This is a genomic window from Frankia sp. ACN1ag (genome assembly GCF_001414035.1).
In the GTDB taxonomy this organism is placed as follows: Bacteria; Actinomycetota; Actinomycetes; order Frankiales; family Frankiaceae; genus Frankia; species Frankia torreyi.
Genome location: NZ_LJPA01000009.1, coordinates 41,031 through 244,216, shown reverse-complemented (window position 1 = coordinate 244,216; position 203,186 = coordinate 41,031). Strand labels below are relative to the sequence as shown.

Annotated in this window: 145 protein-coding genes, 4 tRNA genes, 55 pseudogenes and 3 riboswitches; of the genes and pseudogenes, 75 read left to right on the top strand and 129 right to left on the bottom strand. The window is 73.1% G+C overall.

What is annotated here, in order from left to right:
* From UK82_RS10690 to UK82_RS41840, 3 genes and pseudogenes are all read right to left on the bottom strand, one after another.
* Nucleotides 1-246, bottom strand: a 246-nt coding sequence (locus UK82_RS10690) for a TCP-1/cpn60 chaperonin family protein (protein WP_055407009.1), incomplete at its 3' end; no start/stop codon positions are given.
* A 490-nt stretch (nucleotides 247-736) separates the two neighbouring features.
* Nucleotides 737-1,804: pseudogene (gene thrC / locus UK82_RS10685) on the bottom strand (threonine synthase); the annotation flags it as partial.
* Between the two features lies 1 nt (nucleotide 1,805).
* Nucleotides 1,806-2,014 (bottom strand): annotated as a pseudogene (locus tag UK82_RS41840) (threonine synthase); the annotation flags it as partial.
* Nucleotides 2,015-2,022: 8 nt separating this feature from the next.
* Nucleotides 2,023-2,138: riboswitch (SAM riboswitch) on the bottom strand.
* A gap of 233 nt (nucleotides 2,139-2,371) precedes the next feature.
* Here UK82_RS41840 and UK82_RS10680 point away from each other — a divergent pair.
* The 3 genes and pseudogenes from UK82_RS10680 to UK82_RS10675 all read left to right on the top strand — a co-directional run.
* A pseudogene (locus UK82_RS10680) lies at nucleotides 2,372-2,997 on the top strand (HAD family hydrolase); the annotation flags it as partial.
* Nucleotide 2,998: 1 nt separating this feature from the next.
* A pseudogene (locus UK82_RS37195) lies at nucleotides 2,999-3,169 on the top strand (HAD family phosphatase); the annotation flags it as partial.
* A 215-nt stretch (nucleotides 3,170-3,384) separates the two neighbouring features.
* Nucleotides 3,385-4,941, top strand: a complete 1,557-nt coding sequence (locus tag UK82_RS10675; protein WP_044884033.1) for a trehalose-6-phosphate synthase — start codon at nucleotides 3,385-3,387, stop codon at nucleotides 4,939-4,941.
* Here the strand turns inward: UK82_RS10675 and otsB are convergent.
* The 3 genes and pseudogenes from otsB to UK82_RS10660 all read right to left on the bottom strand — a co-directional run.
* Nucleotides 4,919-5,737, bottom strand: a pseudogene (gene otsB / locus UK82_RS10670) (trehalose-phosphatase); the annotation flags it as partial. The gene UK82_RS10675 and the pseudogene otsB sit on opposite strands and share 23 nt — an antisense overlap.
* Nucleotides 5,738-5,844: 107 nt before the next feature.
* The gene (locus tag UK82_RS10665) at nucleotides 5,845-6,492 is read right to left on the bottom strand and encodes a LytR C-terminal domain-containing protein (protein ID WP_044883993.1); all 648 of its coding nucleotides are present in this window, start codon (nucleotides 6,490-6,492) and stop codon (nucleotides 5,845-5,847) included.
* An 8-nt stretch (nucleotides 6,493-6,500) separates the two neighbouring features.
* A complete protein-coding gene (locus UK82_RS10660) occupies nucleotides 6,501-6,809 on the bottom strand; it encodes a DUF3263 domain-containing protein (protein ID WP_044883992.1) in 309 nt (102 codons plus the stop codon).
* A 205-nt stretch (nucleotides 6,810-7,014) separates the two neighbouring features.
* Between UK82_RS10660 and UK82_RS10655 the strand changes: the two genes are divergently transcribed.
* Nucleotides 7,015-7,449: an RNHCP domain-containing protein gene (locus UK82_RS10655; protein ID WP_044883991.1), complete on the top strand. Its 435-nt coding sequence runs from the start codon at nucleotides 7,015-7,017 to the stop codon at nucleotides 7,447-7,449.
* A gap of 337 nt (nucleotides 7,450-7,786) precedes the next feature.
* Here the strand turns inward: UK82_RS10655 and UK82_RS37190 are convergent.
* Nucleotides 7,787-7,884, bottom strand: a pseudogene (locus UK82_RS37190) (hypothetical protein); the annotation flags it as partial.
* Nucleotide 7,885: 1 nt separating this feature from the next.
* A partial coding sequence (locus UK82_RS10650; protein ID WP_236705764.1) for a Glu/Leu/Phe/Val dehydrogenase occupies nucleotides 7,886-9,043 on the bottom strand: 1,158 nt, incomplete at its 3' end.
* A gap of 196 nt (nucleotides 9,044-9,239) precedes the next feature.
* On the opposite strand from UK82_RS10650, the gene UK82_RS31245 reads away from it, so the two are divergent.
* A complete protein-coding gene (locus UK82_RS31245; protein WP_236705763.1) occupies nucleotides 9,240-10,622 on the top strand; it encodes a glycosyltransferase 87 family protein in 1,383 nt (460 codons plus the stop codon).
* Here the strand turns inward: UK82_RS31245 and mptB are convergent.
* A complete protein-coding gene (gene mptB / locus UK82_RS10635) occupies nucleotides 10,537-12,135 on the bottom strand; it encodes a polyprenol phosphomannose-dependent alpha 1,6 mannosyltransferase MptB (protein ID WP_313949803.1) in 1,599 nt (532 codons plus the stop codon). The genes UK82_RS31245 and mptB overlap by 86 nt on opposite strands.
* Before the next feature lie 164 nt (nucleotides 12,136-12,299).
* Here mptB and UK82_RS10625 point away from each other — a divergent pair.
* A pseudogene (locus UK82_RS10625) lies at nucleotides 12,300-13,852 on the top strand (hypothetical protein); the annotation flags it as partial.
* A 1-nt stretch (nucleotide 13,853) separates the two neighbouring features.
* Nucleotides 13,854-14,042, top strand: a pseudogene (locus UK82_RS37185) (hypothetical protein); the annotation flags it as partial.
* A gap of 100 nt (nucleotides 14,043-14,142) precedes the next feature.
* On the opposite strand, the gene UK82_RS37180 reads toward UK82_RS37185, so the two are convergent.
* From UK82_RS37180 to UK82_RS10600, 6 genes are all read right to left on the bottom strand, one after another.
* The gene (locus tag UK82_RS37180; RefSeq protein ID WP_236705772.1) at nucleotides 14,143-14,424 is read right to left on the bottom strand and encodes a RyR domain-containing protein; all 282 of its coding nucleotides are present in this window, start codon (nucleotides 14,422-14,424) and stop codon (nucleotides 14,143-14,145) included.
* Nucleotides 14,425-14,896: 472 nt separating this feature from the next.
* Nucleotides 14,897-15,822: NAD-binding protein (locus tag UK82_RS37175; RefSeq protein WP_236705771.1), on the bottom strand; the 926-nt coding region annotated here is incomplete at its 3' end.
* Between the two features lie 291 nt (nucleotides 15,823-16,113).
* The gene (locus UK82_RS10615; RefSeq protein ID WP_044883986.1) at nucleotides 16,114-17,454 is read right to left on the bottom strand and encodes a PP2C family serine/threonine-protein phosphatase; all 1,341 of its coding nucleotides are present in this window, start codon (nucleotides 17,452-17,454) and stop codon (nucleotides 16,114-16,116) included.
* Between the two features lie 243 nt (nucleotides 17,455-17,697).
* On the bottom strand, nucleotides 17,698-21,756 hold the full coding sequence (locus UK82_RS10610; RefSeq protein ID WP_055407005.1) for a hypothetical protein: 4,059 nt from the start codon (nucleotides 21,754-21,756) through the stop codon (nucleotides 17,698-17,700).
* Complete coding sequence (locus UK82_RS10605) at nucleotides 21,753-22,829, bottom strand: hypothetical protein (RefSeq protein WP_055407004.1); 1,077 nt, start codon at nucleotides 22,827-22,829, stop codon at nucleotides 21,753-21,755. The genes UK82_RS10610 and UK82_RS10605 overlap by 4 nt, the downstream gene beginning before the upstream one ends.
* A 932-nt stretch (nucleotides 22,830-23,761) precedes the next feature.
* Nucleotides 23,762-25,180, bottom strand: coding sequence for a metallophosphoesterase family protein (locus UK82_RS10600; protein WP_044883983.1), 1,419 nt, complete (start codon nucleotides 25,178-25,180; stop codon nucleotides 23,762-23,764).
* 280 nt (nucleotides 25,181-25,460) lie between these two features.
* Between UK82_RS10600 and UK82_RS10595 the strand changes: the two genes are divergently transcribed.
* Nucleotides 25,461-26,213, top strand: coding sequence for a sulfite exporter TauE/SafE family protein (locus UK82_RS10595; protein ID WP_370657240.1), 753 nt, complete (start codon nucleotides 25,461-25,463; stop codon nucleotides 26,211-26,213).
* A 110-nt stretch (nucleotides 26,214-26,323) separates the two neighbouring features.
* Here UK82_RS10595 and UK82_RS37170 read toward each other — a convergent pair.
* The 6 genes and pseudogenes from UK82_RS37170 to UK82_RS10585 all read right to left on the bottom strand — a co-directional run.
* Nucleotides 26,324-26,978, bottom strand: a pseudogene (locus tag UK82_RS37170) (AAA family ATPase); the annotation flags it as partial.
* Nucleotide 26,979: 1 nt separating this feature from the next.
* Nucleotides 26,980-27,375, bottom strand: a pseudogene (locus tag UK82_RS37165) (AAA family ATPase); the annotation flags it as partial.
* Nucleotide 27,376: 1 nt separating this feature from the next.
* Nucleotides 27,377-27,778, bottom strand: a pseudogene (locus tag UK82_RS37160) (UvrB/UvrC motif-containing protein); the annotation flags it as partial.
* A 1-nt stretch (nucleotide 27,779) separates the two neighbouring features.
* A pseudogene (locus tag UK82_RS37155) lies at nucleotides 27,780-28,419 on the bottom strand (AAA family ATPase); the annotation flags it as partial.
* Between the two features lies 1 nt (nucleotide 28,420).
* Nucleotides 28,421-28,828, bottom strand: a 408-nt coding sequence (locus UK82_RS37150; protein WP_304438047.1) for a Clp protease N-terminal domain-containing protein, incomplete at its 3' end; no start/stop codon positions are given.
* A 501-nt stretch (nucleotides 28,829-29,329) separates the two neighbouring features.
* On the bottom strand, nucleotides 29,330-30,271 hold the full coding sequence (locus UK82_RS10585; protein WP_236705761.1) for a (2Fe-2S)-binding protein: 942 nt from the start codon (nucleotides 30,269-30,271) through the stop codon (nucleotides 29,330-29,332).
* A 621-nt stretch (nucleotides 30,272-30,892) separates the two neighbouring features.
* On the opposite strand from UK82_RS10585, the gene UK82_RS10580 reads away from it, so the two are divergent.
* Nucleotides 30,893-31,132, top strand: a complete 240-nt coding sequence (locus tag UK82_RS10580) for a type II toxin-antitoxin system HicA family toxin (RefSeq protein WP_044883980.1) — start codon at nucleotides 30,893-30,895, stop codon at nucleotides 31,130-31,132.
* 28 nt (nucleotides 31,133-31,160) lie between these two features.
* Here the strand turns inward: UK82_RS10580 and UK82_RS10575 are convergent, their stop codons facing one another.
* From UK82_RS10575 to UK82_RS10535, 11 genes and pseudogenes are all read right to left on the bottom strand, one after another.
* Nucleotides 31,161-31,427 carry a type II toxin-antitoxin system HicB family antitoxin gene (locus UK82_RS10575; protein ID WP_035923406.1) on the bottom strand — a complete coding sequence of 89 codons (267 nt, stop codon included), beginning with the start codon at nucleotides 31,425-31,427 and terminating at the stop codon, nucleotides 31,161-31,163.
* Between the two features lie 158 nt (nucleotides 31,428-31,585).
* Nucleotides 31,586-31,874: pseudogene (locus tag UK82_RS37145) on the bottom strand (SGNH/GDSL hydrolase family protein); the annotation flags it as partial.
* A 1-nt stretch (nucleotide 31,875) separates the two neighbouring features.
* Nucleotides 31,876-32,500: SGNH/GDSL hydrolase family protein (locus tag UK82_RS37140; RefSeq protein ID WP_236705760.1), on the bottom strand; the 625-nt coding region annotated here is incomplete at its 3' end.
* Between the two features lie 125 nt (nucleotides 32,501-32,625).
* A complete protein-coding gene (locus UK82_RS10565; RefSeq protein ID WP_009741643.1) occupies nucleotides 32,626-33,378 on the bottom strand; it encodes a type III pantothenate kinase in 753 nt (250 codons plus the stop codon).
* Nucleotides 33,378-33,525, bottom strand: a pseudogene (locus UK82_RS37135) (nicotinate-nucleotide diphosphorylase (carboxylating)); the annotation flags it as partial. The gene UK82_RS10565 and the pseudogene UK82_RS37135, both read right to left, overlap by 1 nt.
* 1 nt (nucleotide 33,526) lies before the next feature.
* Nucleotides 33,527-34,388 (bottom strand): carboxylating nicotinate-nucleotide diphosphorylase (gene nadC / locus UK82_RS10560; RefSeq protein ID WP_396230516.1); only part of this gene is annotated, 862 nt, incomplete at its 3' end.
* Nucleotides 34,389-34,453: 65 nt separating this feature from the next.
* The gene (locus tag UK82_RS10555) at nucleotides 34,454-36,154 is read right to left on the bottom strand and encodes an L-aspartate oxidase (protein ID WP_044883978.1); all 1,701 of its coding nucleotides are present in this window, start codon (nucleotides 36,152-36,154) and stop codon (nucleotides 34,454-34,456) included.
* Nucleotides 36,151-36,663, bottom strand: a complete 513-nt coding sequence (panD, locus tag UK82_RS10550) for an aspartate 1-decarboxylase (protein WP_044883977.1) — start codon at nucleotides 36,661-36,663, stop codon at nucleotides 36,151-36,153. Before panD ends, UK82_RS10555 begins: the two co-directional genes overlap by 4 nt.
* 2 nt (nucleotides 36,664-36,665) lie before the next feature.
* On the bottom strand, nucleotides 36,666-37,577 hold the full coding sequence (gene panC / locus UK82_RS10545) for a pantoate--beta-alanine ligase (RefSeq protein ID WP_044884028.1): 912 nt from the start codon (nucleotides 37,575-37,577) through the stop codon (nucleotides 36,666-36,668).
* A gap of 382 nt (nucleotides 37,578-37,959) precedes the next feature.
* The gene (locus UK82_RS31240) at nucleotides 37,960-40,569 is read right to left on the bottom strand and encodes an MMPL family transporter (protein ID WP_055407001.1); all 2,610 of its coding nucleotides are present in this window, start codon (nucleotides 40,567-40,569) and stop codon (nucleotides 37,960-37,962) included.
* Nucleotides 40,570-40,704: 135 nt separating this feature from the next.
* Nucleotides 40,705-41,616, bottom strand: a complete 912-nt coding sequence (locus tag UK82_RS10535; protein ID WP_055407000.1) for a phosphoribosylaminoimidazolesuccinocarboxamide synthase — start codon at nucleotides 41,614-41,616, stop codon at nucleotides 40,705-40,707.
* Nucleotides 41,617-41,854: 238 nt separating this feature from the next.
* Between UK82_RS10535 and UK82_RS10530 the strand changes: the two genes are divergently transcribed.
* Complete coding sequence (locus UK82_RS10530; RefSeq protein ID WP_052680974.1) at nucleotides 41,855-42,460, top strand: hypothetical protein; 606 nt, start codon at nucleotides 41,855-41,857, stop codon at nucleotides 42,458-42,460.
* 778 nt (nucleotides 42,461-43,238) lie between these two features.
* Here the strand turns inward: UK82_RS10530 and UK82_RS37130 are convergent.
* The 11 genes and pseudogenes from UK82_RS37130 to fbaA all read right to left on the bottom strand — a co-directional run.
* A pseudogene (locus tag UK82_RS37130) lies at nucleotides 43,239-43,656 on the bottom strand (adenylosuccinate lyase); the annotation flags it as partial.
* A gap of 1 nt (nucleotide 43,657) precedes the next feature.
* The coding region (locus UK82_RS37125; protein WP_255354278.1) for a lyase family protein at nucleotides 43,658-44,546 on the bottom strand (889 nt) is incomplete at its 3' end.
* Nucleotides 44,543-45,073, bottom strand: a complete 531-nt coding sequence (gene purE / locus UK82_RS10515) for a 5-(carboxyamino)imidazole ribonucleotide mutase (protein ID WP_044883972.1) — start codon at nucleotides 45,071-45,073, stop codon at nucleotides 44,543-44,545. The genes purE and UK82_RS37125, both read right to left, overlap by 4 nt.
* Before the next feature lie 63 nt (nucleotides 45,074-45,136).
* Nucleotides 45,137-46,387: phosphoribosylamine--glycine ligase (purD, locus tag UK82_RS10510; RefSeq protein WP_236705758.1), on the bottom strand; the 1,251-nt coding region annotated here is incomplete at its 3' end.
* A gap of 544 nt (nucleotides 46,388-46,931) precedes the next feature.
* On the bottom strand, nucleotides 46,932-47,825 hold the full coding sequence (locus tag UK82_RS10505) for a hypothetical protein (RefSeq protein WP_044884026.1): 894 nt from the start codon (nucleotides 47,823-47,825) through the stop codon (nucleotides 46,932-46,934).
* Between the two features lie 107 nt (nucleotides 47,826-47,932).
* A complete protein-coding gene (locus UK82_RS10500; RefSeq protein ID WP_044883970.1) occupies nucleotides 47,933-49,216 on the bottom strand; it encodes an adenylosuccinate synthase in 1,284 nt (427 codons plus the stop codon).
* A 73-nt stretch (nucleotides 49,217-49,289) separates the two neighbouring features.
* Nucleotides 49,290-49,727 carry a DUF3151 domain-containing protein gene (locus UK82_RS10495; protein WP_044884025.1) on the bottom strand — a complete coding sequence of 146 codons (438 nt, stop codon included), beginning with the start codon at nucleotides 49,725-49,727 and terminating at the stop codon, nucleotides 49,290-49,292.
* An 85-nt stretch (nucleotides 49,728-49,812) separates the two neighbouring features.
* Nucleotides 49,813-50,532 (bottom strand): transglycosylase family protein, encoded by a 720-nt coding sequence (locus UK82_RS10490; RefSeq protein ID WP_055406996.1) that lies wholly within the window; start codon nucleotides 50,530-50,532, stop codon nucleotides 49,813-49,815.
* Nucleotides 50,533-50,534: 2 nt separating this feature from the next.
* Nucleotides 50,535-50,737, bottom strand: a riboswitch (cyclic di-AMP (ydaO/yuaA leader).
* Nucleotides 50,738-51,199: 462 nt separating this feature from the next.
* Nucleotides 51,200-51,540: pseudogene (locus tag UK82_RS37120) on the bottom strand (peptidoglycan-binding protein); the annotation flags it as partial.
* A gap of 1 nt (nucleotide 51,541) precedes the next feature.
* Nucleotides 51,542-51,877 (bottom strand): transglycosylase family protein (locus UK82_RS37115; RefSeq protein WP_236705757.1); only part of this gene is annotated, 336 nt, incomplete at its 3' end.
* 7 nt (nucleotides 51,878-51,884) lie between these two features.
* Nucleotides 51,885-52,118, bottom strand: a riboswitch (cyclic di-AMP (ydaO/yuaA leader).
* Nucleotides 52,119-53,091: 973 nt separating this feature from the next.
* On the bottom strand, nucleotides 53,092-54,129 hold the full coding sequence (fbaA, locus tag UK82_RS10480) for a class II fructose-bisphosphate aldolase (protein ID WP_055406994.1): 1,038 nt from the start codon (nucleotides 54,127-54,129) through the stop codon (nucleotides 53,092-53,094).
* Nucleotides 54,130-54,478: 349 nt separating this feature from the next.
* Here fbaA and UK82_RS10475 point away from each other — a divergent pair, with 349 nt between their 5' ends.
* The 6 genes and pseudogenes from UK82_RS10475 to UK82_RS37105 all read left to right on the top strand — a co-directional run.
* A complete protein-coding gene (locus UK82_RS10475; protein WP_044883966.1) occupies nucleotides 54,479-55,216 on the top strand; it encodes a DedA family protein in 738 nt (245 codons plus the stop codon).
* Between the two features lie 264 nt (nucleotides 55,217-55,480).
* A complete protein-coding gene (locus UK82_RS10470) occupies nucleotides 55,481-56,275 on the top strand; it encodes a CAP domain-containing protein (protein ID WP_044883965.1) in 795 nt (264 codons plus the stop codon).
* Nucleotides 56,276-56,537: 262 nt separating this feature from the next.
* Nucleotides 56,538-57,827, top strand: coding sequence for an NAD(P)-dependent oxidoreductase (locus UK82_RS10465; protein WP_044883964.1), 1,290 nt, complete (start codon nucleotides 56,538-56,540; stop codon nucleotides 57,825-57,827).
* A complete protein-coding gene (locus UK82_RS10460; protein WP_044883963.1) occupies nucleotides 57,820-58,389 on the top strand; it encodes a hypothetical protein in 570 nt (189 codons plus the stop codon). Before UK82_RS10465 ends, UK82_RS10460 begins: the two co-directional genes overlap by 8 nt.
* A gap of 437 nt (nucleotides 58,390-58,826) precedes the next feature.
* Nucleotides 58,827-59,401, top strand: a pseudogene (locus tag UK82_RS37110) (nucleotidyltransferase); the annotation flags it as partial.
* Between the two features lies 1 nt (nucleotide 59,402).
* Nucleotides 59,403-59,900: pseudogene (locus UK82_RS37105) on the top strand (nucleotidyltransferase); the annotation flags it as partial.
* A 69-nt stretch (nucleotides 59,901-59,969) separates the two neighbouring features.
* Here UK82_RS37105 and UK82_RS10450 read toward each other — a convergent pair.
* The 17 genes and pseudogenes from UK82_RS10450 to UK82_RS10400 all read right to left on the bottom strand — a co-directional run bounded on the left by UK82_RS10450 (nucleotide 59,970) and on the right by UK82_RS10400 (nucleotide 74,993).
* Nucleotides 59,970-61,382, bottom strand: coding sequence for a PH domain-containing protein (locus UK82_RS10450; RefSeq protein WP_055406993.1), 1,413 nt, complete (start codon nucleotides 61,380-61,382; stop codon nucleotides 59,970-59,972).
* Nucleotides 61,379-61,864 (bottom strand): PH domain-containing protein, encoded by a 486-nt coding sequence (locus tag UK82_RS10445; RefSeq protein WP_044883961.1) that lies wholly within the window; start codon nucleotides 61,862-61,864, stop codon nucleotides 61,379-61,381. The genes UK82_RS10450 and UK82_RS10445 overlap by 4 nt, the downstream gene beginning before the upstream one ends.
* 119 nt (nucleotides 61,865-61,983) lie before the next feature.
* Complete coding sequence (locus UK82_RS10440) at nucleotides 61,984-64,209, bottom strand: MMPL family transporter (RefSeq protein ID WP_044883960.1); 2,226 nt, start codon at nucleotides 64,207-64,209, stop codon at nucleotides 61,984-61,986.
* A gap of 150 nt (nucleotides 64,210-64,359) precedes the next feature.
* On the bottom strand, nucleotides 64,360-65,370 hold the full coding sequence (locus UK82_RS10435; protein ID WP_044883959.1) for a pseudouridine-5'-phosphate glycosidase: 1,011 nt from the start codon (nucleotides 65,368-65,370) through the stop codon (nucleotides 64,360-64,362).
* A gap of 59 nt (nucleotides 65,371-65,429) precedes the next feature.
* Nucleotides 65,430-65,649: pseudogene (locus tag UK82_RS37100) on the bottom strand (TIGR03667 family PPOX class F420-dependent oxidoreductase); the annotation flags it as partial.
* A gap of 1 nt (nucleotide 65,650) precedes the next feature.
* A pseudogene (locus tag UK82_RS37095) lies at nucleotides 65,651-65,753 on the bottom strand (TIGR03667 family PPOX class F420-dependent oxidoreductase); the annotation flags it as partial.
* A 1-nt stretch (nucleotide 65,754) separates the two neighbouring features.
* Nucleotides 65,755-65,861, bottom strand: a pseudogene (locus tag UK82_RS37090) (TIGR03667 family PPOX class F420-dependent oxidoreductase); the annotation flags it as partial.
* Between the two features lie 159 nt (nucleotides 65,862-66,020).
* A pseudogene (locus tag UK82_RS37085) lies at nucleotides 66,021-66,503 on the bottom strand (AAA family ATPase); the annotation flags it as partial.
* Between the two features lies 1 nt (nucleotide 66,504).
* Nucleotides 66,505-66,766: pseudogene (locus UK82_RS37080) on the bottom strand (AAA family ATPase); the annotation flags it as partial.
* A 1-nt stretch (nucleotide 66,767) separates the two neighbouring features.
* Nucleotides 66,768-67,889, bottom strand: a pseudogene (locus UK82_RS37075) (ATP-dependent chaperone ClpB); the annotation flags it as partial.
* A gap of 1 nt (nucleotide 67,890) precedes the next feature.
* A partial coding sequence (locus tag UK82_RS37070) for a Clp protease N-terminal domain-containing protein (protein WP_304438046.1) occupies nucleotides 67,891-68,639 on the bottom strand: 749 nt, incomplete at its 3' end.
* A gap of 198 nt (nucleotides 68,640-68,837) precedes the next feature.
* On the bottom strand, nucleotides 68,838-69,305 hold the full coding sequence (locus UK82_RS10420; RefSeq protein WP_370657203.1) for a heat shock protein transcriptional repressor HspR: 468 nt from the start codon (nucleotides 69,303-69,305) through the stop codon (nucleotides 68,838-68,840).
* 95 nt (nucleotides 69,306-69,400) lie between these two features.
* Nucleotides 69,401-70,597: a molecular chaperone DnaJ gene (dnaJ, locus tag UK82_RS10415; RefSeq protein WP_044883955.1), complete on the bottom strand. Its 1,197-nt coding sequence runs from the start codon at nucleotides 70,595-70,597 to the stop codon at nucleotides 69,401-69,403.
* 39 nt (nucleotides 70,598-70,636) lie between these two features.
* A complete protein-coding gene (gene grpE, locus UK82_RS10410; RefSeq protein ID WP_370657242.1) occupies nucleotides 70,637-71,353 on the bottom strand; it encodes a nucleotide exchange factor GrpE in 717 nt (238 codons plus the stop codon).
* Nucleotides 71,354-71,430: 77 nt separating this feature from the next.
* Nucleotides 71,431-73,194: pseudogene (gene dnaK, locus UK82_RS10405) on the bottom strand (molecular chaperone DnaK); the annotation flags it as partial.
* Nucleotide 73,195: 1 nt separating this feature from the next.
* A partial coding sequence (locus tag UK82_RS41450) for a hypothetical protein (RefSeq protein ID WP_255354280.1) occupies nucleotides 73,196-73,260 on the bottom strand: 65 nt, incomplete at its 3' end.
* A 485-nt stretch (nucleotides 73,261-73,745) separates the two neighbouring features.
* Nucleotides 73,746-74,993, bottom strand: coding sequence for a nuclease-related domain-containing protein (locus UK82_RS10400; RefSeq protein WP_044884023.1), 1,248 nt, complete (start codon nucleotides 74,991-74,993; stop codon nucleotides 73,746-73,748).
* A 662-nt stretch (nucleotides 74,994-75,655) separates the two neighbouring features.
* Here UK82_RS10400 and UK82_RS37065 point away from each other — a divergent pair.
* From UK82_RS37065 to UK82_RS37055, 3 genes and pseudogenes are all read left to right on the top strand, one after another.
* Nucleotides 75,656-76,916, top strand: a pseudogene (locus UK82_RS37065) (4Fe-4S dicluster domain-containing protein); the annotation flags it as partial.
* A 42-nt stretch (nucleotides 76,917-76,958) separates the two neighbouring features.
* Nucleotides 76,959-77,321: pseudogene (locus UK82_RS37060) on the top strand (heterodisulfide reductase-related iron-sulfur binding cluster); the annotation flags it as partial.
* 1 nt (nucleotide 77,322) lies between these two features.
* A partial coding sequence (locus UK82_RS37055) for a (Fe-S)-binding protein (RefSeq protein ID WP_236705756.1) occupies nucleotides 77,323-77,863 on the top strand: 541 nt, incomplete at its 5' end.
* Between the two features lie 76 nt (nucleotides 77,864-77,939).
* On the opposite strand, the gene dcd is transcribed toward UK82_RS37055, so the two are convergent.
* Nucleotides 77,940-78,539, bottom strand: coding sequence for a dCTP deaminase (dcd, locus tag UK82_RS10390; protein ID WP_044883951.1), 600 nt, complete (start codon nucleotides 78,537-78,539; stop codon nucleotides 77,940-77,942).
* A gap of 193 nt (nucleotides 78,540-78,732) precedes the next feature.
* Between dcd and UK82_RS10385 the strand changes: the two genes are divergently transcribed.
* From UK82_RS10385 to UK82_RS10365, 5 genes are all read left to right on the top strand, one after another.
* Nucleotides 78,733-79,521, top strand: a complete 789-nt coding sequence (locus UK82_RS10385; RefSeq protein WP_055406989.1) for a beta-phosphoglucomutase family hydrolase — start codon at nucleotides 78,733-78,735, stop codon at nucleotides 79,519-79,521.
* Nucleotides 79,518-82,055: a glycoside hydrolase family 65 protein gene (locus tag UK82_RS10380; protein ID WP_044883949.1), complete on the top strand. Its 2,538-nt coding sequence runs from the start codon at nucleotides 79,518-79,520 to the stop codon at nucleotides 82,053-82,055. The genes UK82_RS10385 and UK82_RS10380 overlap by 4 nt, the downstream gene beginning before the upstream one ends.
* Nucleotides 82,056-82,220: 165 nt before the next feature.
* Nucleotides 82,221-82,294 (top strand) — tRNA-Gly (locus UK82_RS10375).
* A gap of 631 nt (nucleotides 82,295-82,925) precedes the next feature.
* The gene (locus tag UK82_RS10370; RefSeq protein ID WP_044883948.1) at nucleotides 82,926-84,251 is read left to right on the top strand and encodes a pentapeptide repeat-containing protein; all 1,326 of its coding nucleotides are present in this window, start codon (nucleotides 82,926-82,928) and stop codon (nucleotides 84,249-84,251) included.
* Between the two features lie 767 nt (nucleotides 84,252-85,018).
* Nucleotides 85,019-85,984 (top strand): PfkB family carbohydrate kinase, encoded by a 966-nt coding sequence (locus UK82_RS10365; RefSeq protein ID WP_055406988.1) that lies wholly within the window; start codon nucleotides 85,019-85,021, stop codon nucleotides 85,982-85,984.
* Here the strand turns inward: UK82_RS10365 and UK82_RS10360 are convergent.
* Entirely contained in the window at nucleotides 85,964-87,277 is a 1,314-nt protein-coding gene (locus UK82_RS10360; protein ID WP_055406987.1) for a glycosyltransferase family 4 protein, read from the bottom strand. The genes UK82_RS10365 and UK82_RS10360 overlap by 21 nt on opposite strands.
* Before the next feature lie 1,070 nt (nucleotides 87,278-88,347).
* Here UK82_RS10360 and UK82_RS10350 point away from each other — a divergent pair.
* The 8 genes and pseudogenes from UK82_RS10350 to UK82_RS42545 all read left to right on the top strand — a co-directional run.
* On the top strand, nucleotides 88,348-89,238 hold the full coding sequence (locus UK82_RS10350; RefSeq protein WP_044883945.1) for a class II glutamine amidotransferase: 891 nt from the start codon (nucleotides 88,348-88,350) through the stop codon (nucleotides 89,236-89,238).
* Between the two features lie 124 nt (nucleotides 89,239-89,362).
* Nucleotides 89,363-90,241, top strand: a complete 879-nt coding sequence (locus tag UK82_RS10345; protein WP_055406985.1) for an LLM class F420-dependent oxidoreductase — start codon at nucleotides 89,363-89,365, stop codon at nucleotides 90,239-90,241.
* Nucleotides 90,242-90,325: 84 nt separating this feature from the next.
* Nucleotides 90,326-90,763, top strand: coding sequence for a hypothetical protein (locus UK82_RS10340; protein ID WP_044883943.1), 438 nt, complete (start codon nucleotides 90,326-90,328; stop codon nucleotides 90,761-90,763).
* A gap of 231 nt (nucleotides 90,764-90,994) precedes the next feature.
* The gene (locus UK82_RS10335) at nucleotides 90,995-91,390 is read left to right on the top strand and encodes an STAS domain-containing protein (RefSeq protein WP_044883942.1); all 396 of its coding nucleotides are present in this window, start codon (nucleotides 90,995-90,997) and stop codon (nucleotides 91,388-91,390) included.
* Between the two features lie 77 nt (nucleotides 91,391-91,467).
* Nucleotides 91,468-92,172, top strand: a complete 705-nt coding sequence (locus UK82_RS10330; RefSeq protein WP_044883941.1) for a GAF and ANTAR domain-containing protein — start codon at nucleotides 91,468-91,470, stop codon at nucleotides 92,170-92,172.
* 339 nt (nucleotides 92,173-92,511) lie between these two features.
* On the top strand, nucleotides 92,512-93,552 hold the full coding sequence (locus UK82_RS10325; protein ID WP_055406983.1) for an ABC transporter ATP-binding protein: 1,041 nt from the start codon (nucleotides 92,512-92,514) through the stop codon (nucleotides 93,550-93,552).
* Nucleotides 93,549-94,310 (top strand): ABC transporter permease, encoded by a 762-nt coding sequence (locus UK82_RS10320; protein ID WP_044883939.1) that lies wholly within the window; start codon nucleotides 93,549-93,551, stop codon nucleotides 94,308-94,310. Before UK82_RS10325 ends, UK82_RS10320 begins: the two co-directional genes overlap by 4 nt.
* 975 nt (nucleotides 94,311-95,285) lie before the next feature.
* Nucleotides 95,286-96,377 (top strand): annotated as a pseudogene (locus tag UK82_RS42545) (FUSC family protein); the annotation flags it as partial.
* A gap of 713 nt (nucleotides 96,378-97,090) precedes the next feature.
* Here the strand turns inward: UK82_RS42545 and UK82_RS42540 are convergent.
* The 3 pseudogenes from UK82_RS42540 to UK82_RS37040 all read right to left on the bottom strand — a co-directional run.
* A pseudogene (locus UK82_RS42540) lies at nucleotides 97,091-97,330 on the bottom strand (hypothetical protein); the annotation flags it as partial.
* A gap of 396 nt (nucleotides 97,331-97,726) precedes the next feature.
* A pseudogene (locus UK82_RS37045) lies at nucleotides 97,727-98,616 on the bottom strand (MFS transporter); the annotation flags it as partial.
* Between the two features lies 1 nt (nucleotide 98,617).
* Nucleotides 98,618-99,108: pseudogene (locus UK82_RS37040) on the bottom strand (MFS transporter); the annotation flags it as partial.
* A 356-nt stretch (nucleotides 99,109-99,464) separates the two neighbouring features.
* On the opposite strand from UK82_RS37040, the pseudogene UK82_RS42535 reads away from it, so the two are divergent.
* The 4 genes and pseudogenes from UK82_RS42535 to UK82_RS10295 form a co-directional block, all read left to right on the top strand.
* Nucleotides 99,465-99,541: pseudogene (locus UK82_RS42535) on the top strand (MarR family transcriptional regulator); the annotation flags it as partial.
* Between the two features lies 1 nt (nucleotide 99,542).
* Nucleotides 99,543-99,762, top strand: a pseudogene (locus tag UK82_RS37030) (MarR family transcriptional regulator); the annotation flags it as partial.
* A gap of 288 nt (nucleotides 99,763-100,050) precedes the next feature.
* Nucleotides 100,051-100,139 (top strand) — tRNA-Ser (locus UK82_RS10300).
* Nucleotides 100,140-100,512: 373 nt separating this feature from the next.
* Nucleotides 100,513-100,896, top strand: coding sequence for a nuclear transport factor 2 family protein (locus tag UK82_RS10295; RefSeq protein WP_044883938.1), 384 nt, complete (start codon nucleotides 100,513-100,515; stop codon nucleotides 100,894-100,896).
* A gap of 111 nt (nucleotides 100,897-101,007) precedes the next feature.
* Here the strand turns inward: UK82_RS10295 and UK82_RS10290 are convergent.
* The 6 genes and pseudogenes from UK82_RS10290 to UK82_RS10265 all read right to left on the bottom strand — a co-directional run.
* Nucleotides 101,008-101,548, bottom strand: a pseudogene (locus UK82_RS10290) (transcriptional regulator); the annotation flags it as partial.
* A gap of 1 nt (nucleotide 101,549) precedes the next feature.
* A partial coding sequence (locus UK82_RS37020) for a helix-turn-helix domain-containing protein (RefSeq protein WP_396230512.1) occupies nucleotides 101,550-101,892 on the bottom strand: 343 nt, incomplete at its 3' end.
* A 1,633-nt stretch (nucleotides 101,893-103,525) separates the two neighbouring features.
* Entirely contained in the window at nucleotides 103,526-103,945 is a 420-nt protein-coding gene (locus UK82_RS10280) for a DUF3817 domain-containing protein (protein ID WP_044883934.1), read from the bottom strand.
* Complete coding sequence (locus tag UK82_RS10275) at nucleotides 103,945-104,487, bottom strand: hypothetical protein (protein WP_236705755.1); 543 nt, start codon at nucleotides 104,485-104,487, stop codon at nucleotides 103,945-103,947. The genes UK82_RS10280 and UK82_RS10275 overlap by 1 nt, the downstream gene beginning before the upstream one ends.
* A gap of 514 nt (nucleotides 104,488-105,001) precedes the next feature.
* Complete coding sequence (locus UK82_RS10270) at nucleotides 105,002-106,633, bottom strand: hypothetical protein (RefSeq protein WP_055406978.1); 1,632 nt, start codon at nucleotides 106,631-106,633, stop codon at nucleotides 105,002-105,004.
* Nucleotides 106,634-107,914, bottom strand: coding sequence for a SigE family RNA polymerase sigma factor (locus UK82_RS10265; RefSeq protein WP_063897462.1), 1,281 nt, complete (start codon nucleotides 107,912-107,914; stop codon nucleotides 106,634-106,636).
* 519 nt (nucleotides 107,915-108,433) lie between these two features.
* Between UK82_RS10265 and UK82_RS37015 the strand changes: the two genes are divergently transcribed.
* From UK82_RS37015 to UK82_RS10245, 5 genes and pseudogenes are all read left to right on the top strand, one after another.
* Entirely contained in the window at nucleotides 108,434-108,766 is a 333-nt protein-coding gene (locus tag UK82_RS37015; RefSeq protein WP_236705754.1) for a hypothetical protein, read from the top strand.
* 40 nt (nucleotides 108,767-108,806) lie between these two features.
* Nucleotides 108,807-109,454, top strand: coding sequence for a nitroreductase family protein (locus UK82_RS10255; protein ID WP_055406976.1), 648 nt, complete (start codon nucleotides 108,807-108,809; stop codon nucleotides 109,452-109,454).
* 91 nt (nucleotides 109,455-109,545) lie between these two features.
* Nucleotides 109,546-110,068: pseudogene (locus UK82_RS37010) on the top strand (alcohol dehydrogenase catalytic domain-containing protein); the annotation flags it as partial.
* A 1-nt stretch (nucleotide 110,069) separates the two neighbouring features.
* On the top strand, nucleotides 110,070-110,538 hold a 469-nt coding region (locus tag UK82_RS37005), incomplete at its 5' end, for a zinc-binding dehydrogenase (protein ID WP_236705753.1).
* A 119-nt stretch (nucleotides 110,539-110,657) separates the two neighbouring features.
* A complete protein-coding gene (locus UK82_RS10245; protein ID WP_044883929.1) occupies nucleotides 110,658-111,224 on the top strand; it encodes a bacterial proteasome activator family protein in 567 nt (188 codons plus the stop codon).
* Between the two features lie 30 nt (nucleotides 111,225-111,254).
* On the opposite strand, the gene UK82_RS10240 is transcribed toward UK82_RS10245, so the two are convergent.
* The 4 genes and pseudogenes from UK82_RS10240 to UK82_RS10230 form a co-directional block, all read right to left on the bottom strand.
* Entirely contained in the window at nucleotides 111,255-112,787 is a 1,533-nt protein-coding gene (locus tag UK82_RS10240; RefSeq protein ID WP_082121700.1) for a metallopeptidase TldD-related protein, read from the bottom strand.
* Nucleotides 112,784-113,763: pseudogene (locus UK82_RS37000) on the bottom strand (TldD/PmbA family protein); the annotation flags it as partial. The pseudogene UK82_RS37000 and the gene UK82_RS10240, both read right to left, overlap by 4 nt.
* Nucleotide 113,764: 1 nt before the next feature.
* Nucleotides 113,765-114,355: PmbA/TldA family metallopeptidase (locus tag UK82_RS36995; protein ID WP_304438045.1), on the bottom strand; the 591-nt coding region annotated here is incomplete at its 3' end.
* A 117-nt stretch (nucleotides 114,356-114,472) separates the two neighbouring features.
* Nucleotides 114,473-115,054 (bottom strand): hypothetical protein, encoded by a 582-nt coding sequence (locus UK82_RS10230; protein ID WP_236705752.1) that lies wholly within the window; start codon nucleotides 115,052-115,054, stop codon nucleotides 114,473-114,475.
* A 1,157-nt stretch (nucleotides 115,055-116,211) separates the two neighbouring features.
* Between UK82_RS10230 and UK82_RS10220 the strand changes: the two are divergent.
* Together UK82_RS10220 and UK82_RS41445 are read left to right on the top strand one after the other, a co-directional pair.
* Nucleotides 116,212-117,003: pseudogene (locus UK82_RS10220) on the top strand (Scr1 family TA system antitoxin-like transcriptional regulator); the annotation flags it as partial.
* A gap of 1 nt (nucleotide 117,004) precedes the next feature.
* Nucleotides 117,005-117,255: pseudogene (locus UK82_RS41445) on the top strand (XRE family transcriptional regulator); the annotation flags it as partial.
* Here UK82_RS41445 and UK82_RS10215 read toward each other — a convergent pair.
* Nucleotides 117,221-118,018 (bottom strand): HAD family hydrolase, encoded by a 798-nt coding sequence (locus UK82_RS10215; RefSeq protein ID WP_095212083.1) that lies wholly within the window; start codon nucleotides 118,016-118,018, stop codon nucleotides 117,221-117,223. The pseudogene UK82_RS41445 and the gene UK82_RS10215 overlap by 35 nt on opposite strands.
* A gap of 178 nt (nucleotides 118,019-118,196) precedes the next feature.
* On the opposite strand from UK82_RS10215, the gene UK82_RS10210 reads away from it, so the two are divergent.
* From UK82_RS10210 to hisG (UK82_RS36990), 3 genes and pseudogenes are all read left to right on the top strand, one after another.
* Complete coding sequence (locus tag UK82_RS10210) at nucleotides 118,197-118,613, top strand: phosphoribosyl-ATP diphosphatase (RefSeq protein ID WP_173667265.1); 417 nt, start codon at nucleotides 118,197-118,199, stop codon at nucleotides 118,611-118,613.
* A gap of 40 nt (nucleotides 118,614-118,653) precedes the next feature.
* Nucleotides 118,654-119,373 (top strand): annotated as a pseudogene (hisG, locus tag UK82_RS10205) (ATP phosphoribosyltransferase); the annotation flags it as partial.
* 1 nt (nucleotide 119,374) lies between these two features.
* Nucleotides 119,375-119,502 (top strand): ATP phosphoribosyltransferase (hisG, locus tag UK82_RS36990; RefSeq protein ID WP_396230515.1); only part of this gene is annotated, 128 nt, incomplete at its 5' end.
* Between the two features lie 61 nt (nucleotides 119,503-119,563).
* On the opposite strand, the gene folE is transcribed toward hisG (UK82_RS36990), so the two are convergent.
* The 6 genes and pseudogenes from folE to dacB form a co-directional block, all read right to left on the bottom strand.
* Nucleotides 119,564-120,166 (bottom strand): GTP cyclohydrolase I FolE, encoded by a 603-nt coding sequence (folE, locus tag UK82_RS10200; RefSeq protein WP_044884010.1) that lies wholly within the window; start codon nucleotides 120,164-120,166, stop codon nucleotides 119,564-119,566.
* Nucleotides 120,167-120,321: 155 nt separating this feature from the next.
* Entirely contained in the window at nucleotides 120,322-122,538 is a 2,217-nt protein-coding gene (gene ftsH / locus UK82_RS10195; protein WP_044883926.1) for an ATP-dependent zinc metalloprotease FtsH, read from the bottom strand.
* Nucleotides 122,539-122,755: 217 nt separating this feature from the next.
* Nucleotides 122,756-124,594, bottom strand: coding sequence for a hypoxanthine phosphoribosyltransferase (hpt, locus tag UK82_RS10190; RefSeq protein ID WP_055406971.1), 1,839 nt, complete (start codon nucleotides 124,592-124,594; stop codon nucleotides 122,756-122,758).
* Between the two features lie 52 nt (nucleotides 124,595-124,646).
* Nucleotides 124,647-125,109: pseudogene (locus UK82_RS36985) on the bottom strand (zinc-dependent metalloprotease); the annotation flags it as partial.
* A 1-nt stretch (nucleotide 125,110) separates the two neighbouring features.
* On the bottom strand, nucleotides 125,111-125,759 hold a 649-nt coding region (locus tag UK82_RS36980), incomplete at its 3' end, for a zinc-dependent metalloprotease (RefSeq protein ID WP_236705751.1).
* A 146-nt stretch (nucleotides 125,760-125,905) separates the two neighbouring features.
* Entirely contained in the window at nucleotides 125,906-127,354 is a 1,449-nt protein-coding gene (gene dacB / locus UK82_RS10180; RefSeq protein WP_055406969.1) for a D-alanyl-D-alanine carboxypeptidase/D-alanyl-D-alanine-endopeptidase, read from the bottom strand.
* Between the two features lie 709 nt (nucleotides 127,355-128,063).
* On the opposite strand from dacB, the gene UK82_RS10175 reads away from it, so the two are divergent.
* Nucleotides 128,064-128,603, top strand: coding sequence for an inorganic diphosphatase (locus UK82_RS10175; protein WP_044883923.1), 540 nt, complete (start codon nucleotides 128,064-128,066; stop codon nucleotides 128,601-128,603).
* A 111-nt stretch (nucleotides 128,604-128,714) separates the two neighbouring features.
* Here the strand turns inward: UK82_RS10175 and UK82_RS10170 are convergent, their stop codons facing one another.
* The 3 genes from UK82_RS10170 to UK82_RS10160 all read right to left on the bottom strand — a co-directional run bounded on the left by UK82_RS10170 (nucleotide 128,715) and on the right by UK82_RS10160 (nucleotide 129,477).
* A complete protein-coding gene (locus UK82_RS10170) occupies nucleotides 128,715-128,966 on the bottom strand; it encodes a hypothetical protein (protein WP_044883922.1) in 252 nt (83 codons plus the stop codon).
* Nucleotides 128,966-129,295, bottom strand: a complete 330-nt coding sequence (locus tag UK82_RS10165) for a DUF6247 family protein (protein WP_044883921.1) — start codon at nucleotides 129,293-129,295, stop codon at nucleotides 128,966-128,968. The genes UK82_RS10170 and UK82_RS10165 overlap by 1 nt, the downstream gene beginning before the upstream one ends.
* Nucleotides 129,296-129,405: 110 nt before the next feature.
* Nucleotides 129,406-129,477: transfer RNA gene (locus tag UK82_RS10160), tRNA-Thr, on the bottom strand.
* 372 nt (nucleotides 129,478-129,849) lie between these two features.
* Between UK82_RS10160 and UK82_RS10155 the strand changes: the two genes are divergently transcribed.
* Complete coding sequence (locus tag UK82_RS10155) at nucleotides 129,850-130,584, top strand: response regulator transcription factor (RefSeq protein WP_044883920.1); 735 nt, start codon at nucleotides 129,850-129,852, stop codon at nucleotides 130,582-130,584.
* A 71-nt stretch (nucleotides 130,585-130,655) separates the two neighbouring features.
* On the opposite strand, the gene UK82_RS10150 is transcribed toward UK82_RS10155, so the two are convergent.
* The 10 genes and pseudogenes from UK82_RS10150 to UK82_RS10120 form a co-directional block, all read right to left on the bottom strand.
* A complete protein-coding gene (locus tag UK82_RS10150; RefSeq protein ID WP_044883919.1) occupies nucleotides 130,656-131,684 on the bottom strand; it encodes a regulatory iron-sulfur-containing complex subunit RicT in 1,029 nt (342 codons plus the stop codon).
* 263 nt (nucleotides 131,685-131,947) lie between these two features.
* Nucleotides 131,948-132,918: pseudogene (locus UK82_RS10145) on the bottom strand (DNA polymerase III subunit delta'); the annotation flags it as partial.
* 1 nt (nucleotide 132,919) lies between these two features.
* A pseudogene (locus tag UK82_RS36975) lies at nucleotides 132,920-133,201 on the bottom strand (DNA polymerase III subunit delta'); the annotation flags it as partial.
* 31 nt (nucleotides 133,202-133,232) lie between these two features.
* Nucleotides 133,233-134,919, bottom strand: a pseudogene (tmk, locus tag UK82_RS10140) (dTMP kinase); the annotation flags it as partial.
* Between the two features lies 1 nt (nucleotide 134,920).
* Nucleotides 134,921-135,770, bottom strand: an 850-nt coding sequence (locus tag UK82_RS36970; RefSeq protein WP_236705750.1) for an MFS transporter, incomplete at its 3' end; no start/stop codon positions are given.
* 370 nt (nucleotides 135,771-136,140) lie between these two features.
* On the bottom strand, nucleotides 136,141-139,039 hold a 2,899-nt coding region (gene topA / locus UK82_RS10135; RefSeq protein ID WP_236705749.1), incomplete at its 3' end, for a type I DNA topoisomerase.
* 515 nt (nucleotides 139,040-139,554) lie between these two features.
* Nucleotides 139,555-141,627: pseudogene (locus UK82_RS10130) on the bottom strand (sodium-translocating pyrophosphatase); the annotation flags it as partial.
* Between the two features lies 1 nt (nucleotide 141,628).
* Nucleotides 141,629-141,894 (bottom strand): sodium/proton-translocating pyrophosphatase (locus UK82_RS36960; protein ID WP_236705748.1); only part of this gene is annotated, 266 nt, incomplete at its 3' end.
* A gap of 561 nt (nucleotides 141,895-142,455) precedes the next feature.
* The gene (locus tag UK82_RS10125) at nucleotides 142,456-142,992 is read right to left on the bottom strand and encodes an ATP-binding protein (RefSeq protein WP_044883915.1); all 537 of its coding nucleotides are present in this window, start codon (nucleotides 142,990-142,992) and stop codon (nucleotides 142,456-142,458) included.
* 61 nt (nucleotides 142,993-143,053) lie between these two features.
* Nucleotides 143,054-143,376 (bottom strand): STAS domain-containing protein (locus tag UK82_RS10120; RefSeq protein ID WP_236705747.1); only part of this gene is annotated, 323 nt, incomplete at its 3' end.
* A 294-nt stretch (nucleotides 143,377-143,670) separates the two neighbouring features.
* On the opposite strand from UK82_RS10120, the gene UK82_RS10115 reads away from it, so the two are divergent.
* Nucleotides 143,671-146,022 carry a DEAD/DEAH box helicase gene (locus UK82_RS10115; protein WP_083507128.1) on the top strand — a complete coding sequence of 784 codons (2,352 nt, stop codon included), beginning with the start codon at nucleotides 143,671-143,673 and terminating at the stop codon, nucleotides 146,020-146,022.
* A 112-nt stretch (nucleotides 146,023-146,134) separates the two neighbouring features.
* On the top strand, nucleotides 146,135-146,959 hold the full coding sequence (locus UK82_RS10110) for a hypothetical protein (RefSeq protein WP_152989852.1): 825 nt from the start codon (nucleotides 146,135-146,137) through the stop codon (nucleotides 146,957-146,959).
* A gap of 96 nt (nucleotides 146,960-147,055) precedes the next feature.
* Here UK82_RS10110 and UK82_RS36955 read toward each other — a convergent pair.
* The 10 genes and pseudogenes from UK82_RS36955 to UK82_RS32645 all read right to left on the bottom strand — a co-directional run.
* Nucleotides 147,056-148,512 (bottom strand): annotated as a pseudogene (locus UK82_RS36955) (PASTA domain-containing protein); the annotation flags it as partial.
* A gap of 1 nt (nucleotide 148,513) precedes the next feature.
* On the bottom strand, nucleotides 148,514-149,164 hold a 651-nt coding region (locus UK82_RS36950), incomplete at its 3' end, for a serine/threonine-protein kinase (protein WP_396230510.1).
* Between the two features lie 311 nt (nucleotides 149,165-149,475).
* On the bottom strand, nucleotides 149,476-149,949 hold the full coding sequence (locus UK82_RS10100; RefSeq protein ID WP_044883913.1) for an Rv3654c family TadE-like protein: 474 nt from the start codon (nucleotides 149,947-149,949) through the stop codon (nucleotides 149,476-149,478).
* Complete coding sequence (locus UK82_RS10095) at nucleotides 149,946-150,404, bottom strand: TadE family type IV pilus minor pilin (protein ID WP_236705746.1); 459 nt, start codon at nucleotides 150,402-150,404, stop codon at nucleotides 149,946-149,948. Before UK82_RS10095 ends, UK82_RS10100 begins: the two co-directional genes overlap by 4 nt.
* Nucleotides 150,405-150,431: 27 nt before the next feature.
* On the bottom strand, nucleotides 150,432-150,698 hold the full coding sequence (locus UK82_RS10090) for a DUF4244 domain-containing protein (protein ID WP_236705745.1): 267 nt from the start codon (nucleotides 150,696-150,698) through the stop codon (nucleotides 150,432-150,434).
* Nucleotides 150,699-150,752: 54 nt separating this feature from the next.
* A complete protein-coding gene (locus UK82_RS10085; protein WP_236705744.1) occupies nucleotides 150,753-152,168 on the bottom strand; it encodes a type II secretion system F family protein in 1,416 nt (471 codons plus the stop codon).
* Nucleotides 152,165-153,412, bottom strand: coding sequence for a TadA family conjugal transfer-associated ATPase (locus tag UK82_RS10080; RefSeq protein WP_055406962.1), 1,248 nt, complete (start codon nucleotides 153,410-153,412; stop codon nucleotides 152,165-152,167). The genes UK82_RS10085 and UK82_RS10080 overlap by 4 nt, the downstream gene beginning before the upstream one ends.
* Nucleotides 153,403-154,411: pseudogene (gene ssd, locus UK82_RS42530) on the bottom strand (septum site-determining protein Ssd); the annotation flags it as partial. The pseudogene ssd and the gene UK82_RS10080, both read right to left, overlap by 10 nt.
* Before the next feature lies 1 nt (nucleotide 154,412).
* Nucleotides 154,413-154,590 (bottom strand): annotated as a pseudogene (locus UK82_RS42525) (hypothetical protein); the annotation flags it as partial.
* 451 nt (nucleotides 154,591-155,041) lie between these two features.
* Nucleotides 155,042-156,142, bottom strand: a complete 1,101-nt coding sequence (locus UK82_RS32645; protein ID WP_055406960.1) for a hypothetical protein — start codon at nucleotides 156,140-156,142, stop codon at nucleotides 155,042-155,044.
* A 288-nt stretch (nucleotides 156,143-156,430) separates the two neighbouring features.
* On the opposite strand from UK82_RS32645, the gene UK82_RS10065 reads away from it, so the two are divergent.
* Both UK82_RS10065 and UK82_RS10060 read left to right on the top strand, forming a co-directional pair.
* Nucleotides 156,431-156,982 carry a phage holin family protein gene (locus UK82_RS10065; RefSeq protein WP_236705743.1) on the top strand — a complete coding sequence of 184 codons (552 nt, stop codon included), beginning with the start codon at nucleotides 156,431-156,433 and terminating at the stop codon, nucleotides 156,980-156,982.
* A 196-nt stretch (nucleotides 156,983-157,178) separates the two neighbouring features.
* Entirely contained in the window at nucleotides 157,179-158,093 is a 915-nt protein-coding gene (locus UK82_RS10060) for an alpha/beta fold hydrolase (protein WP_055406959.1), read from the top strand.
* A gap of 6 nt (nucleotides 158,094-158,099) precedes the next feature.
* Here the strand turns inward: UK82_RS10060 and UK82_RS10055 are convergent, their stop codons facing one another.
* Genes UK82_RS10055 through nth form a run of 4 tightly spaced genes read right to left on the bottom strand, consistent with a single transcriptional unit; the run spans nucleotide 158,100 to nucleotide 161,507 of the window.
* Complete coding sequence (locus tag UK82_RS10055) at nucleotides 158,100-159,284, bottom strand: MarP family serine protease (protein WP_044883906.1); 1,185 nt, start codon at nucleotides 159,282-159,284, stop codon at nucleotides 158,100-158,102.
* A gap of 18 nt (nucleotides 159,285-159,302) precedes the next feature.
* Nucleotides 159,303-159,767 carry a plastocyanin/azurin family copper-binding protein gene (locus tag UK82_RS10050; RefSeq protein ID WP_082121697.1) on the bottom strand — a complete coding sequence of 155 codons (465 nt, stop codon included), beginning with the start codon at nucleotides 159,765-159,767 and terminating at the stop codon, nucleotides 159,303-159,305.
* 37 nt (nucleotides 159,768-159,804) lie between these two features.
* Complete coding sequence (locus tag UK82_RS36945; RefSeq protein ID WP_236705742.1) at nucleotides 159,805-160,767, bottom strand: CoA pyrophosphatase; 963 nt, start codon at nucleotides 160,765-160,767, stop codon at nucleotides 159,805-159,807.
* Nucleotides 160,768-160,772: 5 nt separating this feature from the next.
* Nucleotides 160,773-161,507, bottom strand: coding sequence for an endonuclease III (gene nth / locus UK82_RS10040; protein ID WP_044883905.1), 735 nt, complete (start codon nucleotides 161,505-161,507; stop codon nucleotides 160,773-160,775).
* A 146-nt stretch (nucleotides 161,508-161,653) separates the two neighbouring features.
* On the opposite strand from nth, the gene UK82_RS10035 reads away from it, so the two are divergent.
* The 3 genes and pseudogenes from UK82_RS10035 to UK82_RS36935 form a co-directional block, all read left to right on the top strand.
* Nucleotides 161,654-161,890: a hypothetical protein gene (locus tag UK82_RS10035; protein WP_009741745.1), complete on the top strand. Its 237-nt coding sequence runs from the start codon at nucleotides 161,654-161,656 to the stop codon at nucleotides 161,888-161,890.
* Between the two features lie 545 nt (nucleotides 161,891-162,435).
* Nucleotides 162,436-162,871: pseudogene (locus tag UK82_RS36940) on the top strand (cyclic nucleotide-binding domain-containing protein); the annotation flags it as partial.
* Between the two features lies 1 nt (nucleotide 162,872).
* Nucleotides 162,873-163,125: Crp/Fnr family transcriptional regulator (locus UK82_RS36935; protein ID WP_236705741.1), on the top strand; the 253-nt coding region annotated here is incomplete at its 5' end.
* Between the two features lie 250 nt (nucleotides 163,126-163,375).
* On the opposite strand, the pseudogene UK82_RS36930 reads toward UK82_RS36935, so the two are convergent.
* From UK82_RS36930 to UK82_RS32640, 6 genes and pseudogenes are all read right to left on the bottom strand, one after another.
* Nucleotides 163,376-165,748 (bottom strand): annotated as a pseudogene (locus UK82_RS36930) (tetratricopeptide repeat protein); the annotation flags it as partial.
* Nucleotide 165,749: 1 nt separating this feature from the next.
* Nucleotides 165,750-167,164, bottom strand: a 1,415-nt coding sequence (locus UK82_RS36925) for an AAA family ATPase (RefSeq protein WP_236705740.1), incomplete at its 3' end; no start/stop codon positions are given.
* A gap of 495 nt (nucleotides 167,165-167,659) precedes the next feature.
* The gene (locus tag UK82_RS10020) at nucleotides 167,660-168,502 is read right to left on the bottom strand and encodes an MBL fold metallo-hydrolase (RefSeq protein WP_044883903.1); all 843 of its coding nucleotides are present in this window, start codon (nucleotides 168,500-168,502) and stop codon (nucleotides 167,660-167,662) included.
* A 10-nt stretch (nucleotides 168,503-168,512) separates the two neighbouring features.
* Nucleotides 168,513-169,478 carry an NUDIX hydrolase gene (locus UK82_RS10015; RefSeq protein WP_044884001.1) on the bottom strand — a complete coding sequence of 322 codons (966 nt, stop codon included), beginning with the start codon at nucleotides 169,476-169,478 and terminating at the stop codon, nucleotides 168,513-168,515.
* Nucleotides 169,479-169,557: 79 nt separating this feature from the next.
* Complete coding sequence (locus UK82_RS10010) at nucleotides 169,558-170,034, bottom strand: RidA family protein (protein ID WP_044883902.1); 477 nt, start codon at nucleotides 170,032-170,034, stop codon at nucleotides 169,558-169,560.
* A 1-nt stretch (nucleotide 170,035) separates the two neighbouring features.
* A complete protein-coding gene (locus tag UK82_RS32640; protein ID WP_095212072.1) occupies nucleotides 170,036-170,203 on the bottom strand; it encodes a DUF4177 domain-containing protein in 168 nt (55 codons plus the stop codon).
* 107 nt (nucleotides 170,204-170,310) lie between these two features.
* Here UK82_RS32640 and UK82_RS10005 point away from each other — a divergent pair, with 107 nt between their 5' ends.
* Together UK82_RS10005 and UK82_RS10000 are read left to right on the top strand one after the other, a co-directional pair.
* Nucleotides 170,311-171,378 carry an ArsA-related P-loop ATPase gene (locus UK82_RS10005; protein ID WP_044883901.1) on the top strand — a complete coding sequence of 356 codons (1,068 nt, stop codon included), beginning with the start codon at nucleotides 170,311-170,313 and terminating at the stop codon, nucleotides 171,376-171,378.
* Nucleotides 171,375-172,784, top strand: a complete 1,410-nt coding sequence (locus tag UK82_RS10000) for an ArsA-related P-loop ATPase (protein ID WP_083507121.1) — start codon at nucleotides 171,375-171,377, stop codon at nucleotides 172,782-172,784. The genes UK82_RS10005 and UK82_RS10000 overlap by 4 nt, the downstream gene beginning before the upstream one ends.
* A gap of 216 nt (nucleotides 172,785-173,000) precedes the next feature.
* Here UK82_RS10000 and UK82_RS09995 read toward each other — a convergent pair whose 3' ends face one another.
* Nucleotides 173,001-173,357: a WhiB family transcriptional regulator gene (locus UK82_RS09995; RefSeq protein WP_011607588.1), complete on the bottom strand. Its 357-nt coding sequence runs from the start codon at nucleotides 173,355-173,357 to the stop codon at nucleotides 173,001-173,003.
* A gap of 552 nt (nucleotides 173,358-173,909) precedes the next feature.
* Between UK82_RS09995 and UK82_RS09990 the strand changes: the two genes are divergently transcribed.
* Nucleotides 173,910-176,603 carry a transglycosylase domain-containing protein gene (locus tag UK82_RS09990; RefSeq protein WP_055406957.1) on the top strand — a complete coding sequence of 898 codons (2,694 nt, stop codon included), beginning with the start codon at nucleotides 173,910-173,912 and terminating at the stop codon, nucleotides 176,601-176,603.
* Nucleotides 176,604-176,612: 9 nt separating this feature from the next.
* Here the strand turns inward: UK82_RS09990 and UK82_RS09985 are convergent, their stop codons facing one another.
* Nucleotides 176,613-177,089, bottom strand: a complete 477-nt coding sequence (locus tag UK82_RS09985) for a GatB/YqeY domain-containing protein (RefSeq protein ID WP_044883899.1) — start codon at nucleotides 177,087-177,089, stop codon at nucleotides 176,613-176,615.
* 269 nt (nucleotides 177,090-177,358) lie between these two features.
* Here UK82_RS09985 and UK82_RS09980 point away from each other — a divergent pair, with 269 nt between their 5' ends.
* From UK82_RS09980 to pyrH (UK82_RS41440), 5 genes and pseudogenes are all read left to right on the top strand, one after another.
* Nucleotides 177,359-178,291: a metallophosphoesterase gene (locus UK82_RS09980; RefSeq protein WP_055406956.1), complete on the top strand. Its 933-nt coding sequence runs from the start codon at nucleotides 177,359-177,361 to the stop codon at nucleotides 178,289-178,291.
* Between the two features lie 90 nt (nucleotides 178,292-178,381).
* Nucleotides 178,382-178,458 (top strand) — tRNA-Pro (locus UK82_RS09975).
* Nucleotides 178,459-178,592: 134 nt separating this feature from the next.
* Nucleotides 178,593-178,946, top strand: coding sequence for a hypothetical protein (locus UK82_RS09970; protein WP_055406955.1), 354 nt, complete (start codon nucleotides 178,593-178,595; stop codon nucleotides 178,944-178,946).
* Nucleotides 178,947-179,352: 406 nt separating this feature from the next.
* Nucleotides 179,353-180,022, top strand: a pseudogene (gene pyrH, locus UK82_RS09965) (UMP kinase); the annotation flags it as partial.
* Between the two features lies 1 nt (nucleotide 180,023).
* A pseudogene (gene pyrH, locus UK82_RS41440) lies at nucleotides 180,024-180,147 on the top strand (UMP kinase); the annotation flags it as partial.
* Between the two features lie 247 nt (nucleotides 180,148-180,394).
* Here the strand turns inward: pyrH (UK82_RS41440) and UK82_RS09960 are convergent.
* The 6 genes from UK82_RS09960 to UK82_RS09935 all read right to left on the bottom strand — a co-directional run bounded on the left by UK82_RS09960 (nucleotide 180,395) and on the right by UK82_RS09935 (nucleotide 186,043).
* Entirely contained in the window at nucleotides 180,395-180,820 is a 426-nt protein-coding gene (locus UK82_RS09960) for a hypothetical protein (RefSeq protein ID WP_044883894.1), read from the bottom strand.
* 54 nt (nucleotides 180,821-180,874) lie between these two features.
* The gene (locus tag UK82_RS09955) at nucleotides 180,875-181,333 is read right to left on the bottom strand and encodes a hypothetical protein (RefSeq protein WP_044883893.1); all 459 of its coding nucleotides are present in this window, start codon (nucleotides 181,331-181,333) and stop codon (nucleotides 180,875-180,877) included.
* Complete coding sequence (locus UK82_RS09950) at nucleotides 181,330-183,051, bottom strand: long-chain-fatty-acid--CoA ligase (protein ID WP_055406953.1); 1,722 nt, start codon at nucleotides 183,049-183,051, stop codon at nucleotides 181,330-181,332. Before UK82_RS09950 ends, UK82_RS09955 begins: the two co-directional genes overlap by 4 nt.
* Before the next feature lie 30 nt (nucleotides 183,052-183,081).
* Entirely contained in the window at nucleotides 183,082-184,011 is a 930-nt protein-coding gene (locus UK82_RS09945; RefSeq protein ID WP_313949800.1) for an acetyltransferase, read from the bottom strand.
* Nucleotides 184,012-184,196: 185 nt separating this feature from the next.
* On the bottom strand, nucleotides 184,197-185,603 hold the full coding sequence (proS, locus tag UK82_RS09940) for a proline--tRNA ligase (RefSeq protein WP_044883890.1): 1,407 nt from the start codon (nucleotides 185,601-185,603) through the stop codon (nucleotides 184,197-184,199).
* A 131-nt stretch (nucleotides 185,604-185,734) separates the two neighbouring features.
* On the bottom strand, nucleotides 185,735-186,043 hold the full coding sequence (locus UK82_RS09935; protein ID WP_044883889.1) for a hypothetical protein: 309 nt from the start codon (nucleotides 186,041-186,043) through the stop codon (nucleotides 185,735-185,737).
* Between the two features lie 935 nt (nucleotides 186,044-186,978).
* On the opposite strand from UK82_RS09935, the pseudogene pstS reads away from it, so the two are divergent.
* The 7 genes and pseudogenes from pstS to UK82_RS09910 all read left to right on the top strand — a co-directional run.
* Nucleotides 186,979-187,719, top strand: a pseudogene (gene pstS / locus UK82_RS09930) (phosphate ABC transporter substrate-binding protein PstS); the annotation flags it as partial.
* A 1-nt stretch (nucleotide 187,720) separates the two neighbouring features.
* Nucleotides 187,721-188,049, top strand: a pseudogene (locus tag UK82_RS36920) (substrate-binding domain-containing protein); the annotation flags it as partial.
* 244 nt (nucleotides 188,050-188,293) lie between these two features.
* Entirely contained in the window at nucleotides 188,294-189,337 is a 1,044-nt protein-coding gene (gene pstC / locus UK82_RS09925) for a phosphate ABC transporter permease subunit PstC (RefSeq protein ID WP_044883888.1), read from the top strand.
* Nucleotides 189,334-189,939 (top strand): annotated as a pseudogene (locus UK82_RS36915) (phosphate ABC transporter, permease protein PstA); the annotation flags it as partial. The gene pstC and the pseudogene UK82_RS36915, both read left to right, overlap by 4 nt.
* Nucleotide 189,940: 1 nt before the next feature.
* Nucleotides 189,941-190,401 (top strand): PstA family ABC transporter permease (locus tag UK82_RS36910; protein ID WP_236705738.1); only part of this gene is annotated, 461 nt, incomplete at its 5' end.
* Between the two features lie 149 nt (nucleotides 190,402-190,550).
* Nucleotides 190,551-191,327: a phosphate ABC transporter ATP-binding protein PstB gene (gene pstB / locus UK82_RS09915; RefSeq protein WP_011607572.1), complete on the top strand. Its 777-nt coding sequence runs from the start codon at nucleotides 190,551-190,553 to the stop codon at nucleotides 191,325-191,327.
* Between the two features lie 32 nt (nucleotides 191,328-191,359).
* Nucleotides 191,360-192,166, top strand: a complete 807-nt coding sequence (locus tag UK82_RS09910) for a response regulator transcription factor (protein WP_052680969.1) — start codon at nucleotides 191,360-191,362, stop codon at nucleotides 192,164-192,166.
* 98 nt (nucleotides 192,167-192,264) lie between these two features.
* Here the strand turns inward: UK82_RS09910 and UK82_RS09905 are convergent, their stop codons facing one another.
* The 5 genes and pseudogenes from UK82_RS09905 to UK82_RS09890 form a co-directional block, all read right to left on the bottom strand.
* A complete protein-coding gene (locus UK82_RS09905; protein ID WP_044883885.1) occupies nucleotides 192,265-193,245 on the bottom strand; it encodes an A/G-specific adenine glycosylase in 981 nt (326 codons plus the stop codon).
* Nucleotides 193,246-193,283: 38 nt separating this feature from the next.
* Nucleotides 193,284-193,805, bottom strand: a pseudogene (disA, locus tag UK82_RS36905) (DNA integrity scanning diadenylate cyclase DisA); the annotation flags it as partial.
* A 1-nt stretch (nucleotide 193,806) separates the two neighbouring features.
* Nucleotides 193,807-194,363 (bottom strand): DNA integrity scanning diadenylate cyclase DisA (gene disA / locus UK82_RS36900; RefSeq protein ID WP_236705737.1); only part of this gene is annotated, 557 nt, incomplete at its 3' end.
* Between the two features lie 138 nt (nucleotides 194,364-194,501).
* Nucleotides 194,502-195,959 (bottom strand): DNA repair protein RadA, encoded by a 1,458-nt coding sequence (gene radA / locus UK82_RS09895; protein ID WP_044883884.1) that lies wholly within the window; start codon nucleotides 195,957-195,959, stop codon nucleotides 194,502-194,504.
* A 537-nt stretch (nucleotides 195,960-196,496) separates the two neighbouring features.
* Nucleotides 196,497-197,246: a hypothetical protein gene (locus UK82_RS09890; RefSeq protein WP_044883883.1), complete on the bottom strand. Its 750-nt coding sequence runs from the start codon at nucleotides 197,244-197,246 to the stop codon at nucleotides 196,497-196,499.
* A gap of 760 nt (nucleotides 197,247-198,006) precedes the next feature.
* On the opposite strand from UK82_RS09890, the gene UK82_RS09885 reads away from it, so the two are divergent.
* From UK82_RS09885 to cysS, 5 genes are all read left to right on the top strand, one after another.
* Complete coding sequence (locus UK82_RS09885; protein WP_009741775.1) at nucleotides 198,007-198,489, top strand: CarD family transcriptional regulator; 483 nt, start codon at nucleotides 198,007-198,009, stop codon at nucleotides 198,487-198,489.
* A gap of 274 nt (nucleotides 198,490-198,763) precedes the next feature.
* Nucleotides 198,764-199,576 (top strand): 2-C-methyl-D-erythritol 4-phosphate cytidylyltransferase, encoded by an 813-nt coding sequence (gene ispD, locus UK82_RS09880; RefSeq protein ID WP_044883882.1) that lies wholly within the window; start codon nucleotides 198,764-198,766, stop codon nucleotides 199,574-199,576.
* A 71-nt stretch (nucleotides 199,577-199,647) separates the two neighbouring features.
* The gene (gene ispF / locus UK82_RS09875; protein WP_011607564.1) at nucleotides 199,648-200,130 is read left to right on the top strand and encodes a 2-C-methyl-D-erythritol 2,4-cyclodiphosphate synthase; all 483 of its coding nucleotides are present in this window, start codon (nucleotides 199,648-199,650) and stop codon (nucleotides 200,128-200,130) included.
* A gap of 113 nt (nucleotides 200,131-200,243) precedes the next feature.
* Complete coding sequence (locus UK82_RS09870; RefSeq protein ID WP_041939911.1) at nucleotides 200,244-200,636, top strand: PPOX class F420-dependent oxidoreductase; 393 nt, start codon at nucleotides 200,244-200,246, stop codon at nucleotides 200,634-200,636.
* Nucleotides 200,637-200,683: 47 nt separating this feature from the next.
* On the top strand, nucleotides 200,684-202,213 hold the full coding sequence (cysS, locus tag UK82_RS09865; protein WP_044883881.1) for a cysteine--tRNA ligase: 1,530 nt from the start codon (nucleotides 200,684-200,686) through the stop codon (nucleotides 202,211-202,213).
* 159 nt (nucleotides 202,214-202,372) lie between these two features.
* On the opposite strand, the gene UK82_RS36895 is transcribed toward cysS, so the two are convergent.
* A partial coding sequence (locus UK82_RS36895) for an FHA domain-containing protein (RefSeq protein WP_236705736.1) occupies nucleotides 202,373-203,186 on the bottom strand: 814 nt, incomplete at its 5' end.

Sequence of the window (203,186 nt, the reverse complement as noted above, 5' to 3'; positions counted from 1 at the left end):
GTCGTTGGTCTTCTTCGCGACTTCCTTGACGAGCTCCGCACCGATCTTCTCGTACGGATCCTCGAGCTCGATCTCCTTGGCGATGCTCACACCGTCGTTGGTGATCGTGGGAACGCCCCACTTCTTCTCCAGAACGACGTTGCGACCCTTCGGACCGAGCGTGACCTTGACCGCATCGGCCAGCTGGTTCATGCCGCGCTCCAGGCCGCGCCGAGCCTCCTCATCGAAGGCAATGATCTTCGGCATGGTTTCTGGGTCCTCCCAGTGGGATGGCAGGTTCGATGGCCTGGCCACAACGACGCCCGCGACGGACGGCTCCCGCCGGCTCCGACCTCGGTGCAACCACCGTGGACGCCGGGTGAACGGGCAGCCTCGCCGTTTCAGCCTTGGCACTCCCTAGGTGAGAGTGCCAAGTCCTGTTTAGCACTCGGCATGGGAGAGTGCAAGCTCGCCGTCGCTTCGCCGCGTTGCGCACCGCAGCTTCCACGGCCCGTTCCGCGACCGGGTGCGGCGTGGCGACATCCCCGGTCAGCCTCGTGTGCGGGCGGCGAGCCTGCCGGCTGCCGGCTCGGTGTCCGCTAGCCGACAGGTCGCGGCGCTGGTGGCCGCCAGGCCCGCCAGGGCCGGCGACTTCCTTGCCCTTCTGGAGGGTTTCGTGCCTGATTCGTCCCTCTGGAAGGGCAAGGAACCGTGCCGCAGGGACCCAGACCGCGGGTCCGGGAGGAGGCGGGGGTGATCAGTCGTCGCCGAGGCCGGCGGCCTCGAAGGCGCGCAGCGACGGCTTGATAGTGGCCGTCGGTCCGCCGGTCTCGACCAACGGGTCGAGGGTCTTCAGTCCATCGCCGGTGTTGTAGATGACGGTCTCGGCGGCTGGGTCGAGCAGGCCCTCGCGCAGCAGGCGGCGCAGGTTCGCGACCGTGACGCCGCCGGCGGTCTCGCCGAAGATGCCCTCGGTGCGGGCCAGCAGCCGCATACCCTCGAGGATCTCGTCGTCACTGACGTCCGTGATCGCACCGCCGGTGCGGCGGGCGACGTCGAGGGCGTACGGGCCGTCGGCCGGGTTGCCGATGGACAGCGACTTGGCGATCGTCGACGGTCGCACCGGGGCGACCGTGTCGACCCCGCGGGCGAACGCGGCGGCCACCGGGTTGCAGCCGGCTGCCTGCGCGCCGAAGACCCGGTACGGCGTCGGCTCCACCAGGCCCAGCTTGCCGAGCTCGCCGAAGGCCTTGTCGACCTTGGTCAGCAGCGAGCCGGACGCGATCGGCACGACGACCTGCTCGGGCAGCCGCCAGCCGAGCTGCTCGGCGACCTCGTAACCCAGCGTCTTGGAGCCCTCGGCGTAGAAGGGGCGGACGTTGACGTTGACGAACGCCCACTCGTACTCGCCGGCCAGCTCGCTGCACAGCCGGTTGACGTCGTCGTAGTTGCCCTGGATCGCGACGAGGGTCCCGCCGTACACGCCGGTGGAGACGGTCTTGCCGGCCTCCAGGTCGTGCGGCACCAGCACCACCGAGCGCAGGCCGGCCCCGGCGGCGTGCGCGGCCACGGACTGGGCGAGGTTGCCGGTCGAGGCGCAGGCCACCGTGGTGAATCCGAGCTCGCGGGCGGCGCTGAGGGCCACCGAGACGACGCGGTCCTTGAACGAATGCGTCGGGTTGGCGCTGTCGTCCTTGACGTAGAGCGTCTTCATCCCCAGCTCGGCGGCCAGGCGCGGGGCCGGGCGCAGCGGCGTCCAGCCGGCGCCGAGCGACACCCGGCGCGCCGGGTCATGCCCCGCGGGCAGCAGGCCGACGTAGCGCCANAGGTTGGCCGGCCCGCGCTCGATGGACTCCCGGGTGACCCGGCCGAGCAGGTCGGGGTCGTAGGAGATCTCCAGCGGGGCGAAGCACTCCACGCACACGTGGGTCGGGGAGAGCGGGTAGGTGGCGCCGCAGTGGCGACAGGACAGTCCGACCGCGGGGTTCGCGACGTCGAGGGCGGTGGTGTCGGCACGCTCGGGCGCGAGAGTCATGAAGAAGCTCCTCATCTTTCCCGGGGCAACCTGCCACGGGTCGGAATTAGCACCTGCCACGCATCGGATGCGGGTGGTTGCCGGGGCTTCACTGGGCCGTTCCCTCTGCCCCTCTGGATGAGCCAGATGAAGTTGTCTGTCCGTACTGTAGACCGTGTGCCGGAGATCGTGCACCAGTGTTTCGTGGTTCACGGCCATGAGATCGTGTTTCGCCGGGTGCAGCCCGCCCCGGCCCCCAGAATGTTCACCGGCGCCGGGCACGCCGGGCCCGCGTCCGGTGACCGCCGCTCGCGCCCGGTGCCTGGGCAGCCGGTGCCGGCGGGCCGACCCATCTCGCAGACCAGGGAGTCCGTGACAGTGAGTATTCGCGTCGTCTACACCGATCTCGACGGCACGATGGTCGGCCCGAAGGGCTGCTTCTTCCGCGCCGAGGGCGGGACGATCACCCTGGACCCGGCGCAGGCGCTCGCCGAGCTGCACTCGGCCGGCGTCGCGCTGGTGCTGGTCAGCGGCCGCACCCGGCCGCAGCTCGTCGAGGCGGCACAGATCTTCGGCGCGGACGGCTTCATCGGGGAGCTCGGCGCCATCGTCGGCTGGAACGACGGGCGGGACAGCGAGATCCTGCGCGGTGCCATGCCGCCGGACTTCGACCAGGTCCCCGAGTCGCTGCTCGACCGGCTGATCGAGCGCTACCCGGGCCGCCTGGAGCTGCACACCCCCTGGCACGCCGGCCGCGAGGTCGACGTGATGCTCCGCGGCCGCATCGACGTGCCCGAGGTCGACGGCTGGCTCGCCGAGACCGGTTTCGCCTGGCTGAGCATGCGTGACAACGGTCTGATCTCGCCGGCCCACATGCCTGGGCTGGGCGTGGCGCCGCACGTCTACCACCTCGTCCCCGACGGGGTGGGTAAGGGCGACGCGGTGGCCTACGACCTCAAGCGGCGCGGCGTGTCCCCGGCCGAGGCGATCGCGATCGGCGATTCNGCCAGCGACCTGGCGATGGCCCCGCATGTCGGGCGCATGCACCTGGTCGCCAACGCGCTGCGCCACCCCGACATCACCGCCCTGCTCGAGCGGTACGACAACGTCACCGTCGAGGCGGGCACGGTCGGCGCGGGATGGGCGAGCGCGGTGCGGACGGCCGTCGCCGTCTGACCTGCCCGCCGTCTGACCTGCCCGCCGTCTGACCCGCCCGCCGGCAGCCGGTTCGCGGCTGGTTCGCCTGGTGTTGGCGGACCGGACGGCGGCCGGACACCGGACGGACGATGTCCGGCCATATCCGGCGGAACCCGCGCCGGATGGCCGCGGTGTGGCCGGCGGTCGGGCCTGGACGACCGTCCGAATGGCCTACCCTCCGCAGTGTGCAGCGGATGCGGGAAGCCGAGCAGGGCACGTCGGGGGGTCCTTCGCCGCTGGGGACGGCCCGGGTGCTGGTCGCCTCCAACCGGGGGCCGGTGGCCTTCGTCACCGGTGACAGCGGGGAGCTGGTGCTGCGCCGGGGGGCGGGCGGGCTGGTCAGCGGTCTGGGCCAGGCGGCGGTCGACGCCCCGCCCGAGGCCCTGCCGATGGTCTGGGTGTGCGCCGCGCTCGGCGATGCCGACCGGCGCGCGGTCCGCGCCGCACCGGCCGGCCGGCTCGACCTCGCCGGCCACGACACCGGCGGTACGGCCGTGCGGATGCTCGACGTCGACCGGGTCGTGTTCGACCGGGCCTACAACGCGGTCGCGAACCGCATCCTGTGGTTCATCCAGCACCTGCTCTACGCCCCGGCCTCGCAGCCGGTGTTCGGCCCGTCGTTCCGCCGCGACTGGGCGGCCTACGAGGCGTACAACGCGATGTTCGCCGAGGCGCTGGCGCACGAGGCCGCCCCGGGCGCCTCGGTGCTCATCCAGGACTACCACCTGACCCTCGTCCCCGGGCAGCTCCGCCGGCTGCGCCCGGACCTGCGCATCGGTCACTTCAGCCACACCCCGTGGGCGCCGCCGGAGTACTTCCGGATGCTGCCCGATGACGTCGGCGAGCAGATCCTGCGCGGCATGCTCGGCGCCGACCGGCTGGGGTTTCTCACCGACGCGTGGGCCGACGCCTTCACCGAGTGCGTCCGCGGTCTGCCCGGCGTGCGGGTCGAGCGGCGCTCGATCACGGTGGCGCCGCCCGCCGGGGCGACGGAGGCCGGACACACAGTGCGCATCGGGGTACACCCGCTCGGCGTCGACGCCGACGAGCTGCGCGACCGGGCCGACGCGTCCGACGTCGCCGCCCGGGCGGCGGAGCTCGTCGAGCTGGCCGAGGGCCGGCGCCTGATCGTCCGGGTGGACCGCACCGAGCTGTCCAAGAACATCGTGCGCGGCCTCGCCGCCTACCGCGAGCTGCTGCGGACCCGCCCGGAGTGGCGCGGCAAGGTGATGCACCTCGTCTGCGCCTACCCCTCGCGGCACGACCTGCCGGAGTACCGCGAGTACACGGCCGCGGTGCAGCGGCTCGCCGCGGAGATCGAGGACGAGTTCGCCACGGACACCTGGCTGCCGCTGCGGTTGGAGATCACCGACGACTATCCGCGGTCGATCGCCGCGCTCTCGCTCGCCGAGGTGCTCGTCGTCAACCCGATCCGGGACGGGATGAACCTCGTCGCGAAGGAGGGGCCGGTCGTGTCGCGGCGCGACGCCGTGCTGGTGTTGTCCCGGGAGGCGGGGGCCTGCGCGGAGATGGGGCGGGCGGCGCTGGTGATCAATCCGTTCGACATCCAGGCGACGGCGCAGGCCCTGCATGCGGCGCTGACGATGCCCGCGGCCGACCGCCGGCGCCGCGCCGGCGAGCTCGCCGCCGTGGCGGGCCGGCTGCCACCGCGGGTCTGGTTCACCGACCAGCTCGACGCCCTCGCCGCGGATCGCCCCGACGCGCCGGTCAGCCGCCGAGACGCTCGATGAGCACCTCCAGCAGCGCGACCATCCCGGCGGGACCGCCGACGACCAGGTCGGCGCGCTCCCGCAACACGGCGGGGACCTCGGGGCTGTCGCTGCAGACCGTGATGCCGGGCAGGCCGCCCGCCCGCATCTCGTCGACGGCGGAGAAGGCGGGCAGGTCGCCGTAGTCGTCCCCGGCGACGAGCACCGAGCGCGCCCCGCGGGCGGCGACGAGCTCGCGCAGCGCGCCCCCCTTGTCGTGACCGGGCGGGCGCAGCTCCAGCACCTTCTTGCCGGGGGCGGCCTCCAGCCCGTGCTCCTCGGCGAGGGTCGTCAGCGCCGGGGCGAGGGCGGCCAGCGCCGCGTCCGGGTCGGCGGTGCGGCGCACGTGCACGACGAGCGCCTGGTGCTTGTCCTCGACCACCGTGCCGGCGGGGGCGTCGCGCAGCAGCTCGGGCAGTGCGGCGCGGACGGCGCCCACGCCCGGCAGCGGCTCCGGGCTGGTGATCGCGCGCGACCGCGAGTCCCACCGCTGCAGTCCGTACTGGCCCAGGATGACCAGCTCGCCGAGGTCGGGGAGCTTCTCCACCCCGGTCAGCTCCAGCAGCGCGTCGACCGGCCGCCCGGTGATGATCGACAGCGTGCCCACCGCACGGGAGATCCGGCGCAGCGCCTCGATCGCCCCGGGGGCGGGGACGGCGTCGGCCGGGCGGGCGACGATCGGGGCGAGCGTGCCGTCGTAGTCGAGGGCGATCAGCGCGCGGTCGGGAGCGGTGAGCAGGGCGGCGAGCCCCGCACCCCCGGCGGGGGTGCGGGGCGCNGGCGCGCGGTGCTGGGCGGAATCGCTCACGGAGCCTTCCCGGGGTCGATGGTCGAGGACCGGCGGACATGCCCACCGGGGGATGTCCCAGACGGGACGATCACTGATCATTTTTCCGGGTCGGCGGGGAAGTCGCGAGTGATGACGAGGATCAGGGTGTTGGTGGAGACGATCCTCGTCTGCGAGCGGGGGACGATCTTCTCGATGCCCGGAACGGCGTCCTTGAGCGCCTGGGCGGCCGCGGCGTCGTCGTCGTCATAGAACACCGTCGAGACCGGCACGTTGTAGACCGACTGGAAGTTACCGGTCCGCTCGACGGGGAACCCGGCGGCCTCGACCCGCCCGGCCGCGACCTCCGCCAGGCCGGAGATCCGGGAGTTGTTCAGCACGACCACCGGCGCCGTCACGGTGGGCCGCTGGCTGTGCGGTGCCGGCGGCGGCGCGGGTGTCGAGGATGGTGGCCGCTCGGCGGGCGGCGTCGTCGCGGCCGGGCTCGGGCGACGGGTCGGCGAGGCCGCGGGCGTCGTGCGGTGCACCGCGGGGGACGGGCTCGGGCTGCCGCCGTCCGGGGTGTGGATGGGCGCCGCGACCGGCTTCGGCCGCTCGGGGTCGGACGTGCCGTTGAACAGGTTGACCAGCAGGATGCCCGCGAGCACGGCGAGGACAGCGACGGCCCCCGCCGCCACGGCGTGCAGCCGGTCCGCGCGCCGGCCCGGGGGGCGGCGTCGCGGCGGCGCGCTCGTGCCATGCGTCATGAGCGGCTTTACTCCTCGCTCCGGTCCCGGCGGCCGGACCTGGCGGCCCGGCGCTGCTCGCGCAGCCGGCGTAGCCGCCGGACGAGCATCGGATCGGTGATCAGTGCCGCGTCCGAGTCGATCAGTCGATTGAGGATCTGGTAGTAGCGCGTCGAGGACAGGCCGAACTCGGCACGGATCGCCTCCTCCTTTGCCCCCGGATGACGCCACCAGCCCTGCTCGAAGCGAAGGATGCGCCGGTCACGGTCGGACAGCTCCGCGGCCGGTGTGCTCGCCCGCCCGGGTTCCTCGGGCGGCAGGGGTTGAGCTGCCTGCACAGCGGGACCTCCTCGGGACGCAGCCGGGACGACGAGCGCGGTCGGACGCGGCCACGCCACGCCCGGTATGGTTCGCCCACTATTTCATCCTGTGGGTCCNACATCTCCGGTCGTCTCCGGGAACACACATGCCGGGCAGCCGTCGCGACGGCGGGCCACGGCACAACAAAGCCTGCGTCGGTGCGGCGGGCTCTACGCTGGACCGGTGAGCCGGCGATTCACCCGCACCACGGAGGACTTCGACTGCCTCGTCTGCGGGACCGCCGTGCGCGGCGACGGGTACACCAACCACTGCCCGGCCTGCCTGTGCTCGCGCCACGTCGACGTGCATCCCGGCGACCGTGCGGCCGCCTGCGGTGGGGTGATGCGCCCGGTGGCCGTCGAGGCCCGGACGCACGACGTGATCCTCACCCACGCCTGCGAGCGCTGCGGTCACCGCCGCCGCAACCGCACCGCGCCGGCCGACGACCGCGACGCCCTGCTCGCCGTCGCCGCCGCGGCGGCGACGGCGGCGGTGTTCCCCGCCGAAGGGGCCTTCCCGGCGGCGGGCCCTCCGGCGGGGGGGTCCCCGATCGGACCGGGCTCGGCCGGTCCCCGGCCCCGGCCCCGGCGTCGCGCCCGAGCCGGGCGGGGCCGCTGAGCGCCGGCGGCCAGGTTCGACGCGGCCAGGTTCGACGCGGCCGGGTTCGACGCGGCCGGGTTCGACGCGGCCGGGTTCGACGCGGCCAGGTCGGGCAGCCGCACGAGTTGCCGAGAGCTCGCACGATCGGTGGCCTTGACCGTGGTCACCCCCGGCAACTCGGCGACCGGCACCGGCCGGTGGCAGTCCCAGGCATCCCGGGATGCCGCCCGGCGCGGCCCGTTCCGGGGCCGGCGCGTCACCTCGCGCCGGCGGATGTCCCGTCGGTCGGGACTGCGTCCCCGTGGGGGAGAGGACGGCTGGTCCAGGCGGGAACCGCGGATCGGCCGCGGGTCGCTCAGGGGTAGAGGCCGCGCGTCTGGTGGGCCTCGGCGACCCGGCTCACCCCGATGATGTGCGCCGCCTGGCGCATGCTGACGCCCTGCGTGGTGGCGANCATCGCCACCTCGCTGTAGGCCCGCTCCATCAGCGTCCGCAGCCGGTCGTTGACCTCGTCCTCGGACCAGAAGTAGGCCTGCATGTCCTGCACCCACTCGAAGTACGAGACCGCGACGCCGCCGCCGTTGGCGAGGATGTCCGGCACGACCATCACGCCCCGGTCCTCCAGGATCCGGTCGGCGTCCGCCGTCACCGGGCCGTTGGCCCCCTCGACGATGATCCTCGCCTTGATCCGGTCGGCGTTCTCGATGGTGATGACGCCTTCGAGGGCCGCGGGGACCAGTACGTCCACGTCGAGTTCGAGCAGGTCGTCGTTGGTGAGCGTGTCCGTGCCGGGGAAACCGACGACGGTCTCCGCCCCCTCGGCGAGGTGGCGGATCAGCGCCGTCGGGTTGAGGCCCTGCGGGTTGTACACGCCGCCCTTGACGTCCGAGACGGCGACGACCTTGCAGCCGGCGTCGTGCAGGTACTGGGCGGCGAGCGCCCCGACCTTGCCGAAGCCCTGGATGGCGACGGTCGTGGAGTGCGGGTCCCGCCCGGTCTGGCGCAGCGCGGCGAACAGCGCGAGCTGGACGCCGCGGCTGGTCGCCCCGGCCCGTCCGGCGGAGCCGCCGATCGACAGCGGCTTGCCGGTCACGACGCCGGTCGCGGTGTGGCCGGTGTGGGCGGAGTAGGTGTCCATGATCCAGGCCATGGTCTGCTCGTCGGTGCCGACGTCGGGGGCCGGAATGTCCTTCTCCGGCCCGATCAGGGGGACGAGTTCGGCGGCGTAGCGCCGGGTCATGCGCTCGCGCTCCTGGCGCGACAGCAGCCCCGGCTCCACGGCGATGCCGCCCTTCGCCCCGCCGTAGGGGATCCCCATCAGCGCGCACTTCCAGGTCATCCACATCGCCAGCGCCTTGACCTCGTCGAGGTCGCAGCTGGGGTGGAAGCGGATGCCGCCCTTGCCGGGGCCGCGGGCGAGGTTGTGCTGGACGCGGTAGCCGGTCAGCACCATCAGCGATCCGTCGTCACGCAGCAGTGGCACGCTGACGGTGATCGCCCGGCGGGGCGTGCGGAGCAGTTCGTGCAGTCCGTCGTCGAGGCCCAGATGACGGGCCGCGTTCCCCAGTTGAACGCAGGCCGTGTCCCATGCTGAGCCGGATCCGAGGATCACAGGCACCTCCGCGGCGCGTTTCGAGCCACCCTCCGCCGCCGAACGCGCCGCCGGGTTCGTCGGCCACGGCGCGCTCCGTTGCGCACCGTGGCAGTGACTCGATATGGCGCAAACAATAGGTGACAGCAGAGCCCTCCCGCCCGGCGCATCGAGGGCGCGCCTCGGGCCGCCCGAACGGGCGGGTACGGTCGCGGACGTGCGCGCGGATCAGTCGGCCCTGTCCGGCGGGCCGGCCGGCCTGCCGGCCCCGGAGCCGACCGCCGCCGCCGGTGCGGCGGCCACATCCCGGACCGGTCCGGGTGCCCCCCTACCGGCCGCTCGCCGGTTGTGGGGTGGCTGGCTGCTCACTCGCGCGCTGCTCGTCGCCGGCGTCCTGACCGGCCAGACGTTCGGTGCTCAGCAGACCGTCCTCGGTGATCTTCGGATCTACGCCGGCTGGGCGCACGATCTCGGCCACGGCGGCGGGCTGCCCGTCGGCGATGACCGCTGGCAGTACCCGCCGGGGGCGGCGGTCGCGCTGGTCCTACCGGAGCTCGCTCACACCCTTTCGGCGGTGCCCTATCGGGTGGCGTTCGTCGTGCTGACGCTCCTCGCCGACCTCGCCGTGACCGTCGCGCTGGCGCGGCGCGACCGTGGCGCGGCGCTGTTCTGGGTGGTCGGGATCACCGCGCTCGGCCCCGTGGCGCTGGCCCGGTTCGACCTGCTGCCGGCCGCGGCGGCCCTCGCCGCGGTGCTCGCCGTGTCGCGGGCCCGGTTCGGCCGCGCCGGCTTCCACCTCGGCGTGGGGACGCTGCTCAAGGTGTGGCCGCTGCTGCTGCTGGTCGCGATGCCGGCGCCGGCAGGCTCCCCCGGCCGGTGGCCGGCCTGGCTGCGGGCGGGGGCGGCTCGCCTGGTCGGCGGGGTGGCGGGCGCGGTGGGGCTGCTGGCCGTCGTCGCAGCGCTGACCGGCTGGTGGCGCGACGTCCTCGGCTTCCTCGGCGCGCAGCAGGCCCGCGGGCTGCAGGTCGAGGCGGTGGCCGCGACGCCGTTCGTCGTCGCCCACATGCTCGGCGGCCCGGCGCCCGAATACTCCTACGGCTCCCTGCAGTTCGACGGTCCGGTGGCACGCGCCGTCGCCACCGCGTGCAGCCTGGTCGAGGCCGTCGCCATCATCGCGGCGGCGGTGTGGTGGTGGACGCGGGGTCGGTCGCCGGCGGAGACCGGGACCGCCCGGACGGTGGCCGCGACGCTCGCCGGGCGGGCCCTCGCGCTCGTCGTCGTGGTCGTCGTGACCGCCCGGGTGCTCAGCCCGCAGTACCTCGTGTGGATCCTCGCGCTGGTTGCCGCGGGACTCGCCGTCGGCTCCCCGGCGGTGAGCGTCCGTGGGCGACTGCCGGTGGCGCTGCTGGCCTGCGTCGCGTTGACCCAGCTCATCTACCCGTGGCGGTACAACGACGTCATCCAGGGCCGGATCGTGCTGAGCCTGCTGCTGGTCGGGCGCAACCTCGGTCTGCTCATGGTGTGCTGGTGGGCGGTGCGGGCCGCCGCCGGGCCGCCACCAGTGCGGCTGCGGCCACGACGGCGAGCGCGGCGACCGTGACCAGGGCGGCGACCCCGGCGGGACCGAGTAGCCGCCAGGTGGCCGCGAGCGGCGAGAGGGTCGCGAGGCACAGCCAGGTGGAGGTCACGACCAGCGCGGCGACCGTGCGTCCCGCGGCCGTGCCCGGCACCCGCCCCGCCCGTCGCCCGCCCGGGGCGCCGCCGGCCGCCAGGATGGCCAGCGGCGTCAGGCACAGCGCCAGGTACCAGGGGTAGACCACCGGATTGCCGAGCGCCACGGCCAGGCCGCCGAAGCCGACGACGACCAGGTCCGGCCGGCTGCCGGCGAACGCCCGGAACGCCCGGTCGCCGCCCGCCGGCGGTGCCTCGGGGGAGCGGCGCCAGGCGCGCAGGGCGAGTGCGAGGACGACGCCCGCCGCGGCCGCCAGGCACAGCGCCCGGGTCACCCGCTGCGTCGCGCCGTCCGCGGTATGCACGCCGACCAGCGCGAGCGCACCGTCCGCCGCCGCCGCGAGGACCGCGGCGGGAGCGATTCCGGTGGTCAGGGTGCCCGAGGTCGACAGCGCGTGGATCCAGGTCGGGCCGAAGCCGGCGGCGGCGATGCTCAGGCCCGAGGCGACGGCGACGGCGACGGCGTCGGCGGCGAGACGCATGGCCCCCGCCCGCACCGGTCGCGGCGCCCGCCGCGCGGCCAGCAGGTGGGCCAGCACCAGCCAGCCGACGCAGAGCAGGGCGGTCGCCTTGACATTGCCCGCGAGGCACGCCAGTCCCGTCGCGGCGGCGCCCGGCAGGATCCCGCGCACCGCCTGGCGGGGGGCGCGGTCCAGCACGAGGGCGGCGACGACGAGCGCGGCGGCGATCGCGTCGAGGTGCGCGCCGCCCACGAGGTGGATGACGACCACGGGATTCGCCGCGACCAGGACCGCGACCGCGCGGCGCCGGGACGGCTCTGACCCGGCGAGGCGCAGCGACAGGCCGATCAGGGCGATCGTGGCGAGCACGGCGATCACCCGGAGGACCGCGATGGTCCCCGCCGGGCCGCCGCCGATCGCCGCCGCGGCCTTCTCGACCGCGACCGCGGCACCGCCGTAGGGGGAGTGGGTGTGCCACCACCGTGGGTCGACGGCCTGGACGAACGCCCGGCCCGAACCGTCCGGCGCGCCGGACGTCAGCAGGGTGGCCACCCCGTGGGTCGCCGGGTCCAGGCCGAGCCTGGCCAGCTCGCCCTGGGCGGCATAGGCGTACACGTCCCGACTGAACAGCGGCGGCCCGACGGCGAACGGCAGGCTCCAGGCGGCGGCCGCCGCGAGCCCGGCGCGGGTGGACACCCGCCCGGCGGCCATCGCGCATACCAGGAGGACCCAGCACAGGCATAGCGTGATGACGCTGAGCGCGGACAGTCCGGCCAGAACGCCCCTTGCCGTCTCCGTCGGCGGGGTCGATGGGAGAATTCCCCACCAGGATGAGGGGTCGGCGACGTTCGGATCGCGTGGGCCGAGCCGCCCCTCGGCCAGCATGGCCACGACTGCGGCGCCGGCTCCGCCGAGGATCAACCAGATGACGCTGGTCGGGCGCCTGACGGCGGATGGTCCGCGGCCGCCGCGCGCCGCCGCGGCGGTGGTAGCCGCGGCCGGCCGTTCGCCGACCGGCGGGCCGTCGGGAGATGATCGGTGGGATGCGGCGGACGGACCGTCGTCGGTGCCTTGGGAGGTCGCGGGTGACAGCGCTCGCGGCGCCCGGTTCCCCGATCGACGCCACGCGCGGTAGCCGGCCGACGACCGTGGCCGTGGCGGTGCCGGCGGGCGAGACCGAGTCTCGCGTGGCTCCACTGCCCCAGACCCCCTTCATCGCCCTCGAGCCGCCGCGGCACCACGGGCCGGTCGTGCGGGGCCTGCTCGTCCTCGTCGCGGCCGTGCGCCGGTGGCCCTGGACGCTGACCGCGGCCCTGTGCCTGCTGTGCGTCGGGCTCGGCGTGACCGGCCCCGACACCCCCGCCCAGGAATACCGGGTGTGGCTGTTCCGCCACGGCGGGGCGGTCCTCTGGGACGATCAATGGTACGGCGGCCACACCATACCCGGGTACAGTGTGCTGTTCCCGCCGCTGGGGGCGTTGCTCGGGGTGCAGCTCCTGGGCGCGATCTCCTGCGTCGCCTCCACCGTGATCGTGACCCGGCTGCTGCGTGGGCCGGGCCGGCGGTCGGGGCAGGACCTCGTCCTCGTGTGGTTCGCCGTGGCGACGGTGTCGAACCTTGTCGTCGGGCGGATGCCGTTCGCCCTCGGCATGGCGTTCGGCGCGCTGGCGCTGCTCGGGGCCCGCGAGCGCCGGACGAAGCTGACCTGGGCCGGCGCCGTGCTGTCGTCGCTGGCCTCGCCCCTGGCTGCCGGGTTCGTGCTGCTCGTCGGCGCCGCGTTGCTGCTGACCATCGGCTGGCGGCGCGTGCTGCCGTTCGCCGGCGCCGGGGCCGGCATCGTCGTCGCGCTCGCCTTCCCCGAGGACGGCTACCAACCGTTCCCGGCGCTGACCTTCCTGTCGCTGCTGGCGCTCATCGCGGTGGGACTGCTGGTAGTCCCGAAGGGTGCCCGGGCAATCCGCCACGGCCTGCTGCTGTGGGCGGCCGCGGCGGCGGTGTTCTTCTTCATCCCGTCCCAGGTCGGGGGGAACATCACCCGGCCGGCGACGCTGCTGGCCGGCCCCGCGGCGGCGCTGCTGCTCGCCGACCGCCGCCGGGTGCTCGCGATCGTGGCGATCCCCCTGATCGGCTGGCAGATCGGTCCGATCCACGGCGCGCTGCTCACCCAGGGCGATCCGTCCTCGTCCGCCGGGTACTACACCGAGCTGCTCGACTACCTCGACCGCGGCGCGCCGGTGCCGGCCGGCCGGGTCGAGGTTCCCTTCACCCGGGCCCACTGGGAGGCGCGTTTCGTGGCGCCCAGCGTGCCGATGGCCCGGGGCTGGCTGCGCCAGCTCGACAGCAAGTACAACGCGTTGTTCTACGACGGCAGCCTCAACGCCGAGACCTACCACGAGTGGCTGATCGCCCGGGGCATCCGCTACGTCGCCCTGCCCGACGTGGAGCTCGACCCGTCCGCCGTTGCGGAGGCGAAACTGCTGCGGGCGGGCCTGCCCTACCTCGAGCTCGCCTGGCACAACCCACACTGGAAGGTCTGGCTCGTCACCGACTCCGCCGGACTGGTGCAGGGGCCGGCGAGCCTCACCGAGCTCGGGGTGAGCTCGGTGGGGGTGGACTTCCGCACGCCCGGGGTCGCTACNGTGCTCGTCCACTACACGCCCTACTGGCGGCTGTCGGAGGGCCGGGCGTGCGTGTTCCGCGCCGCCGGCGGCTGGACGGGCATCCTCACCGAGGCGTCCGGGCCGGTGCGCCTGTCCGCCCGGCTCTCGGTCGACGGCCTGACCCGGGCCAGCGCCCTGGACTGCCCGGTGGATCAGCGCATCTCCTGACGACGGACCCGCCTGGGGCAGCCCGGAACATCCCGGGGCAGCCTTGGACCAGCCTCGGGATCAGTCGAGATCAGTCGAGATCAGCCGGGATCAGTCGAGATCAGTCGGGATCGTCGAGGCGGACGATGCGCAGCCCCACATGGGCGAGGATCGCTGGCAGGCTGCGGATGACTTCGCGGTCGCGTTCCCGGTCGGTGTCGGACAACGCCAACCAGTCGACCAACGCGGGGTGGCGGCGGTCGGGACCGTCCTGTTGGGTCGGTCCCAGGGTGTAGCCCTTGGCCTCCCGCTCCCGGCGCCACCGTTCGTGTTCCTGCTGGGCGAACTCCTCGATCTCGTCCGGAGTGAACGCGAAGTCGGTGTCGGCCACCCCGGCCGGCATCAGCATCAGCGTCTGCGCCGACTGCAGGATCTCTCCGAACTGGGCGGCCTGCGCCCGGTTGGAGTCCTGCAGGTTGGCCGGGAGCTCCTCCCACGTCACCATCGCCGGCCTGGATCTCATCGGGGTGCCCCGGTGGCGTTCCGACGCCAGGTAGCGCTCGTGGCTCGCCCGAGCGAAGCGCTCGATCAGGTCGGTGTCGCCGAGGTCGAGCGGGAGCGCCTCGTCGTTGACGGCGAAGAAGCGCACCCGGCCGAGCAGGTCCTCCAGCAACGGGCCCGGCCGCGGCGTCGACGGGCGAGGGTACTGCGGTCGGCCGAAGACGTCCTGCAGGCTGCGCTGCCGGCCGGTGCACACGATGACCGTGGTCCGCGCGAACCCGAACCGGCCGTTGAGCACCTGCGCCGTGTCCAGTCCGTACAGCAGCGCCCGTTCCTCGTCGCTCTGACAGACNTAGACGAACTCGGGAGGAGGNGCGTCCGTCACGGCCGGCGGCAGCTCGCCGTGCGGGGTGTCGTGACCGGTGAGCTCGACCTGGGCGAGCGCGGGTTCCCGGATGCGTAACGCGGCGAGTATCTCATCAGCCGCCGGATCGGCCACGGCGATGGGCAGCAGTGGACCGGCCGCCCCGACCAGGACCGACCAGCGGCGGGCCAGCTCCAGCACCAGGGCGCGGCCGAGGCCGGAAAGCCCGAGAACGACCAGGGGCGCCGGTTCGACGGGCGGTTCCTCAGCGTGATCCGGGGCGGCCCAGCTCGGCGGGTAGCGGTTGAGCAGGGCGCGCGCGCCGAGCACCTCGACGGCGAAGAAGTCCAGCCGGAAGCCGCTGTGGTCGTTGAACCCGATCCGGCGGGCCCGTAGGTGCGGGATGAGGGAGAGGTCGCCCACCTGGGCCACGCAGCGCAGCGGCTGGTCCGCCCGGTCGGCGGCCAGCAGCCGGGTGGCCAGGGCAATGGCCAGGTTCGACGAGGTGTCCGGCAGGCAGCCGTAGACCACGTCCGCGCGGGCGACTCCGGCCTTCGCCAGCACCAGCGGCTCCATCGGGTCGCCGACGACCCGCAGCAGGCCGGGCGGGAGTTCGGCGTCCGGATACTCCCGCTCCGCGTCCTCGGCGACCAGCACCACCCGTTTGGACCGGGAGAGCTTGTCGACGAGCGCCGACGCCGTGGGGCCGGTGCCGCACACGATGACGTGGTGGCGGGCATGGCGGGCCCGGAACCGTTCGAAGCGTTGGGCGAAGATCGTGCTCACCCCGTCGGCGACTCCGACGGCCGTGGCCAGCGGGGCGAGGAACCGCGCGATCTCCAGCGCCACCGGGTACCGCCCGCCGTCCTGGAAGACCGTCCCGTCGGCCAGGAAGAGCGTCGCGGTGAAGAACACGATGTTGGGCCAGTTGAACATCGCCGGCTCGTGGCGGAACTGCCGGTACATCCCGAGCAGACCGAGGCTGAAGGCGATCACCCCGAGGACGGCGAACGTCCCCAGCAGATGGCGGCGCAACCAGCGGGCCAACCGCCCGGCGACGAGCAGCGGCCGGTTCGCCCAGCGTTCCAGCCGATGGCCGGGGCCGGGGCGCCCGCCCCGGCCGCCGGGTGTGCCGCGACTGATCACCGGGGCCGTCTCGGTCGGATTGCCGAGGGCGGGTTCGGGATCGTCGGCGCCGGGTGCGCCGTGCCGGACGCCCGATCAGTCTCACCGCGAGGAGGGCTCGGATACCAGGTCGGCGACGACGATGGTGGTGTCATCGCGGGCGCCGGCCAGCAGGGCCGCCTCGACGAGGGCGTCCGCGGCCCGTTCGGGCGGCTCAGAGCCCAGCTCGCCGAGCAGCCCGTCGAGCTGCTCGGGCGTCATCACCTTGGTGATGCCGTCGCTGGCGAGGACGACCCGGTCGCCGGCCCGGACCGGCTCGCTGAAGATGTCGGCCTCGATCTCGTCGGCGAGGCCGACGGCGTTCAGCAAGGGGCCGTTGCGGATCGCGTGCGGGGTGGTCAGCGCCCGCGGACGTCCCCGGCCCGGCTGCAGCCACACCGAGCTGTCGCCGACGTGGGCGACGGTGAGGTACTCGCCGGTGTTGTGCTGCCGGCCGAGGATGACGACGTCCAGCGTGCAGGCCATGCCCAGCCAGGTCGGTTCCTCCCGGGCCCGGGTGCGGACCACCCGGTTCGCCCGCTCCACGGCCCTGCGCAGGCCCTCCAGCGGATCCTCCGCGTACTGCGGCCGGAAGCCGGCCACGGTGGTGACGGTCAGCGTGGAGGCGATCTGGCCGGCGGCCTCCCCGCCGACGCCGTCCGAGACCGCCAGCAGGCCGTCCACGACGACGAAGGCGTCTTCGTTGGGACCGCCGCGCTTGCCCCGGCGGGTCCGGCCGGCGGCGGCCAGCCGCAGCGGGGCGGCCGTGGTCTGCTCGGGCTCGGTCGCCATCAGGTCGGCAGCCTGCTCCCGCGGCGCGGCGGCGGCGTTGGGATAGGTGGTCGCGGTCGGTGTGCTCTCCCACCGCGGGTCGCCCGCGGTGGCCCGCCCCCCGGCCGGCTCCGCTCCCACCGCGGCCGACTGCGCGGCGAAGGTCGTCGTGGGCGGCGCGATCGGGTAGTCGCCGGTCTGCGGGTCGTAGTAGCGGGTGGCGTCCTCCCGCTCGTCCTCGAAGGACTCGGCCTGGTGCGGCGGGGCAGCGGGCGGAGGAGTCCAACCGGTCGCGTCGGGATCGCGACTGTTCTCTTCTCCGACTGGAACCTGCGTGGTCACATCCCCTCCCCACGACGCGCCCGCCTCCGGGCCGTCGCTCGCGTCGTCGGCCGTCTGTTCGGCGGGGGGGCTCGGCGCCGGCTCGGTGAAGCCCGGCACGATCCCGTCCGGCGCGGCGGCGTCGGAGCCGTCTCGCAGCGGCACCGTACCGGATCGATGCCGTTGATGGTCCAAGCCGCGGCTGCGGCGCTGGCTTCCCTGCCGAACCGGCCGGTTGTTCAGGGCGAAGTAGATCACCAGGGCTACCAGCAGCACCACGATGAGCATGATCGGCACCAGCGAGCTACCCATGGCCTCCGTCCTCGCCGAACCATTCACGATCACGCTGTCGGGACGTGTCGCCAGCCGTCTTCCTTCTTACCCAAGGGCACCGACGCACCGCGAACCCCGGGTGTGTCGCGACACCGACACAAGTGCTGGTCATTGTTCCAGACTCCACCGACCCCGAGTAGGGCGAACGGGACAGCCGCGGTGATCGTCCTCCCGGCCGGGTGGCCTCGCGGTCGTCGCCCGGCGGCCCGGCGACCGGTGCTGTCACCGGACGACGACGAGCAGGGCGAGCACGGCGGCGGCCAAGGTGAGAGCGAACACGGGGAGCCCGAAGGAGCGCCGCCGACGCCGGGCCGCGCCGCCTGCGGCGATCTCGGCGATGACCCGGGACTCGACGAAGCCGGGTAGTTCGTGGGCGGCCCGCAGGCGTGGATCGTCCGGAAGGTAGAGCGCCACCAGCCGGCGTACGACGCGTTCCAGGTCGGCGGCATGCGGCCCGCCGCCGGCCTCTCCGCTGTAGGCCGCTGCTCCGCTGTAGGCCGCTGCGCCGTAGTCGTCGGCGGCGTAGTCGTCGGCGCTGCCGGGGCCGAAGTCATAGTCGCCGTCGTAGTCGTAGTCGTAGTCGTAGTCGCCGTCGTAGTCGTCGCCGGCGTGCAGGGCGTGGCGGAAGTACCGCTCCGCCGCCACGCCCAGCTCCGCTTCCGAGGGTGGCTCGGGCGACGCCCTGCTGCCGTGCTGGGGCGTGCCCCGGTTCCAGATCGCCTCGTAGAGGTCCCAGGCATCGTCCCAGCTCGGCACGTACCGGACGAGCAGGCCGAAGATCCGGGCCGCGTCGGGCCGGCCCGACGCGCACGCGTCGAGGAACGCGACCGCCGGATCCCGCGGGGCCGCCGCGGTCGGCGGGATGCGCGCGGTGAGCTCGGCACCCAGGGCGTGCACCTCCGCTGCGGACGAGGCAGGCCGCCGCGACCGTTGCACCGCGCTCGCCGCCCGGTCCGCGCCGGCCTCGCGCCGGGCCTCGCCGCCTCCGCCGGGTGTCTCGCCGTCCTCGCCGGGTGTCTCGCCGGCCCCGCCGCGGGCGTACAGCTCCAGAAGGCGAGCAACGGTGTCGATCACCTGGCCCCCGCCCGGCCGGGCCGTCGCCAGCCGCTCGAAGAAGGGGCGGGCGCCGGCGGCGAGGAGCCCGGATCCGTCGTCGTCGGCTCCTGGCAGCCCGAACCCGCTCGGCCCGGCCGTTACGGCGGCGGCGATGGCATACCGGATGTCCTCGGCTCCGTACCAGCCCGGGGCGTACAGGACGAGTAGCCGGAAGGCGTCGGCTCCCCACGCTCGGGTCTCCCGCAGCAGCCGCACCACCGCCGCGGCCGACGACTCGGCCGCCGCGGCCGACGACTCGGCCGTCGCAGGGAACGCCGTCGCAGGAAGGGCAGCCGCGGGGAGTGCCGCGCCGGCGGTCAGCCAGGCCAGCTCGTCGGCCAGAGCGTCGGCGAACGCGAACCCCTCCGGAAGCCCGAACCGGTCGAACACGGTCCGCAGGGCGGAGGTGAGCAGGTCCCGGACGCGCGCGGCGCGGTGGCCCTCGTCCGGCCGGTCCGGGCCGGCCTCGGTTGCGACCGGCAGGGCGGCCAGATCCGCGACCAGCCCGGCCAGTAGCTGCACGATCTGCCGATGCATCTCCGCGACGGCGGTGTGGATCGCCGTGACGTAGGCCGCCCGGTCCACCTCGGTCAGGTGGGCGTCCGGTGCCAGCCGGGTGATTGCCTGGGTGACGTCGCTGGCGGCGCGGGCCAGGACGTCGGCGGGCCGACCAGGCGGGCGGTCAGGTTGCGGCCGGGACCGGGAGCCCGGCGGGCACAGCGGGCCGAACAGGTCGCGCAGCGCGGCGAGTTCACGCAGCTCGGTGGGCGATTCCAGCGGATCGGCCAGCGGATCGGGACCCGCGTGCGCCAGCGAGACCCCCAGCGGGACGCCGAGCGCGGCCAGCAGCCGGTCGACGGGGTGCAGCCGGCCGTCCCAGTACGACCACTCCGTCCGGTAGGCGGCCGCGACGTGCCGGGTGACCGCGACCCGGGCGGCCCGCTCCAGCTCCTGCCGGGGCGCGGTGGCGGCAGCCGCGGAGGAGGCAGCCGCCGGCGGCAGGACCGTCACCGTCACCTCGAAGTCGGTCTCCGCTCCGACCGGGCGGTCGGCTCCGGCGCCGCCGCCCTCCCGGCTCGTGACGGAGACGTCGGGTCGCCCGCTGGGGTCGGGCCGGTCGGCGAGGCTGGGCTGGGCGGTGGGGTCGGGCTGGGCGGCGGTGGGCGGGGGGGCTGCCGGGCGGACGGCGCGCAGTGCGTCGAGGGTCTCGGTGGCGAGCCGCAGCGCGCTGCCGCTGGCCGTCGCGAGGCGGTAGGACGAGAAGACCGATTCCAGGCCGGCCGTGAGGGGCGGGATCGCCCGGCGCATCGACTGTTCGGCGCCGCGGGTGGGCGACGGACCGCGCAGCGCGGCGAGATCGTCGGCCAGCGCGGTCAGTGCCCCCTCGACCTGCCGTTGCTCCTCGACGACCGCGGCCTCGACGTCCACGGCGACCCGGGCACGATCGGCCGGATCCATCTCCCCCAGCCGGTCGAGGACGCCAGCCACGATCATGGCGCGGCCCTGCTCACGTGATGCCGGCCCGGTGCGTGCCTCCTGCCCCGTCGGCGATCTCGGCGGCCGGCCGGAGGCACCCGGAACGGTCAGCCGACCCGCGACGCGGTGTAGCTGCCCGCGCAGCCGTTCGGCGCTTGGCAGGTCGGCGGGCAGGCCGACCGGGTGGGCCAGGATCGCGATCAGGCGACCTGCCGGGTCGGCATCGTCCCCGCCGGCGCCTCCCGGCGCCAGCAACAGCTCGTAGGCGTCGTGCAGGTGCTCGGCGACCGCGCGCGCCTGCCCGGCGGCCCCTCGCCCCGCGAACGCCGCCGCGGGTGATCGCGCATCCGCCGGTGGGGGTGCGGGCTGCCCCGGGGACGGCCGAGCCGGTGAGGCCTCCCAGCTCGAGGACGGTTCGCCAATCGAGCGGGGACTGATCGGGTGGGGGTCGATCGGGCGGGGACTGATCGGGTGGGGGTCGATCGGGTGGCAGTCGGCCGCGAGGGAGCCGGTCGGGTCGGGGCCCGGCCGCACACCTGACCCGGCCACCGCCGCGTCCCGCCCGCTGGTTGCCACCAGCCGGCGGCACCAGCGCTCGGGATCGTGCGGCCGGAACGCCTCGTCGCCGACCTGGGCGAGCAGGTCGGCGACGCCGCGGATCCCGCTCCGCCCGTAGACGCCGACGAGCAGGTGGGCCGCGTCGGCGACGGCCGGGGGGACCGGCGGCGTCACGCGGGGATCCACGTAGATCGCCGCCGGGTCGGTGCCGGGCCCGAGCTCTGGCGGGATCGGGACGAATCGGAACCGCGGATCGGATCGGCCCTGGCCGACGGCCGTCCCGGCCGACGCCGCCGGTCCGTGGTCCGCGGCCGACGTCGAGCCGCTCGACGCCCACGCCGGCTCATCCGCCGGCTCATGCCTCGCATCGGCGGCGCGGGCGGTGGGCGACGTGGGACGGGGCGCGGGCGGGGCGGCGTGGATGGAGAAGGTGAGCCGGTAGGGGAGCACCCCTTCGAGCATCTCGACGAGTGCCCACATCAGCGTGACGGCCTCGTCCGAGCCGGTGTGCGACACCACGACCGGTCGGTCCGTCCACGACCAGGTGAGGGCCGCCGAGACCAGGACGGTCAGCCGGTTACGCCGGGCGGCGGCTCGGGCGGCCTGGCGCAGCGTCCGCTCGCCGACCCGTCGCTGCGCGGTGAGATCATCGAGGTGCAGGGGGTTCAGCCGCGGTGTGGTCCGGGCGCCACCGGCCGTGGCCCCACCGGCCGTGGCCCCGCCGGCCGCGTACAGCGCCAGCGCGACCCGTTCGGTCAGGTAGTCGGCCCGGCCGATCAGGACGTGCGCCCGTAGCCGGCCGCTACCGGCGCCGCTTCGGCCGGCGACGTGGACGTGGTGGACGAGCGCGGCGTCCGGCACGTCGTCCGGATCGTCCCGGATGGGCCGGTCGGGTGCGCCGACGACGTAGGCGAGCGCGGGCGGCGGCTGGTCGACGGGGCTGTCGCCCGCCTCGACCTGGGCGGCGAGCAGGCCGTTCCACGAACGGGTCACCGCGGAGCTCAGCGAGCTCGCGATGGGAAAGTAGCCCTCGGCGCCGGCCCGCGTCCGCCTGGACCAGGCGTAGACGATCTGGTCCAGACGGGTCACCGCGGAGGTGGCGTCCCGCGCCGCGGGGGCGCGGTCCGAGGCCGCGGGGGCGGCGCGATTCACGGTCGCAGCCCCGGGAACAGGACCCCCAGCACGTCGGCGTCCCGCGCGGGGGTCAGCCGCAGCACGCCGGCGAGCATCGTCGCCGCGGTCCAGACGATCTCGATGGTCGGCCCGACCGGGTCCGCCGGGCCGGCGCCGTCCGTCTCCGGCGGTGGCGGCTCCGGGCGGGCAACCCGTGGCGCGAAGGCGATGATCGTCGCAGCGTCGGAGCTGGGATCCAACAGCGCCAACCGCCCCTCGCCGGCAAGCTCGGGGACCACCGCCGCATCGGTGGGGGCATCCGACCAGGATGTAGCCCCGATCTGCAACCCGCGCAGCAACTCGCCGGGGAGCCGGCCGACGACGGCGCGGATGCCGGGGAAGGCGAGGCAGCCGGGCATGGCGGACACCGCGCGGGTGACCTCGTCGAACACCTCGGGGCTGCGCAGCGCGTCGAGCAGCACCCGTAGCGCCGGCCCGGCCGAGTCCACCGCGGCGGCCGACGGTCTGCCCTCGACCGCCCCGACCCAGAGGATCGCCGGGATGGTGGGCGCACTGCCGGGCGCCGCAGACGCGGCCGCCGCGGTCGGCCGCGCGGATCCCTCGGGTGCGTCGTCGCCGAGGGATCCGTCGTCGACGAAGGCGGTGTCGTCGACGAAGGCATAGAAGGCCGGGTTGTAGGGGGCGTCGAGGTCGGGGAGCGTCTCGTCACCCGGCACGGCGCCGAACAATTCGTCCTGGGCACCTTCGTCCTGGGCACCGGTGCCGCGCCACGGGTCGGCGCTGGTGTCCGCCGGCGCCGGCGCTCCGTGTGTCCCGGGCGCGGTGATCTCGCCCGGCACCGGCCCCACCAGGACGAGCAGCACCGACTCGGCGGGGCGCCCGGTGGTCAGCGCAGCCAGTCCGGCCTGGTGAGCCGCTGCCGTGCGGGCCTCGTCGACGATCAGCAGACGCTCCGCAGCGCCCACGTCGAACCGCGGGCGTCGGGTGAGCAGGGTCCGCAGGGTGCCGGGGGCCCAGGGGCGTCGCGCCACCCGCCGCCGGCAGCCCGAGCGCAGGTCCAGGGTGGCAACCGGGCCGGTCGCGGTGCTCACCGAAGGCTCCGGGTGAAGGCCGTCCCGCGCAGCATCGAAGCATTCCACCGGCCCCGCGGACGTTCATTCCTCCGCGTCGGGTANGCCGGTGCGAGGCCGACCTTCGACGGGTATCGGGACTGCCGTTGATTTGCTGGCAGGCAATGCTCCCGCACAATGGAGGCCCGGGTTTCGGCGCATGGACGGGACGAGCTGCCCCCACTCGGCGTCCGCTGCTTCCCTGACAATGGACGTCCTCCCGGTTCGCCGTAGTCGACAATGATCGTGTAGTCGGTCGATTACCGCCTACTCGCGAAAGTTATTCCTTGGACCCCCGGTCGGTCCAGCGAAAGTCCGAAAAAATCATCCCGGCCCGAGTGGCTGGATCTCCGGACGCCGCCGCCGGGAGCGACCGTGCCGGCGGCGGGAATTACCTTCGGCTCCGCCGCGTGACGGAGCCGAAGGCAGGTGCCCCGTGCAGCGGCATGTGCAGCACGTTGTTCCTGTTTGCGGTGCGCCAAGGGTCGGTGGTCGATGATCGGCCCGGCTGTCGTTACGTACGCCTGCTCCGAACGCCGCGCCGGGGTTTCCGGCAAAGATGGGCGGACGTTGCAGTGCTGATGTCGGTTCGATGTTCCGCGGGATGTCCGGCGGTCACCGCCGGGGTGGCCGGACTGTCCGGTGAAAGGAGCTCGGGACCGCGCGCGATCATCTCGTCGCGCCGGGGGCGGGGGCGGCCTTCTTCACCGGGCGTAACGTTAATTCGGCTCGGCGGCGCGACCGGAACATATTTCGTCACCGAAGGCGAGCGGTGAACGATCGGAAGATCGCCGATCGAGGCGCACCCCGGTGACTTCCGCATTCTCTCCTCGGGGCGTCTTCGGACCTCGCGGCGGACGTCAACTGTCGGCGGACGTCAACTGTCGGCGGAGGTCCAGGGCCTGCTCCCGGCGTCAGCCGGTCGGCGCCGCGTCGGTTCTGGGCCGGACCAGAGTCACCCGGTCGAACGGCACCGGGTCGGGGGAACCCGAGTCGTACGCGGTGATCCGGATGCTGGTCAGCCCGCCGGGCTCGCCGGGATCCACCTCGAACCCGGCGAAGGCGTAGGGATGATCGGGGGCTCGGAAAGCCAACCAGGCCGCGTCCTCGAGCTCGCGGACGGCGGTCCGGTGCCGGCGCCCCGGTTCGGGGTCACGGACGCCGACCACGATCCGTCCGGCCGGCGGATCGAGCAGCGTGTCCGTGGACGGCGACGACGAGCCTCCGGTGCCCGCCATCAGGTGGACCGTGCCCGCCGACGTGTCCACGACGGCGCCGCCGGACCCGACCGCCCCCACCACCGGTCGGGGGGCGAGGGTCCGGCTGCCCGGGACGGTGCCCCGCACCGGGTGGCTGCGTTCGTAGTGGTGCTCGTGCCCGTAGAGCACGAGGTCCACTCCGTGCCGGTCGAACAGCGGCAGCCAGGCCTCCCGGATGCCCAGATCGGCGCCGTTGTGATCGGCCGACGTGGACAGGGCCGCATGGTGCATGACGACCACGATCCAGTCGATGTCCGGGTCGGCCCGGGCCTGCTCCAGCGTCCGAGCGAGCCAGGCGGTCTGCCGGCCGGCGCTGAACCCGCGCAGGTAGATCGGGCCACTGTTCTGGTAGCAGACGTCGTCGGCGCTGACCACCACGAAACGGACCGCCCCGACCGTGAAGGCGTACCAGAGGCCCGCGAGGTAGCCCTCGCCCCCGTTCGGCGGCAGTTCGAAGTAGGTCTGGTAGGCCGCGAGCCCCAGCGCCCCGTTCCCCCGCTCGATCTCGTGGTTGCCGACGCAGGGCATCCACGGCCGTGACCCCGCGGACGGGCTGATCATCGTGAACCAGTCGGACCAGGTGCGTACCGGGTCCTCACGCTGGTTGGCGTAGGACAGATCCCCGCCGGTGAGCGCGAACAGCGGTGCGCACCGCTCGACGCCGGCCACGGCGTACCCGGAGGCGGGCGAGCCGAACGGGTCGTACGGGCGGTCGGTGCCCTGATCGCCGAAGAAGGTGAAGCCGAAGGCGGCCCGCGAGCCCGGAGCCGTGCGGAACGAGCCGTCCGCAGCCTGCGGGCGGCCGTCGTGCTCGAGGGTGAACGCGTAGTCCGTGGCGGGTTCGAGCCCGGTCAGGGTCGCGTGATGGACGAAGACCTGCTCGCTGGTGCGGGCGTCCCGGTAGGAGCGGGTGGTCGCCGGGACCGGCTCGCCGACGGTGCCGGGTTGGGACCCGCAGCGCACCGCGGGCCGGGTTACGGGGCCGCGGGTCAGCCAGGAGACGACCATGACCGTCGCCGGCTCGGCGCCGAAGGTGAGATGGACGCCGTGGGCGTCGTCGGCACCGCCCGTCACTCCACCCGATCCCGCCTGCTGTCCGACCTGGTCCCGTCTGACCTGGTCCCGTCTGATCCGGTCCCGTCCGATCTGGTCCCGCCTGAGCTGGTCTCACCTGAGCTGGTCTCGTTGCCGACCAACGAGCATGGTGCCATGGCCCGCGGCCGCCCATCGACCGAACGTCGTGTGGGGTAGCCGACGTTGCGCCGCCACCGGGGCCGAACCCGTGATCCCCTACTGTCCGGGTGACGCCGCAGGCGCCCGCCGTCCCAGGGACGGGTGACACCGGGGGGTGACCCTGACCGCCGCCGACATCGCCCTGCTGGTGGGCGCCGGCGTGCTGGCCGGCATCACCAGCACCGTCGCGGGGCTGGCGTCGCTCGTCTCCTACCCCGCGCTGCTCGCGACCGGGCTGCCGCCGCTGGCGGCGAACGTCACCAACACGACGGCGCTGCTGTTCGTCGCGGTCGGCGCGGCCGCCGGGTCGCGACCCGAGCTCGCGGGTCAGACCGACCGGGTCGCCCGGTTCGCGGCGATGGCCCTCGCCGGCGGGGCGGTGGGCGCCGTCCTGCTTCTCACGCTGCCGGAGCGGACGTTCGAACGAGCGGTGCCGGTGCTGATCGCCGGGGCGGCCGTGCTGCTGTGGGCGCAGCCCCGGATCCTCGCCCGACGGGCCGAAGCGCCGGCCGAGGGCGGCCCGGCGGTGCTCGCCGCGGTCTTCGGAACCGGGATCTACCTGGGCTATTTCGGCGCCGGTGGCGGAGTGGCGCTGCTCGCCGTGCTCGCGGTGGCGATCCCCGAGCCGCTCGCCCGGGTCAATGCGATCAAGAACGTGTCGTCGGGCTTCGCGAATCTGGTCGCGGCGGCGGGGTTCGCCGTCTTCGGCCCGGTGCGCTGGGCCGCGGTGGCGCCCCTGGCCGTCGGTCTGCTGATCGGCGGCGCGGTCGGGCCGCTGATCGTGCGCCGGCTGCCGGGCGACATCCTGCGGGTGCTCATCGGGCTGGCCGCGCTCGGCCTCGCCGCGAGCCTCGCCTGGGATGCCTACACCTGAGCCTGCGCCGGAGCCGATTGCGCGGGCCGCGGAAACGACTGAGCCCCGGAACCTGGTGGGGTACCGGGGCTCAGCCGCAGTCCGGCGGCGCTGGTGACGCGCCGCTGGCGCTACTCGCTGGACTTGGCGAGGTCGATCGGCGGCGCGTCCGGCACCTGGTTCGGCTTGGTCTCGCCGCGGAAGACGAACTTCGCGTCCTCGTCCTCGCCCTCGACGTCACCGACGACGATCTCGCCCGGCTTGAGCGTGCCGTACAGGATCTTCTCGGACAGGACGTCCTCGATCTCCCGCTGGATCGTCCGGCGCAGCGGCCTGGCGCCGAGCACGGGGTCGTAGCCCTTCTTCGCCAGCAGCGCCTTGGCAGCCGACGTCAGCTCGAGGGCCATGTCCTTGTTCTTGAGCTGGATGTCCACCCGGGCCAGCATGAGATCGACGATCTGGATGATCTCGTTCTCGGAGAGCTGGTGGAAGACGATGATGTCGTCGATCCGGTTGAGGAACTCCGGCCGGAAGTGCTGCTTGAGCTCGTCCTGGACCTTCGCCTTCATCCGCTCGTAGTCAACGGCGCCCTGACCGGTGGCGAAGCCGATGCCGGGGCCCTTGGAGATGTCCCGGGTGCCCAGGTTCGACGTCATGATCAGGACGGTGTTCTTGAAGTCGACCAGTCGGCCCTGGGAGTCGGTCAGGCGACCGTCCTCCAGGATCTGCAGGAGCGTGTTGAAGACGTCGGGGTGCGCCTTCTCGACCTCGTCGAACAGGACGACCNAGAACGGCTTGCGCCGCACCCGCTCGGTGAGCTGGCCGCCCTCCTCGTAGCCGACGTAGCCGGGCGGGGAGCCCACCAGCCGCGAGACGGTGTGCTTCTCCATGTACTCGGACATGTCGAGCTGGATGAGCGCGTCCTCGTCACCGAAGAGGAACTCGGCGAGCGTCTTGGACAGCTCGGTCTTACCGACACCGGACGGGCCGGCGAAGATGAACGACCCGCCGGGACGCTTGGGGTCCTTCAGCCCGGCACGGGTGCGCCGGATCGCCTGCGAGACGGCCTTGATGGCCTGCTGCTGGCCGATGACCCGCTTGTGCAGCTCGTCCTCCATGCGGAGCAGACGGGCCGTCTCCTCCTCGGTGAGCTTGAAGACCGGGATGCCCGTCCAGATGGCGANCACCTCGGCGATCTCCTCGTCGCCCACCTCGGCGACGACGTCCATGTCGCCGGCCTTCCACTCCTTCTCCCGCTTCGCCTTCTCGGACAGGAGGGTCTTCTCCTTGTCCCGCAGCGAGGCGGCCTTCTCGAAGTCCTGCGCGTCGATCGCGGACTCCTTGTCCCGGCGGACACCCGCGATGCGCTCGTCGAACTCGCGCAGGTCCGGCGGCGCGGTCATCCGGCGGATGCGCATCCGCGAGCCGGCCTCGTCGATCAGGTCGATCGCCTTGTCCGGCAGGAAGCGGTCCGAGATGTACCGGTCGGCCAGGGAGGCGGCGGCGACCAGGGCGGCGTCGGTGATCGAGACGCGGTGGTGCGCCTCGTACCGGTCGCGCAGGCCCTTGAGGATCTCGATGGTGTGNGCCACCGACGGCTCCGCGACCTGGATCGGCTGGAAGCGGCGCTCGAGCGCGGCGTCCTTCTCCAGGTGCTTGCGGTACTCGTCGAGGGTGGTGGCACCGATGGTCTGCAGCTCACCGCGGGCGAGCATCGGCTTGAGGATCGACGCGGCGTCGATCGCGCCCTCCGCGGCGCCCGCGCCGACCAGCGTGTGCAGCTCGTCGATGAACAGGATGATGTCGCCGCGGGTGCGGATCTCCTTGAGGACCTTCTTCAGCCGCTCCTCGAAGTCACCGCGGTAGCGGGAACCGGCGACCAGGGCGCCGAGGTCGAGGGTGTAGAGCTGCTTGTCCTTCAGGGTCTCGGGCACCTCGCCCTTGACGATCGCCTGCGCCAGGCCCTCGACGACGGCGGTCTTGCCGACTCCGGGCTCGCCGATCAGGACCGGGTTGTTCTTGGTCCGGCGCGACAGCACCTGCATGACGCGCTCGATCTCCTTCTCGCGCCCGATGACCGGGTCGAGCTTGGACTCGCGCGCCGCCGCGGTGAGGTTGCGGCCGAACTGGTCGAGCACCAGCGAGGTGGACGGGGTGCCCTCGGCCGGAGCGCCGGAGGTGGCCGTCTCGCCCTTGCCCTGGTAGCCGGACAGGAGCTGGATGACCTNCTGGCGCACGCGGTTGAGGTCCGCGCCCAGCTTGACGAGCACCTGGGCGGCGACGCCCTCGCCCTCGCGGATCAGGCCGAGCAGGATGTGTTCGGTCCCGATGTAGTTGTGGCCGAGCTGGAGGGCCTCCCGAAGCGACAGCTCCAGGACCTTCTTCGCACGCGGGGTGAACGGAATGTGCCCGCTCGGTGCCTGCTGGCCCTGGCCGATGATCTCCTCGACCTGAGACCGCACACCCTCAAGGGAGATGCCGAGGGACTCGAGGGCCTTGGCGGCGACGCCCTCGCCCTCGTGGATCAGGCCGAGCAGGATGTGCTCGGTCCCGATGTAGTTGTGGTTGAGCATCCTGGCCTCTTCTTGGGCCAGGACGACGACCCGACGTGCCCGGTCGGTGAATCTCTCGAACATGTGCGCTCCTTCGAGCTGCGACCGACCACACGACAGCCGGTATCCGCATGCTAGCTCCGCCGAGGCATGTCCTCACGCATCGAACAGAAACCTACCCGCCGGCTCCGTCCACTTCGTCGGGGACGGAGGACCAGCTCAACTGCCGGTCCGACCAGCGGAGACGCCTAGGGCAACCGTGGCCGACCAGCCATGATTCCGTCACGTCGTTCCGCCAAGAGCAGAACGACTCGAGCCGCGCGGCACCATCGCCGCCCGCCCGCTCGGGGCGGTGGGATCCGCCCGCCAGGCGGTCTCCCGCCCGAGCCGACTCTCCCTCGTCGCTACCGACGGTAGTCGATGGTGGGGTGCCTTCTGTTGTGATTGGCGCCACATGCACATCGCTTTGTCATTTTGATGTTACTGTTCGGCGTCAAGACTTTAAAGATCTTGCAATTGTCGGACTCAACGCCTTCCTATAGCTACTTTACGTGCGCCAACCGCGGACCGCGTGCCGAACGCAGGTCAGACCGCAAGACCTCCATTACCCTGCGTATCTATCCAGGCACGCATGCGCCGCTCCCGTTCGGTGTCGTCGGTGAAGGGGCAGGTCGTGCAGTACTCGTCCCCGAGGCGGTGCGCGAGGCAGCACGATCCACAGCGCATCCCGGTGTAGGGCCGGCCGCGATGGACGAATTCGTGCCAACGCGGGCGGGCACGCATCGTCGGGGCCGCCCGTTCGAAGAAGGCGTCCGCCTCCTGCCGTCCCGCATCGGGGTCCCCGGTGGCCCGCTCGGTCAGCAGGAAGGCCCGGGCGCACTGAGCGGCCACGGCGCCCCAGAGGGCCGGGTAGCCGAGTCGGACCCGCGCCCGCAGCTCGCGGACGAACGGACTCAGATGGGTGAGCACCTCGTCCACGAGGACCTCCCGCAGCGCGGCGAGATCGCCGACCACCCGGTCCGACCCGACGTGGGGCCGCGTCGCCCGGTCGACGGGGCCCTCGGCCGGCGCGGAGTCGGCCAGCGCCGTCCCGACGGGCAGGTGCAGCGCCGTCCGGTCGAACCAGCCGCTGTCGAGCTCCCGCAGCGACATTCCCGCCGGTCCCAGGTCCGGGACTCGCCGCAGCAGCACGTAGGAGGCGATGGCGGGCGCGACGACGGCGGCGGAGTACCAGTTGGCCAGGTAGCTCGCGGCGACCTCGGGGCTGGCGCCGGGATGGGACCGGGCGATCCGGGCCAGCGACCGCGTCACTCCCGCCGGGCCGGAGAGGAAGGCGCAGTCCGCCCAGCCGGGGCCGGTCGGCACGCCGTGACACAGGCTGCGAGGTTCCAGCGCGCTGGCGAGGCTAGGCGGGACCATTCCCTGGGCGGCGGTCGCGCTCGACTCCCGTGGGGATCGGGGAGGCGAGGATCCGCCTTCGGCGGCCGGCTCCCGCGGCGTTGCGGGAGCCGGCAGTGGCACGAGCATTTACTTAGGTAAGGCTAACTTCAGGCTTGCTGTCAAATGCGTGTGACCCCACCGGCATGCATGCCGGGCATGAGGTGTTCCGCGGCCCCTATCCGTTGTGGGCTCTGCGGCACCTCACTGCCACCCTGCGTGCAAGTGGTAGAACCGACATCCGCCGTCCCCCGGCGCTCGCGCCGGAGTTGGCCGCGAGCTCGCACCCGACTGCATAACGTGGCCGATTGTCCTCGGGTCGTCGGCGTCGCGCATCCGCAGGTCACCTTGGAGTGCCGCACCGCAGGTGGCGGGGTGCGAGCCGTTGGCGCGAACGGGTGGGCGAGATCGGTCGGCGGCGCGGCGGCGTGGTCGGCCCGGCGGCGCGGCACGACTGGGGCGCTGTGATCTGCCGTGGCCACCCATACCGGAAAGTCGCCGATCACCTACCACGACAGTGTCAGCTTGACACGTTGTGTCCGTTATGGAACGTTTTGTAGCTCTCGGCGATCCGTGTGCGTACCTGGGCGGGGATCGTGCATCCCTTGCCGGTACGGTGCGTGTGCACGGGTCGGAGATCTTCTGTTCACGGCCCGGCTGTTACGGCGCTACGCAAGTCTGTTCCATTCGACGACGAATAGGCCAGGTTTGATGGGGCTGAAAGATCTTCCCGTCGCGGTCGGAGACCGGCATGTGGCCGCGTTCCAACGGGCGGGTTGGGAGGTGGCTCGCCGCAGCGGTAGCCACGTCGTGCTCCGCCGGGCCGGGGTGCAGGCGAATCTCTCGGTGCCCTGCAATGGACAGGAGGTCAAGCGGCCGCTGCTGGCCAAGCTCATCGAACGAGCCGGACTCACCCCGGAGGAGTACTGCGACTACTTCCGGCGGCGCTGACGATCCGCTGTCGTAGGGGCCGCGGAGCTCAGGCCGCCACCCGGACCGGGACGGACAGCTCCGTCGGTAGTCTGTCGGCGTCGGGCTGCTCGTGCCGGCCCACGCTGAGGTGCTGGCCGCTCTGGACCTCCAGGACGAGGATCATCGCGTCGAGGATGTTGTCCACCGTCTCGTCGAGACTGTCGCCCTGGGACACGCACCCTGGGAGCTCGAGGACCTCCGCGATGTAGCCGCCGTCGATTTCCGCCGGTTCGATACGTATCGTATAGACCTGGTCTGCACTACGTATCGTCATGATTGTCTGCTTCCAAGCCGCCGACATCTGCGTTAGGTGAGAGCCTAGCGTTCAGGGGAGCCAGCCGCCTCGGGTACCGGCTGAAGACCACCCCTCCTTCAGGACCTGATCGTGCCATCGCCGGCCGCGATCGCCCCCGGGCACCGCCGGACGGAGGGTCAGCGGCGGTCATCGGCGAGGTAGCGGTCGACCGCCGTGGCGATGGCCTGCTGGCCCCGGGCCGTCGGGTGCGCGCTGAGGTCGCGGGCCGGCGGCAGCAGGCCGATCGGGGCCACCCAGGAGTCCTTGGTACAGATCTCGTGGCCGCGCAGCGCCCGGTCGGTCGCGACGTACTCCACGTCCGCGTCGGCCGCCGCCCGTCGGATCACCCGGTTCAACTGGCTGTTCAGGTTGGTGAGCTGGCGCCGTTCGGTGTTGCTCAGCCATTTACAGGTGTTCTTGCGCTGGNTGCTCGGGAAGATGTCGGGATATCCGACGACGAGGATCCTGGAGTGTGGCGCCGCCGCCTTCACCGCAGCATAGTTCGCGCTCAGGACGTCCGGGAGTTCCTTGGTGATGAGATTTCGCTCGCGCTTGTCCTCGCCATCCCAGAAACATTTCCAGGCGAAGCAGCTCAGGATTACGTTGCTGAAACCGGCGTCGTTGCCGCCGATGGTGATGGTGACGACATCCGGGGCGGTGCGCAGCCGCCGCAACTGGGTGAGCTGTGGCACTTCGCCCTTGAACGATTCGTTGAGGGCGTCCGTGGTCGCCCCGGCGCACGCGGCGAACAGCGCGACGGTGGCCGGCGGCTCCATGGTGGCGAGTTTTCGCGGCCACGCCTGGTTGCTACGCCGACAGCGGGGCGTGAGCACGTCGAAGGGCGGACTGCCCTCGCCGGAGGAGTAGGAGTCGCCCAGCACCGCCAGGGTGCGGGGGCGCGCCGCCGCGAACGCCGGTGCATTCCATCCGGACGACGCCGTCACGGCGGTATACAGAAATACCGTCGACAGCGCGAGAAGGAAGGGCCGGACGAGACGCCCGGCCCGGCCGGGCCCGTCACCCGTCCAAGCCTCCGAGGATCGGTCCCGCATAGCTTGGAATCGTAACCGGTGGAACCGGTCGCGCACCCCGGATCCGGCGGGCTGTCGGTTGTCCGACCACCATCCGGGGGAGAATTCGTCCGCCGCTCGCCGGACGAATCACGCCGGGGCCGGAATCAGATGTTCTTCTCGAAGACCAGGCGGAGACCGATGAGTGTGAGATGCGGCTCGTGCCGGTCGAGCGTTTCGCTCTCCTTGACGACGAGCGAGGCGAGCCCGCCGGTGGCGATCGCGGTCGCGTGCGCGCCGAGTTCGGCGCGGATCCGTCGGACCAGCCCGTCCACCTGCCCGGCGACCCCGTAGATCATCCCGGACTGCAGCGCCTCGACGGTGCTCTTGCCGATCACCGACCGCGGCGGGGTGAGCTCGACCTTGCGCAACTGCGCCGCCCGGGACGCCAGCGCGTCCAGCGCGATCTCGATGCCGGGCGCGAGCACCCCGCCGATGAACTCGCCCCGCGCCGAGACCACGTCCAGGTTCGTCGAGGTCCCGAAGTCGACGACGATCGCCGGCCCGCCGTACAGGTGATGCGCGGCGAGCGTGTTCATGATGCGGTCCGCCCCGGCCTCCTTGGGGTTGTCGATCAGGATCGGCACCCCCGTCCGGGTACCCGGTTCGACGATGACGACCGGAATGTCGCGGAAGGCGCGGACCACCATCCGGCGCAGCTCCCGCAGCGCCGCGGGGACCGTCGAGCAGATCGACACGCCCGTGATCCGATGCTCGCCGAGCAGCCCGCGGTAGAGCAGCACGAGCTCGTCGGCGGTGGCGTGCGGATCGGTGCGGACCCGCCAGGAGTCGGCGAGGTCGTCGCCGTCGAAGACGCCGACGACGGTGTTGGTGTTGCCGACGTCGATGGCGAGCAGCATCAGGACTCCTCCACGGTCGGGCCCGCGCAGTCCGGTCCCGACTGCCGGCCGGGATCGAGATCGAGGCCGAGATCGAGAGCGGGCGCCGAGTGGGTCAGGGCGCCGACCGCAAGATAGTCCACCCCGGTGGCCGCGATGTCCGCAGCCNCCCGCAGGCTCAGCCCGCCGCTGGCCTCCAGGCGTACCCCCGCGGGCCTCGCGACGGCCACCGAGGCCCGCAGGTCCCGCGGGGTCATGTTGTCGCAGAGGATGAGGTCAGCCCCCGCGGCGACCGCCTCGGCGACCTGGTCGACGGTGTCGCACTCGACCTCGACGGGCAGCCCCGGGAACCGGGCCCGCACCGCGGCGAAGGCCGCCGCCACCCCGCCGGCGGCGACCACGTGGTTGTCCTTGATCAGGGCGGCGTCGGTCAGCGACATCCGGTGATTGCTGCCCCCGCCGCAGCGCACGGCGTACTTCTCCAGGGCGCGCAGGCCGGGCAGTGTCTTGCGGGTGTCGCGGATCGCCGCGCCCGTCCCGGCGACGGCGTCGACCCAGGCCCGGGTCAGCGTGGCGATCCCGGACAGGTGGCACAGCAGGTTCAGCGCGGTGCGCTCGGCGGTGAGCAGGCCCCGGACCGGGCCGTTGACCCGGGCCACCGTCGTGCCGGGGGAGACGGCGTCGCCGTCGCGGGCGGTCAGGGTGACGGTCACGGACCGGCCGAGCAGGCTCTCGAACACGGCCGCGGCCACCGGCAGCCCGGCGACCGTCCCCGCCGCGCGGCTGACCAGGGCGCCGTGCCCGACCAGGGCAGCGTCGACGGTCGCCTCGGAGGTGGCGTCGACCGCGCCGGCGCCGCCGCCCGGGCCGTCCGGCTCGCAGCTCGGCAGGTCCTCGGCGACGGCCCGGCCGATCACCGCGACGACGCCTTCGGGGTCAAGGCCGGCCGCGGCCAGCGCGCTGCGGGTGGCGGGGGACAGCCGACCGCTGTGCACCTCGGTCCAGCCGTGCACCTCGGTCCAGCCGTGCACCTCGGTCCAGCCGTGCACCTCGGTCTGGCCGTGCCCGTCGGTCTGGCCGTGCCCGTCGGTCCCGCTCACGGCGCCGGCCGCATGGGTTCGACGTTGATGATCAGTTCCCCCTCCGGGTCGAGCCGGGTCAGGATCCGGCCGAGCCAGTGCGCGTCGTCGCGGTCACCGAAGTCCTCCCGCCAGTGCGAGCCCCGCGTCTCCGTGCGGGTCGCGGCGGCGGCGACCAGCGCGGTTGCGACGGTACGCAGATTGGTCATCTCCCAGGCCGGCGGGCCGGCGGTCACGGTTGCGCCGCTGACCCGAAGGTCCCCGAGGCCGGCGAGGACCTTCGCCGTCGCCCGCAGGCTGTCGGCGCTGCGCAGCACCCCGGCGCCGTCGGTCATCGCCCGGGTCAGCTCGGCGCGTTCGGCCGGATCGGTCAGTCCGCTGCCCCGGCCGACGACCGGGGCGGCCGGCACCGCGTCCCGGCACCGGCCCGCGTGCTCGGCGCCCGCGATGTCCTGGGCGATGCGGGCGGCGAAGACCAGGCCCTCCAGCAGGCTGTTCGACGCCAGCCGGTTGGCGCCGTGCACCCCGGTGCAGGCCACCTCCCCGCAGGCGTACAGGCCGGGGACGGTGGTGCGGCCCCACAGGTCGGTGCGCACCCCGCCGGAGGCGTAGTGGGCGGCCGGCGCGACCGGGATCGGCATGGTCACCGGGTCGACGCCGACGGAGCGGCAGCGAGCGGTGATCGAGGGGAAGCGTCGCTCGATCGTCTGCGCCCCGAGCCCCCGGGCGTCGAGGTAGAGGTGCTCGACCCCCTGCGCGGCCATCACCCGCGACATCTGCTTGGCGACGACGTCGCGGGGGGCGAGGTCGGCGAGCGGGTGGGCACCGGCCATCACCCGCGCTCCGGCGGCGTCGACGAGGACGGCGCCCTCGCCGCGCATCGCCTCGCTGACCAGCGGCTGCTGGCCGCCGGGTTGGGCGCCCACCTGGGCCGATTCCGCCGGCGGCAGCCACAGCGCGGTCGGGTGGAACTGGACGAACTCCAGGTCGGCGACGACGGCGCCGGCCCGCAGCGCCAGTGCCACGCCATCGCCGGTGGAGACGCCCGGATTGGTGGTCGAGGCGAAGATCTGCCCCATCCCGCCGGTCGCGAGCACGACCGCGGGCGCGGTGACCGCCCCGACGCCGTCCTGACTGCCCTCGCCGAGCACGTGCAGGGTCGCGCCGGCCGCCCGGCCGTCGGCATCCCGCAGCAGGTCCAGGACGAGCGCGTTCTCGATCACTTCGACCGCCGGATCGGCCCGCACCGCGGCGATCAGGGCCCGCTCGACCTCCAGCCCGGTGGCGTCGCCGCCGGCGTGGACGATCCGGTTGCGCAGGTGTCCGCCCTCGCGGGTGAGGGCGAACGAGCCGTCGTCGGCCCGGTCGAAGCGCGCGCCGAGCTCGGCGAGTTCCCGCACCCGGGCCGGTCCCTCGTCGACCAGCACCCGCGCGGCGTCCGGGTCGCACAGGCCGACGCCGGCGACGAGGGTGTCGGCGAGATGGTCGGCGGGGGAGTCCTCGGCGGCGAGCGCCGCGGCGATCCCGCCCTGCGCCCAGCGGGTGGAGCCGGCGTCGAGATGCGCCTTCGTGACCAGCAGGACCCGGGCCGCGGGCAGCTCCCGGCGCAGGTGCAGGACCGCGGTGAGGCCGGCGATCCCCGATCCGATGACGACGATGTCCGCGGCGCGGCTCCATCCTGGACGCGGCGCGCCGAGCCGGCACGGTAGCACGATCACCGGGGCGCCACGACCGTCCGGCTCGCCGCGACCGCGACGGGGGCCTGGTGGACCGGGGTGCCCCGGCGGGCGGCGGCCGTCACCGGGTTGGCCGGCACGGCGACGTCGCCGCGCAGGCTCGAGGGATCGTCGGGAAGCGCCTCGGCCGGGTCGTGCCCACGGCCGATGATCCGGTTCTCGGCGTCGACGAACAGCACCCTCGGGACGTGCCGGCGCGCCTCGGCGTCATCCATCATCCCGTAGGCGATGATGATGACGAGGTCCCCGGGCTGGACCAGCCGGGCCGCCGCGCCGTTGATGCCGATCACGCCGCTGCCGGCCGGGCCCGCGATCGCGTACGTCTCCAGGCGGGCCCCGTTGTTGATGTCGACGATCGTCACCTGCTCGCCGGGGAGCAGGTCGGCGGCCTCGAGCAGGTCGGCGTCGATCGTCACCGAGCCTACGTAGTGCAGGTCGGCCTGGGTGACCGTGGCCCGGTGGATCTTGGCGGTGAGCATGGTGCGCAGCACGGTCAGGCTCCCTGGGTGTCGGTGGGGAGGATGAGCGAGATGTTGTCGATGAGGCGGGTCGTGCCCACGCGGGCGGCGACGAGCAGCAGCGCGGGGCCGCCGCGCACCGGCCCCAGGTCCTCGGGGCTGGCCAGTTCGAGGTAGTCGACGTCCACGCCGTCCGCCGCGTCGAGCACGGCGCGCGCGGCCGCGAGCACCGCCGGCGCCCCGTCGCCGGCGGCCGCCGCGCCGGCGGCGAGCGCCCGGGACAGCGCGAGCGCGTCGGTCCGCTGCTCGGCGGTGAGGTAGACGTTGCGGCTCGACCTCGCCAGGCCGTCGGGCTCGCGGGCCGTCTCCACCCCGATCACGGTCACGTCGAAGGCGAGGTCGGCGACCATCCGCCGGATGCAGACGAGCTGCTGGGCGTCCTTGCGCCCGAAGAACGCCAGGTCGGGCTGGACCAGGTGCAGCATGGTCCCGACGAGGGTGAGCATCCCGTCGAAGTGGCCGGGGCGGGACGCCCCCTCCAGCACCGCGCCGAGCGGGCCGGCGCTGAACCGGACCAGCGGCGGCGGATCGTGGATCACCGCGGGGGCGAACACCACGTCGACTCCCTCCCGGGCGCACACCGCGAGGTCCGCGGCGAGCGTGCGCGGATAGCGGTCGAGGTCCTCGCCCGCGCCGAACTGCAGCGGGTTGACGAAGATCGTGGCCACCACCTGGTCCGCCCGGGCGCGGGCCGCGCGCAGCAGGCTGGCGTGCCCCTCGTGCAGCGCCCCCATGGTCATGACGACGGCGCGGACCGGCCGGTCGTGCCGCGAGGCCGCGCGGGCGGGCCCCGCCTCGCCCGCGGCGGCGGCTCGCGGGTGCGCGCCGGCCGCCCGGTCCAGTGCGACGAGGGCGGCCCGTAGCTCGGCCCGGTCGCGAGCCAGCACGGGCCGACCGGGTCCGCCCGGCGCTGGCGCCGGGCTGGGGATGGCGGTGGGCCGCGCCGCCGTTGCGGGAAGCTCGGCGGCCGCCGCCGTGGGCCGGGCCGCCGCCGCGGGATCGGCGGTCGCTGCAGGCTCGGCGGCGACGGACTCGGAACCGGTGGGCCGGCCGGGGCGCGGGGCGCGGTCGGGCGCGGTGGAGGAGACGATGCTCATGGTTTCCGTTCCAGTCCTCGGGTGGGGTACCGGACGTCGAGCGCCACTGTAACTCGCCCGCAATGCTCGCCGCGACTCCCTGTGATCCGGGCATCGTCCCGATGATCCACGTGCCGTTTCCCCAGCCCCGCGCCCGTGCCCCGCGCCCCTGCGAGGGGTCGACAGCGGAGCGTCACCCCGGGGGCATCGCCCGGCGGTCCGAACGGGCAGGTACCCGGGTGCCGACCGCGCCGGCCGCGCCGACCGCGCCGACCGCGCCGGCCGCGCCGGCCGCGCCGACCGTGGCGGCGGTGCCGGCCGTGGCGGCGGTGCCGATCGGCTGGGTGGGCAGGTCGGGCCGGCGCGGGCCGTCGGACCCGGGCTGGCCGCCGCGCCACACGCGCTCCCCGAGCAGGGTGAGCACGGCCGGCATGAGGATCACCCGGATCAGGGTGGCGTCGATGAGGATCGCCGCGCCCAGGCCCACCCCGAGCTGCTTCATGCTGACCTGGGACAGCGTCGCGAAGATCGAGAACACCGCGACCATGATGACCGCCGCGCTGGTCACCACCCCCGCGCTGCGCCGCACCCCCACCGTCACCGCGTCGCGCATGGACAGCCCGGCCTCCCGGGCCTCCCGCACCCGGCTGAGCACGAAGACCTGGTAGTCCATCGACAGCCCGAACAGCACCACGAACAGCATCAGCGGCAGCCAGTTGGTGACGGCCCCGGTGGAGGTGTAGCCGAGCAGCCCGTCTGCCCAGTGGTGCTGGAAGACGGCGACGAGCAGGCCGTACGCGGCCCCCACCGACAGCAGGTTCAGCCCGACGGCCACGGCCGCGACCAGGGTGCTGCGGAACGCGGCCAGCAGCAGCCCGAAGGCGAGCACCATGACGAAGCCGATGACCAGCGGGATCCGACTGTTGAGGCGGGCGTTGAAGTCCGCGGAGCCGGCGGTGGTGCCGGTGACGTCGGCGTGCAGGCCCGGCGTGGCGCCGATGGTCGCCGGGATCACCACGGACCGCAGCGTGTGCAGCGCCTTGACCGACTCCCTGTCCGTACCGCTGCCCGCGATCGGGATCTTCACCCGGGCGACCCGATGGTCGGCGGTGATCGTGACGACCACCGGCTCGAACATCCGGCCGCTGGCGAGCGCCCGGGTGCGCAGCGCGTCGATGGCGGCCCGCGCCTGCGGGGTGGTGACGTCGTTGCCGTCGGCGCCGGAGACGACCACCGCCGCGGCCACCTCGCCGCCGGGGAACGCCGCGGAGAGCCGCTCGTAGGTCTTCATGATCGGCAGGTTCTTCGGGATGTCATCGATGCCGGGTTCGGCGGTGTGCATCCCGAGTGCCGGCAGGGCCAGCAGCACCAGCAGTCCGCCGGCCACCGCGGCGACCATCCCGGGCCGGCGCAGCAGTCGGCCCATGATCCCCGGCCTGGCGAGCTGTTCCTGGTAGGCGCGCCGCCGCGCGAGCAGCTCCTCCCGATGGTCGCCCGACCGGTGCCCGTCGTGCCTGGGGTCGTCGTTCCTGGGGTCGTGGGCGGCGGGGTCCAACGGCTCGACCGGCTCGGTGCCGGCCCGATCACGCCGCCTCACGAGGCGGCCGCGCCGGGCGGGCCGTCCCGCGCGGCGGTGCCACGGCAGGCGCAGCAGCTCCACCCGGTCGCCGAGCAGCGACAGCAGCGCGGGCAGCACGGTCAGCGAGCCGAGCACGGCCACCAGGACGACGATGATCGTGCCGACGGCGACCCCGGTGAACACCGACAGGCCGGTGATGAACAGGCCCGCCATGGACGCCGCGACGGTGAGGCCCGAGACGAGAACCGCGTGCCCGGAGGTCTCGGCGGCGATCTCCAGAGCGCGCTCGGGCCCGTGGCCGGCGGCCCGCTCCTCGCGTTCCCGGCGGATGTAGAACAGCGCGTAGTCGACGCCGACCGCAAGCCCGATGAGCAGCATGACCGAGGTCGCCGTGTCGTCGGTCGGGAACAGCCGGCTGGCGAAGGCGACCAGGCCCAGCGCCCCGACGAAGGCGGTCAGCGCCAGCGCCATCGGGATCACCGCGGCGACCACCGCGCCGAACACGGCCAGCAGGATGCCGAGAGTCAGCGGGATGGCGAGCAGCTCGGCGCGGTGGAAGTCCTTGCCGACGGTGGCATTGAGGGCCTTGTCGGCGCTGGCGTCCCCGAACTGTTCGATCGACAGGCCGGGATGCGCCGCCCGGACGGCGGCGACGGCGTCCAGCGTCGGCTCGACCGGCGCCGGATCGTCGTCGGTGCCCTTCAGATTGAAGGCCAGCAGCACCGAGCGCAGATCGTGGGAGACCAGGCCGGGGTCGGCGCTCACGCCGGGCAGGGGCAGCGGGCCGCGCACCGCCGTCGCCACCCCGCTCGCCCGGACCCGGGCGGCGGCGTCGGTCAGCGCCGACCGGATCTGCGGGTCGGCCAGCAGCGCCTGCGGGTTCGCCGCGGGGGTGGCGCGCTGGATCAGGACGTTCTCGTCGGCCGGGTTGACGTAGCCGTGCTCGTCGAGAATGTGCTGGGCCCGGGCATCCTCCCCGGTTCCGTAATCGGCGTCGGCCAGGGTGTGGGTGCCGATCGTGCTGCCGAGGACGATCGCCAGGGCGACGCCGAGCAGCCAGCCGCCGACGGCCAGCCACCGGTGCCGGACGCTCCACCGCGCCGCCCGGGCGGCGAGATGCGTCGGCCGGTCGGCCTGCTCCGGCCGCAGGACGTGCCGGCCGGATGCGGGCGCGACGGCTGTCTGACCTGGGGGACTGGCTGGCGAAGGAGGTGGCGTGCGCATGGAACGACGATCTCGTTCCCGGCGTTCATGGTCACTGCGGTGAGCTACCGGGTTCTCGCTGTGGCCACCCGCCGTTGCGGGGTGGGGCTGCCCCCACCCCGGCCTCCCCGGCCTGCCGCCCGCGGTGCGGTGGGCTCAGGAAGTGGAGAGGTAGTCCTTGAACGAGATGCCGGTCAGCCGCTCGTACGCCTCGACGTAGCGGGCCCGCGTCGCCTCGACGACGTCGTCTGGCAGCTCCGGTCCCGGCTCGGTCTTGTCCCAGCCGGTGCTCGTCAGGTAGTCCCGGATGTACTGCTTGTCGAACGACGGCTGGGAGACGCCCGGCGACCAGGTGTCCTCCGGCCAGAACCGGGACGAGTCGGGGGTGAGCACCTCGTCGGCGAGCCGCAGCGTGCCCTCGGCGTCGTGGCCGAACTCGAACTTCGTGTCCGCGAGCAGGATGCCCCGCTCGGCCGCGAGGTCGCTGGCCCGCCCGAAGATCTGCAGGGTGAGCCGCTCCAGTTCGGCGGCGAGCTCGTCACCGACCCGCCCGGCCGCGTCCGCGCGGCTGATGTTCTCGTCGTGCTGGCCGATCGGCGCCTTCGTCGACGGGGTGTAGATCGTCGTCGGCAGCTTGCTGCCGTCGACCAGCCCGGCCGGCAGCGGGTGCCCGCTGACCGCGCCGGTGCGCTGGTAGTCCTTCAGCCCGCTGCCGGTCAGGTAGCCGCGGGCCACGCACTCGATGAGCACCATGTCCAGCCGGCGGCACAGCATCGACCGGCCGCGCAACTGCTCGGTGTACGGCGCGAGCTCGGCCGGGTACTCGTCCACGTTCGAGCTGATGACGTGCGACGGGACGAGGTCGGAGAGCTGGTCGAACCACCACAGCGACAGCCCGGTCAGCACGGCGCCCTTGTCGGGAATCTCGGTCGGCAGGACCACGTCGAACGCCGAGATGCGGTCGCTGGCGACCAGGAGCACGGCGTCGTCCCCGACCGCGAACAGCTCCCGAACCTTGCCCGAACCCAGGTGGGTGAGTCCGGCGAACTCCTCATGTGTCAGCGGCATGCCCCGACCGTACCGACCCCGGACACCACCCGTGGCCTGGTGCGTCCCGCGCCATGCCCGCGCAGCGATTTGTCTGTTGGCGGCGTACCGCGCAGGTCGGACGCCGCCGCCACCGACCTGCGGTGCCGGCGGCGAGCGCCGAGCATGGACGGAGCCGACCGGTTCCGCCTGCAGGCGAGGGGGCGGCGGGCGACGCGAGGGCGGCGAGCGACGGGGCGGCGGGCGAGGCGGAGGGCGGATGGCGAGGGGAGCGGGCGGGGGACGTCCGGAGAGCGGGATCTACGGCACGGTGCTCACCGCGGGCCTGCTTGCCGCCCAGGACCCGCGGCACGACCCGATGGCCGGCATCGTGCTCGACGTCCTGGTCACCGTGACCGTGTTCTGGCTGGCCCACGGCTACGCCCATGCCGTCGGCCACCCGCTGGCCCGGGGCGAGCCGAGCGGGGCCCTTGATCGCCCCGGCGACGCGGACCCCGGCCCCGACCCGCCCGGGTCGGCCGCCGGTGTGAGCCGCCGTCCCGCCCCGGACCGCGCTCCGGCCGATCCATCCTCAGGCCCCCGGGTCCGTGGCCCGCGGCTGGCGTGGACGGCGCTGGTGGCGAACTGGCCGCTGGCACGGGCCTCGATCCTCCCGCTGGGCGTGCTGGTGCTGGCGCGGCTCGCCGGCGCCTCCGTCGACGACGCGCAGGAGGCGGCGCTGTGGACGTGCGTCGCCCTGCTGGCCCTCTGGGGGCTGCGTGCCGGGCGGGCCGCGGGCCTCGGCGGCTGGCGGCTGGTTCGCTACGCGACCGGCAGCTCCCTGCTCGGCCTGGTCCTCGTCGCCCTGGAAGTCCTCATCCACTGAGGCGGTCGTCCTGGCCGGCGACGCGGCTGATCGTTCGGTCGGTCACTGTGCGAACCGGAGCAGTGGGCCGCCGGGCCCGCCGCCGTGCACTTCTCGCGCGCACTGCCTCGGCACTGAAACTAGGACTCCTAGCTGCAGCGATGTCGTGATCATGTCATTGCGGTGACTTTTGCTCCTCGTCTGTCGAGCTCCCGGATGTTTCGATGCGCGGGTCCGGCGCCGTCCCTCTTCCGCTCCACCCGGCGACCAGCGCCACCTGGCGTCGGCGCAGTCGATTCCTCCCTGACCCGAGGAGCCACCTTGAAGATCCTTACCGCGACGGCGACCGCCCAGGGCCGCCGACACAACGACTTCAACTACTGCATCGAGGGGGAGCTCGTGTGGATCGGGCTCGTCTGCGCGACCGATCGCCGGAATCCCGACGGCGGATGTGGCTGTGGGCGCGCGTTCGCAGGGATGTCCTCCCACCGGGCGACGACGACCGCGATGATTCGTGACGTCGCAACGGACCGCCGCCGGTACGTCAGTGCGCTGCGCGCGAGTCTCGAGGCGCAGCGATGGCCTGCCGCCGGNGCCGACGACCTGGCCGACGGTTTGATGCAGCTCGTCGGTGACTGGCCGGTGGGTACCGTCGTCGAACGCCGGCTTGACGAGGTACGTGTCCGTGACTGGCCGCGGCATGCCTGATCGGTGGATTGGCGTGATCATGCGACGACGGAAGGCGAAGGTATCCGGGGCCGGCCGGCTGGTGGCGCCAGCCGGCCCCGGCAGCCGCGGGTCAGGTGAGGGCGGCGAGGGCGGCGAAGACGGGGCCGAGGCGCTCGGTGTAGCGCTCGGGGCGGCTGACCTCGTCGAGGCGGGCCTCGTCGAGGGGCAGGCCGCGGTCGCCAGCGTGCTTGCGCAGGGTCTCGCGGAACGGCACGCCGGTCTGCCAGGTCTCCATCGCCGCCGCCTGGGTGACGGCGTAGGCGTCCTCGCGGGACAGGCCCGTCTCGACCAGTTCCAGCAGCACCGCCGAGGTGTAGACCAGCCCGCCGGTGGCGTCGAGGTTCGCCCGCATCCGCGCGGTGTCGACGACCAGGCCGGTGACCAGCCGCGTCGTCAGGTGCAGCAGGTAGTCGACGCCGGCCGCGGCGTCCGGCAGGGCGATCCGCTCGGTCGACGAGTGCGAGATGTCGCGCTCGTGCCAGAGCGGCNCCCCCTCCAGGACGGGGACGTACTGGGCGCGCACGATCCGGGCGAGGCCGGCGATCCGCTCCGACATGATCGGGTTCTTCTTGTGCGGCATCGCCGAGGAGCCCTTCTGCCCGGAGCCGAACGGCTCGGACAGCTCGCGGACCTCCGTGCGCTGGCCGTGGCGCACCTCCAGCGCCACCGCCTCGCACAGCGTCGCGAGCCCGGCGAGCGCCGCCACCCAGTTCGCGACGCCGTCACGCAGCACGACCTGGGTGGCCACCGGCGTCGGGCGCAGGCCGAGCTTCTCGGCGACGTACGCCTCGACGTCGGGGGTGATGTTCGAGTACGTCCCGACCGCCCCGGAGATCTTCGCGACGGCCACGTCGGCGCGGGCCGCCCGCAGCCGGTCGCGGCAGCGGGCGAGACCGAAGGCGAGGTCGGCGACCCGGTGGCCGAACACGGTCGGCTCGCCGTGGATGCCGTGGGTGCGCCCGACCCGCAGGGTGTCCCGGTGGGCCAGGCCCAGGTCGCGCAGCGCCGCGACGAGGGTGTCCGCGCGGGCCAGCAGCAGGTCGGTCGACTCGACGAGTTGCAGGGCCAGCGCCGTGTCCAGCAGGTCGGACGACGTCATGCCGAAGTGGACGTAGGCGGCGGCCGAGCGCGGCTCGGTGCGGTCCGCCCAGGCCGACAGGAAGGCGATCACGTCGTGCTGGGTGACGGCCTCGATCTCCGCGACCGCCTCGGGCGTGGGGGCGGGGGCCGCCCGGACCGGTGCGACGGAGTCGGCGGGGATCCGGCCGGCGGCGGCGTGCGCCTCCATGACCAGCACCTCGACCTGGCACCACAGCTCGTACTTGTGCGCCTCGGACCACACCCGGCCCATGTCGGGCAGGGTGTACCGGCCGATCACGGCCGGGCGCCGGCGCCGGCGTCGGCTGCCGCGCTCAGGGCGTCCGCCGCGGCCTGCTCGAAGTCGTCCTTGAACGCGGCGAGCTTGAGGCTCAGATCCGGGTCGGACAGCGCCAGGATCTGGATGGCGAGGATCGCCGCGTTCGTCGAGTTGTTCAGCCCGACGGTGGCGACCGGCACACCGGGGGGCATCTGGGCGATGGCGAGCATCGAGTCCATCCCGTCGAGCGCCCCGCCGGAGATCGGCACCCCGATCACCGGCAGCGTCGTCAGCGCGGCGACGGCGCCGGGCAGCGCCGCAGCCAGGCCCGCCCCGGCGATGACCACCGAGATGTCCCGGGCGCGCAACTGGCCGACGTACTCGGCGAGGGTGCGCGGGGCCCGGTGCGCCGACAGCGACACCTGCTCGTACGGCACGCCGAAGCGTTCCAGGGTGGCGCCGGCCTTGCTCATCGTCTGGGTGTCCGACGGCGACCCGAAGACGACGGCCACCCGGGGACGGTCCGGCCCGGTGCTGCTCTGCGACACGGTCTACTCCTTCTTCTTCGGCCGCGTCGGGTCCTCGCCCGGCGCGGTGTCCGCGCGGTGTANGTCAGCCGCATGACGCATCCGGGACGGGTCCCCGATATCGGTGCGGTAGTGGGCGCCGGCCAGCGAGATCCGGCTGACGGCCTCGTAGGCAGATCCTCGCGCGGACTCCAGGTTGGAGCCGATCGCCGTGACGGACAGCACGCGCCCGCCGGACGAGACGACCTGCCCGTCGGCGTCCCGGCGGGTCCCGGCGTGCAGGACGTCGACCCCCGTCAGCGCCCCGGCGGCGGCGAGCCCCCGGATCGGATCACCCAGGCGCGGCGCCGCCGGGTAGCCGGGCGCGGCCACGACGACGCTGATGGCGGCGCCGGAGCGCCACACCGGCGCGCGGCGTCCGGACAGCACGTCGGTCAGCGGCGTGGTGAGCAGGGCGAGGATGGCCTGGACCTCGGGATCGCCGAAGCGGACGTTGAACTCCACCACCCGGGGGCCGCGGGTGGTCAGCGCGAGCCCCGCGTAGAGCAGGCCGGTGAACGGGGTGCCGCGCCGCGCCATCTCGTCCACGGTCGGGCGGATCACCGTCGCGACGATCTCCGCGCTCAGCCCGTGCGATGCCCAGGGCAGCGGGGTGTACGCGCCCATTCCGCCGGTGTTCGGCCCGGTGTCGCCGTCGCCGACCCGTTTGTGATCCTGGGCGGGCAACAGCGGCAGGACCGCGCCGGACTCGGTCACGATCGCGAAGAGCGACACCTCCGGCCCGTCGAGGTACTCCTCCAGGACGACCCGGTCATCCGGGCCGCGCAGGCTCGCGCGCACGGCGGCGACGGCGGCCTCGCGGTCCTCGGTCACGGTGACGCCCTTGCCGGCGGCCAGCCCGTCGTACTTCACCACGTACGGCGGGCCGAACTCGTCGAGGTCGGCGAGGGCCGGCTCGACCTCGGTGTGGTCGCGGGCGGCGGCCGTGGGCACGCCGGCGGCGCGCATGACCCCCTTGGCGAAGGCCTTGCTGCCCTCCAGCCGGGCGGCGGCGGCGCTCGGGCCGAACACCGGCAGGCCGCGGGCGCGCACCTCGTCGGCGGCCCCGGCGACCAGCGGCACCTCGGGGCCGATCACGGTGAGATCCGCGCCGACCTTGTCGGCGAGGTCGGCGACCGCGTCCGGGTCGGCGACGTCGAGCGGGCGGGGCTCGGCGAGTTCGGCCGTGCCGGCGTTGCCTGGCGCACACACCAGCGCGTCGACCCGCGGGTCGCGAGCGAGCGCCCGGCACAGCGCGTGCTCGCGCCCGCCGGAGCCGACGACCAGGACCTTCATCTGTTCACCTCGGGGCGGGGACGGCGGCCGGCCGCGCGTCGGCGGGCACCGGGGGCCTGGCGGACGGCCGGGGCGGGGACGGTGCGGTCGGACGGCACGGTGCGATCGGATGGCGCGGTGCGGCCACAGCCGGCGGGGCCGCAGCCGCGCCGCAGCGGAACGCAGCGCAGACGGCGGCCGGGGGCGGCCGTCAAAGCTGGTCCCCGACGCGCGGCGCCGGGGAGAGGAGCCGGCGCGGTTGCACCAGGTGGCGCGGAACCCCCGCGACCGCCGGAACGGGCCGGGGGCCGTGGCGGTCGGATCGGGTCACTGCCCCAGCCTAGCGTGCAACTGATCATCAGGCGTTCCGCGCCCACCCGTCGACGGTCGCCTATCAGGACAAACCGGGCGCGCGACGCTCGGTCGTGTCGTGGCCTGATCGCGGATTCCGGGCCCTCGGCCGGCGGCGGCCGGGGCCGCACGGCGGTGCGATCGGCGGTGCGATCGGCACGTTTCCAGGGCTCAGACCGTGCAGAACGCACCGCAACCGGCTCCGCCCGGGCGGTTAGAGGCCGACGCCCGCGCGCCAGAGCAGGTGGGCCATCCCGTGCACCAGATGCAGGGCGCAGCGGCGGGCGTCCACCTCGGCCATGCCGGCGACGATGACGGCCGCGTCGACCGGCCAGACCCGGACCTCTCGGCCGAGCACGGTCAGCGGCGACGGATCGTCGCGTCCCTCGAAGGCACGCCCGCCTGGCTCGACGAACAGGTGCAGCGACCGCCCGGCCGCCGGGAAGGACTCGCACCGCCAGTACAGCAGCGGCCAGGCCTTCAGCCGCTCACGGCGGTGCACCCGGTGTGCCGGCTGCCCGCCGGCGGCCGGATCGTCGCCGGCATCCGGCGCGACCCGCGCTGGGATGCTCCCCTGCGGGTCGACGACCGCGCGCGGCCGGGACCCGTGCCGGCCCGCGGACCGGCGCGCCACGGTGCCGCGGGCCCGCACGGTGACCGGCGGCACCAGGTTCTCCGCGGCGCAGAAGTCCAGGAAGTCGCGGATCTGGGCGTCGACGTGGTTCGCGACCGCGGCGGCGCGTTCGAGCCGCTGGGCCTCGGCCCGCTTCGAGCTGCGGATGGCGTGGCTGCCCCGAAGCAGCACGTCGGTGAGCGTCTCCGGCAGCGCCTCGCCGGTGGGGGAGAACCCGACCGGCCAGGCGTCGGAGTCGGTCGGGCGCAGGTACCGGTGCCGTGCCGCCGGCGCCCACAGCGCCGGCCGGGTGTCGGGGACCGGCCGGGCGTCGGCGGCGAAGGGCTCCGTGATCGGCCGGGCGTCGGCGGCGCGGGCGTCGGCGGCGTGGGCCTCCGTGGCGCGGGCGTCGGCCGGGACGGGGGTGGGCGGCGCCGGCATCTGGCCGGGCACGGAGTGATCGTCACTGGACGGGCGGGCCCCTGCACCGGACACCGTCCTCACCCCCACCCGCCATCGCTTACTGTGACCGTCCAAGCCTCGACGGTAACTCTGCGTTGTGCAAGTGGGGGGACGGCCGTCCGGGGCCGCGCCGGGCGCGGTCAGACCAGGTCGTTGATCACCAGGGTCTGGTCCCGGCCCGGGCCGACGCCGATCGCGGAGACGGGAGCACCGGAGAGCTCCTCCAGCGTCCGGATGTAGTCCTTCGCGGCCGCGGGCAGGTCGGCGTACTTCCGCACCTCGGAGAGGTCCTCATGCCAGCCCGGCAGCTCGGTGTAGATGGGACGGGCGTGGTGGAACTCGGTCTGCGTCATCGGCATCTCGTCGACCCGCTCGCCACCGATGTCGTAACCCACGCAGATCGGCACGCGGTCGAAGCCGGACAGCACGTCCAGCTTGGTGAGGAACAGGTCGGTCAGGCCGTTGACCCGCACCGCGTAGCGAGCGATCACCGCGTCGAACCAGCCGGTGCGCCGCGCGCGGCCGGTCGTCACACCGAACTCGCCGCCGATGCGCCGTAGCTCCTCGCCGACCTTGTCGTCCAGCTCGGTGGGGAAGGGGCCGGCGCCGACCCGGGTGGTGTACGCCTTGATGATCCCGACGACCCGATTGATCCGGGTCGGCCCGATGCCGGCGCCGGTCGCCGCGTACCCGGCGGTCGGGTTCGACGAGGTCACGAACGGATAGGTGCCGTGGTCGACGTCGAGCAGCGTGCCCTGGGAGCCCTCCAGCAGCACGACCTTGCCCTCGCGCAGCGCACGGTCCAGCACGAGGCTGGTGTCGGCGATGTGCGGGCCGAGGCGTTCGGCGTAGCCGGCGTACTCCTCGACGACCTCGTCCACTTCGATCCGGCGCCGGTTGTAGACCTTCGCCAGGACCTGGTTCTTCTCGCGCAGCGCGAGTTCGAGCTTCTTGCGGAAGATGCCCGGGTCGAGCAGGTCCTGGACCCGGATGCCGGTGCGGGCGACCTTGTCGCCGTAGGTCGGGCCGATGCCGCGGCCGGTGGTGCCGATCCGCGCCTTGCCCAGGTAGCGCTCGGTCACCCGATCCAGGGCCCGGTGATGAGGCATGATCAGATGAGCGTTCGCGCTGATCAGCAGGCGCGAGACGTCGATGCCCCGGGCGGCGAGCCCGTCCATCTCGGTGAGCAGGACGCCAGGGTCGATCACAACCCCGTTGCCGATCACCGGCACGCAGTCGGCCCGCAGGATGCCACTGGGGATCAGGTGGAGGGCGTAGTGCTCCTCCCCGATGACCACCGTGTGGCCGGCGTTGTTGCCGCCCTGATAACGGACGACGTAGTCGACGGCGCCGCCCAGAAGGTCGGTCGCCTTTCCTTTTCCCTCGTCGCCCCATTGGGCGCCGATGAGGACGAGAGCGGGCACCGGGCGAGGTTACTAGGGATGGCACTCGCGCGTGGCCGGTCGGGCGATGCATCTACCGTCCGGCTTCGGCATCTCACGGTCCGTCGAAGCCGAGTTCGCGGGCGGCGACGGGATCGCTGTCGGCGAGGAAGGTCTGGCAGCGGGTGGCCTCCTCGGCCTCCCCGATGGCCGCCGCGGCCCGCCCGAGCGCGGCCAGGGACCGCAGGAAGCCGCGGTTCGGCTCGTGCGACCAGGGAATCGGCCCGTTGCCCCGCCAGCCGGCGCGGCGCAGCGCGTCGAGTCCGCGGTGGTATCCGGTGCGGGCGTAGGCGTACGCCTCGACGGGCCGGTCGCCGGCCAGCGCGAGCTCGGCGAGGGCGGCCCACGGGGCGCTCAGCGCGGGCGAGGCGGCGGCCACGGCCGTCGGCGCCTCCCCCGCGGCCAGCGCGTCGGTGGCGATGGCGTCGGAGGGCAGCAGCGTCGGCGGCGGGCCTGAGAGCAGGTTGCGGCCCGGGTCGGACGGCGTCGTCATGGCTGCATCCTGCCGCACGGGCGTGGCGACCTGCCGCACGGGCGTGGCGACCTGCCGCACGGGTGTGGTGGGCGGTCGCGGCGGGTCACGATCGGACGGTGACGTTCCACAGGTTCTGGCCGACGGCGCCGGGCTGGCCGTCGCTGACCCGGGTCAGGTAACCATAGAGGGCGGCGATGCCCTGCGACTGCGGACCGAACTTTCCGTCGACGGTGAGCAGGAAGCTCTTGTTGCGCATCGCGGCCTGCCAGACGAACGCGTCCGGCCGGACGTCGTCGCCGTAATCGGCGTTGAGGACGGTGCCCTTGTAGGCGTTGTCGCCCATCTCCTGGCGGGCGCGGTCGAGCGTCATCGGCGGCTCGGCGGGGGTGAGGGCCTGCTCGATGACGTCGCTGGAGCCGGAGCCGACCGAGGCCGGGCCGTTGTTCGTCAGGCCCATCTTGCGCGAGCAGGACGGCCACGGCTGCCAGCCCCGCGAGTTGTAGAGCTTGGCCGCGGCCTCGTCCTGGGTGGCGGGGGAGGCCTGGTAGGGCCGGCCGGAGTAACCGAGGCTGTGCCAGGTCTGGTCGTCGAACTGGTACCCGCCGGAGAAGCCGTTGCCGGTGTTGATGGAGTAGTTCCCGCCGGACTCGCACTGCCGGAGCTTGGCGAAGTCGTCGGCGGTGGCGGCGCCGGCGGGGGCCGCGGTGACCGCGAGCCCGCTGCCGACGATGGCCGTCACCGCGCCGGTGGTGCGAAGGATGCGACCCGCGGTCGAGTGGGTCTGCGGGGCCCGATGTTTACCACCACGCCGTCCTGACGGCATGTCAGTCCAATCCCGATCGCCTGCGGGGTGAGCTGTCGGGTGCGGGCTGGGATGGCCCGGCCGGTCCGCCCCGGGCCGTCGGTGGTGCGTGGGAATCGTTCTCCCCACACCGGATGGCTGGGACGAGCCTGCTTAACCCCAAGGGCGTCCAGGACGCCCGAATTGGTGGGTCCCCCACTCCTGCCCGTTGCGGTGCGTACTAGTTCCAGCCGCTCGCACGTCGGGCAGGACTCGGCGTCCGTCCGAGCGACCTCGCCGGGTGGCGAGTGATCGGCACTCTAGCGATAACGGTNCAGGGGGCGCAAACCGGGGTGGTTCGCAGTAACCAGGTTGGGACGCGCGAACGGCGGAGCCCGACGGTGCCGCCCGATCGGGTGGCGGGGTGTGCCGCCGGCGCCGCGGGGTATCACCACGGCGGCGTCGGCATCCGGTGCGGAGTGGGTGGCCGACCGGCCCGTTTCGGAACGCGCACGGAGATCGTCCGGGCGTCCGGGCGGGCCGGTCGGGGCGAGTTGGTGAGCTCCCCTGGCCGGTGTCACCGGGGTGGGAAGGTCGTCCGGGAGCCGTGACGCGCGTCCCCGCGTCCCGGGTCGGATGGACTACATGCGCATGGTGCCGTTCGGCGGCGCGGCGATCGGCCGGATGGCTACCGCGCGTGATGTGGCGCTCAGCCGAAGGTGGCGTGCCAGGTCGCCGGGCCGACGATGCCGTCGACGGCCAGACCGTGGGAGCCCTGGAAGGAGCGGGCGGCGGCGGCCGAGCGCGGCCCGAAGTGTCCGTCCACCGCGATCGGGTAACCGAGCTGGCTCATCCGGGTCTGCCAGGCGCGCACGTCGGCCCGGTCCTGCCCGACCAGCGCGGCCGTGAGGTTGCGGGTGAAGTTCGGGGTGGTGGAGGCCGCGGGGCTGACGGTCAGCGGGGCCCGCGCCGCTGAGCGCGACGCCTGCGCCGCGCCGCTGGCCGACGAGCCGCCCGCGAGCTGGTCGGCGCCCATGCCGCGACCGCAGANCGGCCACTGGCCGAAGCCGGAGCGCTGGGCGAGCCGGAGGGCGGCCTCGTCCTGGACCGCCGGGGGCGCCTGATGTGGCAGCCCGCTGTAGCCGAGGCTGTGCCAGGTGCTGGCCGAGAACTGATAGCTGCCGAAGTAGCCGTTGCCGGTGTTCGTCGTGTAGTCACCGCCGGACTCGCACTGCCGCAGACCCGCCCAGGTTTGCGCCTCGGCCGGCTGGCTGACCGCAAGGGTACCCCCGACCGCCGCCGCGAGAACCGGAGCAACCATGAGGGCCCGCGCCCGGATACGGGTGCCGGCGCTCCATTGTCGGCCACTGGTACGTGCGTCGGACATATGTTTGTGGTCCTTCCCCACGCCTGCGAGGTGAGCTGTCGGATTCGGGCTGGGAACTGCCCGGCCATGCCAGGGATTCCTGGGGACGTGTGCTCGCACCGAAAGACCCTGGTGCGTCCGTCACTCACGGCTTCACCCCGAGAGCATCGAATCCCTTCGACGCTCGGAGATGGTTCCCCCGTTCCTGCCGTCTGGTCTGGAGAAATCGTCGACCGGGGGCAGGATTCGGCGTGCCGCCCGACGAATGCCAGACGTTGTCGTCGGCACGGCGAAGACCATAACCACGCCGGCCGGCGAGTCGCCAAGCATTGAATAGGGCACGTGAAAAAGAGCACAGTCGGCGCGCCTGCTTGAGTGCCCGCTGGGTGACTGGTATCGCGCGTGCGCGCCCGCTCATCAACCTGGCGTTATCGCGGACGGGGGTATTTGTGGCCGGCTGATCACCCTGTTTGCCGATGGGTTATGGCGAGCAGAGCGTGGTGAATCACGCCGAATGGGTGACCTGCGGAGAAGCAATATCGACTGTGCCGCGGCGCGCTGGATGGGCGCAATGGTCCGCTTACCCCGGTTCGTCCTGGGCAGCCTACCTGTGTGAGAAAAACTACGGAAACCTGGTGGTGACTTACGACCTTGTCATTCGGGTGCCCGCCGCGCTCGGTCGGGCACGCAGCGGCGTAGCGACGCTCGGAGGCCCAGGTCTCGGGGGAGGATGTCCTGGTGGGGCACTCGGGGCGTCCGATGCGGCCGCACGTCCGCCTCGTGTGGGTCGATCTGGCCGAAACCTGCTGCTGATAAGCGTGGCCGGGCAACGGACCCGAGGGGGACCACTCGACGAAAGACAGTGGTCCCCCAGTCGCGTGACGCAACTGGGGGACCGTGGGTGCCCGCATGATACGGGACATCATGGAGACGATCGATGGGGTGGATCTGCCGGATGTCCGTTCTGTGCCGGTCGCTCCGTCCCGACCGTCGGGGGCCGGTGGGGATCCGCGCGGCCGCCGGAATGGTTGCCGCTGCGCGCCGGGGCCGGGCCGAGCGGTCCGCCGGCCAAGCCGGCAGAGTCGAGAAAAGCCACCCGAATGGNCGGCCCGACCCCAGGTGTGCCCGGGTCGGTCCGGGCGGTGCTCGGTGGCACACCCGGCGCGACGATCGCCGGGTGTGATCCTCCGGGCCGGGAGGGTTGCGGTCGGGCCGGGCTCGGGAGCGGGTGGTGGCTAGGCCTTGCTGAGGGACCGACCGGCCGAGCGGAGATCCTCGCACGCCTGGGCCACCCGGGCCGCCATGCCGCTTTCGGCGAGCTTTCCGTAGGTGCGCGGGTCGTAGGCCTTCTTCGCCCCGACCTCGCCGTCCACCTTGAGTACCCCGTCATAGTTCTTGAAGACGTGGTCCACGATGGGACGGGTGAATGAGTACTGGGTGTCGGTGTCCACATTCATCTTCACGACCCCGTAGTCCAGGGTCTCCCGGATCTCGCTGAGGTCCGAGCCGCTGCCGCCGTGGAAGACGAGATCGAACGGCTTCGATCCGGCTGGCAGACCCAGCTTCTGGGCGACGTGATCCTGGCCCTCGCGAAGAATCGTCGGACGAAGCTTGACGTTTCCCGGCTTGTACACCCCGTGCACGTTGCCGAAGGTCGCGGCCAGCAGGTAACGGCCCTTCTCGCCCGAACCGAGGACTTCGGCGGTCCGCCACATGTCGCCCGGCGTGGTGTAGAGCTTCTCGTCGATCGCGCCGACGACGCCGTCCTCCTCGCCGCCGACGACGCCGATCTCGACCTCAAGAACGATCTTCGCGGCGGTGGCGTCGGCGAGCAGTTCCTCGGCGATCTTGAGGTTCTCCTCGAGCTCGACGGCCGAGCCGTCCCACATGTGGGACTGGAACAGCGGCTCGCGGCCGGCGGCGACCCGCTCCTTCGAGATCGCGATGAGCGGCCGGATGTAGGTGTCGAGCTTGTCCGCCGGGCAGTGGTCGGTGTGCAACGCGATGGTGACCGGGTAGGCCTTCGCGACGTGGTGGGCATACTCGGCCAGGGCCTCCGCGCCCAGGACCATGTTCTTCACCGTCGAACCGGACAGGTACTCCGCCCCGCCGGTGGAGACCTGCACGATTCCGTCGCTGCCCGCCTCGGCGAATCCCCGCAGGGCGGCGTTGAGGGTCTGCGACGAGGTGACGTTGATCGCGGGGTAGGCGAAGGCCTCGGACTTCGCCCGGTCGAGCATCTGGGCGTAGGCCTCTGGGGTGGCGATGGGCATCGGTGGGGCTCCTTGTCGAACCTGTCGGGGCGCCGATCAGCCATGGACGGCGGCGCTGAGCAGCCCGACAGGGCCGGCAGACCGCCGTTGGACTGTTGGTGGGCGAAGGGTATGACGGCTCGCCCCGTCGGGGTGGTCGGATGCGGCCGACGTCGCCGGGACAAAGTCGGTCACCGACGCGGCGCCGGTGCGCATTGCCTGTTCGGCGGGACGCCGAGGCTCGCCGGGCGTCGCGACCAGGGGCAGGGGAGGGGATGGCCCGGACGGGTGTGGTCCGTCGGCAGGCCCGGGACGCCGACCGCGGCGACGCGCCCGCCACCCGGCCGGGCCCGCCCGGCACACTGGTCACGTGGACGTCGGCAGCCTGTCCGGGACGACGCTGTACATCGTCCTGTTCGCGATGATTTTCACCGAGAGCGGGATCCTGATCGGGTTCTGGCTTCCCGGGGACACGATCCTGTTCGCGGCCGGCCTGGTCGCCGCGGACGCCGGCGCGGACGTCTCCATCTATGTCCTGTGCGTGGGAGTCGCCCTCGCGGCCAGCGCCGGCGCCGCCGCGGGCTACTACACCGGGCACCGGCTGGGCCGGCCCTTCCTGGAGCGCCGCTACGCCCCGGCCCTGGCCCGGACGGAGGAGTTCTACCGGCGGTTCGGGGCAGTCACCCTCGTGGCCGCCCGGTTCGTCCCGTGGGCGCGGACGTTCGCCCCGGTCCTGGCCGGGGCCGTGGCCATGCCGTGGCACCGGTTCCTCGTCGCCGTAGTGTCCGGCGCGGTGGTGTGGGGGACCGGGCTGATCCTGCTGGGCTACGCGGCTTCCGCCATTCCTGGCCTGCGCGACGCCACGGGCTGGCTCGCGCTGGTGGTGGTGGTCGCCTCCGTCCTGGCGGGGGTCGGGGGCGAGTTGCTGCGCCGCCGCACCGCCCGGGGCCGGACCACCCACGGGCAGTCGGTCCCCGAGGCCACCGCCGACCGGGGGCCGGTGCGTGACGACCCCCACCCGGATGACGGTTCGGTACCGGCACCGGCACCGGTGCCGACGGCGGAACCGGATCCCTCGGCCGCCTCGGCGACCGATCGGGACCGGTGACCGGCGGGTCTCCGCCACAGGTCTTCGCCACAGGTCTTCGACCGTTCGCCGCGATTCGCCGCCGGAGGACGTCGGCGTTGTCCCTTCGTGCCCCCGGTGGCCGGGCCGCTGCCCTGATCGATCCGGCGGGTAATCTCCACCACATCGCTACCAGATCACATCGGGTAGGCAATGGGCGTTGATGATGGTAGTTCCTGACTACGCCTAGCTAGCCTTGATCGATCCAGGCACGAGGTCGGGGGGGCCGACCGAGCGAAGGGTCCGATGCAGCGCACGCGTAATCGCCACCGGGCGCCCCGGCGCCCGGTGCTGCCCGCGTACGGCGCGGCGGCGGGCGTTCTCCTGGCCACGCTCGCGCTCGCGCTGTGGGTCACCGGCCGTGCCGGCGCGGCTACCGGGGGACTCGCCCTCCGTGTGGCCGGCGCGACGTCGGCGGCCGAGCGGTCGTCCACGGGGAACCCCGCTGGCGCGGCCGCGGGCGCAGCCACAGGCCAGGCCGGGCCGGGCACCGTCACCGCGGCGCGCACGCCGGCCCGAGCGCTGGCGGCGCCCATCGGTGGCGCCGCGGGGTCGCCGTCGGCGCAGCGGCCCGGCCCGGGTGCGTCGGGACCGGCCGCCGCGGGCGCCGCCGGTCTGGCCGCGCCCGGCCAGCCGCCCGCCCGGGCCCGCCTGATCGCCGACGTGATCGCGGCCACGAACCGGGCACGGCGGGCGGCGGGCTGCGCGGACCTGGTGGCCGATCCGGTGCTGACGGCGGCGGCCCGGGCGCACAGCGTCGACATGGCAGTGTCCGGCTACTTTCGCCACGACAGCCCCGACGGCCGCAGCCCCTTCGACCGGATGGCGGCGGCAGGCTTCGACTACTCCGTCGCCGCGGAGAACATCGCCGCCGGACAGCGCAGCGCCGCCGAGGTCGTCCGGGACTGGATGGACAGCCCCGAGCACCGGTCGAACATCCTCACCTGCTCGCTGACGCGGATCGGCGTCGGCCTCGCGACGGGCGGGACCTACGGCTACTACTGGACGCAGGACTTCGCGACCCCCGAAACGGGCCCCTGACGCGATCGGCCGGTCCGGCCCGAGAGGCGGCGCCCGCCCCCGGCACCGGCGGATTCCGGTTTCGGGCGTGGAGGGGGCCGGCCGGCCGGGTCGACTCGCGCCGATGGTCCGCCGCTGCGGGCCGATCGATCCCGTAGGGTCGGGACGTCGTCGCCGACGGCAGCGAGGGCGGCACGGCCGGCGGAGCGGACCGCGGCGATCGCGACAGGACCGTCGACGCGGGTGACCCGGGCGTGGGTGACCCGGGTAGGAGGAGTGGGCCGTGGTTCGGGCGGTGGTCACCGGCGCGGCCGGGTTTCTGGGCGGAGCGCTTGCGCATGCCCTGCGCGGGCAGGGCGCCGACGTCGTCGCGCTGGATGTCCGGCGCGCGCCCGGCGTGGTGCAGGCCGACATCAGCCGGCCGGGTGAGTGGGAGCGGGCGCTCGACGGCGCCGACCTGGTCATCCACGCCGCCGCAGTGGGGACCGGCGGCGTCGCGGAACTCACCCCGGTGCGCCCGGGGCGCGCCGGGGCACCGCTGCGGGTTCCCGGCGCCGAGGTCCGGCGGGTGACGCTCGGCGGTACCGCCGCCCTGCTCGACGCGGCCGGGCGCGCCGGGGTCGCGCGTTTCCTGCACCTGTCCTGCGTGGACGTGTTGTCGCGGGTGGCGCCGCGCGACGGCGAACGGGCCGAGGCCGGCCTGGTGGGCGGGCCGCTGGTGGACGAGACCGCCCCGGTCGGCCTCACCGGCGACGTGCGGGCCGACGCGCTCGCCGCCGCCGAGCAGGCGGTGGGTTCGGCCGCGGCGCACGGGCTCGGTGCCACCGTGGTGCGCATCGGCGACGCCTACGGTCCCCGCGCGGGGCGCTGGACGCTGTGGCCGGTGCTGCTCATGCGGGCCGGCCGGTTCGTGCTGGTGGACGGCGGCCGCGGGGTCCTCAGCCCGGTCCACGTCGACGACGTGGTCGCGGCGGTGATGGCGGTCGCCGCCGCGGACCGCGCCGCGGTCGCCGGCGAGGTGCTGCACGTCACCGGGGGCGAGCAGGTCAGCGCCGCCGAGTTCTTCGGGTACTACAGCCGGATGCTGGACCTGCCCTCGCCGCGGTCCGTGCCGGGCCGGCTGCTCGGGGCCGTGGACGCGTGGGACCGGGTGCGGGCACTCGGCGCGGGGCTGGCGGCCCCGAGGTCGCCGGCGTCGGCGGGCGGTGTGCCAGCCAGCGGTGTGCCAGCCGGCGGTGTGCCGGCCGCGGCGGAGTCGGCGCCCGCCAGGACCGCGACGCCGGACCCGCCCGGCGTCGCCACCCCGCCGCCCGTGTCGGGCCGCCCCGCCGGAGCCCTGGTCCGCGGCCTCGGCGCGCGGCTCGTGGCCGGCGTCGACCCGCGCGCCCGGGTGGACCTCGGCGCGCTCGGCGTGCGCGAACTGACCCGGGACGCCGGCTTCTCCATTACCCGGATCGGCAGCCTGGCCGGCTGGTCGCCCGCCGTGCCACTCGCCGACGGCATGGGCCGCACCGAGTCGTGGCTGCGGGAACGGGGCCTGCTCGGCGTTCGGGAACCGTCCCGCCGTGGGTGAAGGCCCCACCCTCACCACCCCCCGGCTGCTCGCCCTGCCGCTGACGGTCTGGAACGCCGGCTACGTCGCCGAGGAGCTCGCGCCGGCGTTGGCGTTCACGGCGGTGGTCGCCCGGTCCGGCGGGCGCGGCGGGGACGGGGTCGGCCCCTACGGCGGGATCGTCGGCACGGATCCGCACGCCGCCGCCCCGGATCCCCTCGACCCGGCCGGGTCGCTGCGCCGCGAGCTGCGCCGCCGGGCCGGCGCCGGGCGGTCGGTGCTGACCTGGGTGCTGCGGCGAAGGTCGGGGCCGGCGGCCGTCGGCCTGGTCGCCGCGGACACCCACGGCCGGCGCGCCGTGGTCGGGGTGTCGATAGTGCTCGGCTGCCGGCGCGAGGGCTATGCGACCGAGGCCGTCCGCGCGGTCGCCGGCTGGTTCGAGTACCGCGGCGCCCTGGTGGAGACGAGGATCCGCCGCGGTGACGGGATCGGAAAGCGCCTGGGGCAGGCGACCTCGTTCGTGCCCACCCCCGTTCTGATAGCCGACTGGTGGCGGATCTGGCTGCGTCCGCCGACGGGCTGATCACCCTCGACGTCACGCACCGTCACGTGGCCCGGTTGGGTGCCCGCCGGCACGGTGTCACCGCGGCCGTCCCGGCGTTCCCCGCGCCCGGACCGGCCCGTTTCCTGGTCGCCGGACCGAAAGTGCCTGCCCAGCGTTGATGGATGGGCCTGTGCAATGTTGTGTCGGCGTTGCCGTGACAGTGGCCTCCTGTCAGCCGGGCGACAACCGTCTTCTCGTAATTTCGGCGGCAGAGGGCGAGCGGTGGACACGCCGCGGTGNCAGCCCCCTGTTCAGACCGTGATGCCCTGGGGCACCATGTAAAGCGATGTCGCGACCGTTGGCCGACGGGCTGAGTGAGGGCGGGGCGTCCGGGGCGGTCCGTGGGAGGTCCGTCTCGCGTCCGGGGAGGGGAGCCCGAACGGTTCGGCGCTACCTGCGCCTGGGAGGTCAGCAGCATGAGCGTGGATACCCCTCGGGGGACACCGGCCGGAGTCCGGCCGGGGGAGGTCACCTACGACCACCTGATCATTCCGTCGCACTGGCGGCGGTCCAACGAGTCCACGCCGGGCGCGCCCAACGCGTTGTTTCCACCCGATGGCGGCGCGTCGGGCCAGCAGGTTCCGCCGCCGATCAATCCGACGACCGGGGCGATGACCGGTCCCCTGCTCGTCGGGACCACCGCGCGGGCCTTCGCCAAGCTGGATGACCTGATCCGGCTCAGCGCCGAGGACAAGGCCGTGATCGCCGCCCGGCGGGACGAGGCGGAGCGGGCGCTGCGGGCGATCTTCCCGCCCCGGTGCGCACTGCCGCTGGTCGGCGTCGCGACGATCGGCTCGGCCGGGCGGGACACCATGATCCAGCCGCTGGACGAGGTCGACATCTTCGCCGTCTTCTCCGCCGCGAACAGCGCGTGGAAGCGGTTCCGCTGGGACTCGCGCGATCTGGTGCTCTGCGTGCGCAACGCGATCGGCGGCGAGCGGATCCAGACGATCGGCAGCCGCGGCCAGGCGCTGCGCATCGTCTACGACTCNCCGCCGGACGTGCACCTCGTCCCGGCGTTCGATCACCCCCGGGCCGGCTACGTCATGCCCGACCGGGTCGGCGGCTGGCTGCCGACCCGCCCGGAGCGGCACACGAGCTGGACCGCGGACCTCGGCCCCCGGGTGATCTCGGCGGTGCGCCTGCTCAAGGCATGGAACCGGGTGTGCGGCAGCCACCTGCGCTCGTTCCACATCGAGGCGCTTGCCGGGCAGGTCCTCGTCGGTCGCGGGCTCAACACCCGGCAGGGACTGGCCGAGGTCTTCCGCCACATGGACGAGGTCGGCCTGGTCGCGGCGGATCCGGCGGACGTCGGCGGTGACCTGTCCGCCTACCTGCGCCCCGAGGACGTCGACGCGCTCGCGGAGACCATCCGGCTCGCCCGGATCTACTCGGCGAAGGCGGTCGACGCGGAGCAGGCCGGGGACCACGAGGAGGCCGTGGCCCTCTGGGGCTCGGTGTTCGGCCCGGAGTTCCCGACCTTCGGCTGACCCGCCCCGGCCGTCGTTCCCAGGTCCGTCACCGGTTGTCCGCGGGGCCGGGTTCTGGCTGGCGAGGCGTCAGGTCATCCACCGGTCCGGCACGGCCGCGCGGCGCCCCAGCCGGGACCGCTCGGCCTGGGCGGCGACGATCCGCAGCGCCTCGGCCCGGTCGCGCAGGCCGGCCCGCACCCGCACCGGTCCGCCGGTGGTGTCCAGGTGCACGTCGGCGAGGCGCAGCACCCGGGCCAGCGGGTTCGCCACCAGACGGATGCTCTGCACCTTGCCGTGCGGGATCAGATCGGTGTACCGGCGCAGCAGCCCGTGACGCGCGACGAAGACCACGTCGTCGGCGCCGCAGGACAGCACCCGCCAGTGAATCGGGGCGAGCAGCGCGGCCCGTCGCGGCGGGCGGGCCAGCTCCACCGCGGCCACATCCACCCCGGGTAGCAGCTTGCCGATCAGCTCCAGCGCCTCGTCCCGGCGGGCGACCGGAAGCAGGACCGACGGACCGCCGCCGGCCACGTTCATCCGGATGGTCACCCAGCCGCTCGGGCGCCACAGCAACGGCTCCCCGATACTGATCGCCTGGACCCGCCCCGGCGGGACGGTGGCGTGAGCGCGCTCGAGCAACCCGCTGTCGATGCGCAGCCCGTCCGGCGACTCGGACACGGCGTACGGGTAGCCGGCGGCGAAGATCCGGAAGGTGGTGTGCCAGAGCCAGCCGAGCAGCGGGAGCGCGCCCAGGACGCCGGCGCGGGTGCCGGTGAGCAGCGACGGCGTGGCGATCGCCGCCGCCCCGAACAGCGCCGCCCACGGTGCGGGCGACAGGGCGATCGCCGCGATCAGCCGCCTCGGCAGCACCTCGGCGAGCGGATGGAACGGCGCCTCGCCGACGTCGGGGGCGAGCCCGGCCGCGGTGGCGAGCAGTTCGGCGCGCAGCCGGTGGGCATGCCCGATCGACAGGTACCGCAGGTCGGACCCGGAGTCGCCGCCGTCCGAGTCGGACCGTTCCCGGTGCTCCCGGCCCGCCAGATCGAGGCGCAGGATGGCCAACCCGATCATCCGGGCGAGCAGCGGTTGGACGATGTCCACCGACTGCAGCCGGTCCAGCCGGACGTAGCGGGTGCGCCGGACCAGCAGACCGGTGTCCAGCCGCAGGCCGTCGCGTTCGACCCGGTACCGGGTGAACCGCCAGGCGCAGTAGCCGTAGGTGCCGGCCGCCGGGATCAGGAAGATCAGGGTGAGGCCGATGGCCCGGGCGGTGACATCCTCGGCGAGGTTGCGCCCGACGCTCGCGGCGAACGCGGCGACGATCACCCAGCCCCGCAGGAATGGCGTGAGGGGATGCAGCCGGTGGAACCCGTCCGGCGCGGCCATCGGCGCGCCCGCCGGGGAGGCGTCCGAAAAGAGGCCGTCGATCTTGGCAACCCCCCGCTCGGCAACCCCCCGCTCGGCAGCCCCTCGTTCGGTGATCTCCCGCTCGGGGGTCACAGCCCGGCCGACCGGGCTTCGCCACGTTCCGTGAGGGCGTCGCGCAGCCGGGCGGCCTCCCGCGGGGGCAGCCCCGGGATGACGGCGTCGCTGGCCGCCGCCGCGGTGTGCAGTTGCACCTTGGCGATGCCGAAGCGCCGGGCGAGCGGCCCGGCGCTGACGTCGACGAGCTGCATCCGTCCGTACGGCACGACGACCAGGCGCCGCACCAGCACACCCCGGCTGATCAGCAGATCGTCCTCCCGCTCGGCGTAGCGCCAGGCCCGCCAGCCCACGCCGATGGATCGCCAGGCCGCGGCGGCCGCCAGCAGCGGGGCGGCGGTGAGCAGGACCCAGGGCCAGCCGCCGACCGAGAGCGAGATCAGCAGCGTGAGCGCCAACGCCGGAACGGCCCCGAGGACCAGCAGCGTCCGTCGCAGCCGTCGCAGCTCCGGCGGCAGGACCCGCCACTGTTCGGGATCCGGCAGGAGAGCGTCGGGCATGCCGCAACGATAAGTCGCGCCCCGGATACGTCCGACCGGAATGGGACGAGTGGATCGCGGCCGTCCGGGTGTCCGGCGCGGATCTCGCCCCGTTCGGGCGGCCGTGGGCGTCCGCGAGCCTAGACGGGATGGCGCGGTGTCCGCGGGCGCGGCGGGGGTGCCGGCGCGCTGGGGGAGGCCGCCGGGGGCGTGTCGCCGGCGGTGTCGTCCGGGCGAGCCAACCGGCTGGGCCACCAGATGCGCCGGCCGATGTCCAGCGTCAACGCGGGCACGAGGATCGACCGCACGACCAGGGTGTCGAGCAGGACGCCGAACGCGACCACGAAGCCGACCTCGACGAGCTGGACGAGCGGAAAGATGATCAGAGCGGAGAAGGTGGCGGCGAGTACGACGCCCGCGGACGTGATGACGCCGCCGGTGACGGCCAGCGCGTGCAGCACGCCGGGCCGGGGGCCGATCCGCCCGGCCTCCTCGCGGACCCGGGTCATCAGGAAGATGTTGTAATCCACGCCGAGCGCGACCAGGAAGATGAACGCCAGCAGCGGCAGCGAGGGGTCGGCGCCGGGAAAGTCGAAGATCCAGTGGTAGGCGACCGCGCTCCCGCCGAGCGCGGCGAGGTAGGACAGCACGACCGTCGCCATGAGCACCAGCGGGGCGACGATCGCGCGGAGCAGGAACATCAGCACCACGAGCACGACCGTGAGGACCAGTGGGATGATCACCTGGCGGTCCCGCGCCGCCGCGTGCCGCACGTCGAGGTTCACCGCCGTGTTCCCCCCGACCAGCGCGCCCGCGCCCGGCACCCGGTGCACCCGGGATCGCAGCTCGCGCACGGCGTCGAACGACTCCGGGCTGTCCGGCTGGTCGCTCAGGACGACGAGGAACTGCACCCGGTCGCCCGCGCGGCCGACCTCGGCCACCCCCGCCACCCCCCGCGTCGCCCGGATCACGGCACTGACCTGGGGCGCCGCCCGTTCGGCGGCGATGACGTACGTCGGCGCCGCGACGCCCGGCGGGAAGTCCGCGGAGATCAGCTCGATGCCGCGCACCGACTCCACCCGGTGCCGGAAGCCCTCGTCCTGCCGCAGCGACGTGTCCATCGTCAGCAGGCCGACGATGAGCATGCCCAGCGCCAGCGAGGTTCCCACCCACACCGCCCGCGGGTGCCGGTCGATCGCCTCGCCGATCCTGACCCAGCGTCCCGGCTCCTCGGCGAGGTCGAACTCGCTGAGATCCTCGTGGCCGGGGGCGGTGGGCGCGGCCAGCGCGTTGTCGTGGGCGGCCCGCGCCGCCGGCCCCCGTCGGGCCGTGTCGGTGACGGGGGGATGCTCCCCGAATCGGGGGATCAACGGCCAGAACAGCCGGCGTCCGCAGAGCACCATCGCCGCCGGCAGCAGAGTGGTCATCGTCACCAGGGCGGTCGCGATGCCGATCGCGCCGACCGGCCCGAGCCCGCGGTCGGAGGCCAGCACCCCGAACAGCAGGCAGAGCATCCCGATGACGACGGTGCCGGCGGAGGCCAGGATCGCGGGGCCGGCGTGCCGCATCGCCTCGCGCATGGCGCGGCGCGGATCCCGGTGGCGGGTGAGTTCCTCCCGATAGCGGGCGATGAGCAGCAGGGCGTAGTCCGTGCCGGCCCCGAAGACGAGCACCCGCAGGATGCCCGAACTCTGCCCGTTGACGGTCAGCCCGCCGTGCCGGGCGAGCAGGCTGACGATCCCGGCCGCGGTCTGGTCGGCGATGCCCACCGACACCAGGGGGACCAGCCACAGCAGCGGGCTGCGGTAGACCATCAGCAGAATCACGGCGACGATCCCCGCGGTGACGATGAGAAGCCGGCTCTCGATCGTCCTGAACATCTGGAAGGCGTCGGCTACCAGGCCCGCCGGCCCGGTGATCGCGGTCTCGGTCCCGGCGGGGGCGATCCGGGCGGCGATCCGGCGCATCTCGCGGACGTTGTCCGTGAACCGGGCGGCGTCGTCGAGCTGGGCAAGGGGGACGGTGAGGATCAGCGAGCGGCCGTCGGGGGAGACGATGGGCCCGAGGATCGGCCCGGCGGCGAAGGGACGCAGCGCCCCACCGATGGCGGTGGCGGCGGACCGGTCTGCCGGGGTCAGGCCCGCCGGCCTGGTCATGACGACGACGGCCGGTACGGCGTCCTGGCCGGGGAAGTGGCGCTGCGCCGCGAGCAGGCGGGTCGACTCGGCGTCCGCCGGGAGGAACGCGGCCGCGTTGTTCTTCTGGGCGTCGGCGAGGCGGAACGCGATCGGGCTGGCCGCCCCCCCGACCGCGAGCCAGAGGACGATGACCAGCCAGGCCGAGCGGCGTCCGATCACCCACGACACGACCCGCCAGCCCCCTCCTCGGCAGTGCTGCGCCCCGTCCACCGGCAGGCGGCGCCGGATGATGACGACCGTGGTGCTGTCGCGATCCCCTGGCTCGCCCGGCGTCGCGGCCCTGACGGAATCGTCGCAGCTCCGCGGCCCGGCTGCCGGCTACGGCCGATGCGCTCGCGCTACGGGGGCCGGGTCTGTGGGGGCCGGGTCTGCGGTGACCGGGTCTGCGGTGGACCGGTCCGTGGCGGACCGGTCCGTGGCGGACCAGGCGAGGGCGATGTCCGCCGCGACGGCGACGTTGTTCCGCACGGCGTTGATGTTGACCTCGAGGCTCGCTCCGCCGGTCTCCCGGTGGAAGGTCTCCAGGAGGAACGGGGTGACGGCCTTACCGCGGATGCCGCGGTCCTCGGCCCAGGCCAGGGCGTCGGCCAGCACCCGGTCGTGCAGGGCCGGGTCGAGGGCCTGGTCGGTGGGCAGCGGGTTGGCCACGACGATCGCCGAGGTGAGGCCCAGCATGTCCGCCGCGGTCATCGTCGCGGCGACCTGACCGGCGTCGCCGACCCGCCAGTCCAGGTCGTAGGTGGTGTGCGGCAGGTAGAAGCCGGGGAAGGTCGACGTCCGATAGCCGACGACGGTGATGCCCAACGTCTCGAGCCGTTCGAGGGTCGCGCCGATGTCGAGGATCGACTTGACTCCGGCGCTCACGACGGTGATCGGTGTGGCCGCGAGGGTCACCAGGTCGGCGGATTCGTCGAAGCTGTCTCCGGCACCGCGGTGCACCCCGCCAAGGCCGCCGGTGGCGAACAGCCGAATCCCCACGCGGGCCGCGAGTAGAGCGGTGGACGCCACCGTCGTCGCCCCGGTCCACCCCGTCGCGCAGGCGACCGGTAGGTCACGCACGGACAACTTGACGACGTCGGCGTCGTCGGCGATGCGGTGCAGATCCGGCTCGTCCAGGCCGACCCGGGGCACGCCGTCGATCACCGCGACCGTCGCGGGGGTCGCTCCCCGTTCGCGCGCCAGCTCCTCCAGCTCCACGGCGACCTCGCGGTTGCGGGGCCGGGGCAGCCCGTGCGCGATCAACGTCGACTCCAGCGCGACCACCGGCGCCCCGGCGGCCAGGGCGTTCCGCACGGTTGCCGAGACGACGATGTTCGATCTGCCCGTCATGCGCCGACCCTACGTCCCGACGCCCCACCCGATCGGCGTCTCATTGCACTACCCGCGGCTCACTGCCCGCGGGTCCGCTCGACCCGAAACCGCAGCGGCACGCTGTACAGCGTCGCGAACCGCTCGACCGAACCGAACACGTTCTTCGCCCAGTCGCTGTACTTGGCGAGGTACCCCGGGTTCCGATCCGCGGGCGGGGCATCCGGGTCGGTGGTGAGCACGCCGGTGAGCACGACGAAGTCACCGCCGCGGCCGTCGTCGTCGAGGTGCAGGGAGCTGNGCGGATTCGTCTGGATCCGGCTCAGTCGCCGGGCGGTGGGTTCGCTGTAGAGCTGGGCGCTGTCGGTGGCGAAGTCCCACAGAAACCAGATCGGCGCCGGCTGNGGGGTGCCGGACCGGTCGGTCGACGTCAGCCAGGCGATCCGGTCCTCGCCCAGCCGCCGAGCGACCTTCGCCCCGAACGCGGTGTCGGGATCGGGAAGTACGGACATCGTCGGCTCCCACCCTCGGCGCGGATCCGCCAGTACTCGGCGATCGACCACTGCTTACCGTAACCTCCCGACGGGCTCATGTGACCGGGCCGCCGCCGGTCCGGGCGCACCGCAGAGTGCGTCGCGCCCGGATCCGGCCGCGGGCCACGCCGGCCGCCCTTACAGTGCCTTGGCGGGCGGCTTGACCGTGCCGGAGACGATCAGTCCGGAGCCGCCGGGCACGGCGTCGACGAGCACGTCGTCGCCGTCGCGGACCTGCCCTGCGAGCAGTTCCCGGGCGAGCTGGTCGCCGATCGCCGTCTGGACGAGGCGCCGCAGCGGCCGCGCCCCGAACACCGGGTCGTAACCGACGTCGGACAGCCATCCCTTGGCGGTGTCGGTGACCTCGAGGCCGATCCGCCGCTCCTGCAGCCGCGCCCGCAGCCGGTCGAGCTGGAGATCGACGATGCGGGCCAGGTCCTCCCGGCCGAGCTGGTCGAAGACGAGGACGTCGTCGAGCCGGTTGAGGAACTCCGGCTTGAAGGCATCCCGCACCGCGACCATCACCGATTCGCGCCGCACCTGCGGGCTCAGGGTCGGATCGGCGATGAACTGCGAGCCGAGGTTCGAGGTCAGGATGAGGATCGCGTTGCGGAAGTCGACNGTGCGCCCCTGACCGTCGGTCAGCCGCCCGTCGTCGAGGACCTGCAGCAGCACGTCGAAGACGTCGGGGTGGGCCTTCTCGACCTCGTCGAGCAGGATGACGCTGTAGGGCCGCCGGCGGATCGCCTCGGTGAGCTGTCCACCGGACTCGAACCCGATGTAACCGGGCGGGGCCCCGATCAGCCGGGCGACCGAGTGCTTCTCGGCGTACTCGCTCATGTCGATGCGCACGACCGCCCGTTCGTCGTCGAACAGGAAGTCGGNCAGCGCCTTCGCGAGCTCGGTCTTGCCGACGCCGGTCGGGCCGAGGAAGAGGAACGAACCGGTGGGCCGATCGGGGTCGGCGATGCCGGCCCGGGCCCGGCGCACCGCGTCGGACACCGCCCGCACCGCCTCGTCCTGGCCGATCACCCGGGCGTGCAGCTCGGACTCCATCCGCAGCAGCTTCGCCGTCTCGCCCTCGAGCAGCCGGCCGGCGGGGATGCCCGTCCAGGCGCCGACGACCTCGGCGACGTCGTCCGGACCGACCTCCTCGTTGAGCATCGCCCCGCCGGGGGAGTCCGCAGCGGCCAGCGCGTCGGTGGCGTCGGTCAGCCGCCGTTCCAACGTCGGGATCGTGCCGTAGCGCAGCTCACCGGCCTTCGCCAGGTCGAGGTCGCGCTCGGCGAGCTCCGCCGCCCGCCGCGCGTTCTCCAGCTCCTCCTTGATCTTCTGGACCTCGGAGATCGAGTCCTTCTCCCGGTGCCAGCGCGCCGTGAGGCTCGACAGCTCCTCCCGCCGGTCCGCCAACTCGCGCTGCAACCGCCCGCGTCGCTCCCGGGAGGCGTCGTCGTTTTCCTTCGACAGCGCCATGTCCTCGATCTCCAGCCGGCGCACGGCCCGCTCGAGCTCGTCGATCGCCACCGGACGGCTGTCGATCTCCATCCGCAACCGGGACGCGGCCTCGTCCATGAGGTCGATCGCCTTGTCCGGCAGGAAGCGGGCGGTGACGTAGCGGTCGGACAGGGTCGCCGCGGCGACCAGCGCCGCATCCGTGATGCGCACCCCGTGGTGCACCTCGTAGCGCTCCTTGAGGCCGCGCAGGATGCCGATGGTGTCCTCGACGGTCGGCTCGCCCACGAGGACCGGCTGGAAGCGGCGCTCCAGCGCCGGGTCCTTCTCGATCCGGGTGCGGTATTCCTCCAGCGTGGTTGCGCCGATCATGCGGAGCTCACCGCGGGCGAGCATGGGCTTGAGCATGTTGCCCGCGTCCATCGCGCCCTCGGCGCCGCCGGCGCCGACCACCGTGTGCAGCTCGTCGATGAACGTGATGATCTGGCCCTCGGCCTCGCGGATCTCGTTGAGGACCGAGGTCAACCGCTCCTCGAACTCGCCGCGCAGCTTGGANCCCGCGACCATCGAGCCCAGGTCGAGCGAGACGATCCGCCGGCCACGCAGCGACTCCGGCACGTCGCCCGCCACGACCCGCAGGGCGAGGCCCTCGACGATCGCGGTCTTGCCGACGCCGGGCTCGCCGATGAGGACCGGGTTGTTCTTGGTCCGCCGGGACAGCACCTGGATCACCCTGCGGATCTCCGCGTCCCGGCCGATCACCGGGTCGAGCTTGCCCTGCTGGGCCCGGTCGGTGAGGTCGATCGAGTACTTCTCCAGCGCGCGGTAGGAACCCTCGGGGTCGCGGCTGGTCACCCGCCGGGCACCGCCGCGGACCTTGTCGAAGGCGCCGCGCAGCGCGTCCGGACTCGCGCCGGCGGAGGTCAGGATGCGGCCGGCCTCGCCCCCCTCCTCGGCGAGGGCGACGACGAGGTGCTCGACCGAGGTGTACTCGTCGCCCAGGCGACCCGCCTGCCGCTCGGCGTTGTCAAGCACGGCGAGGAGCTGGCGGGACAGTTGGGGCGCCGAGACGCTCATCCCGGTGGCTCTGGGCAGCCGGGACACGGCGGCCTCGGCCTTGCCCCGGACCGTGTCGACGGAGGTGCCGGCCGAGGACAGCAGCGCCGCACCGACCCCGTCGGGAGCCTCGAGCAGGGCGGTGAGCAGGTGGAGGGGGTCGACGAGCGGTGACCCGTCGCCGGTGGCTCGACTGATCGCCGCGGAGAGAGCCTCCTGCGAGCGGGCGGTGAGGCGTTCAGCGTTCATGGCGGATCCCAGTGTGGTCAGGTGCGTGCAGTGTCATCCGTTACAACGCTCAGCATACCTGAGTCGTTCCCGCTCAACCTTGATTCGTGTTCGCGCGTTCCCGGAAAGGCGAGAGGGGCTCCTCGTGGCCCGTTCTGGACCGGGAGAAGCCCCTGGGGTCGGTTGCCGCGCCGGCCGGCGCCCTTGCCGGCCAGGCGGTCAACGGCGGGGAAGCGGCCGCCATACCACGATCGCCCCGCGGTCGACCGGGACGAGGTCGCGCCGATGGCTGGCATGCGCCTCGGCCACCTGCCGCTCCGCGTCGACGCGAGCCCGGGTGAGTTCCTCGGTGAGCTGGCGGACCTGCGCCTGCAGCGCCATCACCTGAGCGCTCAGGTGGAGGATCTGCCGGATGCCTTCAAGGTTGACGCCCTCCTCCTGGGACAGGCGCTGGACCTCCCGCAGCAGGGCGACGTCCCGGGCGGAGTAACGCCGCCCCCGCCCCGCGGTGCGGCCCGGGGTGACCAGCCCGAGCCGGTCATAGGACCGCAGGGTCTGCGGGTGCATGCCGGCGAGCTGCGCCGCGATCGAGATGACGTAGACCGGTGCGTCCTCGTCGTGGGCGGGGCCGGGCAGCGGTCCGGTCGGGTAGTACCCCTCCGGCCGGACCTCGGTGGCCGATGCCATCGGGTCCAGCGGCGGTCGATCCTCCGACCGCCGGGCCGGAGACGTCCGCGCGTGCGGCGCGGCCGGCGGGTCGGACGTGCGATTCGGACGCGCGGTCATCCCTCTGCCTCCATCCGTTCCATCAGCGGCGCCCGTGGGTCCTCGGGATGGGCCTGGGCGAACTCGAGCAACGCCGTGCGTGCCCGCGGCGAGAGATCCGCCGGCTTGGGCACGGTCACCTCCAACGTCACGATGAGGTCACCGTGTCCGCCGCCCGGCGCAGGGACGCCTCGACCACGGGCCCGTAGCCGCCGCCCGCTGGAGGTGCCGGCCGGCACCTTCACCGTGAGCGGCGCGCCGTCGAGGGTCGGCACCCGGACCGACGCGCCCAGGGCCGCCTCGGTGATCGTGACGGGGAGCGTGATGGTCAGGTTGTTGCCCTCCCGGTCGAAGACCGGGTGACGCAGCACGTGGACCGTCACCTCCAGGTCACCCGCCGGGCCGCCGCGTTCCCCGGGCGTGCCGCGGCCGCGTACCCGCAACCGCTGGCCGTCGCTGACGCCCGGGGGGATGCGGATGCGCTGTTCGCGTTCGCGTCGACCGGAGCCCCGGCAGTCCGGGCAGGGATGATCGATCAGCGTGCCCTTGCCCAGGCAGTCGCGACAGGGCTCGGACAGCGCGAATCCCCCCTGGGAACGGGAGACCACGCCCAGCCCGCGGCAGGTCGGACAGGTCCGTGGGGTGGTCCCCGGCCGGGCCCCGCTGCCCTCGCAGGTGGTACAGGTCGCGGCGCCGGGCAGGCGGACCGAAGCCTCCAGCCCGGTCAGCGACTTTTCGAAGGGGATGGTGACCTCGGCCTCGATGTCGCCGCCCCGGCGCGGCCCGCGGCCCGGCGACGACCGCTGGAACATGTCGAAGAAGCCACCGAGACCACCGCCCGATCCGCCGAGGAGATCCTCGAAGTTGACGTTCGGTCCGCCCCCGTAACCCCCGCCGGGCGCACCGAAACCGCCGGGCGCACCGAAGCCGTAGCCGCCGGCCCGTCCACCCCCGGGGCCGCCCGCCCGGCCGCCGGCCGCGAACAGCGCCCGGGCCTCGTCGTACTCCCGCCGACGACTCTCGTCGGAGAGGACGTCGTAGGCCTCGGACACCTCCTTGAAGCGCGCCTCGGCCTTCGCATCGCCGGGGTTCTTGTCCGGATGCAGCTCCCGGGCAAGCTTGCGGTACGCCTTCTTGATGTCGGCCGCCGAGGCGTCCTTGGGAACGCCGAGAGCGGCGTAATAGTCCTTCTCGACCATGTCGCGAACACTCACGGCGCCCCTCCTTTCCTCGTCGTGTCAGTCGGCGTCGTGTCAGTCGGCGCTGACAGTGGGCCCGCCGTTGTCCGGGCCGGGGATGCTGCCGGTGTCGTCCGGGATGGGGCTCGACCGCTCCGCCGCCTGCTCGTCCGGTAGCCCGGACCCGCCGCGCGCCGCCTCGTCGGCTGCTGGCTCGGCCTCGGCCGGCGCCGCCACCTCGCCCGTGGGCTCCGCGACCGACACCTGCGCGGGGCGCAGGACCCGACCCGCGTGCAGGTAGCCGGCTCGGAAGACGTCCACACAGGTCGGGCCGGTCACGTCAGCCCGGTAGGAGTGCATGAGCGCCTCGTGGACGGACGGGTCGAACTCGTCGCCCGGCGACCCATAGCGCTCCAGGCCGGCGGCCTCCAACGTCGCCTCGAGGGCCTCGGCGATGGCCTTGAAGGGACCTTCGAGATCCCCGTGGTCGCGGGCGCGGCCGATGTCGTCGAGGGTCGACAGCAGGCTGGCGAGCAGCTTGGCGCTCGCCTGCTCGCCGATCTGCTGGCGGTCCCGCTCGACCCGCCGGCGGTAGTTGTCGAACTCCGCCTTCAGCCGCTGCAGATCCGCCGTGCGCTCGGAGATCTGCTGCTGCAGGGATGCGACGAGCTCGCCGTCGGCCTCCTGGCCGAAGGCTCCGGGGGCAGCGGCGCCCGCCACCCCGCCGGGCCCGGCGGCGGCATCTGCCCGCACCTCACCGCTCTCCGGATCGATCCGCCGCCGGTCGCGCACGACCACGCGAGGCTCCTCCTCGTCGTCTCGACTGCCGGACCCGCTCGCACCCCACCAGTCACCTGATTGACCGGAGGTCACTTCTTGTCCTCCTCGTCCACGATCTCGGCGTCGACCACGTCGTCGTCGGCCGGTCCGCCGGCACCGGGGGCACCCGCCCCCTCCTGGGCGGCCTGCGCGTACATGGCCTGGCCCATCGCCTGGCTCGCGGCGGCCAGAGCGTCGGCGGCCTCGCGGATCGCCGCCGTGTCGGTGCCCGCGACGGCACCACGCAGGGTGCCGAGCTTCTCCTCCACGTCGGACTTCACCGCGGCGTCGATCTTCTCGCCGTTCTCGGCCAGGAACCGCTCGGTGGAGTAGACGAGGGTCTCCGCCTTGTTGCGGGTCTCGGCCTCGTCGCGGCGGTTACGGTCCTCCTCGGCGTACTGCTCCGCGTCGCGGACCATCCGGTCGATGTCATCGCGCGGCAGGGCGGACCCACCCGTGATCGTCATCGACTGCTCCTTGCCCGTGCCGAGATCCTTGGCGGACACGTGCACGATGCCGTTCGCGTCGATGTCGAAGGTCACCTCGATCTGGGGCAGGCCGCGCGGGGCCGGCGGGAGCCCGGTCAGCTCGAACATGCCGAGCTTCTTGTTGTACGCGGCCATCTCGCGCTCACCCTGGAACACCTGGATCTGCACGGAGGGCTGGCTGTCCTCGGCGGTGGTGAAGATCTCCGAGCGCTTGGTGGGAATCGTGGTGTTGCGCTCGATGAGCTTCGTCATGATTCCCCCCTTCGTCTCGATCCCGAGCGACAGCGGGGTGACGTCGAGCAGCAGGACGTCCTTGACCTCGCCCTTGAGCACGCCGGCCTGCAGCGAGGCGCCGACGGCGACGACCTCGTCCGGGTTGACACCCTTGTTCGGCTCCTTGCCGCCGGTGAGCTCGCGGACCAGGTCGACGACGGCGGGCATCCGGGTGGAACCACCGACGAGAACGACGTGGTCGATGTCGCTGACCTTGATGCCCGCGTCCTTCACCGCCTGCTGGAAGGGGTGCTTGCAGCGGTCGATCAGGTCGGACGTCATCCGCTGGAACTCGGCACGCGTCAGCGACACGTCGAGGTGCAGCGGGCCCTCCGCCGAGGCGGTGATGTAGGGCAGGTTGATCGACGTCTGGCTGGACTGGGAGAGCTCGATCTTCGCCTTCTCGGCGGCCTCCCGCAGCCGCTGCAGGGCCATCTTGTCCTTGCCGAGATCAACCCCGTGCTGACCGTTGAAGGTCTTGATCAGGTGATCGGTGATCCGCTGGTCCCAGTCGTCACCGCCGAGGTGGGTGTCGCCAGAGGTGGACTTCACCTCGACGACGCCGTCGCCGATCTCCAGCAGCGAGACGTCGAAGGTGCCGCCACCAAGGTCGAAGACCAGGATGGTCTGCTCCTTCTCGCCCTTGTCCAGCCCGTAGGCGAGGGCCGCCGCGGTCGGCTCGTTGACGATCCGCAGAACGTTGAGGCCCGCGATCGTGCCGGCCTCCGTGGTGGCCTGCCGCTGGGCGTCGTCGAAGTAGGCGGGGACGGTGATGACCGCATCCGCGACGGTCTCGCCGAGGTAGGACTCGGCGTCCCGCTTGAGCTTCTGCAGGATGAAAGCGCTGATCTCCTGCGGAGTCAGGTCCTTCGCGTCGACCTTCATCTTCCAGTCGGTGCCCATGTGGCGCTTGACCGACCGGATGGTGCGCTCGACGTTGGTGACCGCCTGCCGCTTCGCGACCTCGCCGACCAGGACCTCGCCGTTCTTCGCGAAGGCCACGACCGACGGGGTCGTGCGAGAGCCCTCGGCGTTCGCGATCACCGTGGGTTCNCCGCCCTCGAGCACGCTCACGACGGAGTTCGTGGTGCCGAGGTCGATGCCGACCGCTCGTGCCATGTCTGTGTGCCTCTCGATCCGTGTCGGCGCGCAGACGGTGCGTGCGAGCCGACCTCGTGGGGTGGAACCTCTCGGTGGACCGATTCTCCGAGGGCCACCNGGAGAGTGCGGTCCTGCTAACGCTAGGGCGTATCAGGAGGTTGAGCCTTCCTGACTCATGATGACGGCTCCTAGCATAACCCGGCAGAGGTGAGTCTGCCAGACTCAACTTTACCGACCCGGGTGTGATTCCCGCGGAGGCGGTCCGGCGGGAGACACCGATCGGTGGTGCGGCCGGTCGTGTCCGGCCCTCCGGCGGATGGCGGGCGCGGTCGGGTGTCGCCGCGCGGGATCGCCGCGCGGGGGCGCCCGGTCGGGCGATGCGAGAACCTCCGGCTCGCCCGCCAGCGCCGGGGGCTGCGGGCATGCCACAGACCCGACGCCGCCCGCCGGGTCAGGGACCGGCGGGCGGCGTCGGGTGCGGAATCGGGGCGGACGGTGCCCGGTCAGGAGTCGGCGGGCGGCTGCGGCTTCGGCTTCGCATCTCCGGACGGGGAGCTGTCCGGCGGGTCGCCCACGCTGCCCGCGGCGCCGTTGCGGGGTGGCGCGGCGGCTGCCCGCGGCGGCCGCACGGCGGCCAGGATGCGGCCCCGGCGGGCGCCTGCCCGGGGTCGGGCGCCCCCGCCACCCGGAGCGGCCAGGCCGATCGAGGTCACCGGGCCGGCGGCATCGGGCGGGTCGTCGTCGGCGAGATCCGCGGCCTGGGCCGGCGCCTCGCGACCCGGGACGGCCAGCGGCATCCCGGTCCGCTCGCTGAGGTCGGCCTGCCGGCCCAGGTCGGCCTCGATCTGGGCGAGCCGGTCGAGCATGTCGCTGGCGTCGCCGTCGCGCTCGCGGATGGTGCGCAGCGCGTCCATCAGGGTCAGCCACTGGTCGCGGTCGACGGTGACCTGGTCGGCCAGCCGGTTGGCCGAGAAGGCCGGGAACAGCCGCTCCGCCGCGGCGATGATCTGCCGTACCTCACCCGGGTTGAGGCGGCCGGGCTTCTTCCGGATGAAGTTGGCGACGTCCTTGATGCTGATGATCGTCACACCGTCGAGGGCGCCGTCGCTCCACAGCACGTTGGCCTCGACCATCACCAGGATCGGGTTGACCGGAATCTTGAGCATCGGCAGCGCTGCCCGAACCTGGCTGCGGACCTCGCCACCCAGCCAGGAGGTCCGGTCGATCACCGGCTTGAGTGACTCGCCGTCGCAGATCGCCCCGCCCTTGGTGTAGCGCACGGTCCCCTTGCTGTTGTCGCTGCCGATCACCATCACCCCACCGGGGCCGATCACGAGGTGGCCGATGGTCGCCTCGGAGTACGGCACGGACCGGTCGTGGAGGATGATGTAGCCCTGCCTACGCAGCCGGGCGATGGCCCGGGCGGTCCTGCGCTCGGCCTCGGCGCCCTCCCGCAGCGACTCGATGTCCGGTGCGGTGCCGTACGCGGCGATGATGATGCCGGCCGGCCAGGCCAGGAAGACCAGGAAGAACACCGCGATCGCGATGCCGGGCTGCCCGACCCCGAAGCCGATGACCAGGGCGAGGACGAAGCCGACCACCGCCGCCCGCGCCGCGATGCGGGGGACCTGCCGCGTCAGCCGGTCCCGCCGGACCAGTGCCTGGTTCTCCCGGGCCCGCTGGTATTCCGTCTCCAGGGACTGCCCGGGACGGCCGACTCGGGTCATCGTCGGCCGGGTGCTCGTTGCCATCGTGCCCACCATGGTTCGCAGGGGTCGTCAACGTTGGTAGCGGCCCGTCCGCCGGGAACGCCGGGCATCGTCGCGACAGCGCTGGCACCGAGCCCACGCATGCCTAGGGGAAGCATGCACCGCGGGACACACGATCGCCCGGTCCACTGTGGGCGAAAGGCCGTCCCCATGGTGCGTCGAAGATCCTTGCAGCACAAGGGTTGACATCATCGACTCGGGTGCCATCGCGGCGCGGACGTGGGCGGGACGTGGTCGGACGTGGCGGGACGGTGCTGGCGCCGCGCCCGCCGCCGGCCACCCGCCGACGCCGGCGCGGGTGCGCGGATGCGTGACGGCGCGGTAGTCGCGGCGGTGCGGGGCGTTGCGCGTCGGTTGGGCATCTGCCACTGAAAGTAGCAGTCCAGCGCACCCGGCGCGGGTGATCGGGCCTTCGGACCCCCTATATCGGGCCGCTCGGACCACGTCGTGGCAGGGTCGGGTGGTAGGCGGGCTCGCCGCCGGCTGAAGAGGTCAACGCCGTCCGTATCCGGATCGCGAAGACGACCTTGGCCGGTGGATGGGACGGGGCTCGTCGAACGGGTGGTGCGGATCACTCGTCCCATTTGTTACTAGCCGGTACGAGTAGGCTCACCCGCGATGGTGGGTGCCAGATGGAGGATGCTGTGAGAATTGCGATCGGTGGAGCGATCACGCTGATCGCTCTCGCGGTAGCCGGACGCCGGGTGTTCTGGCTGTTCCGGCTGATCAGGTCGGGACAGCCGGTGCAGGGCCGGCTGGACGACCTGCCGAAGCGCATCTGGACCGAGATCAGCGAGGTCGGCGGTCAGCGGAAGCTGTTGAAGTGGTCGGTGCCGGGCATCGCGCACTTCTTCACCTTCTGGGGCTTCACAATCCTGCTGCTGACCGTCATCGAGGCCTATGGCGGTCTGTTCGACGACGACTTCCACATTCCGGGATTCGGCCACTGGGCGGCCATCGGCTTCCTGGAGGACTTCTTCTCCGTTGCGGTGCTCGCCGGACTGATCGCGTTCACGATCATCCGGATCAAGAACGCGCCCGCCCGACTGGAGCGCAAGTCGCGCTTCTACGGCTCGCACACCGGACCGGCGTGGGTCATCCTCGGCCTGATCACGGCCGTCGTCGTGACCCTGCTGATCTACCGCGGCGCCCAGTACAACACCGGGAACCTGCCGCAGGGCCAGACCAAGTGGGCCTTCGCCTCCTACGTCGTCAGCCGGATCTTCTCGGGCCTCTCGCACGATGTGAACGAGGACATCGAGACGGCCTTCCTGCTGCTCAACATCGCGGTCATCATGGGCTTCTCCGTGCTGGTGGTGTACTCCAAGCACCTGCACATCGGCCTGGCCCCGATCAACGTCGTGCTCAAGCGCGAGCCGGCGGCCCTCGGCCCGCTCGGCAGCACTCCCGACATCGAGAAGCTGATGGAGGAGGACGAGCCGCTCGTCGGCGTCGGCAAGGTCGAGGACTTCACCTGGAAGGCGATGCTCGACTTCGCCACCTGCACCGAGTGCGGGCGCTGCCAGAGCCAGTGCCCCGCCTGGAACACCGGCAAGCCGCTGTCGCCGAAGCTGCTGATCATGGACCTGCGCGACCACCTGTTCGCCAAGGCTCCGTACCTGCTGTCGACGAAGGGCGAGGCCGAGGGCGAGGAGGCACCGAAGGCGGTCACCGGGGTCGAGGAGGACGCGCACGCCCACGCTCACCACGGCGTGCCCGAGTCCGGCTTCGGCCGGGTGCCCGAGCCCGGCCAGCCGCAGGTGGACCGGCCGCTCGTCGGGACCGCCGAGGAGGGCGGGGTCATCGACCCCGACGTGCTGTGGTCGTGCACCAACTGCGGTGCCTGCGTCGAGCAGTGCCCGGTGGACATCGAGCACGTCGACCACATCGTCGACATGCGCCGTTNCCAGGTGATGATCGAGTCGGCGTTCCCGTCCGAGGCCGGCNTCATGCTGCGCAACCTGGAGAACAACGGCAACCCCTGGGGCGTGTCGCCGCGGACCCGCACCGAGTGGACCGAGGGCCTGCCCTTCGAGGTGCGGATCATCGGGGACGGCGAGCAGATTCCCGAGGACGTCGAGTACCTCTACTGGGTCGGCTGCGCCGGCGCCATCGAGGACCGGGCGAAGAAGGTCGCGCGGGCCTTCGCCGAGCTGCTGCACACCGCGGGCGTCGAGTTCGCGATCCTCGGCACCAACGAGTCCTGCACCGGTGACCCGGCCCGCCGGCTCGGCAACGAGTACCTGTACCAGGAGATGGCCAAGGCGAACATCGAGCTGTTGAACGAGACGGGCGTCAAGAAGATCGTCGNGACCTGCCCGCACTGCTTCAACAGCCTCGCCCGGGAGTACTCCTCGCTCGGCGGCGAGTACGAGGTCGTCCACCACACCCAGCTACTCGGCAAGCTCGTCGAGGAGCGCAAGCTGGTGCCGATCACCCCGATCGACTCGTCGGTCACCTATCACGACCCGTGCTTCCTCGGCCGGCACAACAAGGTCTACACCCCGCCGCGGGAGATCCTGGAGGCCATCCCCGGCATCCGGGGCCAGGAGATGCACCGTTGCAAGGAGCGCGGGTTCTGCTGCGGCGCCGGCGGCGCGCGGATGTGGATGGAGGAGAAGATCGGCAAGCGGGTCAACGTCGACCGGATGGAGGAGGCCCTCGGCCTCGACCCGGACGTCGTGTCCACCGCGTGCCCGTTCTGCATCGTGATGCTGACCGACGCCGTCACTGAGAAGAAGCTCGCGGGTGAGGCGAAGGAGAGCGTCGAGGTGCTCGACGTCTCCCAGCTCCTGGCCCGTTCGCTGGCCCCGGCGACGCCGGCCACGACCCCGGCCGAGCCCGTCGGCTGACCTGCGCCAGCCCCGCCGCGACCCGGGACCCTCGCCAGCCGCGAGGGTTCCGGGTCGTTGCCCTTTCGGCGGTGGATCAGGCGGGCGGGAGCTCGCCGTTCGGGACGGCGGCGCGGGTGAAGTCGCGGTAGGCGCGGGATGGCGTCGGACCGCGCTGGCCCTGGTAGCGGGAGCCGTAGACGGCCGAGCCGTAGGAGTGCTCGGCCGGCGAGGTCAGCCGGAACAGGCAGAGCTGGCCGATCTTCATACCCGGCCAGAGCTTGATCGGCAGTGTCGCGACGTTCGACAGCTCCAGCGTGACGTGCCCGGAGAAGCCGGGATCGATGAAGCCGGCCGTCGAGTGGGTGAGCAGCCCGAGTCGGCCCAGGCTCGACTTTCCCTCCAGCCGGCCCGCCAGGTCGTCCGGCAGGGTGATGATCTCCAGCGTCGAGCCGAGCACGAACTCGCCCGGGTGCAGCACGAACGGCTCGTCGCCGTCGGGTGCGATGAGTTCGGTGAGATCCTCCTGCTCGACCGACGGGTCGATGTGGCTGTACCGGTGGTTGGCGAAGACCCGGAACCAGCGGTCGAGCCTCAGATCGATGCTGGACGGCTGGATCAGGGCGGGGTCGTGGGGGTCGAGGCGGATCCGGCCCGCGGTGATCTCGGTCCGGATGTCCCGGTCGGACAGCAGCACGTCGAGGACGTTAGAGCATGCGTGGTCGATCTTCATCGTCCGTCCGCCCGGCCACCGCCGGTCGAGGGTTCGCCCGAGGGAGTGAGACGTAGCGTGACAGGGGTAGGTAGAGGCGTGTCCGCTCGGGGAACGCCCGGTCGGAACGGGGCGTCCCGGCGGAAGGGCGGGGAACGCGGACACAGGCGGGAGAAGCATGTTCGGGCTACCCGATCACATTCAGGCGTGCCTGTTCGATCTCGACGGGGTGCTCACCAATACTGCGACGGTGCACGCGGCCGCGTGGAAGGAGATGTTCGACGACTTTCTGGAGAACTGGGCCAGCCGGTCCGGTGAACCGTTCGTCCCGTTCGACATCGGCCGGGACTACGCCGACTACGTCGACGGCCGGCCCAGGGTCGACGGGGTGCGTGCCTTTCTCGCCGCCCGCCACATCCGGCTGCCCGAGGGGACCGTGGACGACCCGCCGTCCGCGCTGACCGTGAACGCGCTGTCCAACCGCAAGAACATCCTGCTCCTGAAGCGGATCAGGACCGACGGCGTGGAGGTCTATCCGGGCTCGAGGACCTATCTGGAGGAGCTGTCGAGGCGCGGGGTGCCCCGGGCCGTGGTCTCCTCCAGCGCCAACTGCGTGGAGGTGCTGCGATCCACCGGCCTCGCCGCCTTCGTCGACGCGGTCGTCGACGGCGTGGTCGCGGCCCGGGACCACCTGGGCGGCAAGCCGGCGCCGGACACCTTCCTCGCCGGCGGCCGGCTGCTCGGCGTGCCGCCGGAGCGGGCGGCGGTGTTCGAGGACGCCCTGGCTGGCGTCGAGGCCGGCCGGGCCGGCGGCTTCGGCTACGTGGTCGGCGTCGACCGGGTCGGGCAGGGGCACGCCGAGCAGTTGCGCAGGCACGGCGCCGACGTCGTCGTCAAGGATCTGGCCGATCTGCTCGCGCCGTCCGCGCCGTCCGCGCCGTCCGCCCCTGGGCGCGGCCCGGCATGATCGACAAGGCGTCCTACCTGATCGAACCGTGGGCGATCCGGGAATCCGGCGTCGACCTCTACGATCTGGGCCGGTCCGAATCGTTGTTCGCGTTGTCCAACGGCCACATCGGGCTGCGCGGAAACCTCGACGAGGGTGATCCACACGGCCTGCCCGGCTCCTACCTGAACTCCGTGCATGAACTGCGCCCTTTGCCGTACGCCGAGGCCGGGTACGGATATCCCGAATCCGGGCAGACGGTCATCAACGTCACCGACGGCAAGATCCTTCGATTGCTGGTGGACGACGAGCCGTTCGACATCCGGTACGGCGAACTGCGGTCGCATCAGCGGATGATCGATTTCCGGGAGGGCGTGCTCACCCGCGACGTGGAATGGGTCTCACCGGCCGGCCAGACGATCCGGGTGCATTCCGAGCGGCTGGTGTCGTTCTCCCAGCGGTCCATCGCCGCCTTCTACTACGAGGTCGAGGCGATCGGGAATCCGGCCCGGGTCGTCATCCAGTCGGAACTGGTCGCCAACGAGCAGCTCCCGACCTGGCGCGGGGATCCGCGGGCCGCCGCCGTGCTGGAGTCGCCGCTGATCTCCGAGCGTCACCGTGCCGACGGGACCAAGGTCGAGACCGTCCACATCACCCGGCACAGCGAGATCCGGGTCGCCGCCGCCATGGATCATCACTTCGAGGGCCCGGACTCGCTGGGCATCTCCTCGGAGAGCGAGCCTGACGCGGGTCGGGTCACCGCGACGGTCGTGCTGCTGCCCGGCCAGAAGCTGCGGATGGTCAAATGGCTCGCGTACGGCTGGTCCGAGCAGCGGTCCCTGCCGGCGCTGCGCGACCAGGCCGCGGCCGCGCTCGTCGCCGCCCGCCAGACCGGCTGGGGCGGCCTGGTGCGCGAGCAGAAGGAGTACCTCGACGCGTTCTGGGCGCGCGCCGACGTCGAGGTCGACGGCGATCCGGAGGTCCAACAGGCCGTCCGGTTCGCGCTGTTCCACGTCCTGCAGTCGGCCGCCCGGGCGGAGCGCCGCGCCATTCCGGCGAAGGGCCTGACCGGTCCGGGCTACGACGGGCACGCCTTCTGGGACTCCGAGACCTACGTGCTGCCGGTGCTGACCTACACCGCCCCCGACGCCGCGGGCGACGCGCTGCGCTGGCGGCATGCGACCCTGCCGCTGGCCCGGGAGCGGGCCGAGCTGCTCGACCTCGCGGGCGCCGCGTTTCCCTGGCGCACCATCCACGGCGAGGAGTGCTCCGGGTACTGGCCGGCGGGGACGGCGGCGTTCCACGTCAACGCCGACATCGCCGACGCGGTCGCCCGCTACGTCAACGTCACCGAGGACGAGCGGTTCGAACGCGAGGTCGGCCTCGAGATCCTGGTCGAGACTGCGCGGCTGTGGCGCTCGCTGGGTCACCACGACCTCGACGGCCGGTTCCGCATCGACGGCGTCACCGGCCCGGACGAGTACTCGGCGATCGCCGACAACAACGTCTACACGAACCTGATGGCGCAGCGGAACCTCATCGCCGCCGCGGACGCCGCCCGCCGCCATCCCGACCGCGCCGCCGAGCTCGGCGTGGACGCCGAGGTGACAGCCTCCTGGCGGGACGCGGCCGAGGACATGTTCATCCCCTACGACCCCCATCTCGGGGTCCACCCGCAGTCCGAGGGCTTCACCGAGCACCAGGTGTGGGACTTCGAGCACACCACGGCCGAGCAGTACCCGCTGCTGCTGCACTTCCCCTACTTCGACCTCTACCGCAAGCAGGTCGTCAAGCAGGCGGACCTCGTGCTCGCGATGCAGCGCTGCGGCGACGCGTTCACCATGGACGAGAAGATCCGCAACTTCGCCTACTACGAGGCGCTGACCGTCCGGGACTCCTCGCTGTCGGCCTGCTGCCAGGCCGTGATGGCCGCCGAGTGCGGCCATCTCTCCCTCGCCCACGACTACCTGCGCGAGGCCGCGCTGATGGACCTGCGCGACATCGAGCACAACACCGGTGACGGCCTGCACATGGCCTCGCTCGCGGGAAGTTGGATCGCGCTCGTGGAGGGCTTTGGCGGCCTGCGCGACGGCGGCGAGGTCATCGCCTTCTCCCCCCGCCTGCCCGAGGGCCTGACCAGGCTCGCCTTCGGCCTGTGCGTGCGCGGGCGCCACCTGCGGGTGGAGGTGTCCGATGCGACGGCCACCTACACCGTCTCCGAGGGGCCGGCGATGACCCTGCTCCACCACGGCCAGACGGTGCGGGTCCAGCCGGACGAGCCGGTGAGCCTCGACGTGCCGCCCGCCCCCGTGCTGGAACGACCCAGGCAGCCCCCCGGCCGCGAGCCGCTGCGCTTCCTGCGCCCGCCCGGCGAGGGCGGCCAGTCGAACCCCGGCGCGGGCTCCAGCGCGGGCGGCGCCGCCAGCGTCGGCGGCGGCCACGGCGGTGTCGGCGGCCACACCGGCGGTCACGGCGGTCATACCGGCGGCCGCGGTGGTGCCGGCAGCTTCACCGGCGCGGTCCCTTCCAGCACCGGCAGCAGCATCGACGGCTGACCACCGCCCCGGCGTCGGCGGCCCGACCGGGCGCCGACGGCGATCTGACCGGGGCGCCGGCCGAGCCACCGGCGGCGGGGCGGGGACACGGAGCCTTCCCGTGCTCCCGCGCCGCCCCGCCCTGCCACCCCGGCCCCTGCATCCGGTACGATGCGGATGCACTACGCGGGCGTAGTTCAGAGGCAGAACACGAGCTTCCCAAGCTTGCAACGCGGGTTCGATTCCCGTCGCCCGCTCCACTCTGGGTTCCCTGGGCAGACGAGGCCTGACCAGGGATATTTAGCAATTGTGCCGAGGGGCCGAGCCCGGTCAGGTCTCATCACCGCAGCGTGAGCTGGGTATGTGCCGTTTTGGGGGAGTTGCGGAACCATCGGAATCCCGGTGGTTGTCCTATTTGCAACCACCTGACGGTTGGTCAATGTCGGTGGGTTTCGGTTGTGTCAGGTTGCGGATACGCGGGGCTTCAGTCTGCTTGAAGGTATGGACCCTCGACACCTCTACATAACACATTGGCGATCACAGTGCTGGTCGCGTCATCGCCGTGGAGATCGTCGATAGAGCGTCCGGGTGCGGGGGTTCGTCCCGCCGCAACCAAAGCGGTGGGTGGTGGAGCAGGCGTGGGGCCCCTTGATGTTGCACCGGCCCGGCGGGTCCAGGTCGACCAGACGGTGGTCCGGCTGCGGGAGGAGATCGCCGGGCTCGAACTGGAGCTCGCCACCGCGCAACCGTTGGAGATCATCCGGGAGACGCTGCTGGAACTGGCCACCGAGAACGTCAGTGTGCCGACCCGAGCCGCAGTCCATCGTCCTTCCGCTATTTCGCGGATATCATATCCATCGAAGAGCGCGGCATGGACACGGAGTACTGTCGATGGCATCGAAAGAACATGTAAATCTTCTATCCCAGGGCGTAGACGGCTGGAATGAGTGGCGTAGAAAGCATCCAGATGTGCGGCCAGAATTCAGTGGAGTTACATTCCGGGAGGCGAATCTTGTCGGAGCCGAACTGAATGGCGGAGATTTTCGAGACACCAGATTCGTTGACACACAACTGTATGGGGCCAATCTGCGTGCCGCAGACTTCACCAGCACCCAATCTCCAGTGTCAGCTCACATTCTGTCGGTGCGAGGATTCGAAGAGGTCCATGATTACCGGGGAGGTGCAGATCTCGGGGGCACGGACCTGTCGTGTGCCGACCTAAGTGGAGCCAACCTCAGTGAGGCAAACCTGCGGCGGGCGAGCCTGGAACGCGCCACACTTGATCAGGCTTCTCTGCGGCGTACTGACCTGTTTCGGGCAAACCTGAGCGGAGCGGATCTGAGTTACGCCGACTTGCGTGAGGCGACGCTGGTGGACGCCACCATTGCACCCTCCGTGTGGCAGCATGACATACACTTCGGATCGGGGTCATATGTCGGCACCAATTCGTACGGAATCATCGTCAGCTATGCAGAGTTTGACGATGAAGGATCGGAATCCAAGATAACACCGAACCTCATGGGCGCCAATCTCCGGGGTGCCGATCTAAGAAGTACGACTCTGGTTGAGGCCAATCTGGAAGGTGCCGATCTTACCGGGTGTCACGTCTATGGAATCTCCGCATGGGGACTGCGAATGAGTGGCGCTACTCAGAAGGACCTGGTCATCACTGCTCCCGGCGAGCCCGTGGTCACAGTCGACGATCTTGAGGTCGCTCAGTTCGTTCATCTTATGCTCAATAACGGCAAGATCCGTAACGTTATTGACACAATAACATCGAAGGCGGTGTTGATCCTAGGGAGATTCACCGCTCCGCGAAAAGAAATACTCGACTCCCTAAAAGATCAACTTAGGCGTCGGGGTTATCTTCCGATAATGTTCGACTTCGATGGTCCGGCATCGCGCAATCTTACCGAGACAGTCTCGACCCTGGCTCACCTTGCGCGATTCATCGTGGCCGACATTAGTGATGCGAAGAGCATTCCTCAAGAGTTGATGCGGATAGTCCCCAGTCTGCCCTCGGTTCCCGTCCAGCCGCTGATTCAGTCTTCACACACCGAGTACGGGATGTTCAAGGATTTTCGGGACTATCCATGGGTGCTGCAACCATATGTGTACGATGATCCGTCTCAACTCCTGGCCTCGCTCGAGCAGCAAATCATCCGTCCTGCGGCCGAGAAAGCCGACGAGATTCGCGCACGGCGAGCGACTTCTTGAACCATAAAAGACTTTGAATGGCTCGGACGGAGTTGGCTGCGGCTTGTCGAGCGTTCGGGCTGGCGGGATCTGCCAGGCGAGCGCTCTACCGTCGTGATCGATCTCCGATGAGTCCCCGAGTGCACTGACGTCCGAGCTTCGTGTGGCTATAGCGCGATAATCTCTGAGGAGCACTGAATTCCGACGGTGACTTTGCGCGACATGCCGAGTNCGCGATGTCTGTCCGGAAAGTCCGCAGCGCGCCGATCGGGTGATCGCGGTTTGGATCCCGGCGTATTCCGCGCGGAGCTGGGCTGGTGTGGAAAATCACACGGCGTTCGTCCACGCCTTGTTGGTGCACACGGCGGCTGGATCATCCCATCCCGCCCCAAGCCCCGACGCGCAGCAGAGAGGACCAGACGACATCCACCCCGAGCCTTCAGCGCCCCCCGAATGGCCCGCCGATCAAACCCCGACACGGCCGTACGCGCCCTAAAAGCCCTGGTCAGCGGAGATGCGGCAAGCCCAGGGGTACCAGGCCCGCGAACTCCCACGGGCGCGTAGCGGGTTCTTGGCTTTCTGTCCGTGGGCGGCGGAGGCGATGGGCGGGGCCTGGTGATGGGCGGGTTCGAGGGCAATCTGATCACTTGTTCGGGGTGGATCTACCGTGGCTTTGCGCGGCCGGGTGGCCGGGTGCCGGGAGAGCGGTCGGGTTGTGGGCGGGGGTGCCCGCCTGCGGCGTCGATCGAGCCGGGTTCTCGCAATGGGGCGGGGCGGAGGCTGGTCGGGTGGTACTGCACGGGCCGGCGGGGCGGTTCTTCGTGGTCGGGGCGTTCGTGCTCGACTGCCTGGTCAGCACGCGGCGGCTGCCGAGGTGGGGCCGGGACGTGCGGGCCGACGCGATGCGGACCGTGCCCGGTGGGAAGGCGCTCAACCAGGCGGTGACCCTGGCGCGGCTCGGCCTGCCGGTGACCGCGGTGGGGGCGGTCGGAGCGGACGGCGTGGGTGCGGCCGTGCGGGCGGCGCTGGCCGGCGAGGGGGTGGACGTGTCGGCGATGACGGCGGTCCCGGACGTGCCGACGCCCGTCTGCGTCGTCCACGTGCGGGGTGACGGTGAGAAGGCGGTCGTCTGGCGGGTCCCCGAGGCGTTGGCCGTCACCGGAGACCAGGTCCACGCCGCCGCGGCGGCGACGGACGGCCCGGTCGACGCGGCGCTGGTGACGTTCGAGTTCGCCGAACGGGCCGCGGACCTCGTCACCGCCGCCGCCAAGGCCGCCACGCGGGTTGTCGTCAACTCGGCGCCGGCGCCGGCCGACCCGGCGGTCGTCGGAGCCGTTCCGTGGGAGCAGGTCGACATCCTCGTCCCCAACGAGACCGAGGCCCGCGCGCTGCTCGCCGGGCGGGCCGCCGCCCGCGGGCCCGCCGGCCGGCTCGCCGAAGCCGTCGCCGAGACGCTCGGCGTCCCGACCGTCTGCGTCACCCTGGGCGAACGAGGATGTGTGCTGCGCACCGGCGGCGGGACGACCGTCCACCCCGCCGTCGCGGCGAGGGTGATCGACACGACCGGGGCCAGTGACGCCTTCACAGCCGTGCTCGTCGCCCGCCTGGTCGCGGGCGACGACCCGGCCACTGCCGTCCACCACGCGCAGGCCGCCGCAGCGCTCACGGTGAGCCGGGTCGGTGCCTACGAGGCGCTTCCCACCGCCGGCGAGCTGCGCGAGCTGGTCTTCGGCCTACGGAATCCGCCCGGGTAGGGCAGCACCTCCCCTGTCGCCGTCGGGTTCAGGTCGGGCTGACGGTGGTGTGGCGGCCGTGGCGAACTGGGCGATGCCACGGCGGTAGGCGTCCTCCTTGCGGCGGGCGATCGCCGCCGGGTCGATCTCGGCGACGCCGAGCCGGCCCCGGGCGCCGCAGGCGGCGGCGCGCGCGGGGTCGAGCAGGAACGGGGCGAGCGCGGTGGCCAGCGCCTCGGCGTCGTCGGGCGGGACCGCGGTCCCGGACCCCCAGCGCTCGACGAACGGTGCCACGCCGGTCCGGGTCGTGGTGACCACCGGCCGCCCGGCCGCCATCGCCTCGACGGCGGCGATCGAGAAGCTCTCGAAGCGGCTGGGCACGGCGACGGCCCGTGCCCGGCGGTAGAGGTCGCGGAGCTCGTCGGCCGACAGATGGCCGGGGAACTCGACGTGCAGGCCGAGCTCCCGGGCGCGTCGGGCGAGCCAGGCGCCGGCGGGGGCACCGCCGATCGTGCCGGCGGGGCGCCCGGCGAGCACCAGCCGGTGGGCGATGCCCGCGCGGTTGAGCCGCGCGGACGCGTTGAGCAGGACGTCCACCCCCTTGTACGCCTCCAGGCGGCCGACCGCCGCGACCGTCGGCGCCGTGCCGGCGACGTCCGGGACGTCGAGCCAGGGGTGGGCATCGAACGGGTTCGGGATCACCTCCACGGCGCGTCGTCCCAGCCAGCCGCGTTCGCGCAGGGTGTCGACGAGGAGCTGCGACGGTGAGGTCACCACGGCGGCGCGATCGGCGGAGATCCGGTCGAGCCGGTCGGCGAGCCGGCCCTTGCACCCGAGGGGCTGGCCGGCGAGCTGGACGGTGAGCATGGTCGGGCAGTGCAGGTGGATGGCGAGCGGGCGGGTGCGGTACAGCGCCTGGAGCAGACCGCGGGTCTCCCCGTCCTGCGTCTCGATCACGTCGGGGCGCAGGCCGAGGCGGCGCATCCAGAAGCTGTAGGACAACGGCAGGCTGACCCGCAGCGTGATCGAGTCCCGCGGGTACAGCGGCCCGCGCAGCCGCGCCCCGACCGGGCCCAGCCCGCGGGTGACCGGAACCCGCAGCAGCGGCCGCCGGTGCACGTGCACCCCGTCCTGCACGGAGTCGACGACCCGGTGACCCTGGGCGCAGAGCACGTGCACCTCGTGCCCGAGCCGCGCGAGCGCGACGGCCAGCGTCGCCGTGTAGCTGCCCGCGCCGTCCCAGACGACCGGCGGGTACTGCTCGCAGAAGAACAGGATGCACAGGGCGCGTAACGATTGGACCGAATCCGCCATGCGTTTCCGTTTCCATCGGTCCGGTCGCCGGAGCATGCGGGAATGACGGGAATACGTTACCGCGGATCTCGCGGACCTCGCGGAGCTGCGGGTGATTGCCGTCGCGCGTCCGGTGATTCGCCCTGGATGGTCCGGTGGGGCGTGGTGGGATTGCGTCACGTGGTGCTGGCGTCGATATTGTCCGGGCAGGTCCGAGACCGTTTGATGGCCGGCCGGGAGTCGGTCCTTCGTCCGAGCTTGCGGGCAAAAGTGGCGCGCTGTCGTTTCCCCGGAGGGACGGTCGGGCATTCGGGTGGGAATGTAGGAGATACGATTTCGCCGAGGTGCCCATGATGATTGCCGCGGCGGAGGGTCGGGCCCGGGGGGATTGCAGGTGCGCGGAACGTCCGGGTCAGCCGATCTGAATGGTCTCGTCGTGGTGATGGCTGCCATTCTCGTGGGCGAGGCGCTGCGCTCGGGGTGCGCCTCGTGCCGACCGAATTCTGCCGGGCGGGTTCTGTCGGGCGAGACGATGGGCGGCCGACCCGACGACCCGAGGCGGGACGGTGTTCGTGCGTGCCGCGAAGGCCGAGAGGTCGTGGCGGGACAGCGGCGGCGGCCGGTGGGGCCGCGGGTGTGTCGTGTCGAGCGTCGTGAGCGTCGTGGAGGTCGGCGGGCCGGGGGGCTGACCGACGTGGTCCTGAGGGGCGTCCGGGCCGCGGCGCGGCGGCACCATTCGGCTACATCCGTCGTTGCGTAGGCGTGACGAAACGGAACGAAACAATAATACGGCCGACTGTACAACTCCGATACGACATCCAGGTCGTTGGACTCCGGCGTGGGACGCGCCGCATGTGCCGGGAGTGACCGGATCGGCGCGGGGAACAGAACATTTGCGGGAACTACACCGAACGTGTCGCCGATCGAGGGTCCGGGGCGTCGAGCGGATCGTCAGCGCTTCGGGCCGGAGGTAGCGTTGCCCTTTTCGCTCCGCCGACGGCCATCCCCACGCCGGGCCGGCGGATCCGCGTGCCTCGGTGAGCCGGGCCCCGGCTGGGCCGGGGCCGTTGAGACTGTGAGGGAGGGCGTCGATGTGCCACCTGTTCGCGATGAGTAGTGGCCCGAAGCGGATCAAGGCCACGTTCTGGCTGCTGGACGCGCCCGACAGCCCACGCGCGGCCACCCTGCGGACGCCGGACGGCGCCGGCCTCGGCGCCTTCGACGCGGACGGCGTCCCGCAGGTGGTGAGGCAGGCGATCCGCAGCCGCGCGGACACGGCGTTCGCTCGGGAGGCGCAGGACGTCACCTCGTCGACCTTCGTCGCGCACGTGCGGCATGCCTCCACCGGCCGGGCCAGCGACGCCAACACGCACCCGTTCGTCCGCAACGAGCGGATCTTCGCCCACAACGGGGTGATCGAGGGCCTGGGCAAGCTGGACGCGGAGCTCGGCACCGCCGGCCTGCCGGTGCTCGGCGATACCGACTCCGAGCGATTCTTCGCGCTGGTCACCCGGGAGATCGACGCCCACGACGGCGACGTCGGCGAGGGCATCGCCGCGGCGGCGCGCTGGACGGCGCAGAATCTTCCCCTCTACTCGATCAACATGATTCTCATCACCGCTGGGGAGCTGTGGGCGCTGCGCTACCCGGACACCAATGGCCTGTACGTGCTGAAGCGCGGCGCCGGCGGCCGCAACGGCCGCCATCTCGACCACGCCAGCCCCTTCAGCGAGATCCGGGTCCGCTCCCTCGACCTGCTCGACGAGCCGGCGGTGGTGGTCGAGAGCGAGCGGATGGACGAGGATCCGCGCTGGCGGCTGATGGACAGCGGCGAGCTGCTCCATGTTGCGGCCGATCTCACGGTGACCTCACGGATCGTGCTCGACGGCCCGCCCGTCCACCAGCTTTCCCTGGAGGACCTGCGGCCCGAGGCCGCCGTGTCGCAGACCACCTCGGTTCCCGATCTGCCGACGTCCGCCTGACCCGGCCGGCGTCCCCGCGAGGTTCGGTGAAACCTGCCGACATAGGGGGCGTGCGCACGGGGTAGCAATGCTGCAGGGGCAATGGTGCGGACAGTCGCAGTTCCCTGCGCGGAAGGGGCTCGTCGTGGTACTTGAAGTCGGCAGGATCGGGCTGTGGGCAGCCCAGCGGCAGTGGCCGACGGACGTCCGGTCGCGGGCGGAGGTCGCCGCCGAGGTGGCGGCGATGGGTATCCCGACGTTGTGGATCGGTGCCGCCAGCGGGGATCTGGAGCTCCCCGCCGCCATCCTGGATGGCACCGAAAGGCTCGTGGTCGGCACGAGCATCCTGAACATCTGGACCGAGAAGGCGGACATCGTCGCCGATCACTACGCGATGCTCGCCAAGGCTCATCCCGACCGGCTGCTGCTCGGATTCGGCGTCGGGCACCGAGGTCCGGTGGAGAAGCTGACCGGCCGCCGTTGGGAGCGGCCGGTCGAGGTCCTTCTCGACTATCTCGACACGCTGGACGAGCTCGGGGTGCCCCGATCCGATCAGGCGCTGGCGGCGCTCGGACCGCGGATGCTGGAGATCGCGGCCCGACGCAGCGCGGGTGCGCTGCCGTACCTCGCCACACCCGAGCACACCCGGCGGGCGCGGGAGATCATGGGGCCGGACGCGCTGCTCGCCCCCGAGCAGAAGGTCGTGCTCGACAGCGACCCCGAGAGCGCCCGCGCGGTGGCCCGCCAGGGCATCGCCTTCTACCTCGGGCTGCCGAACTACGCCAACAACCTGCGCCGGCTCGGCTTCACCGACGCGGACCTGGCCGGATCCGGTTCCGATCGGCTCGTCGACGCCCTGGTCGCCTGGGGTGATCTGGACACCGTCCTCGCCCGGATCGCCGAACACCACCAGGCGGGTGCAGACCACGTCGCCGTGCAGGTCCTGACCCCGACGCCCACCCAGCTTCCGCTCGCCCAGTGGGGTCGGCTCGCCAGCGCGATCAACACCCTCGCGTCACCCTGACCGGGGGAAGCCCATGCGGTAGTCTCTCGACAACCGACCAATTCGCCTGCCCTGTGTCTGCGGCCGAGTCACGGAGAGTGACGCATGCCCGCAGACGCTCCAGGCGCCCCGTCTCCGGACGCTGATCAGCGCGTATCTGAGCACGGCGACGTCGCCGCTGTTCCTGCCGCCCGCGAGGGCGAGCCGGCGTCGTCCGCGGCCGCGGACGACGCCTCGGCGGCGGTCGCGGTGGACACCGGGTCTGAGCTGGTCGCCAGCCTGATGTCCGGGATCCCCACCGATGAGCAGAAGCGCCTGCTCGGGATGATCAACTCGTCGATTGCGGCCGAGCGGTCAGCCGCAATCGACGGGACCGTCCGCCGCCAGGTCGATGTCGGGGTGCGCCGCCGTCGCTCGTCGCACCGCCCGGATCCCGACGCGGCGGACGCGGCGGACGAACGCGGCGGCGCGCCGAGTGCGGCACACCAACGCGCCGGCGAGCCGGGCACGGACGGGTCTCGCGGCGAGGCGGGCGATGGCTGAGCGGCACCGCACCCCGGGGGGTGCGCAGTGAGGTCTCCGGATCCGACTGGCCGCGCCGCCGCCCGGCCCTTGGTGCCCGGGTCCGTCGCGTTCGAAGCCGTGATAGTCGGGGCCGCAGCGGAGCCGGAGCACGGGGCCGAGCCCGCTGTGCGGCCGACCCGCCCGGGGTTGGAAGTTCGGCCGGAGCGCGGGCAGCCCGCTCGCCGGGCCTCGCCGGCCGGCGAGGCCCGGGTGAGCATCGACGGGCCGGGTCGGCTCGTCGCCGCGGTGCGGCACCGTCCGGGCGGTCTCACGGTCGCGTTCCAGGGCGACCTCGACGCCGCCGTCGAGCCGATGGCCCGGGCGCTGCTGTGGTCGTGCCTGGACGAATGCACGAGCGCGCTCGTCGTCGACCTGACGGGTGCGTTCGTCGACGTCCGCGGGTTCACGGTGCTGCATCTGCTCTGGCGGGCGGGCCGGGAGCGGGGGGTGCGGGTCGCGCTCGCCGGATGCTCTCCGATCGTCGACCGGATGGCGACCGTCCTCACGCCCCAGGGCGTGCCACGATTCCGTACGGTAGATGCTGCATGGCAAGCAGTGACCAGCTCCAGGTCGACCACCGCCGCGTCTACGGCAACTGCGGGATAACCCCCAGGATGATCCGGCAGGATGGGGCGGCCCGGTTGCCGCGGTCGGGGTCACGCTGGAGGTACGGGGGAACCACGATGGAGATCGACAAGCTGCTGCTGGACGCCAGTCTGGCCCGGCTGCACCACCTCGCGCCGAGCCAGGTCGAGCTCGGCAGATTGGTCGGCGAGGTCGTGCACGCGGTCACCGAGATCTTCGACCTGACGGGTGCGGGCGTCCTGGTGGTCGACGCGGACCGGGCCCTGCGCAGCATCGCCGCCTCCGACAGCAGCGGGGCGCTGCTCGAACGCGTCCAGGAGGAGTTCGGCGAGGGCCCCTGCGTCGAGTCCTTCATCATCGACGAGATCGTCGCGTCCGAGGATCTGGCCACGGACACCCGGTGGCCGCGGGTCACCCCCGCCCTGCTGGACGGCGGGATCCGCGCGGTCCTCGGCGTCCCGGTGCGCCTCGGCGGCGGCCCGATCGGCACCCTCAACGTCGCCGCCGACTCCCCGCGCGTCTGGACCGACAGCGAACGCGACGCGATGGTTCATTTCGGTGCGGTTCTCGAGAACCTGCTGCTCGCCGGGCTCATCGCCGATCGCAATGACAAACTCGCCCGGCAGCTTCAGTACGCCCTGGAATACCGGGTTCCCATCGAGCGCGCCGTCGGATATCTCATGGCGACGATGAGAACGGATCCGATCTCGGCCTTCGAGACCCTGCGGCGGACCGCACGCAACGAGCGCCGGCGGGTCTCCGAGTTGGCCGGGGAGATCCTCGCCCGGCGACGGGTGCTCTGACAGCCCGACCGGCTCGTCGCCGGACCGGCTCGTCCCCGGACCGGCGCGCCCCCGGACCGGCGCGCCCCCGGTCGGATACGGGTGCTGGCCCGATGGTCGTCGCCCCCGCCGCGCTGTTCACTGTCGGCAGGACGACACGGTTGGCCGGCGGCGACGCCTGGCCTGACCGCGGCGGCTCCACGACGATGATGCCCACCGGGCGTGCCCGGGTTGCCGGCGCGTCGGCGTGGTCGGCGTTTCGCGGGGCCGCCCATCCCCGCACCCGCAACGACCCGTACCTGGAACGACCCGTACCTGGGACGACCCGTACCNGGGACGACCTCCGACGAAAGGGGGCGAATGATCGAGGCACAAGGGCTCACCAAGCGGTATGGACGCACGGTCGCCGTCAACGACCTGTCCTTCACGGTGCAGCCCGGCAAGGTGACCGGATTCCTGGGGCCCAACGGCGCCGGGAAGTCCACCACGATGCGCATGATCCTGGGGCTCGACAACCCGAGCGCGGGCACGGTCCGCATCGACGGCAGGCGGTACAGCGAGCTGAAGCAGCCGCTGCGCCAGGTGGGCGCGCTACTCGAGGCGAAATGGGTGCACCCCAACCGGTCCGCGCGTTCTCACCTGCGATGGATGGCCGCGTCCAACCGGATCCCGGCGAAGCGGGTCGACGAGGTGCTGGAGATCGTCGGGCTGACCGGCGTGGCGGGCAAGCGCGCCGGCGGCTTCTCGCTCGGCATGGCGCAGCGGCTCGGTATCGCGACCGCGCTGCTCGGCGATCCGGGCGTGCTGCTGTTCGACGAGCCCGTCAACGGCCTGGACCCGGAAGGGATCCTCTGGATCCGTCGGTTCATGCATCGGCTCGCAGACGAGGGCCGGACGGTCTTCGTCTCCAGCCACCTGCTCTCCGAGATGGCGCTGACCGCCCAGGAACTCATCGTCATCGGGCGCGGGCGGCTTATCGCGCAGACCAGCACCCGGGCCTTCATCGACATGGCGTCCGAGTCGACGGTCCGGGTCCGCGGCCCCGAGATGGATCGGCTGCACGGGGTGCTCATCGGCCAGGGGCTGGCGGTCCGCGACGTGCCCGCCGGCGATGACGGACCGGCGGCGCTGCTCGTGTCGAACAGCAGCACCGAACAGGTCGGCGAACTGGCCGGGCGGGTCGGCCTGGTGCTGCACGAGCTGGCCGCCCAGCGTGGCTCGCTGGAGCAGGCGTTCATCCAGCTCACCGGGGGCGAGGTCGAGTACCACGCCGGTGCGCTCGCGGGGACCCCGAACGGCTCGCCGGCCGCCGGGACACCCGCCGCCCCGGCACAGCCCACCGGGCCGCTGCCGCGGGGGACCGAGGCCGTGGACGCGACGCGGGGAGGCGACGCGCGATGACTCTGCTCACCGTCGAACGCATCAAGCTGTTCTCCACCCGCTCGCCGTGGTGGTGCATGATCCTGGCGACCGCCCTCACGGTGGGACTGACCTCCATCTTCGCGGCCACCACCAAGCCCGCCGACCTGCCCACCTTCACTCCGAGCGTCACCCAGTTCGCCTTCAGCTTCGGGCTTGTGGTGATGATGGTGATGGCCACGCTCGCGGTCACCACCGAGTACCGGTTCAGCACGATCCGGTCGACCTTCCTCGCCGTCCCCACCCGCACCCCGGCGCTGGTCGCCAAGGCCGTGGTCGTCGCTCTGCTGGCGGGGATCGTCGGGGAGATCACCGCGGTCGGCTCCTGGGGCATCGCCAAGCTGATCCAGCCGGACGCGCCACTGGGAATCGACACGGCGCAGGAGTACCGCAACGTGTTCGGCGTCGGGCTGATCTATCTGCTGTCCGCCGTGCTGGCCCTCGCCGTCGGCCTGATCGTCCGGCAGTCCGCCGGCGCCGTCGTCATCGAACTCGTCTACCTGCTCCTGCTGGAGAACCTGCTACCGGCGATCCCCCGGATCGGCGACCACATCCAGCACTGGCTGCCGTACACCGTCGGCAACAACTTCATCGTCGCCGGCCAGCCCGAGACCGATGACGGCCCGCCCGCGATCGAGGGGATGCCGTTCGGGCCCTGGGGTTCGCTGGTGTACTACGCCGCGGTGTGCGTGGGCCTGTTCGTGATCGGCCTGGTCCTGGCCAAGCGCCGGGACGCCTGACGCCGAGCGGTTCGACGGGCCGCCGGCCCGTGGAGCCGCCGGCAGAGGAGACACCGGCGCGCGTCGAGCGGTAGCTTCACTACCTCACGTCTGTACTCGCTTGCATTGAGTGACGCTGCTGGCGGGTGCTGTTGCTCACGGGTGGGGGAGGGGGCCGGGATCGCGCCTGCGCCCGGGCGTGTCGGGCCGCCGGGCCGCATCGGACCGGCCGGCGGTCCGATGCTGGCCGGGCCCCGCGCGCGTTTCGGGCGGTTCGGATGTGTCGGGCCGTCGCGGCTCGGCCGGCGCCGGGTCGTCCTCTCCGGTATCGATCCGTTTCTGCTGCGCAGCGCGCTGCGGGCCGCCGTCGTCGCACCCGCCGTGCTGGCCACCGGCTACTACCTGTTCGACCGGATCCTGCTGAGCCTGTTCGCCTGGTTCGCGGTCTTCGCCCTGCTCGTCTTCGTCGACTTCGGCGGTCCGGCTCGGGTGCGCCTCGCCGCCCACGCCGGGCTGGCCGTGGCCGGGCTGCCATTGATCACCCTGGGCACGCTGTGTTCCCGTTCATCGTGGGCGGCGTGTGGGGGGATGGCGGTGGTGGCCTTCGTCGCCCTGTTCGCCGGGGTGATCAACGTGTACCTGGCGGTCGCGGCGCCGGCCCTGCTGCTGTCCTTCGTGCTGCCGGTGACGAGTCCGGCGGGTCTGTCCGCCGTGCCGGAGCGGCTCGCCGGCTGGGGTCTGGGCGCAGTCGCCGCCCTGCTCTCGCTGGTGGTGCTGTGGCCGGCCCGGCCGCCGGATGAGGTCCGCCGGGCCCTGGCTGCAGCCTGTCGGGCCCTGGNCGACTGCGTCGCCGTCCGCCCTGCCGGCGTCACGGCCGCGGGGTCGGAGACGTCGGAGGCGCCCGCGTCCGGGGCGTCGAAGGCGTCCGGGGGGTCCGAGGCGTCCGGGGCGTCGAAGGCGTCCGGGGGGTCGGAGGCGTCCGGGGGGCCCGAGGTGATGGGCGCCGTGGTGCGCTCTGCGGTGGCGGAGGTCCGCCGGCGCTTCGCCGCAACGTCGTACCGCCCGACCGGGGCGGGCGGCTCCGCGGCCGCTCTCGGCCACGCCATCGCCGATCTGAACTGGGTCGTCCCCTTCGCGCTCGCCGTCCCCGCCGGGGATCGGATGCGCCGGCACTGCTTTCCCGAGCCGGCCGCCGAACTCCTGGCGGCCGCCGTCGACACCCTGCACGGCGTCGCCGACCGGCTCGACCGGTTCGCCCCTCGCGACGGGACGTCCCGCCCGGCGCGGGCGGGCCACGCGGCGCGGGCGGGACGCGCGGCCGGGGACGGGCGCCGCGGCGGCGGGCTTGGGGTGGAGCGACTCGACCGGGCCGCTCGGGGGATCGGACAGGCGCTGCTCGACGCGGTCAGCCGGACCGCCGGGCAGCCCATCGGTCCGACCGACCCGACCGGTCCGACAGACCCGACCGGCCCGACCGGACCGGATGCCGCGGCGGCCGAGGCGTTCCGGCTGCGCCAGTTGGCTCTCGGCACCCGGCAGCTCGCGGCGCACACACTGGTGGCGACGGGGGAGCGTCGGCTGTGGCGGCCGATGTCGGGCGCGGGGCGATGGCAGCGGGTCCGGGCCCGCCTGCGCCTGACCCGCGAGCTCGCCGCCGGGTACGCCGACGTCCGGGCGATCTGGTTCCGCAACAGCGTGCGCGGCGCCGCCGGCCTCACGCTCGCCGTGGCGGTGACCCGCACGACGGGGTTGCAGCACGGGTTCTGGGTGGTGCTCGGCACCCTGTCGGTGCTGCGGTCGAACGCGCTGGCGACCGGGATCACCGTCGCGCGCGCGTTGGTCGGCACGGTGGCGGGGATCGCCGTCGGCGGGGTCGCCGTCGTCGCGGCGGGCACGGCGAGGCCGGTCCTGTGGGCGCTGCTGCCGGTCGCGGTCCTGATCGCCGGGTACGCCCGGAAGGCGAACGCGTTTGCCGCCGGCCAGGCCGGGTTCACCGTCGCCGTCGTGCTGCTGTTCAACATCGTCGAGCCGGCCGGCTGGCGGGTCGGTCTCGTTCGCATCGAGGACGTGGTCCTCGGCTTTGCGATCAGCGTCGTCGTCGGTGCGTTGCTGTGGCCGACGGGGGCCGCGGCCCGGCTGGTGCGCGAGCGGGCCGCCACCGCGTACCGGGCCGCCTGCGAGTTCCTCGTCCGGGTCGCGGTGGAGCCGCCCTGTGCCGCGCCGGAGCCGGGCAGCGCGCGGGAGATCGCCCGGATGGCGCGCACGGCCGTCCGCGCCGGCCGGCTGCTGGACGACGCGATCCGCCAATATCTGTCCGAGCGGCCCGCCGGCCCGCTCGACGTCGACGCGCTCATGCTGGTCTCCGCGGGTGCCCTGCGGATCCGGCGCACCGCGCAGGCCCTGCGGCTGACCGGCCCCCACCCGCTGCGGGCCGAGATCGTCGGAGCCGGCTCGCCGGCCGCGGGCCGGGCCGGCGCCTGGGCGGGGCTGCTCCGCTGCCGTCCGCGGCTCCTCGCGAGCGTTGACGAGCTGCGGCGATGGCATCTGCGCCTGGCCGACGCCCTGGCCGATCGGGCCGAGCCGCCGCCACCCGCGCCGGTCTCCTCGACGCCCCCGGTCGACGCGGTGCGGGGCTGTGCTCTCGTCCGGGTCCGGGCGGCGCTCGCCACGGGAGACCGGGCGGGGGTGGTGGCCGCACTCGACATCGTCGAGCGCGCGGAGCATCTCGCCGTGCTTCAGGACCTGCGGGGTCGGCTTGCCGGGGCGGTCCGCATCCTGGCCACCGGCGGGGGTGACGCCGCTCAGGCGCCGGGGCCCCACAGATCGCGGCCGGCCCGGGCGCGCTCCCGCGACTTCATCCGGGCCTCGTGGACGTGGCGCATCCCGTCGGTGAGCCGCCGCCGGACCTCCTCGTCCACGTCGGCGAAGGGGCGGTAGTACAGCTCGTCGTACTCCTCGACGATCTGGAAGGTCCAGCGTCCGTCGAGCACGTTGCGCCCGTACAGCTCGCTGCGCACGAACCCGGCGATCCGGGCGTGTCCNGCGTCCTCCAGCCCGGTGATCGCCTCCGTCAGGGTGCGGTCCGCCCGCCCGGAGAGCTGGTGGAACTCATACAGCGCACCGCGGGCGCGTTCCACCCATTCCAGCGCCTCGCTGAGGCGGCCGACCGCCTCGGCGGTGGCGTCGTCGAGGTCCGGCCGGGTGCGGTCCAGCCGCTCGCCGCGCTCGCCGCGCTGTCCATCCAGGTGGCCGCGGTGGCCGTCCGCGGGTCCGGGATCACCGCCCCGGCCCGCGGCACGGCTCGCGCCGCGGGCGCCCGGCTGGCTGTGGGCGCGATCGGCGTCCTGGCGGGGGTGTCTGCTCACCCTGGCGGGATGCCCGGACGCGCGGGCACCCACACCGTGGGCGCCCGCGCGTCCGGCGGATCGGGATGCGGCTCAGGCCTGGACCGCGTCCACCGTCTCCGCGTCGGTGACCGTGGTCTTGATCTCCCGCTGGGCGGGGACGGTGACCGCGGCGCTCGCCCGCCGGCCGGGGATGAAGGTGGCCAGCAGCAGCGCGAGCAGGGCGGACCCCGCGCCGAGGACGAACGCGAGCCGGAAGCCGCCCTCGGACGGCAGCGTGGCGCCGTTGAAGGTCGTGGTCATGTGCGCGAGGACCACGCCGACCACCGCGGCGGAGGACGAGGTGCCGAGCGAGCGCATCAGGGTGTTCAGGCCGTTGGCGGCGGCGGTCTCGGTCGGCGGCACCGCGGCCATGATCAGGGCGGGCATCGACGCGTAGGCCAGAGCGACCCCGAGGCCGATGATGCAGGCCAGGAAGATGATCTCCCAGACCTCGTTCATGAGCACCAGGCCCAGCCCGTAGCCGATCGAGATGGTCAGCGCGCCCAGCATCAGGGTGACCTTGGATCCGAAGGCCGCGGACAGCCGGGCGGTGACCGGGGAGGCCAGCATCATCACGAGGCCGAACGGCGCGAAGCACAGTCCCGCGACGATCATCGACTGGCCGAATCCGTAACCCGTGCCCTTGGGGGCCTGCAGGAGCTGCGGGATGATCAGGGACATGCCGTACATCGCGAATCCGATGATGACCGAGGTCAGGTTGGTCATCAGGACCTGACGGCGGGCGCTGATCCGCAGGTCGACCAGCGGGCTCGGGGTGCGCAGCTCCCAGAAGCCCCAGGCGAGCAGGATCACGACGGCGGCGACGCCGAGCCCCAGCGTGGTGCTCTTGGTCCAGCCCCAGTCGCTGCCCTTGGAGATGACGAGCAGCAGGCACAGCACGCCGGCGGACATCCCGAGGGCGCCGACGAAGTCGAAGCGGCNGTGGGTCTTGTCGCCCACCGGCGACTCGGGGATCACCTTCCAGATGACCAGCAGCACCAGCACGGCGAGCCCGGCAGCCCCCCAGAACAGCACGTGCCAGTTCACCTGCTGGGCGATGATCGCCGACAGCGGGACGCCGAGGGCGCCGCCGATGCCCAGCGAGGAGCTCATCAGCCCGAGCGCCGAGCCGAGCTTCTCGGGCGGGAGCTCGTCGCGCATCACGCTGATCCCCAGCGGGATCAGACCCGTGGCCAGACCCTGCAGCGCGCGCCCGGCGACCATCGGCAGCAGAGCGGTGCTCAGCGCGCAGACGACCGAGCCGATGATCAGCACCACGAGGCTGACCATCATCATCCGCTTCTTGCCGTACATGTCGCCGAGGCGGCCCACGATCGGCGTCGAGACCGCGGCGCCGAGCAGGGTCGCGGTCACCACCCAGGCCGTGTTCGAGGCGGAGGAGTGCAGCAGCTCGGGAAGGTCCGAGATGAGCGNCACCACGAGGGTGTGCATGACCGAGACCACGACCCCGGCTGTGGCCAGGGCCCCGATCATCAGCCCGGGCGCGGGCGCGCCCTCCTGCCGACTGGTCGGGTCGGCGGACGCCTGTGCCATGGGAGCCTCCGGGTGGATGNCGGCGAGGAACACCGACGGAAGGTGACCGTCTGCGCGCGGACCGCGAGTGACCGCGGGTGCGGCACGACCATGTCGCTTGCAAGGGGAGTTTGCGAGATCGTTTCGGTTGCCACGGACGATCGTTGATGTGCACCGTACATGCTATGTGTGCCGTGCACAGACGCCGGTGCTGCGCATAGTCTGGGATAAAGGTCACGGTCAGACGAGGGCATAGGTGCCCGGATGCGCGGCGGAGGCGAGCGTGCTCGAGGACCTGCAGGAGATCGAGCGAGAGCTGTTGCTGCTCGCCCGNCATCACATCCTGCCCACGTCCAGCCACAAGCAACACGGCCGAACCCTCGACCGCTCGGCGTACTTACTGCTGAGCCGGATCGAGGCGGAGGGGCCGATGACCATCGGGCAGCTCGCCGACGCCTTCGCCCTCGACGTCTCCACCGTCAACCGGCAGGCCGCGGCGATGCTTCACGCCGACCTGGTCGAGCGTATCCCCGATCCCGACGGTGGGATGGCCCNCAAGCTGGCGGTCACGCCGCAGGGGCTGGCGCGCCTGCATGCCGACCGCGACGTGGTCCTGCGAGGGCTGGGCCAGGTCCTCGGAGACTGGTCCGCCGAGGACCGGCGATGCCTTGCCGACCTGCTCGGCCGCTTCAACATCACCTGCGAGCGCGAGAACGGCTATCCCTGGCCCCGTCCCACCCGCGTCTCGGACCGGTAGCCGCCCGCCCGTCGCGTCGCGGCGGCGACCGGGCGATGATCGGATCTTGTAGGATGAACTCGCTTGTCTGGCGTAACGCCAGGTGGGAGGGCTCGCCTAGAGGCCGATGGCGGCGGTCTTGAAAACCGCTATGGGGAGTGATCCTCATCGTGGGTTCGAATCCCACGCCCTCCGCTCACCACGCGAATTCCGTGCTGGATTCCGCAGGCCAGAGCCGGTATCGGCCGTGCCGGCATGATCTACCACCGCTCCAGCTGACTCCGACTGACGCCGACTGACTTCGGCCAAATCCGGCCGGCTGTGCCGCACCTGTGTCTCGAGCATGAAGCGTCGGCGCGGACGGGCCCGGGGACCGAGTGCTCGGCGTGCAGCGGCGCCGGGCGAGTCAACGTCCATGCCCGCAGTCAGCTCCTGACGTCAGCTCCTGGCGTTCCCTCGCTGCATTNCCCCGCCGGTAATCGACGGGGCCGCAGCCGGCGGCGACTCTGGTCCGGTCGGAAACGGCCGACGCCGGAGGGCGCGAACCCGCCGGGACGAACGCAGGGAGATGAGTGCTGTGACCGTGCATACCGAGGCCGTCGAACGTTACTTCGCCGCGTGGAACGCGACCGAGCCGGACCGGATCGCGGCGGCGGTCAGCGCGGCGTGGACGCCCGACGGCGGCTACACCGACCCCACGGCCGAGGTCGTCGGCCGCGACCGGATCGCCGAGCTGATCGCCGGGGTGCACCGGCAGTTCCCGGGCTTCACCTTCCGCCCGGTCGGGACGGCCGACGGCCACCACGACGTCGTGCGGTTCGGGTGGGAGCTGGTGTCGCCGGCCGACGGCTCGGCGCCCGTCGCCGGGTTCGACGTGCTCACCCTCGCCGAGGACGGGCGGATCCGCGCCGTCAGCGGCTTCCTGGACCGCGTGCCCGCCGGGGTGGGATAGCCCACGGCCGCGCGGGACAAGCGCAGGCGGGCGGCATAGCGAGCGGGGGAGACGGCCCGTCGGGCGGCCCGGCCGGGTATTCATGCCCGCCGGGTATGCATGCCGGCCGGTTCACCGCCCCTCGGTGAGGGCCACAAGGGCTTTGGCCGTCTCCGGGTCGGCGGGCAGGAACGTCTCGACCGCCAGCTCGGAGACGGTCACGTCCAGCGGGGTGTTGAACGTCGTCATCGTGGAGATGAGCGTGAGCAGATGACCCTCGACGACGATCCGCATCGGTAGCGCGAGCGCCGGAGGCGCCCCGTCGGCCGCCGCGGGATTCGCCGGTCCGGTGCCTGTGTCCGTACCCGGATCTTCGAAGGCCGGGCGGTCGGGAACGGGATAGGCGGACACCTCGTCGTGGAGCGCGCGCAGTGCCGACGAACCACGCAGAATCATGTTCCGTCGCATTCTCTCCAGCAGGTGTGACCGCCATTCCGCCAGATTCACGATCCGCGGCGCGAGCCCCCGCGGATGCAGGGTGAGGCGCATCGCGTTCAGTGGTGGGCGCAGCAGGTCCGCCGGCACGCCGGCGAGCAGAGCCAGCGCCGCGCGGTTGGTCAGTGCAACGTCATAGTGCCCGTCGAGCACCAGCGTCGGGTTCGGCTCATAGGCGNTGAGCAACTGCTCCAACCCGGCGCGCACGGCCGTCATCGCCGGGTCGTGCAGCGGCGTCTCCGGGTAGGCCGGAGCATAGCCGGCGGCGATCAGCAGCGTGTTGCGGTCCCGCACCGGGACGTCGAGATGTTCGGCGAGTCGCAGGACCATCGCCCGGCTCGGCGTGGCCCGGCCGGTCTCCACGAAACTGATGTGCCGGGCGGAGCTATCCGCCCGAAGTGCTAGTTCGAGTTGACTGACTTGGCGTCGTTCCCGCCACTGCCGCAGCAGCGCGCCCACGCCCATCCGGGCACCCCCGGGCGCCGGGTCGGCCGGGCCAGGTCCCGCCGAGGGGGTCCTCATGCGTGCAACCGTAGCCAGTCTGGCCGGGGCCGGTCGTGCTGTCGTTCGCCACGCCATGACCAAGTGTCCCCGCATTGTGATTTTCGCGTTCGATGATGTCCGCCACGGGCGCCTGCCCTGAGTGGCCCGAAAGGTTGCGCGAGATGCCCGGAGTAGGTGGGATCGCCCCGACCTGACCGTCTCCGGAGCGTTGGCACTGGACAAACACCCTGAAGACTCGACGGCCGGTTGCGTGACGCTTGTGCAGGTCTGCGACAGGATGGCCGGGTGCCTCCCCGTCGGTCGACATCCCCTCGCGCGATCCCGGCCGCCGTCTCCTCGCCCCGGCGTCCCCGCGCGATTTCCGTGACCCTTCACTCCGATCCGGATCAGCCCGGCCGGCAACCGACACTGCCGATCCAGGTGCCCCGTCGCCGGCAGCCCGAGGCCGGCGCGCATATCGCGGTTACGGCCAGTTGTGCCGGCTGCGACACGCGGTGGACCGATCCGGCCACGACCCATTGCGGTTCATGCCATCAGTCCTGGCCGAGCGTGCAGGGCTTCGACGACCACCTGGTCGAATGCCCGGCCCATCCGGTCATCGCCGCCCGGCGGATGAAGCGGGAACCCGAGCAGTCCGGCGTCGGAGCCGCCTGACCGGCGCCATTGGCCCGGGCGTCGGACGGGTCCGGAGTTTTCCGCCCGTCGGCCGAAACTCCGTCGGCCGCCTGTTTCCCGACTCCGCCTGCGATTGCGGTCAACGGGCCGGTGGCGCGGTCACGAAACTGCTACGTTCCGGCGCGGGAGCACCCGTGGCCGCCCGCGGCGTCGCGTGCGCCCGGTCGTGGCGCGCGAGCCCGCCAGGGCAGCCGGCCGCCGCGGTCGCGTGCGTGCCGTGTGCCCCGAAGGGGGCGGTCCAGGCGGCGCGGTCCAGGCGGCGCGGTCGGGCGGGGCGGTCGGGCGGGGCGGGAGGACGGAGGAGCCGATGACGGTCTGCGGGCTGGTCCGGTTGGACGGGGCCGACGTGCGGCGGGCGGTGCTCACCACGATGCTGGCCTCCTCCGCCGCCGGGCTGCCGGCAGCGCGCGGGGTGCACACCGACGGGGCATTCGGGGCGGTGAGCGCGGCGGATCCGGACGCGGACCAGACTCCGCCGATCGCCGTCGACGACGCCGGGCTCGTGGTGATCGCCGACCCCTCGCCGCGGGCCACGGGCGCCCGCCGCTCGGCGCGGGCGTCGGCCNCCGCCTACCGCAGCGGCGGTCGGTGGGCCCTGCTGAGCTCCGCGGGCACGGTCGCCGTCGTCTGGGAACCGGCGCGGGCCCGCCTGGTCCTCGCCCGGCCGTCGGGCGCCCGTACCGAGCTGGTCACCTGGTCGGACGGACGGTTGTTCGCCTTCGGCACCGAGACCGAACAGGTGCTGTCCGTCGGCGGTGGCGGGCCGTCCCGCCCGGCCCGGCTGCGGCGGCTCGGGTCGGGCGAGGTCGTCACGGTTACCGTGGCCGCCGGGCGACACCGCCCCGCGCTCGCCGCGGTTCGCCAGCGCACCGGTGCGGAGGCTGCGGGGCTGGCCCCGGCCGGCCGCCCGTGACGGTCACCGGCCGGCTGGAACGCCGCAGGCCGCTCCGGCCCGGCCGAGCGGAGGGCGGTCTGGTCAGCGGGCGGGGGCCTCAGCCGTCTCGCCGGCGGCGGGGCGGGCGGGCCTGGTGCCGGCCGGTGCCGCGAGGTGCTTGCGGCGGATCAGGGCGCTGACCCGGCGCTCGGCGACGAACGACAGGAACGGGATCGTGCCCGCGAGCATGACCAGGATCGTCTGCCGCAGCGGCAGCCGGCAACGGCTTGCCAGGTCGTACGCGCAGGCGAGGTACACCATGTACAACACGCCGTGGATCGGGCCGATCGCCGCGACGACGGTGTCGTTGCCGCCGGCGTACTTCAACGGCACGCCGACGCAGACCAGCAGGATCAGGCCGACGCCGACGACGTAGGCGATCACGCGGTACCGCAGCAGGGCGGCTCGGACCGCCGGCGTGGCGGAACGTCCCCCGGCGGTGCGGGAGGGGGCGGGGGTCATCAGCGGGCTCCGTTGATCTGTTTCGCGTTGATCTGCTTCGAGTCGATCTGTTTCGGGTCGATCTGCTTCAGGGCCTCGCGCAGCACGTCGCGCTCGTACAGCGAGGTGAGGTAGCGGTTGTAGGCGTCGACCTCGTCGTCCTCCTCGGGCGAGTCCGACGCGGCGGTCAACATCCGGGGACCGTCCAGCTCCGGCCGCCAGGGCGCCTCGGGTGCGATCCGCCCGCCCGCGCCCCACTGGGGACCGCTCTCGTCCTGGGGCGCCAGCTCTTCCTTGATCATCTTGTACCACCAGTACACGACGAAGGCGGCGAAGATCGGCCACTCGACTCCGTAGAAGAGGTTCTGCAACGAGCCCTGCGCCGACTCGCCCTTGGTGAGCTGCCATATCCCCATGCGGATGAACAGCGCGACCATAGCGAGCGCGAGGAGATGACGCGCGATCCACGAGGGTGCAAACAACAGCCGGCGCACGCTGTCGACGCTACCTCTCCGGGTCCGATCCGCGTAGGTCGCGGGCCAGGTGCCAGCGACCAGGCTCACACCGTCGATGACTCGGTCGGGCGAACGGCGGGGAGACGGGTGCGCTCGCCGGGCCGGGTGTCGGAGCCCGGCCGGGCCCTGGGGCGCGGCGGCCGCGACGGTGGCTGGATGCCCGGAGTGCTGGGTGCCCGGGGCGCTGGATGCCTGGCGTGCTGGATGCCTGGCGTGCTGGATGCCTGGCGTGCTGGATGCCCGGAGCGGGCGAACGCGGCGGTGGTGAGGGGGCTGGCCGGCCTTGGCCTGACCGGCCAGCCCCGGTACCGCTCGACGGCCCGTTCGGTCGGCTGGGGGGGGTTAGCCGGACGAACGGGCCGAAACGCCGACCGGACCTCCTGGCGCGGGGGCCGGTGTGGCGTTCACATGGTCAGTCGTCCGGGAGGTGTCGTTTGGTTGCCGCGGAGGGCAAGATTTTTAAAGTTTTTCGCGATCCCCGCCGGATGACCCGAAAGGGCTAGACACGTTGTTGCGACGGCGTCGCCCCGGATCGCACAGGCACCGCTTCGTCACCGCTTCGTCACCGCAGCACGGCGGCCGCGAGCGTCCAGCCGTCGGAGCTTCCGCTGGAGATCGACACGGTGGCGGCCCCGATGTTCGCCGGCAGCGACACGCTCACCCGGGCGTCCGCCGAACCGTCGGCCAACGTCGACGGCAGCGTGACGGTGAAGGTCCGCCTGTCCCGCAGCGAGGACACGGTGATCTCGACCCGTCCCGACGACGACCCGAGGTAGAGATCCAGGGTGCGGGCCTGCACGACGAAGGTCGACAGCACGGCCGTGCCCTGGACCGCCAGCCGGTCGGTGTCGTCGGTGCCGCTGGCCGTCGGCATCCCGCCGCTCCAGTCGAAGCCCGATGGCGATGTCGTCGGGACGCCCACCACGCTCGCGCTGAGCAGCGGGACCGGCAGCGCCGCCCGGTTCTGCACTCCGCCCCATCCCTCGCCGAACAGTGCCCAGTCCGCGGCCTCGCCGCCGGGGATCTGGACGCGCGATCCGGCCGGGAACGGCGCGACGGAGCTGGTGTAGATGCCGGTGGCGGACGGTGCCAGGCCGGTGGTGGGTGCCTGGCCGGTGCCGGCCGCGCCGGTGCCGGCCTCGGCCGGTGCGGCCGGATCGGGTCTGGTGCCCCTCGTCAACGGCTGCGTGGACGCCCCGCTCGACGGCCTCGCGGCGCCCGCCGGCTCGGCCGCTCCCACGGCCGCCGTGCTGCCCGCCGGACTGGCCTGTCCCTGCGGGACGCCGGCCGAGGGGTCCGGGGGCGAGGGGGAATGCGCGGCGGGCGGGCGGGACGGTGCCCGCGTGGCGCCCGCGGTCGCCCACGGTGTCTCCGTCGGGTGGGGTTGCGCGGTCACAGTGGTGGTCGGGGGGTCGGACGAATCGGAGCCCGGCAGGTCGAGCAGGGCGACCAGCGCGATCAGGGCCAGGCTCAGCACGGTGACGGCCGCGCCGACGAGCGCCTGGGTGCGGCGCCGGGCCGCCCGCCCCGGCGCACCGCTTCCGGGCCGGGTGCGTCGCGGGCGACGGCCCCGCCGCGGCAGCACCGCGGACGGGCGCCTGCGCGGCGTGCCGTGGAGGGCCTCCAGCCGCAGGGGCGACGTCGTGCCGAGGCGGTCCGTCTCCTCGGCGGGCTCGCCGAGGTCGAGCGGACCGGTCAGGTCGATCAGCGTGCCGAGGCCGTCCGGTGCGGCCATCTCGGCGTCCGTGTACGGCTCGGCCTCGGCGTACAGCCCGGATTCCGCGCGGGCTTCACCGTAGGCGGCGGCTTCGCCGTAGGGAGCGGCTTCGTCGTAGGTGGGGAAGCCCGTACCGACGACGATCGGCGTGGCGCCCTGCGGGCCTGCGTGGGGATCCGTCGTCGACCCCGCGGCGGCGTCCGGGCGGTCCTGGGCGCTGGCGGCCGCCCGGGCGGTGAAGGGGGAGACGGACCCCGGCTGACGCAGCGGGGGAAGGGACGGCCCGCCCAGCGGCTGCCCGACGGCTGCCGCGAGCCGGCGCCGGATCCGGTCGGAGTCGGGCTGGTGCCGGGCCATCTCGGTGCCCAGCATGCCGCGCAGCTCCTCGTGGAACGGCGTGCCGGCGCCGCTCATCCGGCCCGGCCCGGCTGGTGGTTCATGGTCGGGCTCCTGGAACCCCGACGTGCTCGATGTCATCTACGCCTCGCCGACCCGCCACACCGGCCAGGCCAGTCGTTCCGGCCAGGCCAGTCGCAACCAGGGCAGCGACTCGGGCCAGGTCGGTGAATCCGCCCCGCGAGGTCGCTCGAGCCAGCCCGGTTCGTCGAGTCGGGCCACGTGTTCGGTCGGGGGCATGCGTTCGGCCTGCGGCATGCGTTCGGTCGGGGAAAGGCGTTCGGGACCGGGAACGCGTTCGGGACCGGGAACGCGTTCGGGACCGGGAACGCGTTCGGGACCGGGAACGCGTTCGGGACCGGGAACGCGTTCGTGCCGGGACAGTGGTTGGCGCCCGGAGGCGGATCCGCGCCAGGGGACGGGTTCGCGCCGCAGTGGTTCGCGCCGGGCCAGAGGCACCGGACCGGGCAGCCGTCCCGTCTCCGGGAACGGCTCGCCGTGGGGGTGCCGACCGGATCCAGGAGTCGGTCCGGCCCCTGGTGTCAGGTCGGCCCCTGGTGTCAGGTCGGGCGCTGCTGTCAGGCCGGTCCCCCGTGTCAGGCCGGTCCCCGGTGTCGGCTCGGTCCCGCGCGGCGGCGCGAAGGCGGACCGGTCGGGCCCGGCGGGTTCGTCGGACTGGCCGGCGCCGCGCCCCCCGGGGGAGTCGCCCGAGCCGGAGCGCGCACCGTTCATCCGGGACGTGCCCGGCCGGGACGTGCCGCCCTGGGGCGTTTCGGGGTGCTCGGGCGCCATGCGGGGGGTCACCTCCTCCTGGGTCGTCGCGGTCGGCGGCGGTTCGGCTCTCTTAAGGATTCGCTCGAGCTCGGCGACTCCCTTGGCCGTCTGGCTTTTCACCGTCCCGACGGAGATGCCCAGTGTCCGGGCCGTCTCCCCTTCCGACAGGTCGAAGGCGTAGCGGAGCACGACGCAGGCCCGCTTGCCCGATGGCAGGCTCATCAGGGCGGTGCGCAGATCGACCACCGCCGGCACGTCCGGCACCGGGGCGGATCGCTCGGCGCGCTGCCCGAGCACGGCCAGCCCGCGCCGCTCGCGCACGACCTTGCGAACCCGGTCTGCCGCCAGGTTGGCGACGATGCGCCGGACGTAGGCCAGCGGGAGCTCGGCCGAACGGACCCGATCCCAGCTCGACCAGGCTGCGGTGAGCGCTTCCGCGGTGAGGTCGTCGGCCGCGTCATGGTCGCCGGTCAACAGATACGCGAAGCGGCTCAGCGCGCGATGATGGCTCTCGAAGAACGCGTGGAACTCCGCCTGTCTGTGGGGATGTTCGTGCTCGTCGTCGGCCGCGACCGCTTCCACTGGCACGCTCCCCGGGCCCGTCCTGGCCGGCGCGTCCCCGGTGTCGGCCAGACAGTCGATGCTGTGGTCATCTGTGACTGGTTGCAGAGAACCAAGAGTTCAGGGTGATGCGCATATGACGGTAGCGACTGGATCTGCTGTCTGTCGTGGCACTTGAGTGCTGATCAGTTCCTGTACCGTTAATACGGCGATACGGGCGCCGCACCTCGTGTGGACCGCCGTCTCCGCTGTGACCCACGCGCCATCTGGGTTGGGGGTCGGATAGGCCCGTCGGCGAACCTTCTCGGCGCCCACGCGCCACTCGAATGAAGGCTCGTTGTGGGTCGGCTGTTTTTGTTGTTTGGTCGGGCGTGTCATGGGATTGCGTCCGTTGTTCATACGATGTTTTTGTTGACCGTGTGGAGATCTGGCGGGGTTGACCTTCCTGTTCGGGACGGGTCGCGAGGCTTCGGATAGGCGGGCCGGTGGCCGTGCGATGCTGGGACGATGTTTCCGCGGCTCCGACCACCGGGTACGGCGGGTCCTATGTCCAGCCAGCTCACCTCGACCATCCCGCCGGGGACCATCCCGACGTCGACCATCCCGCCGGGGACCGTTCTGACGAGGACCATCCCGACGGGGACCGCCCCGTGGACCAGGGCGATGTGGACCACGCCGGCGTGCCCGAGGGTGGTGTCCGCCGGGGTCCGTCCGCACCGTCCGGACTCGCCCCCGCCGCTCGACCCGGACGCCCCGATTCCGGACGACCCGGGCCCGCTGCTGCCCGATACGCCGGATCTGCCGCCGGCGCCGCACGAACCCTCGCCGTACACCGAGCCGGCGCCGGACTCACCCGAACCCGAGCCCGAACCGGTCTGATCCGGGACCCGCGCGGGATGCGGCCACGAAGGAGCTCATCGTGACCCTGCTCGACCTCACCCTCGACGAGGTGCTGACGACGACCCGCAGCGTGCGCAGGCGGCTCGATCTCGACCGCCCGGTCGAACCGGAGGTCATCGAGGAGTGCCTGCGGATCGCCCTGCAGGCGCCCAGCGGTTCCAACCGGCAGGGCTGGCACTGGATCGTGGTGACCGACCCGGAGCTGCGCGCCGGCATCGCCGAGTACTACCAGCGCGCCGCGATCGCCTATCTCGACGCCGGCGCCGGGCCGGTCCAGGACTCGCTCGAGGGCGAGCGGCTCGCCGTCCAGCAGCGGGTCAGCGACTCCGCCCGGTACCTCGCCGAGAACCTGCACCGGGTTCCCGTGCACGTCATCGGCTGCCTGGAGGGGGACGCGAGGCAGATCCCGGGGGAGCTGCAGGCGGGCTTCTGGGGGTCGCTGCTGCCGGCCGCGTGGAGCTTCATGCTCGCCCTGCGGTCCCGCGGTCTCGGCAGCGCCTGGACGACGCTGCACCTGCGCTACGCCGACGAGGTGGCGAAGCTGCTCGGCATCCCGCCGGACGTGAGCCAGGGCGTGCTGCTGCCCGTCGCCTACACCGTCGGCACGGATTTCCGGCCCGCGGCACGGGAGCCGCTGGCGAGCGTCCTGCACCACGACCGCTGGTAGCCGCCCTCGGCGCCCACGTCGCCGTTGCGGGGTCCGCGGACTCCCGGGTCCGCGAACTCCCGGCTGTCGGCGGCGTCGTAGCGTGTGGGGGGTGCATGCGGTGACGGTGTCGGCCCCTGGCGGGCCCGAAGTCATGTCCTGGTCCAGCGTGGCCGACCCGCCCGACCCCGGGCCGGGCGAGGTGACCCTCGACGTGGTCGCGACCGCCGTCAACCGGGCGGACCTGCTGCAACGGCAGGGTTTCTACCCGCCGCCGCCCGGTGAGTCCGAGATCATCGGGATGGAGTGCTCCGGCCGGGTGGCCGCGGTCGGGCCCGAGGTGTCCGGGTTCGAGGTCGGCGCCGAGGTGTGTGCCCTGCTCGGCGGCGGCGGGTACGCGAGCAGGGTGAACGTGCCGGCCGGCCAGCTCCTGCCGATCCCGGCGGGTGTCGACCTCGTCGAGGCCGCCGGCCTGCCCGAGGTCGCGGCCACCGTCTACTCGACCGTGTTCGGCATCGCCGACCTGCGCGACCGTGAGGTCTTCTGCGTGCACGGTGGCGCGTCGGGGATCGGCACGTTCGCGATCCAGGCGGTCCGCGCGCTGCGGCCGGAGGCGGTCATCGCCACCACCGCCGNCTCCGCGGCGAAGCTGGCCCGGGTCCGGGAGCTCGGCGCGGACGTGGCCGTGTCCTACCGGGACTCCGACTTCGTCGAGGTGATCCGCAAGGCCACCGAGGGCCACGGGGCGGATGTCATCCTCGACAACATGGGCGCGGCCTACCTGCCGCGCAACGTGTCGCTGCTCGCCGTCGGCGGGCGGCTGGTCGTCATCGGCCTGCAGGGCGGGGTGAAGGGCGAGCTCAATCTCGGGGCTCTGCTCACCAAGCGGGCGGCGGTGCATGCCGCGTCGCTGCGTGCCCGGCCGGCGGCGGAGAAGGCCGAGATCATCGCCGGGGTCCGCGCCGAGTTCTGGCCGGCGATCGAACGCGGCGCGATCAGACCGGTGATCGACCGGGTGCTCCCGATCACCGAAGTGGTGGCGGCGCATCGGCATGTGGCCGATCTTGGACATGTCGGCAAGGTGATCCTCACCATTCCGCGCTGACGGTGGCGGACCGCGGCCGGTTGTCGCTGCCCGCGGCCGGGTCACGGCCGGGTCACGGCCGGGCGGCCGACGTCGCATCGGCGCCGTGTGGCGCGCCCGAACGGGGCAGGATAGGGGTCATGACGGATCAACCGGAACCCCGCGTCGTGATTGTCGGGCCCGACGGGGCCCTGCACGACGGCCCGCAGACGGTGCTCGGCCGGCCGGCCAGGTCGGTGACCTCGGCCGACGGGCAGGAGGCGGAGCCGGCCGGCGACAACCCCGTGGCCGAGCTGGTCTCCCAGCCCGACAAGGTGATGCGCATCGGCACGATGATCAAACAGTTGTTGGAGGAGGTGCGCGCCGCGCCGCTGGACGACGCCAGTCGCGTCCGGCTGCGGGAGATCCATCGCAGCTCGATCCGCGAGCTCTCCGACGGGCTGGCCCCGGAGTTGCGGGCCGAGCTGGAGCGGCTGTCGCTGCCCTTCGACGAGGGCCACACCCCGTCGGACGGCGAGCTCAGGATCGCTCAGGCGCAGCTCGTCGGCTGGCTGGAGGGCCTGTTCCATGGCCTGCAGACGGCGCTGTTCGCCCAGCAGATGGCGGCCCGGGCTCAGCTCGACGAGATGCGCCGCCGGGCGCTGCCGAGCGGGCAGCAGCAACAGCAGCCCGGCGGTGAGACGTTCGGGCGCGGCGCCTACCTGTGATGGCGCCCGCGCCCGCGGGCGGTCCGGCGGTCAGTTCGCCGGGCTGACCGAGCTCATGTTGAAGTCCGGCACCCGCATCGGTGGCATCCGGGTGAGCGTGAACCAGTCCGCCCACTCGCGGGCCATGGTGCGGGTGGCCGCGCCGATCTGCGCCGTGCGGCCCAGCAGGTCCACGGGCGACTCGTTGAACCGGAAGTTGTTCACCGCCCCGGTGACCTCGCCGTTCTCGACGAGGTAGACGCCGTCACGGGTCAGCCCGGTCAGCAGCAGGACCTCCGGATCGACCTCGCGGATATACCACAGACTGGTCAGCAACAGGCCGCGCCGAGTCGAGGCGATCATCTCCTCGAGCGACGCGGAGCCCCCCGCGTCCAGAACCAGGTTGTCGATGATCGGAGTGACCGGGCTCTGCGTGGCGCGGGCCGAGGCGCGGGTCTGCACGAGCGCGGAGAGCGCGCCGTCGCGGATCCAGTCGGTCGCTCCGAGCGCCAGCCCGTTGTCGAACACGCTCGACATCGATGACGACGACGCGGCGGTGACGAACGGGGTCGTCGCCAGCTCCGGGTCCGCGGGGTCGCTGAACAGCCGCAGCCCCGCTGGCCCGATCGCCTCGCCGATCCGGGTTGCGCCGCCCGGCCGGCTGAACACCGTGCGGCCCTCGGCGGCGTCCCGGCCGGCGGCCGACCAGTACAGGTCGATCATCAGGTCGGCGACCGCGGAGGGGGGCAGCAGCGTCTCGTAGCGACCCGCGGGCAGCTCCACCGACCGCTCGCACCAGGCCAGCCGGGAGCGCAGCGCCGCGTCCGTCGCGGCCACGTCCACGTCGCTGAAGTCGTGGGTGGACTGCCCGTGCCACACCGAGCCGCCTGGCACGCCGCTCTTGGCGTTCCACTCGACGCTGCCTGTCGGTTGGCTGTGGCGCAGCCGCAGGCCGGTGGACGTGCCCAGCCAGGTGGTGGTCACGTCGTGCTGGGCGAAGCCGAACAGCCGCCGGCCCTGCGCCCGCGCGGCTCCGAACGCCTCGGCGAGGTCTCGGGCGAAGGCGGCGAACACCCCCGTGCCGGTGCGGGCCGCCGGGTCGGTGAAGGCGCCGCCGCCCGCGACCGGCCCGGCGCCCCCGGTCAGCCCGGCGGTGGCGGGCCCGAGCAGGTCGGCGTAGTCCTCGGCGTCCGCCGCCTCGCGGGCGGCGTCCTCGGCGGCGCGGACGAGCTCGGCGAGGCCGTCGGCGTCGGTGGGATGCGGCAGGTCCCCAGGCCGTGCGCCCCGCCCGCCGCCGGCCGGGGTGTCGATCGTGGAGGCGGTGCGCACCCCGAACGAGCGGCCGACGACGCTGACGACGGTGATCGACCGGTCTCGGCTCGCCCCGTTCGTGGTCAGGGTGTTGGTGGCCCAGCGCAGGTTCACCGAGCTGGACTCGGTGGCGATCACCACGCAGCCGTCCGCGCGGGACAGCGCGAGGGCGCGTTCGACGATCTCGTGGGCCGCCGCGGGCACCGCGCCCGCCCGGTCGGCCCGTCCGGCCTGTGCGGCCCGGGGGGTGTCCGCTCCGGTCACCTGGCTCATCGGCCGGCCTCCCGCCGCGTGTTGAGGACGTTGACGCCGCGGAACAGTGCGGCCGGGCTGCCGTGGCTGACCGCCGCGACCTGGCCGGGCTGCCCCTTGCCGCAGTTGAACGCGCCGCCGAGCAGGTACGTCTGCGGGCCGCCCACGGCCTCCAGCGAACCCCAGAAGTCCGTCGTCGTCGCCTGGTAGGCGACGTCGCGGAGCTGGCCGACGATGCGCCCGGAACGGATCTTGTAGAACCGCTGCCCGGTGAACTGGAAGTTGTACCGCTGCATGTCGATCGACCAGCTCTTGTCGCCGACGATGTAGATCCCACGGTCGACCCGGCCGATCAGTTCCTCGGTCGAGGGGCCGCCGGGCGCGGGCAGCAGGGACACGTTCGCCATCCGCTGGATCGGCACGTGGCCGGGGGAGTCGGCGAAGGCGCAGCCGTTGGAGCGTTCCACCCCGAGCACGCTCGCGTTGCGGGCCGCCATCGCCCGGTCGAGCTGGTAGCCGACGAGGGTGCCGTCGCGCACGATGTCGAACCGGCGGGTCTGCACGCCCTCGTCGTCGTAGCCGATGGTGGCCAGCCCGTGCAGGGCCGTGCGGTCCCCGGTGATCGTCATCGCCGGTGAGCCGTAGCGCAGGGCGCCGAGCTGGTCCAGGGTGGCGAACGACGTGCCGGCGTAGGCCGCCTCGTAGCCCAGCGCCCGGTCGAGCTCGGTGGCGTGGCCGACGGACTCGTGGATCGTCAGCCACAGGTTCGACGGGTCGATCACCAGGTCGTACGGGCCGGGTTCGACCGAGGACGCCTTGGCCTTCTCCGCCAGCAGCCCGGGGATGAGGGCGATCTCGCCATCCCAGTCCCAGCAGCCCGCCGCGGGCCCCGCCACCATCCACTCCCAGCCCCGGCCGACGGGCGGGGCGATGGTGCGCATGGTCTCGAACCCGCCGCCCGGGTCGACGCGCGTCGCCTCGATCTGGCAGAGCACCCNCACCCGCTGCTGGGTCGTCGAGGTGCCGGTCAGATCCGCGTAGTACTTGTTCTCCATCACGGCGCCGAACCGGCCCTCGACGTGGTCGACGTCGTTCGCGGCGAACAGGGTGCGACACAGCCCCCCGACCCGCTCGATCCGCTCCCGCGCGTCGATGGCGAAGGGGTCGGCGGCGTATGCCGACACCCAGACCGCGTCGGAGTGCGCCGGTTCCGGGGCGAGCTCGACGGGCTCGGAGTTCAGCGGGGCCGCCACCCGCGCCATCTCGACGGCCTCGTGGGCCAGCCGGACCGCCTCGTCCGGGGTGAGGTCGACGCCGGCCGCGAAACCCCAGGTTCCGGCGTGCACGACCCGCACCGCGAGGCCCAGGGTGGCGCCCTCGTGCCGGCTTTCCAGAGCGGCGTCGCGGAAGGACAGTGAGGAGTCCCGCAGCCGTTCGATGCGGATGTCGGCATGGGTGGCGCCGAGATCGCGTGCGGTCTGCAGGGCCGCGTCCGCGAGCGTGGAACGCGGCAGCGCGAGGAACTCCGCGTCGATCTCGTGCGCCGGCAGGCCGGATGCGGCCGGGTCCTGATGGACGGGTGTCGCCATGTCCCTATCCTGGCCCGCGCGGGCGACCGATGGGGCGCCGACCCGGGTGGGCGGTGTCGTGGGGGCGCCCACCGTCGACACCGCGTGGCCGAGGGCGGCTCGGTGGCCGCACCTCGGTTACCGCAGGTGATCGGTGGAGTCGGGATCGTCCGGACGGAGGTGGCCGGATCCGGCCGGCCCCGGCGGCGTCGGGGGACCGCCCGTGGACTCGGCCGTCTCGCGGCTCCACGCGTCGATCAGCTCCCACCGCCGTTCGGCCTCCCGAACGGCGGCGGCCAGGGTCTCGGGGTGATCGGCCTGGCTCAGGCCGACGAGCAGGTCCGAGGCGGCGGTGAAGGCGTCGACGAACCAGGTCGTCGCGGGGGCGCGCAGGTCGAGTCGGGCGGGTCGGTCCGGCCTGGGGACGGCGGCGGCGAGGAAGACACGCAGCAGGCAGGACATCCGGTCCGCGAGAGGCTCGAATGCGGCCGGGTCGAAGCGCCGGACGTCAGCAGCGGACCACGCGGGCGGCGCAACCCGCCGGGTGCCCGGCGTTCCGGCCGCCCGCGGGACGCGAGCCCGGCCGCGACGACCGTGCCGGGCGTGCGCGAGGGCCTTGACGACCACCATCAGGATCGTGACCATCGCCCAGCCCAGCAACAGCGGCCAGGTGCGCGGGGCGCCGAGGAGAGCCGCACAGGGCCGGCTGGGGATGCACATGCGGCCTTCCCTCCTGTCGGTCAGGCCCCCGTGTCGGTCAGGCCCCGTGTCGGTCGAACCCCCGTGTCGGTCGAGGCGAAGTGTCGGTCGAGGCGACGAGGGGAGACTGCCGGAGCGGCGGCCGGAGGCCACCGGAGAGGACCCGGGGCCGTGGGACCGTCGGCCGACGGGATGCTCCAGTCCGAATCATCCGGCACGATGATCCGAATCTCAAGGGAATTTCTGAATATTCATGATCGAGCCAGAATCGTTGCGGCTCGCGTGCGTCCGGGCAGGGGACCCGCCTCCGGCTCCGCCGGAGTGCGTCGGGGCGAAGGACGTGGGCCCCTTCCTGCGGTGCTCCGAAGGGGCGTACCCGCGGCCGCCGGACCGTCGGGGGGCAAACCGGGGTCCGGTCTTCATCACCTGGCGTCGGCGGGCGGAACTCGACGCGGTCCGCGTCCGGAGCCGACTTCCCCGACGGAGTCTCAAAATATTCGCAGCACTACTCGGTGTAGTCGACGAGCCGGGGTCGTCGTCGTCATCGCCCTAACGTTCCGTTCCCACTCCCCGTGAACGGGTAGCCCGAAGGAACTGCTAGTTCACGCGTTTCGGTACTATTTGCGGTGGTCCCGCACGGCGTTGTGTCACCGCGTTTCGCCACTCTCTGTAGTGATGGAATTGCTTGAGGTGGCGGCAGCGCCTACTGGAAGATGGGATTCACCGAGCATCGGTGACGTTCGGTTAGGGCCTCCGGCGTCAGCTCGTCACGCTTGAGTGACGATATGCCGCAAGTGGTCGGAATATTCGTGTCGCCGCCGTAGATCTGATCGTTATTACTGTGCTATGTCCTGACTCGGGGGTGATCCCTAGGATGAAGCGCAGTGGTGCAGAGAGGTAGGAGCGATGCGGCTCGTCCCGGTGGCCAGTGCGTCGTGTGCCAGCGCGAACTGTCCCACGGTGTACGTGAACGATGAGGATGAGGACATCTTCGTCCAGGGATACGCGGTGGTGGACCAGCGGATCCCGACGGGCGAGGTGCCCCCCGGCGAGGCGTTGNTGCGCATCCCCCGCAGCGTGTTCCTGGCGGCCGCGCGCGGGCTGCCGGCGCCGGCGCAGGCGTAGCCGTCGGGGCGCCCGTGGTGGCCGGTGGGGACGGACCTACCTCGGAGGTGATCATGGAGGGCGAGGGTGCGCCCCCGGCGGCGACTGCGTCCGACGACACGCCGCCGGCCCGCCTCGGGGTCGAACTCGCACAGCTACGCCACTCCCGCGCGATGACCGGCCAGGCGCTCGCGTCGTCCGTCGGCATCAGCCAGAGCACGATTTCCAAGATCGAGAACGGTCTGCTCCGGCCCAGCCCCGCCGATGTCGAGCGGATCGCCCGGACCCTGCAGGCCCCACCCGATCTCGTCCGCCATCTCGTGGACCTCGCGGAGCGGCTGCAGTCGACCGCAGCCCGCCGGGCGCCGCGTCGGCGCGCCGCCGCCGGGGTGGAGACCCGGCGGCAGGGCATCAGCCTCGACCAGGAGGAGATCCTCGACGCCGAGCGGGAGGCAACCCTCATCCGTGAGTTCGAGCCGATCCTGCTGCCCGGGCTGATTCAGATCAGCGAATACGCCCGCCGGGTCGTGAACGGTTATCACCGCATCACCATCGGCGGCGACGAGGGTGCGTGGTACCAGCGGACCGCGGAGAAGGTCAGCCTGCGGATCAGGCGGCAGAATCTGCTCTACGACGCGACCCGGCGGTTCGAGTTCATCCTGATGGAGTCGGTCCTCGGTAACCGTTTCGCGCCGCCGGAGTACATGATCGCACAGATCAAGCGGATTGCCGCGGTGGCGGAGCTGGACAACGTCACGGTACGGATCGTGCCGAGCTCGGCCGAGCTGGAGTACCCGCACGTGCAGGGATTCACGATTCTGGATGACAGCCTGGTCGTGGTGGAGACGCTGGAAGCCACGGGATTCNGCCATCCGGACCAGGTCCGGATCTACGCGAAGATCTTCGAGGAGTATGCGGCGCTGACCGCGCCCGATCTCGACGAGATTCTCGCGGGGTACACGCGCAGCTACGCCGAACTCCTCGCGCCCCGCCGCCCCGCCACCGGCACCGGCACCGCGATCGACCCCGGCGCCGCGAGCGCCGCCGCCGCCGCGCCGGCCGAACCCGCCCTGGGGGGGGAACTCAACCCACCGCCGGAAACAGCCGCTCCAGGATGATCGCGACCCCGTCCTCGTCGTTCGACGCGGTGACCTCGTCGGCGGCGGCGAGGACGTCCGGATGGGCGTTGGCAACGGCGACCGAGTACCCGGCCCAGGCGAACATCGGCAGGTCGTTCGGCATGTCGCCGAAGGCGATGACGTCGCGGGCGGTCATCCCCCGCTCGGCGGCGAGCTCCGCCAGTGCCACGGCCTTGGACACCCCCGGCCCGGCGATCTCCACCAGGTCCACGCTCGACGTGGTGACGACGGCGTCCGTTCCGGCGAGCTCGACGATCACGTCGTACACCTCGGTGAACGGCTGACCACCCCGCCGAACCAGCAGCTTCGTCGCCGGCAGGGCCAGCAGCAGCTCGGGGAACGCCGCGACCAGTTCCTCGGGATCCGGCCACATCGTCTCGAAGGCCGGTTCCCGGCCGAACCGGACGCCGCTCTCCACGGCGAACACGGCGTCCGGCACCGCGGCGCGGATGGCACGGGCCAACCGCAGCGCCGTGGCCTGCTCGAGAAACCGGTGGCTGACCGGAACGCCTGAATCCAGGTCGAACACGAGCGCCCCGTTCGCGCAGATGGCGAGGCCGGAGGCCGACGTCTGCGCCACGACACCCGCCATCACCCGGCTCGGCCGCCCGGTGACGAACACGACGGTCGCGCCGGACCGCTCCACCCGCCGCAGGGCCGCGCGGGTGCGTGCCGAGACGGTGCCGTCGCTACGGATCAGCGTCCCGTCCAGATCCGTGGCGACGAGGGCAGGCGGGAACACAGTGACCCAGTCAACCAGCAACGCGCCGCACAGTCGGCGCAATCCGCCAGCATCGTGCCTGGCCGGGAGGCGGTGCCGGCGCGCTGCGCCCACCTCCGACAGTGGTCGTCGGTGTCCGCGACCGGTGGCGATGTTCGGTGGGGCGGCCGACGGCGCGGTGACAGGTAGCATGCCGAACATGGTTCCTGCCGATCGGCCCGGGTCGCCGCCGTCCGGGCGTCTCTCCCGACCCGGTGCGGACGGCGATCCGCACCGTCCCGTCGGGGCCGCCGGCGATCCCGACGCGACGATCGGCAGCACGCCCACCGCCGTCGGCGCGAATACAGCCAGCGGAAAGACATTCGACGAACTCTTCGCCGAGGTCGCCGAGAAATGGCAGCGCCGGGCGCCCGGCTCCGGTACGGTCGCCGCCCTCGACAAGGGCGTTCATCATCTCGGTAAGAAACTCGTCGAGGAGGCCGCCGAGGCCTGGATGGCGGCCGAGTACGAAGGCCGCGAGAGGGCGGCCGAGGAGATCTCCCAGTTGCTGTACTGGAGTCAGCTCCTCATGATTTCCCTGGGTCTTTCCCTGGACGACGTATACTCCCACCTGTGATCACGCCCCTGTCCTTTCCTGTAGACGCTGAGTAGTGACGATGCTTCGTATTGCGGTTCCTAACAAGGGGTCGCTGTCCGCGGCCTCCAGCCAGTTGCTCGCCGACGCCGGCTACAACGCCCGGCGCGAGTCCGCGGAGCTGGTCATCACCGATGTCGAGAACGACATCGAGTTCTTCTTTCTGCGCCCGCGCGACATCGCCGTGTACGTCGGTTCGGGCCGCCTCGATCTCGGCATCACCGGTCGCGATCTACTCCTCGACAGCAACGCCGCCGCGGCGGAGCTGCTACCGCTCGGCTACGCGCACGCCACCTTCCGCTACGCCGCCCCGGAGGGCACGCTCGCGGACGTGGCGGAGCTGCAGGGCCGGCGGATCGCCACGTCGTTCCCGGCGTTGGTGCGGGCGGATCTGGCCGGCCGCGGTATCACCCCGGCGAGCATCGTGACCCTCGACGGCGCGGTGGAGACGGCGGTGCGGCTCGGGGTCGCGGACGCGGTGGCCGACGTGGTCGAGACCGGCCGCACGCTGCGGGCCGCCGGGCTGGAGCTGCTCGGCGAGCCGGTCCTGCGGTCCGAAGCGATCATTATCGCCAAGCGGGGGGCGGAGCTGTCCACGGCGCACGAGCGGCTGTTGCGCCGTGTGCAGGGCGTCCTTGTCGCGCGGCGATACGTGATGATGGACTACGACGTGCCGAGCGCGGTGCTGGAGAAGGCGTGTGACATCACGCCCGGCTACGAATCGCCGACGATCTCTCCGCTGNAGCGGGAGGACTGGGTCGCCGTGCGGGCGATGGTGCCCCGCGCGGAGGTCAACCGGACGATGGACGACCTGTGGGATCTGGGCGCCCGCGGGATCCTGGTCTCCGGCATCCAGGCCTGCCGGCTGTAACACCGCCGCCGGGACCGGTCACCCGGTGGCCTGGGGCCTTGAGTCCGGGTGACCGGGTGGGTCAGCGGCGGCTGCCGAGGATCAGCGACATGCCCTCACTGCGCGTCGCCGTGCTGAGGAACTGGCCGCGCACCGCCGAGGTCACCGTCGTGGCCCCCGGCTTGCGCACCCCTCGCATCGACATGCACAGGTGCTCTGCCTCGACGACGACCATCACGCCCCGCGGTTCCAGGACGTCGACGAGGGCGTCGGCGACCTGGGAGGTCAGCCGCTCCTGGACCTGCGGCCGGCGAGCGTAGAGATCGACCAGCCGCGCCAGCTTGGACAGGCCGGTGATCTGGCCCCGGTCGTTCGGGATGTACGCGACGTGCGCCCGGCCGGAGAACACCACCAGGTGGTGCTCGCACAGCGACGAGAAATCGATGTCGCGGACCAGCACCATCTCGTCGTGACCCTCGTCGAAGACGGTGGTCAGCACCTCGGACGGTTCCCGCCCCAGACCCTCCACCGCCTCCCGGTAGGCCCGGGCGACCCGGTCCGGCGTCTTGCGCAGGCCCTCCCGGTCCGGGTCCTCACCGATCCCGATGAGCAGCTCGCGCACGGCACGCGCCACCCGATCGTGATCGAAGGGGCGCACCTGCTGCGGTCTGCGCCGATCCCGGATCGGCGAGGCCGGGGGAGCCGCCGTGGCGGTGGTCGCGCTGATGCCGAGGGCGCTGGGGTCGGGAACGCCGAAGCCATCCGATGCGGTGCCGTTCACCTCTGGCGACGCGCCGGAGCCCACCCGCTCATCCGTGAACACCTCGGGGGAATCGGACGTCAACGGCGTCTCCTGTCGTCGTCGTTCGGCCAGCTCGGCGGGGCCCACGGGTTGGCGATGCGCGGCCCCTCGGGCGGGCCCTCGCCACCGGTCGGAGCCGGTGAACCCGGCCCCTGCGGATAGCCTGGCCCCTGCGGGTAACCCTGACCCTGGGGGTAACCGTGCCCACCCGGGCCGCCATTCCCGTTTCCGCCGGGACCGACCGGGTTACCGTGTCCGGCCGGATCCGCCCCGGGTGCACTCGGCGCACCGTTGCCCGGGCGACCGGTTGCCCCGTTGCCGTGACCGGGGTCCTTCACCAGGTCGGCGACGCCGGTGGGGACCAGCCCCAGCTCGGCCGGGGTCTGTACCGGCGGGCGATCCGAGGGGATGCGCCGACCGACGCCGGTGTAGATGCCGCGCACCGGTCGCTTCTGCACGGTCGCGAAGACCTCGGCGACGTCGTCCTTGCTCAGCGTCTCGGTGTCCATCAGCCGCAGCACGAGGTTGTCGAGGACGTCGCGGTAGGTGACCAGGATCTCCCACGCCTCGTCGTGCGCCGCCTCGATGAGCCGGCGGACCTCGACGTCGATCTCGCTGGCGACCTCCTCGGAGTAGTCGCGCTGGTGCCCGACTTCCTTGCCGAGGAAGACCTCGCTGTTCTCGGTGCCGAACTTGATCGCGCCGAGCTTGTCGCTCATCCCGTACTGGGTGATCATCGCCCGGGAGATCTGCGTCGCCTTCTCGATGTCGTCGCTGGCGCCCGTGGTGGGGTCGTGGAACACCAGTTCCTCGGCGGTGCGGCCGCCGAGGAGCACGGCGAGCCGGTCCAGCATCTCCGAACGGGTCGACAGGTACTTGTCCTCCAGCGGGAGCTGCATCGTGTAGCCGAGTGCGCGGCCCCGGGGCAGGATCGTGACCTTGTGCACCGGGTCGGAGTTCGGCAGTGCGTGCGCGACGAGGGCATGCCCGCCCTCGTGGTAGGCGATGCGCTTCTTCTCCTTGTCGCTCATCGCCCGGGTCTTGCGCTCCGGCCCGGCCATCACCCGGTCGATCGACTCCTCCAGCAGCGCCGAGGAGATGAACTTGAGGTTGGACCGGGCGGCCAGCAGGGCGGCCTCGTTGAGCACGTTCGCCAGGTCCGCGCCGGTGAAGCCCGGGGTGCGTCGGGCGATAACCATCAGGTCGGCGTCCGGACCGATCGGCTTGCCCTTGGCGTGCACCCGCAGGATGGCCTCGCGGCCGAGCAGGTCCGGCCGGTCGACGACGATCTGGCGGTCGAAGCGGCCGGGCCGCAGCAGGGCCGGGTCGAGGATGTCGGGCCGGTTCGTCGCCGCGATGAGGATGACGCCGCCCTTGACGTCGAACCCGTCCATCTCGACGAGAAGCTGGTTGAGGGTCTGCTCGCGCTCGTCGTGGCCACCGCCGAGCCCGGCCCCGCGGTGGCGGCCGACGGCGTCGATCTCGTCGACGAAGATGATCGCCGGCGCGTTCGCTTTGGCCTGCTCGAACAGGTCCCGGACCCGGCTGGCGCCGACACCGACGAACATCTCGACGAAGTCGGAACCCGAGATCGAGTAGAACGGCACGCCCGCCTCGCCGGCGACGGCCCGGGCCAGCAGGGTCTTGCCGGTGCCCGGCGGCCCGTAGAGCAGGACGCCCTTGGGGATCTTCGCGCCGATCGCCTGGAACTTGCTCGGGTTCTCCAGGAACTCCTTGATCTCCTGGAGCTCCTCGATCGCCTCGTCCGCGCCGGCCACGTCGGAGAACGTCGTCTTCGGCGTGTCCTTGCTCACCAGCTTGGCCTTGGACTTACCGAAGTTCATGACCCGGTTGCCGCCGCCCTGCATCTGGTTCATGAAGAAGAACAGCAGCAGGACCACGAGCAGCACGGGCAGCAGGTTGAGCAGGAGGGAGACCAGGATGTTTCCGCGATCGACGGAGACGTCGTAGGCGACGCGCTTGTTCCGCAGCTCGTTGGCCAGAACGACACCCTGTTCGGTGACATAGGACGACTCGAACTTCCGGCCGTCCTTCGTCTGGATCTGGATGAGCTGCTTGGAGTCCTCGATCTTGGCTTTCGTCACCTGGCCTTCGTCGATCTGCTGCTGGACGAAGTTCAGGTCTCGCTTGCCGTACTCACTGGGACCCGAGAGGACACCCGTCGTGAGAATGATCACGAACAGGACCAGGAGCAGCAGTGGCACCCAGCCGCGGAAGATTCTTCTTGGAGTCATCTGTCTGGAGCGCCGGACACGAGCGCTCCACCCTCCTGACGTGTGTGCTGCCCTCGATCGGGATTCCCTTGTGCCGAGGGTACCGCCGGTGCGCGCATCTCACCGCGCGTACATCCGACCAACGGACCGGCGGGCCGCACTGTTCCGGGCCGGACGATCCGGTGCCGCACGGGGGTGCGCCCCGCGGCGCCGGGGCCGTGCGGCCGCGTCGGCTGGCTCAGGCCGGGGCCCCGCGCTCGATTGCCGCGGGCGTCAGGGTGCCGACAAAGGGGAGCGTGCGGTAGTACTCGGAGTAATCAAGGCCGTACCCGACGACGAAGGCGCTGGGAATGTCAAACCCGACGTACCGGACGTCGACGTCGACCGTGATCGCTTCCGGTTTACGGAACAGGGCCAGCACCTCCAGCGAGGCGGGCCCGCGCGAGCGCAGGTTCTTCAGCAGCCACGACAGGGTCAACCCGGAGTCGATGATGTCCTCGACGACGAGCACGTCGCGGCCCTCGATCGAGCGGTCCAGGTCCTTGAGGATGCGCACCACCCCGGAGGAGGAGGTCGACGAGCCGTACGACGACACCGCCATGAACTCCATGGTCAGCGGCACGGCGAGGGCCCGGGAGAGATCCGCCATCACCATCACGGCGCCCTTGAGCACGCCGACCAGGAGGATCTCCCGGCCGGCGTAGTCGGCGTCGACACGGGCCGCAAGCTCCGCGATCTTCGCGGCGATCTCGTCGGCGGTGACGAGAACCTCGTCGATGTCGGGATGCGTGGCGGCCGCCGGCGGGCCCTCGTGGGGGCTGCCGGCATCGGGCGTCGTCGTCGCGGCCTGGCTCACCTGATCGTCCTCCTCGAAATACGCCGCTGCGGCGAGATCCGGCCCGCGGCCGGCGGGTCCGGCGGGTGGCCACGGCGGAGCCACCGGTCCGGAGAGTGTGATCCGGTCCGCCCAGCGCCGGGCGAGGACACCGCCCGGCAGTGGCACGGGCTTCTGGCCGCGCCACCGCGTCACCAGTTCCTCCACCGCCCAGACATGCTCGGCGCGCAACGCCGACGCCGAGGCGCCGACGTCGAGGGCGGCCCGGCGCAGCACCCGCCCGCGGATCGCGGCGGGAAGGGCGGCGAGGGTCGCCACCGCGAAGCCGACCTCGCCGCCGGCCGGACCCGGGCCCGCAGCGGGGATCGGACCGGTCCTCGGGCCCGCGGGCGGGCCGCCGGGGGCGGTGACGGCCGTGGCGTAGGCGTCGGCGGCGGTCGCGTCCAGCGCGTCCGCGTCGGCCCGCAGCAACTCGGCCCCGCGGGCCAGCGACTCCGCGATGCCCGGCCCGAGCTCGGCCTCCAGCAGCGGCAGAACCCGGTGGCGCACCCGCGCCCGGGCGAACGCCGGGTCCTGGTTGGTCGGATCGTCCCAGACCGACAGCCGCTCGGCGAGGCAGGCGGCCCGGGTCTGCGCGCGGCGCAGGCCCAACAGGGGGCGGCGCAGCAGGCCGTCGCGCGGGCGCATTCCGCCGAGCGAGCGGGCCCCCGAGCCCCGCGCGAGCCGTAGCAGCACCGTCTCGGCCTGGTCGTCCAGGGTGTGACCGATCAGTACGGCCCGGGCGCCCAACCGGGCCGCCGCGGCCAGCAGCGCGCCGCGGCGGGCATCGCGCGCGGCGCCCTCCGAGCGCGGTGCGTGCGCGGTGAGCACCTCCACGGGGCGCAGCCCGAGGGCCTCCCCAAGCTCGGCGACGCCGTGCGCGCGCTCGGTCGAGGTGGGATCCCAGCCGTGATCAACCACCAGCAGACCGGCCCGCAGGGCCCGGCGGGGGGCAACGAAAGCGAGCGCCGCGGCGAGCGACATCGAGTCCGGCCCGCCGGAGCAGGCAACCAGTACCAGCTCGCCCGGGTCGAGATCGGCGACCGCGTTGCGGACCGCGAACCGGACCGCGGCCACCGCGGGATCCGGCGCCCGACCGGGCCGCGTCGTCCGCGCCGTCGGGTCGAGTGGGCCGCCTGCCGCCCCGTCCACCGGCCCGGCCGCCTCACCGTAGTGATCACCGCCGGTGGCGGATCGGGTCACCGCGTGGGCCGGTGGCCGGCCGCGCCGGTGAGCGCCCCGCGGACCACGGCCGTCACGCCGAGATCGACGGGCGACTGCCCAGGACGCGCTGCATCCATGCGGTGGGATCGGCCAGCTCTGCGCGGGTCGGCAGCGTCGTCGGCGACTCCCAGACGGTGTTGAAGCCCCGCACCCCGGCCTCGGCGACGACGGCCCGCACGAAGGCGCCGCCCTGGCGGTACTGCTGGAGCTTGAGATCCAGCCCGAGCAGGCGGCGGATGAACCGGTCGAGCGGCGACCCGCCGTCGCGGCGGCCCTCGAACTTCGACCGGATGTCGGCGACGGTGGGAACCACCCTGGGCCCCACGGCATCCATCACCTGGTCCGCGTGGCCCTCCAGCAACGTCATGATCGCCTGCAGCCGGTCGAGCACCGCCCGCTGGGCCGGGGTCTGGAGCGCCTCCACCACGCTCGGACTGTCGGCGCCGCGGTCGAACACGGCCCCGCGCACCGCGGCCACCGCCGAGCGGACCCGGNCCGCGAGGACGTCCGGATCGAGATCGGTGGCCTCGATGAACGCGGTGATCTCGGACTCGAGGTGGGACCGCAGCCACGGCACGGCGGTGAACTGGGTCCGATGGGTCTGCTCGTGCAGGCAGACCCACATCCGGAAGTCACGCGGCACGACGCCCATCGTGGCCTCGGCGTGGGCGATGTTCGGGGCGACCAGGCTCAGCCGGCCGACCGCGTCCGGCGTGGCCGGCCCGTCGGGGCCGGCGAGGTACTCCTCGGGTGGCAGGAACACCTCGTACTGGCCCAGCACCTTGCCGGCGAGGTAGGCCAGCGCCGTGCCGAGCTGGATACCGGTGACCCGCCGGCCGACGGCCGTGGAGAAGGTGCCGCGCTGCTGGTCGGACAGCTTGCCGAGCAGCGGGGTGGTGAGCACTCGCAGGCCGGCGACGTTGGAACGAACCCATTCGGGCCGGTCGACCACGTTGATGGGGGTGATGGCACCGGCAGGGGCGAGGTGGGTGTAGTCCTCCACGTGCCGCTCGGCCTCCACCGCGAGGCGGCGGAGCTCGGCGACGACCTCGCCGGCCTGCTCCCGGGTGATCTGTGGGCCGGGGCGGACCAGCCTTCTCGCCGTCGTCACGGCGAGTTCCCAGTCGACCAGCTCGGCGTCCACGAATCCGAGCGTACCGGGCCGGCCCGCGCTCTGCTCCCGCGTCGCCCTCGCCCACGCCCTCGCCCTCGCCCTCACCGACGCCCTCACCGCGGCGTGGCGCGGCGCCGGCCGGGCCGTGACGGGTCGTTTCCGGGATCGCCGCAGGCTCAGCGGGCCGGGCCGGTCGGCGCGGCGCGTGCGACCGGTACCAGCGCGGGGCAGCCGCAGCCGGCGAGCGCCGCCGCGACCCGGTCGAGCGCGGCCTTGGTGCCGCCCCCCTCCTCCGCCGGGGACAGGAAGGCGAACAGCAACAGCCGCCCATCGGCGTCGACGAGCTGGCCGGCGAGGCTGCTGACGTTGCGCAGTGTGCCGGTCTTGGCCCGGACGTCACCCGCGCCCGGCGCCGTGTCCGTGGTGGCGTATCGGTCGTTCAGGGTGCCGGAGAAACCGGCCACCGGTAGCCCGGTCAGCACGGTGCGCAGGGCGGGTCGGGTGGGCAGGACCGCCGCTCTCAGCAGCGCCACCAGGGTGGCGGGCGCGATCAGATCGGTGGTGGACAGGCCGCTGACATCGTTGAGGGCCATCCCCGCGGTGGGGATGCCGAGTTCGGTGACCGTGTCGGTCACGGCCCTCGCGGCCCCGGCGAACGAGGCCGGCAGGCCGCGCCGCCGGGCGACCAGCCGGCCCAGGCTCTCCGCCAGGTCGTTGTCCGACTCGGTGAGCATGCGTTCGACGAGTACCCGCACCGGCGGGCTGTCCACCGCGGCGACGCGGGTCGCCCCCGCCTCGGCGCTCCCGGTGCCGACCGCGCCGACCGGGATCCCGGCGGCCACCAGCGCCCCGGCGAACGCCGCCGTCGCCGCCACCGCGGGGGCGGGATTGCGCGGGCCCTTGGCGCCGGGGGCGGAGCGACCCGCGTCGAGTTCCAGCGCGGAGACCGGCGTGACGTCGCCGTCGGTCACGTAGTTGTCACGCCATCCCGGCGCCCGGTCGGGGCCGACGAACAACGACCCGTCGCCGACCACCCGGGACACCGAGGTAATGCCGGCCGCCCGGACCTGGGCGACGAGATCGGAGAGCCGGGCGAAGGCCGGGTAGCCGCCGGTCTCGGACGACGCGGTCAGCGTCGGGTCGCCGCCCCCCACGAGCCACAGCGTGCCGCCGGGCGCTTGGCCGGCGGCCCCCGACGGTCGGCCGTCCGGCGGTTGGCTGTCCGGCGGTTTGTAGAGCACCGATGTGCGCAACCGGGTATCCGGGAACGTGACGAGCGCCGCCGTGGCGACCGCGGTCTTGAGCGTCGACGCCGGCACGGCCGGTGTGCGGGCGCGGTTGTCCAGCAGCACGCGACCGGTCAACCCGTCGACGACCAAGGCGGCGGGCCCGGCGAGGACGGGGTCGCCGAGCGGCCCGGCAAGGCGGGCGCCGACCGACGCGGGCTGGGGCGTGGGCGCGGCCGGGTCCAGACCCGCGAGGACCGCGGCCCCCGCCCGGGCCGACCCGGCGACCGGCGGTACGGGGCGATCGGCGGCGGGACTGGCGGACAGGGAGCCGGCGAGAAGGGCGCCGACGAGGGCGGTGAGCGCCCCTGTCCGAGCGACCGGCGCGGCTGACGTCACCCCCGGACACTACGCAAGACGGGTGGGCCACGCCGACGGCGCCGCAGCCCCGGCAGGTGAGGGCCCCGGCAGGTGAGGGTCCCCGGCAGGTGAGGGTCCCCGGCAGGTGAGGGTCCCCGGCAGGTGTCGGCCCGCGGCGGTGTGGGCCGCCGCCGAGGGGCGGATGCGCGGCGGTCCGGGCGCTGGCGCCCTCGGTGGCACGTCGCGTTCCGCTGTGTCACCGTATGCCACGAGCCGTGAGCCGGCCCGTGCCGGTCCGGATGACCAGCGGGTGGGCCCGGGCCGTCCGCCCGCCGTCCAGCGAGCTTTCCGCTCGCCCGGCGGGTCGCGCTGGCCGGTGGGGGGAACATCTGCCTGCGAGGCGGGCTCCGTTCGCCGGTCGCGTCCCGTGATGGTCCGCGCCGCGGCGCCGTCCGCGGGGCCGCGGCGGTGGCGGCGGCGCCTGGGTAGTGGCGTTGCCGACCGGGTGGCTCGGGCAGGAGGTGGCTTCCGGGACACTGGGAGGGCGGCGGTCGTCGTCCGCGACACTTCGCCGCGTCCGTCGGGTGTCCGGCGCGTGGCCGCGGCGCGCGGCACCCGGCCGCGGTGCCCCGGCAGTCGCCGGAGCATGCGAGCCCCGGCATCCGCCGGAGACCGACGAGCAGTTCACACGTGGTGGCCGACCGGCGCAGACCGGGCCGGCCTGAGCATGAAGGAGACAGGGAGCGGAGTGGACCTTGAGTTCGATGTGACCATCGAGATCCCCAAGGGTCAGCGCAACAAGTACGAGATGGATCACCACACCGGGCGCATCCGGTTGGACCGGATGCTGTTCACCTCCACCCACTACCCGTCGGACTACGGGTTCATCGAGGGCACCCTCGGGCGGGACGGGGATCCGCTGGACGCGCTGGTCCTGCTGGAGGAGCCGACCTTCCCGGGCTGCCTGGTGCGGTGCCGGACGATCGGCATGTTCGAGATGACCGACGAGAAGGGCCCGGACGACAAGGTCCTGTGCGTCCCGGTCGCCGATGTCCGCCAGGAGCACCTGCGGGATCTGCGGCACCTGCCGGAGTTCGACCGGCTGGAGATCCAGCACTTCTTCGAGGTCTACAAGGACCTGGAGCCCGGCAAGTCGGTCGAGGGCGCCTCCTGGGTGGACCGCAAGGAGGCCGAGCGGGAGATTCTCGCCTCCATCAAGCGGCTGCGCGAGGCGGAGGGCGCCGGAGTGGACGGGCACGACCAGGAGGTCGAGCCCAGGTCTGCGTGATCGCCGACCGGCGCGACGGCGACGCCCCTTCATGCGCGGGCCCGCGGGCCTCGCGGATGAGGGGGCGCCCCTCGCGCCGGCCCTCCGGCGGAGCTGGCCAGCGGCGGTGGATCAGCCGTCCAGCCACGTCACGCGGAGCACCGTGATCGTGATCCAGCGATCTTCGATGGTATAGACGATGAGCCCCCAGCCATCACTGAATGTAGCTGTCCACTGGTTGTCTCGTTTGCGGTACGTGCTGTGGCCGCGCGGATCCTCTACAAGGCGCCGCAGTGCGATGTCGAGCGCCGTGCGCGCTTCGGCGGGCAGACTGTCCCGCTGATCGCGGGCGTAGTCGACCCAGCGGACCCCGTGGACGGTCATCAGGCCACATGTGGCGCTTGGGGATGGCCGGGCGGATACCAGACCTCGCCAATCACGGTCGGGTCACCGGCAGCGATGCGGCGACGGTCGGCGTCGATGCCGGCCTGGATCTCCGGGTTGGCGCAGAGCACGGCCTGGGGCCACCAGCGGTCGATGACGCGGTGCAGCGGGGCCAGGTCGAGAGTGTCGTCGGTTTCGACGGCGGCTGCGTGGAAGTCGGCTTCGAACTCGGCGCGCTGCTCGGGGTCGAGCGCCGCCCGGATCGCCGGCCCGGTGCGCTCCACCCGGTTGCGCACGCCGTACGAGGGGATCGTGACGTCCGCTGTCATGAGGCCGATTGTCGCACCCGTCGATGCCGCCCACGCCGCCTCGAGCGTGCCCGGCTGTCGCACCGCGCGGCACCGCACCGCGCCGGTCAGGGCCCGTTCGGAGGGGAGTGAGCCGGAGGCGGGGATTGAACCCGCGACCTATCGCTTACGAGGCGATTGCTCTGCCACTGAGCTACTCCGGCGATCGGCCAGGATCGCACTGGCCCGGGTCGAGTATGCCAGATGCCCGCGCGGTGCCGACCGGTGGTACTCGGCCGGCTGCGCGCCGCGCGGTGGCGCGGGCGCCGGCAGCCCGGCTCGGACTCCCGCCCGGGGCGGGCCCCCGGCCCGGAGCCGAGCCGATCTGGCGAGGTCGGGGCGCCCGAAATCGGAACGATCCGGCGATCCCACCCCACCAGGCTGTCATGGGCGCCCAAGAAGGAAGACACTGACGTGACAATCGGTTTGCGCCTAATCCAGATTTTGTCATAATTTTCGGCTCCCGGCCCGTCGAACGACGCAAACCGCTACCCCGGTTGCAGTTGTTCCGATGAGGATGCGTAGGGTTTCGCTCCATGACCGGGGCCGGGGACGCTGCACCTGCAGCGGCGACACGAGGAGCCTCGCTCCTCGTCGCTGAGGACGATGAGGCATCTCGCGTGGCACTTGCGCGCAGCCTCGAACGATTCGGCTATCGCGTGCTGGAGGCGGCGGACGGCGAAGCTGCCCTCCGGCTGTTCCAGACGACTGAGATCGATCTGGTCGTTCTGGACGTCGCGATGCCGCGAATGGACGGCTTCGCTGTGCTGAGCCGCCTGCGCCAGACGAGCGAGGTGCCGGTGATCATGCTCACCGGGCGGGCCGAGGAGGTCGACCGGGTGGTCGGCCTGGAGCTGGGCGCCGACGACTACGTCGTGAAGCCCTACTCGCTGCGGGAGCTGGTCGCGCGGGTGCGGGCCCGGCTACGCCGCCGGCCCGCCGAGCCGCCGCCCCAGCGCAGCGGGGACGGCAACGATCCGCTCGTGTACGGCGACGTGTCCATCGACCTGCGTGCCCGCGAGGTCGCCGTGGCCGGCGAGCGGATCGACCTGACCGCGCGCGAGTACGAGCTGCTGGCCTTCCTCGCGCGCCACCCTCGACGGGTGTTCAGCCGCGAGGAGCTGCTCGAGCAGGTCTGGGGCACCCGCTTCCAGGACCCTGCCACGGTCACCGAGCACGTCCGGCGGGTGCGTACCAAGGTGGAGGGTCGGCCGCCGCAGCGGCGGCTGGTGACCACCCTGCGCGGGATGGGCTACCGCTTCGACCCGTGAGCCGCGGGGAACACCGGGGCGGCGCCGGGCGGCCCGATCGAGCCACGGAAGACCGTGCCAGAGAAGATCGCTCAGGGTCGGTGGCGGTGCCGGGAGCGCCGGCGGGCATGTCCCGATTCGCCGCCTGTCTCGCTGTCGTGCTCCGACCCCTCGTGCTCTGGCCCCTCGTGCTCCGACCCCCCTTGGTCGGTGCCTCGGCGTGCTCCGCTCTCGCGGTCGGTGCCGGCCTGGTCGGTGCCGGAGGGCGTGGGGTCGGGATCCGGGTGGGGCTCGGCCCTGGGCGGGGCGTAGGCAGCCTCGTGCGCCTGCCGGGACGGGCATACGTCGGCTCGTTCGCAGGAGGTCCGCCCGCCGCCGTCGAGCACCACCACAGCCTGCTGGCGGGGCACGTCGTGCCGCACGACCCGGCCCTCTCCCTGGGGAGTGCAGGCCCGTTCTCCGACGGCGGGCACGGCCCCGGCGAACTCCTCGTACAGCGGGTGCTCGTAGCGTAGGCAGCACATCAGCCGGCCGCAGGCGCCGCTGATCCGCATCGGGTTGAGGGCCAGGTTCTGGTCGCGGGCCATGCGCAGGCTCACCGGCTCGAAATCGGTGAGGAACGTCGCGCAGCACAGGTCACGCCCACACGAGCCGATCCCGCCCTGCACCCGGGCGCTGTCCCGGGCGGACAGCTGCCGCAGCCGCACCCGCGCCGCCAGCGTCCGGTTCAGGTCGCGGACCAGCTCCCGGAAGTCGATCCGGCCCTCCGCGCTGAAGTAGATCGTGTATCCGCCGGTGTCCAGCACGTGGTCGACACCGACGATCTTCATCGGCAGGTTGTGCTCCCGCGCCAGCCGCCGCGCGGCGACCCGCGCCCGGGCGCGCCGGCGCCGGGACAGCTCCGCCCGCTGCACGTCCGCCGCCTGCGCCAGCCCCGCCAGCACGGGCAGGCCGCCGATGTCGTCGGAGATCCACTGCGGTGCCCACATGCAGGTGGCGACCTCGGGACCATCGTCGGTGGGCACGAGGACCTGATCGCCTACCCGGGGTGTGTGGACGCCCGGATCGGCGTAGTAGAGCTTGCCGCGAGGGGAAAACGCCACCGCGCACATCATCGGCATCCGGCCCGTCACCTTCCTTGGCCCGCAGGCCGGCTGGCCGGCCGTGATGATGGCCCGCGCGGGAGGCGGGCCCGGTGCGCGGCAGCGCCGGGTCGGGCGGGGCGTGCCGGAGCCGCCCGTCGGCGTGATCTGCGTCGCAGGTCACAGTATGCCGCCAGGTGCGACTTGGCTGCCCGTTTCTGCCATACCGACCCCATCGCCATCGCCATCGCCATCGCCGGCGCCGGCGCCGGCGGCAGTGCGCCGAGCGGGCGCGGGCGGCGTCAGCCGTCGCGCAGGGCGAGGGTCAGGGACTCCACTGCGAGCAGCGGGACGAGGCCCGGGTTGTCGGCGAGGGCCGCCCGGGTCGCGAGCACGGCCTCCAGCCGCCGCAGCGTCTGCTCCGGGGTCGAGGCCGCCGCGAGGCCCGCAGCCTCGGCCGCATGGTCGGCATGGATCGGGTCGACCGGCGCGCCGAGCTGCTCCGCGAGCACGTCGCGATACAGGCCGGCGAGATCGACCAGGGCCCGGTCGAGGGAGTCGAGGATGGTGCGCCGCCCGCGGCTCTTCTGGGTCCGCTCCAGCTCCTTGAGCGCCCCGGCCGCGCCCCGCACGACCATCGACCGTGCCTTTGCGCCCGCCTTCGGCGCCCGAGCGGATCTCGACTTCCCGCCGGTGGCGGTCGCACCGACGCCGAGTGCTGTCTTCAGCGCCTCCGTCTCGACCTCGTCCCGCTCGGCGTTCGCGGCCTCGGCATCGGCGTTCGCGGCGCCCACGAGGTCCGCGGCGGCGGCCAGGCAGTCCCCGACGCGCCCCAGACGGCCCGGGATGCGCAGCACCGCCGCCCGGTGCTCCCTGGCGGCCTCGTCGGTGGCGAGGCGGCGGGCCAGCGCGAGGTGCCCCTGGGAGGCCCGGGCGGCCGTCTGCGCCACCTGCTCGTCGATCCCCTCCCGCAGCAGCATGTCGCGCACGTCCGCGGCGGAGGGCAGGCGCAGCGCGACCGTCCGGCAGCGGGAACGGATGGTGGGAAGCACGTCCTCGATCGACGGCGCGCACAGGAGGAACACGGCGCGTTCCGCCGGCTCCTCCAACGCCTTGAGCAGCGCGTTCGCCGCGGCCTCGGTGAGCCGGTCGGCGTCGGTGAGCAGCAGGATCCGCCAGCGGCCGGCGGTGGGGGCGCTGGCGGCGTCCCGAACCAGGGCGCGAACGTCCTTCACTCCGAGCGAGAGCCCCTCCGGCGTGACGGTGCGCAGGTNGGTGGCGGTGTCGGTGAGCACCGTGTGGCAGCCGGCGCACTCCCCGCAGCCGGGCGGCTCCCGCTCGCAGTTCAGACCGGCGGCGAACGCGCGCGCCGCCTCCTGCCGCCCCGCGCCGGACGGGCCGGTGAACAACCACGAATGGGTCATCCCCGAGCGCGCCCCGGCCGGGCCGCCACCGCTGCCCGCGGCCGCGAGGATGCCGGGGGAGGCCGCCACCGCAGCCGCGCGCAGCGTCGCGACGACCGCCTCCTGGCCGACCAGCGTCTCCCATACCGTCACGGGGCTCATCATCCCCCGCCCGCCGCCCGGCTCAGACCCCCAGGGGCATGGCCCGGCGCTCCACCCGGCTGGCGACGACCGCGCGGATCTCGGCGTGAATCTCCTCCCGGGGGCGGTTCGCGTCGACGGTGAGGTAGCGCGTGGGCTCCTCCTGGGCCAGCCGGAGGAACCCGTCGCGCACCCGTCCGCGGTAGGCGAGCAGCTCGACTCCGGCCTCCTCGGCCGGTCCGTCGGCCGGTTCGCGCTGCGGCCCGAGCTCGGCAGGCAGGTCCAGCAGCACGGTCAGGTCGGGAACGAGGGCGTGGGTGGCCCACTGGGCCAGCACGGCCAGTTCCGCGGTATCGACCGACCGGCTCGCGCACTGGAAGGCGATCCACGAGTCGACGTAGCGGTCCGTGATGACGATGGCGCCCCGGGCGAGCGCCGGCTCGATCACCCGGCTCACGTGCTCGGCGCGGTCGGCGGCGGCGAGCAGCGCTTCGGTACGGGCGTGCAGGCGCGTCGAGGGGTCGAACAGCAGCTCCCGCAGCCTCGCGCCGATTGTCGTGCCGCCGGAACCGGAGGTCACGACGACCTCACGCCCGCTGGCGGCCAGCCAGGACCGCAGCAGCTCGACCTGGGTGGATCGCCCGGCCCCCTCGGCTCCCTCGACCGCGACGAACAGGCCGGCGTGACGCGGTCGCGTCGGCGTCGGCTTCCGGCCGCGCATCGCGTTCCACAGCTCCGGCCAGACCGCGACCCCGACCCGCTCGTCCATCTGGCGGTAGGCGAACAGCCCCACCGCCACCGCGAGCAGGCCCCCGCCGAGCAGGACGACGGTCACGCCGTCCGCCCGCACGGTGATGTCGCCCCACAGGTGGATGCCGTGCGTGCCGATCAGGCCGACGAGGGCGGGTGCCGCCGCCAGCACCACCAGCAGGTCGATGCGCACCAGCGACTGCACCAGGGCGAAGGTCCGTCCCCGCAGCTCGTCGGAGACCTCGGCCTGCAGCAGCGTGTACCCGGTCACCCAGGCGACCCCGGCGAACGCCCCCACCGCCATCACCAGGATGCAGGCGATGACCAGGTTCGGGATGATCGCGACGACCACCAGGGTGATGCCTGCGCCGGTGACGCAGACGCCGAACAGGCGGGTCCGGCTGTAGTCCCCGAGCAGCTTCGGCCCGGCCGCCATCCCACCGGCCAGCCCGATGAACACCGCTCCGAACAGAACTCCGTATGCGGAGTCACCGCCACCGAGGATCCCGACGTAGAGCCGGCCCAGGGCGATCACGCACCCGGCCCCCGCGAATCCGCCGAGGATGCCCACGACCAGCCCGCGGACCAACCGGTCTTGCCCGACGTAGCGCCAACCCTCGGTGATCGAGGCCAGAAAACCGGGCTCGGGACCGGTCTCCGGGCGGGCGGCCCGGCCGATGTCCTTGAGCCCCCAGATCACGATGGCCGAGCCGAGGAAGGTCGCCGCGTTGAAGTACAGCGCGAGATCGACGGAGGAGTCCCGGAAGAACGAGACGCTGGAGCCCAGCGTCCGCGAGATCGTCGCCAGCATGGTGAAGATGGCGGCGGCGAGCGGGGCCGTGCCGTAGGTCATGATCAGGCTCAGCGTGTTCGCCGCGGCGAGCCGCTCCCGCGGGACCAGGTGCGGGACGCTGGCGTCCTTCGCCGGAGCCCAGACCAGGGTGACCGCCTCGACCAGGAACGACGCGATGAGCAGCCATNCGAGCGTGCCGATGATCGGGATCGAGACGAACAGCCCGAAGCGGATCACATCCGTGACGACCATCGTCAGCCGGCGATCCAGCCGGTCGGCGAGCGCACCGGCGAGTGGTCCGAGGATCAGGGCCGGCATCAGCCGGACGATCAGCAGCGAGCCGATCGCGTACGCCTGCCCCGAGAAGCTGTTCTGCAGCTGGGTGACCAGCGCGGTCGTGGCGAGCAGGCCCATCCAGTCGCCCAGGCTGGACAGGCTGAGCTGGATCCACATCCGGCGGAACTCGGGGATCCGCAGCACGGCGCGGATGTCGCTGTCGTCGCCGGCCGCGCTGCTTGCTCTGGGCGGCGGGGAGGGGACCGTCGTGACCGGGTGCCGGCCTGGCATGCGCCCCAGCCGCAGCCGTCGGCCGCTGCCACGGCGGCGACCCGCGCCGCCGTCGCCGGCCTGCCCCTCGACGCCGCGGTCTGCGATCCCCGGCCGGTCGGCGCTCTGCTCGTCGGCCGGCCGGTCGGCGCCAGATGGGCCGCCGTCACCGGGTGGGCCGCCATCGTCGGGTGGGCCGCCGTCACCGGGTGGGCCGCCGTCGTCGGGGCTGGCGCCGTCCCCCGACGCCGCTGTCGAGCCGCTCCCGTCCGAGCCCCGGTCCGCCGTCGGCCGGGCATCCGCACTCGGGAGAGCCGGGCTCGTCGGGGCCGGGCTCGTCGGGGAAGGGGCCGAGGGGGCAGGAGGCGGGGTCGTGGGGGATGCGGAGATGGTCGTGGTGGAGCCGACCGTGGCGGATCCGACGGTCGTCGCCGCCGAGCCGTCCCCCGCCGCGTCGACCGGCCCGTGAGCCGGACGGATCGGCGAGGCCATCAGCCCGTCCGACGGGTGCCACCGGACGTCGCTCCCGCGGCGCCACCGCCGTCGTCAGGAGCGGATGACCCGGTGGCTGCAGGCTCCTCGCCGGCCTTCTGCGTCGCGCTGCCCTTCGCCCCGACCCTGCTCGTGGCCGACTTCGCCGCCGAGTCCCTGGCGGTGGTGCCGGACTTGGCGGCCGTCTTCGCCGTCGTGGACTTCGCCGCGGTCGACTTTGCCGTCGTCGACTTTGCCGTCGTGGACTTTGCCGTCGTGGACTTTGCCGTCGTGGACTTTGCCGTCGTGGACTTTGCCGTCGTGGACTTTGCGGTCGTGGACTTCGCGGCGCCGCTCTTCGTAGCCGTCGTCTTCGCGGTGCCTCGGGCGNCTCGCTTCGCGGGAGCCGGACCGCGGGCCCGGCGGTCGGCGAGCAGCTCCGCGGCGCGCGCGTCCGTGATCGACTCGACGGCGTCGCCCTTGCGCAGACTCGCGTTGGTCTCGCCGTCGGTCACGTAGGGCCCGAACCGGCCCTCCCGGACGACCATCGGCTTGCCGCTGGCCGGATCGTTGCCGAGCTCGCGCAGCGGGGGGGTCTGGGCGGCCTGGCGGCGTCCGCGCGCCTTGGGCTGCGCGAGCAGCGCCAGTGCATCCTCGAGCGTCACCGTGAACAACTGATCCTCGGACTCCAGCGACCGGCTTTCGGTGCCCTTCTTCACGTAGGGGCCGTACCGCCCGTTCTGCGCGGTCACCTCCTCGCCGTCCGCACCGGCGCCCAGCGTCCGGGGCAGCGTCAGCAGCTTCACGGCGTCGTCGAGGGTCAGCGTCTCCAGCGACATCGTGCGCAGCAGGCTGGAGGTGCGCGGCGGGTCGGTGTCCGTGGTGACGTACGGGCCGAACCGGCCGGCCTTGGCCGTGATCGTCGCGCCGGTGGCGGTGTCCACCCCCAGCACCCGGTCGCCGCTCGGGGCGGCCAGCAGCTCCAGGGCGCGGGCCACGGTGAGCTCGTCCGGGGCCAGGTCGTCGGGCACGCTGGCCCGGCCCTCCCCGAGCTGGACGTAGGGGCCGTACCGCCCGACGCGCACCACGACCGTCGTGCCGTCGTCGGCCTCGCCGAGCGGGATCGAGTTCACCTCGCGGGCGTCGATCTCCCCGAGCCGCTCGCTGACGAGGTGCTTGAGCCCGGCCGCGGTGGCCGGATCGGTGCCGTCGCCGGTGCCGAAGTAGAAGCGGGTCAGCCAGTCGGTGGACGCTGAGGTTCCGGCCGCGATGTCGTCGAGGTCGTCCTCCATCGTCGCGGTGAACCGGTAGTCCACCAGCCGGCCGAAGTGGTCCTCCAGCAGGCCGACGACGGCGAAGGCGACGAAGCTCGGCACGAGCGCCGAGCCCTTCTTCCACACGTAGCCGCGGTCCTGGATCGTGCCGATGATCGAGGCGTACGTGGACGGCCGGCCGATCCCGAGCTCCTCGAGCGTCTTGACCAGGCTGGCCTCGGTGAAGCGGGCCGGCGGGCTGGTGGTGTGTCCGCGGGGAGTCAGCGAGCGGACCGCCAGCGGGTCGCCCTGCCGCACGTCGGGCAGGCGCCGCTCCCGGTCCTCCAGCTCCGCGTCGGGGTCGTCGGCGCCCTCGACGTAGGCGCGCAGGAAGCCGGGGAAGGTGATGACCTTGCCGGACGCCGAGAACTCCGCGTTCTCCCCGGCCGACGACGTGGCGCCGAGCCGGATCGTGGCGCTCGTGCCCCGGGCGTCGGCCATCTGGCTGGCGACGGTGCGCTGCCAGATCAGCTCGTAGAGCCGGTAGGAGTCGACGTCGAGCTCGCCGCGAACCTCGCCGGGGGTGCGGAAGTGGTCGCCGGCGGGCCGGATCGCCTCGTGTGCCTCCTGGGCGTTCTTGACCTTCTTGGTGTAGGTACGCGGGCTGGCCGGGACGTACTCCGGTCCGTAGAGACTCTCCGCCTGGCTGCGGGCGGCGGTGAGCGCCGTCTCGGACAGGTTCGTCGAGTCGGTGCGCATGTAGGTGATGTAGCCGTTCTCGTACAACCGCTGCGCGATCTGCATGGTGCGCTGGCTGGAGAACCGCAGCTTGCGGCCCGCCTCCTGCTGCAGCGTCGAGGTCATGAACGGCGGGTACGGCGAGCGGCGGTACGGCTTGGTCTCCACCGAGCGCACCGCGAACGCGGCCTGCGCCAACCGGTCGGTGAGGGCCTGCGCGCCCGCCTCGTCCAGCCGGGTCACGCCGGACGTGGTCAGCTCGCCGGTCGGGGCGAAGTCCCGGCCGGTGGCGATCCGGTTGCCGTCGAGAGCGACCAGCGTCGCCGGCAGCGGCGTGCGCTCCACGCCCGCGTCGGCCGCGGCCGCGTCGGCCCCGTCGCTTCCGGCCGGCCAGCCCTGGCGCGCGACCGTCGCGCCGAACAGGCCCTCGATGTTCCAGTACTCCGCGGCGCGGAACCGCATCCTGGCCCGCTCCCGCTCGACCAGGACCCGGGTCGCCACGCTCTGGACGCGGCCCGCCGACAGCCTCGGCATGACCTTCTTCCACAGCACGGGGGAGACCTCGTAGCCGTAGAGGCGATCCAGGATGCGCCGGGTCTCCTGCGCGTTGACCAGGTTCTCGTCGATCTCGCGGGGGTTGTCGACGGCGCGGCGGATCGCCTGCGGAGTGATCTCGTGGAACACCATCCGCTTCACCGGCACCGTCGGCTTGAGCGTCTGGAGCAGGTGCCAGGCGATCGCCTCGCCCTCCCGGTCCTCGTCCGTCGCGAGGTAGAGCTCGCTGGCTTCCTTCACCAACGCCTTGAGCTTGCTGACCTGCAGCTTCTTGTCCGGCGTCACCACGTAGAGCGGCTCGAAGTCGTTGTCGACGTCCACGCCGAGCCGGGCCCAGGGCTTGCCCTTGTGCGCGGCCGGGACATCGGCGGCGCTGCGCGGCAGATCGCGGATGTGGCCGATGCTCGACTCGACCTGCCAGCCCGGCCCGAGGTAGCCGGCGATGGTCTTCGCCTTGGCCGGGGACTCCACGATCACCAGGCGGGTGCCCGAGCCGGGGGTCGGTTCGGGCGCGGCACCGGTGGCGCCGCTCGAACCGGTCGTCGACCGGCCGGCCGCCCGGCGTCCCGGGGCGGCTCGGCCTGCGGCCGCCCGGCCGTTCGGACGCGTGGCGGGCACCTCGGTCGGGGCCGCGCTCGCGCTCGGGCTCGGCGTGGAGCCGGTCCCGGAGGGCTCGCCGGGCTCGGCGACCGGTGCGGCTGACCGCGCGGTCGTCCGTGTCGTCGTCTTCGTGCGCGGTGGCACTTCTCTCCTCGGTGCGGCGTGCTCGGTGCGATGACCGGTGGGCGAAGCGTAGGTCGACTCTCCGGAGCGTAGATCCCGGATATGGCGGATGTTGCTCGGGCGGAGCTCGGTGCTGGACCTGGCGTGGCCCGGCGAACGGTCGTCCGGCGGGCGCTGATCGGGCGAGCGGCGGCCGCCGGTGTGCAAGCGGTGCCTCGCAGCACCGTACGCCGCTGTCGGATTCCGCGGAGCTTCCCGTCCGGGTATGACCCCGGTAGCCCGACGCTTACCCATGGCTCACCCGATGACGCCTGAACGGCCCGACCGGGCCCGCACGAGGGTGCGCCATGGTGGTATGAAGCCGCGATCTCAGGCGCGTCGATGCTACGCCCGGTGACCGAGTCCGGATGCTCGTCTCGGCGCCCCGGCCGGGCCGGTGACCGGTCGCACGGCCGGGCCGGGATCACGATGTCCCGGGGCGGCCGGCGGGCACGGAGCGGATCTCGTGCCGGCCGGCCGGCGGGACCGGACTGCCGTCAGACGTTGATCTCCTGCGGGCTCGGGGTCGTCGGCTGCGCGACCGGCGGACTGCCGGAGATCATCGAGTTGCGCCGCTTGGACACGACGATCACCGCCACGATGACGGCGACCGCGGCGATGGCGATGCCGATGCGCAGCGGCGTGTTGCGGTCGGTGCCGACCGAGTACTTCACCACCGTCGGCGCGATCAGCAGGCTGACCAGGTTCATCACCTTGAGCAGCGGGTTGATGGACGGCCCGGCGGTGTCCTTGAACGGGTCGCCCACCGTGTCGCCGATCACCGTCGCGGCGTGGACCTCCGAGCCCTTCCCGCCGTAGTTTCCGTCCTCGACGAGCTTCTTCGCATTGTCCCACGCGCCGCCGGAGTTCGCCAGGAACACGGCCATCAGGACGCCGCCGGCGATGGCCCCACCGAGGAACGCCCCCAGGGGCGGGTAACCGAGGCCGAAGCCGACCGCGATCGGCGCGAGGACCGCCAGCGTCCCCGGGGTAATCAGTTCACGGAGCGAATCTCGGGTGCAGATGTCGACAACCGCGCCGTAGTCCGGCTTCTCGCTGCCAGTCATGATTCCGGGCCTGGTGCGGAACTGGTTGCGCACCTCCATCACGACTCGCCCGGCCGCCCGGCCCACCGCGTTGATGGCGAGCCCGGAGAACAGGAAGACGACGGCCGCGCCGATGACGAGCCCGACCAGCGCGTCGGGATACGCGATGTTCAGTCCGCCGACCGTCCCTCGGCCGGTCTCCGGGCGGGCACCGGCGTCCCCGAGAGCATTGGTGACCGTGTCGGTGAACGACCCGAACAGCGCGGTCGCGGCCAGGACGGCGGTGGCGATCGCGATGCCCTTCGTGATGGCCTTTGTGGTGTTGCCCACGGCGTCGAGCGAGGTCAGGATGGCGCCGCCCGCCTCGTCCATCTCCCCGGACATCTCGGCGATGCCTTGGGCGTTGTCGCTCACCGGACCGAAGGTGTCCATCGAGACGATGACGCCGACGGTGGTCAGCAGTCCGGTGCCTGCCAGCGCGACCGCGAACAGCGCGATCGTGACGCTGCCCGAACCGAGCAGGTAGGCCCCGAAGACCGCGGCCCCGATGAGCAGGGCGGAATAGACGGCGGATTCCAGGCCGACGCCGATGCCGGCGAGAATGTTCGTGGCCGGACCGGTGAGCGACGCCTGGGCCACGTCACGCACCGGCCGGCGGGTCGTCTCGGTGAAGTATCCCGTGAGCAACTGGATGGCCGCGGCGAGCGCGATGCCGATGAGAACGGCACTGATCGCGATGACCCGCGGATTGCCCGACTGGGTGCTGGCCTCGAGCCCCGGGAACCCGGCGAAGTCCGTCGGCAGATAGAGCACCGAAACGATCACCACGCCGATCGCCGACACCACCGCGGAGAGGAAGAAGCCGCGATTGATCGCGGCCATCCCGCTCCGATCGCCGGCCCGCGGCGATACCGCGAAGATGCCGATGACCGCCGTGACGACCCCGACGGCCGGGATCAGCAACGGGAACACCAGCCCCCGCTCGCCGAAGGCGCTCACCCCGAGGATCAGCGCGGCGACCAGGGTCACCGCGTAGGACTCGAACAGGTCCGCGGCCATCCCGGCGCAGTCGCCCACATTGTCGCCGACGTTGTCGGCGATCGTCGCCGCGTTACGCGGATCGTCCTCCGGAATTCCCTGCTCGACCTTTCCGACCAGGTCGGCTCCGACGTCCGCGGCCTTGGTGAAGATGCCACCGCCGACCCGCATGAACATCGCGAGCAGGGCGGCCCCGAAGCCGAATCCCTCCAGCACCTGCGGCGCGGTGTCCCGGAAGACGAGCACGACGACGGCGGCGCCGAGCAGGCCGAGACCGACCGTGAACATGCCCACGACGCCGCCCGTCCGGAAGGCGATGCGGACCGCGGCCTTCTCACCACGGCTCATCGCCGCGGCCGCCGTGCGGGTGTTGGCCCTGGTCGCCAGCGACATCCCGACAAAGCCGACGAGCGCCGAGAACAGGGCGCCGACGACGAAGAAGACCGACCGGCCGATCTTGGCGCCGGTATCGTCGGCCGGAAGGAGNAGGAGGACAAAGGGAATGACGACGACAAAGCCGGCCAACGTCTTGAACTGCCGTCTGAGGTAGGCGGCCGCGCCTTCCTGGACCGCCTGTCCGACCTCCACCATCCGCGCGGTTCCGGGGCTGGCGGCCAACACCTCCCGTACCAGGTAGCCGGCAACGAGCAGCGCGAGGGCTGCGATTATCGCCACACCGGCGACCAGGCCGAGGGCGTTGCCGCTAAGGTCGATTCCAGTGCCCTGGGACTGCAGGGCGCGGGTCGGGGACATGGCTCCTCCCGGTCTACTCCGTGCACCCTCCGCGCGTGTCGATGGCTCATCGGTGCCGGTTCCGGCGGCACCTGGGCATGGAGACGGTGGCGGTCGGGCGCCGCATCTGGCGACGCCCGGAGTGAGATCGGCCGGATTCGTCCCGAATTCGACGCTTTCCGGCAGGCCTCACGGGGAGCACAAGGGGATCTCCGACGGATGAATCAACCGTCCGCGAGATGCGGCGGAGTCTATCCACACGACTGTGACGTGCGCTGCTTTTTCTGCGGCCACCTGCCGAGTCGGCTGCGTTCGAATATTTGGCGCCAGGTTGCGCGTTTGTTCCTATTCATCCCGGTAAAGGGTGAAACATGCCCGCGAGAACCGGGCGGTGGGAACATCCAGACCGAAGAACACACGGTCGCCGCCGGACAGGCGGAGACCCGAACGCCCGTGGCGCGGGGGGAGGAGCGGCACCCGTCCCCACGCCGCACCACGGAGCGGGAGCCCGCCCGAAGCCCACGCCGACCACGGCGTGGCAGACGGGAAACTCCACCCATCAGCTTCCGGGTGGAGAGGAGGTCAACGGGCCGTCTTGTAGGGCGCGGCCTCGACGTCGACGCCCGTGTGCCAGGTCATCGCCACGACGGTACCCACCCCGTCGGGTCCGCGGCTGATCTCGACCTCGTCGACCAGTCCCTCGATGAGGGCGAGCCCGAGGCCCGGCGGGAACCCCGCGCTGTCCTCGGCCGAGTCGTCGTCGGACGGCTCGGACCACCAGGGCGGGTCGGCGGCCTCGGGTTCGAGGTCCAGCAGCGTGGAGGCGGTGACGAGGCCGCCGTCGGGACCCGGCGCGACCTCGTCACCGGTGCGCCCACAGTCCGCGACAGTGATGGTGAAGGTGTCGGGCGTGTCGATGAGCGCGACATGCACCGGCGCCTGCGGCGCATGCCGGCGGTTCACCCGCACCGCGCGGGCGCATGCCTCCGTGACCGCAAGTTTGATCTCGTCGGCGGCTCCGGCGGGAACCCCGGCCCGGCGGCTGACCGCTGTGGCGATCATCCGCGCCGTGCGGACATGTCCGTTCAGGGCGGCGAACCGCAGCTCAACGGTGGGCATACGGCGGTGCCTGCCTTTCCGAAGGCGTGATGTCCGGCTCACTCACTCGCTGGCGGCGAGNGCTTCCTCAATGGAGGAATGGATCGGGAAGACCTTGGTGAGACCCGTGATCCGGAAGATCTTGAGGATGCGTTCCTGGGTGCAGACCAGCCGCAGGGAACCCTCGTGCGCGCGCACCCGCTTGAGGCCGCCGACCAGGACTCCGAGGCCGGTCGAGTCGAGGAACTCGACGCCCTCCATGTCGACGACCAGGTGGTAAGAGCCCCCGGAAACAAGATCAATGAGCTGCTCGCGCAGCTTCGGTGCGGTGTACACGTCGATCTCGCCGCCCACCACGACGACCGTGTGGTTGCCTTCCTGGCGAGTCGTGAGGGACAGGTCCACGGATCCTCCTTGGGTGCCTCCGGCCGTCCCGCGCTTCGGGCGACCGACATCACGGCGCCATTACCCTCCCACGAGGAGGATCAATCCGGTGGGCCGCGACACAGATCGCGGTGCCCCGGTATTTCGGCGGCGTGGTCGATGACGTCTGCTGGAATCTATCCCTGATCTTGTCCAGGCGGGGCTGGTCGGCCGCGTCGAGTCGCGGTTGCGGGACGGGTGGTCCGTCGGGTGGTGGCCCGTGGATCGCCCATCGTCCTGTCGTCGGCGGTACCGCGGCGCATATCCTCGTCGGTCGTGGGTTCGCCGGCGGACAGCGGCGGCGCGGACACGGTCCTCGCCGGGCTTCGCCGCGACGCGCGGCGGGCGCAGTGCATGACGCACGTCGAGCCGGTTGCCGCCCGGCCGGGGCGGCGGGCGTCCTGGCCGGAGTGGGTCGACCCGGTGCTGCGCGGGCGGTGGGTCGCCGCCGGGATCGACGAACCGTGGACGCACCAGGCGGCCGCGGCCGAAGCCGCCCATGCCGGCCGCAGCGTCGTGCTGGCCACCGGCACGGCCTCCGGGAAGTCGCTGGGATACCTGATGCCGGTCCTGTCGCGGCTGCTCACGCAGCCTGGCGCCCGCGCGCTCTACCTGTCGCCGACGAAGGCGCTCGCCCATGATCAGCTTCGGGCGGTGCGGGCGCTGCGGCTCACCGGGGTCCGGGCCGCCACCTACGACGGTGACACGCCGGCGGCCGAGCGGGACTGGGTCCGGGCCCACGCCGGCCTCGTCCTGACCAATCCCGACATGCTCCATCGCGGGATCCTGCCCCAACACCGGCGGTGGGCGCAGTTCCTTCGGGGCCTGCGGTTCGTCGTGATCGACGAATGCCATGGCTACCGCGGCGTGTTCGGCGCGCACGTCGCCGCGGTGATCCGGCGGCTGCGGCGGGTCTGCGCGCGTTACGGGTCGCAGCCGGTGTTCCTGCTGGCGTCCGCCACCACCGCCGACCCGGGGCTGTCGGCCGGGCGGCTCACCGGCGTCGACGTCGAGGTGATCGACGACGACGGCGCACCCCGAGGCCCGATGGACTTCGTGCTCTACGAGCCCCCGCTGCTGTGGCGACGGCAGGCCGAGCGCGAGGGGGGCGGTGCCCCTGGCGAGCCGCGCGGTGCCGGTGAGAACGGCGCGCCGGTCCGGCGGTCGGTCACCGCGGAGTCGGCCGACCTGCTCGCCGATCTCGTCGCCGACGGCGTGCGCACCCTGGTGTTCGTCCGGTCCCGGCGGTCGGCGGAGGTCGTGGCGGTCACCGCCCGTCGCGAGCTGGGTCAGATCGGTTCGGACCTGGCGGACCGGGTGGCGGCCTACCGGGCCGGCTACCTGCCGGAAGAGCGCCGCGAGCTGGAACGGCGGCTGCGCGCGGGGGACCTGCTCGGAGTCGCGACGACGTCGGCGCTGGAGCTCGGGGTGGACATCAGCGGCCTGGACGCCACCGTCACCGCCGGCTTTCCGGGCACCCTCGCCTCGCTGTGGCAGCAGGCCGGCCGGGCCGGCCGGGACGGGCAGCGGTCGCTGGCGGTGCTGGTCGCGCGGGACGATCCGCTCGACACGTACCTTGTCCACCATCCGGAGGCGGTGTTCGGCCGGTCGGTGGAGGCCTGTGTCTTCGACCCGGACAACCCCTACGTGCTCGCCCCGCAGCTGGAGTGCGCCGCTGCCGAGCTGCCGCTCACCGAAGCGGACCTGGGCCTGTTCGGCCCGGCGGCGGCGCGCGTCGTCGACGACCTGGTCCGCCGCGGGCGGCTGCGCCGCCGGCCCACCGGCTGGTTCTGGACCCAGCGGGGCCGCCCGGAGGTGGACATCCGGGGGGCCGGGGGCCCTCCGGTCCGCATCGTCGAGACGTCCACCGGGCGCCTGCTGGGCACGGTCGACGCGGCCGCCGCGCACTCCGCGGTGCACCCCGGTGCGGTCTACCTCCATCAGGGCTCGAGCTTCGTCGTGGACGACCTGGACCTGCCCGAATCCGTGGCGTTCGTCCACGAGGAGTCCCCGGAGTGGACGACGGTCGCGCGCGAGCATACCGACATCCGGATCGTCGAGTCGTCGCGATCGCGCGTCCTGCCCGACGTGGAGGTGCACCTCGGGGTGGTCGAGGTCACCAGTCAGGTCGTCGGCTACCAGCGACGGCTCGTCGCGACCGGCGAGGTGCTCGGCCAGGAGCCGCTGGACCTGCCGCCGAGGCAGTTGCGAACCCGCGCCGTCTGGTACGTCGTCACCGACGGCCTGCTCGCGGGCGCCGCCATCGAGTCCGCGGATGTGCCCGGCGCGGTGCACGCCGCCGAGCATGCGGCCATCGGCCTGCTTCCGCTGTTTGCCACCTGCGATCGCTGGGACATCGGTGGGGTGTCGACCGCCCTGCATCCGGACACGGGCCGGACCAGCGTGTTCGTCTACGACGGCCACGCCGGCGGCGCGGGATTCGCCGAACGGGGATTCCTGCGCATCGGGGACTGGCTGGCCGCCACCCGGGACGCCATCGGCGCGTGCGAATGCCCGGCCGGCTGCCCGTCCTGCGTGCAGTCGCCGAAATGCGGCAACGGCAACGAGCCGCTCGACAAGGCCGCCGCCTGGCGCCTTCTCACCGCGGTGACCGGTGCGGTCGGCTGAACCGCGGATCACACTGCGCCCGTGCGGTTCCGCCATGACCAAAGACGGGTAGGCCGAGCCCATCGGCTCTTCGCGGCCAGTTTCGCCCACGTCCATGGTTCTGGAGGTACCGGTGGTAACCGTCGGTGTCGTGTTGTTGCTGGTAGCGGGGGTCTTCACCGCCGATCTGGTGCTGGAGAACGACGGCCACACAGATGTGATGATCATGGGGCAGTCCCTCTCCTTCGATATCTGGGGCCTGTTCGTGCTAGGTCTCGCCGCCGGGGTGCTGGTCGTCGCGGGGGTGCAGTTGACCCTGCAGGGCCTGGCACGGGACCGGCACCGCCGGCGGGTCGAGCGGCAGCGGGCGCGCGAGCTGGCGGCGATCCGCACGGCTCCGGCGCCTTCCGCACCGGTGCCGGCCGGCGCTGCACCGTCCGCGCCCGCGGCGACGCGCCCGGCCGCCGGGCGCCCCGACGAGCGGACCCCCGACGGACCCCGGCGGACTCGCCCCACCCTCGCCAAGCGCCCCACCCTCGCCAAGAGCCCCACTCCGGCGAAGCAGCCCGCCGCCGAGGCTCGCCCGGCTTCCGAGGCTCGCCCGGTCTTCGAGGCTCGCCCGGCTTCCGAGGCTCGCCCGGTCTTCGAGCCCCGGCCGGCCGCGGAGACTGTCCCTGCGCATGGCGCAGACACCTCGCCCACCTGGTCCGGCGACGTCCGGCAGACCGCGCCGGTGCGGTCCGCCGTGCGCGTCCCCACCCCGCCGACGCCGCCGGCCTCGGACAACCCGGCGACCGATCCGCCGTCCGCCGGGTCCAGCGCGCCGCTGCGGACGAACACCCATCCGCGACGCGGCGACCGGATCGTGGCCCGCGTCGCGGACCTGGGCCGACGGGAGACCCGCGACCAGGACTCGGCCGACCAGACCGTTGAGGACGGAGCGGGGGCCCGCTCCTGACCAATCGCTTTCTGGGACGTCGACAGGCAGGTGCCCNCCGTGCCGACCCGGGGGGCGGCCCGGCCGTGGACGTGCTGCTGCACTCGGAGACAGTGGTCAGGAGGGGGAAGCCGGCGGGGTGGATGCCGGGGTGTGGTCGGGCGCTTGCGCCTGCGCGACAATGATCGTGATTGCCGTGCCGCGGGCGACGACGCCCCCCCGGGGCTGCTGGGAGACAACCGTCCCCGGTGCCTCGTTTCCCGGCCGGGGCTCCTCGACGACGTCGAGACCAAGGCCGCGCAGCGTCTCCGTGGCCGTGGCGCGATCCTGACCGACGACGTCGGGCACCGTGACCTGGCGGCTCACCACGGTGATCGTGACCGTCGTTCCATAGGCGACCTGAGTGTTGCCCGGCGGTTGCACCTTCGCGACCAGACCCGGCCCCACGCCCGAGGGACCGGAGTCCGTCCGGGTCACCACGGTCAGCCCGGCGGTCTCCAGGCTGGACCGTGCGTCCACCTCTGACCAGCCGACGACGTTGGTGATCGTGGTGTGCCCCGGGCCGGTCGACACATCGATCCGTAGGGCCGCGTTCCGGCTCGCCCGGGTGCCGCTGGTCGGGTCGACCGCGAGGACGATGTCCGCAGGCTGGTCAGCGGACCGGTAACTTCTGGTGATGTTCGTGAACCCGGCGGTGCGCAGTTCCTGCTCCGCCGCGTCGGCACCGCGTCCCACGATGTCGGGGATGGCGGTCGGGTCGTCCTGATCGTCCGGCCCGGCGCCCGGCGTGACGACCTGGGGGATCGTGACCTGCGCGTTCGTCGGCCCGGTCGAGACGACCAACGTCACCGTGGTGGATGCGTCGGCCCGCGACCCGCTCACCGGATTCACGGAGAGGACGCTGTCGCGCGGGTGGGCGTCGGCGCGCGTCTCCTCCCGGATGGCACGGAACCCGGCCGCGCGCAGTCGGGTCGCCGCCTCGTGGAACGGGAGCCCGATCAGATCGTCCGGAACAGTGGTGTCCGTCTGCCTGGATGTCCCGGCGGCGGTCCGGTCATGCCCGTCCGCCTGGACGACGAGCCAGGCACCGAGCAGGGTGACCAGTACGCCGAGCGCCACGGCGACAAGCACCCGCGTGGACGCGAAGGCCCTACGGACGGGCGGTGTGGCCTCGGCGGGTGCCGAGCGCTCAGGTCGCGGCGCGGCGGACTCCGGATGCGGTGGGACGGCCCGCGGGTCGGGTACCTGCGAGGGCTCCAGGAGCTCCTGAAGGCCCGGGAGCGCCGCGTCCGTGACGAGGCGCTCCAGCGCGGTCAGGTCCGGGCCCACAGTGGCGGGGCTGCCGGCCTGTGCGGCGCTGTCCTGTGCGGCGCTGTCCTGTGCGGCGCTGTCCTGTGCCGCGCCGGCAGGCGAAGGTACCGCGGCGCCGAGGGTGACCAGGCGTCGCAGGAGCTCGTCGGCGGTGGGCCGGGCTCGGGGATCGCGGCTCATGGCCTGCCGTACGACGGCGCCCAGAGCCGGACCGAGGCCTTCCAGATCGGGATCCGTCTGCATGATCCGGAACAGTTGACTGGNGGCCGGGCCTGCCCCGAACGGGGGATGCCCGGTGCCCGCGAAGACCACCAGACCGCCCCAGGCCCAGATGTCCGCGGCGCTGGTGATGCCGTCCGCGCGGATCTGCTCGGGCGCCATGAAGGCCGGTGTGCCGACGATCGAATCCTGGGTGACGCGGGTGGAGTCGGCCGCGTAGGCGATGCCGAAGTCGATCACGCGTGGCCCGAACGACGAGAGCAGAACGTTCGACGGCTTGAGATCGCGGTGGACGAGACCGGCCCCGTGGATCGCGGTCAGCGCCGCGGCGACGCTTACCGCGACCCGTTCGAGGTCCGCGGCGCCCAGCGGTCCGCCGGTGCTCACCGCCTCTGCCAGGGTGGGGCCGTCGATGAACTCCGTGACGATGAAGGGCTGCCCGTCCGGCGGGTCGACGGCGTCGAGAAGTTCCGCCGTGCAGAACCGGGCGACGCGGCGGCCCACCTCGGCCTCGCGGCGGAACCGCGCGCGGAACGCGGGAACGGCGGCGATGTCGGCCCGGATCACCTTGATCGCGACGAGCCGTCCTTCGGGCGTGCGGCCCAGGTAGACGGTGCCCATCCCGCCCTCGCCGAGCCGGCCGACAACGCGGTAACCGGCCAGCTCGGACGGATCCCCAGGCCGCAACGCAGCCACCTCCGACCGGCCGGCGAGCTCGGGAGGGGGAGCGGTCAGCGGTGGCCCGTCCGCCGGCGGACCATCGCCGCTGCGCGGGCTGGTCGGCGGCGCGGCGCGGCCGCCCAGAGAACCCGGGGCTGCGGACGATGGTTTCTCGGCGCTCCGGCATCCGTCCATGCGACCTCCGGTCTCCGGTCGGCGCGTCGGGCGGCACGCCATTGCGGAGTCATCGACGCGGGGCGATCCCCATCGGTTGCGGAAACGGGGCAGGGCTGTCGTGAACGTGACACACGCCAGCTCGGACGCCCGGACCGGTCAGGACGGAGCGGTCAGGACGGAGCGGGGGCCCGCTCCTGACCATTCGCTTCCTGGGACGTCGGCAGGTAGGCGCCGGCCGCGCCGCCCCATGGGCCGGCCCGGGCGTGGACGCTGAGATCGCCCAGCCTGCCGATCACCGCCGGCAGGTGCACGCCGACGGCGATCTCCACCGCGTCGGCGACGATGCGGCAGTCCACCAGGCGGGCCCCGTTGGCGGCGCTGATCTCCCGGGCCCGCGCGCACACGGCCTGCTCGTCGACCGGGGGCAGGGCGGCCGCGGCGAGCGCCGCGAGATCGGCGGCTGTCGCGGCCCGTTGTCGCGACGCGCCGATCACCGTCACGGTGAAGGCGAGTCCGGCCAGCGACAGCAGCGCGAACAGGACGGCGAGCAGCCACACCGTCGCCGATCCGTCGTCCCGCGGCTCCCCGGTCGCCGCGGGGGCGGCGAGGCCCTCCGGCCGGGGATGGCGGCCATCCGTGGTCACGGTGGCCCCGGCGGCGCGCAGTCCGGCGCCGTGCAGGCGACCGGTTCGACGGGAGTGACGGCGTGCGCCGTCACGACGAGTGCCGGCACCAGCCGCCCGAGGCCGGCGGCACCGACCGGCGCCGAGACCTCGACGTCCAGCAGGTCAGCATCGCGGTGCAGCCGGAGGGTCGCGCCGCGAGGCGCCGCCCGGGTCACCGCGGCGGAGACCGTCGCCTGCGCCTCGCCCCTGGCCGCGAGCCGGGCGCCGACCCGCGCCGCGTCGGCGCACCGGGCCTGCGCGCCGACCGTCGCGAGCATCCAGGCCGCGAGGAAGAAGGCGACGAACACCGAGGGCAGGCCCACAGCGAGTTCGGCGGTCGCCTGACCGCTGTCCGCCCCGCGGGTGATGTCCCGCCGGTGCCGGGCGACGGTCGGCGGATGGGGGAGGGGATGTGCGCGGCGCCCGCACGGCACCGCCCCGGACCATCGCACTGGAGCCGCTCAGAACGAGACGGTCAGCGCGCGCTGCACGACCGACGAGACCAGCGAGCGGGTCGCGGAACTCGACACGACCGCGTAGAGGACACCGGCGAACGCGACTGCGGCGAGCGTGCCGACCGCATACTCGGCAGTGGACATCCCCAGGTCGCGGCCGCCCGCGCCGCCGCGGCGACCGGCGAGGATCCGGTGGCAGGCGGCCCGGACGAACAGACCGCGAGGCAGGCGGGGCAGGCGGGGCGGGGACGGGAACATCCTCGACGGGAACATCAGGGACACCTCCGGAACAACGGGGCAGGGTTGGATCGGGTGGTGCCTGCGCGGCTACGCCGGCAGCAGATTCGGTAGGGACCCGAGCACGACGGGGACGACGCCGAGCAGCAGGAAGGCCGGCAGGAAGCAGAGTCCGAGGGGCGCGACGGCCAGCACGCCGGCCCGGCGGGCGGCGGCGATGCTCTCCGCGTGGGCCTCGTCGCGGGCCCGCTGGGCGAGCCGGACGAGGGCGGCGGCCGGTTTCGCCCCGGACGTCTGAGCCCGGTCGAAGGCGGCGACGGCTGCTCGCATCATCGCGGTCCAGCGTGATCCCGGCGACGCGCGCGGATCGCGCCGCACCAGCCGCGCCAGCCGCGCGGCGCGGCCGCTCGCGACGGTGGCAGCGACCAGCCGGTCGCAGGCGGCGAGCGCGTCGGCCCCCGCCGCCAGTTCCTCGGCGGCGCGGCGCAGCTCCCGGCCCAGCACGCCGCCGTTGGCGGCGCCAACGGCCACCATGGCGGAGACGACCGTCCCGCCACCCCGCAGACAGGCCGCGATCAGGTCGAGGGCCAGCGGCAGGTCGGCGAGCAGCCGCTCGCGCCCGGAGGCGATGCTGGTCGGGCCACCGGTCGGGCCACCGGTCCGGGCGGCGTCCATCGCCACCGGGGCCACCCGCCGTTCGACGCGGTCCGCGAAGGACCGCAGCCAGCGCAGGCCCGCCAGATCCGCCAGGCCCCCCGCGAGCAGGCAGGCGTTGCCGGCGGGGGTGGCGAGCAGCGTGTGCAGCGGCTGGGCACCGGCCAGCGAGCCCAGTGCGATCCCAGCCAGCGGGAGGGCGGCCACCAGCCGCCCGGAGGACCTCGGGCCGGCCAGCGCCGCGGCCAGTTCCCCCGCCCGCACGGCGTCGGCCCTGGCGAGCGTGGCCAGCATCGTCGTGACGGGGGCGAGCCGGGCACCGACCATCGTGCAGACCTGGTAGGCGATGCCGAGCTGGCGGACGGCGCCGGCCTCGTTGCGGCACAGCGTGACCCCGGGGTCGTCCGGTCCCGCGAGTGTGTCGGCCAGCCGGTCCAGCGGGATCCAGCCGGGATGGTGGTCGGGGGCGATACCGAGCTCGTCGATGCCGCGCGCGGCCGCGCGCAGGGCGTTCCCGTGCGGACCGCCGGCGTCGAGTTCCGCCGCGAAGGCCGCGAGGAAGTCCTCCGCGCAGGCCCGCACCCTTGCCTGCCGTCGCCGCGCCCGCTCCCGCCGGACGGCCCGTGCCAGGCAGCCGAGCGCCACGCAGACGGTCGCCGCGGCGACGGGTCCGACGGTCACCGCGACCACAGAGACCAGCGCGACCACCGCGACGATGCCCAGCACGGCGCTGCCCGGCATGGCGATGGGTGCTGCGGCGACCGCCGCAGCCCGCCGGGTCCTCCCGGTCCCGCCCGGGCCGCGGCGGCGGGCGTGGGCAACCGGGCCCACGACGCCCGCCGGGGCGATCAAGGCAGGCTCCCCGCGGGTGCGGCAGCGTCGAGGAACCCCGGCAGGCTCACCCCGCGGGCGTCCAACAGGCTTCTCAGCAGCGGCAGCCCCTCCGCGGCCACGGGCCCCTCGCCGCGCCGCGGCGCTCCCCGCCGGCCGGTGGGCGGGGGCGCCACCAACGCGGGTACGACCTGCACCAGACCGTCGGGTGCCCGGCGGAACACGCCGACCGCCCGGACCCGCCGGTGGCCGTCCACATCCCGATGCAGGTGGACGGCCGCGTGCAGGGCTGCGGCGACATGACTGTGTACCGCCGCCCGGGAGAGCCCCGCGAGGGCGGCCAACGCCTCCAGCCGGGTGGGCAGCGCGGCGGTGTCGTTGGCGTGCACGGTGCTCAGGCCTCCCTCATGCCCGGTGTTGAGGGCGACGAGGAGGTCGAGCACCTCCGGGCCGCGGACCTCGCCGACGACGAGGCGGTCCGGCCGCATCCGCAGCGCCTGCCGGACCAGCTCGCGCTGGGTCACCTCGCCGGCGCCCTCGATGTTGGGCGGTCGGGCCTCCAGCCGGACCAGGCCGGGGCGGCTCACCGCGAGCTCGGCGGTGTCCTCGACGAGGACGATGCGTTCGCCCGGGCGCACCGCGCCCAGCAGGGCGGCGAGCAGCGTGCTCTTGCCCGTGCCGGTGCCGCCCGTCACGACGACCGCGAGCCGCGCGTGCAGCACGGCGTGGAGCACCGCGGCCACCGTGGGACTCAGCGTGCCGGCGAGCACGAGCTCGTCAAAGGTGAACGGCCGGCGCCGGGGGCGCCGCAGGGACAGGCAGGTGCCGCGCACGGCGGTGGGCGCGAGGACGGCGTGCATCCTGGTGCCGTCGCCCAGCAGGACGTCGGCGAAGGGCATGGCGGAGTCCAACCGCCGGCCGCTGGCCGCCGCGAGCCGGACGGCGAGGCGGCGTACCGCATCCTCATCGGCGAAGGTGACCGGCGTCCTCGCCAGCCGGCCCCGCCGCTCCACCCAGACCTCGTCGGGGGCGTTCACCAGCACGTCGGTGACGTCCGGATCGGCGAGGAAAGGATCAAGCGGACCGGCGCCGAGCGGGCCGGCGCCGCGGGGCTCCGTGGTCGCCGACTCCGGCTCGTGCGGGCCCGCTGCCTCCCGACGCCCCGTACCCGCCGCCCGCTCCCCGGCCACCGGCTGCGCCGCCGCCACCCGGCGTTGCCCGGCCCGGGCTGACGGCCCGCCACCCCGCCGGGCCGTCACGCCCATGTCTGAGGCTCCGTGCTCGGGCCTTCCGGCGCCTGCGGGGTGGTCGGCCACCGGAGGAGCCCCAGCCGGGCCAGCAGCCGGTCGCCGAGCGGTCCCGGGGCGTCGGCGTTCCGCGGGGCGTCGGCGCCGGCCGAAGTCGCGGCCGGTGGCCGGCGGGCATCGGCGATCACCCCGGCCAGCGGCACTCCGAGCATCTCGCTGACCGCCGTGGGGGCGAGCCCGGCCGACTGGCGTTGCCGTACGACCGCTCGCACGTCCGAGCACCGTCGCCCGACCGTCGCGCAGACCCGCTCGGCAGCCATGACGGACGCCAGATCCGCCCGCAGCACCACCAGCGCCGTCCGGCAGGAGCCGAGCGCGAGGGCGGCGGCCGGGTCCTGCTGCCAGGGCAGGTCGACGACCACCAGATCCGAGGTGGACCGGGCCGTCGAGAGCAGCGTGACCATCGGTCCCACCGGTACGTCGGGCCCGACACCGAGATCCCAGGAGACCACCGCCAGGTCACCGTGCCCCGCCGGCGGACCCGACCAGGAGGGGGGCGCTTTCCCGCCGAGCTTGCCCGGGGGCACCGCGTCCGGCGGGGGGAGGGGATCCGTCGGCCGCCGGTCGGCGGCCCCCGGCGGGGGATCAGCCGCGGACGGCAGGAGCCGGGCGAAGCCGGGTGCCACCCCGCTGCCCCGCGGGTCGGCGTCGATCAGCATTGTGCGCAGGCCGTGGCGCAGGCCCGACAGCGCCAGCGAGACTGCGAGCGTCGACGCGCCGCTGCCGCGCCGGCCGGCGACCACCCCGATCGTCACCGATTCGCGTGGGCCGAATCCGTCGAGATCACCGAAGGCGTCGATCAGCCAGAGCTCGGCTTCCGGCAGGAAGATCACGTGATCGGCGCCGATGCGGGTACCAGCGGACCAGACTCGGCCGTCCTCGACGTGGCCGCCGACCAGGACCACGTGCGGGCGCAGCGGCAGGCCGGCGGCGATGCACGCCTCGGCGCGGTCCATGNCGACGACGACCAGCGGCGCCGCCGCCCAGGCGCGGCGCAGCGCGCCCGGCTCGGTGGCGACCGTCGTCGTGACGCCGGCGGCCGCGGCCAGGCGCAGGAGGTCGTCGAGCAGGTCCGGGACGCCGGTCACGATCAGCGGTCGCGCGTCGCGGCCGTCAGCGGGGGTGAGCAGGGGCATGGCGGGGGGCATGGCGGGCTCGATTCCCGGTCGGAGGGGAGGACGTGGCCCACCATGCGCCGAAGCGGGCCCTGTGGATGAGCGCTCTCCACAGGGCTTCGCCGTGGTGTCATAGAGGATTTGGCCTGATGCCGGGAACTCGCCGCTGCCCGGGGCCGCGTCGGTCGGTGGCCGCGAGGAAGCGGCGGAGCCGACGACAAACAGGGGAAGGACGGAATGGGCGAGGCGACCCCCGCAGGGGGGAGTGCGGGGGTCGCCTCGGGACATGGCCCAGGTGGAGGCTGCCCGTCTTGGGCCGGGTCCCGCGGCTCTCCGGCCGCCAGGTCCGACATGCCAGGAGATACCCGAGGGCGCCCACGTGAAACCGCACCTTGTGCGAATTCGGGGCGTGCCCGCCGATCGCGGGACGCATCCCCCAAGCGGGGGGCCCGGTGAAGGGCCGCGGGAGTGATCAGGTGTCGCGAGCGAGCGCCTCGCAGACAGCCAGGGACTCCCGGGCAGCCAGTTCGAGGGCCTTCGCGCAGTGCAGAACCCAGGTCGCGACCCCCTGCGCCCCGCCGCCGACGTAGGCGGCGGCGGCGTCGCGGTAGCCGAGGACCGGCGCCCCCGGATCGTCGATGTGGTCGACTTCCAGATGCCCGACGTCGGTGGCGGTCAGGGCCTTGGGGTCCAGCCCGCGGCTGATGAGGACCAGCCGGCTGGCGGCCCGGGCGATGACACCGTCCAGCGCGCCGAACGGCCGCAGCGCCAACAGCTCCCCGTGCACCACGGCGGCCACCACGACGGCCGGCGCCGTGGTCGGCGTGACGAGCAGCCCGGTCAGGCCATCCAGCCGCACGGAGGTCTCGACCGAGTGCGGGGGCGGACCGAGCCGAAGCGGGTCGAGCAGCTCACGGGTGCCCGCGTCGGCCCGCGGCCGACCGAGCAGGTCGTCGGGCAGGTAGCCGCGCCCCACCAGGACGTGCATCCGCGCGAGTGCCTGCCGGGGTGCCCGTTCCCAGGCCGGCCCGAGCACCCCGAGCTCGGCGTAGAGGCGGACCGTCCCCAACACGACGGGGGAGGGCAGATCGGTGGAGGAGAGGTCCAGGGAGTCGGTGGAGCGAAGGTCGGCCGGAACACCGACGGCCGGCGGGAACGTCCGCGCCGCCGCGTCCGGTGCCGCCGCGTCCGGTGCCGCCGCGTCCGGTGCCGCCGGGTTGGGTGCCGCCGGGTTGGGTGCCGCTGGGTCCGGAGCCAACCGGCCCTCGCTCGCCGGGGTGGGCCGCGCGTCGGTGCCAGCGCCCGAGAGGTAGCCGCGTAGCCCTTCCAGGCTGATCTCGTGCCCCTCCAGGGCGGCCGAGGCGCGGGCCGCCCGCAGGGATGCCTCTGTGGTCACGGCGGCGCTCTGCCGGCGCAGGATGCGGTGCCGCAGCAGCGCGTCGACGGCCGCGCGGGCGCTGTCCGCCGCCTCGCGCACCCCGGGCAGGGCGGCGACTCGGGCGAGCGGGTCGGCGGCGAGGACTGATCCGGACGGGCGGGGGTTCACGGTTGGCACGGTACCCGTCCGCGCCATCCGGAGTCGGTGCCCAGCCGGCCGTCGGAGGCGTCACACGAGCACAACCGCGTCGTTCTCCCCCTGGGAGCGTCCGCCCGGGGGACACTGCGCAGCAGGAAAGGGAACGGCGGACTGTGCGCCGGTCCGCCGGGAGGTATGTCGGCGGTGCGACTGGCGAGAGGTTCGGGCCGGGTGTCTCCGGTCGGGTCTCCCGGTCCGCCGCCGGCGCGGACCACCCTGGGCGGGGCGATGGGCCTCGCGACCCGACCACACCGGTCCGGTCGCGGGCCAGAGGGAGGACGAAGGGTGTCGACTACTGCCGGAAAGGCCCGCAACGGCCGGGAGCCCTCGTTGGGCGAGCTGGTGGCGCTGGCCACCCGCGATGTCTCGCTGCTCGTCCGTCAGGAGATCGACCTCGCCAAGGCCGAGCTGACCCGGCAGGCCGTCTCGGCCGCGCTCGGGGTGGCCTGCCTTGCGGTGGCGGCGGGGCTCGGGCTGTGTGCCCTGATCGCCGTCACGATCTTCCTGGGAGAGCTGATCACCTGGGCCGGCGTCGAGCGGTACTGGTCGTACCTGCTCACCGCGGCGGGGTACCTGGTGGTCGCCGGTCTGCTGGCGTTGTTCGCGATCCGCAGGTTCCGCCGGCTCTCCCCGCCCGAACGGACCATCCAGACCGTCCGGGACGACATCTCCTGGCTGCGCAATCCGACTGCCACACCGGCATCGGCATCGGCCGCCCCGACGAACCCGGCATCCGGGGTGGCCTCCGCGGGGCCGGCGGTCTCAGGCGACGCGCAGGGCCCCACTCCGGCGGGGCCTGGCGGGGCGGTGCTGGCCCCGCACCGCCTCCCCTCCTGATCGCCGGGTCGGCCGGGTCGGCCAGGTTGCCGGGGGCGCCGGGGTCGCCGGGGTCGGCCAGGTCGCCGGGGTCGCTGGGGCGCGGAGAGGAGTCTCCGGAGCGGTCCGCCGCAGCAGCCGCCAGCCCGGTCACGCCCCGTCCTGACCGGACCACCGCCGGCCCACAGTGGGGAGCGGTCTGCCATCCTGGCAGGCGATGGAGGACACCGTTCCCGAGCCCGCCAGCGTCCTGATCGACGGGCCGTGGCGGCATCGGGACGTGTCCGCCAACGGCACCCGGCTGCACGTCGCCGAGCTCGGCCGCGGTCCCCTGGTCCTGTTGCTGCACGGCTTTCCGCAGTTCTGGTGGGCCTGGCGCCACCAGCTCACCGCGCTGTCCGCGGCGGGCTACCGCGTCGTGGCCCCGGACCTGCGCGGATACGGGGCGAGCGACAAACCGCCGCGAGGCTATGACGCGTTCACCCTGTCCGACGACGTGGCCGGCCTCATCCGGGCGCTCGGCGAGCAGGACGCCGTCGTCGTCGGCCACGACTGGGGCGGACTGCTCGGCTGGACGACGGCGACCCGCCATCCGATGGTCGTCCGCCGCCTCGCCGTTCTGGCGATGCCCCACCCGCTGCGGCTGCGTCACCAGATCGCGGCGGACCCGCGGGGCCAGGGCGCCGCGAGCCGCTACATGGCGGGCTTCCAACTGCCCTGGCGTCCCGAACGTGCCCTGGTCGCCAGGGATGCCGTCCGGGTCGCGGCCCTCCTGCGCGCGTGGGGGGGTCCCGGCTATCCCGACGCCGAGGCGGAGCGGCGCTACCGCTCAGCGATGCGTATCCCCGGTGTGGCGCACAGTGCCCTGGAGTACCACCGATGGGTGTTCCGCTCGTTGTTCCGGCCGGACGGGGCGCGGTTCGCCGGCGTGCTGCGGCGCTCCCTGCACGTCGACACGCTGCAGATCCACGGTGCGGCCGATCGCTGCTTCCTGCCGTCCACCGCCCAGGGATCCGGGCGCTACGTCAGCGGTCCCTACACCTGGAAACTGCACGGCGAGGTCGGCCACTTCCCGCACGAGGAGGTCCCGGACCTCGTCAACGCCGAGCTGCTCACCTGGCTCGACTCCTGAGGACCGTCAGTCGCAGCCCTGCGTGCTGACCGGCGTCACCGCGACGCTGCCGACCGTGGCGGGCTGCGCGACCTCGGCGGCGCTGAGCACGTACCCGGTGTCATCGTCGCCGATGGCCGCGGCGAACACCACGCCGAGCACGGTCCCGTCCGGGGCAAGCAGCGGGCCGCCCGAGTTCCCCGGTAGCACCCGGCCGCGAACGGCGTAGATGTCGCGCACGACGGTGCCGTGCTCGTAGATGTTCGCCGCCCGGGCCCGCTGGTGGTTGCGGACGCGGGCGGCCACGGTGGTGTAGGGCCCGTCCTGGGGATACCCGGCGATGACCGCCGGCTCCTCGGCCGCGGCCGGCGGGCTGGCCCGCATCCGCAGCGGGGGGCGCTGCAGGTCCGGCACCCGCAGCACGGCGACGTCCCGGTCCGGGTCGAACACCACGACCTCGGCCGGCAGGGTGCCGGTGGACAGCACGACCGTCGGGTGGCGGACGCCGGCCACCACGTGGGCGTTGGTCATGACCCGCTGGGGGGCGATCACGAAGCCGGATCCCTCGACCCGCTGGTCGCAGGACCGGGCGACGCCGCGGATCTTCACGATGCTCGCCGCCGCGGACTGCACCCCGGCGGCCTGGGTGGTGGTCGGGTCCGGCGGGCCGGCCGCGATGATCCGCTCGCCCCCGAGGCCGGCGAAGACCTCCGGGAAGGCCTTGTCGTCGGCGATCTGGCGCAGGTCGGCAAAGGTCTCGCGGACCCCGTCCGGCATGCCGGCGTCCACCGCCGCGAGCACGTGGGAGTCGTGGACCGACCGGGCGAGGGACTCGAAGGGCGAGCGTTCGACGGCGTTCGCCAGCAGCCAGGCGACGAGCAGCACCGAGACGCCGGAGAGCACCGCCCCGGCGGCGGCGTCGACGGCCCGACCGGGCCGCCAGGTCAACCGATCGCGCAGCGCGACCGCGATCGCCGTGCCGGCGACCTGGCCGGCCAGGGCGAGCCCGAGCACGACGAGCAGGCCGACCAGCGCGCCGTGGCCCTGCTGACCGATCAGCTCGGTGAACGGTTTCGCGATCTTCGCGCCGAGCACTCCGCCGCCCAGGAAGCCGACGAACGACAGGGCGCCCACCAGGAAGCCCTGTCGATAGCCGGAGACCGCGAACAGGACGACGAGCACCAGCAGGACGACGTCGAGCACATTGGGCACGGCGGGGTCGGCCCGGACTCAGGCGATCTTCAGCGTGGCCGTCATGTTGGGATGCAGGGTACAGACCACCGGATAGTCACCCGGCTCCGTCACGGTGAAGGTGACGCTCTGCGACTCACCGGCGGAGACGATGCTGGTGTGCGCGGCGGGGATGCGCGGGACGACGAAGTTGTGTGGCGCCGAGCCCTGCGCCACGGAGAAGTCGACGCGGATCTTCCCGGGCTTCGCCAGCAGCTCCGTGGCGGAGAACTTCATGCTCGGCAGGCCGGTGACCGCGAACACCTGGACGCCGTCCGCCCCCCGGGTGGCGCTGAGCGTGGGGCCGGCGGACGGACTGCCGCCGCCGTCGCCGCCGCAGCCCGCCACGCCCAGCAGCACGGCAAGGACCAGCCCGAGCAGCGCGGCCGCGCGGGACGCTCGCTGGTGGGGCGAGCCCAGGTCCGACGGGCGGGCCGCCTGGTCGCGGTCCGCGGTGCAGGTCATCGGTGGTGCCTTTCGTGTCGGGGCGCGGTCGGCCGGCTCAGGGCGTACTCGACGAGCGTTGCCGCGGAGCCGGTGGGGACGGTGTGGCCGGTGTGGCCGGCTTGGCCGGTGGGGAAGCCGCGGGAACCTCACGCGGGAGCGGGTAGTCCACCACCGCCGAACGGTTCCACGGGCGCTCCCATCCTCCCAGCCGCAGCAGGATGTCGAGGATGCCGGCGGTGAAGCCCCAGACCAGCATGCCGTGGACCCGGAACGCCGGACTGAGCAGGCCGCCCTGGGCGTAGCGCAGCATCACCCGGTTGGCCGGGTCGGCGAGTTCGGCCAGCGGCACCCGGGAGACGAACGACGTCTCGGCGAGGTCGACGGGCGCGACCGCGCACGGGGTGTGCCACCAGGCGAGCACCGGGGTGACGAGGTAGTGGCTGGCCTGCAGGTAGAGCGGCGAGGCGACGGCGAGCACCTCGACTCCCGCCGCGTCGAGGCCGACCTCCTCCGCGGCCTCCCGCAGCGCGGTGGCGACCCGGTCGGCGTCGGTGGCGTCGGCAGCCCCCCCGGGGAACGCGGGCTGGCTCGCGTGGCTGCGCAGCTCGGCCGCCCGTTCGAGCAGCAGGACGTCCGGTCCGTCCGGGCCGTCGCCGAACAGGATCAGTACGGCCGCCGGCCGGGCGTCGACGGCGCGCGCGCCCGGGCGGGTCCGGCCGGTCATCAACGCGTCCCCAAGCCGGTCGGCGAGCGTGCGCAGCCACGCCGGCGGTGTGGACGTGCCAGCGGGGGCGGTTCCGGCGGGGGCGACGTCGGCGGGACCCGGCGGACGTGGCACCGCGGGTGAGGGCGCGATCTCTCCGGGGTGGGCGATCTCTCCGGGGCGGGCGACCTCGACGGGACTGGCGACCTCGGCCGGGGTGGCGATCCTGGGGGGCGGGGCGGCACCCGGCGGCGCCGTCGCGTCGGGGGGAACGGGGCAGGGCGCGTCGGGGGAAGCAGGCGAAGGTGTGGACATCTCCTTCACCGCAAGGCTTCGATGTCGCCGCGTGTTCCCCGCACGAGCTTGGCGGCCTCGTCCGGCTCCGTGGGACCGAGCCCGAACGAGGGGCACAGTCGGGCCAGGGCGCAGGCGCCGCACGCTGGTCGGCGGGAGTGGCAGAAACGCCGGCCGTGGAAGATCATCCGATCGGAGGCGATCGTCCATTCCCGGCGCTCGATGAGCGCGGCGAGGTCGGCCTCGACCCGGACCGGATCGGTCTCGGCGGTCAGCCCGAAGCGGCGCGACAGGCGCCCGACGTGGGTGTCCACGGTGATGCCCGGGGTGTCGAACGCGTGGCCGAGGACGACGTTGGCGGTCTTGCGGCCCACGCCGGGCAGGGTGGTCAGCTCGTCGAGCCGGCGGGGGACCTCGCCGCCGAAGCGCTCGGTGAGCGCCGCGCCGATGCCGATCAGCGAGTTCGCCTTCGCGCGGAAGAACCCGGTCGGCCGCAGCAGCGTCTCGAGTGCGGCCCGGTCGGCAGCCGCGTAGTCCGCGGCCGACCGATACCTGGCGAACACCGCCGGCGTGACCTCGTTGACTTTCTTGTCGGTGCACTGGGCGGACAGCACCGTGGCGACCAGCAGCTCGAGAGCGTTGTCGAAGTGCAACGCGATGCGGGCATCAGGGTGGACTTCGCCCAGCAGACGCACGATCCGCCGGGCCCGCCGGGTCTTCGCGAGCGGCGTCTCGGTCGCGGTGTCGACGGCGGCGGGCATGTCTCGCAGCGTATCCGCCGGCCGATCCGGCCTGGTTGGCACCGGTGGGCGTGCCGTGTGGTCATGACGGGCCTCGGCAACCCGATCCGCGACACACCCACCCCCGGTGCGTCTGCCGATCGCCCGTCGGCCACCATGGGGGAGTCATGTTTGTCATTGCCGCGATCTTCTTTCCTCTGGTGCTTCTCGGACTTCTGCTGGCGATGGAACGGGTGGAACGCCCGTTGAACGCCGCCGACACGGGCAAGGGACTGGAGGGCTTCCTCGACAACGCCCAACCGGACGAGGTCGACACCTTCGTCCAACAGGGCCTGCCCGCCGCGCTCGAGCGGTACCGGCGCCGGCTGCGCCGCCCGTCGCCCGGCAAGCATCGGGCGGCCTGATGCCCCGGCGCGCCTTCGGCCGTTCTTCCGGTGCCGGGTGGATGGCCGGTACTGGCGTATACCACATGTCGCCCGCCGCGCGCCATCAACGGTCCGGGTATGGGTGCGCGGCGGGCGGCGCATCCGACGGCTTTTCCGCCCAGTCCGCCGCCTGCGGGCGTTGCCGCAGGTGGGGGGCTCGGGCGGCGGGCATTGTGGGGAAGCGACGCCGGGCGGGGAGTCCCGCGGGACCCGGGCCGAAGGCCCCGGCGGCCCCCGGCCGTCCCCTCGGACACCGAGGGCGGGTCCATCGGCCCGCCGGCGGCTGGGCCGATGGACCCGGTGCCCACCTGGCCCGTCCGGGCGAGACGGCTCCCGCGGCCCGTGGCGAGGCGCGGTGGTGGGGATTAAAACACCCGGACGTGGCATCCGGAAGTGCCTGATCAAGGGCGGATTCTCGCGAACGGCGCACGGTCGGTCGCTCCACGTTCACCTGCATGGAGCAATTTCATTGCAGGGGGTCCCTGCTCGTGCCCTCCATCGCTAGTCCTGGCATGCTCAGGACCGTGGAGGATCTGCTTGCCCGCGTACCGCTGTTCGTCGGGCTCTCCGAACAGGACCGGCTGGCCCTCTCCGACCATCTTGATCGGCAGGACGTCACCCGCGGGGACGTGCTGTTCCGAGAAGGAGATGTCGGTGATCGGGTCTTCGTGGTCCTGTCCGGAAAGGTGAAGATAGGGCGTCAGTCGGCTGACGGCCGGGAGAACCTGCTGTCCGTAATGGGTCCTGGTGACCTCTTCGGAGAGCTTTCGTTGTTCGACCCCGGTCCACGCACGGCTACCGCGACCGCGGTCACGGATGCGTCGTTGCTGTCGCTGGAGCACACCGCGCTGCGGCCCTGGCTGCGTTCCCGCCCCGAGGCGGGCGCAATGCTGCTGCGCGTGCTCGCCCGTCGGCTCCGTCGTACCAACGACAACGTCGCGGACATGGTGTTCACGGACGNTCCGGGTCGGGTGGCGAAAGCCCTGCTCGACCTGGCGGAGCGGTTCGGTGAGCCGGCGCAGCCCGGCAACGAGGCGGCCGGTGTCCGGGTCGAGCACGGGCTCACCCAGGAGGAGCTGGCCCAGTTGGTCGGCGCCTCCCGGGAGACGGTGAACAAGGCGCTTGCCGACTTCGCCACCCGTGGTTGGCTTCGCCTGGACTCCCGTGCCGTCGTGCTGCTGGACCGCGAACGGCTGTCCCGCCGAGCCCGCTAGTCCCGGCGCTCGTCACGCGCCGTCCCGGGTCCGCCCGGACGGCCCGCAGGTGCATGCGCCCAGCCGCCCGCCCGTCCGCGCAGCCAGACGCCCGTCCCATCGCCCGCGCCCAGCCCGACAGCCCTACATCCGCGCCCCGCGATACATCCGCGCCCCGCGATACGCCCGCACACCGTGCCGGCGGGCGGGTCGCCCCCGATGGACGACCCGCCCGCCGGCCCCTGACGTCACCTCACGGCGCCCCCGCAGGTCAGCCGGCGCTGCCCGCGACCGCGGCCGGTGGGGACGCGGCCCGCGCGTGGTCGGCGTCCGCGGCCGTCCCCGGCAGGGGGCGTTCCTGCGCCTGTGCCGCGGCCGGTTGCGCGCGCCGCGACCGAGCGTCCGCCGCGGCGGGGACGCCCGTGTCCGGGCCGCCGGTGGGCCCTGCGTCGCCGGCCGGCCCGTCACCGCTGCCCGCGGGGCCGCCGGCCCCGGCGGGGCCCCCGCTGGGCGGCAGGCTGGCCAGCAGCCGCCGGGTCTGCGGCGCCTCGCTGACGGCGCCGGTCGCGGTCGCCGCCGCGAGCGCCCGCAGGTAGGCGCCGCGGCCGCCCTCAAGATCGCCGTTGGCCACGAGCGCCGTGCCCAGCGCCCGGTAGCCCAGCACCTGGGCGCGCACGTCCTCGGCGTCCACGGCGACCGCCCGCCGGGCGACCTCGAGCGCCTCGGCCGGCTGGCCCGCGTCCAGCAGGATGCCGGCGAGGTGCGCGTACGCCTGGCGGCGGGGGAACATCAGCGTCGCCGGCTCGCTCGCCGACAGCGCCTCCCGAAGCAGGTCCAGTGCGGCCCTGGTCCGGCCGCGGGCGCGGGCGATCTGGGCGACGAGCACCTTCGCCCCGAGCTGGGCGTGCGGGTGGAGCTCCAGGTGCTCGAGGTCGGTGAGGGCGATCTCAGCGGCCTGCGCGGCCTTGTCGACCTCGCCGGCGTCGAGCAGGGTCAGCCCGAGCAGCACCCGCGCCAGGGCGCCGACGACCACGTGGCCGCGCTCGGCGGCCTGGTCGCAGGCCTGCTCCAGGTACCGCGCCCCGCGGGCCGGCTCGCCCGCGCCGCGGGCGGCGAGCCCCCGGGCGACCAGTACCAGCATCGATCCCCACGTGTACTCGGAGTTCTCGAACAGCTCCGTGGCCCGCTGCGCGTGGGACTCGGCGGCGGCGATGTCCCCCAGCTCCGCGGCGGCGATCGCGTCCACGGTCAGGCAGACACCCATGCCCCACTGCTCGCCGACGGAACCCGCGATCTCGATCAGTTCGCGGGTGAGCTTGCGGGCGCGGGTGAGCTGGCCGGACAGCAGGAGCACCAGTGCCTCGGTGCCCCGGCACCAGCCGAGCCCGCCGGTGTCCTCCAGCCGTTCGAACACCGCCGACGCCTCACGCAGCGTCCGTTCGGCCCGGGGGTAGTCCCCGCGGGTGGTGGCGCTCCAGGCCAGGTGCTGCAACGCCCAGCCGACGCCGCGCGGGTCGTCGACCTGGCGGGCGATCGTGAGGGCCTCGCGGTACCGGTCCTCGGCCGCGCCGATCCGGCCGGCGTTGTACTCCAGCATGCCGAGCCGGCGCAGCGCCGCGGCCGTAGCCCGCTCGTCCCCGGCCTGGCGGGCCGATTTCAGCGCGGTGAGCAGGCACTGGGCCGCCTCCTCGGTCCGGCCCTGCTTCTGGCGCAGCTCCCCGAGCACGGAGAAGGCGGCGGCGCGCCGGGCGGGGGCGCCGGCCCGCAGCGCCGGTCGCAGGGTGCGCTCGGCCTCGTCGAGGTGACGCAGCCCCACCAGGGCCTCGGCGTGCAGCACCCGGACGACGTTGTCCTCCTGCGTGTCGATCATGCCCCGGCCGAGCCGGCGGGCATGGGCGAGCAGGTCGGCCGCGGTCCGGTGGTCGTCGCGGGCGAGCGCCGCCCGGGCCAGCCGGACATGCGCGTGGAACCCGGACATCCGGGACGACCAGGCCGGGTCGCCCGGCGGCAGGCCCATCGAGGCGGCCAGGTCGTAGGCACGCAGGGCGTGGCCGGCGACGAAGGTCGACACGGAGCGGGAGCTGCCGATCATCGCCGTGACGCCCCAGCGGGCAGCCGTGGCGTGCCGGCGGGCCCGCTCGACCTTCGGCAGGCCGGCGTACGCGACGTCCCGGGCCATCGGGTGGACGAAGCGCCAGCGGGTCTCGGCGGCCCGCGGCGGGCGGACGAGCTGGCGCTCGGTCAGGACCTCCAGCGCCCGGGTGACCTCCTCGGCCGGCCGCTCGTCGACCATCGGCAGCGCCTCCGCGGGGAAGCGCCGGCCGAGCACCGCCGCGGCCCGCAGCACCGCCTTGGCGACCGGGTCCAGATCGTCGATGCGGGCGGCGAGCACGGACTGCACGCCGGCGGGCAACGGGGTCTCGGCCAACGAGCCGTCGAGCACCAGCTCGGCCTGCTCGCCGTCGCCGGTGCCGTCGCCGGGGTGCAGCAGCCGCCGGTCGATGAGGAGGTTGAGCAGCTCGACGAGGAAGAACGGGTTGCCGTGCACCCGGGCGAGCAGGTCGTCGCGGGTGTGCGGCTCCAGCGTCTTGCCCCGCAGGTGGCTCTGCAACAGCAGGCTGGACGCCTCCGTGCTCAGCGACTGNAGGTCGATGCGCCGGATCCGGGGGAGGGTGGCCAGGCGCGGTCCGGCCCGGTCGAGCAGGACGAGCAGGACCGGCCCGGACAGGCGCGAGGCGAGCCGGCCGATCGCGTCACTGAGCTGGCTCGTCGCCCACTCCAGATCGTCGATCAGCACCAGGATGGGCCCGGACCGCGCCAGCGCGCTGAGCAGCAGCGCGACGGCCTCCACCGTCGCCTCCACGGCGCGCTGCTCGGCCTCCTCGATGTGGGAGGCGCGGGCCGCCGGATCACCCGGGGTAGTGGCCGGGATGGTGGACCGCCGGTCCAGGGGCACGCCGAGCAACAGGAGTAAGCGGTCGGCGATGCCGGCGGGCAGCCGCGCCCCGGTGAGGGGATGGGACAGCCCCGCCACGGTGCGCCGGACCCGGTCGGCCACCCGGTCGAGCGAGTCGCCGTCCGTGACACCGCAGGCGTTGCGCACGACGTCGACGAGGGGCGCGAGGCCGCGGCCGTCGCCGTGACGGACCGTGCGTCCCCACAGCGCCACCGTGCCGGGTGTCCGCTCAGCCCGGTTGGCCAGCTCGCTGGCCAGCCGGGTCTTGCCGATCCCGGCCTCGCCGACGATCAGCGCGACCTCCGGCGAGCGCCGCGTGACGACCTCGGCGAAGAGCGTCTCCAGGGCGGCCAGCTCCGCGTCGCGGCCGAGGAACGGCGCGTCGTCGGCGAGACCCGGCCGGGCGACGTTGGAGGGGCGCAGGCTGATCAGCTCGTACGCCGGCACCGGTTCCCGCTTGCCCTTGAGGACGAGGTCGGGCAGCTCACGCCAGCTCGCCACCGACCGGGTCGCCAGCACCGTCTCGCGGCCCGCGTAGACGGTGCCGATCGTGGCCGCGGCCGACAGCCGGGCCGCGGTGTTCACCGTGTCGCCGATCACCGTGTACGAGATGGCCGCCTGCACCCCGGCGAGGACCTCGCCGGTGTTGATCCCGACGCGCAGGCCGAGGCGGCCCTCCGCGCTGTCACCGGCGGTGTCCTGCACCAGCCGGCGGACGGTCTCCTGCATCGCGGCGGCGGCCCGCACCGCGCGCTCCGGGTCGTCCTCGTGGGCGGTGGGCGCGCCGAAGACGGCCATGATGCCGTCGCCGGTGAGGTTGTCGACGCGCCCGCCGACCTCGTCGATCTCGTGGGCGAGCGCGGCGAGCACCCGGTCGGTCATCTCGCCGACGCGCTCCGGGTCGCGGTTGTCGGCCCAGCCGGTGAAGTCGGACAGGTCGCCGAACAGTACGGTGACGACGCGCCGTTCCGGGACCTCGGACGCCGGGGCTTCGGCCTGGGTGAACTCCAGGCCGCAGTGATAACAGAACCGTCCGCCGGGGACGGCCGCCGAGCCGCACCGGGGGCAGCGCAGCGGCCCCGTGTGCGGTGCGGAGATCACCATGGTCGCCGCCGCCCGGGGCGTGGGGATCGCGCGGGCACCCTCATCTGCGGGCCTCCCGGGGTAGGGGCAGCACCGGCGCCGCGTCTCGCCCGACCGGGTGGCCGTAGGCCGCCCCGGACCGGCCGCTCGGCCTCCGGCTGGTCGAAGTCGTCATCTTGCGCACGATCGGTTCCCTCCGCGCCAGAGTTTAGTGGTCTGGGTCTCCTTCCCGGCATCCCCTCCGGTCGGGTGACCGATCGCGGCCGCGTTGGTGCCTCCCGGTGGTACCGGGGTCGTCCAGCCCCGCGTCGCCGGGCGCGGCGAGGCTCGATCGGGTGCCGTCCCGCCGCAGCCGGACTCCCTGATCTGCCTGGTCAGCGGCCCGCGGTGGGGCTGGGAGGGCCCGGGCCGGGGCCGCTGGCCCGCGAGTGCCGAACGGGTGGCCCCGCTCACGGCCGCCGTGAGGATATGTCACGGGTCGCGAGCACGGGGACCAACCCGAAGTGCCTGGCTCGTTCAGGGGATGTCGGGATGCTGCCGCAAGTAGTCCAGTTGGGCCCTGACGGAAAGTTCGGCCGCGAACCACAGCGCCCGGTCGGTGTCCGCGTACACCCGGCGGACCACGTCGGCGGGGTCGGCCTCGGCGGCGTCGACCCCGGCGTCGGCCAGCGCGCGGCGGACCTGGTCCAGGCGGCCCCGGCGGTGGGCCAGGTACTGCTCCGCGGCGCGGCCGGCGGCGGGCAGCTCGGGGCCGTGCCCCGGCAGCACCGTGGTCTCCCCCAGCTCCCGCAGCAGCCGCAGGCTGTCGAGGTAGTCGCCGAGCCGCCCATCGGGGTGGGCCACGACGGTGGTGCCGCGACCGAGGATCGTGTCCCCGGTCAGCACCCCCGGCCCGGACGGCAGGCCGGCGCTGCCGGCGGCGTCCGCGGGCGGGCCCGACGCCGGCCGCTCGTCGCCGCTGAGCAGGAACGACAGCGAGTCCGAGGTGTGGCCCGGGGTGGGCAGCACGCGCAGCTCGATCCCCGCGGTCGCGATCACGTCGCCGGCGGTGAGCCCCTCCGAGCCGAGGCGGTGCGCCGGGTCCAGCGCGCGGACCGGGGCGCCGGTCAGCCGGTGCAGCGCGGCGGCGCCGGCGCTGTGGTCGGCGTGCCCGTGGGTGAGCAGGATCAGCTCGACACGGCCGGCGGTCGCCACCGCGGCCAGGTGCCCCGCGTCGTCGGGCCCGGGATCCACCACCACGCACCCCTGCTCGCCGGCGGCGCGCAGCAGCCAGGTGTTGGTGCCGTCCAGCGTCATCGGACCCGGATTCGGGGCGAGCAGCACCGCGGCCAGCGGGGTGACCTGTCGAGGAGTCGTCATGACTGAAGCCTTATCGCTGGTCCGGTCCGCTGTCGCCCGGTCCGCTGTCGCCCGGTCCGCCGCCGCCCGGCGGGTCGTACGCCTCGTCGTGCGGCAACAGCAGGTGTGCCTCCCCGCCGCTGACGAGGATCTTCGGCATGATCGGCGACAGGTCGCGGGCGTGGGCGGCGGCAAGGACCGACGCGACGTCGTCGTGCTCGGACAGCTCGGCCAGCGTGAACGCGGTGGGCGGCAGCATGCCCAGCGCGCCGGCGGCGTGCCGCTCGAGCGCGTCGACGGGCCGCATCCACTCCATCCGGTCGGCCTCCCGGGAGGGCTGCTCGGGGGACTGTCCGCCGGGCAGGGCCGCGACGAAGAACCGGGTGTCGTAGCGCCGAGGCTCGATCTCCGGGGTGACCCACCGGGCCCAGGGCGCGAGCAGGTCGGCCCGCAGCGCCAGGTCGTGGCGGCGCAGCAGCTCGCTCAGCCCGAGCTCGTGGTGCTCCAGGGCCCGGCGGGCCTCGGCACGGGCCGTCTCGTCGAGGCTCGGCGCAGCGGCCGTCCCGTCGGCTGGATCCCGGGGAACGGCACCGGCCAGCAGCACGCCGCACTCCTCGAAGGTCTCGCGCACCGCGGCGCAGACCAGCGCCCGGGCGAGCGCGGGGTCCGCGTCGAGTGCGTGCATCACCTCGGTGACCGGCGGCCCGGCCCAGGGCACATCCGGCCCCATGTCGGTCGGGTCCACCCGGCCGCCGGGAAAGGCGTACATCCCGCCGGCGAACGCCATCCCTGTCACCCGCCGCAGCAAGTACGCCTCGATGCCTCGACCGCCCGGAGCGTCGCGCAGCAGGACGACCGTGGCGGCATCGCGCACGGGCGCCGACGAGCCCACCGGCGGCCGCGGTGCCCCCGCCGCGGCGCCGGGACCGGCGGGATCGCGGACGACGACCAGCGACCGTTGCAGCCGGGCGAGCAGGGCAGCCTTGTGATCGACCATGAGGCCGATGCTAGTGAGGACCACCGGTGGCCGCCGCCGATCGAGGTCGGACCTCGCCGCCTGGCCCCGGCGGGTCCGCTCAGTCCCGGGCGAGGGCCGCCACCCGGGCCACCACCTCGACCTCCACCGGCGCGCCCAGCGGCAACGCGGCGACCCCGACCGCCGAACGAGCGTGCCGGCCGGCGTCGCCGAAGACGTCGACGAACAGTTCGCTCGCCCCGTTGAGGACCACCGGCTGGGCGGTGAACCCGGCGGCGCTCGCGACGAACCCGACCAGCTTCACGATCCGGACGATCCCGTCCAGGCCGCCGGCCTGCGCGGCGACGGCCGCCAGCGCGTTGAGCGCCGCGATCCGCGCCAGCTCCGCCGCCCGCTCGGCGTCGACGGCCTCCCCGACCAGGCCGGTGGCGACCAGCCGCCCGTCGACCAGCGGCAACTGCCCGGCTGTCCAGACCAGATCGCCGTCGCGGATCGAGGGAAGGTAGGCGCCCGCCGGGCTGGCCACCGGCGGCAGCGTCAGTCCCAGCTCGGCCAGGCGGGCGCTCGGGCTGGTCAAGTCAGGCCTGGCCCTTGGGCCGCTTGAAGTAGGCGACGAGGCCCTCGGGGTTCGTGGGAGCGGGGATGACCTGGACCAGCTCCCACCCGTCCTCGCCGAAGGTGTCGAGGATCTGCTTGGTGTTGTGGATCAGCAACGGGGCCGTGAAGTACTCCCACTTCGTCTGCATGACACCGGACCTTAGAGCATCCGGTCTCCCCGCCCCGGACACCGCGGGGGACGACGGCCTCGTTCGGTCCGCGGGCGCCCGCCGCGGGGGAGCTCACGGCTTCCGACATGGCGGGGGCCGGGCGCGCGGGTACGGTCGAGCGTGTGAGTGGCAAGCGCACGGTGACCGAGGACTCCGACGACGAGGCGAGCGGTCCGTGGGATCGCCGGCTGCACATCGTCACCGGCAAGGGCGGAACCGGCAAGACGACGATGGCCGGCGCACTGGCGGTGGCGCTGGCGACCGGCGGCCGGCGGATCCTGCTCACCGAGGTCGAGGGGCGCCAGCAGATTGCACAGTTGTTCGATACCCCGCCGCTGCCCTACCAGGAGCGCAAGGTGGCCAGCGCGCCCGGCGGCGGCGAGGTGTTCGCGCTCGCGATCGACGCCGACGAGGCCCTGCTGGAATACCTGGAGATGTTCTACAACCTGCGTCGGGCCGGAAAGGCGCTGAGCAAGATCGGCGCGGTGGACTTCGCGACGACGGTCGCGCCCGGGGTGCGCGACGTGCTGCTGACCGGCAAGGTCAAGGAGGCCGTCAACCGCCCCGACGCCACCCGTCCGGGGGGGCTCGCCTATGACGCGGTCGTGCTGGACGCGCCGCCCACCGGGCGGATCTCCCGCTTTCTCAACGTGACCGCCGAGGTGGCGGGGCTGGCCAAGATGGGTCCGATCCGCGCCCAGGCCGACAGCGTGATGGCGGTGCTGCGGCCCGAACGTGCCGCCGTGCACCTGGTGACGCTGCTGGAGGAGATGCCCGTCCAGGAGACCGTGGACGGCGTCGCCGAGCTCACCCGGGTCGGGCTGCCGCTGGGCGGGGTGATCGTCAACATGGCCCGCTCGCCCCTGTTGAAGGTCGGCCAGTCGCGGCTGGCCCGCCGCGGCGAGCTCGACCGGGAGGAGCTCGCCGCCGGGATCAAGGAGGCGGGTCTGGAACCGACCCGCGATCTGGTGGACGCGCTGGCCTGGGAGGCGGCCCAGCACGCCGACCGGGTGGCGCTGGAGACGGCCGAACGGGCCGAGATCGCCGCGCTCGGCCGCCCGGTGTACGAGGTACCGCTGGTCGCGGACGGGGTCGACGTCGGCACGATCTACCGGTTTGCGGAGATGCTGCGCGCGCAGCAGATGGTGGGGTGAGCGCCGTGGGTTCGACGTCCGGCGACGACCGGCCGCAGGTGGCGAAGAGTTCCCGATCGGCCAAGGCCACGGCGGGACCGGCGAAGGCGGCCGGCGCTGCGAGGACGGCCGGCGCTGCGAAGGCGGCCGGCGCCGCGAAGGCGGGCAACGGAGCGAACGAGACCAGGAGCGAGGGCCCGCGTCGCCGCTCCGGCGGGTCGACGGGGCGGGCGGCGGGCCGGTCCGCCGGGACCGCGACCCGCCGGGTCCGGCCGCACCCGGCGGGGGCGCCGCTGCTCGACGTCGACGCGATGCTCGACACCGAGCGCATCATCGTCTGCTGCGGCTCGGGCGGTGTCGGCAAGACCACCACGGCCGCGGCGCTGGCGCTGCGCGCCGCCGAGCGTGGGCGCGACGTGGTGGTCCTGACCATCGACCCGGCCCGCCGGCTCGCCCAGTCGCTGGGCCTGACCGCGCTCGACAACACCCCGCGGGAGGTGGCCGGGGTCGACGGCGCCGCCGGCGGTCGCCTCGACGCGATGATGCTCGACATGAAGCGGACGTTCGACGAGATCGTCCTGGCGCACAGTACGCCCGAGCGCGCCGAGGCGCTGCTGGCGAACCCGTTCTACCAGTCGCTGTCGTCCTCCTTCTCCGGGACGCAGGAGTACATGGCGATGGAGAAGCTCGGCCAGCTCGACGCGAGCGGCGAGTGGGATCTCATCGTCGTCGACACGCCGCCCACCCGGTCGGCCCTGGACTTCCTCGACGCGCCGACGCGGCTGGGCACCTTCCTCGACGGGCGGCTGCTGCGGCTGCTGCTCGCGCCGGCCAAGGCCGGCGGGCGGGCCTACGCGAAGGTGCTCGGCGCCGGTCTCGGCATGTTCACCAAGGTGATCACCAAGGTGCTCGGCGCCCAGCTCCTCATGGACGTCAGCCAGTTCGTCGCCGCGCTGGAGACGATGTTCGGGGGCTTCCGGGCCCGGGCGGAGGAGACCTACCGCCTGCTCGGCGATCCTGGCACCTCGTTCGTCGTCGTCGCCGCGCCCGAGGCGGCGGCGCTGCGCGAGGCGTCGTACTTCGTCGATCGGCTCGACGCGGAGGGGATGCCGCTGGCCGGGCTGGTGGTCAACCGGATGCACCACAGCGACGCGACGGCGCTCACCGTCGAGCGCAGCCTGGCGGCCGCCGAGAACCTCGATGAGCACGGGGAGCATCCACTCGCGGCGGCGGTGCTGCGCATCCACGCCGAGCGGGCGCGGCTGGCCAGCCGGGAGGCGCGGCTACGGGAGCGGTTCACCAGCGCCCATCCCGACACCCCGCTGGTGGAGGTGGAGGCGCTGTCCGAGGATGTGCACGACCTGGCGGGTCTGCGTGAGATCGGCGACGCGCTGGCTCGGGTCGAGCGGCTGGAACGGGCCGGCTGATACCGCGTCGGCTGATACCGCGTCGGCTGACGCAGGGCCGGCGGAAAGGACTGCGTTCCGAACCGGGACGACGCTGTCCTCGGGCGGAATCGGGTGCGGGTCACGGGTTGGTGGGCCCGTGCCGGTCATGCGGTGGTCGGGCGGGTGTGCTGCCGCGCGGTGTCGGGCCGGACGGTGGACCGGGCCGGCTCGGTGGGCGCAGCGTCCCCGTCCGGGCTATCCGGCGGACGCTGATCGATGATCAGCCTGGGCGTCGGCGAGCAGCTTGCGCCAGGACGTGACGTCCGGGCGGCGTCGCAGCAGCGCGCGGCGCTCCCGCTCGGTCATGCCGCCCCAGACGCCGAACTCGACGTGGTTGTCGAGGGCGTCGGCGAGGCACTCGGTGCGGACGGCGCAGCCGAAGCACCGGGTCTTCACCCGGTTCTGGGCGGCGCCCTGGACGAACAGCTCATCCGGGTCGAGGTCGCGACAGGCGGCGTGTGCCGTCCAGTCGCCGTCGACGGTGGAACCCACGAGGTGGGTCGGGTTGGCGCGCAGGGTCGTGCTGACGGCGGGGGCCAGGCTTCTGGTCATGCCACCTGCCTTTCTTCTCGAGTCCGGGTCAGGGGGCCCGTGCGGGTGGTGACGTGGCGTTGACCCGAAACCGTACGGAGTGGCGTGGCCACGGCACAGACCCCACACGGGTGGTTGTCCAAATGACTAGTCCGGGCCATTGATCCGGATCGCCTCAGTAGTGCGGTCTGTGACAACCGTATGTCGGATGGGTGACATTCCAGTATCGCTGCGGGAGTCGAGTAGTTCTTCCATGGTCCCGTTGTCCGGCTGACATGGGAACCGACCTCCAGGGCCCCCTCCGATCCGGTAGCCCGTTGGTGGGCATGGCGGGACCGCCTCGGGCGTGGTGATGTGGAGGTCGTCACGCTCGTCCAGGGCTCGCCGTCGGCGGCCGGCCACGCCACCCGCCGTCGGAATTGCGGTGTCCCAGGTCACGGCGTTTTCGACTCGCTTGGGTGGCCCCTCGAGCGTCGTTGTACCGGCCTGCCCCGTCAGGGCGGAGAGGGTTGATCAGATGTTGGCCCGTATGCTCCGACTGGTGTCCCAGCCTGGCTGGACGGAGGTCCGCCGATGACCACGCCCCCTGGGTACCCGGTGCCCTCTGGGCAGCCACCCCCCGGGCGCCGGCCGACGCAGGCCGGCCCGGTATCCACCGCTGCTGTGCGGGACCGCGAGGTCGGCGACCTCTACCGGCCGGGCTTCGCCACGGGCGGCCAGAGCGGTTCCGGTGGGCGGGGCGGTTTCGGCGGCCAGAGCGGATCCGGTGGGCCGGGCGGCACCGGAGGCCGCCGGGCGGGGCGTACGGTGCGCCGGCTGGCCGTCGCGGGCGTGCTCAGCGTGGTGGCCGGAGTGCTGGTCGGCATGCTCGCGCTGCCGGTGGTCGGCGCGGTGGGGTTGACCGTCAAGAACAGCGCCGACGACTTCATGAACCTGCCGGCGAACCTCACGGTTCCCCCGCTGGCGCAGGCGTCGCGGATCCTCGACGCGCGCGGCAACCAGATCGCCGTCCTGTCCGGCGAGCAGAACCGTGAGGTCGTGCCGCTGAGCCGGGTTCCCCAGGTGATGCGCCAGGCCGTCGTCGACATCGAGGACTCGCGTTTCTACGAACACGACGGGCTGGACTACAAGGGTCTCGCCCGCGCCTATCTGACCAACCGGGAGAACGGCGAGGTGACTCAGGGCGGGTCCACGCTGACCCAGCAGTACGTCAAGAACGTTCTGCTGATGTCGGCCACCACGCCGGAGGAAAAGAAGGCCGCCACCGAGCAGACGGTGCGGCGAAAGCTGCGGGAGGCGCGGTACGCGCTCTACCTCGAGGCGCACCTGAGTAAGGACGAGATCCTCGAGCGCTACCTGAACATCGCCTACTTCGGCGACGGCGCCTACGGCATCGAGGTCGCGGCGAAGCACTACTTCAACGTCGACGTGGACCGACTCACTCTGCCGCAGGCGGCGACCCTCGCCGGCCTGGTGAAGAACCCGACCTCCTTCAATCCGGTGCTGCATCCCCAGGCGGCCCGGGAACGGCGCAACGTGGTGCTCGACCGGATGCTGGAGCTGCATCACCTCAGCCAGGCCGACTTCCGTCAGGCGCACGACAGCAAGCTGGTGCTCGACCGTCCCGCGCGGTCGGCCGACCCATGTGCCGACTCGGGCGCGCCGTTCTTCTGCGCCCTGGTCCGCCAGCAGCTCCTCAACGACAGAACCTTCGCCCCCACCGAGGAGGACGCCCGCAGGTTGCTGTTCGAGGGCGGCCTGACCATCAGAACGACGCTGGACCCGGTCGCGCAGCAGTCCGCGCAGTCGGCCGCGGCGGAGGTCATCCCGATCGGCAACCGGGTGGCGGCGAGCGTCGCGATGATGCAGCCGGGCACGGGCCAGGTGCTCGCTGTCGCGATCAACCGGGAGTACGGGGCGACGGACGACGGCAAGCCGGCGAGCCTGTCGACGGATTTCGTGCACACAAAGGAGGTCTATCCGGTCGACGAGGACTCCTTCTCGCCGGGATCGACCTTCAAGGTGTTCACCCTGATCTCCGCCCTGGAGTCCGGCCTGCCGCTGTCCACGACGCTGCACGCCCCCGTCTGCTATCACTCCGACGTCTTCCCGAACCCGGATCCGCAGGGTAAGAACTGCTACGGCAACGCCGATCCGAGCGAGGACGGTTTCTATTCCCTGACGACCGCGACCTGGGGGTCGGTCAACACCTACTACATCCAGCTCGCCGAGAAGCTGGGCGTGTTGAAGACGGCCGAGGTCGCCCGCCGGATGGGCGTCTCCTCGTGCCGGATCCGCCCGGCCAAGAACGACGATCCGGAATGCAAGGGGATCGACGGGATCAGCCGCGTCGACGGCTCGTCGATCCTCGGCTCCAACGAAATCAGCACGATGGACCTGGCCACCGCCTATTCGACGCTGGCGGCGCGGGGGCGTCGATGCGACCCGCGCACCGTCCTCGCGATCACGCAGCGGGTCGGCGGCGCCGACCGGCCGCTGCCGTTCAACGCGGGCGCGCCCTGCCAGCAGGTGCTCGACCCGAAGATCGCGGACACGGTCAGTGCCGTGCTGCAGGGCGTCATCAACCACGGGACGGCCAGCGGCAACGGGCAGATCGGCCGGCCGGCCGCGGGCAAGACGGGTACCGCCGAGGGCTTCAGCACCGCCTCGTTCGCGGGGTACATCCCGCAGCTCGCCGCGGCGGTCACCCTCGCCGACCCGCGCGGGCCGACCTCGCATCCGCTGACCAACGTGCTCGGCCGCAACGTCTTCGGCGGCGGATACCCGGCGCAGGTGTGGTCCCGGACCATGATCCGTACGATCAACGGCCTGAGCCTGCCGGTCGAGCCGCTGCCGGCGCCGGACGACACCCAGCCGCAGGTGCCGGCGAAGATTCTACCCAACGTGGTCGGCCAGCCGCAGCAGGTGGCCGAGCAGATGCTCGTCCAGCTCGGGTTCCACGTCACGTCGCAGCCGGTCCCCGCGCCGGTCGCCCCCGGGATCGTGGTGTACATGTCGCCGTCGCCCGGCGGCCCGGTCTCCATCAACACGGAGATCAAGCTGTCGATCTCCGGCGGGTTGACCGGTACGCCGGTGCTGCCAGGAGGCTCGCCGCCGGCGGGGCTGGGGCAGCCCGTCCCGCCGGGCGGGGGGCCCGGCCTGCCCGGCGTCTTCGGGGCGAATCCGCGCGAGCAACTGAGCTCACCGGCCAGCCCCGGGACCAACCCGGCGGACTGGGCCCGCCGGCCGCGCCGCAACCGCAGGTAGCGCCGACGGTCAGCCGCCGGTGAGCCTCGCCTTCACCAGGGCAGCCACCCGGCCGCCCTCGGCCCGGCCGGCCACGGCGGCCTGCACGGCCTTCATCGCCGGGCCGATCGCCTTCGGCCCGGAGAGGTCCAGCTCGGCGAGCACGCGGTCGATGATGGCGGCCAGCTCGTCGTCGCCGAGCTGGCTAGGCAGGTACTCGCCCAGCACCTCGCCCTCGGCGCGTTCCCGGTCGGCCTGTTCGGCGCGACCGGCCGCGGCGTAGGCGTCGGCCGCCTCCCGTCGCTTCTTCACCTCGCGGGTCAGGACCTGCGAGACCTCCGCGTCGTCGAGGACGCGGGCGGTGGCGCCGGCGACCTCCGCGTCCTTCACGGCGGCCAGCGCCAGCCGGAGAGTGGACGTCCGCAGCTCGTCGCGGGACTTCATCGCGGTGGTCAGGTCGGCGCGGAGCCGCTGGTGCAGCGTGCTCCGTTCCGTGGGGGTGCTCATAGTCAACGAAGCCTATGGTCCGCGGGGGACCTGGTCACGCCTGGCCACGGCGGTGCGACGGCCGGGGTGGCGCCCGGCCACGGCGGACCGGGGGTGAGACTGTGTTGTACGGCCCGAGGCACGCCGCCGCCACGGGAGTGGTCCCTCTGGCGCGGTGGGTCCGCCGGGTCGAATGCGCGGCACGGGGGATGGCGCCGGGGCGCGAGAGGTCGGGGCACGAGAGGCCTGGGCGCGAGAGGTCTGGGCGCGAGGAGGTCGTGGTGGCGGGTGTGGGGGCGCCGAGGCGCCGGGTGGCGCGCGGGGCCGCGGGGCTCGCGGCATCGGTCGCGGTGGTCGGGGCGGGCGCGCTCGCCTACGGCTCGCTGTACGAGCGCAACGCCTACACGCTGCGTCGGCTGTCGATCCCCGCGCTTGCCGCCGGCTCGCGACCGCTGCGCGTGCTGCACCTGTCCGACCTGCACGTCACGGCGCGCCAGCGGGACAAGCTCGCGTGGTTGGCCGAGCTGGCCCGGCTGCTGCCGGACCTGGTCGCCCTCACCGGTGACGTGCTCTGCGCCGAGGACGCCCGCGAGCCGCTGCTCACCGCGCTGGCGCCGCTGTACTCGTTCCCGGGTGTGTTCGTCCCGGGGAACAACGACTACTTCGTCCCCACGCTGCGCAGTCCGCACCGGTACCTGCGCGGCGATGCGCCGGCCGAGCCGTCCGGCGTCCCGCTGGACTGGGCGGGCCTCGCCAAGGACCTGACCGCGGCGAGCGGCTGGACGGAGCTCACCAACACCCGGGCCGTACTCGCGGCCGGCGGCCGCCGGATCGACGTGCGCGGGGTCGACGACGCCCGGCTGCGCCGCGACCGGCCCGACCTCGTGGCCGGGCCCGCGGAGCCCGGCACGCAGCTCGCGCTCGGCCTGTCGCACACGCCGGAGCCGCGGGTGCTCGACGCCTTCACCGCCGACGGCGTCGGCCTCATCCTGTCGGGTCACACCCACGGCGGCCAGATCCGGCTGCCGGGAATCGGGGCACTGGTGAGCAACTGCGGGCTCGACCGATCCCGGGTCCGCGGGCTGTCCCGCCACGCGACCGCCGCGGGAGCGTCCTGGCTGCACGTGTCCCCGGGCCTGGGGACCTCGCCCTTCGCCCCGGTGCGCCTCGGCTGCCGCCCCGAGGCGACCCTGCTCTGCCTGACCGCGGTCCCGTCTGCCTGACCGCGGTCCCGTCTGCGTGACCGCCGGCCGAACCCGTGACCACCCCCTGCCCTGAACCACCGCTCCGTCGGGTATGCTTCATCTCGGTCGCGGGGTGTGGCGCAGCTTGGTAGCGCGCTTCGTTCGGGACGAAGAGGTCGTGGGTTCGAATCCCGCCACCCCGACCACGCAAAGCCCTGGTCTCAGGCTCCTACGGGAGGGCCGGACCAGGGCTTTCGTCGTCTCTGGGCTCGCCACTGAAGCGATCACCCCTGGCCTGCTCCACCGATGGCCCGTGGGCAGGGCGAGGTAGCGTCGCGCTGTGAGTCCGATTCGTGAGGTGCTCGCCCGGGTCTACGTCGAATCGCTGGACGACGTGCTGCCCCTCTACCAGCGACTGGCTTCGGACGAGCCCACGCGCCGCTTCCGCTTTCGCGACGTCGAGCTGGCGTGGGTCGGGCCTTTCCTCCTGGTGGCGGGGACGCCCGCCGCGCTGGCGCCGTTGCGCAACCGGGCCGCGACCGTGCTGGTCGATGACCTCGACGCTGTCGCCGCGACGATCGTCTCGGCAGGCGGCGCGCTGCTTGAAGGGCCCGGCGAGTCACCCAACGGATCCCGACTGATCGCCGAGCATCCCGACGGGACGGTGTTCGAGTACCTGCACATCGTGACCTAGCCGCGGTGTCGGACGGGTACCGGCGCCGTGGTCGGCGACCGCGCCACTCCGCGGCGACCGCGCCACTCCGCGGCGACCGCGCCACTCCGCGGCGACCGCGCCACTCCGCGGCGACCGCGCCACTCCGCGGCGACCGCGCCACTCCGCGGCGACCGCGCCGCTGGGAGGCGGGCGGCACGAGGTTCGCGTGGCGCGGCTCGACGGAACACCAAGATCGTCGAACTGGCCCGCGCGGGCGTCGGTCGGGACGCACCCTCGTCGGCACCTGACGCGTTGCGGCCGGTGCGGGTTGTTTTCGTGGCCGGCCGGTCATGGCGCGGTCCCGGGAGCCGGGTGCTCTACCGTGTACCCAAGTACTTCCCGGGCTCATGATCGATCATTGACCCGGCTACGTTAAGATCGCACGATGGAAAAGGGGAAGCGGGAGACTGTGGCCAAATACCGTCGAGTGGTCGTAAAACTAAGCGGCCGGGCGATCGCCGGTTCCGCCGAATTCGGCTTTGATTCGAATGCGCTGGAACATCTCGCCCGGGAAATCATCGCGGTGCGTCAGTCCGGGGTCGAGGTGGCGATCGTCGTCGGCGGTGGAAATCTCTTCCGCGGCAACCAGTCGGACCGGTGGGGGATCGATCGGGTCGAGGCCGACAACATCGGGATGCTCGGCACGGTCATCAACAGCCTGCTGCTGCGGGGCAAGCTGACCGCCCTCGGGGAGGACAACCTGCGGGTGATGACGGCGGTCCCGGTCCCGGCGGTGGCCGAGCCCTATATCCGGCTGCGGGCCGTGCACCTGCTGGAGAAGGGGGCGACGGTCATTCTCGCCTGCGGGAACGGTCAGCCCTTCCTCACCACCGACTACCCGGCGGTGCAGCGCGCGCTGGAGCTGGGCGCGGACGCGGTGCTCGCCGCCAAGGACGGCGTCGACGGCGTCTACGACAGCGACCCGAAGATCAACCCGGACGCTCAGCGCTTCTCCCACCTCAGCTACGACGAGGTGATCAGCAGGGGGCTGCGGGTCATGGATCAGTCGGCATTCATTCTTGCCCGCGACTTCGGTATCCCGCTGCACATCTTCGNCATCGAGCAGCAGGGTGCGATGACGGCGATCTGTCGCGGCGAACATCGGGGGACCGTCATCGACACCACGGGTGGGAAGTCGGGTTCCGCGGCGCTGGCGAGTTCCGCCGAAACGGTGGTGTGAGCCGCGCCGCGCCACCGGTCGGTGAAGTTCTCGGCACTCGCCGCCCGCCGACGCCGGGGGTTGTACTCCCGCCGCGGTGGGTTGACGGTACGCCGCGCAGTTGTTGTCTTTTCGGTAAAGGCGAGGCCCGATTTGATGCTATGACGCGTCTTTTGTCGGGATCTGACCGGCTAGCCAGGCCGGGCCGGTACCGACACGTGGCCGGTACCGGCGCCGGGCTCAGCGGCGGTGGATCGCCAGGGGTGGATCAGAAGCAGGAGTAGGTGGTGCTCGGGGAGGTGTCCGTGGTCGACATGCCGTCCGCGGTGCCGGTGGTCACGGTCTTGAACTGCGCCTGACCGTTGAAGCTGCAGGGCACCGAGGTGCCCTCGCCGATGCCGCTGCCGCCCCAGTACGACTTCTTGACCGGGTCCCCGACGGACATCCACTGCCCGTTCGCGTACTTCCGCAACTGGTTGCTGATCTGCATGTTGCCCGAGTACCGGGGGTCGCAGGTGATCCCACCGTTCGCGAAGATCGTCGAGCCGCCGGTGGGCGGCCAGGCGGTGACGGTGCAGCCGGTGGACTGAATCGGGGTGGATGCGTCGGCGGGGATGGCGCCGAACAGGCCGGCCGCCACGGCGCCGGTCGCGCCGACGGCTGCGGTCCGCAGTGCTGCGCGGGTGCTGGGCACGATTTCCTCCAGGTGGGGGATGGGCGGTGGGGGATCGGGATGGGCGGTGCGGGTTCAGGCTGGTGCCGCGCCGAAGGAGTAGACCGGCCGCGGCGGAGGCCCGAAGAAGGTGCTGATGGTCTCCAGGCGCGGCCGCTCGGTGAAGGTGACGACGTCGAGGCCCGCCAGCACGATCTGTCCGATGCTGTTGCGCAGTCCCCACTCCCAGCGGGCGCGACGGTGGTGCACGTCGACCCCGCTGGTGCGCACCGGCCGATGCCCCGGGTAGGGCGCGAGGAACTCGCCGATGAGATCGGCGAACTCGATGATGCCGGCGGCCTCGCCCAGCGGGTTGGCGTAGGTCACCGCGGGGACGCAGCAGTCGGCGAGCAGTTCGTCGCGCCGGGACACCGCGGGTTCCGCCCAGGCGGCGTAGAGGCCGTCGGCCAGGGCCGCGAGCCGTTCGGCCGTGGCGGCGTCGCTGCCCGCGCCGACGCTGTGTGCGTCGTGTCGCGCGGCGGGCTGGGTGCTCATGGGGTGAACCTCCGCCGGGCCTCGGCTCGTTGCAGCTTTCCGGAGGGGGTCTTCGGCACCGAGCCCGGCTCGAGCACCAGCACCGCGTGCGGGGTCACCCCGAGCGCGGCGCGGACCTTCTCGGCGACGGCGCTCCTCAGCGCGGCGGGATCGGCCCCACGGGTCTCGACGGCCACGGCGAGCCCCTCCCCGCCGAGATGGCCGGGACGCGGGTAGGGGAAGGCGACGATGTTGCCCGCGCGGGCACCCTCGGCGCGGGCCGCAGCCCGCTCCACCTCCTCGGGGTAGATGTTGCGGCCGCCGAGGATGATGACGTCCTTGCGGCGACCGCAGACGACCAGTTCGCCGCCGGTGAGGTAGCCGAGGTCGCCGGTGGCCAGCCACCCGTCGCGGGCGCGCAGGGCCGCCGCCGACTCGGGATCGTCATGGTAGGAGGCGGTCACCGAGGTGCCGCGGACCTGGACCTCGCCGACCTTCCGCTCGGGCCGGATCCCGCCCGAGTCCGGATCGACCACGCGGACCGACAGGCCGGGGATCGGCTCCCCGAGCAGCGCCAGCCGTCTCGTGCGCACCGCGGGCACCGCCGGCTCGGCGGGCTCAGCGGGCTCGGGGGACTCGGCGGGCCCGGCGGGCTCGGGGGACACCAGGCGCGCGGCCGGCTCGGGGGGCACGAACCGGGCCGTGCCCGCGGCCAGGGCGTCCGCGTCCACCGTGTCGTAGCGCGGCCCACGCCCCACGGCGGAGAACGTGACCGCGACCGTGGCCTCCGCGAGCCCGTAGGCGGGTGTGAAGGAGGCCGGATGGAAGCCGTGACCGCCGGCGGCGTCGAGGAAGTCGTCGACGACCGCGGGATCGATCGGCTCCCCGCCGCACAGCGCGTAGGCCAGGCAGGAGAGGTCCAGCCGGGGGCCGGTGCGCAGCAGCCGGGCCGCGACGGCGTAGGCGGAGCCGGGTCCGACCGTGTTGGTGGCGCGATGGTGGGAGACGAGCTGCATCCAGCTCGCCGGCCTCGCCAGGTAGTCGGCGGGTGAGGACAGCAGCGTGTCGCAGCGGCCGCACGCCATCGGCAGGATGAACCCGCCGATGAGCCCCATGTCGTGGGACAGCGGCAGCCAGGACAGCATCCGGCCGTGCACGGCCTCGTGGCTGGTCGCCACCCGGATGCCCTCGATGTTCGCCGCCAGGTTGCCGTGGCTGATCCGGGCGATCTTCGGTGCGCCGGTGGTGCCGCTGGTCAGCTGCAGGATCGCGGGGGCGTCGGCGGTCAGCAGGGGCGGGCGCCACGGCGCCGCAGGCGGGTCGCCGACCGCCTCGGCCAGCGGGATCACCCGCCCGGCCCCGCCGGACAGCGCCGGCACCGCGTCCCCCCACGGCGCGCCGACCAGCACGAGCGGCTCACCGAGCGAGTCGAACCGGTCGCGGGTGTCGGCGAGGTAGCGGGCCAGGTCGACGGTGCGGGCGGGGGTGGGGGCCATGGTGAGGCTACCGCCGGCGAGCCAGGTCGCCATCGCGGCGGTGATCGTCTCCCGCGACGTGTCGGCAAGGATGACCACCGGCCGGCCCGGCCCGACCCCGTGCGACTGCAGGCCCGCGGCGACGCGTCGGGCGTCCCCGTAGAGCTCGGCCCAGCCGACCCGCCGTCCGCCGTCCGGCGCGAGGAAGGTCACCGTGTTCGGACCGGTGCTGGCACGCCTCATGCGATCCAGCAGATAAACCATTGTCGACGCCCTCTCCGGCGGACGATCCCGTTATCGGGCGTCGCCGTCCGTGCTGTCCCGGTAGACGGCGAGAATGAGACGGTCCCAGTAGCGACCGCGATAGAAGTCGTGCCGGCGCAGCCGCCCCTCGAGTTCGAGTGCGCCGCCGGCCGATTTTTCCCGATCGGCCCCCGCGAACTGCGGGTAGTTGAACTCGGGCACCTCGAAATACAGCTTTCGGAACGGCCAGATGTCGAAGACGTAACGCACGAACAGGTCCAGTGCCTCGACGGCCAGACCCGACCCGGTGTAGTCGGCCGAGATCGCCGCGCCGACGTAGGCGTACCCCAGGGTGAACTCCGGGTTGTAGCAGATCGCGTGGCCGACCGGCCGGGCCGTCTCGATCGACTCGATCACGAACTGGGTCAGGACGCCCTGCCACAGCTCCTGCTCGAACTGCGGATACGACGGCACCGAGCCCCGGTAGCGCCAGCGAAAGCCGATCTCCGGGGTGACCGCGAGCTCGTACAGGAACGGCGTCGACGCCGGCAGCACCGGCATCAGCCGCAGAAACCGCCCGGCGAACCGCGGCGGTGGCAGCGCGAGCGAGCCGGCGGCCGCGGACGCTGCTGCTGCGGCGGCGGCACCGGCCATCCCCGGCCCGGCCATCCCCGGCCCGGCGAGGCCCGGCCCGGCGAGGCCCGCGGGCCCGTCGAGCGACGCTGCGCCGACGCCGATCCCGGCCGGTACGGCGCTCACTGCCGATGCGGCGGGGAGCGGCTGGGAGTCCGCGGCGGGCGGGCCGGCCCGATAACGGTGGTAGAGCTCGCCGACGGTCTCGATTTCCAGCCAGTTCGCCTCGGAGAGGTCGACTCCGAGCTCGATCACGTACAGGCAGAGTTCCAGAAGCCGGAAGGAATCCAGCCCGAGGTCTTCATGGAGCCGGCTGCCGCCGGCGATCGCCGAATCAGCGAGACCCATTTTCCGGGCAATAAGCTGCTCGAATTCGTCTTGTCGGAGCATGCTACCTGTTCTGCGTGCGCGAAAGACGGAATCAAGGATGGACTATTTCGGGCAGTTCGGACATTGGTGACGTTAGCAAACGAGCCGAAGGGCCGCAAAGCCGGATAACCCGTTTCGGCTAGCGCGCCTGCGTCACGCGGCGGTCAGTAGGAGCGGGCGATCAGGCAGACCAGGTCGTCGGGGTCGCCGCCGGCGGGCGGGATCTCGCCGTCGGGCGTCTGCAGGCAGCGGACGGTCAGGGCGTCCTCGGCGAGGCGTGCCTCGCCCTCCTCGCCCACGAGGCGCCACGGGATCCGGGCGAAGCCGGTCTGCGCCGCCTGCGCGGCGTCGGCGACCGTGGTGACGTCCGCCGTTCGGCTCTCGCGCAATGCCAGGGCCTCGGCGTGCAGGCCGGCCTGCACCTCGTCGAGCAGCGCCGGAACCCGGGCGGCCGCCTCCGCCAGCGGCACCGGCGCCTTCGCCGAGGTGTCCCGGCGGACCAGGGTCACGTTCCCGGCGGCCAGGTCGCGCGGGCCGACCTCGACCCGCACCGGGATGCCCTTGATCTCGGCGTCGGTGACCCGGCGGCCAAAGGACAGCCCCGGGCGGGCGTCGACCTGCACCCGCAGCCCGGCGTCGGTGAGCGCCGCGCCGATCTCGCGGGCCTTCGCGACGACGGTCTCGTCGTCGCGCACCGGGAGCACCACGACCTGGGTCGGGGCGAGCCGGGGCGGGATGCGCAGGCCGTTGTCGTCGCCGTGCGCCATGATCAGGCCGCCGACCATCCGGGTCGAGCTACCCCAGGACGTCGTCCAGGCCAGGTGCTTCGCGCCGTCCGCGCCGAGGAAGTCGATGTCGAAGGCCCGGGCGAAGTTCTGCCCCAACTCATGGCTGGTCGCCATCTGCAGGGCCTTGCCGTCGCCCATCATGCCCTCGCAGGTCATGGTGTTCGTGGCGCCGGCGAAGCGCTCCTTGCGGGTCTTCGTGCCGATGAACACCGGGATGGCGAGCACATCGGTGAGGAAGTCGCGGTAGACCTCCAGGGCGATCCGGCGGGCGTAGGCGGCGGCCTCGGCCTCGTCGACGTGCGCGGTGTGCCCCTCCTGCCAGAGGAACTCGCTGCTGCGCAGGAACAGTCGGGGGCGTAGCTCCCAGCGGACCACATTGGCCCACTGGTTGAGCAGCAGCGGCAGGTCGCGGTAGCTCTGGGTCCACTTGGCCAGGTACTCGCCGATGATGGTCTCGCTGGTCGGCCGCACGACGACCGGCTCCTCGAGCTCCTTACCGCCGCCGATGGTGACCACGGCGAGCTCGGGACTGAAGCCCTCGACGTGCTCGGCCTCCCGGCGCAGGTAGCTCTCCGGGATGAACAGCGGGAAGTAGGCGTTGACGGCGCCTGCGGCCTTGATCCGGGCGTCCACGTCGGCCTGCATACGTTCCCAGATCGCGTAGCCGTACGGTCGGATGACCATGGTTCCGCGGACGGGGCCGTTGTCGGCCAGCTCGGCCTTCGCGAGCACGTCCTGGTACCAGCGCGGGAAGTCGGTCGCACGGGAGGTGAGTACAGCCACCTCGCCACGATATTGCCTGTGCCGGGCCGCGGGGCCATCGGGACGGGGGGCTGGGCGCGGCGTGGCACCGCAGAGGTGCCGCTCGGGGTGCCCGCGCCGGCGCGCGGGCGGGCGGCCCCGATCGGGCCGGGTCAGCGGTGACGCAGGCCTCGGCTGTGCTCCAGTGGGTCGGCGCCCGGCTCCGGCCGCCCGTCGCGGCTGACCTCCTGGAACACCAGGGAGACGTCGACGTCCCCGTGGTGGCTGACCAGACAGGCCGTGGGCGGGACGAGGATCATGGCCGTGGTCAGGTCGGCCGCGGTGGCTCCCGGCGCCAGGACCAGCTCGTGCCGGATCGCCAGGCCGTCGTGGACGGTGACCACCTCGGCGAGGGAGCCGGGCCGGCCGCCGGTGATCGGCCGGGGCTCCGGTAGGAGATCGTCGTTGTCGACGGTGTTCATCTTCTGGCCGTCCTCCTGTATGCGTGTCGGTTCCGAGGCGCGTCACGTGCGGCCGGCGGGCCTGGCGGGCGTCGGGCTCTTCTCTGGACCGGGACAACTTCGCTACGTCGCCTCGATGTTTCTCATTGCTACCATCGTGCGGAATCGTCCTCCGCGATCGAACTTTCAGGTTTCGACTGGATGCTGTCAGCTACGTCGATGTTGCTTATAAGCAAAGCACGGGAACGGGTGGAACGCCACCGGCGATCTCCGGGCAGAACGGACGTCCGGTGACTGTGGGCGCAAGTCCTGATCATCTGCGTAGCGCTGCGTGCGGGTTGGCCGCTTCGCCGGCTCCGTCCCACTGCGTCGCCGGGCGCAGTGGGCCGGGTCGGGCATGACGCGCGCGGATGAACATTCGGTATCAGCGGCGCAAGATTCCCGAGCGGCTCGATGTCGTTCGATGACGTCGAAAAGCCGGCATCCGGGCTTCGGGCCGGCCGGCGCGGCGACGCTCGGGCGGCCGGGCCATCCTCCAGCTCGGGCCGCCGACCGTCCCGGCGCCCACGCCTTCTTGTCGTCGACTTGTCCGACGGTTGTCCCGGAGTTCGCAGGCGTAGAGGTGGTGGACGGTGGCCGGCGATGGCGTCGGTCCGACATGATCGGCCGCCGGGGGCGCCGGCTGTTGGTGACAGTGCGCTTAGAGTTCAGTACGCGGTGTTCTGGAGTGGTGGCAACCGGTCCGGTCAACAGGCCATAAATCGTCCGACATAGATGTGTTCCGGTTGGTGACGGGTTGGCGTATGCGCTTGTTCATCTTTCGTTCACTCCGGATCGCTTCGATTCTCGCCGGCACCCCAGTCCGGGGGGCGGACGACAGTGCGCGCCATGAACGGCGCGGGGACGAAGGGTTGCTTGTGATCCGAGGCAAGCGTCAGGCCGCCGTCGGGGCCGCGATGGTGGCACTGCTCACCGTGGCGGCGTGCGGAACTGACGACAACAACGACTCCGGCGGCGCGGGCGCGGCGCCGTCGAGTAAGGCGAGCACGATCTCGTGTGCGAAGGGGTCCATCACGGGCTCCGGCTCGTCCGCGCAGAAGAACGCGATCGACGAGTGGGTCAAGGCCTACCAGAACGCGTGCTCCGGCGCGACGATCAACTACCAGTCGACGGGTTCCTCGACCGGTCGGCAGCAGTTCATCAGCAAGCAGGTCGCCTTCGCCGGTTCGGACTCCGCGCTGAAGGACCAGCAGAAGACCGACGCGGACGCGCGCTGCACCGGCGGTGCCGCGGTCGACCTGCCGATGGCCGTCGGCCCGGTGGCGCTGATGTACCACGTGTCCGGCGTCAACGGCCTGCAGCTGTCTGCCCAGACCCTGGCGAAGATCTTCGCTGGCAAGATCACCAAGTGGAACGACCCGGCCATCAAGGCCGAGAACAGCGCCGCCTCGCTGCCGGACGCCACGATCGCCTCGGTGCACCGCTCCGACGGCTCCGGCACGACGGACAACTTCACCAAGTTCCTCAAGGGCGCGGGCGGCGCCGACTGGACCTTCGACTCCGGCTCGGACTGGAAGGCTCCTGGCGGCCAGGGCGCCAAGGGCAGTGACGGCGTCACCTCGACCGTGAAGTCCACGGAGAACTCCATCGGCTACGCCGAGCTGTCCTACGCGGAGAACGCCGGGCTGTCGACCGTCNAGGTCAAGAACGCCGCCGGCGAGTACATCGAGCCGAGCACGGACGGTGCCTCCCTGGGCCTGAGCACCGCCAAGGTCGCCGATGGCGACGACCTGAAGCTGACCTTCGACTACGCCACCGCGACGAAGGGCGCCTACCCGGTCTACCTGGTCACCTACGAGATCGCCTGCACCAAGGGTCTCTCGGCCGACCAGGCCGCGCTGGTCAAGTCCTTCCTGACCTACACCGCCTCGGACGCCGCTCAGTCCTCGATCGGCGACCTCGGCTACGCGCCGCTGCCGGACGCGGTCGCGACGAAGGTCCGCGCGGTCATCGGCAAGCTGGCCTGACCCGCAGCCTGTCCGATCGCACAGCTCACGCAGCACGGCCGCCCCGAGCCGCCCGGACCATGACGGTCCGGGGCCGGCCGGGGCGGCCCGCACGACCCGACCGGCCCGGCCGGTGCCCGCGGTGGGGTGAACAACCCACCGCGGCTTCGTCGATGTACGGCGGCCGCGGCACCCACGTCCCGCCGCGCGTGCCGCGTCCGGGACCTTGATCGCCAAGCCCCGCTCGGGCACCAAGGAGAGGACCATGACGACGGAGCCGGACAGCTCGGCGGACGCCGCCGAGCCGCGGGGGGCCGCCACGGCGACGGCCCCGCCGGAAGACCCACCGCCGGCCGGCGGGCCCGCGGTCGCGGCCGCGGGCAAGGCGCGGGTCGGGGCGGCCGACCTGATCTTCAAGAACCTCACCCGCACGGCCGGCCTCGGCCTGCTGGCGCTGATCGCCGTGATCGCGATCTTCCTGGTGCTGCGCGCCACCCACGCCCTCAACGCCAACACCGGGAACTTCCTCACCACCGAGGAGTGGTTCCCCAACGCCACCCCGCCGAAGTTCGGGGTGGCCGCGACCCTGTACGGCACGGTCGTCTCGGCGGCGGTCGCGATGATCATCGCGGTGCCGGTGGCAGTCGGGATCGCGCTGTTCATCACCGTGTACGCGCCCCGGCAGCTCTCGTCCGTCCTCGGCTACATCGTCGACCTGCTCGCCGCCGTGCCGAGCGTCGTCTACGGACTGTGGGGCCTGATCGTCCTCGCGCCGCACATGAAGGGCATCCAGCTCTGGCTGAACGACTACTTCGGCTGGATCCCGCTGTTCAGCGGCGACTCGGTGGGGCGTTCGCTCTTCGTCGCCTCCGTGGTTCTGGCAATCATGATCCTGCCGATCGTGGCCGCCCTGTCCCGTGAGGTCTTCCTCCAGGTGCCGATCGCGCACCGCGAGGCGGCCCTGGCCCTCGGCGCGACCCGGTGGGAGATGATCAGGGTCGCGGTGCTGCCCTACGGCAAGCCCGGGGTGATCAGCGCGTCGATGCTGGGTCTCGGCCGGGCGATGGGCGAGACGATCGCGGTCGCGCTGGTCCTGCCCGCCTCGTTCAACATCTCCGCGCACCTCCTCTCGCCCGCCGGCAACACGATCGCCGCGAACGTGGCGAACGGCTGGGGCGAGGCCAACGACATCGGCCGCGGCGCGCTCATCGCCTCCGGCCTGGTGCTGTTCATCGTCACGATGATCGTGAACATCATCGCGCGGGCCATCGTCGCGCGCCGCCGCGAGTTCTCCGGGAGCTCCGCATGAGCACCGCGACCGTGTCCGGACCGGACATCGACAGTGACCCAGACCGCCTACGCCTGCGCGGGCAGACCCTGCCGCGCTGGGCGCCGCTCGCCGTCGCCGCCGGCGCGGTGGTCGTGTCCCTGCTGATCTACCTGCTCACGCCGGTCGACAGCGAGATCCAGATCGTGCTGATGGCCGCGCTCCTCTTCGTGATCGCGACGACCGTTGTCTCGACGGTCGTCGAGGGCGGGCGCCGGGCGCGGGACCGGTTCGCGACGACACTCGTCTACACCGCGTTCCTGCTCGCCGTGATCCCGCTGGTCGCGGTGCTGGTCAGCGTGATCAGCAAGGGGGCCGGTCGGCTCGACGCCGGCTTCTTCACCCACTCGATGAACGGCATCGGCGCCCGGGACGTGGGCGGCGGCATCTACCACGCCATCATCGGCACGGTGGAGCAGGTGCTGCTCGCCAGCGTGCTGGCGGTGCCGTTCGGCCTGCTCGTGGCGATCTACCTGGTGGAGTACGGCCGCGGCCGGATCAGCCGGGTGATCAGCTTCTTCGTCGACGTGCTCACCGGCCTGCCGTCGATCATCGCGGGTCTGTTCATCCTGGCGTTCTGGGTGNTCGCTCTCGACCAGGGCTTCTCCGGGTTCGCGGGCGCGCTCGCGCTGGCCGTGCTGATGATCCCGACGGTCGTGCGCTCCGCCGAGGAGATGCTCAAGCTGGTTCCCAACGAGCTGCGCGAGGCCGGGTACGCGCTCGGCGTGCCGCAGTGGCGGACCATCCTGCGGGTGGTCGTGCCCACCGCGCTGCCCGGGATCGTGACCGGCGTCATGCTCGCGGTGGCCCGGGTGGCAGGCGAGACCGCCCCGGTGCTGCTTACCGTCTTCGGCACGAACCTCATCAACTCGAACCCGTTCTCGGGCGAGCAGTCGTCCCTGCCGCTGTACATCTACTCCCAGGCCGGCCAGCCGCAGCAGTTCGCGGTCGACCGGGCGTGGGCGGCCGCCCTGGTGCTGATCATCATCATCATGGTGCTGAACCTCGTCGCCCGGCTGTTCGCCGGACGCAACCGGTTGAAATGACCCGGACCCGGGCCGGTGGCGCCGCCACCGACGTCGCCGCCGCCGGCCCGTACCGTCCCGCGTTCCCGTACCGTCCCGCGTTCCCGTACCGTCCCGCGTTCCCGTCCGACATCGAACAGCGTCCAGACAGATCGTGAGTCGAGGTTGCCATGGCCACCCGCATCGACGTAACCGGGCTGACGGCGTACTACGGCAAGTTCAAGGCCGTAGCCGACGTGAACCTGACCATCGAACCGAAGAACGTCACCGCATTCATCGGGCCGTCCGGGTGCGGAAAGTCGACGGTGCTGCGCACCCTCAACCGGATGCACGAGGTGCTTCCCGGCGCCCGCGTCGAGGGGAAGGTGCTGCTCGACGGCGAGGACCTCTACGGGGCCGGCACGGACCCGGTGAACGTCCGCCGCACCGTGGGGATGGTCTTCCAGCGGCCGAACCCGTTCCCCACCATGTCCATCTACGAGAACGTGATCGCCGGCCTGAAGCTCAACGGCGTGCGCAAGAAGGCGCTGCTCGACGAGCGGGTCGAGGAGTCGCTGCGCGGCGCGAACCTCTGGGAGGAGGTCAAGGACCGGCTCGGCCGGCCCGGCGCCGGCCTGTCCGGCGGCCAGCAGCAGCGGCTGTGCATCGCGCGGGCGATCGCCGTCGAGCCCCAGGTGCTGCTCATGGACGAGCCCTGCTCGGCACTCGACCCGATCTCCACGCTGGCCATCGAGGACCTGATCACGAAGCTGAAGTCGAGCTTCACGATCGTCATCGTCACCCACAACATGCAGCAGGCGTCGCGGGTCAGTGACGCCACCGCGTTCTTCTCTCTGGAGAAGACCGGAGACCCCGGCCGCCTCGTCGAGTTCGACAAGACCTCGAAGATCTTCAGCAACCCGACGGAGAAGCGGACCGAGGACTACGTCTCCGGGCGGTTCGGCTGACGCCGGCGGAAGTTCACGGTCAGGACAGGCGGATGCTCCCGGTACGGCGTGAGTCCGCTCAACCGGGGGGTGCCGACCGTGGTCCGGTGGCCGGACGGAACGGGGCTGCGGCACAGGTCAGGTCGGCTGGTCGGCCCTCGCTGCTGATCGCGGACTCCGAGGTCGACGACGGCATGCTGGACGCCATCGCCGGTGGTGGGGTCGAGGTGAGCGTGGTGGCCGACGGCGCGCAGGCCCTGCTGGAAATCGGTCTCCAGCAGCCCGCCGCCCTGCTGATCAGCGCTCGGTTGCCGGTCGTCGACGGGGTCACCGTCGTGCGGACGGTCCGCAGCGTGCCCGGGCACGACGACGTGCCGATCCTGCTCGCGGTCGGTCCCGACGACCGGCCGGCCGCCGCGGCCGGCCTGGACGCGGGCGCGAGCGCCTGCGTGGGCAAGCCGTACCGCGTGCCCGAGGTGCTGGCGATGGTCGGCGTGATCGGGACGGGGCGCCCTGGCCCGCAGTCGCCCCGGCCGGCGGAGGATGACGTCCTGCGCGGCGGCCCGGTGCTGCTGGACCGGGCGGCCCACGAGGTCCGCCTCGACGGCGCGGTCGTGTCGGTCCCGCCTCGGGAGTTCCGGCTGCTCGCGCTGCTGCTGGAGCAGGCCGGACGGGTCGTTCCGCGGGAGACCCTGCTGCGGGAGGTCTGGGGCTCGGCGCACACCGAGACCAACACGCTCGCCGTGCACGTGCGCCGGCTGCGCCGCCGCCTCGGCGAGGCCGCCGGCGAGCCGACGATCATCGAGAGCATCCGCGGGGTCGGCTACCGGTTCCGTGCCGCGCCCGACCCCACCGCCTGACCGAACCTCACATGCTGGACCCTGCGCCTGCCTGACCCTGCGTCTGCCTGACTCCGCGTCTGCTCGACCTCGCGCCTGCTCGACCTCGCGCCGCCGGGTCAGCTCGGCAGGGCGTAGACGCCGGGGGCGACGCGGACGACCAGGCCGTCGTCGATCAGCCCGGCCAGCGCCCGGTCCCGCTGGACCGGGTCGTCCCAGACCTGATCGAGGAGGTCCTGGCCGACCGCCTGCTCGGCGTCGCGCAGGACGGCCAGCAGCCGCCCGCGGACCTGGCGGTCCGTGCCGGCGTAGCCCTGCGGCCGGCGCGTGGGGCCGGTCCCGGCCGGACTGCCCGCCCTCACCCAGGCGCAGCGGTGCAGCAGCGGGCAGGCGGCGCAGCGGGGGGTACGGGCCACGCAGACCAGCGCCCCGAGCTCCATCAGCGCGGCGCTGGTCATGGCGGCGGTCTCGGGGTCGGTCGGCAGCAGCTCGGCGACGGCGGCCAGATCGCGGCGGCTGACGGTGGCCGGATGGTCCGCCCGGCCCTCCACGGCGCGGGCGAACAGGCGGCGCACGTTCACGTCGACGACCGGGTGGCGCTGACGGAAGGCGAACGCGGCGACCGCCCGGGCCGTGTAGGTCCCGATCCCGGGCAGGGCCAGCAGCGCGTCGAGGTCCGCCGGGATCTCGCCGCCGTGCCGCTCGACGACGGCCGCCGCGGCCTGGTGCAGCCGCAGCGCCCGGCGTGGGTAGCCCAGCCGGCCCCAGGCCCGCACGGCCTCGCCGGCGGGCTGCGCGGCAAGCGCGGCCGGGGTCGGCCACCGGTCCAGCCAGGCCTGCCAGACCGGCAGCACGCGGGTGACCGGGGTCTGCTGCAGCATGACCTCGCTGACCAGGACCGCCCACGGCGTCGTCCCGGGACGCCGCCAGGGCAGATCCCGGGCGGCGGCGGCGAACCAGTCGAGCACCAGCCCGGCGAGCGTCTCAGGCCCGGCCGATGCCGTGGCCGTGGCTGGGGTCGATGCCGTGGCCAGGGCCGATGCCGTGGCCACGGGCGGGAAAGCGGGCGCGGTCCGCGGTGCGCTGGTCATCCCCGCCATCGTGCCAGGCCGGCGGGGGGCGGCCGCGGGACGGGTGGTCAGACGTAGCGTTCGAGGATGCTCGACTCGGCCAGCCGTGACAGGCCCTCGCGCACGGCGCGGGCCCTGGTCTCGCCGACACCGTCGACCGCCTGCAGGTCGTCGACCCCGGCGGCGAGCAGCTTCTGCAGCGTGCCGAAGTGGTCGACGAGCCGGTCGACCACCATCCGCGGCAGCCTGGGGACCTTCGCCAGCATGCGGTAGCCCCGTGGGCTGATCTGCCGATCCAGGATGTCCGCCCCGCCGGAGAAGCCGATCACCCGGGCGAGCACGGTGAGGTCGAGCAGGTCGGTCGGCGACATCGCGGACAGCTCGCTGAGGACCTGCGCGGCCGACCCGGCCTTCGACCCGGCGGGCAGATAGTCGCGCACGGTGAGTTCGCGCTCCGTCTCGACGCCGGCCATCAGCTCCTCGAGCTGCAGCGACAGCAGCCGCCCATCGGTGCCGAGCTCGACGACGTAGCCCTCGATCTCGTCCGCGATGCGGCGCACCATCTCCAGCCGCTGGCTGACCGAGATCGCNTCCCGGACCGTGACGAGATCCTCGATCTCCAGCGCGGACAGTGTGCCCGCGACCTCGTCGAGGCGGAGCTTGTAGCGCTCCAGGGTGGCCAGCGCCTGGTTCGCCCGGGACAGGATCGCGGCCGAGCCGTCGAGCACGTAGCGCCGCCCGGCGACGTAGAGCGCGATGATGTGCATCGACTGGCTGACCGAGATGACGGGGTACTCGGTCTGCTTGGCGACCCGCTCGGCGGTGCGGTGGCGGGTACCGGACTCCTCGGTGGGCACCGTCGGGTCCGGCACGAGATGCACTGCGGCGCGCACGATCCGCTGCAGGTCCGAGGACAGCACGATCGCGCCGTCCATCTTGGCCAGCTCCCGCAGCCGGGTGGCCGAGAACTCGACGTCGAGCTCGAAGCCGCCGGTGCACAAACCCTCGACGACCTTGTCGTGGCCGAGCACAATCAGCGCCCCGGTATGCCCGCGAAGGATGCGCTCCAAGCCGTCGCGGAATGGAGTTCCGGGGGCGACCGCGGCCAGTGTCGCCCGGAAGATGTCGTCTCCGGGTGGTCCCGCCATCAGGCTCCCTCAGCTCCTCGGCTCCCCGCTGTCTGCCACCTCTGCCACTTCTGCCGCGATGCTATCGGGGCGACCGGAGTCGGTGCGGTCCAGCTCTTCATGGGGTAACGAAATTACTCAAAACAGACATATTTCTTGTTACGCTTCATGCATTCGGGTTATGGCGCCGATCAGATCGGGCACCTCGGTGACTTTCATGCCCTCGGGCCCGGGCCCGGCACCCGTGGGCACGAGCGCCCGGCGAAATCCCAGCCGGGCCGCCGCGGCGAGCCGCTGGCGGACGGCACCCACGGCCCGCACCTCCCCGGCCAGCCCCACCTCCCCGACTGCGACGAGATCGGCTGGCAGCGGCCGGTCCCGCGCCGCGCTCACGACCGCGAGCGCCGTCGCCAGATCCGCCGCGGGTTCGGCGAGGCGCACCCCGCCGACGGTCGCGGCGTAGACGTCGGCCTTACCGAACCGGACCTTCGCCCGGCGCTCGACCACGGCGAGGATCATCGCCACCCGGGCCGGGTCCAGCCCGGACACCGCCCGTCGTGGCACCTGGGCGGACGTCTCGGCGACGAGGGCCTGCACCTCCGCGACGAGCGGCCGGCGGCCCTCCACCGTCACGGTGACGCACGTCCCCGGCACCGCCTCCAGGCCGCCCGCCCCCGAACGGGACAGAAACAGCCCGCTGGGATCGGCGATCCCGTGGATGCCGGAGTCGCTCATCTCGAAACAGCCGACCTCGTCGGCGGGGCCGTACCGGTTCTTGCCCGCCCGCACGAGGCGAAGCGCGGAGTGCCGCTCACCCTCGAAATGCAGGACCACGTCCACCAGATGTTCCAACAGGCGGGGCCCGGCCACCAGGCCATCCTTTGTCACATGGCCGACAAGCACCGTCGCGAGGCCGAGTGCCTTCGCCGTGCGGATCAGCGCGGCGGTGACCTCGCGCACCTGGGTGACGCCGCCGGCCGCCCCCTCCACCCCGGCAGCGGAGATCGTCTGCACCGAGTCGACCACCAGCAGAGCCGGCGAGACCTCCTCGACGTGGCGCAGCACGGCGCCGAGATCCGTCTCGGCGGCGATCCACAGATCCTCGTGGAGCGCGCCCGTCCGCCCCGCGCGCAGCCGCACCTGCGCGGCCGACTCCTCGCCGGTGACGACGAGGGCCCGGGCCCCGCCGGCCGCGCTGCGGGCGGCCACCTCCAGCAGCAGCGTGGACTTGCCGACGCCCGGCTCACCGGCGAGCAGGATCACCGCGCCGGGGACGAGACCACCGCCGAGCACCCGGTCCAGTTCGTCGATGCCCGTGGGCCGGCGGCGAGCCGCCGTGACGTCGACGGACACCACCGGCTGCGCCGGCGCCGTGACCTCCGTGGCCGTGATCGCCCGCCCGGCACCGCCGAGACCCGAGGTCCGGCGCGGCGCAGGCGCCTGGGCCTCCAGCGTCCCCCACTCCTGGCAGCGCGGGCAGCGCCCGGCCCAGCGGACGGACTCCGCCCCGCAGCCGCTGCACCGGAACCCGCCCGACGCCGTTCGACCGGACGCGCGACCGCCGGCCGCCGGCCGAGTGGATGTCATGGGCGCCACGTTAACCGGCCGGTCCGACATGTCGGAGCCAGCCGCGCGTGGGGGCGCCCACAGGTGTCGTGTGACCAGGACCGGAGCCGACGACGCCGTCCCAGCCGCAATCGGCGCCCAGAGCCCCTGCCGGGCTGGCGCCGCCGGTGCCCTGGACCGGTGCCCTGGACCGGTGCCCTGGACCGGTGCCCTGGTGCGCCGGCCCTGGTCCGCCGGCGCCCAGGTCGGTGTTCATCCCGGCCACCGGACGGTCAGCAGTTACAGGAGGTTGTTGGCGTTCCGCCGGCCCACGACCGTCGTCAAGCTCCTGCAGTTCCCGGCGCAACTAAGTGGGGCCGACGGGCTGATGGCCCACGAGGGAGCACGGCCGGGAGCTGCGGCATGGTCCCGCGGAACCTCGGGAGCGCCCATCCGGGTCCAGAGCGCCACGGTCCCGCGGAACCTCGGAATCGCCGATCCGGGTCCAGGGCGGCACGGCTGCGCGCTCGCCACGCTGATGCCCGGCCGTCGGCTGCCACGAGCACTGCCCGCGGTGCGGCAGCCGGGCCGGGCCCGGCCTCGGCGGGCTCAGCCCGCGGTCGCGGTGGCGGTGGCCGTCGGGGTGGGGGTGCCGGCGGCCGGGGTGGCGGTGCCGGCGGCCGGAGTGGCGGTATGGGCGGAGAGAGAGGCGCCGGCGCTCGGCGAGGCCGAGCCGGTGGCGGGCGTCTGCGTGCTCGTGGTGGCCTCGGTCGGGGCACCGGAGGCACCGGGAGCGGCCGGCTCCACCGGCACGTCCAGAGTCACGCTGCCGGCCTTCGCGAAGGTGAAGGTGATCGGGAGCTGGGAGCCGATCAGCAGGTTGCGCTGCACGCCCCGCAGGGTGGGTGCGTCGGCGTCCGCGATGAAGATCTGGCCGCCGCCGGGGGCGAGCTGCGCCGACTTCGGCGGCTGGCCGCCGCCGGCCTCCGGCGAGGACACCGAGACGAGGGTGTCCGGCTCGCCGCCCCCGTTGAAGAACGCCGACACGATCGGCGCGGAATCACCCTGGGACACGGGCCCGGCGACATAGACGTTACGCAAAGTGATGGAACCTACGGACCCCGCGACGCTGTTGGTCGTGGTCCGCGCGAGGTTCGTCAACGCGTCGTTGCCGGAGGCGCAGCTCGCCAGGCCGGCCGAACCGATCACCGAGGCCAGCAGGGCGACGCCCACCCGGCGGGAGGTCATCCGCCGCCGCAATGCTGAGCGCGGCGCGGCGTCGTCGCGGGGTGCGGCGGCGGGCGTCGCCTCGGCGACGGCGGTGACTGACGGGAAACGGGCACCCGGACGGCGGCTCACAGCTCGGTGGCTCCTCCTGCACAAGACCGGCGCGTTGGGCGGCGCCGGTGCTGGTCGACGGCCGTCGCGTGGACGGCCACCCGGCGGCGCGCCCCGGCGCCGGTAGTCGGACCCGGCGTGCAGGGGTCACCCCCGGTGCCCGGAGGACCTGCCGCCGACGGCCGGTGTCGAGTGGCCATCCACGGAGGTCTCCGTGCGGGGCTAACACTAGCCACCCGGCGGCGCCACGTGCCCAGGCCGCCGGCCCCGGCCAGCCCGCGTGGGCCGGTGGGCGGCGCGTGCCGGGACGGTGCCCGGGCGCCGGCAGCCGGGCTGACCGGCCCGACAGGCCACGAAGGGCCGGTCGGGGACGTGGGCAGTGTCACGCCGCGCACCCGGCCGGCCCGCGGGCGAGCCGGCCGCGGCCGGTGCCGGGGCCGGGCCGGCGGACCGCGCCGCCGCCCGGCCGGTCGCCACCGTGTCGGCGCGCGAGCGGGGTCTGTCCGCGCTACGTTCGCCTGGCGGTTGACGCTCGGGCGCGCAGCCAACGTCCGTCGACCTGTCGCCTGTTTTACCTGGTAGGGCTGTTCGTGTCGGTGCGCGGCGAAGTGCGATCGGCGCGTGGATCCGGGTCGGGCGGTGTCCGCCGTCGCGAACGGTGGCCGGAAGGCTCCGCCGGGCCCCTCGGCTTGGCGTTGCGGCCCTTGCGCTTGCAGCGCGCGTCTGACCTGCGGCGATGCGTGCGTGTTACGCTGGTAGAGGCGGAAGGGGCACGTGACACATGGCGTTCCAAGTCGGCGAGACCGTTGTTTACCCGCATCATGGTGCTGCTCTGATTGACGCGATAGAAACCCGCGTCATCAAGGGCGAGGAAAGACTCTATCTCGTGCTGAAGGTCGCTCAGGGCGATCTGACTGTCCGGGTGCCGGCCGACAACGTCGGCATGGTCGGGGTGCGCGACGTCGTCGGGCAGGATGGGCTGGAACGGGTGTTCGAGGTGCTCCGGGCACCCCACACCGAGGAGCCCACCAACTGGTCCCGGCGGTACAAGGCAAATCTCGAAAAGCTCGCCTCCGGCGACGTGAACAAGGTTGCCGAGGTCGTCCGCGATCTCTGGCGCCGTGATCGCGAGCGCGGTCTTTCTGCGGGTGAGAAGCGGATGTTGAGCAAGGCGCGACAAATCCTCGTCAGTGAGCTCGCGCTCGCGGAGGGCACCAACGAGGACAAGGCCGAGGCGATGCTCGACGAGGTTCTCGCCGGCTGATCCAGGCCTTGTCGGCCCGGTCGTAATAGATCGGGTGTCGGCCGGTTCATTCGGTCGGCGTGAAACTACCGGAATATGATTTCCGGCCGGGAGGTCGGCCCCTCCGGACGCCCTGTCGTCCGGCGGGCCGGGTTCGCTGGCCGGCGTGGTCCGATGGCGGCGCTCGCACCCATCCGGCTGCGCACGCCCGATCGGCGTACCGGTCGGCCGGCTCGCATCCGGTCGGCCGGATAGGCCATGCTCTCGTGGTGGATGGCACACGGGAGGTCTGGTGATGGGCGAAGGTCTCCAGTCGCGGGCGAGCGGCCCGCGGGTCGCGGCGATCGTGCCGGCTGCCGGCCGCGGCGAGCGGCTGGGCGGGGGTACCCCGAAGGCTCTGCGAGCCCTGGGCGGTAGGCCCATGCTGGTGCGTTCGATCGAGGCGCTGCGGCGTTCGGAGTCGGTGACGCAGATCGTCGTGGCGGCACCGCCGACTCTGGTCGAGGTCGTGGCTCAACTGCTCGGGCGGGACGTGCGCGTGATCGCGGGCGGCGCGGAGCGGGTGGATTCGGTCCGCCGGGCCCTGCGCGCGATCGACGAGGACGTCTCCGTCGTCCTCGTCCACGACGCGGCCAGGCCGTTGACTCCGCCTGCGCTCGTTGACGCGGTCGCCGCGGCAGTGCTGGCCGGTCATCCGGCGGTGATCCCCGTGCTCGGCCTGACGGACACCGTCAAGGAGGTCGGCCCGGACGGCCGGGTGATCCGCACCCCGCCCCGCGACCGGCTGCGGGCGGTGCAGACCCCGCAGGGATTCCGGCGTGACGTGCTCACCGCCGCGTATGCCCTGCAGGACATTCCGGCGACGGACGACGCCGGCCTGGTGGAGGCTCTCGGGGTGCCGGTGACGACCATCCCCGGCGCTCAGGAGGCGTTCAAGGTGACCCAACCGCCCGATCTCGTACTCGCCGAGGCGTTGCTTGCCCGCTGCGCCCCGGGCGACCCCCGCGCGGCTGCGGACCCCCGCGGTGGGACCGACCCCCGCGGTGGGACCGACCCGCGCGGTGGCGCGGACGTGCGCGCTGGCTCGGATGTCCGGAGCCTCGGGTGAGCCCGGACACGCCCCAGCCGGCGGATGGCGGCGTGGCGCCCACCGACCGCCCGGCGCCGGCCTCGAGCGCGGTGACGACCGCGGTGCTGCCGCGCGTGGGCATCGGCGTCGACGTGCACCCGTTCGCGGCCGGTCGGCCGTGCTGGGTTGCCTGCCTGGAGTGGCCGGGAGAGACGGGCCTCGCCGGGCACTCGGACGGGGACGTCGCCGCGCACGCGACCTGTGACGCATTGCTCACCGCGTCGTGTCTCGGCGATCTGGGGAAGGTGTTCGGCACCGACCGGCCGGAGTACGCGGGGGCGTCCGGTGCGGTCCTGCTGGCCGAGACGGCCCGGTTGCTCGCCGTCGGTGGCTGGGTGATCGGGAACGTGTCGGTGCAGGTCATCGGCAACCGCCCGCGGATGGCGGCGCGCCGTGAGCAGGCCCAGGCGGCGATGTCCGCGGCCCTGGGCGCCTCGGTGAGCCTGTCGGCGACGACCACCGACGGGCTCGGCCTGACCGGCCGGGGTGAGGGGCTCGCGGCGATCGCCACGGCCCTGGTCGTGCGCGCCTGAGCTCCGGCCGCGTCCGAGCGGGTATGCCGATCCGTCATCGCTCGGTAGTGTGCCGGCGGTGAATGAAAGGCTGAGCCGTCGTTGGCCGCTCCCCGAGGAGCCCGAGGAGTGTGATGGCTGGTCGCCTTCCCGAGCCGGTGCGGGCCCTCGCGGACGCGCGGACCTACGTCGTCCTGGCCACGGTCCAGGCCGACGGCTCGCCGCGGATGACCGTGCTCTGGGTGGATCGTGACGAGGACGAGCTGCTGCTGTCCACGGCGCGCGGACGTGCGAAGGAACGGGACATCGCCCGTGATCCGCGGGTCGGGCTGATGTTCCTCGACCAGGACGACCCCTACTCGTACGTCGAGGTGCGCGGCACGGCCACGCTCACCGAGCAGGGGGGCCGGGAGCTGATCGACCGGCTGTCGCTGAAGTACACCGGTGACATCTACCGGTGGGACGATCCGGGCGAGGTCCGGCTCGTCATCCGGGTCGTGGCCGACCGGGTGCTGACGGTCGGCTGACACGGGCTGCGTACCCGCCGCCGGGGCCGGAGCCGTACCCTTGACAGATGGGTCTCCACCTCTACGACACGCGCAGGCGGCGCGTGCGGCCATTTGAGCCGCTGCGCCCCGGTCACGTGGGCGTCTACGTGTGTGGACCCACCGTGCAGTCGCCGCCGCACGTGGGCCACGTCCGCACGGCCCTGCCGTTCGACCTTCTGCGCCGGTGGCTGGTGCAGTCCGGGCACGAGGTGACGCTCGTCCAGAACGTGACCGACATCGACGACAAGATCATCATCAATGCGGACCGGGACGGCACCTCGGTCTGGGAGCTCGCCACCCGTCAGACCCGTGCCTTCGACGACGCCTATCGCACGATCGGCATCCTGCCGCCGACGATCCAGCCGCGCGCGACGGGACACATCCCGGAGATGATCGCGCTGATCTCCGCGCTGATCGCCGGCGGCCACGCCTACGCCGGCGCGGGCTCGGTCTGGTTTCGGGTCGGTTCCTTCGCCGAGTACGGGGTCCTGTCCCACCAGCGGCCGGACGCCATGCTGCCCTCGGCGGAGTCGGAGCCCGGCAAGGCCGATCCGCGGGACTTCGCGCTGTGGAAGGCCGCCCGGCCCGGCGAGCCGTTCTGGTCCTCGCCCTGGGGCGACGGTCGTCCCGGCTGGCACCTGGAGTGCTCGGCGATGGCCGGCAAGTACCTCGGCCCGGCCTTCGACATCCATGGCGGCGGGCTCGACCTGGTCTTCCCGCACCACGAGAACGAGCGGGCGCAGACGGTCTGCGCGGCGGGCGGCGCCGGCGGTGGCGCGGCCGGCGAGATGGCCCGGTACTGGATGCACGTCGGGCTGCTGACCACCGGCGGCACGAAGATGTCGAAGTCGCTCGGGAACTCGGTGCTCGTCGCCGACGCCCTCGATGTCGTCCGCCCCCAGGTACTGCGCTATCACCTGTTGTCGGCGCACTACCGCTCGACGCTCGAGTACACCCCGGAGGCGCTGGGCGAGTCGGCCGCCGCGCACGACCGGGTGGAGACCTTCGTCCGCAACGCGCTGGACATCCTCGGCGGCCCGGGTGAGGCGGCGGCCCTGGCGGCCGACGACGGCCCGGCTGCGGCGGGGGCTGGGCGAAGGGGACGGACCGCCCGGGGCGGGCCCGGTAGCGAGGCCGTGGGCGGCACGGCGGGGGACGCCGAGGCGGGGCTGACCCCGCAGCGGGTGTGGGCGGACTTCGCGGCGGCCATGGACGACGATCTCGCGGTCGGCCGCGCGCTCGCGGCCGTCTTCGGCGCGGTCGGCCAGGGCAACCAGGTGCTGTCGAAGGCGCACAGCCGCAAGCTGGCGGGCTGGGTCGACGTCACCCGCCGGATGCTCGGCGTTCTCGGGCTCGACCCGCACGAGCAGTGGCCCTCCGCCGGCGCCGAGCTGCGGCCCGCGCTCGACGGGGTCATGCAGATCGCGCTGGATCTGCGCTCGGCGGCGCGGGCACGGAAGGACTACGCGGAGGCCGACTCGATCCGCTCGCGGCTCGCGGCCGCCGGTCTCATCGTCGAGGACACCCCCGAAGGGCAGCGCTGGTACCTGGCCTGAGTCCGCCCGGCGGCGGCCCCGCAGTCGTGGGGCTGCCGCCCGGCCAGGCCCCCGGCCACGACGGCGCGCGCTGGTTGTCGGCCGGTCGCACCACCCGGGCAGATGACGACTCCGCGCGACGTTCGGCGCCGGCCCGACTTCCGGGCCGGCGCCGGTCGATCAGCGGGCGCGCAGCGTGATGCGTGTCCAGGCACCCAGGTAGACGCGGTCGCCGTCCCGGAGCGGGACGGGCTGCCCGGGTTCGATCGGGTCCGGCTCGTCGTTGAGTCGGGTGCCGTTGGTCGAGCCGGGGTCGCGCACGGCGTAGCCGCCGTCGGGGAGCTGCTCGAACAACGCGTGGCTGCGCGAGATGCCCGGATCCTCCGGCGCGCCGGACAGGTCGATGTCCGGGTGGATGCCACGCGACTCGCTGCGCCGGCCGACGAGCATCTGCGCGCCGGCGAGCGCGAAGACGCGGCGCGGGTAGAAGGTCGGGAACGGCACCCGGTGGTCGTCGCCGCTGTCGTAGTACTCGCGCTCCGCCTCGACGATGGCCTCCCAGACGGTGGCCCCCGTCGGGGGACGGTCGCGGTCCCACCCGCCGGCGCCGCGCGGGTCGTCGGCGATCGGATCGCGCCGGCCGCCCCGTCCGGCGTCGTGGCGCGGGTCGCCGAGGTCGGGGTCGCTCAGCCGCGGGTCGTCGAGCCGCGGATCGCCTCCGGGTCGGGCGTAGCGGGGATCGGTGGTGTGCCGCGGATCCCCGCTGCGGCCAGGCAGGCTCCGCTCGGGCGCCCCCGCGGGCGCCGCGCCCGGGTCGAGGCCCAGCGGATCGGCCTCATAGCCGTACCCGTCGTCACGCCGGCTGCGGCGGTGGGTGTCGGACTCGCGGTCCAGGTCCTCGCCGTAGCCACCCGCCCCGCGGCCCTCCCGGGCCGGCGGGTACCCGCCGCGGTCGGCGTCGGGGTAGCCGGCGGGGGCGCGGTCGTCGCGTCCG

Coding starts and splice junctions, on each gene's coding strand:
- UK82_RS10675 (WP_044884033.1), top strand. CDS start 3,385: ATGCGGGAAGCCGAGCAGGGCACGTCGGGGGGTCCTTCGCCGCTGGGG.
- UK82_RS10665 (WP_044883993.1), bottom strand. CDS start 6,492: ATGACGCATGGCACGAGCGCGCCGCCGCGACGCCGCCCCCCGGGCCGG.
- UK82_RS37180 (WP_236705772.1), bottom strand. CDS start 14,424: ATGCCGGCCGGGGTGGCCGACACCGACTTCGCGTTCACTCCGGACGAG.
- UK82_RS10615 (WP_044883986.1), bottom strand. CDS start 17,454: ATGGGTAGCTCGCTGGTGCCGATCATGCTCATCGTGGTGCTGCTGGTA.
- UK82_RS10585 (WP_236705761.1), bottom strand. CDS start 30,271: ATGCTCGTGCCACTGCCGGCTCCCGCAACGCCGCGGGAGCCGGCCGCC.
- UK82_RS10580 (WP_044883980.1), top strand. CDS start 30,893: ATGGGGCTGAAAGATCTTCCCGTCGCGGTCGGAGACCGGCATGTGGCC.
- UK82_RS10575 (WP_035923406.1), bottom strand. CDS start 31,427: ATGACGATACGTAGTGCAGACCAGGTCTATACGATACGTATCGAACCG.
- UK82_RS10565 (WP_009741643.1), bottom strand. CDS start 33,378: ATGCTGCTCGCCATCGACGTCGGCAACACCAACACCGTCGTCGGCGTC.
- UK82_RS31240 (WP_055407001.1), bottom strand. CDS start 40,569: ATGCGCACGCCACCTCCTTCGCCAGCCAGTCCCCCAGGTCAGACAGCC.
- UK82_RS10535 (WP_055407000.1), bottom strand. CDS start 41,616: ATGCCGCTGACACATGAGGAGTTCGCCGGACTCACCCACCTGGGTTCG.
- UK82_RS10530 (WP_052680974.1), top strand. CDS start 41,855: ATGGCGAGGGGAGCGGGCGGGGGACGTCCGGAGAGCGGGATCTACGGC.
- UK82_RS10495 (WP_044884025.1), bottom strand. CDS start 49,727: ATGACGACGCCGTCCGACCCGGGCCGCAACCTGCTCTCAGGCCCGCCG.
- UK82_RS10490 (WP_055406996.1), bottom strand. CDS start 50,532: ATGCCGTCAGGACGGCGTGGTGGTAAACATCGGGCCCCGCAGACCCAC.
- fbaA (WP_055406994.1), bottom strand. CDS start 54,129: ATGCCCATCGCCACCCCAGAGGCCTACGCCCAGATGCTCGACCGGGCG.
- UK82_RS10470 (WP_044883965.1), top strand. CDS start 55,481: ATGCAGCGCACGCGTAATCGCCACCGGGCGCCCCGGCGCCCGGTGCTG.
- UK82_RS10445 (WP_044883961.1), bottom strand. CDS start 61,864: ATGCCCGACGCTCTCCTGCCGGATCCCGAACAGTGGCGGGTCCTGCCG.
- UK82_RS10435 (WP_044883959.1), bottom strand. CDS start 65,370: ATGACGGGCAGATCGAACATCGTCGTCTCGGCAACCGTGCGGAACGCC.
- UK82_RS10420 (WP_370657203.1), bottom strand. CDS start 69,305: ATGGCATCGGCCACCGAGGTCCGGCCGGAGGGGTACTACCCGACCGGA.
- UK82_RS10400 (WP_044884023.1), bottom strand. CDS start 74,993: ATGGCAACGAGCACCCGGCCGACGATGACCCGAGTCGGCCGTCCCGGG.
- UK82_RS10385 (WP_055406989.1), top strand. CDS start 78,733: ATGTTCGGGCTACCCGATCACATTCAGGCGTGCCTGTTCGATCTCGAC.
- UK82_RS10380 (WP_044883949.1), top strand. CDS start 79,518: ATGATCGACAAGGCGTCCTACCTGATCGAACCGTGGGCGATCCGGGAA.
- UK82_RS10370 (WP_044883948.1), top strand. CDS start 82,926: ATGGCATCGAAAGAACATGTAAATCTTCTATCCCAGGGCGTAGACGGC.
- UK82_RS10360 (WP_055406987.1), bottom strand. CDS start 87,277: ATGGCGGATTCGGTCCAATCGTTACGCGCCCTGTGCATCCTGTTCTTC.
- UK82_RS10350 (WP_044883945.1), top strand. CDS start 88,348: ATGTGCCACCTGTTCGCGATGAGTAGTGGCCCGAAGCGGATCAAGGCC.
- UK82_RS10340 (WP_044883943.1), top strand. CDS start 90,326: ATGCCCGCAGACGCTCCAGGCGCCCCGTCTCCGGACGCTGATCAGCGC.
- UK82_RS10330 (WP_044883941.1), top strand. CDS start 91,468: ATGGAGATCGACAAGCTGCTGCTGGACGCCAGTCTGGCCCGGCTGCAC.
- UK82_RS10325 (WP_055406983.1), top strand. CDS start 92,512: ATGATCGAGGCACAAGGGCTCACCAAGCGGTATGGACGCACGGTCGCC.
- UK82_RS10320 (WP_044883939.1), top strand. CDS start 93,549: ATGACTCTGCTCACCGTCGAACGCATCAAGCTGTTCTCCACCCGCTCG.
- UK82_RS10295 (WP_044883938.1), top strand. CDS start 100,513: ATGAGTGCTGTGACCGTGCATACCGAGGCCGTCGAACGTTACTTCGCC.
- UK82_RS10280 (WP_044883934.1), bottom strand. CDS start 103,945: ATGACCCCCGCCCCCTCCCGCACCGCCGGGGGACGTTCCGCCACGCCG.
- UK82_RS10270 (WP_055406978.1), bottom strand. CDS start 106,633: ATGACATCGAGCACGTCGGGGTTCCAGGAGCCCGACCATGAACCACCA.
- UK82_RS37015 (WP_236705754.1), top strand. CDS start 108,434: ATGTCCAGCCAGCTCACCTCGACCATCCCGCCGGGGACCATCCCGACG.
- UK82_RS10245 (WP_044883929.1), top strand. CDS start 110,658: ATGACGGATCAACCGGAACCCCGCGTCGTGATTGTCGGGCCCGACGGG.
- UK82_RS10240 (WP_082121700.1), bottom strand. CDS start 112,787: ATGAGCCAGGTGACCGGAGCGGACACCCCCCGGGCCGCACAGGCCGGA.
- UK82_RS10230 (WP_236705752.1), bottom strand. CDS start 115,054: ATGTGCATCCCCAGCCGGCCCTGTGCGGCTCTCCTCGGCGCCCCGCGC.
- UK82_RS10210 (WP_173667265.1), top strand. CDS start 118,197: ATGGTTCCTGCCGATCGGCCCGGGTCGCCGCCGTCCGGGCGTCTCTCC.
- ftsH (WP_044883926.1), bottom strand. CDS start 122,538: ATGACTCCAAGAAGAATCTTCCGCGGCTGGGTGCCACTGCTGCTCCTG.
- UK82_RS10170 (WP_044883922.1), bottom strand. CDS start 128,966: ATGACCGTCCACGGGGTCCGCTGGGTCGACTACGCCCGCGATCAGCGG.
- UK82_RS10165 (WP_044883921.1), bottom strand. CDS start 129,295: ATGACAGCGGACGTCACGATCCCCTCGTACGGCGTGCGCAACCGGGTG.
- UK82_RS10155 (WP_044883920.1), top strand. CDS start 129,850: ATGACCGGGGCCGGGGACGCTGCACCTGCAGCGGCGACACGAGGAGCC.
- UK82_RS10150 (WP_044883919.1), bottom strand. CDS start 131,684: ATGCCGATGATGTGCGCGGTGGCGTTTTCCCCTCGCGGCAAGCTCTAC.
- UK82_RS10125 (WP_044883915.1), bottom strand. CDS start 142,992: ATGCCCACCGTTGAGCTGCGGTTCGCCGCCCTGAACGGACATGTCCGC.
- UK82_RS10090 (WP_236705745.1), bottom strand. CDS start 150,698: ATGTTCCCGTCGAGGATGTTCCCGTCCCCGCCCCGCCTGCCCCGCCTG.
- UK82_RS10080 (WP_055406962.1), bottom strand. CDS start 153,412: ATGGGCGTGACGGCCCGGCGGGGTGGCGGGCCGTCAGCCCGGGCCGGG.
- UK82_RS32645 (WP_055406960.1), bottom strand. CDS start 156,142: ATGGCGCGGACGGGTACCGTGCCAACCGTGAACCCCCGCCCGTCCGGA.
- UK82_RS10060 (WP_055406959.1), top strand. CDS start 157,179: ATGGAGGACACCGTTCCCGAGCCCGCCAGCGTCCTGATCGACGGGCCG.
- UK82_RS10050 (WP_082121697.1), bottom strand. CDS start 159,767: ATGACCTGCACCGCGGACCGCGACCAGGCGGCCCGCCCGTCGGACCTG.
- UK82_RS36945 (WP_236705742.1), bottom strand. CDS start 160,767: ATGTCCACACCTTCGCCTGCTTCCCCCGACGCGCCCTGCCCCGTTCCC.
- nth (WP_044883905.1), bottom strand. CDS start 161,507: ATGCCCGCCGCCGTCGACACCGCGACCGAGACGCCGCTCGCGAAGACC.
- UK82_RS10035 (WP_009741745.1), top strand. CDS start 161,654: ATGTTTGTCATTGCCGCGATCTTCTTTCCTCTGGTGCTTCTCGGACTT.
- UK82_RS10020 (WP_044883903.1), bottom strand. CDS start 168,502: ATGACGACTCCTCGACAGGTCACCCCGCTGGCCGCGGTGCTGCTCGCC.
- UK82_RS10015 (WP_044884001.1), bottom strand. CDS start 169,478: ATGGTCGATCACAAGGCTGCCCTGCTCGCCCGGCTGCAACGGTCGCTG.
- UK82_RS32640 (WP_095212072.1), bottom strand. CDS start 170,203: ATGCAGACGAAGTGGGAGTACTTCACGGCCCCGTTGCTGATCCACAAC.
- UK82_RS10005 (WP_044883901.1), top strand. CDS start 170,311: ATGGCGGGGGCCGGGCGCGCGGGTACGGTCGAGCGTGTGAGTGGCAAG.
- UK82_RS09995 (WP_011607588.1), bottom strand. CDS start 173,357: ATGACCAGAAGCCTGGCCCCCGCCGTCAGCACGACCCTGCGCGCCAAC.
- UK82_RS09990 (WP_055406957.1), top strand. CDS start 173,910: ATGACCACGCCCCCTGGGTACCCGGTGCCCTCTGGGCAGCCACCCCCC.
- UK82_RS09985 (WP_044883899.1), bottom strand. CDS start 177,089: ATGAGCACCCCCACGGAACGGAGCACGCTGCACCAGCGGCTCCGCGCC.
- UK82_RS09955 (WP_044883893.1), bottom strand. CDS start 181,333: ATGAGCACCCAGCCCGCCGCGCGACACGACGCACACAGCGTCGGCGCG.
- UK82_RS09950 (WP_055406953.1), bottom strand. CDS start 183,051: ATGGTTTATCTGCTGGATCGCATGAGGCGTGCCAGCACCGGTCCGAAC.
- UK82_RS09945 (WP_313949800.1), bottom strand. CDS start 184,011: ATGGGTCTCGCTGATTCGGCGATCGCCGGCGGCAGCCGGCTCCATGAA.
- UK82_RS09935 (WP_044883889.1), bottom strand. CDS start 186,043: ATGAACACCGTCGACAACGACGATCTCCTACCGGAGCCCCGGCCGATC.
- pstC (WP_044883888.1), top strand. CDS start 188,294: ATGACGACGGAGCCGGACAGCTCGGCGGACGCCGCCGAGCCGCGGGGG.
- pstB (WP_011607572.1), top strand. CDS start 190,551: ATGGCCACCCGCATCGACGTAACCGGGCTGACGGCGTACTACGGCAAG.
- UK82_RS09910 (WP_052680969.1), top strand. CDS start 191,360: ATGCTCCCGGTACGGCGTGAGTCCGCTCAACCGGGGGGTGCCGACCGT.
- UK82_RS09905 (WP_044883885.1), bottom strand. CDS start 193,245: ATGGCGGGGATGACCAGCGCACCGCGGACCGCGCCCGCTTTCCCGCCC.
- radA (WP_044883884.1), bottom strand. CDS start 195,959: ATGTCGGACCGGCCGGTTAACGTGGCGCCCATGACATCCACTCGGCCG.
- UK82_RS09885 (WP_009741775.1), top strand. CDS start 198,007: ATGGCGTTCCAAGTCGGCGAGACCGTTGTTTACCCGCATCATGGTGCT.
- ispD (WP_044883882.1), top strand. CDS start 198,764: ATGGGCGAAGGTCTCCAGTCGCGGGCGAGCGGCCCGCGGGTCGCGGCG.
- UK82_RS09870 (WP_041939911.1), top strand. CDS start 200,244: ATGGCTGGTCGCCTTCCCGAGCCGGTGCGGGCCCTCGCGGACGCGCGG.
- cysS (WP_044883881.1), top strand. CDS start 200,684: ATGGGTCTCCACCTCTACGACACGCGCAGGCGGCGCGTGCGGCCATTT.